The organism is Guptibacillus sedimenti (assembly GCF_028610665.1).
Taxonomy (GTDB): domain Bacteria; phylum Bacillota; class Bacilli; order Bacillales; family Guptibacillaceae; genus Guptibacillus; species Guptibacillus sedimenti.
In genome coordinates, this window is record NZ_JAQQWV010000001.1 from 1,132,705 (window position 1) to 1,363,390 (window position 230,686).

Consider the following 230,686-nt stretch of genomic DNA (forward strand, 5'->3'; position numbering starts at 1 on the left):
ATGGCTGTTCACCAACAGCTAAGTGAATCGTATCAGAGTGGTGTGATCGATGAGGAAGAACAAAAAGAAGCAAAAAAGCTTCCTCGTAAAGCTGATCGGAAAAGTTATTATTAATAAGGAAAAAAGTTCATGCCGTGAGCATGAACTTTTTTCATGGTACCATTCAGTGACCGTTTTTTTTCTTGAAACGGTGGAACGAAAGGTACAATATACCTGTTAATAGAAAAGATAAAAATCCTGGTGAATAATCAGTAGGAAGCAAAAGATAGAATAAAACACCCAATAAAATGGCGAGGAATCCTGAGCGGTTTAATGTTCTTTCTGATAAAGTCTCGAGCATGGCAGATGTGAAGCTTCCTTTTTTTATCACCATAAAATCAGTCACAATTACGGCAGATAAAGGAATAACAAAAGCACCAAGCAAAGAAATAAACGATTCCGCTTCATCCACAAAGGCTGGAAATGCACTTAACGCTACAGCAGCGAAACCTAGTAAAAGGGCACTCTTCACTCGTCCGAGAGATGGAAACGTGTTTAGAAGGCTATATCCTCCTGTGTACGCATTGCTGATGTTGATCATGATCATTGAACAGAGTGCGGATGCAAAGATCAGGATTAACAGAAGAGTAGATTGCGTCTGTTGACTTGTGATTAAAAAAGGATTCCATGTTCCTGCTACTGTAGCGGTATAGGCACCGAGAAGTGCGGTTAATGTAAACCCAAAGGTATTTCCAGAGAATATGCCCCAGAATGCCTGCTGAGGAGATTTAGCGTATCTTGCCATGTCGGAAGAGCTGCTAACTCCAGATACATACTGAACAAATGCAAGGCTAGCGAAGAAAAAGAATGATCTGTTTGGTTCTCCATTAAATGAAATAACGGATGAGTAGTTGCTGCCGTTTACAGAAGTAGTGAAATAAACAAAGAACATCGCAACGCCTCCAGCAAATAAAAGAGGAAGAAAATACTTGGTCACTTTTTTAACCGCATCGAAACCGACTAACGCAAGTAACGCCATTATAGTAGCAAGTAACAGTGACGTAGGCAGAAACAGAAGCTTTATTGAAAAAGCGCGTTTCATTAACTCAACGACCATATAAGTACCGCCAATGGTTTGGACGGAAAACCAGTATAATGACGTAATGGTTCTAACTGGTGAAGCAAAGTATTGGGCTCCCTTTACACCAACAAATGCTCGCACTGCGTATTGAGACGGGATTCCGCGTCTTGCTCCTGGAAAGGATAGGAATGAGACGAATAGAAAGGCGACAGTTGCTCCGAATACGGTCGCAAGCACAGCCCAAATAAAGCTAAGACCTCCTTCGAGAACGGCAAGAGCAGGCACAAGAAAATTCCCAGCATTCACGGATACAGCCATTTGAATCATGGTATATTCGTACCAGCGAGTCGTACGCGACGTTTCGGGAACGGATTCAAGTCCATATCGTTCAATTTGAATAGAATTAGATGATTTCGGTAAACTGCTCATAGACTCTCCTTTTACAACAAATATAATTTTATTTTAGTTGTGATTTTAAGCGGAAGCAATTCTAATGATGCGTTTAGGAATAATATTCATCACTTTCAGTCAGCATAAGGAGGAGGTGATGAATAATGAGGAAACTTACCATCATAACTTTTACTGTTTACTTATGTCTGTTTACAATTCGAGCAGAAGCTTCTACACTCCAGAACAGTTTTTCATTTAAATGTATGGTTGTTTCTAATGGAATTGAACATGAATGGGAGTTCTCTAGTCCGAATGAATTTGAAGTTGAGAACGGAAATGTTGTTGAAAAGGGAGAGCGTGCAAAAAAGGAAGTCGAAGCTTTGTTTCAACATCTAGAAGTAACCGAAATTGCAAGAGTAGAAGAACTTGTGAAAAAAATGGACAGCTTTGGTTATCAAAACGCGGAAAGATTTGAATTAAAGTGGATGGATGCGAGCGGAAGGTTATACACCTGGGTATGGGATGAAAACGATCAGTAGACTTTGAATAGCGGTTTCGATAAGATGAGGAAAGACGTGAAAGGAGCCGCATTCAAGTGAAAAATAGTTTTGCTGTCATAGCTGGTGGAGCCATTGGAGCCTCTGTTAGAGGGGGGATTGGTACAGTGATGAATGGCAGTCCGATCGCTACTTTTATTGTCAATATCGTCGGCTCCATTCTTCTAGGTTTTTTCTATCAATTTGTAAGTACGAACCCTCGCCTTTCAGATTCAGTGAAAAAATTTATTGCGACTGGTTTGTTAGGATCATTTACAACCTTTTCCACATACTCTCTCGATTTGTTCGTTTACATAAGAGATGGACACTTTTGGGGATTAGCTTTGTATGGTGGCGGTAGTATTCTAGCTGGAATCTTAAGCGTCATCATAGGGGTTTCCTTAGCGAAAAAAGTGGGGTGGGACTAAGGATGGATTGGTTAATGATTGCTATTGGTGGCGGAGTTGGGGCATGGCTTCGTTATGTCACAGCACTAGGCGTAAACCGCTTTAATCAATTTCATTTCCCACTAGCAACTCTTTTAGTAAATCTATTAGGAAGTTTCTTAATGGGGATGGCGTTTGGAGCGGGAGATTGGGGGCCGGGGATCTCAACAGGTTTTCTCGGAGCGTTTACGACCTTTTCGACATTTATGTACGAAGCATTTGAGCTAGCTGCAACTAAGTTTTGGCTATCGGTTGTTTACATTGTTGTTAGCTTAATTAGCGGGTTGTTAATGGTCACTGTGGGGTATATGATAATAGTGTGAAGATTACGAAAATATACTTATGTTATTACGTTTAGAGAATCGTCTTTTGAATGATTTTGGTAACTTTAAGAATGGTTGGGTGATTTTATACGGGCCAAAGAGAGACGAAGGAGGAGTATGCATGCATATTGGCATTCCTGTAGAAGTGAAAAACAATGAGAACCGAGTAGCAATGACACCTGCTGGAGTATTAAGTTTAACGAGCTTCGGCCATGAAGTATATATCGAAAAAGGGGCGGGAGTGGGTTCTGGTTTTGGAGATGAGCAGTATCTCGAAGCTGGCGCTCATCTTGTTGAAACGGCCGCAGAAGCGTGGTCGAAGGAAATGGTTATGAAAGTAAAAGAGCCGCTTCCTCAGGAATATGGCTATTTTCGTGAGGGGCTAATTTTATTTACATATTTACACCTAGCTGCGGAGTCTGAGCTAACACGGGCGCTTGTGGAAAAAAAAGTGATTGGCATTGCGTATGAAACGGTTCAGCTGCCAAATGGCTCGTTACCTCTTTTAACTCCTATGAGTGAAGTGGCCGGCCGTATGGCTGCGCAGATTGGTGCTCAATTTCTTGAGAAACCCAAAGGTGGACTTGGAATTCTATTAGGTGGCGTTCCAGGCGTAAAGAGAGGAAAAGTTACTGTCATTGGCGGCGGAGTTGTAGGAACGAATGCAGCTAAAATTGCAATGGGACTTGGAGCAGACGTAACGATTATGGATTTAAGTCCAGAAAGAATGCGACAGCTTGATGATATTTTTGGAACTGAAATAAATACGATGATGTCCAATCCACTAAATATAATAGAAGCGGTGAAAGAATCAGATCTTGTTATCGGTGCTGTTCTTATTCCAGGAGCAAAAGCGCCAAAACTGGTAACGGAAGAGATGATTAAAGAAATGAAGCCGGGTTCCGTCATCGTTGATGTTGCGATTGATCAGGGAGGTATATTCGAAACAACGGATCGTATCACTACTCATGATAATCCAACCTATACGAAACACGGTGTTGTGCATTACGCTGTAGCCAATATGCCTGGCGCTGTGCCACGTACATCCACGATTGCCTTAACGAATGTGACTGTTCCTTATGCGGTTCAGCTTGCGAATAAAGGATACAAGAAAGCCTGTCTTGAAAATGAACCTTTGTTAAAGGGGATTAACACGATGCATGGTTTTGTAACGTATGAAGCAGTAGCTGAAGCGCAACAGCTTGATTATAAAAGTGCTCGTTCACTCCTTGAAAAGTAAAAGAGGTATAAAGCAGCTAGTAGCTGCTTTATTTTTTTACGCCTTGAATGACGGCTCGTTATTATAAGAAGTGTGAATGTAGAAAAGGATTTTCTTCATTCAATACGGAACATGTGTATGGGGAGGTGAAAACATGGCGTTTTGGAGAAAAAAGAATGAAAACAGTAAAGTAGATCATCCTACGATGATAGAAGCAAGCCTTCATGAAATACGGCAGGCAGTTGGTAAATTCGCAGAAAAGAAACGTGATGGTATTTCGTTAAAAGTTCTTGTAAAGGATAACAATGAACTCGATGCTTCTTTTCTTATATCTCACCTTGGAGGTATTCCGTCTAAACCATTTTATATGTCGAAAGAGACGTTTGAACTTTTTGAAGAACAACACCGTCATATTCCATTTTGGATTGATACAGTTCAGAGAGCTGTAGACTCATACATTCATTCTGAGAAAGAAGCTCCGGTCATAGAAGGAGATCCGTTTCGGAAAATCAGCTTCTTTAAACTGGAAAAGAAAGCACTCTTAACAGAACGACCCCCACTGGATTTCTATTATACTGAGCAAGAGGGAATGGTTTCTCATCGAAAACCAGAAAAATAACGGGAACTTTTTTAGCGATGATTCGTATAAACTATGAGGGTGGGAGGCGAGGAAATGAGTTTTTTATCAAAATTATTCGGAAAGAAGGAAGAAAACACGATTAAAGAAAGAACCGTTTTTTCAATTCAAGTTGGTGATATCGTCACTTATGATCTGGAGGACTATGAAGTTGTCGGATCACTGACGTATCAGAATAATGGCTATAAGTGGTACGCCTATCAGCTGAAATCGGGAGCATCCTCGGTATGGCTAAGTGCCGAAATGGATGACGAACTTGAGCTAGGCATTTATCGTAACGTGAAGGAAAAGCTGGCAACACCCATACCAGAAAAGCTAACCATAGACGATGTTACGTATTATAGAGAAGAACATGGTCGAGCAAAAGTGTCAGGGACTGGGCGTGGTAGTAATCTAAATGGGCAGGAAGTAGAATACCATGATTTTTCAAATGAAGATGAAACAAACTTTCTATCAATAGAAATTTGGGGTTCTGAAGTAGAAGTAAGCAAAGGATATGCTATTGAAGAGTATGAAATTAAAATTCTTGCTGGAAGTAAATGAGAGGATGATAGCAAATGTTTAATATGTTCAAACGAGTTAAAACGATCATGTCTTCTGAACTAAATGCTGCACTTGATAAGGCAGAAGATCCGGTAAAGATGCTAGAACAGTTTATGAGGGATATGGAAGCAGATATTCGAGATGCTGAAACAGCAGTAGCGAAACAAATATCGAATGAAAAAATGTTAAAAAAGAAATGGGACGATGCTAAAGCCATGGTTTCAAAACGCCAGGATCAGGCGATGAAAGCGCTAGAATCTGATAATGATGATTTAGCCAGAAGAGCGCTTCAAGATAAAAAAGATCATGAAGCAAAAGCGGAAACACTGAAGACATCTTATGAAAGAGCAAAGACTGATGCAGATTCTCTTCGTTCAAAGTTAGATGAGATGAAAGAAGAGTATCGTCAAATGCAGCTGAAGAAAGATAGTCTAAAGGCTCGTGCAGAGTCAGCCAAAACGAAGACGAAGATAAATCGTGCTATGTCTGATATTGGCGGGGATGAATCTAGACGTGGTTTTGACCGTATGGAGGAAAAAGTTCTTCAATACGAAGCTGAAGCGGAGACAAGTGAAGATATGCGCTCCAAAAGTCGCTCTCTTGATGATGAACTTGATGCACTTGACAAAAACGATGGTATCGATGATGAATTGGCAGAGCTTAAGAAAAAAATGGGGAAAGAATAAGCTTTCCCCTTTAATGGGGTGGAAGAATGAAATGGCTCACTGGATTACTGACAGCATTCATTCTGCTCTTATCGGCATGTGGGATTACGAAGGATATTCAAGAAATCGTCGAAGATCGCTATCAGCTTGAAGATGTCGTGGAGAGCAGTGTGGATTCAAGCGATGTCTCGAAGGTTTATAATGCTGAAGAAGATATTCCTTCTGTTGCCTCCTACTTACAGGAACAAATAAAGCCGAATGAAGTCAGTGAATTGAAAGAAGGCAAGCAAATACTCGTTTATGATGACTATATCGTTACGTTGCAAGAAAGTGATGACGCACAGAATACCCTTGTCGAAGTCGCTACGGTTGGATTTGTACGAGATAACTACCAACCTAGTTTCTTTGATGGACTACTAGCTTATTATATTTTAGATGAAATTCTGGATGTAGATGACTGGGGGAAAAAACAAAAAAACCGCTGTTTGAATGCAACCGGGAATTGTTATGGAGGATATGGCACCACAGGTGGTACATATAAAGGACCGACAACGATTCCGTCTTTTCGGGGATCGAGTCGCGGCGGCGGTCCGGGAACAGGGAAATAATCGAAGGAGGATCATCATAATGGGACCATTTTTATTAACATTTATTTATTTTATTGCAGCGATTGTTGTTGTAGTTGTTGGATTAATTATTTTTGAATTGATTACGACAAAATACAAGGATTGGGAACAGGTTGAAAACGGAAATACGGCAGTTGCGCTATCCATAGGTGGTAAGATTATTGGAATTTGTCTTATCTTAGCATTTGCCATTTATCATAGTGCGGATGTTCTCGATACAGTCATTTGGGGGGCTTACGGGGTTGTTCTTCAATTGGTGGCTTATTATATCTTTGATTTTCTTACTAGGCGTTTCTCAGTGGAACAAAAGCTTAGTGAGGGTGTTGTATCAGTAGGCATCCTTTCCATGTGCGTTTCCATTGGTCTAGCATTAGTAGTAGGAGCATCAATTACGTAAAAAAGAAATGAACAGCTGAAGGTGAAAGTCATGAGTAGGACGTTTAGTAAAAGCAGTCAGTTGTACTGGGCTTCAGGAATTGTATCGATCTGCGGAATTATTTTTGAAGTGCTGTTCGGCGCGCTAGGATCATACATACTTGGTGATGGTGTAAAGCAATATACGTTAACCATTTCGCTCTTTCTGACTGGAATGGGGATTGGCGCATCCCTGAGTGAAAAAGTTGTGAAAAACTTGATTACAAGATTTATTGCGATAGAACTTCTTATTGGTTTAATAGGTGGGTTTTCTAGTTTTACGGTGTTTGGAATTATGGCAATTGCAGGGGAAGAAGCAACTACTATTGTTCTCTATACGACCATTCTTATTGTAGGCGGATTAACGGGCCTTGAACTACCAATTTTGATTCGAAAAGCGAATGAAATTGGTGTAGAAATGAATAAAAGTACAGCAAGAGTGCTCTTTTCTGACTATGCAGGAGGGCTTGTAGGGGGACTATTATTTGCCTTTTACCTTCGACCAGAATTTGGCCTTGTAAAATCAGCTTTCCTTGTCGCTCTCGTGAACATTCTCGTCGCATTTTGGATGATTTATTCATTTCGAAAAGAGATGGTTTATCAAGCTGTTTATATTGGAATAGCAATGCTTTTGTTCTTACTAATGGTTGTCGGTACAATTTTCGGTGAGGAAATGGCTTTCTCTTTTGAGCAGCGTTTATACAAAGATCCAATCATTTACTCGGAAGAAACTTCTTATCAAAAAATCACCTTAACGAGGGAACAGGGAGATCTTAGACTTTTTTTGAATGGACAGCTTCAGTTTAGTTCAAGTGATGAACATCGATACCACGAAACGCTCGTTCACATCCCGATGGCGACAGTTCAACATGCTGAAAATGTATTATTACTGGGAGGCGGAGATGGACTAGCTGTTCGAGAGCTTTTAAAATATGATCGCTTGAAATCGATAACAGTAGTAGACTTAGATCCCGAAATGGTGAAGCTCGCTAGAGAACATCACTTATTAACGGAATTAAACGAGCATGCGCTTGAAGATAAACGTGTTCAAATAAAAAATGAAGATGCTTTTCAATATATTAAACAAGAAGAAAAAGCATTTGATGTAATCATTGCTGATCTTCCTGATCCAAATAATGAATCGTTAAACAAATTGTATACGTGGGAATTCTATTCGTTGTTACGTAATCATTTGGAAATCAATGGAGCGTTAATGGTACAAGCAACAAGTCCATTGTTTGCAAGAGAAGCTTATTGGACAATTGATCGCACGATCGCAGAGACTGGTTTAATCACTTCAAATTACCACGTCGATATTCCAAGTTTTGGTAACTGGGGTTTTGTGATGGGGACGAGAGAGCCGGTATATCCAGAGAAGCTAAAGCTTACTGTAAAAACCAAATTTCTATCAAGTGAGATGATTCCTTCCCTTAGCGTGTTTGGTAAAGATGAAGATCAACAGATGATGAGAGAAGGGGAAAAGGTTCGATTTGAACCGAATACACTTATTCAACCTCATCTAATCGAAAAATACGAACGAGCATGGTTGTATTACTAGTTTAGATCATTACTCAAAGGGAACTTACTGATTAGAGTCAATCCTTCTATATTTTTTATGGAGGGTGAAAATTCCAACCGTTAAAGGAGCGATACCAAATGAAAGTTACATTTCATGGTCATTCAGTTGTTGAGATTGTCACGGAAAAAGCAACAATTTTAATTGATCCTTTTATTTCAAGTAATGGACAATGTAAGTTAGACGCTAACGAAGTGAAGTGCGACGTTATTTTATTGACACACGGACATAATGATCACGTCGGAGATACAGTTGATATTGCGAAACGAAATGATGCTTTAGTCGTAGCTCCATTTGAATTGGCTACATACCTTGAATTTAAAGGGGTTAATGCTCATCCTATGGCAATTGGTGGCGCTCACGAATTTGAATTTGGTAAGGTGAAGCTAACGCAAGCATTCCATGGTTCGAGCTATACAGAAGAAGAAAATCAGCAAATTATTTACACGGGCATGCCATCAGGTATTCTGTTTAGTGCAGAAGGAAAGACGGTTTATCACGCTGGTGATACAGGACTCTTTTCTGATATGAAGCTATTGTCTGATAAGTCAATTGATCTTGCGTTCTTACCGATTGGTGATAATTTTACAATGGGACCAGAGGACGCAGCGGTTGCTGCGAAATGGATTAACGCAGACGTAACTGTGCCAATTCACTACAATACGTTTCCGCTTATTGAACAAGATGGTGAGGCGTTTGCAGATAGCCTTAAAGGAACGAAAGGTAAAGTTTTACAATCAGGCGAAACAATCGAATTATAATCCAACACAAAACCGATGCAATGCATCGGTTTTGTGTTGGATAAGCGTATTAAATTAGCCAATTCAAACATATCCTTTTAGAAAGGCTATAAGGGGGAATTGGTGTGAAACAACGATTGTTTTTATCGGTATTGTGTATTCTGTTTTTAATGTATGATGCTGTACCACGTTTTCAAATTGATTTAACGCTTGAAGGTGCTTTCTTTAGTCTCTGGCTTCTCTTTGCTGTCATGGCGCTTGGTGGAAATCTTGCTGGCTTGTTCTTTGGGAGAAGAGAAACTCAGTTTATATCAGAAGAGGATTTACCAGTTGATTTAAGAAAAAAACAATACAGTCGTTGAAGTTATAGGGATGAGTTATGTATAATGAAGTCAATTCAAACACCACTATAACAGAAGTAGTATATCTACTGATACAGATGTGAACGTAGAAAGTATGGTGAAAGAAATTGACAACGAAACATGAACAGATTCTCGAATATATTGAGACGCTAGAAGTGGGAAGTAAAATATCTGTCCGTCAAATTGCAAGAGAGCTGAAAGTGAGTGAAGGGACAGCCTATCGAGCGATCAAGGATGCTGAAAATAAAGGTACGGTAAGCACAATTGAACGTGTGGGCACAATCCGAATTACAAAAAAAGAAAAAGAAAACATCGAAAAACTCACTTATGCTGAAGTGGTGAACGTAGTGGATGGACAAGTGCTTGGAGGGAGAAACGGCCTACATAAAACCCTTCACAAGTTCGTTATCGGAGCGATGAAATTGGAAGCAATGATGCGCTATGTTGATCCTGGGAGTTTACTCATCGTAGGTAATCGAGACAATGTTCACAAAATAGCGCTTGAAGCAGGCGCCGCCGTTTTGATTACGGGTGGATTTGACGCGCAGGACGATGTGAAAAAAATGGCAGATGCCTATGATTTACCGATTATTTCAACATCGTACGATTCCTTTACAGTAGCAACCATGATTAATCGAGCGATATATGACCGGTTGATAAAAAAGGAAATTGCTTTAGTCAGTGATATCTTAACGCCACTTACGAAAACAAGTTTTCTAGTGACGACGGAAAACGTAGGTCGCTGGCACGAGTTAAATGAGAAAACGCTCCATAGTCGTTATCCTGTTGTGGACCCCAATATGAAAGTGCAGGGAATTGTGACTTCTAAAGATATTCTTGGAGAGCGTAACGAAACACCAATCTCAAAAGTAATGACGAAACATCCTTTAACAGTAAATGAACAAACATCGGTTGCCTCTGCTGCCCATACAATGATTTGGGAAGGAATCGAAATGCTGCCGGTCCTCGATCAATACCACCGTTTGATAGGAATTATTAGTAGACAAGATGTGTTAAAAGCGCTTCAAATGATTCAGCAACAGCCTCAAATCGGTGAAACGTTTGATGACCTGATTACGAGTCAAATTAAAGATGTGTCAACACCATCAGAAAGTCGCTACAGCTGTGAAATAACACCACAAATGACAAGCCTACTTGGAACTTTATCCTATGGGGTTGTGACTACCCTTGTAACCGAAGCTGGTAGCCGGGTATTAAAGAAATACAAAAAAGGTGATTTGGTTGTTGAAAATATTACGCTTTACTTTATAAAACCCGTTCAAATCGATCATACAATTGAAATTGTTCCTAAAGTACTCGAAGTCTCACGTAAATTTGGGAAGGTCGATGTTGAAATTTATCATGAAGGGTCAGTTGTAGGCAAGGCGCTCATGATGGCGCAGCTCATCGATCGATAAAAAAAAACCGCCAATTACTGTGGCGGTTTCATTTTCATTATTCGTATCGTGCTTAATTTTGCTTCATCATATTTGCCTCTTCAATGGCAAAAGGAAGGTAGTGACGGTATTTTTTGTAGCCGACTACAACGTTTGCAAGGCCGAGTAAAATGAAGACAGCAGCGACGATAAACGTTACAGTTGATAAAGAAACAGTGAGTGAATTAATCGCAAAAAAGATAAGGAAAAGTCCTAATGCAATACTTGCTTTTGAATGAAGCCACTGTGTCGTTGCTACACCGCTGTGACGTACAGCTTTCACTTTGTAGAACAAATAGAAAACAATTGAAAAAACAATAAAAATAACAAAGATAGGCATGACTGCTTTCCTCCATATTCAAGGTTCTTTTCTATTGTATAGAAGATGATAGGGAAAATCTATGTCAGAACAATAACAATTAGGAACGCAGTCGAAAGGAGAAGCTTCATGAAAGAAAAAATATTAGATGCTATCGAACAGTATGAAACGATTATTATTCATCGCCACGTGCGTCCAGATCCTGATGCATTAGGATCTCAAGGCGGTCTTGCTGAGCTTATTCGAACTTCTTTTCCTAAGAAGAAGGTCTATACTGTCGGTGAAGAAGAACCTTCACTTACATTTCTAAATCGAATGGACAAGATATCAAATGAGACTTATGAAGATGCCCTTGTCATTGTTTGTGATACGGCTAACCAGCCCCGTGTAAGTGATGATCGCTATCGAAATGGTAAGCTCCTCATTAAAATTGATCATCATCCAAACGAAGATCCTTACGGTGACCTTCTATGGGTAGATACCTCTTCAAGTTCTGTGAGTGAAATGATTGTTGATTTATATCTAACAGCAAAGGAACGAGGATACGAGCTATCTGAAAAAGGAGCTTTTCTTCTGTATGCAGGAATTGTAGGGGATACAGGGCGTTTTATGTTTTCTAATACGACTCAACGTACCTTTATGTATGCTGGAGAGCTTTTAAAGTTTGGTGTTGACACGGGCTTTCTTTATAAAGAACTATACAGGACAGAGCAGCATATCGCCCGTTTGAATGGCTATGTTCTGCAACATTTTGAAACATCAGATACGGGTGCAGGATGGATGAAAATCACAAAAGAAACCGTTGCTTCATACGGAGTAACCGCTAGCGAAGCATCTCAGCTAGTGAATACTTTCTCTAATGTAGCGGGATTAAAAGCGTGGGTATTCTTTATTGAGGAGGCAGACCAAATTCGCGTTCGCCTTCGTTCGAAAGGTCCTGTTGTTAATCAAATTGCAGCACAGTTTAACGGAGGTGGACATCCAATGGCTGCGGGTGCCACAGTTTATACGTGGGAAGAAGCGGACGAGGTTCTTGCTGAACTTGAAAAGGTGTGCAACGAGTAAGTCACAAAAAAGACCGGTATCTCCTTTTAAAAGGGATTTCCGGTCTTCCTTGTTTACACCTGATCGTGTGATTTAGGAATAAACCATGAACCAAAGCTTGTCACGTCTTCGTGCACGTCGATGTTAAGTGATTGCAGCTCTTTTTTAATAAGGGCAGTCATTTCATGGGACTCTGCGTAAGCGGATCGTCCATTCATTAAATCAGCGATTTTTGCTCTCGCGATTTGTTTGCGATCAATAACCATCGCGCCACCTCCACAATTTCTATACTCTTATCATATACTACGCTTGTGAAAATTGCGACTTGTCTGACAAAAGGTCACAAAATAGATCTATTTTCGCTATTGGACGAGCTTGATTGCAAGCTCTACTTCAACTGTTGTCCAAAGAATAAATTGTTTTACTTCAAAGCCATATTTTACGTCATCAATGATTAGCGTTTTATTTTCGAGGGACGAGATGATAAAGCTTCTTGTTCTCGATATCGCTCCAAGATCTTTGTTGAGAAGATCGTTCAATTCACTTTGAATTTCTTTTTTGAGCTCATGACGGGTTAAGGAGTTAAGTGGTAATTCCTTATCTTTTTCAAAAGTCACGTCAATTTTTTTTACAAGCAGTGTTTTCTCAATATCGGTGCTATTGTAATTTTCTTTATCGTCGAGCAAGGTTTGATTCTGCATTTTTAGATCAGAGATTTCAATTTTTTGCTCTTTGATTGTCGTAATCTGCTTTTCGTACATGATACCAAAAAGCATAAGAAAGAAGAGCCAACCAAAAATCACCCCTACACAAAGGCCGGCTAGAAATCGCTGCCAGCCCTTTCTAGAATAAAGAGGAGGGACTCTCATAACGTGGAGCGTTCCTGTGTTAGCCAGTTAATAATTTCCATTCCAGCTTGGGCGCCACCGAGCGCACAGAATATCCATAAAAACTGACGCATGATTTCGTCTGGTGAACCGCTGAGAAAACTTCTTTCCATATTATTGATTGTGTCGAACGTACCTCCAATCGCTGCTGCGATCGCCCAGATTTTTAATCGTTGTGCCACAATAAACATCCAATGTAGCGGAGGTTCACCAGAGAGGAAAGCTCCAATACCTCCGATGAGAGAACCTCCAACAATCACTCCAAAGGCTACAAAAAAAGCAATAATCAAGGTAACGAGCGTTACTCTCTCCATTTTTGATTCCTTCTTTCTAATCAGTTTCATTTAGGATGTTCTTATAAATGAACGAAAAAATAACTTGGCGTATTTAAAGCGAGGCAAATGATTGCATTTAGTACAGCCTATGCAACCATGAGAGAATGTTATGCTTGATAATGTTTGTTTGAGAAGCTTGAAGTATCTATAATAGAGGATAACAGCAAATTGAGAGTGGGATAATCTATGGAATTCGTGCATCTTCGTGTCTACAGTGAATATAGTCTTCTAGACAGCCCGAGTCGTATTGAAGCGCTGATAGAATCAGCAAAACAAAAAGGGTATCAGTCGCTTGCCCTAACGGATAAAGGAACTATGTTTGGAACAATCCCTTTCTACAAAGCATGTAAAGCAAAGGGCATTAAACCGATCATTGGTCTGGATGTCCGCGTGGGAAACGGTACTACTCTTCATACGCGCGATCAATTCGACCATCTTGTTTTACTGGCTGTTAATAAAGTAGGGTACGATAATTTATTAAAGATCAGCACACACATGCAGTGTAGAACGGGGAATATCGCTTACATAGAAAAAGAAGATTTAGTTGAAAACGCAAGCGGGCTTATCGCTCTTTCAGGGTCTATTTCTAGCAAAATCGGACAGGAACTTTTACATGGTGAAGAAACGACCGCATTTGAAATGGCGATAGAGTATCAGCGTATCTTCGAGGAAGGGTTTTATCTTGAGATGCAGGATCATTCGTTACGAGAAGAAAGGCAACTCAACTTATTGCTCTCCACGTTTGCAAACAAGGTCAATCTTCCCATAACGGTGACAAATGCTGCACATTATATTAACCGGGAAGATGGAGAAGCACATGATTGTTTGAGGTGTATAGACGCAGGACAGCGGTTTGAAGACAAAAATCTCGTTGCGCTACCTAACCATGAGTACTATTTAGCGTCTCCGGAAGAAATGAAGCAGCGATTTAGAGGGTACGAGACAGCTCTTATAAATACAACTGATATTGCGGAAAGGTGCAATGTAGAATTAAATTTTAATCAAACACATTTGCCACTTTATCCGGTTCCTAATGGAGTAACGGCTTTTGACTATTTACAGAAAATTTGTTTCGACAATCTTTCTAAGCGCTATTCATATCAGGATGAACGGGTCACTGAACGATTGGATTACGAACTTTCTATTATTAACAAAATGGGGTTCAATGATTATTTTCTAATTGTTTGGGACTTCATGAAATATGCGCATGAGCATCAAATGATTACTGGTCCAGGTCGTGGCTCTGCGGCAGGTTCTCTTGTTGCTTACTTATTGCATATAACAGATGTGGACCCTATTGAACACAACCTTTTATTTGAGCGATTCTTGAATCCAGAACGTGTCACCATGCCTGATATTGATATTGATTTTCCTGACGTTAGACGAGATGAAGTGATTGATTATGTACATGAGAAATATGGTCATGATCGTGTCGCTCAAATTGTTACGTTTGGTACGCTTGCAGCAAAGGCAGCCATTCGAGACGTGGGACGAGTATTAGAGGTAGATAACAAGCTTCTTGATGCCATGTCTAAAGCGATCCCCTCACGCCCCGGCTTGACGTTAAATCAGGCGAAAGAAGAGTCGAAGGTTCTTAAAGAACTCATTTCTTCATCCAAAGAAGGGAAACGCGTATTTGAGATAGCTAGTACAATTGAGGGGCTTCCACGACATACGTCGACCCATGCTGCGGGAGTGGTAATTTCAGCAGAGCCTCTCACGCATCATGTTCCTTTGCTTGGTGGTCATCACATTAACTTAACCCAATTTCCGATGAATGATTTGGAAGAGATTGGTTTATTGAAGATGGATTTCCTGGGGCTTCGGAATTTAACCTTGATTGAAGGTATATTAAATGACATTGAAGAGGAAACGGGTCAAAGGCCTTCTCTTTCAACGATACCAATGGATGATGAAGCTACTTTCTCTCTACTACAAAAAGCCGATACGACTGGCGTATTTCAACTTGAATCTGATGGAATGCGTCAAGTACTTAGAAAGCTAAAGCCAACTGAGTTTGAAGATATTGTCGCTGTTAATGCACTTTATCGTCCGGGACCGATGGAGAATATTCCTCTTTTTATTTCTGGTAAGCACAAGGAAAGAACAATTGAATATCTCCATCATGACCTTGAACCTATTCTTAAACCAACCTATGGGGTTATTGTCTATCAAGAACAAATTATGCAAATTGCTTCTAAGTTAGCTGGGTTCTCTCTGGGAGAAGCTGATCTATTGAGAAGAGCTGTATCTAAAAAGAAGCGTGAAGTTCTTGAGTCAGAAAGAGAGCACTTTGTAAGGGGATGTCTTGAGAAGGGGTATCCGAAAGATACAGCTCTTAAAGTATATGAGTATATTGTTCGATTTGCGGATTATGGTTTCAACAGAAGTCATGCGGTTGCATATAGTGTCATTGCTTACCAGCTCGCTTATTTAAAAGCAAACTATTCGCGCTATTTCTTTTCAAGTCTTCTGAATTCTGCCGTCGGAAACCAGGATCGACTTGCGACGTATTTAGCTGAAGCGAAACAAAAAGGCATGATGGTTCAACCTCCATCGATTAATAGTAGTCAAGAGACGTTCACGGTGGAGAAAAACACCATTCGATTCGGACTTCTTCCGGTAAAAAATGTTGGGAGAAATGCGATTGAAGAGATCGTGCAAAAAAGAACGCATCCTTACAAAAGTCTTTTTGATCTATGTGCGAGGATTTCGCTGAAAGTGGTGAACAAGCGCGCTCTTGAATCACTTATATTTGCTGGGGCAATGGATGAGTTTGGGGTAAGTCGTTCTTCTATGCTTGCATCATTAGAGGGGGCGATGAATTACGGATCTGAACAAATTGGTCAGGAAGGCTTTTTCCAAGATGGCGAAACGGAACCAGCTTACGAAAGCGTTCCACCTTTTGATGAAGCGGAAATGCTCGCTTTTGAAAAAGAAGCGATTGGTTTTTACTTAACGGCTCATCCGCTTGATCCTTATTTGGACAAATTAAAAGGTTATGTAAGGAACGTTACGAAAGATGCGATAGAGGCTGAGGATCGTGCACCGCTTAGGTTGGCTGTAGAGGTATTGAAGGTCCGAAGTATTCGAACGAAAAAAGGTCAAATGATGGCCTTTCTAACACTTGGTGATGAAACAGGAGAAATTGAAGGAGTGGCTTTTCCTGACGTTTGGGATAAAATGGAGAGCCTATTGACTAAAGGAGAATTTCTATATGTTGATGGGGTGGGACAAAAGAGAAATGATCAGACGAATATCATTATATCAAGGGTCATGAAGTTAGCGGATATTAAGCCGAAAAAAGCAAAACAAACCCTGTTTCTTAAAATTGAACCGCATCACGAAAGCGTCTTAAGTGAAGTGAAGAAAGTGCTTCACCAACACTCAGGCGACACAGAGGTTGTTATTTATTATAGTAAAACTGATAAAACAGTTAAATTAGGTGAAGGATGGCTAGTGAACCCTGATCCAGACTGTGTTCACACGTTGAAAAAATTACTTGGTGAACGCAACGTCGTGAAAAAGCCGTAATGAAAATCTTTACAGCAAATGGTGATTTGTTATAATGGTGAAAATAGAGTGGTCTGACCACTGCCCAAATGTCCTAGGGGAATTGTTAACATAGTCTAATGCTTCTGAAAAAAGGAGAGTGGAATGATTGTCCATTACAAGAGAAGAAGCCCTACATATTCACAGAGTGAGGCAAGGAAAGTTAGAATCAAAATCAAAAGTACCTGTTCGTAATGCCACTGATTTAAGTCTGGCTTATTCACCTGGTGTAGCAGAGCCGTGTAAAGAAATTTATGATGACAAGAATAAAGTATATGAATATACGATGAAAGGCAACATGGTGGCGGTTGTATCAGACGGTACTGCCGTACTCGGTCTTGGAAATATTGGCCCTGAAGCTGCTCTTCCTGTAATGGAAGGAAAGGCGGTTCTATTCAAGAGTTTTGCCGGGGTTGATGCATTCCCAATTTGTTTAAACACAACAGATGTCGATCAAATCGTGCAAACTGTTAAGTTAATGGAACCTACTTTTGGTGGGATTAATCTCGAAGATATTGCTGCTCCAAACTGCTTTGTGATCGAAGAAAGACTAAAAAAAGAAACAAATATCCCCATCTTTCATGATGATCAACATGGTACAGCGATTGTGACCGTAGCGGGATTAGTTAATGCTCTGAAACTATCAGGTAAGAAGATGAGTGAAATTAAAGTTGTCATTAATGGTGCAGGAGCAGCAGGCATTGCCATTATTAAACTTTTAAATCGTTTCGGTGTAAAAGACATTATTATGTGTGATTCAAAAGGGGCTATTTACGAAGGTCGTTCTTACGGAATGAATGATGTAAAAGCGGAAGTAGCCAAATATACAAATCGTGATAAAGCTGAAGGATCCCTGAAAGAAGTGATTGTGAATACGGATGTTTTTATTGGGGTATCCGTTGAAGGCGCATTGACAAAAGAAATGGTGAAATCAATGAATGAGGATCCTACCATTTTTGCTATGGCGAACCCAAATCCTGAAATCATGCCTGACGATGCGAGAGAAGCGGGAGCTAAAGTGATCGGTACAGGTCGTTCGGATTTCCCGAATCAAATTAATAACGTACTTGCATTTCCTGGTATCTTTAGAGGTGCTCTTGATGTTCGCGCCACTCACATTAACGAAGATATGAAAGTAGCTGCCGTACAAGCCATTGCAGAGTTAGTTGCTGAGGAAGATCTAAATGCAGACTACGTGATTCCTGCTCCATTTGATCCGCGTGTAGCACCTGCTGTTGCTGCAAGCGTAGCGAAAGCTGCTATGGAAACCGGAGTAGCTCGTATAAATGTTGATCCGGAAGCTGTAAAAGAAAAAACGCGTTCTCTTGCAATCATTGAAGCAGATAATGAATAAGTGGGGAAGAGCTTGACTTTCTCACTTTTTTCTTGCATTTTACTTATGAGCGCGGATTGTATTTTGAGAATACCTGGTGAAAAGCCGGGTTATTCTAACGTTCTCCTGTTCTTAGAGCTAAGAAAGGGTGTTGACTTCCAATGACAACCCAGGGGAAAGTCTATCAGAATATTCTTCAGAAGATAAAGGCGATTATCTATAATGATGGTTTACAAACCGGCGATAAGCTCCCTTCGGAAAGGGAGCTTTCTGATCGCTTAAATGCCGGAAGATCTTCTATAAGGGAAGCGTTAAGATCAATGGAAATGCTAGGTCTTATTGAAACGCGACGCGGTGAAGGGACTTTTATAGCCAATGCTAGAGATCATCGCCTTGTAGAAGTGATTGCATCTTTCATTTTAAAAGATACCAAGTCGAAAGAAGATTTGCTTGAAACGAGGAAATTAATCGAAAAAGATATACTAAGAGTGGCTTGTGAACGGATTTCAGATGAATATATTGATCGATTAAGAACTATGATGGAACATAAGGACAACTCTTCAGATCGAGACATTTTTTCGACTGAGTTTGATACTGCTTTCTTCCGTGTCATTGTTTCATCCACACATAATCACTTGCTTATGCGCTTATGGGCAGAGCTTGCGGATTATCACCAGACAATTTGGCATCAATTGACATTTCGTCCAACTGATTATTATGAGGGTATGATTCATGCGCTCGTTTCTCGAAATCAAGAAGCGGCAATTAATCTTTTGGATAAGTATGAAATGAAAAAAACGGAAGAATAGCCATTAGGATAAGCGAAAGGAATGGTCAACATTGTTAAAGGATTTGTTCAACAAGAAAAAAAAGTATGCGACAGTTCCTTCAGATAAAATAAAACAAGATGTCCCTGAAGGCATCATGACAAAGTGCCCAGGGTGCAAAAGTATTATTTATACGAAAGAACTTGAAAAATCCCATAAGGTTTGCGTGAAATGTGGCTATCATCACCAAATGTCTGCCCCTGAACGCTTAAAAAATACGCTTGACCAAGGTTCATTTAGAGAACTGGACGCAGAGATGATTTCTGAGAACCCTCTCTCTTTCCCTGGTTATGTTGAGCGCTTGGAAAAGGATCAAAAGAAATCTTCATTAAACGAAGCGGTGGTAACAGGTGAAGGAACGATTGACGGTTACCGAACAGCTATTGCTGTGATGGATGCACGTTTTCGAATGGGTAGCATGGGGTCTGTTGTAGGAGAAAAAATCACAAGAGCGATTGAACATGCACATAAAGAAAAAATTCCTTTTATCATTTTTACAGCCTCCGGTGGAGCTAGAATGCAGGAGGGTGTACTTAGTTTAATGCAAATGGCGAAATCCAGCGTAGCCCTTAAACGCTTTAGCAACGATGGTGGATTGTTCATATCTATTATGACGCATCCTACAACTGGCGGAGTTTCTGCGAGCTTTGCTTCTGTAGGTGACTTTAATTTCGCTGAACCTAAGGCTTTAATTGGTTTTGCTGGGCGAAGAATTATTGAGCAAACGATTCGTGAAGATCTTCCAGAGGATTTTCAAACAGCTGAGTTTTTGTTACATCATGGTCAATTGGACCGTGTTATTCATAGAGCGGATATGAAGAAAACACTTAGCCAAGTTTTAATGATTCATGGAAATAGGGGTGAGAAATAATGGGGCAAAGGCTTGATTTTGAACGACCGCTTCAAGAGTTAGAAGATAAAATCAAAGAACTTCATGCTTTTATGGATGAGAAGAAGGTGGACCTTACTGATGAAGTTTCACGACTTGAAAAACGACTTTCTAAAATGGAAAGTGAAATTTACGAGAATTTAACCGCATGGAACCGTGTTCAATTAGCAAGACACCCTGAGCGACCAACGACATCAGATTACATCGATCGTATTTTTGATCATTTTCTTGAATTGCATGGTGACCGTCTGTTTGGAGACGATGAAGCCATTGTAGGGGGGATCGCTACGTTTGAAGGCAATCCTGTTACAGTAATTGGTCATCAGCGTGGTAAGGACACAAAAGAGAATCTTAGAAGGAACTTTGGTATGCCACATCCGGAGGGGTATCGGAAAGCGCTTCGATTGATGAAGCAAGCTGAAAAATTTCAGCGTCCGGTTATTTTCTTACTAGACACGAAAGGCGCATTTCCTGGTAAAGCCGCAGAAGAACGAGGCCAGAGTGAAGCGATTGCTAGGAACCTGATCGAGATGGCTGGATTAACAGTTCCAATTATTTGCATTGTTATCGGGGAAGGCGCGAGTGGGGGAGCACTTGCCATTGGTGTAGGTAACCATGTTCACATGCTTGAAAATTCATGGTATTCCGTTATTTCCCCTGAAGGTGCTGCGGCTCTTTTGTGGAAAGATTCAAGTCTGGCACAACAAGCGGCAGATACAATGAAAATTACAGCACCAGATTTGAAAGAGTTAAATGTCATTGATGAGATTATCCCTGAAGTAAAAGGTGGAGCGCATCGCAATGTGGAAGAACAGTCAAAAGCTATTCAGAGCGCCCTAACTAAATCTCTTGAAGAATTGACACAACTTACCAAAGAAGAGTTGGTGGATCATCGTTATGAAAAATACAGAAATATTGGACAATATACGTTTGTAACCGATACCATTGGCTTAAAATAAGGGAAGTGCTTTCTCACAAAAGAGAAAGCACTTTTTTGCGATGTACCTTTGCTATTGTATTAAGGGGCTGTATTTGATATTTTAATAACACAAAGAACTAATGAGGTGAACAGTTATGAAACGTATTGGTGTACTTACCAGCGGAGGAGACTCACCAGGAATGAACGCAGCTATTCGTGCTGTCGTTCGAAAAGCAATTTACCATGATATTGAAGTTTACGGGATCTACCACGGGTATACCGGGTTAATGAATGGAAATATAGAGAAAATGGAAATCGGCTCTGTAGCAGATATCATTCATCGTGGAGGAACGATGCTTTATTCTGCACGTTGTCCAGAGTTCAAAACACTTGAAGGTCAGCTTAAAGGTGTTGAAAACTTAAAGAAGTTTGGTATTGAAGGTCTAGTCGTTATTGGTGGAGACGGTTCTTACCGAGGTGCTCAGAAATTGACTGGACATGGTTTCCCAACGATTGGAATTCCTGGAACAATCGATAATGATATTCCTGGAACGGATTTCACAATCGGCTTTGACACTGCATTGAATACTGTTATTCAAGCAATTGACAAAATCCGTGACACGGCGACATCTCATGAGCGTACATATGTGATTGAAGTAATGGGACGCGACGCTGGGGATATCGCTTTATGGTCAGGACTAGCCGATGGAGCTGAATCAATTCTTATCCCTGAGGAGAAGTTCGAGATGTCGGACATTCTAAGTCGTCTCAAGCGTGGACATGATCGAGGGAAGCGCCACAGCATTATCGTTGTTGCGGAAGGTGTTGGAAGCGGCGTTGAAATTGGAAAGCAAATTCAAGAAGAAATGAACATGGAAACGCGTGTAACAGTTCTTGGCCATGTTCAGCGTGGTGGTTCACCAACAGCAGCTGACCGCGTTCTAGCAAGTCGTCTTGGAGCACGTGCAGTCGAACTTCTTCTTGAAGGAGCAGAAGGTAGAACTGTTGGCATTCAAAACAACCAAATTGTTGATCTGGATATTAACGAAGCTCTTGCACTTCCACACGAAGTGAACCAGAAAATGTGTCAGCTTGCAAAAGAACTATCCATTTAGCAATATGCGGGGCACCCCTTCATAGGTAAGGGGTGTATCGTAATGCCTGAAAAAATACATAACATTTCTGTTATGAAGAAAACTAATTGAAGCATAGCTTTTAGGAGGAGACAGACCCATGCGCAAAACTAAGATTGTCTGTACGATAGGACCAGCAAGTGAAAATGAACAGACATTAGAGAAATTGATTAATGCAGGAATGAATGTTGCTCGTTTGAATTTCTCACACGGTGATTTTGAGGAACACGGTAACCGTATTAAGTCAATTCGTTCAGTGGCTGAGAAGCTAGGTAAAAACGTAGCGATTCTTTTAGATACGAAAGGCCCAGAAATCCGTACGAATAATATGGAAAATGGCGGTATTGATCTTGAAGCAGGTCAACAGCTTATCGTATCTATGGAAGAAGTTCTAGGCACAACAGAAAAGATTTCTGTTACGTATCCTGAACTTGTTAACGATGTTCACGTAGGGTCTAAAATTCTACTTGACGATGGATTAATTGAACTTGAAGTAAAGCAAATCGAAAAGAATGAACTTTATACTGAGGTTCTAAATAATGGAACGTTGAAAAATAAAAAAGGTGTTAACGTACCGAACGTAAGTGTTAACCTTCCTGGTATTACGGATAAGGATGCTGCAGATATCGAATTCGGTATTGAGCAAGGTGTAGACTTTATTGCTGCGTCATTCGTTCGTCGTGTATCCGATGTTCTTGACATTCGTAAACTTCTTGAGAAGCATAAAGCAACTGATATTCAAATCATCCCTAAAATTGAGAACCGTGAAGGTGTCGATAATATCGATTCTATTCTTGAGATCTCTGACGGCTTAATGGTTGCTCGTGGTGATCTTGGTGTTGAAATTCCAGCTGAAGAAGTGCCTCTAGTACAAAAACAGCTTATTAAGAAATGTAATGCACTTGGTAAACCAGTAATTACAGCAACACAAATGCTTGATTCTATGCAACGTAATCCACGCCCAACACGTGCGGAAGCAAGTGATGTTGCCAATGCAATCCTAGATGGCACAGATGCGATCATGCTTTCAGGTGAAACAGCAGCTGGATCATACCCAATCGAAGCTGTACAAACGATGCATAACATTGCATCATACACTGAAAAATCACTAAACTACCGTGATCTTCTTTCTGTAAGAAGTAAAGAAACGGAAACAAATACTACAAATGCGATCAGTGAATCTGTTGCACACACAGCTTATAACTTAAATGTGCCTGCTATCATTACAGCTACAGAAAGCGGTCATACAGCTCGTATGATTTCTAAATATCGTCCGAAGGCACCAATTGTTGCTGTAACGAATACTGCTAGCGTATGCCGCAAGCTTGCTCTTGTATGGGGCGTTCACGCACAAGAAGGACATAAAGTCTCGACTACGGATGAAATGCTTGAAGTGGCTGTAGACGCTTCAATCCAATCTGGTATTGTTAATCACGGAGATACTGTTGTTATTACAGCGGGTGTACCGGTTGGAGAATCTGGTACAACAAACTTGATGAAAGTTCACGTGATCGGTGATATTCTTGCAAAAGCACAGGGTATTGGCAAAACATCTACTTCAGGACGCATTGCGATTGCAAAAACAGCTGAAGAAGCGATTCAAAAAGCAGATGCTAACACAATCCTTGTGACGATTGCTTCTGATAAAGATATGGTTCCTGCATTAGAAAAAGCAGCTGGACTTATTACAGAAGAAGGCGGTCTTACGTGCCATGCTGCTGTTGTCGGCTTAAGTCTTGGGCTGCCGGTAGTCGTTGGTCTTGAGAATGCTACTGAGCTATTTGAAGAGGGTCAACAAGTAACATTAGATGCAACAACAGGAATTATTTACAACGGGAAAGCAAGTATCCTATAAGTATGTTGTAAGCTTTAAAGGCTGTCGAGTAAATCGACAGCCTTTTTCCATACTCCAAAACCTCTAGTGGGTATTCTTTATAATGAACGAATGAGGCAATTGAGTTCGAAAAAAATTGAAAAACACGTATAATAGGGATAACGGGACACTTTCCCGATTATAATTGAGGGAGCTATGTCATGTTTCGTATTTTGTTGCTTTTTATTATCATCGTACCGGCTCTAGAAATCGCTTTGTTACTTCTGTCAGGAAGAACACTGGGGCTTATTCCAACAGTATTATTGATTATAGGTACCGGAATCCTCGGGGCCTGGCTTGCGCGTAAAGAAGGAGCAGAGACGATCCAGAAGGTGAACAGACAAATGCAGACTGGTCAAATGCCCGGTGAAGCTATTCTAGATGGTTTGTGTATACTTGTAGGTGGTGTCGTTCTACTCACACCGGGATTTATTACAGATGCAGTCGGCTTTTTGCTTCTTATACCGGCAACTAGAAAACCATTTAAGAGATGGATTAAGAAATTCCTTGAACGTCGAATGAATAATGGACAGTTTATGTTTATTAGAAGGTAAGGAATTGTGCCATATGCTTATGTAATCATTATAGAAAATAAGTCTTTAGGGAGCTTGAATCTACATTCAAGCTCCTGTTTTAGTGGGAGTAGTGAGCAGTTAGTTGATATTAAAACCATTCATGTACTAATTTAATTGAGCAGTCAATGATTGACCTATCAATTAGTTAGTGTTTTCTAGTTGACATTCATAAATACAACTAGTATATTAGTTGATGAGTCAATGATTGACCCATCAAACGATTGAAGGAGGAGGATGCGTTGAAAGCTTCTTGTTCAGATGAAGGTGAAATATTATACCAGTTAAATAATATATACAAACAAATGAGTCCGAAATTCGAAAGGTGTACCGGCATCAGTCAGTCTCGCTTAGAGATCCTGCATAAATTGTTTGAGGTTGAGGAGATTAGCCAAACAGCTTTGCAGAAAGAAGTGAATATTGATAGTGCTGCTGTCACAAGACATTTAAAGCAGCTTGAGGCAAAAGAAATGGTTACTCGACGCAAGAATCCAGATGATAACCGCTTTACCTTTGTAAGGTTAACAGAAGAAGGTAGAGAGAAAATTGCTTCTTTTCGAATAGAGAAAGAAGAGTTCATTCGGAAAGTGTTAAAAGACTTTAGTGAGAAGGAACAAACCGAATTATCGGATATGCTAAGCCGTATTCAAAATAACATTGAAGAAATTCAATACTAACAAGAAATGACATAAGGAGATTTTACGATGAATGCAACCAAAATAAATGACTTTAATGAAATTATTACAGGTCGACGCTCAATTCGCCATTACGATCCGTCAGTCAAAATTACGAAAGAAGAAATGTCGGAAATATTAACTGAAGCTACGTTGGCACCATCTTCAGTCAATCTTCAACCATGGCGTTTTGTCGTTATCGATAGCGAAAAGGGAAAAACAACTTTAGCACCACTTGCTAAATTTAATCAATCACAAGTTGAAACATCTGCAGCTGTTATTGCGGTATTTGTAGATATGAACAGCCTCGACTATGCTGATGAAATTTATGATACTGCTGTACAAAAAGGGTATATGCCTGCAGAAGTAAGAGATCAACAGCTTCCAGCGATAAAAGGCTTGTTAGAAGGTATGTCAACTGAGCAATTTAGAGAAATGAATATCATTGATGGTGGATTAGTGTCCATGCAATTGATGTTAGCGGCTCGAGCACACGGATATGATACAAATCCAATTGGTGGATATGAGAAAGATCAGATTGCTGAAGCTTACGGTATGGATAAAGAGCGTTACTATCCAGTGATGCTGATTTCAATTGGTAAAGCAGCAAACGAAGGATACAAATCTGTTCGCTTACCTGTTGAATCAATTACAGAGTGGAAATAAAATAAACATTGAAAAGAGGATATAACGAATGATTATTATTCATGCAGGATTACAAATTAACCCGGCTAAGGAAGAAGCGTTTCTTAACGAAGTAGCTACTCTTATTGAAGAAGCTAGAAAAGAAGAAGGAAATCTTTCTTATACTTTGACGAAAGAGATTGAAAAAGAGAGCACTTATAAAATGATTGAAGCTTATGAAGACATGGCTGCAGTTGAAAAGCACAATCAAAGTGCTCATTTTCAAGCATTTGTTGGAAAAGCACCAGAATATTTGGTGGCCCCATTAGACGTTAAAGTGTATGACGCTACTGAAGTACAAAAATAATGGTTGAGCTGAAAGGTTCATGGATTTAACAAATTAGCCCATAGGAGCAACGTATCATTTGTACGTTGCTCCTATGGTTTTTTAAAATGTTTTTTCCTTCACTAACCTTTGTTGATCTATGATCTTGTTTTCGCTATTTACCGGATGTCCCTTTTATATAACCCCAAATATCCTTAAATACATTCGCTTGGTAAAGTGTTTTAAGAACAACGAGAAGAACTGGCCCGATAATCAGACCAATGAATCCAAATAGTTGAAAGCCTACGAATAACGCAATTAATGTTGCGAGAGGATCAAGTCCTATATTAGAAGATAGGACTTTGGGCTCCATAACCTGGCGTTGGATGACAACGACTCCGTAGAGAATAGAAAGCCCAATTGTTAGAGGATAATTGCCAGTTAAAAAAGAATAAATCATCCACGGTACAAAAATTGCTCCAGTACCAAGGTAAGGTAAGAGATCTACTAGGCCAATAATAATCGCAATTGTGATCGCATAATCAACTCTCAAAATAAATAGACCGATAAGGACGATAACAGCCGTCATGGAGATCAGCGTAAGCTGGGCCTTAAGAAAGCCAAACAAAGCCCGTCTTAAATCAACATAGACCGTACCAATACTTTTTTGGATATCACTACGCACTTTCTTTTTAAGCCAATTAATGAATTTATACCAGTCTTTACTGATAAAAAAAGTGGCCAACATCGAGAAGACAAGCACAGTTAAAATGGTTGGTAAACTAACGATAATCGAACGTATTCCTTCAACAAGAGATTGAAGAATATCGGTCACAGCGGTAGTAACAGTTGTCCCAATTGATTGAATATTGTCAAGAACAGTTGTTTGCTGATCTTTATTTAAATCTTTAAACAGGTCTTCTAATTGATTATAAAGTGGCATAACGTGTGACACGAAGAGTTCTTCTACGAAACTAACGATTTCTTGAAAGTTTCCTGGTAATACGCTAGCGATATAAACGATGCCCTGGACAAGCTCATTTACGAGCAGGGCAATAAAAGCTGCAAGCACCCCAATTAGAAATAAAATGGAGAGAGCTACAGCAAAGGGTCTTGGAATTTTTCCTCTTCTTTCTAGTAAGTCGACCATTGGATTGATTAAAAAAGCAAGAAGTAAAGCAATTACAAAAGGGTAAGCGAGATGCCAAATATAATAAAAGGCAATTAAGAAAAGAATAATAAGAAAGATTACAAGGAAAAATCGTAAAACTCTATGTATGTATTTCCAATTCATTTCAACCCTCCTAGGATCCCTTTCCTATATTTTACACTGCTTGCTTTAAAACAAGCAATTGTAGTAAACCAGTTTCGTGCTTATTTTCTAAAAGTTTGTTATGCTAAAAGAGTTCTGCTAATGTGAAAGAGGGAGCGTTATGTCAATTATTTCTCAGCCTACTATTTTTCTACTCATTTTACTTGCAATCGCGCTTATTGCGAAAAATATCTCGCTTATTATTGCCGTAGCGGTCTTGCTGGTTGTGAAAACGGTGGGACTTGGTGATAAAGTCTTTCCGATCTTTCAATCAAAAGGAATCTCCTGGGGAGTAACAATCATTACGATTGCCGTGCTGGTACCAATTGCAAATGGAGAAATAGGTTTTAAGCAACTTGGTGAAGCAGTTAAATCTTCTTATGCATGGATTGCAATGGGAGCTGGTATATTTGTTGCGATTATCGCATCAAAAGGGATTATTTTACTGCAAAATGATCCGCATATTACCACAGCGCTTGTATTTGGTACAATTCTTGCCGTAGCTGTTTTTCAAGGAATTGCCGTTGGTCCATTGATTGGAGCGGGCATTGCTTATATGGCGATGAAGGTTGTTGAATTTTTCACCTGAACGTCTGCTCAGAAGGGCATAACGTTTGCGTGATTCGCTTCTTTATTATCATTTTTCAAACATTTGAGAAAAAAAGGAATCGACGAAATCATGCATATTCATTCACAAATATCAGAGAATTGTTTATAATGAGAACTGACGCACCATCTTGTACATAGGTTCTTATTTTTTTGGAGCGTTTTAAAAGCGTTATCAAAGCAGAATTTTTAGAAAATACTAGAGCCAATAATATGGAAAAGGAGAGGGAGACGTATGACGACTACTCGCGGATTAGAAGGCGTAGTTGCAACAACATCATCGATTAGTTCTATTGTAAATGATGTCTTAACATACAGAGGATATAATATCGATGACCTCGCTGAAAATGCTAGTTTTGAAGAAGTAATCTATCTATTATGGAACGATAAACTTCCTAATAAGACTGAACTTGAGGAATTCACAGCAGAATTTGCTAGTAACGCTTCGATTCCTGAAGAGATTGTGAATCAAATGAAATCGTATCCAATTGATAAGGTGCATCCGATGGCGGCTCTTCGTACAGCTGTTTCTACACTTGCACTATATGATGAGGAAGCGGACGATATGAGCGAAGAGGCGAATTACCGCAAAGCGATCCGTCTTCAAGCAAAGATTCCAACTGTTGTAACCGCTTTTTCACGTATACGTGAAGGGAAAGCTCCAGTAGAGCCTAAGAAAGATCTTAGCTTTGCTGCAAACTTCTTATATACGTTAACAGGGGAACTTCCAGAAGAAGTTGCTGTTACAGCGATCAATAAAGCGCTAGTGCTCCATGCCGATCATGAGCTAAATGCTTCAACATTTACTGCACGCGTATGTGTTGCAACACTTTCAGATATGTATTCAGGCGTAACGGCTGCAATTGGTGCACTGAAAGGACCACTTCATGGTGGAGCAAACGAACGTGTTATGGCTATGTTAAGTGAAATCGATCGCGTTGATAACGTGGAACCATATTTGCAAAATGCGTTTGAAAACAAAGAAAAGATTATGGGCTTTGGACATCGCGTATACAAAACGGGTGATCCACGTGCAAAGCACTTGCGTGAAATGTCTCGCAAGCTAACAGAACTTACTGGAGAAACAAAGTGGTACGAGATGTCGACGAAGATGGAAGAAATCGTGACAAGTGAAAAGGGTCTCCCGCCTAATGTCGATTTTTATTCGGCTTCTGTTTATCATAGTCTTGGGATTGATCATGATTTGTTCACACCGCTATTTGCGGTCAGTCGTGTATCCGGTTGGATTGCTCATATTCTTGAGCAGTATAGTAATAACCGTTTAATCCGACCGCGTGCTGAATACGTAGGGGCCACAAATCAAACGTATGTAAAAGTAGAAAATAGATAATAAAAAAGGGAAGGTTTCTTCCCTTTTATTAAATGTTTATCATTCACTAGGAGGAATATAAAATGGCTAATGGAGAGAAGATTACCGTAAATAATGGTGTACTAAACGTTCCAGATCATGCAATTATTCCATACATTGAAGGCGACGGAACGGGACCTGATATTTGGGCGGCGGCTTCGAAAGTATTAGAAGGCGCAGTTGATAAAGCTTATGGTGGTAAGAAAAAAATCGTATGGAAAGAAGTGTATGCAGGTCAGAAAGCATTTGATAAAACAGGTGAATGGCTTCCGGCAGATACGCTTGATGCGATTCGTGAATACATAATTGCAATCAAAGGACCACTCACTACACCAGTTGGGGGAGGCATTCGTTCGCTGAATGTTGCTCTACGACAAGAGCTAGATTTATTTACTTGTCTTCGTCCAGTTCGTTATTTTAAAGGCGTTCCTTCACCTGTAAAACGTCCTGAGGATACGGATATGGTTATTTTTCGCGAAAATACAGAAGATATTTATGCAGGAATTGAATTTCAAAAGGGTACTGATGAAGTCAAGAAAATCATTTCGTTCCTTCAAGATGAAATGGGTGCAAAAAATATCCGCTTCCCTGAGACATCTGGTATTGGTATTAAGCCTGTTTCAGAAGAAGGTACTAAGCGCTTGGTTCGTGCAGCTATTCAGTACGCACTTGATGAGGGGCGCAGAAATGTAACGCTCGTTCATAAAGGGAATATTATGAAATTTACTGAAGGAGCATTCAAAAACTGGGGTTACGAAGTAGCGGAGCAAGAGTTTGGAGATAAAGTTTTCACTTGGTCAGAATACGATCGCATCGTTGAAGAAAAAGGGAAAGATGCTGCGAACGAAGCGCAGTCCAAGGCAGAAAGCGAAGGCAAGCTAATTGTTAAAGATGCCATTGCAGATATCTTCTTGCAACAAATTCTAACTCGTCCAGCTGAATTTGACGTAGTTGCTACAATGAACTTGAACGGTGACTATGTTTCTGATGCTCTAGCAGCTCAGGTTGGTGGAATTGGAATCGCTCCTGGAGCAAACATTAACTACGAAACTGGACACGCTATTTTTGAAGCAACACATGGAACGGCTCCAAAATACGCTGGTCTTGATAAAGTAAACCCTTCCTCCGTTATTCTTTCAGGAGTCCTAATGCTCGAGCATATTGGATGGAATGAAGCGGCGAAGCTTGTACTTGATTCTATGGAAAAAACAATTGCGAATAAAGTTGTTACTTATGACTTCGCACGTCTTATGGAAGGTGCAACGGAAGTGAAAACATCTGAATTTGGTGATGAACTCATCAATAATATGGACTAAAATAAAATCACTATTTTTCCTTGTATGAAAGGAGTGGCATTTAAATGACAGTGAAACGTAAAAAAGTTTCCGTAATTGGTGCAGGTTTTACTGGGGCAACAACTGCTTTTCTTTTAGCTCAAAAAGAACTTGCTGACGTTGTACTCGTTGATATCCCAAATCAGGAGGGCCCAACAAAAGGGAAAGCACTTGATATGTTTGAAGCAAGCCCTGTTCAGGGTTTTGATTCTAAAATCACCGGTACATCAAATTATGAAGATACAGCAGGTTCAGATATTGTTGTGATTACGGCTGGTATTGCAAGAAAACCAGGAATGAGCCGGGACGATCTTGTGAATACAAATGCGAAAATCATGAAAAGTGTGACTCAGGATATTGTAAAATATTCTCCTGAAACGACCATTGTTGTGTTAACAAATCCTGTTGATGCCATGACTTATACGGTGTTTAAGGAGTCTGGGCTTCCTAAAAATCGCGTCATTGGCCAGTCGGGAATTCTAGATTCTGCCCGATTCCGTTCATTTATTGCTGAAGAGTTGAACCTTTCCGTTAAAGATATTACAGGGTTCGTCCTCGGTGGGCATGGTGATGATATGGTTCCACTTGTTCGCTATTCGTTTGCTGGTGGTATTCCACTTCAGAGCCTTATTTCTGAAGAACGCCTTGCTGAAATTGTAGAACGAACGCGCAAAGGTGGCGGCGAAATTGTAAGTCTTCTAGGAAATGGTAGTGCATACTATGCTCCTGCTGCATCACTTGTTGAGATGGTAGAGGCGATCCTTAAAGATCAGCGTCGTGTTCTTCCAACAATCGCCTATCTCGAAGGCGAGTATGGTTATGACGGGCTTTACCTCGGTGTACCGACAATTCTTGGCGGTGGCGGTATTGAAGAAATCATTGAACTTGATTTAACAAATGAAGAGAAGAAAGAGCTAGATAAATCAGCTGATTCCGTTCGTAAAGTAATGACGGTATTAGGGTAACAACGTAGATCCGGTGTGAGAACCGGATCTCTTTTTAAAACAAAAAAAGAAAACGCTTTCAAAAGGGGGAGTAGCGATGTTACTAGGAAAAAAACGTAAACTTGGACGAATGATCGATGAAATGTCAGTAGGTGAAAAGCTTGAGGTGACAGAAAAAATAGAGGATCGGGACCTTCTTTTATATCTCGGGCTGTCAAATGACAATAATCCTCTTTTCATTCAGCATGATTATGCTTCGATGACACCTTTCAAAAAACCGATTGTCCCGCAAATTATGCTTCTTGCTATCGTAACAGGTGCTATATCTAAGTATTTGCCTGGGCCTGGAAGTAGTATTAAAAAGCAGGAAGTCATTTTCGAGAATCCCGTCCATCATTATGAGACACTTCATTTTCAGTTTGAAGTTATGAATGTCTTTACAAAAGAACATGAAGTTGAAATTAACGTTAAGGGCATGAATGAATCAGGAGAAGCTATCTTAGACGGTTTGTTTACTGTCTGCCCCCCATATCCTGCAAAACCATTAACAAAGTCAACATCTTTCGAGAATTTTTAGAGCCTGAATAAGGCTCTTTTTTTATGCATTTTACATTTGTTTTTGATAAAAGCGCTTCATACTGCTAAAAAAGTCAAGTTTTTCTTTTGCCTTTATGAAAATAATAGTATGATGAGGGTATTCAGGCTAAAATAAAAGAAAAGCCTGGCATCGGCATTGATGAATGGGGAAATTCGTTAGGGGGATTTTACGATGGCTCAAAAGATACTAGTTGTAGACGACGAAATGTCGATTTTAACATTGCTTCAATTTAATCTGGAACAAGCTGGTTATGATGTTGTGACGGCTGAAGATGGTGCAGAAGCATTGAAAGTAGTTGAGGCTGAGAAGCCAAATTGCATAATTCTTGATCTTATGCTTCCTGAAATGGATGGGTTAGAGGTGTGTAAAGAATTGAGACAACGCCACATTCATACGCCTGTTTTAATGCTGACTGCCAAAGATGATGAATTTGATAAAGTACTTGGTCTCGAACTGGGTGCTGATGATTATATGACAAAGCCGTTTAGTCCTAGAGAAGTCGTTGCGCGTGTTAAGGCAATTCTTAGGCGGGTAAAACAGCTTGAAGAATCGAAAGTAGCTAACCAGATGGAAGAATCAGAGAAAATCCAGGTAGGTGAACTAGAGGTTTATCCAAATAATTACGAATCATTTTTCCAGGGGGAAATAATGGAGGTTACTCCTAAAGAATTTGAATTATTAGTGTATCTCGTACGTCATAAAGGTCGAGTTCTAACGAGAGAGCAGCTTTTGAGTGCGGTTTGGAATTATGATTTTGTTGGGGATACCCGGATTGTAGATGTACACGTTAGTCATTTGAGAGAGAAAATTGAACAAAATACGCGTAAACCAGAATACATTAAAACAATTAGAGGGCTTGGGTATAAGTTAGAGGAGCCTTCTGTTAAATGAAGCGGTTCCGCTCACGTTTTCTGAATGCTCAATTCGTTATTCTTTTTCTTGTCTTTTCAATCTTAGTTGTTTTCATAGGTAATTTATTTGAAGGAATTCTATTCGATAATGCTAGTGAAGAGGCCTTGTCAAATATGTGGCTAATCTTAATTCTTTCATTTACAGGGGCTTTTTTCATTATTGTTTACCTTAGTCTCCGCATCTCAAATCAGTTAACAAAACCTTTAGAGGGTGCATTGAATGTTGCCAATGAGCTTGCTTCTGGGAATTTTAAAGCACGAACTTATGAATATAAGCTAGATGAGACGGGGCAACTTAGTCACGCCTTAAACATTCTCGCTCGTAATTTACAAAACATGACAAATTCTTATGAAATTCAGCAAAACCGGTTGATGACATTAATTGAAAATATGGATAGTGGCTTAATTCTGATTGATTCAAAAGGTCATATTAACCTTGTTAATCGCTTTTATAAAGAAACGTTTCATATCAAAACTGAAGAATACTTAGATTTGCTCTATTATGAAGCACTTCCGTATAGGGAAATCACTCGATTAGTGGAAGAGACGCTACTTGTTGAGCAAACTGTTCGGAAGCAAGTTGAGTTGCAAGTTGGAATCGAAATGCGTCACTTTGACGTCTCAGGTGCCCCGATCCTTAACCATGATGAAAAGCTAAAAGGTGTTGTTCTTGTTTTCCACGATATTACAGAGTTAAAAAAGCTCGAACAAATGCGAAAAGATTTTGTAGCAAACGTATCTCATGAGTTAAAGACGCCTGTCACTTCATTGAAAGGCTTTGCAGAGACATTACTTGATGGAGCTATGGAAAATAAAGCCTTCCGCACTCGTTTTCTTACAATAATTTTAAATGAAAGTGATCGTCTTCAGAGCCTCATTCAGGATCTTCTCGACCTCTCAAAGATGGAACAAAAGCATTTTGCGCTGAATTGGCAGGATGTAGATTTAAGAGAAGTGATTGATGATTGTCTCTTAATGACAAAAAGTAAAGCAGATAAGAAAAGCATTGAAGTTGAAATTAGCTATAATGGGGATCTTCAAATTAAAGGAGATGCAAACCGTTTAAAACAGGTGTTTCTTAATTTAATTGCCAATAGTATTACGTACACTCCAGAAGAAGGAAGCGTTACGATTTTCGTTAACGAGAAAAAAGATGATGTTCAGTTTACGATCTCGGATAATGGTATTGGAATACGACAAGAAGAGCTTCCTCGAATCTTTGAACGCTTTTACAGAGTAGATCGTGCAAGAAGTAGAAATTCTGGTGGGACTGGTCTTGGACTTGCTATAGTGAAACACCTCGTCGAAGCTCATCAGGGTCACATCGCAGTTAACAGTCAACCTGGTGAAGGGACAACTTTTGTCATCACGTTAAATAAAAAGAGACAATATTAATCTTTACGATTTCTTTACAGTCTGTTTATATGTTCTTTAAATGATTTCTGTAAAGTAACAATTGACCCCTTCATCATGACGAGAGCACATTTTAGAGACGAGATTTTCTCGTCTCTCTTTTTTTGTCTTTCATTAGCAAAACAGAATTAATCAGTTGGACGCTTGTTTTTCATTCTTTTTACCATCGTGGTAAAATATATGGAGCAGGCGTCTTTTGGGATGTACAGTGATCGATAAATTGCGTAATGAATGAAATGGAGGACTTCTATTGAAGAATAAGTTAGTTTTAATTGATGGAAATAGCATTGCCTATCGTGCGTTTTTTGCATTGCCGTTGTTAAATAATGATAAAGGTGTCTATACAAATGCCGTACTAGGATTTACAACGATGTTGCTGAAAATTATAGAAAATGAATCGCCAACACATATGCTCGTTGCGTTTGATGCCGGTAAAACAACGTTCCGCCATAAAACGTATACAGAGTATAAAGGTGGGCGACAGAAAACCCCTTCAGAATTAAGCGAACAGTTCCCTGTTATACGTGAAGTGCTGGACGCATTTCAAATTAAGCGATATGAAATTAAGAATTATGAAGCAGATGATATCATCGGAACCGTATCGGATCTTGCGAGTAAAGAAGATTGGGAAGTGAAAATTTATTCCGGAGACAAAGATCTTCTCCAACTTGTTTCAGATAACGTTCATGTAGCCTTAACGAAAAAAGGAATAACTGACATTGATACATATGACCCAGCCTTTCTTCGTGAAAAATATGGCCTTAGCCCAGATCAAATCATTGATATGAAGGCGCTTATGGGTGATAACTCGGACAATATTCCTGGTGTGCCTGGTGTTGGAGAGAAAACGGCTCTTAAATTATTAAAACAATTTGGCACGGTGGATGCCGTTTTTGAATCACTTGACGATGTTTCTGGTAAAAAGCTAAAAGAAAAATTGGAAGAAAATCAAGAGCAGGCCATGATGAGCAAAGAGCTTGTAACGATTTTTAAAGAAACGCCACTTGAACTAGGGATAACTGATCTAGGCTACAGCGGTTATGATCATGAAGCAGTCGCTACACTGTTTAGTGAACTTGGATTTAAGTCTCTACTTAATCGAATCGGGGGGACAGAAGTAGAAGACGAGAAAATCGATGATTTAGATTTTGAGACGATCAATGAGATAGAAGCCAAGCATCTCGCTAGTCCTTCTGCCATGATTGTGGAAGTGATGGATGAAAATTACCATAATGCCGACATACAAGGGATTTCCCTTGTAAATGAAAACGGGAATTATTTTATCCCATCAGATTTAGCTCTGCAGTCTCAATTGTTTCGAAATTTTCTAGAAGATCGTACTCAGAAGAAATGGGTTTTTGATGCGAAAAGAGCCGTTGTGGCTTTAGGTTGGAAGGGCATTTCATTAGAAGGGATTACGTTTGACTTAGTGATCGCTTCCTATCTCTTAAATCCATCGGAATCGACGCATGATCTATCGGCTATTTCAAGACGAGAAGGCTTTTCTATTGTCTCTTCTGATGAGTCCGTTTATGGAAAAGGAGCGAAACGCAAGCTTCCAGAAGTTGAAGAGTTTGCGGATCACCTTGTTCGAAAAGCCTATGCGGTATATCAATTAAAAGACAAGCTTGAAGAACAGTTAAAAAACAATGAGCAGTATGAGCTGTTCCATGACCTAGAAATGCCCCTGACGCTTGTGCTAGGTGAAATGGAAACAAAAGGTGTTTCCGTTGATACCAATTTCCTAGAAAAGATGGGCGAAGAGTTAAATGAAAAATTGAGTAAGATTGAAGCAAAGGTTTTTGAACTTGCGGGCACTGAATTTAATATTAACTCGCCTAAACAGCTTGGTGAAGTTTTATTTGAGAAGTTGGAGCTTCCGGTTATTAAGAAAACAAAAACTGGTTATTCAACGTCTGCAGATGTGCTCGAAAAGCTTGAAAGTAAACACGAGGTAATTCCGGAGATCCTCCTTTATCGTCAGCTCGGTAAATTAAATTCGACGTATATTGAAGGTTTGTTAAAAGTTATTTATTCAGATACAGGTAAAATACACACAAGGTTTAATCAAGCTTTAACACAGACTGGAAGACTCAGTTCGACTGATCCTAATTTACAAAATATACCAATTCGTCTTGAGGAAGGTCGCAAAATCAGAAAAGCGTTTATTCCATCTCGAAAAGATTGGGTCATGTTTGCGGCGGATTATTCTCAAATTGAGCTACGCGTTCTCGCACATATCGCGCAAGATAAGAATTTGATTGAGGCTTTCCAGCAAGATGAAGACATTCATACAAAAACAGCGATGAACGTTTTTAATGTAGACAAAGAAGATGTTACGTCGAATATGCGCAGACATGCGAAAGCTGTTAACTTTGGAATTGTTTATGGCATTAGTGATTATGGCTTGTCACAAAGTATCGACGTTTCGAGAAAAGAAGCGGGAGAATTTATTGACCGCTATTTAGAAAGCTTTCCAGGCGTAAAAAACTATATGGAAGACGTTGTCACAAAAGCCAAAGAAGATGGATATGTCTCAACGTTGTTACAGAGAAGAAGGTATCTACCTGAAATTAATTCACGGAATTTCAATCAGCGTGGCTTCGCTGAACGAACAGCAATGAACACACCAATACAGGGAACGGCTGCGGATATTATTAAGCTCGCCATGGTTCAAATGGAGACACGCTTAAAAGAAGAAAAGTTAGAAACACGTATGTTGCTTCAAGTACATGATGAATTGATTTTTGAGGCACCACAAGATGAGATTGAAACGTTAAAACGTATCGTACCTGAAGTAATGGAATCTGCAATCAAACTTGACGTTCCACTGAAAGTTGATTATGAGTATGGCTCCACCTGGTATGATGCGAAGTAGGCATCAAAGGAGAGGGAAATATGCCTGAATTACCAGAAGTAGAAACGGTTAAACGAACACTAGAAGATTTGGTTGTAGGGAAGAAGGTCACAAATGTTGTTGTAAAGTGGCCTAAAATTATTAAGAAACCAGATGATGTTGAAGCCTTCAAAATGAAAGTGATTGGTCAGACTTTTACAGGTGTTGAAAGAAGAGGGAAGTTTTTAAAACTGATTCTTGAAGACGATGTAATCGTCTCTCACCTTCGTATGGAAGGGAAATATAAGTTATCTGCTATCGATGAACAATTTGATCATCATACGCATGTGTTTTTTACGTTCGAAGATGGAACGGAGCTTCGTTATCATGACGTGCGGAAGTTTGGTACGATGCATCTTTTTCCTATTGGATTAGAGGAAAATGAGTTACCACTTGTGCAGCTGGGCCATGAACCTTTTTCAGACCAATTTACCTCTGAAGTATTACAAAAAGGATTTCAAAAAACGTCTCGAAAAGTAAAAACAGTGTTGTTAGATCAAACCCTCGTTGTTGGACTTGGGAATATTTATGTCGATGAAGCGCTGTTTAAAGCTAGAATACACCCTGAGCGAATCGCGTCGACGCTTACAAATAGAGAAATTGAAACACTTAGAGAACAGATCGTTCATACGTTATCTGATGCTGTGAATAAAGGCGGTAGTACAATCCGTTCTTATGTAAACAGTCAGGGGAAAGTAGGCACTTATCAGGATAATCTCTTTGTCTATGGACGCGTCGGTGAGGGATGTAAAAACTGTCAAACTGAGCTCGAGAAAATAGTTGTTGGAGGAAGAGGAACAACGTTTTGTCCGCTATGTCAGGTGAATGAGTAAGTCGTAGCGTTGGATGGGCTCCTTTCATATACTATTTAAGATTTTAGTATGGAAGGAGCTCGCCTATGTACTGGGTTTCTCTTTTTTTCTTAGCATTTGCCGTAAGCGTAGATGGATTTGGAGTTGGCTTAACGTATGGCCTCAGAAGGATGAAAATTCCTTTTAAGTCGATTCTTATCATTTCGATTTGTTCGGCGATCTCCATGTTAATCGCAATGGGTTTTGGCTCACTTTTACAGTTATGGATTTCAGATATAGTAGCTCAGCGAATTGGTGGCGGCATTCTTATTGCGCTAGGTGGATGGGTATTGTATCAAATGATTCGTAACAACAAAGAGGTTGAAAAAACGGTTTCTGAGCGAATTCTTCTTCATTATGAAATACGCTCGCTCGGGGTGGTTATCAGCATTTTGAGAAAACCGACAACGGCAGACTTTGATGATTCTGGTACAATTACAGGTATTGAAGCAATTATGCTCGGTGCCGCATTGTCTCTTGATGCATTTGGAGCAGGCATAGGTGCGTCAATGGTTGGTTTTCCTCCTATTGAAACGTCACTTTTGATTGCTTGTATGAGTTCGCTGTTTTTGCTCTTAGGATTAAAGTTCGGAAACCTTACTTCAAACATTAAATGGATGGATAAACTATCACTCTTACCGGGATGCCTACTCATTATCTTAGGATTCCTTAGAATGTAGTGAAAGGAGGGTGACGATGGATATTGGACTTACCGGTGGAATCGCTAGTGGAAAAAGTACTGTAGCAGAGATGATTCGCCGCTATGACCTACCAATCATTGATGCAGACGTAATGGCAAGAAAAGTAGTTGAACCTGGTGAGCCAGCACTTCAAGACATCTTTCGATTATTTGGAGATGACATGAAAGCAGAAGATGGCGGGCTTGATCGGAAGAAGTTAGGAGCTGTCATTTTTAAAGATGAGGAAAAACGTAAAGTATTAAATCGTATTCTTCATCCTGCAATTCGGAAAGGAATGCTTGATCAAGCAGCAGCTCTAAAAGAACAGGGAAGCGTGCATATTGTTTTCGATATTCCGCTTTTATTTGAAAGTCAGCTAACTCATATGGTTGATCAAACCCTTCTCGTGTATGTCGATGCAAAAACCCAGCTATCGAGATTAGTTGAAAGGGATGGGAGTACGGAAGAAGAGGCTTTCGATCGTATCCAATCGCAAATGCCTATTGAAGAAAAGAAAGAACTGGCTGATGATGTGATTGATAACACGGGAACACGTGAAGAAACGGAAGAACAACTTAACAACATTCTAAAAAAATGGGGAATAATATAAACAAAAACACGTCTGAAAACGACGTGTTTTTTGTTTTTTAATCGTCATGCGCTTAGAGAAAGACGTTCTACAAAAATAGTGTAAATTAATCTTTTCATTTGCATATTATATGTTATACTAATTTTGTGATAGGGGAAATAAGTATAACACATATGTGGCGGGAGGAACGCTGAATGAAATCAAGAGTAGCAATTAATGGCTTTGGAAGAATTGGGCGAATGGTATTTAGAAAGGCAATAATGGAAGATAGTTTGGAAGTTGTAGCAATTAACGCTAGCTATCCGCCTGAAACGCTCAGCCATTTAATTAAATATGATAGCATTCACGGTACATTTGATGGAGAGGTTACACCAATTGAGAATGGGATAAAGATTAACAATAAAAAAGTGGTTGTTTTAAATAATCGTGATCCAAAAACTCTTCCATGGAAAGAGATGGGAATCGACATTGTAATTGAAGCTACTGGCAAGTTTCGTACGAGAGAAGAAGCCGGTTATCATATTGATGCAGGAGCTACGAAAGTAATCATTACAGCACCTGGTAAGAATGAAGATCTTACAATTGTGATGGGCATTAATGAAAGCGAATACAATGATCAGAAACATCATGTTTTATCAAATGCATCTTGTACAACCAATTGTCTGGCTCCGGTTGTTCAAGTGCTTGATAAGTCCTTTGGAATTGTTTCGGGTATGATGACAACAGTTCATGCATATACGAATGATCAGAAAAACATCGATAATCCGCATAAAGATTTAAGAAGAGCACGTGCCTGTGGCCAATCAATTATTCCAACGTCGACAGGTGCAGCTAAAGCGATTTCAAAAGTATTGCCTCATTTAGAAGGGAAACTTAACGGAATGTCGCTTCGCGTACCGACACCAAATGTGTCATTAGTCGACCTTGTGGTTGATCTTAAGAAAGAAGTGACCATTGATGAAGTTAATGATGCTTTAAAAGCTGCTTCTGAAGGGCCCCTAAGAGGTATTCTTGCTTACTCTGATGAACCATTAGTATCAATTGACTACAATGGTAATGCTCATTCTTCTATAGTAGATGGACTATCGACAATGGTCGTTGAAAATAAAAAAGTAAAGGTACTTGCCTGGTATGACAATGAGTGGGGATATTCTTGTCGAGTCGTGGATATGGCAAAGTACGTAGGTGAACGAATTCCTGAGAAATTGAAAGTGAGCGTATAGATTGAAAAGGAAAGAAGTAGGAGCAATCCTGCTTCTTTTTTTTGAGGTTAACTAAAGCGCGAAAATAACTTCAAGATACAGGATATTTCTCGTCCATTTTGGATATATTTTTATTATTGCCGCTCTACTCGCTTTGTAAAAGTGAGTGGAGAGAAGAAAGGTTTGCATTTAATTTATTCTTGCAAATCTATTTTAAAAGCCTTATACTATTTTTCGTGAACTTCTTTTATAGCAATTTGGCATTGAAAACTACTTAAAGGGTTAGGACCTCATCGGACTAACTTTCCCCCGTGGTGGATTTTCAATACCGCATGCTTTAGGCATGAGTAAAAATAAAGGGGGAATTTTGCTATGGATACAATGGGACGTCACGTCATTGCTGAACTATGGGGCTGTGACACTGAAAAATTAAACAACATGAAATTTATCGAAGAAACGTTTGTTGAAGCTGCTCTTAAGTCTGGTGCAGAGGTTCGAGAAGTAGCATTTCATAAATTTGCACCTCAGGGTGTAAGTGGTGTTGTGATTATTTCTGAATCACATTTAACAATTCACAGTTTCCCGGAGCATGGTTATGCAAGTATTGATGTGTATACTTGTGGTGATCTTGATCCAAACGTAGCTGCAAACTACATTGCGGATGCACTTGGAGCGGATACGCGTGAGAACATCGAACTTCCACGAGGCATGGGACCTGTAAAACCTAAAGTTAGAGAAGAACAGTCAGCGTTTACTTCATAATAATAATACTTCGATTAAAAGGGCACCCTGGGGGCCCTTTTTTAGTTTAGCTAAGAAATTTATTAGCTTGTGATGATTGGCGATTCAGCGCGACCTCATTGATTTATCAGTCATTTATTGCTATTCTTAAAAAAAATAGAGGAGGACTAGGGGTGGGAATAAAAGAGTTTTTTAGCAATCGTTCTGAAACAGGGGAAAGGCATCAAAATCCTACATTGAAAACGCATTATTTTAAAGCGACAAAGGAACAGGCTTTTACAGAAGCGAAAGCGATTCTTCAAAAACACTACAAAGGTGAAATCGTGACCAATTCACCCGAACGTGGAGAGTTTGTATTTCAAGTGAAAGCTCCTAAAAAAGCGTTAATTGTAGTAACGGTCGTGACCGTGCGCGGTTATAAAACAGCGGTAGATTTTTCCGTTTCGACAGAAACACCACTACCTGTAGATTTTGGTTTTAGTAAAAAGGTAATTGAAACGATTTATTCAGATTTGAAGAAAAAGCTAACGTTGATTGGAACAGGCATTTCAGAGCAAATATAGTAGGATGTGTGTCGTCGCACATTTTATGCTAAAATAAGAGATAGAAATCTTGTTCGTTTAGTGGAGATGATCTAATGCGCTGTCCCAACTGCAATCATAATGGTACAAGAGTGCTTGACTCCAGACCGGTTCATGAAGGCCGATCGATACGCAGGCGCCGCGAATGTGAATCGTGTACCTATCGATTTACAACGTTTGAAACAGTTGAAGAAATACCGCTTATTGTCGTGAAAAAAGATGGAGCTAGGGAAGAGTTTAGCCGGGAAAAAATTCTCAGAGGTTTAATTAAAGCCTGCGAGAAAAGACCCGTGCCGCTCGAAAAACTTGAAACCATCGTAAATGAAATAGAACGGGACCTTCGTAATCAGGGAGCTTCCGAGATCAGTAGTGATACTGTCGGTGAGCTTGTGATGGATCAACTGGCAAAAGTTGACGAAGTGGCTTACGTTCGATTTGCTTCCGTTTATCGTCAGTTTAAAGATATCAATGTTTTTATTCGTGAGCTTAAAGAATTAATTAACAGAGCAGAGTAAGGAAAAGGAGCTTAGTGTAAGCTCTTTTTTTGTACGTTAATAAGACAAATGCCATGATGAGTCAAGACCTTGCTATGTCTCAGGCTATCAGTTAGTTAGAAAAATCTATGAAGGAATATAAAGGTGAAGCATATGCATTGGAAAGAACTTCTTCCTGTTGATACGCTTCAAATTGAGGCGTTCGGGTTATTGCATGAGTATGATAGGAATGTCCTTACCCTGTTGTACCAGCCTCTAATTGGTGCAGGGGCCTACAGTCTCTATATGACGATGTGGAGCGCCCATGAGCAACAGGACAGTCTTGTTACAAAAATGACTCATCATCATTTATTACTGATGATGAGATGGGATACAAAAAAACTACTTGAAGAGCGACGAAAGCTAGAGGGGATCGGCTTATTAAAAACTTTCCTCAAAAACGGAGAAGATCCGAGACACTTTACTTACGAGCTTCAGCCACCGCTAACACCTGATCGTTTTTTTAATGACGGTGTTTTAAATATTTATTTGTTCAATCGATTAGGGCGTAATCGATACCAGGATTTAAAGAAGTATTTCTCTGATGAAAAGCCAGATTTGTCAGAATATAAAGATATGACTGCTTCGTTTAACGAAGTATACGATTCCCTGCATCCTTCTGAGATGACGGCAAGTTATGAGGAAGAAGATGATGTTCGAGAGATCGCAAGTCGAAATGATAATAAGGGTCTTGTTTTCACTTCATCTGAATTTGACTTTGATGTGATGAAACAGCACATTTCTGATATGATTGTAACAGAGAAAATGTTTACTGATTCGGTTAAGAAAACAATTGAGCGACTTGCTTTTGTCTATAAGATTGAGCCTTATGAAATGGGGCGAATCGTGGAACAGGCGGCCATTCATCATGATGAGCTATCAGATGATCTTCTCCGAAAAGAAGTAAGCAGCTGGTTTGCTCTTGAAAATCGAGGAAAGGTACCTGCTCTTCAATATAGGAGACAGCCTGCTGCATTGCAAGAATTCCATACAAAAGAGCCTGTAACGGAAGAGGAGAAGGCCGCTCAGCGTTATGAGCAAATGACACCTTATGATATTCTCCAACGTGCGGCAGAAGGTGGTAAGCCATCAGAAGCAGATATGAAGCTTGTCGAGCGTATTATGGATGAACAGAAGCTAACTCCTGGTGTAATGAACGTTCTTCTTGATTTTATTATTGAAACACAAGATAAAAAACTCTCGAAAAACTACGTAGAAAAATTTGCGAGTCACTGGGCAAGAGCCAGGGTAAAGACAGTGAGAGAAGCCATGGATCTTGCCATAAAAGAACTACAGCAGCCCAAGAAAAAGGCGAATCCAGCATCTCGAGGAAAGGGAAGTTCTACAGCTCGAAAAGACAAAGTTCCTGAATGGATATCGGATCAAAAAGAACCCGATATGTCTCATGAAGAGCGCTCAGAAAAACAAGATCAGCTCAAAAAAATGCTAAGCAAATACAAAAAATAAAGCGGGGTGAAATGTATGGAGTCCATCCAAGAATCGTTTAATAAAATGCCGGGTAACAAGAAGTTCCAACAGCAATATCAAGAAATGAAAAAAGCGATCATGGCAGATGAAGATATTCAAGCATTTATTGAGGAACAAGATGAAGTCGATGAAAAAATGATTGATCGAAGTCTTGCAAGATTGTATGAATTTACGACTCAGTCTAAACGGTGTGAGGGGTGCCCGGGGCTCTCCAACTGTATTAATATGATGCAAGGGTACGAGCCGGAGTTATTTCTTAATCGTTCAGTCATCGATATTCGTTATAATCGCTGTCCAACAAGGATTGAAGAAGATAAGAATAAGAAGCGTAATGAAATGATTCAGAGCTACTATATTCCAAAAGAAATTCTTGAAGCGACATTTGCGGATTTGGATGATGAAGATCCTGTGCGAATTGAAGCGATTGGTACAGCTATTCAATACGTCGAGGACTTTGTTCCGGGTGAAACGAAGAAAGGGCTCTATATTCATGGTGGTTTTGGTGTTGGCAAAACATTTATTCTAGGGGCAATTGCAAATCAGTTAGCGAAGGAAAAAGGCGTTCGTTCGCAGTTTATTTATACGCCTGATTTCTTTCGACAAATGAAGAGTGCCATACAAGATCAATCGATTGATGAAAAGCTAAATTACTTAAAAGAGACTCCTTTATTAATCCTTGATGATATTGGGGCTGAAAATATTTCGAGTTGGGTACGGGATGACATACTTGGTGCTCTGCTCCAATATCGCATGACAGAAGGATTACCAACCCTTTATTCTTCTAATCTAGATTATTCCTTGTTAGAGGAGCATCTCGCTTACTCTCATAAAAGTGGAATTGAAGAAACAAAAGCGAAGCGAATCATGGAAAGAATAAAGCATTTTACCACCCCAGTCTTTTTACAGGGGAAAAATAGACGAGTCTAAAGTCTTCCTTAGGGAAGGCTTTTTTATTGTTCTATACATCATTTCCAATCTGGAGCCATATAGATTTTAGTAAGAAGGTGGACAGGGGGGGGGATATATTGGTTTCAATAACATTTGATCAAAAAGAAGATTTTCAATTTGTTTATGAATATTTGATAAAGGATAGGAACGTTCAACAAAAAGTCTCCGTTAATGAAGAGGAATTAACGCTCTCTGTACAAGTGGAACCATATAATGCAAAGTTGTGTTATCACATCTCCAAATGCATCGTCCGCTGTGTTAGCACCATCTATGAGAAGCGATGGATGAAACAAATATTAACAACAAAATATTACTATCAAGATAAAGATGAAATTGGCGAAATTACAGCAATTGCAAAAAGTATTGGAGAGGGAGACAAAGAAGAACTCCCTCGCTCTGATCGCTACACAAAGCGGGTTGATTTATTGCATCGATCAACGTTTTCTTGTATTGAACAGGGCGGAACGATCTTATTTGACTCTTATTTACGGTTTCGAACCGGTCCTTATCGAGCTCTGTTAACTGAGCTAATTGGCGAAGCGATTGACGAGTATAAACTTGAGCAAGAATATCAGAATTTTATTGAAGCATTAAGGCTTCTTCTTAAATCAAGAGAGGCTCTCCAAGAAAAAGTTGTGCTTGTTTTTGATGGTAGCTACCGATTATATGATCTAAGTGGTCATAAGCTTAATGGGATTCATGAAACACTTGATAACATTCCAAATGGACTTTCTTTGGAAGAAATAGATTCTGAAATACTTTTGCCGCTTCTGATTCTTGCTCCTAAAGAAATTTATTTATATACAGAAGACACGGAAGAAGGGTTGGCTCAAACCATTCGTAATGTTTTTGAAGAACGACTATGTTTTTTTCCGTTGTCACGGGTTAAAAACTTTTTTTCTGGCAATCATTAAAATAAGCTTGATTTTCATAAGTACACTACTTATAATACCTACATACACGCATATACGTTATTGTTACGATAAGGACATGAGATGTTCTGTCTGCTTTAAGAGAGGGAAGGATTGGTGTGAACTTCCTAGCGAGACAAGCATTCTTACCACCTTTGAACTCTACCCTGGAAATAGGGTAGCGTTTCTGCTACGTTACAGCAATCTGAGCCGTATAGGATTTTCTCTATATGGGAAGCAGGGTGGAACCACGAGATAAAACACTCGTCCCTTTTTGGGATGAGTGTTTTTTTATATGCAAAAAGGAGTGAAGAAGCATGGCTGAAATGGTAAAGATTACGTTCCCAGATGGTTCTGTGAAAGAATTTAATAAAGGAACAACAACTGAAGAGATTGCAAGCTCAATTAGTCCGGGCTTAAAGAAAAAAGCTCTTGCAGGAAAGGTGAATGGCGTTCTTTTCGATTTGCGTCGTGAAATTGAAGAAGATGCATCGATTGAAATCGTAACACAAGAAAGTGAAGACGGACTTGAAGTTCTTCGCCATAGTACGGCTCATTTAATGGCTCAAGCGATTAAGCGTCTCTATGGTGATGTGAAACTTGGCGTTGGCCCAGTCATTGATAGTGGATTCTATTACGATATTGATTGCCCTGTATCAATTACACCTGAAGATCTTCCGAAAATCGAAAAAGAAATGAAAAAAATTATTAATGAAAATCTTGAAGTGAAGCGTATTGTTGTCAGTCGTGCTGAAGCAGAGAAAATGTTTAAGGAAATTGGCGATGATCTTAAGTTAGAATTGCTTGAAGCGATACCTGACGATGAACAGGTGACAATTTATGAACAAGGCGAATTCTTTGATCTTTGTCGTGGGCCACATGTTCCTTCAACTAGTAAGATCAAAGCCTTTAAACTACTATCGATTGCAGGTGCGTACTGGCGTGGAGATAGCGAAAATCAAATGCTACAACGCATTTATGGTACAGCATTTCCCAAGCAGTCCCAGGTTGAAGAGTACCTTCGTCTTTTAGAAGAAGCGAAAGAGCGCGATCACCGTAAACTTGGTAAAGAGCTAAAGCTATTTACGATTTCTCAAGAAGTTGGACAAGGGCTCCCAATCTGGTTGCCAAGAGGAGCGACGATTCGCCGTACGATTGAACGATACATTGTTGACCTCGAGGAACGTCTTGGTTATAACCATGTTTATACACCTCACCTTGCGAACGTGGAGCTTTATAAAACAAGTGGTCATTGGGATCACTACCAAGACGATATGTATCCACCAATGAAAATGGATGAAACAGAAGAATTGGTTCTTCGTCCAATGAACTGTCCCCACCATATGATGATTTACAAAAATGATCTGAAAAGCTACCGCAGTCTTCCGTATCGTGTGGCTGAGCTAGGAACAATGCACCGCTATGAAATGTCTGGTGCCCTAGCAGGACTTCAGCGCGTACGTTCAATGACGTTAAATGATGCTCATATTTTCTGTCGTCCAGATCAGATTAAGCAAGAATTTATTGAAGTTGTCGAGCTGATTCAGGAAGTTTATAAAGACTTCAATATTAGTGATTATTCATTCCGTCTTTCTTATCGTGACCCAGCTGATAAGAAAAAGTATATCGACAATGACGAAATGTGGGAAAAAGCACAAAAAATGCTGAAAGAAGCAATGGATGATCTTAACGTTGAATATGTAGAAGCAGAAGGCGAAGCGGCATTTTATGGTCCGAAATTAGATGTTCAAGTGAAAACTGCATTAGGTAAAGAGGAGACTCTTTCGACTGTCCAACTTGATTTCCTTCTTCCAGAACGATTTGATCTTTCTTACATCGGTGAAGATGGTAACCATCATCGTCCAGTCGTCATTCACCGAGGTGTCGTTTCTACAATGGAACGCTTTGTAGCCTTCTTGATTGAAGAATATAAAGGGGCATTTCCAACATGGCTTGCTCCAATTCAGGCAGAAATTATTCCTGTATCGGAAGTACACCTGGAATATGCGAAGAGTGTTCAGAAAAAACTTCAACGCGCTGGAATTCGAGTTGAAGTAGACGAACGCAACGAAAAGATTGGGTACAAAATTCGTGAAGCACAAATGCAGAAAATCCCTTATATGCTCGTAGTAGGGGATAAAGAAGTTGAAGGTGAAGCGGTTAATGTTCGTCGCTACAGCCAGCAGGATTCTGAGACTGTTTCTCTAAACGAATTTACTGCTCGAATAGAAGAAGAAATTAAAGACAAAAAGTAACGAAAAGCCGGCGTAAATGCCGGCTTTATTTTATAAGATGAAACAAATATACAAAAAACACTTGTCACAAAGAGAAAGATTCGTTATGATAATCAAGTGCACTTCGAACGAATCTTATCACCTTGACATAAATTTGGTCAGCATGGTATACTGTCTTAGGTAATTAAATATCGGAAACAAAGCAAGCAGAAGCGCCCGCTTCTCACCTGATTGACGCCATAATTGGTAGTTTGCAGGTACACTGTTCTTATAATTGTGTAATGTGTGGGTGTCGTATGCGCCGACGCTTTTTTTATGCTTTGAACCGGATATAAACCATTTAATGACATCATGTGAGATGATCATCATCGAACAATAACCATGGAGGTGGCTGATTATTAGTAGAGATATGAACGTCAATGAGGGCATTCGTGCTCGGGAAGTACGTCTAGTTGGTGCAGACGGAAACCAAATTGGTGTGAAATCCAAAAATGAGGCATTAGATATGGCTCGTAATGCAAATCTTGATCTTGTGATGGTTGCTCCAAACGCGAAACCTCCTGTTTGTCGCATTATGGACTACGGAAAGTTCCGCTATGAGCAGCAGAAGAAAGAGAAAGAAGCGCGTAAGAAACAAAAGATTATTACCGTTAAAGAAGTTCGCTTGAGCCCGAATATTGAAGAACACGACTTCAATACGAAACTTCGTAATGCACGTAAGTTTCTTGAAAAAGGTGACAAAGTGAAAGCATCGATCCGTTTCCGCGGACGTATGATTACACACTCTGATATCGGTAAAAAGGTGCTTGAGCACCTAGCAGAAGATTGCAAAGATATTGCAACTGTTGAGTCCAAACCAAAAATGGAAGGACGCAGCATGTTCCTAATCTTGGCACCTATCGCAGAAAAGTAATTCTTGAAGGAGGAACTCACTCATGCCAAAAATGAAATCTCACCGTGGAGCTTCAAAACGGTTTAAGAAAACTGGATCAGGTAAACTTAAGCGCAGCCGTGCTTACACTAGCCATATGTTCGGTAACAAGTCTCAAAAGCAGAAGCGTAAGCTTCGTAAAGCTTCTCTTGTTTCCGCAGGTGACTTCAAGCGCATTAAGACTTTAATCTACAACAAGAAGTAATCGGTTTTCATATTATTTAGACACAGAAATTAGGAGGGGTTTAGTATGCCAAGAGTAAAAGGTGGCTACGTAACACGTCGCAGACGTAAAAGAACGTTAAAACTCGCAAAAGGATATTACGGATCGAAGTCTTTGCTTTTCAAAGTTGCTAATCAGCAAGTTATGAAATCAAACATGTACGCTTACCGTGACCGTCGTCAGAAAAAACGCGACTTCCGTAAGCTTTGGATCACTCGTATCAACGCGGCAGCTCGTTTGAACGGACTTTCTTACAGCCGTTTGATGTTTGGTCTTAAAACAGCTGGTATCGACATCAACCGTAAAATGCTTGCTGAGCTAGCAGTTAACGACGAAAAAGCGTTCGCTGAACTAGCATCAAAAGCAAAAGAAAACTTGAAATAAGTTCTCAAAAACCATTCTCACACGTTGAGGATGGTTTTTTTGTAGAAAGCTTTAAGTTAGGAGGAAATGTGAAGTGAACGGTCTTATTATATTTTTTATTTATTTGGTTCTTATTAATAGTGGAAGTTTCATTATAATGGGAGTAGACAAACGAAGAGCAAAAAAGAGAGGTCGAAGGATTTCAGAAAAGACGTTGTGGCTTTTTATTGTAATTGGAGGGAGTATCGGAGGGTATTTTGGTATGAAACGGTTTAGACATAAAACGAAGCATTCTCAATTTGTTTACGGCATTCCTGCTGTTATGATTGTACATATCCTTTTGATAAGCGGTTCTATATACTTGAATAAGTAAAATGATAAAACGCAGCATATGCTGCGTTTTTTTGCGTTTAAGATTCATTTTGTTTAAGGTACCGTTTATCTTTTAAGAAGAGGCGCCAGAAATAAATAAAGCCTGGTGTTAAGATAAAGAAAGCGACAATATACGTGACAATTAGTGCGCGAAAGGTAGCAGGATCTGTAAATCCTGTTTCAATCGTAACATTTGGATAAACGATATAAGGCAGATGCGCTGATCCATAAGCATAGCTTGCGAGTAAATACTGAATGACAATACTAATCATAGCAAGTCTTGGGATGCCGACTCCTGTTTTTCTTGGAATAAAGAGAGCGAGATACCCGATCGCAAAAGTGATCATTGAACCAATCAACCATGGCACATAGTCCATAAGCCTTTCATAAAGCCATGGCGCTTCTGTTCGAATGGTGAGAACGAGCAAACCTGCCATCGCAAGTGAGATTGGGCCAACGAGTATGGCATCTCTTCTATACGTTTGATAAGCTTCTTGATCTGCTGATACATTTGAATAATCAGAGAGTAAAAGTGATGAAAGAAAAAGTGTGCTTGAGATAGCAAAAGCCATAAACGCGTAGACACTTGGACTTGTAAACAATTCACTCAATAACAAGCGTTCTACTCCGTTTGTTGTTTTGATAAACCCACCGTGTGTAATCGGTAACACGCAAATCAAAAGGGCTGGAATTAGAAAACCGGTAATTCCTGAAATAAGTGTTAAGATCCGCTTGTAATTCTCCGATGCTGAATGGGAAAATACGAGAAAGGCACTGCGTAGCGCAAGTAATAAAATTATTAAACTGCCAGGAATAAGTAGCACTGTCCCTAAAGTAAATGTCGCTCCAGGAAAGAAACTAAAGAGCGCTACAACGATAGCTACAATGAAAACATTCGTTACTTCCCAGGAAGGAGAAAGGTAGCGGTTTGCTATATTCGTTGCTTTCGTGTTATTTCGATTTAAATAAATCATCGACCAAAATCCAGCACCGAAATCGATTGTCGCCATAACCGCATAAATGAAAACAAGTCCCCAAATTAATGTGATGGCGTAAAATGCTTCTGACATGTTGTTCACCTCTTATTTTTAATAGACGTACGATTCCTTGGATTATTGATCAAGTTCTTCACTAATTGGATTACGGTTGAAATAATAACGCAGCACGAGCACTGTTGAAATCATGAGAATGATATAAACAATGAGAAATAGAACAAATAGCAGTCCGATGTTTCCAGAAGTTGTCACCGCTTCTTCTGTTTTCATCACGTGATAAATAACCCATGGCTGTCTTCCGGTACAAGCGAAGATCCATCCGAATTCAATTGCAGTGATGGCAAGAGGACCAGCGGCAATAAACGCCCACATTAGCCAGCGTGGGAATTCTTTTCGTTTGAGAATTTTGTACCAAGTAAACCCCACGATGGATAGGAGCATCAATAAAGAGCCGATTCCAACCATTGCATTAAATAGAGTATGGACAAACAAGGGAGGCCACTCATCTTCTGGCCATTCTTCAAGTCCTAACACTTCTGTATCAAAAGCATCGTCAGCTAGAAAGCTGAGCGCCCAAGGAACTTCGATCGCCCACTTCACTTCTCGTTCCTCTTTATCTGTGTAGCCACCTATGGCAAGTGGGGCGTATGTTTGTGTTTCAAACAATCCCTCTGCAGCTGCCAGCTTTTCAGGCTGGTATTGATACAATTGCTGAGCGGATTCATGCCCATTTAACGCCGTTAAAATTGAAAAAATCCCTCCGATAACGAGCCCCATCATTAAAGCTTTGTGATGAAATTTATATTCACGCGTATTCCCTCGTTGACGAATCATTTTATATGCAGCAATAGAAGCAATGACAAAAGCACCTGTCATAAGAGCAGATACTGTGACATGTCCTGCTGTAACGATGAAGGAAGGATTAAAAAATGCTTCCCACGGATCCACGTTAACAAATTTCCCATCTACTATTTCAAATCCAGCTGGTGTGCCTTCAAAAGCATGGACATTTGTAATTAAAATCGCTGAAGCACTTGCGCCAAAGGCAACGAGTGTAACACTAACGATCCGCATAAGCGGAGAAAGTCGATCTGCTGCATAAACATAAATCGACATAAAGAGTGCTTCGAGGAAAAAGGCATAAATTTCAATTTGAAATGGTAGGGCAATGACTCGTCCTACAACCTCCATAAAACCTGGCCATAACAGAGAAAGCTGCACGCCTGCAATCGTTCCTGTTGGAATTGCGACTCCGAGTAATACGGCAAACCCTTTTGTCCACCTGTTCGCCATGAGTGCATAATCTTTATCTTTTGTTTTTTGATACATCAGTTCAGCTACAAGCACCATTAAGGGTAGCCCTACTCCGAGAGTAGCGTAAATAATATGTACGCCCATTGTCATGCCAAACAATGAACGAGCAATCACGAGTTCATCCATCTAATATCCCCTCCAGTTACCGTTCTCATCAAATCTCCCCTTATTGTCCACGTATTTCCAGAAAATATTCTCTTTGAGGCTTCACTATTTGACATAACAGCTCGTCTCTTGTCATAAAGGTAAAAGGAAGGGGGGAACATCATGAATGAGCTCGTCCTGCCGCTTGTTGAGGTTGTGTCGAACAGCGGAATTTACGCCCCGTTCTATTTCATTATTTTTCATTTTATTCGGCAGTTTGTTTTTGTACCAGTTAGTGTGGTCTGTGTGGCAGGCGGTGTATTGTTTGGAGCTATATATGGAACTATCTATTCGGTGATTGGCATTACCGTTGTAAGTTCGGTTTTTTATCTGGTCGTGAAACGAACACCGGGTTTGTTCAAGAAAATCATTCGAATGAAAGAAAGATGGACTCGAAAGCATATGCCTATGTCAGTAGGGCAGATTGCAATTCTAAGATTGGTACCCTTTGTTCATTTTCATTTTATTTCGCTTTGCTTAATTGAGGTGTCAAAAGATTTTCCCGATTATCTTCGTTCATCTCTTATATCAAACTTGCCTCTTGCACTGTTTTATTCCTTCTTTGGAACAGCGATCAGTGGTTTTGACCCAGTACTTATTCTATTAATGCTGTTAGGCCTTGTTATTCTTTTCTTTCTACTTAAAAGAAAGGAATGGGTTATGAAATGGGAGGATTTTTTTCAACCTGCAAGGTAAATTGATTTCAAAATAGGATGATAGATAAAAGCCCCCTCCAAGCTTGGAGGGGGCTTTTGACATTATGAGTCTTCACGGTGACGAAGAAATTCTTTCACAGGGCTTTTCCATTCAATTCTAGCGCTTGGATACCGGATGTCCATTTCTTTCTCTAGAAAATAGAAATCTTCTTTCTCGAGTAAATAAAGTTCTGAAGCGTTTTTTACGCCTATCGAAAGCGTGATAATATCAAAGGACTTATCGGTTGTTCCAAGGTATTTTTCACCTTCAAAGAGAGCTCCTTTGTAAGTGACAAGAAAATTCTTTCGAACATTGGACGAGTCATCGAAAAAATAGTATTCTTTATGATCGTGGGCTTTTTCGAGCTTGCGTTTTGGATCCATAAAAAAGCGAATGACAGAATAAGCAATCAAAACCATGGCTACGAGAATGACAAGACGAAATAGGATAAGTATCATTAGTCAGCACCTCATTTTCACTATGCTTCTATTCTCTATACGTATATGATAAAGAAAGGTTTCATAAAATGAAAAGATTTTGAAGGGACGATTGCAATGAATTTTGAGTTATTATTTACATTACAAAAACAATTAGATGATCGAATTGTACAAGAACACGGGCTAGATGACGTTGATTTGTTTGAAAATAAGCTTCTTGCTCTTAAAGTTGAATTAGGAGAACTTGCGAATGAAACGCGCTGCTTTAAATATTGGAGTAAAAAAGCACCTTCACCGAAAGAAACGATATTAGAGGAGTATGTTGATGGGATTCATTTTATTTTATCATTAGGACTAGAGTTAGGCATCACTGCGTTTGAAGGTCTGCCAAAAAAAGCGGCGTCATCAGAAGTTCAGGCCTTTCATGATGTCTATCGCGCGATTGATCGACTTGTTAGTAAGAAAGAAGAACCTTATTACAATTTAATGGAGAGTTACCTAACTTTGGGACAAACAATTGGACTTGAGTATAAAGAAATAAGTGAGGCGTATTTGAAAAAAAATAAAGTGAATCATAATCGCCAGGACCAGGGATATTAGGTTTAAGACTCCTCTGAATTGTTAAATATTTCGGAAACCGTTATAATGAACAGTGAATACATATTAAGGGGGCAATACATATGGCAAAGCTAGACGAAACGTTACAGATGCTTAAAGAACTTACAGATGCGAATGGTGTACCTGGTAACGAGCGTGAGCCTCGCGACGTAATGAAGAAGCATATTGAATCTCTTTCTGATGAAATCATGTATGACAACCTCGGCAGTTTAATTGCTGTTAAAAAAGGTAATGCAGAAGGTCCTAAAATCATGGTTGCAGGACATCTCGATGAAATTGGCTTTATGGTTACCCGCATCGACGATAAAGGATTCCTTTATTTCCAAACTGTTGGCGGCTGGTGGGAACAGGTGATGCTTGCTCAACGTGTGAACGTGATGACTCGTAATGGCAATATTATGGGCGTGATTGGTTCAAAACCACCACATATTCTTCCTGCTGAGCAGCGTAAGAAATCAGTTGATAAGAAAGATATGTTTATTGATATCGGTGCATCTAGTAGAGAGGAAGCAATGGAATGGGGCGTAAAGCCAGGAGATTCCGTTGTTCCGGTTTGTGAATTTACAGTCATGAATAATGAAAAAATGCTTATGGCAAAAGCATGGGACAATCGTATTGGCTGTGCAATTGCGATTGAAGTACTTCGAAAACTAAAAGGTGAAGCACATCCAAATACGGTATATGGTGTTGGTACAGTCCAAGAGGAAGTAGGCCTTCGTGGAGCAACAACCGCAACAAACATGATTAAGCCAGATATCGGTTTTGCAGTTGATGTTGGTATTGCTGGCGATACTCCTGGCGTGAGCGATAAGGATGCTCAATCGAAAATGGGGAAAGGTCCTCAAATTATTATGTACGATGCTTCAATGGTTGGTCATAAGGGACTTCGTGATTTTGTTACAGATACTGCAGATGAGAACAACATCCCTTATCAGTTTGACTCCATTGCAGGTGGAGGTACGGACTCAGGAAAAATTCACTTAACAGCAAACGGTGTACCTGCTCTTTCGATCACGATTGCAACACGCTACATTCATACACACGCAGCGATTCTCCATCGTGATGATTTTGAAAATGCGGTTAATTTAATTGTTGAAGTGATTAAAAAGCTTGATGCTGATAAAGTAAAAGAAATTATTTTTAATTAAACACAAAATCCGGTGGCCTTGGCCACCGGATTTTGCTCGTTAATTTACACCCTGAGCCATGTAAGAGAGCATCTGCTCTCGTTCATTTTCAGGTGCTTCTTTCCATAGGATTTCAAAAAGAACACCTAGTCCAGGGAGCATTTTCTCTTCGCCACTTTGGATGGCATCGAGGATCGTCGCTTCAATCTGTTCCTCGTTGTTGCCATTAATATTGGCGAGAATTGCTTTTCGTAAGTTAAGGTCCATGCTTTCCACCTCACCTTTCTCATTCGCTTGTTCGATCAAGCATCATTAGTATGAGCGAATGCAATAAATTTCATGAGTACTATTGGAATCTTCCCATTTAACCCTTTATAATAGAAACATTGAAAACTGAAGGAGAGCATAATGATTATTGAATCCGCAAAAAATCAAAAAGTAAAAGATTGGAAAAAACTCCAAACGCGTAAGGGGAGAGAGAAAGCTCAAAGCTATCTCATTGAAGGACCGCATATCGTTGAAGAGGCGGCGAAGTTTGAAGCGCCAATTATTGAAGTGATTGTAACGGAAGGCAATGATGTATCTATCTATCCGTTTAAAGAACGTCCTGTTGTGTATACTGTAACTGAGAAAGTGATGCAAGAATTAACGGATACCGAAACACCGCAGGGAATCATGGCAGTATGTGAAATGGTGGAACCTCATTTCCCAAGTGCAGGGAGATTCTTGCTCCTTGATGCAATACAAGATCCAGGTAATTTAGGAACAATGATCCGTACAGCGGATAGTGCTGGCTACGACGGCATTCTTCTTGGGCATGGAACAGTAGATGCTTATAATAGTAAAGTACTCCGTTCTACTCAGGGGTCTATCTATCACCTCCCTGTAAAAAAAGCAGATCTTGTAGAAGAAGTGCAAAAGTTCAAAGAGCTTAACATGCCGATCTACGCCACAGAAGTGAGTGGAGGAACTCCTTATGATGATTTAAAAGGACGTTCTCAGTTTGCAGTTATTCTAGGGAATGAAGCAAATGGGGTATCGGAAGAGCTTCAAAAACTTGCTGATGAGAAGATATATATCCCGATTTATGGAAAAGCGGAGTCGCTGAATGTCGCTGTCGCCGCAGGGATTTTGATGTACGGGCTGCTTCCTTCATAATTGCACTTGCAGATGTAGCGTTTTTTTTCTATAATTAAAAGCAACTTATATATAATAAAAACAATGATAGAGAGTAGTAAGCTACCACTGCCTATTTAGGGAGGAAATGCCGTGACTGGAAGCATTTCTATAGGAACGTTGCTGAATTCACTCTGGAGTTGCCGCTTTGTTCGTACGAAAGCGGATCGGTTTACAAGCCGTTATTCTTTGCTTAAGGCCAATAGTGTAAATCTATCGGTGAATTAGGGTGGTACCGCGAAATCAAATCTTCGCCCCTTGCTGGGGAGCGAGGATTTTTTTATTGCCTAAAGGAAGCAACATAAATATGAAGTGGAGGTTGAAATGATGCAAGAACGTTTACAAGCGTTAAAAGAAGAAGCACTGTTAGAAATAAAGAAAGCTTCTTCCATGAAGGAAGTACAGGATATCAAAGTGAAGTTTCTTGGGAAAAAAGGACCGATTACGGAGATTTCCAAAGGGATGGGACAATTGTCAAAAGAAGAGCGTCCTAAAATGGGGCAGCTCGTTAATGAAATACGAACTGCGATTTCAGATCAACTTGAGGAGGAAATTGCTCGTCTCGAAAAAGCAGCCGTAGAAGAAAGATTAAAGAAAGAAACGATCGATGTTTCACTTCCAGGTCGTCCTGTGAAGAGAGGAAACCATCATCCATTAACAAGGGTCATTGAAGAAATCGAGGATTTGTTTCTTGGTATGGGCTTCTCGATTGCAGAGGGACCGGAAGTTGAAACAGACTATTATAATTTTGAAGCGCTAAACCTTCCGAAAGATCATCCGGCTCGTGATATGCAGGATTCCTTCTATATTACTGAAGAAACGCTTTTACGTACGCATACATCACCGATGCAAGCAAGAACAATGGAGAAGTTAAATGGCGAAGGGCCAGTAAAAATTATTGTGCCAGGAAAAGTTTATCGACGTGATACGGATGACGCAACACACTCTCATCAATTTATGCAAATCGAGGGACTAATGGTTGGTGAGAATGTCCGCATGAGTGACTTAAAAGGGGTGCTTCAATCTTTCGCTAAGAAAATGTTCGGAGAAGAGCGAGAAATTCGTCTTCGTCCTAGTTTCTTCCCTTTTACTGAGCCGTCCGTAGAAATGGATATTTCCTGCTTTAATTGTGGTGGGGATGGCTGTTCTGTCTGTAAGGGAACTGGTTGGATTGAAATTCTTGGTGGCGGTATGGTGCACCCTAACGTGCTTCGTATGTCAGGATTTGATCCAGAGAAAGTGACTGGTTTTGCATTTGGAATGGGGCCAGAGCGAATTGCGATGCTAAAGTATGGCATTGATGATATCCGTCATTTCTATACAAATGACAGTAGATTTATTAAACAATTTAACTCACTATAGAACGATTGTTAGGAGGAGAATAAATGCTTGTATCAATGAATTGGCTACAGCAATATGTAGATTTAGATAGTTACTCAGCTGATGAACTGGCAGACCTGATCACAAAAGGTGGTATTGAGGTTGAGACAGTTGAACAGCTTAATAAAGGAATTAGCGGAGTGGTGATTGGTCACGTTCTTGAATGTCAGCAACATCCTGATGCTGACAAACTTAATATTTGTAAAGTTGAGATCGGTGAGGAAGAACCAGTCCAAATTATTTGCGGAGCACCAAATATTGCACAGGGTCAATATGTTGCCGTTGCGAAAGTTGGGGCTGTACTTCCAGGCAATTTCAAAATTAAGAAAGCAAAACTACGTGGAGAAGCTTCTCATGGGATGATTTGCTCGCTACAAGAACTTGGAATCGAAAGTAAATTGGTTTCGAAGGAATATGCTGATGGAATCTTTGTATTTAGTGAAGATGTGACACCTGGGGAAGATGCCCTTGAATATTTAAACCTTCATGATGAAGTTCTTGAGCTGGGTCTTACACCGAACAGAGCGGATGCGATGAACATGATTGGTGTCGCATATGAAGTAGGTGCGGTATTGAATCGTTCGATTGAACTTCCGTCACCAGAGCTTGTTCGCTCAGATGAAGACGTAGAAGGCTATGTGTCAGTTCGTGTAGAAAATGAAGGGGATAATCCTTATTACGGGGCTACCGTTATTAAAGACGTAACGATAAAACCTTCGCCACAGTGGCTTGTGAATCGTCTTGTTTCTGCTGGTATTCGTCCGATTAATAATGTTGTTGATATTACAAACTATGTTCTACTTGAATATGGTCAGCCGCTGCACGCGTTTGATTATGATCGCTTTGGATCAAAGGAAGTCGTTATCCGCCGAGCAACTGAAGGTGAAAAAATTGTCACTCTTGATGATGTGGAACGGTCGCTTTCAAGTGAACACCTTGTCATAACCAATGGGTCAACCCCTGTTGCGGTTGCTGGTGTAATGGGTGGAGCTGACTCTGAAGTGCAAGAGGATACGACAACGATCCTACTTGAAGCCGCTTATTTTAATAGTAAGCTTGTCAGAAAGTCATCGAAAGACCTCGGACTCAGAAGTGATTCAAGTGCTCGTTTCGAAAAAGGAATTGACCGTAATCGCGTTGTTGGCGCAAGCGAACGTGCTGCTCAGCTTATTCAAGAAATTGCTGGAGGCACAGTTCTTAAAGGCATTGCTGAGCAAGGTGCTCGTACAATTGAAGCTCTTGACGTTAGCATTGAAGTAAATCGAATTAATCAAGTTCTAGGAACAGAAATTACTGAAACAGAAGTTGCTGCAATCTTTGAGCGTTTGCAATTCTCTTATCAAAATTTTGGTGGCACGTTTACGGTTCAAGTACCACCACGTCGCCCGGATATTACAATTTCAGAGGATTTAATCGAAGAAGTAGGACGTCTTTACGGATATGATAATGTTCCTGCAACGTTACCTCTTACAGAAAGTACACCTGGTCAGTTGTCAGAATATCAAGGGAAACGCCGCCATGTTCGCCGCACGCTTGAAGGTGCAGGTCTATACCAAACGGTAACGTATTCACTTACTTCACCATCAAAGCGCCATTTCTTCTCTGATGAGTCAGTAGAAGCTGTTCGTCTGGCGATGCCAATGAGTGAAGAAAGAAGTGAACTTAGAACGAGTTTAATCCCTCACCTATTAGAGGTTGCTCAATATAACCGAAACCGTCAGTTAGAAAATATTGCTTTCTATGAAACAGCTTCTGTATTCTTACCAGGTGATGAACTTCCGGTTGAACAAGAACATCTTGCTGGTGTTGTGTCAGGACTATGGCAAGAGCATCTGTGGCAAAAAGAAAAGAAAGCGGCAGATTTCTTTGTTGTAAAGGGAATTCTTGAAGAACTTGCTGTACAATTTGGTGTAGAGGATCGTCTCACCTTCGTACGTGCAGAAGAGCCTAAGCTTCATCCGGGTCGCACAGCAGCTGTCTATCTCGATGAAGAGCTTATCGGATGTATTGGCCAGCTTCATCCTGAAGTAGAGAAAGAACTTGATTTAAGTGAAACATACGTCTTTGAAATCAATCTTGAGAAATTACTTGAAGCTGATGTTGCTCATCTTAAATACAAGAAGCTTCCTCGTTTCCCATCTGTTACAAGAGATGTTGCGCTCGTTGTGAACGAGTCACTTGAAGCAGGTGAAGTGAAGCGCGTTATTAAAGAAGCGGGTGGAACGAAGCTTGTTGAGATTCAATTATTTGATGTCTATCAAGGGGAACATCTTGATGAAGGGAAAAAATCACTAGCTTTCTCTCTCAGATATTACAATCCGGAACAAACGTTAACGGAAGAAGAAGTAAAGAAAGCGCATGACCGTGTTCTTAAAGCAGTAGAAGAACAGTTTGGAGCTGCACTTCGTCAATAGTAAAAAAAGCCTTCCTAATAGGGAGGCTTTTCTAATGCATGTTTTACATAAACATTCCAACAAATATAGCAGTAATAAAGGAGGCAAGAGTTCCGCCAATGATCGCTTTTAATCCAAGCTTTGATACTTGTGAACGCTTTGAAGGTTCAAGTGAGCCAAGCCCAATGATTAATTGACCAATGGATGAGAAGTTGGCAAAGTTACATAGCGCTACAGAAAGAATGGCGACTGTTTTATCAGAGAGCTGATCTTGAATTGCCGTTAAATTTTGAAAGGCAACAAATTCATTAATCGACATTTTTGTGCCGATAATGGAGGCAGCGCGAAAGGCTTCATCAGCTGGAATACCGACAAGTAGTGAGAATGGATAGAAAATATAACCTAATATGGTGCTAAGGTCTGTTCCTACTACACCTAACATGCCGTTAACTACAGCTAGGATACTTATAAAAGCGATTAAAAGGCCACCGATGTTAAGGGCAAGCATGACTCCACTTACCGTCCCTTCCGCAATCGCTTCAAAAACGTTTGCGTGGTCAGATCTTTTCATTTTAACTTTATCGTTTGTTTGTGATACTTCAGTCTCAGGTTCCATCACCTTAGAGATAACAAGCGAGACGAAAGGAACACTAAAGACGGAGATTAATAAATATTTTAGCTCAATTCCCATAAGCGAATAGCCGACGAGAATAGCTCCACTTGCAGAAGCTGTACCACCTACCATTATGGCAAAGATCTCTGATCTCGTAAGCATCTTTAAATAAGGTTTTACAAGTAAAGGTGCTTCTGCTAGGCCTAGAAACGAATTTCCGACAGCGTTGAACGTTTCAACTTTTGTTGTGCCCATTAATCTACCAATTGTTACACCAATAACTTGAACGATTAAAGGAATGATGCGCATATAATAAAGTGCTGATACAAGAGCTGAAATGAAGATAATTACGGCGAGGACATTGATCGCAAAAACAAACGTTAAATCTGTTTGTTCATATAATCCTCCAAACACAAATTGAATCCCTTCGTTACTATAATTGATCACGTTTTGTACAGCAGCGGAAGCCTTTTCTAGCATAACCTTCCCCGCATTCACTTTTAATACGAATAGAACAAAAAGACCTTCAATGAGAATACCGACCCCGATCGTTCTCCACTTTACTGATTTTTTCTTGTTACTCATTAACCATGCAATTGCAAGGACGCCGATAATAGAGAGTAGTCCTGTTAAAATACTCATGATGTCTGATTCCCCCTGAAAAAGAATTGTTACTTCACAAATAAAAATTGGGTAAATAAAAAACCCGTCCTTTATAGAAAAGTCCGAGTTTACAGGAAGAAGTCCGGCACGAAAAAACAAAACATACTTGTCTCATCGACGATGCCATACTTTCCCTATAGTCCAGCAATTCTCGGTCGCCGGGTAGAAACTCTTTGGACCCTATTTCCAAAATTATATAGAGATAAATGTGAAGTTGTATTCATCAATCTATCAGAAGATTTCATAGGTAGCAAGACCTATTAGTAAAGTAACAATGTTTTGAAAATTCCCGTTCTATATGTAAGCGTTCGACAAAATATTACATGTTGCTTCCTTATTCGCGCTCTGTTAGAGTACAAAGTGATTTAAAAATGGAAACTCATATATGTCGGGAATTGGCCTGCACGTTTCTACCCTGTTACCTGAAATAATAGGACTATGAGTGAATGAAATTCATAAAAATGGCGTTTGGTAGAGACGGTAGTAAAGGACATGAGAGTTAGGTACAGGAGGATATAAATGGAGAAAACAAAGGTGTACTTTAATCATGACGGTGGCGTGGATGACTTAGCATCACTCTTTTTATTGCTGAACATGGATGAGGTTGAACTTGTAGGCGTTTCAGTTATTCCAGCTGATTGCTATTTAGAACCGGCTGTTTCAGCGAGTAGAAAAATCATTGACCGTTTCGGAAAGGGTATTGATTTAAATGTTTCAGCTTCAAACTCTAGAGGGATTAACCCATTTCCTAAGGAGTGGCGTATGCATGCTTTCTACGTTGACGCACTACCGATTCTTAATGAATCAAATCAAGTGAATACGCCATTGTCAGAAAGACCTGCTCATCTGCATCTGATTGATGTACTTGAGAGCAGTTCAGAACCGATAACGCTTCTTTTTACTGGTCCTTTAACTGATCTTGCTAGAGCGTTAGAAGTAGCACCGGCCATTGAACAAAAAATTAAAAAGTTAGTGTGGATGGGTGGCACATTTTTAGAAGCAGGAAATGTGGAAGAACCTGAGCACGATGGGACGGCAGAGTGGAATGCGTTCTGGGATCCAGAAGCCGTTGCGACTGTCTTTGATACGTCAATTACGATTGAAATGGTGGCGCTTGAAAGTACAAATCAGGTTCCATTAACAAATGATATTAGAAACATGTGGGCAGCACAGCGAAAAGAAATCGGGGTCGATTTTATCGGGCAATGTTATGCGATGTGTCCACCTCTTGTTCATGTTGAAACCAATTCGACATACTACTTATGGGACGTGCTTACAACTGTTTCTGTCACACCTCAGTCTTTCATTCACTCGAGAAAAGTAAACTGTCGTGTTGAAAAGCACGGCGTAAGCCAAGGGAGAACGGTACTTGATAAAACAGGTCGTGAAGTAATCGTTGTCGACGATGTAGATCGTGATCTTTTCTTTCAATATTTTACTTCTGTTATGCTTCTAGCTGAGGATGGGTTAGAAGCACCACAACTCTATTTGTAATATGAAAAAGCTGGCTCACTTTGAGCCAGCTTTTGATTTGCAAATGATCGCTAGCGGCGTGCTTGATCCGCGATTTTCTTCGCTTTTAGACTATTTGCAAAATGCATCTTAGCTATTTTTTCAAGTACGTGATCGCCATGTTTCTGAATCAATTTGGCTGCTGCAACATCTACTGCAGGTCCCGCTCCTTTAGGAAGCTTTACATTGTTTTCTTTTCCAAGACGATCGATTTCCATGACAAATGAATATCTAGCAATAATTGAAGCAGCTGCAACAGCTAAATGGATTTCCTCTGCTTTTGTGGCGAAATAGACGTTTTCTTTTATGACCATTGATTGACCTTTTAAGTAATTAAAATAAATCTCTGGTTTTGCAAACTGATCGATTAAGATCGCATCGTAGCCGTCTACTTTCCGTGTCACATTCTGAATGGCCTGATTATGTAGAAGAGCCTTCATCTTACCCTGGTTCATTCCCTTTCTTTGCATGTTGTTGTACTTTTCGTTCGGAAGAATAAGAAGGCTGTATGGGATCGTTTTTATTAGATTTCGTGCGATCTCGATAATTTCTGGATCTTTCATCCCCTTAGAATCTCTTACACCAAGTTCTCTTAAAAGTGGAATTTGGTTTTGATCAACATAAGCTGCAACGACGGTCATTGGACCAAAGAAATCTCCTGTACCAACTTCATCACTTCCGATTGCTGATAGCGTTGAGATAGTGGAAGGAGGGGCATATTGGTGGTCACCAACTGTTTTCTTTTTTGATCCTGTAGGCTTTTTGGGGTTCACTGTTCCGCTCCCTTGCCATTGTTTGGCTTCTTGCTCTGCAGCCGCCCCCTGAAACATGACCTTTCCAGATTTATAGCCTGTAATAGTACAGGCTGACGTTTTCGCTACGAACACGCTCCCTGGCGGTTGTTTGTCGCTTAAGTGACTGTTGTATTTCTTTTTAATTTCATTCATAATGGTAGGTGATACAGTTAATACAACCTGTGACATAACAAAACTCCTTTGTGAACTATGCTTGCATCCCATTATATCAGAATCTGTTAACCAAGAAGAATGGTTCGGGAGCGCTGTATTTCAAAAACACTTATTTTCGTGCTATGATACAAGTTAGGATTCTTTCTCGTGATAGGAGGCTTATGGGGTGACAGACAGTCGTGGTAAAGTTCGTACAACTGTGGAAATCTATGGTGAACAATATACAATCGTCGGTGATAAAAGTCATCAACATATCCTTGAAGTCTCGAAATTAGTCGATGAGAAGATGAATGAGATTAAAGGAATAAATACTTATTTAGATACAAAGCGACTTGCTGTATTAACAGCGGTGAATATTGTGAATGATTACGTCATGATTAAGAAAGAACTTGAAGATTTAAAGAAAAAACTGAGAGAAGAGGAATAACGATAGATGGTTGATCTCATTCTTTTTATAGTATTGGTAGGAGGTTTTCTTATCGGTCTTCGTAGAGGGCTGATCCTACAAGTTGTTCATTTAGTTGGATTCATCGTTTCGTTTATAGTGGCCTATCTGTATTTTAAAGATCTTGCGCCTCATCTGAAGCTGTGGATACCATATCCATCCTTTGGAAACGAAGCTTCTTCAACTGCGATGGTGTTTGAAGCGATTAATTTAGAAGCTACCTATTATAGTGGTATTGCGTTTGCGCTTTTGTTCTTTGGTACCAAAATCCTCATGCAAATTATCGGATCGATGCTCGACTTTCTTGCTGATCTTCCTATCTTAAGAACAGTGAACGGATGGCTCGGAGGAGTACTGGGGTTTGTGGAGGTATATATTGTCGTGTTTTTGTTTCTATTTATTGCAGCACTTGTACCAAATGAAACGGTCCAAACAGCGATTTCAAATTCGTTTCTTGCAGAAAGCATCGTTAAACATACCCCTGTATTAACAGAACAAATAAAAGATTTATGGAGTACCCATGTCGCATAACCCTTCAACTAGAAGGGTTATTTGTTTGTGAATACAAAGGCTCCAGCGCTTGTCGGACCTAAACGGACGCTTCCGCTTTTCAATGTCTAGCTGCAGCGCCCAGCTCCTCGAGTCGCTTCACCTTTCGCTCTGAACACAAAGGGCGTGTTCAAATCGAAAGGCTCCAGCGCTTGTCGGACCTAAACGGACGCTTCCGCTTTTCATGTTTAGCTGCAGCGCCTATCCCCTCGAGGTCATAAGCCAATCCTAATTGTGGCAAAGAGCGCCACATTTAGGCTCGTCTTATGCTTGTCGGGGATAAGCAAGGCGCTTCCGCTTTTCAAGTAAAAATAATTGGATTTGTTTGGGTTTATGGATACGATAGTAGTAATGATCTTTTTATGAAGGGTGAGGATGGGATGAATAAGAAGAATGTGATTCGTTTTTTAGAAGATATTGCGGTTTATATGGAGCTTAAAGGTGAAAATCCTTTTAAAATATCAGCTTTTCGTAAGGCGGCGCGTGCACTGGAAACGGATGATCGAAGCATGGAACAAATTGAAGATCCGGCTGAGCTTAATGGAATTGGAAAAGGGACGGCAGCGGTCATAAACGAGATTCTTGAAAATGGCGAGTCAGAAACGCTTGAGACTTTGAAAAAAGAAGTGCCGTCTGGTCTTGTACCTTTATTGAAATTACCAGGTCTTGGTGGGAAAAAACTCGCTAAGCTCTACAAAGAACTTGGTGTTATTGATATGGCTACATTAAAAAACGCATGTGAAGCGCAACAAATTCAAGAACTTCCTGGGTTTGGAAAGAAAAGTGAAGAGAAGATCTTAGAGGCGATCGAAGAAGCAGGAAAACGACCTGAGCGACTTTCAATTGCTTACATGCTTCCACTTGCAGAAAAGATTGAACGACAACTAAGTGAATTGGAGCAAATCGAAAAGTTTGCCCGGGCAGGCAGTTTGCGTCGTGTGAGGGAAACCATTAAAGACCTCGACTTTATTATTGCTACAACCGCTTCTGCTGATGTATCAGAAAAGCTCCTTGAACTAGAAGGGATTTCAAAAATCATCGTCAAAGGAGATACAAAAATCACGCTTGAGCTTGATGATGAATATGGCGTCTCAGTAGATTTCAGACTTGTAAAGCCAGAAGAATTCGCTTCAACCCTACACCATTTTACTGGTTCACAAGCTCATAATGTGAAGATGAGACAAATTGCTAAGAAGAAAGGCGAGAAAATTAGTGAATATGGAGTAGAGTCTGTTAAAACAGGTGAAGTTATCACGTTCAAAAATGAGAAAGAATTTTATGCTCATTTTGGACTCGCTTATATTCCCCCAGAAATTCGTGAAGATCGTGGTGAGATTGAAGAAGCCGAAAAAAACAAGATTAATCTCGTGCAACTATCAGATATTAAAGGTGACCTACATATGCACTCTACCTGGAGCGATGGGGCGTATACGATAGAAGATATGGCTGAACGTGCTAGGGATAAGGGGTATTCTTATATCGCAATTACGGATCATTCGCAGTATTTAAAAGTTGCAAATGGATTAACACCAGAGAGGTTACGTGAACAAAGAGAAGAAATTAACCGACTGAACAAAAAATGGACAGACTTCAAAATATTTGCTGGAGTTGAAATGGATATTTTGCCAGATGGTACACTAGATTATGACGATCAGCTGCTTGCTGAAATGGATTTCGTCATCGCTTCAATTCATTCGTCCTTTTCTCAAGACGAAGATACTATTATGAAGCGGCTTGAAACAGCGCTCAGAAGCCACCATGTAGATCTTATCGCACACCCATCTGGGAGATTACTTGGAAGAAGAAACGGGTATGCCCTGGATCATGATAAGCTAATTAAACTTGCAAAAGAGACGGGAACTGCACTTGAGTTAAATGCGAATCCAAACCGTTTAGATCTTGCGGCTGAATGGCTTCAAAAAGCACAAGACAATCATGTTAAAATAATGATAAATACAGATGCCCATCACATGGACATGCTTGAACATATGGAAATTGGTGTAGCAGCTGGAAGAAGAGGGTGGCTGCGTAAAGAGAGCGTGTTAAATACGTATACGCCAAAAGATCTGGAAGCTTTCTTTCATCGGCATCACTAATTATATTCCGTTTTCTTAGGAGGAACGACCATTGCAGAAAAGAGTATTACGGCTACTTGAATACGATAAAGTAAAAGAACGATTAGGGAAACATGTTTCATCCTCATTAGGTAAGCAGAAAGTTGAACAATTGACGCCTTTATTTTCACTTGAAGACGTGAATCATCAGTTGGAAGGGACAGAAGAAGGAAGAAAAGTGATTCGCCTTCGCGGACAGGCTCCACTAGGAGGAATACGTGACATTAGACAAAGTGTGAAGCGCGCTGAGATTGGTGGCACGTTAAATCCTTCTGAATTACTCGATATTTCCAGCACTATTTATGGAGGACGTCGTTTTAAAACCTTTCTTGAAAATATGATTGATGATGGTGTTGAGCTACCTCTTCTAGGAGATTTAGTTCACCAAATTATGCCAGAGACGGATCTTGAAAAAGAAATAAACGCCTGTATCGATCAGGATGGAGAAGTGCTCGATTCAGCGAGCGATGCACTACGACGCTTAAGAACGCAGCTGCGAAGTTTTGAGTCACGCGTCCGAGAGAAGTTAGAAAGTCTCATTCGCTCGTCAAGCACAAGGAAAATGCTTTCTGATGCGCTCGTTACGATTCGAAATGAACGCTATGTGATTCCAGTGAAGCAGGAGTACAGAGGTTCATTTGGTGGAATGGTTCACGATCAATCATCTTCAGGTGCAACATTATTTATTGAACCTCAATCGGTTGTTTCAATCAATAATCAGTTGAAAGAAGTAAAAGTGAAAGAAAAGCTTGAAATCGAGCGGATCTTAACTGAGCTAACAGGAAGGGTATCAGAAGCTTCTAATACCCTTCGACACAATGTCGAGGTGCTAGCCGATATTGACTTTATATTTGCACGTGCTCTATATGCAAATGAATTAAAAGCAACAAACCCTTCGATGAATGATGAAGGAGAACTTGAAATTAGGCAGGGCCGTCATCCGCTTCTACCTCAAGATCAAGTTGTGCCTTCTTCCCTTTACCTTGGGAAAGATTACTCTTCACTCGTCATCACAGGGCCAAACACGGGAGGGAAAACCGTAACGCTTAAGACTGCTGGTCTCCTTACACTTATGGCTCAATCCGGATTACATATTCCGGCTGATGAAGGCTCCACAATGGCAGTCTTCCAGAATATCTTTGCAGACATTGGTGATGAACAGTCTATTGAACAGAGCTTGAGCACATTCTCTTCACACATGACGAACATCGTTCAGATTTTAAAAAATATTGATCACAATAGTCTCGTTCTTTTTGATGAGCTTGGTGCGGGGACCGATCCACAGGAAGGTGCTGCACTAGCGATCTCCATCCTTGACTATGTGTATAACCGTGGATCGAGAGTGATTGCAACGACCCACTACAGCGAATTAAAAGCGTATGCTTACAATCGTGAAGGTGTTATGAATGCGAGTGTAGAATTTGATGTAGAGACGTTACGTCCTACCTATCGACTATTAATTGGCGTACCTGGTCGAAGCAATGCATTTGAAATTTCAAGACGTCTTGGCCTAATGGATGATATTATTGATGATGCTAAATCGCAAATTTCTAGCGAAAGCAATAAGGTAGATCGAATGATTTCCTCCCTTGAAGATAGCCAGAAACAGGCGGAATTGGATCGACAGGGAGCGTCTGATCTAAGAAAAGAAGCAGAATCACTAAAAAAAGATTTGGAATCACAGCTTGAGAAATTCGAAAAGCAGCGTGAACGACTCTTTGAAGAAGCGGAGCAGAAAGCCGCCGAAGAAGTAGAAAAAGCACAGGAACAGGCGAAGAGAATAATTCACGATCTTCGTACTTTCCAAAAAGGCGCGGTAAAAGAGCATCAGCTAATAGATGCCCAGAAACAGCTCGAGGATGCAAAGCCTGAATTGAGAACTTCAAAGCCGAAACCGAAAAAAGCGCAGGCAAAAACTTATGAACCTGGTGATGAAGTAAAAGTAATTAGTTTTAATCAAAAAGGACATATCGTCGAAAAAGTAGGAAAGAACGAATACCAGGTTCAACTAGGAATTATGAAAATGACGGTAAAAGCAAATGATCTTGAAGCAATTAAATCCAAGCCCGCAGTAGAACGAAAACCGTTCGTTACGGTGCGAGGAAATAATAGCCAGGTTAAAACGGAGCTCGATTTAAGAGGCAAAAGATATGAAGATGCACAAATGGAAGTAGAGCGCTACATTGATGATGCCTTACTTGCTGGATATCATCAGGTTTCAATCATTCACGGAAAAGGCACTGGGGCACTAAGAAAAGGTGTTCATGAATGGTTGAAACGCCATTCGAGAGTGAAAAACCTTCGTATGGGTGGTATGAATGAAGGTGGCGGTGGTGTGACCGTCGTTGAACTGAAGTAGAGAAAGGATTTTACACGATGGAACAACTTTGGGATAGTGTAGCATTTCAAACCGCAGCAAATTATAGTGTTGTCATTGTTTGCATGATCGTGTTTTTATCAGTCTTTGAATTTGTGACATCTTATCGTAACTGGGAAGAAATCCAAAGAGGAAATCTCGCCGTATCTATGGCTACTGGCGGGAAAATCTTTGGAATCGCCAACATTTTTCGCTTTTCGATTGAGCATAACGATTCTCTCGTCACGATGATGGGATGGGGCGTTTTTGGTTTTGTTTTATTGTTAATTGGGTATTTTACTTTTGAATTTTTGACACCTAAATTTCGAATCGATAAAGAAATTGCAGCGGATAATCGGGCAGTAGGATTTATATCTATGGTTATTTCGATTGGACTGTCCTTTGTCATTGGTGCAGGGATTTCGTAAGAGGAGCACATTATGGAAACATTATGGAAAGTTCTAATGGTTGTATCAGGAATCTTTTTTATTGCGGGAATTATATATTTGATTTATTTTGTTTGATTGAGAAGAAGAACAGGCCGGTCCTGTTCTTCTTTTCTTTAGATATAGATTAATTCAGAGGCTTGGGACAGATAATCCTTTTTGATTAAAGCTATGAAACGCTTTGTATGAAACCAAACTATTTTACTAAACTTGTCTCCCTTTTACGACGAGAAATGCCAATGTATTCAAAAAAATCAAAAAAAGATAGGATAATTGAAGCGTTTTCATTATAATTATCATATAGAGAGAGATTTTTGGTTGGAAGGAGACGTGAAAGGGAGGTTGATGAAAAAATGATGAACATGCCCGAAAAAGAGTGGTTTAATTTTTATCAAGAAGGAGTACCGACCTCAATTGAATATGAGGAAAAGCCTCTTCATGCTTATCTTGTTGATGCAGCTTCAAAGCATCCTAACAAAAAAGCCGTTCATTTCCTTGGAAAAGAGCTAACTTACCAAGAACTTCATACGCGCTCAAGACGTCTCGCAAATTCATTGCGTGAAAATGGTCTCAAAAAGGGTGGTAGAGTTTCGATTATGCTGCCAAACTGTCCTCAGGCAGTTATTAGTTACTATGCTGTTCTGATGGCTGGAGGGGTCGTTGTCCAAACGAATCCCCTTTATATGGAAAGAGAGCTTGAACATCAGTTAAAAGATTCTCAAGCAGATATGATGATATGCCTTGACCTCGTCTTGCCTAAGGTTTTGAAGGTAAAAGATAAAACGGTATTGCAACATATTATTGTAACAAAAATTCAAGATTACTTACCATTTCCTAAGAATATGCTTTATCCTTTAGTACAAAAACAGAAAAAACAAGGATTGCTTGTGGAAATGCCTTCAACAAATCAAATTCATACGTTTCAAGAATGGGTAGCATCTGGTAAGGACGAAGAGATAGAGATAGATGTTAATGTAAAAGAAGACCTTGCTCTTCTTCAATATACGGGCGGTACAACGGGTCTTGCCAAAGGGGTAATGCTCACTCACTTCAATCTTGTGGTTAATACAATGCAATGTAAGCACTGGATTCATGATGCGAAGTATGGTGAAGAACGTGTTCTAGGAATCCTCCCATTTTTCCACGTGTATGGAATGACTTGCGTAATGAATTTATCAATTATGTATGCGGCAAAAATGATCATTCTCCCTAAATTTGAGCCAAAGGATACGTTGAAAACAATCCAAAAACAAAAACCGACTCTTTTCCCCGGTGCACCTACTATCTATATATCTTTACTGAATGATCCTGATATTGATCGATATGATTTATCATCAATCAAGGCTTGTATAAGTGGATCAGCTCCACTTCCAATTGAAGTTCAACAAAAGTTTCAAGAAAAAATAAGCGGTCGCCTTGTTGAGGGCTATGGGTTAACAGAATCCTCACCTGTTACTCATTCCAACCCTTTGGATGGGACAGTCGTAGGGAGTATTGGGCTTCCGTGGCCTGATACGGATGCGAAGATTGTCAATGCAGCTGATGAAGAGGCTGAGATAAAAGAAATAGGAGAACTTATTGTAAAAGGTCCTCAAGTGATGAAGGGCTATTGGAATCGACCAGATGAAACATCAGCTGTGTTAAAAGATGGTTGGCTATACACTGGAGATATGGCTTATCGAGATGAAAAAGGTTACTTCTATGTCGTGGATCGAAAAAAAGACATGATCATTGCTGGCGGTTATAATATATATCCTAGAGAAGTTGAAGAAATTTTATATGAGCACCCTGCTGTTCAAGAAGCTGTGATTATTGGTGTACCGGATGCTTATCGCGGTGAAACGGTAAAAGCGTTTGTCGTGTTAAAGAACACTGCAAATGTAACAGAGGATGAGTTAAATCAGCATTGCCGTCGCTATTTAGCGGCTTATAAAGTGCCAAGATTGTATGAATTTAGGGAGGAGCTTCCTAAAACAACAGTTGGGAAAATTTTGCGACGAGTGCTTGTCGATGAAGAGAGAGCAAAAGAAAATCAATCGCTTTAGCGGTTGGTTTTTTTCTATATCTTTAGAATGATAGAAAAAAGTTACGGTTATTCTGGAAAAATTCGCACATTTCTGCTTTTTTGTGGTATGATTGACTTGCGAAAAAGCTCCTGGTTCCAACCGAGCGCTCGTTCAGAAATCTAATGTTGACAATGTTGTAGTCATATCGCTACAATAAGATTATGAATGAACACTCATTCATTTTTGGGTGAGTGCCGGATAAAGAATAAAGGAGAACTTCATATGGTAGAAAAGGGGAAAAAGAGGGGTCCGAAATACGATAAGATCATTGACGCAGCCGTTGTTGTCATTGCCCAGAATGGATATCATCAGGCTCAGGTATCTAAAATAGCGCGTGAAGCTGGAGTGGCGGACGGTACGATTTATCTTTATTTTAAAAATAAAGAAGATCTGCTCATTTCGTTATTTCAGAAAAAAATGGGAAGCTTTATCGATAAGACAGAAGAACAAATTGCAAAAAAAGAGAATGCAATGGATAAATTGTTTACGTTGATCGATATGCATTTCAAACACCTTGGTTCTGACTATGAACTTGCAATTGTAACTCAGTTAGAATTAAGACAGACGAACAAAGCACTTCGCGCTCAAATCGGCGAAGTATTAAAAAAATACTTAACGCTTGTGGATCACATCTTGCATGAGGGGATTAAGTCAGGATTATTTATAGAGGAATTAGATATTCGCCTCGCTAGACAAATGATCTTTGGAACACTTGATGAAACTGTCACAAACTGGGTGATGAAAGATCACAAGTTCGAATTGGAACCACTTGCTAAGCCGCTTCATCACCTTTTAATTAACGGCTTAAGCAAATAAATAGATATCCCGGCTTTGACCGGGATAGTAAAGTTCTGAGAGGAGTGGAGATGTGGAGTTCATTAACATTTCGAATGAAAACAAAGTAGCACATATTACGTTGAATCGTCCTCCAGCTAACGCTGTGGCTTCCGACGTTTTGCGAGAATTGTCAGAGGCATTCACTCAAATTGAAGACGATCCTGAGACAAAGGTAATCTTGATCTCTGGTGAAGGAAGATTCTTCTCAGCAGGTGCTGATATTAAAGAATTTACAACGGTTAGCACTGAAGAAGGCTTTGCGGATCTGGGGAGCTATGGGCAACAATTATTCGACAAAATGGAAGCGTTCTCAAAACCGATTGTTGCTGCTATTCATGGTGCTGCGCTTGGAGGCGGGCTAGAACTAGCAATGGCATGTCATATTCGCTTCGTAACAGAAGATGCTAAGCTAGGTCTGCCTGAGCTGCAGCTAGGCTTAGTCCCAGGTTTTGCAGGTACACAACGACTGCCGGCGTTAGTTGGAAAAGCAAAAGCAACTGAAATGCTACTAACGAGTGAACCCATCTCAGGACGCGAGGCATTAGAACTTGGCTTAGCGAATCAAGTATATAGCGAGGAAGACCTTTTACCAAAAGCGAAGGAATTCGCTGAAAAAATTGCTAAGAAAAGCGCTGTAGCAGTAAGCTATGCTCTTAAACTACTTACTTATTCAAAAACAGAGAAATTTGATGAAGGTGTTCAAAAAGAACGAGAGTATTTTGGAAAGGCATTTGCTTCAGAAGATGGACAAGAAGGAATTCGAGCGTTCATTGAGAAGCGTCAGCCAAACTTTCAAGATAAATAAGGTGAATTATTTCAGGGAGGGATAAAGATATGAACATTTATGTCATTATGAAAAGAACATTTGATACAGAGGAAAAAATCGTTATTGAAAATGGGAAAATTAGTGAAGAAGGCGTTGAATTTATCATCAATCCATATGATGAGTATGCGATAGAAGAAGCGATTCAACTACGCGACGATCATGGTGGAGAAGTAACAGTGGTTAGCATTGGGGATGAAGAAGTTGAAAAAGAGCTACGTACAGCTCTAGCAATGGGCGCAGATAAAGCCGTCCTCATTAACAATGAAGATCTTGATGAAAGTGATCAGTATACGACGACCGCCCTTCTTGCAGCTTATTTTGAGGATAAAGAATACGATATTATTCTTGGCGGAAATGTATCAAATGATAACAGCACGGGTCAAATCGGGCCACGCCTTGCTGAAAAACTTGGGATCGCTTACGTAACCACGATTACGAAGCTTGATATCGATGGAACAACGGCTACAATGGAACGTGATGTAGAAGGGGACATGGAAGTTGTTGAAGCGCAACTCCCATTGCTTGTTACAGCTCAGCAGGGGCTAAACGAACCGCGTTATCCCTCGCTACCAGGGATCATGAAAGCAAAGAAAAAGCCTCTAGAAGAAATTGATTATGATGATCTTGATGTCGATGAGGATGAAATTGAAGCTAAAACAGAAACAATTGAAGTCTATTTGCCACCTAAAAAAGAAGCTGGCAAAGTACTTGAAGGTGAAATTGGAGATCAAGTGGAAGAATTAGTGAAATTGCTTCGCCAGGAAGCGAAAGTTATATAGGAGGGGATCAACCATGGCCAAAAAAGTTCTCGTATTTGCAGAAGCGCGTGACAATGAATTACGAAATGTTTCATTTGAAGCAATTGGTGCAGGGAAAGAAATTGCAGCCGGTGGTGAAGTAATTGCAGCCATTGCTGGAGAAAATGTGAGCTCTTTAACAGATCAACTTTTTCATTACGGAGCGGATCGCGTCATTAAAGTGGAAGATGAAAAACTAAAAAATTATACAAGTGATGGTTATGGGCAAGCATTTTTACAGATCGTTGAGAGCATTGATCCTGATGCTATTTTAATGCCACATACATCAATGGGGAAAGATTTGGCACCACGACTTGCAAGTAAGCTTGATGCTGGTCTTATCTCAGATGCTACTGGTATTGAACTTGATGGAGAAGCAGTCGTCTTTACACGACCAATTTATTCGGGTAAAGCATTCGAAAAGAAAAAAGTAAAAGAAGGCATTGTTCTTGCTACAATTCGTCCGAATAATATTGCTGCTCTTGAGATCGATGAATCACGTTCCGGAGAAGTTTTTGAAGAAAACGTAGAGATCAAAGACCTCCGTACGATTGTGAAGGAAGTCGTACGTAAGTCGACTTCTGGTGTCGACCTCTCTGAAGCCAAAGTAATTGTAGCTGGCGGTCGAGGCGTTAAAAGTGAAGAAGGATTTGAACCGCTACAGGAACTTGCAGATCTTCTCGGTGCTGCTGTTGGGGCATCTCGCGGCGCTTGTGATGCTGATTATTGTGATTACTCGCTTCAAATTGGGCAAACAGGTAAAGTGGTAACGCCAGATCTTTACATTGCTTGTGGAATTTCTGGGGCGATCCAACACTTAGCAGGTATGTCCAACTCAAAAGTAATTGTTGCGATTAATAAAGATCCTGAAGCAAGCATTTTCAGTGTAGCGGACTATGGAATTGTTGGAGATTTGTTTGAAGTGGTGCCACTTCTGACACAGGAATTCAAAAAAGTTTTACAAACAAGCTAAGATAAAAGCGAGCTAATACAGCTCGCTTTTTTGATGAAGTTAATTAAGAATCATGTTTTTAGTGGGAGCGTTTTATTCTCTAAAAGATAGGGAAGAATGAATGTAAGTCAAAAGAATGGAATCAGAAAGACGATTAATGATATACTCAATTTGTGCCAGTTGATGAAATATCAAGATGGCAGAGCACACTGAGGCAACCGGCCTTAACCTGGTATTCTCAAGTGATAAATGTTTAAGGAGGAAGATACAGTATGGCTATCGTACACGCAACGGATCAAAGTTTTGCACAAGAAACAAGTGAAGGTCTCGTTCTTGCAGACTTCTGGGCACCATGGTGTGGCCCTTGTAAAATGATCGCTCCTGTACTAGAAGAGCTTGACGCTGAAATGAGCGACGTGAAAGTAGTAAAACTTGACGTTGATGAAAATCAGGAAACAGCAAGCAAATTTGGTGTAATGAGCATCCCAACGCTTCTCGTTTTCAAAAATGGTGAGGTTGTTGACCAGGTTGTCGGCTTCCAACCAAAAGAAGCATTAGCACAAACACTTTCTAAGCATCAATAAGGAAGAATGTTTAAAGCATTCGAATCTGTAAATCAGATTCGAATGCTTTTTTTGTGGGATCTCCAAAAGAAATGCTATTGACACTGATAATCGTTCTCGATATAATCATCTTGGATAAACGACCTGTTGAAAAGGAGTTCTACATAATGAAAAAATCAACGATGCTATTTACTTCTATTACGCTTGCAGCTACGGTTCTCGCTGCATGTGGTAATGATTCTGAAAATGCTGCAAATACAGGTAGCAATTCTCAGGAACAAACAAATTCCGCTTCACAATCATCTGAAACTCAATCAAATGATATGACGATTGAAAACGCTGTTACTACAAAACAAGTGGAAGCGTATCAAAAGATGTTGGATGAGCTGAACAAAATGAAAGAAAACGAAGAAGTGGACTGGGACCTTATTGAATCTACTTACTCAAGCGAATTGAAAAGCGCTGTGAATGAAATCGATAATGAATTTGATACCTTTATCACGACAGGTATACAAGCGGGTAAATCAGGTGAGCTTGATCAAAACGTTGCGCGACAAATGATTGATAAAGGCACACAGTCATACTTTTATCAGAAACAAAAATCTCTTCAACAAGCGGTAATTGATGCGAAGGACGCGAAAAAAGATGAAAAAGCGATGCTTCATTTTGAAGAAGTAAAATTACTTACTGAGAAAGTATTCGTTCCTACTGCAGAAAAACGCGACTCCTATTATGAACTTGAAGGAGATTCTAGTCTTGTAGAAAACATCAATAATGGTCTTTCAGCACAGGAAGACGCTCTTTCTGAAGGAGATATGGAAAACTTCGCTGTAACAAAGCAGGTAACTGATAAATCAATATATAAGAGCTACTACTTGGCAGCGAATTCATATGCTGAGAAAATTGAAGAAGCCGTAGGCTCTGATGAAACAGAAGAGCTTCAAATTATGCAAACAGAAGCACTTGGATTTTATCAAGCTATTAAAGGATCTCTCTCAGGCGGAGATGAAGAAGCTGCACAGAAGCTAAGCGAGCTATTCGATATTAGCAATGATCCAGAGGCTATTAAAGCGGATGAAGTATCTAACTTGTTCGAAAAAGCATTTGCTGGAAAAATTAAAGGCTATCATGAAAAAGTAGCTGAATTAGATGAAAACAATCTTTCTGAAGGAAAAGAGGCTGCAATGGAAGCCAACGTTTTCTTAAAAGCTATCGAAATGCCGTTAATGGAAGCACTAGGTGAAGATGAGACAAATGCTGTGTACGAAGATGCACAAAGTTGGTTTGATGCTGTCTCGAATAACGACGCTGAAGAGGCAAATAAACTAAGTGAACAAATTTTGACCACACTAGAAAGTGTAGTAGAATAGTTTTAGATTGAAATGGCCGCTAATTGCGGCCATTTCTCTTGTCATTAAGTTTTTTAGAGATTGAAGTGTATAGCGGGAGTGCATAGTATGAAGGTATTAATTACTGGAGGGGCAGGTTTTATAGGCAGTAGTCTTGCAAAAACGCTTTTAAAAGCTGGTCACCACGTGTCGCTTATTGATCATTTTTCATCATATTATCATGTAGAGCGAAAGGTAGAACATTTAGAGGAAATTAAGAAAAATGGACCTATAAGTGTACATAGGTTTGATTTGTTAGATGCTGATCAAACATCGGCCCATTTCAAAGCCCACAATTATGATAAAGTAATCCATCTTGCTGCCCTTCCTGGTGTTCAATTTTCATTAAAACATCCATTAGATTATATCGATCAGGATATCAAAGTAGTCGTGAATGTTTTAAGTGCAGCGGGTGAAGCTGGTATACCTCATATTTTGTTCGGATCGTCTTCTTCTGTATACGGAAGTCGAGAAGGGGGTCCAGTGAAGGAAGAGCAAGCTAGTGGGAAAGTGAAATCACCTTATGCAGCGGCGAAGGCAGGAGCAGAATCGTTTTGTCACGCATATCAATCGCTCTATGGCTTTAAATTAACGATACTGCGATTCTTTACCGTATATGGACCGTGGGGGCGACCAGACATGGCGATTCCCCTCTTTATTGAGAAGTTGATAAAAGGCGAGGAGATCACCGTGTATGATCGTGAGCAATCAAGAGATTTCACTTATATTGATGATATTATTCAGGGCATAACGTTAGCCTTTAAGCAGGGCGGTTTATCTGAAGTTTATAATTTAGGTTCGGGATCACCTGTGCATCTCACAGAGTTGATCCAATTGCTTACTCAGTATTTTCCAAGTGCGAAGGTGAGAGAAGATACGTTTCGGCGAGGAGATGTTCGGCATACGTGGGGAGATATTAGTAAGGCACGAAATGAACTGGGCTATTCTCCTGAAGTAACCTTTCAAGAAGGGATAAGAAGGACAATTGAATGGGCAAAAAGCTATCACGAATTATAAAATGGGTATTTGGCTTGTTACTACTCTCTCTCTTTGCATTTCTTCTGTTAAATGAATTTAATGTTACTACGCTAACCACCCTTACTAAAGAGTTAATCAGCAACCCAGGCTTGTTGTTTGTAATGGTTATCGGGTATACGTCCTCTTTTTTATTACGAGGTTTTTGTTGGAGGTTACTTGTTGACAGGACCATTTCCATGAGAGTTTATTTGGCAGGAATCTTTTACAGCTTGTTTTTTAACCACCTTTTACCGTTTAAGGGAGGAGAGGCTGTACGAATGGGGGTTCTTGCGCATAAACAAAAAGGACAATGGACAGCGTCTATTCAATCTGTTGTCATCCTACGTGCAATTGATCTTTTCTGGCTTGGTGTTTTTGCCATGATTGGTGCAGAACTTTTTGGGATTACGATTAGTACAACGTTTTTATTAGGAATGCTAACTCTCTGTTTAGTGAGTGTATTAACTCTTATCCTGTATGTAAGAAAGAAAACTAATGCGGGTTTTTTGTACAAACAGTTCGCTATGATGAAGAAACTAGTAAACTCGCCTTACATGGTTCTTATCTTCCTCATTTCATGTCTCAGTTGGATAGCTGAAGGGATCGTCGTTTATTCCGTTGCTGGCTTTAACCATCATTTTGCCTATTTGGACGCTATGTGGGTAACCGCTTTATCAGTTGGATCAGGGGTGTTCCAGCTTGCTCCTGGTGGTTTTGCCACTTATGAAAGTGTGATGAGCTTGTCACTTCATCAGGTTGGTATTGGATGGGAAGAGGCTTTTTCAATTGCGCTTGTTACTCATGCTTTTAAATATGCTTATTCTTTTGTCTCTGGTTTAGTTGCTTTTTATCTTTATCCTCTTCGGTTTCAGGAGTTGAGGTCGTTTATGAAAAAGAAAGGAGAAACATCATGAAACAAGCTTCAGGATTTGAAAAGATAGCAGCTAGATGCTGGAATCTTCTAAATGAAGGTAAACCATTTACCCCTATTTTTGTAACGGGGACGATGTTGTTATTATTTATTACGCAGTGGACTTCGGGTGCGTTTTGGGGAGCATTTTTTCTAGGGTTCGTTGCTGTATTACCAATTCTCGTACTTTATTATGTTTATGATTATCCTTTATTTTTACGAAATTATTTGTGGATTCCTCTCGTAGGATATTTATTGATTTTTGATCAATTCTCCTTAACAGCGGCTATGCTAGGGATCGGCCTTTATTTTTTCTTTACTGTCTTTTTTTGGGGCACGTTCTACTATCATCTTCGTATTGGAACAAGTTGGCTGAACTTCACTCGCTTCTGGAAGTTGGTACTTAAGAATAGTGATTCCACGAGCGGTAACGCACAAGAACAGCTCCCTAAATTTTTGTTAATTATATCGATCTGGACCGCGGTTATTGAAACTTCTCTCACGAATAGAAGTACGTTTGATTGGACAACACTTGCATTCTTTTATGCAGGAATATGGTTGTTTAGCTTTATTCTTCATCATTACCTGTTTGACTGGAAACCAGCGGTGAAATCGGATTACACAAAACCAGTGAAATCTATTCCTACAAACGATCGTGTCATTATGATCGTGATTGATGGGATGCGGAAAGAACGATTTCAGGAAGCGAACACGCCATTCCTTGATTCTTTAAAGAAAAATGGGACAGAATACAGTCAAATGGAAACTGTTTATCCAGCTCGTACTGTTGTTTGCTTTTCTTCTATGATGACAGGTACATATCCACTTGAGCACGGTATCAAGTCCAATATGGTTTGGAATCTAGGTGTAAAAGTAGAAACGATTTTTGATTCACTACGAAAGGTTGGAAAGACAGGAAGGCTTCTCGGAATTGCTCACCTTGTTGATGCGATGGGTGATGATGTCGATACTGTCACGGCTGTTATGAACAATGATGTGGCAGATACGAAAATTATGGAGGGTGCCCGTCAGATTATGCTAGATAAAAACCCTGACTTCTTTACGGTACAGCTAATTGGTACTGATCAAACAGGACATGCAAGAGGTGTACTGTATGATGATTACATTCAAAAAATTGAAGAAGCTGATAAATTAGTAGAAGATTATGTTCACTTCCTGCATGAAAATGGATTTATGGAAAACACAACTTTGATTGTATGCGCGGATCATGGACAGGCGGATGGAATCGGGGGACACGGCCATCTTGATGAAGGGGAACGGTTCGTGCCATTTTTCTTAAATGGCCCATCGATTGCTAAAGGAAAAATTGTCGAAGAAAAACATAGCCTTACGTCCGTTGCACCGACAGTGGCGCATTTACTTGGAGCCCCTATTCCATCGCATAGTAGGGGAGCAATTTTAGAGGAAGCTTTTCAAGATAGGAAGGAAGAAGTAATAAAATGAAGCAACACGTCATTGTATTTTTACCTGCACACAACGAAGAGGATTCGATTGGTGAAGTAATCAAACAAATCCCAAGAGATATTCATCCTACCGTTCGCGTAAGTGTATTAGTTATAGACGATGGGTCTACGGACCGAACTGTAGAAGTTTCAAAATCAGCGGGTGCAGACTACATTTATTCTTTTAAAACAAATCAAGGACTTGGTGCCGCGGTTCGAAAAGGAATTTCTCACTCAGTCGAACTTGGCGCAGATATTGGCGTTATGCTTGATGCTGATAATGAATACCCGGCATGGCAATTACCAGACCTACTCGAACCTGTTTTTAATTGCGAAGCAGACTATGTGATGGGATCTCGGTTTAAAGGAACGATTGATGGCATGCGATTACATCGGCGGCTAGGCAATTATTGTTTTACGTTTCTTCAATCACTCCTTTTGCAAAAGTGGATCTATGATGGGCAATCAGGAATGAGGGTGTTTTCAAGACAGGCGATGGAGCACAGTGAAATTATTCATGATTACAACTATGCTCAGGTACTAACATTAAATCTTGTTAGAAAAGGATTTAGAGTTAAGGAAGTGCCAATCACTTATCAAGTACGCTCGACAGGTGAATCCTATATTAAATTCAAAGCGTATTTAACTTCCGTTTTACCAGCAATTTTTAAGGAAATGACTCGCCCCGTTCAGAAGGTAGCAATCAACTATCATGCCCATGATCTCAATCTTAGCAAGATGGAAACAATCATGGCAGAAAAGTCACACTAATTACCGATCTGTTATTGACTTCAATGATGATAATCATTATCATTATCAATGAGGAGGATTTCTAATGAAAAAACGCATTCTATCATCAGTCTTTTTACTAACACTTATTTGTACTCTTGCTGTACCAGATCTTGCTCAGGCTTATTCCTATGGAGATCCTACTGAAGAAAAAGTAGCTGAAGCCTATAGTGAGATGTCTGCTAAATTAAATGAATCTCCTCCTAATTTTAATCAAGCCAACGAAATATTTTCTTCTGTCAAAGAAGAAATACAATTACATATGGGTGATGATGCGGTTCAGGCTGTTCAAACTGAATTAGACAATGAGAATGAAGAAGCTGTGATGACAAATATGCAGCAAATCCTTGTGCTTAATATCTCTAGAAGACTTGAAAATGTAGAGAAAGATTTTGAAGAGTATGATACGACAAGAAAATTGGTTGGTAAAGCAGATGCTACATATAAAACGCTCTCTCCAGTAGTGAAAGACACAAATCCTGAACTTGACGAAACAATAAAAAATGAGTTTGAAGTTATACTTGATTCTCTCGGTAATCCTGGTTTGTTTGGGGTTGGTGAGAAAGAATCGAATGAAGAACAGTTTGCTGAAAGCAAGAAAGTTATTCTTGATGGATTACAAGATCATTTTAAAATGAAATCGGTTGAGATCGGTCACTTTGGTGAAAGTGCGACTGAAGAAGAAACGTCGAGTGGGAAAACAGATTGGACTGATTTAGGTCAACTCTCGAATTGGATCCCGCTCATCATTCTTGTAGCAATAATTGTTGGAGTTGTCATTTTTACAACAAGAAAGCGTCGTCGCTAAGCATTTGTTTGTAGAAAGGGGAAAGTTTAATGGAAATTCAGGCATTACTGATCATGTTCAGAGAAGTACTTGAAGCGCTTCTCATTATTGGAATCATAACCACTTATATGAAACGAATGGGACAGTGCCAGTATAACAAGTTTGTCTGGTTAGGAGCCGGTCTTGCTGTTGTAGCAAGTATTGGAGTTGCCATGCTGTTTCAGGTTGTTTTCACAGGATTCGCAGCGATGGGAAGCGAGATCTACCTGAAAATTTCCATTATGCTTATCTCAGCTGTTTTATTAACTCAAATGGTATTCTGGATGGCTTCGCATAGCCGTAACCTCAAAGGTAAAACTGAGGGGAAGATGACGGAATACATTACGACAGGTAATGTTATTGGGATGGTAATTCACTCCTTCTTAGTTGTTCTACGAGAAGGTGTTGAAACTGTTTTCTTCTTTGCAGCGATTACTGGAGGGGACATCGGTAAAGGATTTGAAGGATGGGGAGCGATTACTGGAGTCTTAATTGCTTCCGCCGTTTCATACTTTTTCTTTAAAGGTACGATGCGTATTCCACTTAAATCCTTCTTTAAAATCACTGGTATTTTTATTGTACTCATTGCAGGTGGGTTATTTGTACAGGGAATATCAATGATGCAGGATATTAAATTAATTGGCAGTGTTATGCCTCATGTATATGACTTAACATGGTTTTTACCTGAGCATCCAATTGACTATGCCCATTATGTGCGAGATCAAGGGGTAGCTCCGTTACTCTCTGGTGATATCGGTATCTTCTTTAAAGCATTGTTTGGTTATTCCTCAATGCCTTCCATTGAAGAAATTATAGCGTATGTCGGTTACTTTACCGTGATTTACTTGCTCGTCAATCACCAGAAAGAGCCTGTAAAAGCAGAAGTAAAAGAACCTAATAATAAAGCTGTTTTTAAAGCAACGAACGAGATGAATGAATCTGCAGTAAAATAAGCTCACTAAGTACAAGGCGGAATAAATCGTCTTGTGCTTTTTTTCATCATTAGTACCGCAAACGATAGCTTTGCGCCTCTGTTTGAAACTGAAAAGGATGATACAAAATGAATCGAGCTTTTAGAAATCGAAAGGAACGGTATGCCATTCATACCCTGGTATGGGTTTTGTCACTCATTAGCCTTATGTTACTCGTATGGTGGAGATTTATTTATGCAATCGAGTCCCCACGTTCCTGGGATCAAGTTGACTTTACTTTAGCCCTCGATCGTTTTGATTTATTTGCAATGCAGCCACATTTTCCAGGGTATCCTTATTTTATTCTTGGAGGCATTTGGCTAAACAAATGGATTTCTAATCCAGCTGAGGCACTTGCAACTTGGAATTCTCTTCTTATGCTACTTGCCACATATCCAATGTATAGAATAAGTCGATCGTTTCTCTCAAAGACGTTTAGCATTGTAGCAGTCAGTCTTATTCAATCTATGGTGTTTATAAATGTACTAACCGTTCAACCGATGAGTGAAGCTTCAGCGGTTGCAATTCTCTGGTGGTATATGTGGAGTTTACAACAAGGCTTTACTAAACATTCAACTGTTTGGATCGTAATATCTTCATTTTTCTTTAGTTTATTACTAGGGGTGCGATTATCGTATTTACCGTTCGGAATTGGCTACGTGTGGCTATTGATTCATCGGAAAAACAAATATACAAAAAAAGAATATCTCTCTTTTTTAATGATGCAAGTACTAGTAGCTGCAGTTTTTCAGTTCATATGGGTTGGAGGTCTTGCTGTTTCTGAAGGAGGGGTCGCTGCTTTTCTTCAGCTCGCATTAGGATTCTCTGAAGGTCACTTTGAAGAATGGGGAGGAACAGCTGTTTCCGCATCGAGTTCTTTTTTTGAGCGTCTATCTCATCTTTTTCTAAATAATATTGTATGGACAGGGATTGGTGGGCAAAACCTTTTTGTATTGTTATTACTCTTAACACTCTTCGTATACTTATCAATGGTTCGAGTGAAGAAACCAATAAAGATTAGGGAAGTCTCATGGTTTGGATGGGCGTTTGCCAGTATGATCTTTAGTTATTTTCTTTGGGCTTTATTTGCACAGAATATAGATAAGCCTCGACATATTCTCCCGCTTCCTGGAATGGTATTGCTTGGATTTCTATGGTGTGGATTAAAAAAACAATATGATGGGTCGAAAAAAATGTTGCTATTGTTAGCCGTCATAATTAGCGTGCAGTCAGTGGTTTCTTATATAACCATGAAGGAAGCAAACGATCCAGCGGCTGTTTATCAATTAATTGATTACCTAGAAGACGAGAGTGAACCGCTTATTGTGTATACTTGGGAAGAAACAAGGGTAATGTCTTTTAATCGTGTTTCATTTGAACATGAACAAATTTACACCTATTCAACCTTTCTCGCAGATCTTCGTTATTATGAAAATCATCGCGTGTATTTAACAGAGCAAGTAGTTGAAGGGTTTGCAAAACAAGGGATACCGATTCAAGATCAAGTGAAACGAATCCAAACATTTCATTCTTCAACGCTATATGATCCTGTCTATCATGACATTGTGTTATATGAGTTTCTAAAGTAATCGGTTAAAGAGTGACTATGTTACAATAAAAGGGGAACATAGATACGCCTTGAAAGGGAGCAAAGAGGTGAGTCAGTATGGAACAACATCTGAAAAATAAGCTAGCGATTCTTCCTGACCAACCCGGGTGTTACTTGATGAAAGATCGCCAGGGAACGATTATTTATGTCGGGAAAGCGAAAGTGTTAAAAAATAGAGTCCGTTCGTATTTTAGCGGATCACACGATGGGAAAACACAGCGTCTAGTAGGGGAAATACGCGATTTTGAATATATCGTTACATCTACAAATCTTGAAGCTCTTATTTTAGAGCTTAATTTAATCAAAAAACATGATCCAAAATATAACGTCATGCTTAAAGATGACAAAAGCTATCCTTATATTAAAATAACGGCTGAAGAGCAGCCGCGCTTAATCACTACACGCAAAATCAAAAAAGATAAAGGGAAATATTTTGGTCCATATCCAAACGCATATGCTGCTAGTGCAACAAAGAAATTATTGGACCGTCTCTATCCATTGCGAAAGTGTCGAAAGATGCCTGATCGGGTCTGCCTTTACTATCATATCGGACAATGTCTTGCGCCTTGCGTTAACGATATTTCAAAGGAACAAAACAAAGAAATGATTGAGGGCATTACCCGCTTTTTAAACGGAGGTCATCAAGAAGTAAAAGAAGATATCGAACGAAAAATGATGACTGCTTCAGAAAACATGGACTTCGAACGAGCGAAAGAGTTTCGAGATTTAATGTTTCATATCGATAAAGTAATGGAAGTTCAGAAAATCCAATCCAATGATGGCATCGATCGAGATATATTCGGCTATAGCTTTGACAAAGGATGGATGTGTGTCCAAGTTTTCTTTGTACGACAGGGGAAATTAATTGAAAGAGATGTTTCGCTTTTTCCTTTCTATAATGACGCTGAAGAAGATTTCTTAACCTATATCGGTCAATTCTACCTTCAGCAAAATCATCCTAAACCGAAAGAGGTTTTACTTCCTCAGCAGGTAAATGCTCAGATGGTTGAAGAACTTCTTCAAGTTCCTGTTCATCAACCTAAGCGCGGAAAGAAAAAAGAACTTGTAGAGCTTACAATGAAAAATGCAACGATTGCACTTAATGAGAAATTCTCATTAATAGAACGAGATGAAAAGAGAACGATTGATGCTGTTGAAAATTTGGGCCATCAGCTCGGTATAGACGCACCTCTTCGAATTGAAGCTTTTGATAACTCAAATATCCAGGGAACCAACCCAGTCTCAGCGATGGTGGTGTTTATTGATGGAAAACCAAAGAAAAATGAATATCGAAAGTATAAAATAAGAACGGTTGATGGTCCAAATGATGTAGGATCAATGAAAGAAGTTGTCAGAAGAAGATATTCGAGAGTGTTAAAGGAAAGTGGACCACTCCCTGATTTAATTATCATTGATGGAGGCATTGCTCAAATACAAGCAGCAAAAGACGTTCTTGAGAATGAGCTTAGTCTTGAAATTCCGGTTTGCTCTCTTACTAAAGATGAGAAACATAAAACATCTCACCTTCTCATTGGTGATCCTCCGCAGGGTGTATTCTTACCAAGAAATAGTCAGGAATTCTATCTTTTACAGCGAATTCAGGATGAAGTGCATCGGTTTGCTATTACGTTTCATCGGCAGCTTCGAGGTAAATCAATGCTTAAATCAAGCCTTGATGACATCCCGGGTATAGGTGAGAAAAGAAAAAAGAAGTTGTTGAATCATTTTGGATCCATTAAAAGAATGAAAGAAGCCACTGCAGAAGATCTTCATAATGCCGGATTACCGATGAATGTAGCGGAGGAAGTTGTGGCTCGATTTGAAAATCAATCAAATTAATTTTAAAGAACATCTTGCGGCATTCACGTAAGTTCGTTATAATGAGTGAAATTTAATAGTTCCACACTTCGAAAGTTGAAGTGATGGTAGAGGCGCAAAAACCATTAGTAAGCTTACGGGAGAGTGTTAAGACTCGTTGATCGAAGTTGAAAGGGGAATTTGCCGAAGTGGAAAGGCGCTTATCCGTCTGAAACTGGATCTGTATTGAATAAATGCAGAGCTGTCATCCAATACCTACCCGGGAATTGGATGGAGAACTATCTCACAAAGGGACGTTTTCTTGGATTTGTTATGAAAACAACAGTGAGGTTTTTCTCATTGTTGTTTTTTTATACTTTAATAGCGAAAAGAATCATTAAAGTATATAAAAAACAGAGGCATCGCTTTTTATTAGCGAAGCAATTTATCCATTTCGACTCTTAAATTCGTGAGTATGAGTAAGATGCGAGTAAAACGCATAGGGATAACCAAGCTGTATGAAAGAAAGGATGGAGAGAGTGGGACTACGTGTATTGAAATTCGGAGGTACGTCTGTTGGAGATGTAGACAAAATTAAAAATGTTTCCAAAAGACTAATGGAAGCTGTAAACAATGGAGACGAGGTTGTAGCAGTTGTTTCTGCGATGGGGAAAACAACTGATGAACTTGTAGGATTATCAAAAGGAATTACTTCTAAACCATCTCCAAGAGAGCTTGATATGCTCCTAACGACTGGTGAACAAGTGACAACAGCACTTCTTTCAATGGCCTTAAATGAAGAAGGTTACGATGCTATTTCACTAACAGGCTGGCAGGCTGGAATTAAAACCGAAACGTTTCATGGTAATGCAAGAATTCTTGATATAGATGCTTCCCGGATGAATCAACATCTTGCTGAAGGGAAAATCGTGATTGTTGCAGGATTCCAAGGATTAACGGATACATCTGACATTGCAACGCTTGGCCGCGGTGGTTCTGATACAACAGCTGTCGCAATTGCAGCCGCTCTTAAAGCAGATCGTTGTGAAATCTATACGGATGTAGATGGCGTATATACGACCGATCCTCGCTACGTAAAAGGTGCAAGAAAGCTTTCTACCATTTCATACGATGAAATGCTTGAGCTAGCCAATCTTGGAGCTGGTGTTCTGCATCCGAGAGCGGTAGAATTCGCAAAAAACTACAATATTCTGCTCGAGGTACGCTCGAGTTTTACAAATGAACCTGGAACGCTAATTGAGGAGGTCGTATCAATGGAACAAAATTTGGTGGTTAGAGGTCTTGCTTTTGAAAGTAATGTTACAAAAATAACAATTTCAGGTTTACCGAATGAGCTTACAACGCTCCCATCTCTATTTTCATCCCTTGCTTCAAATGGCATTAACGTAGATGTAATCATTCAAAGCACAGGAGAGAAAAATACAACGAGCATCTCGTTTTCAATTGAAACTGCTTCTCTCGAGTTAACGCTAGATGTCCTTCGTCGTATCAAAGTGAAACTTCCTTATGAACATATTTATCATGAATCAGATCTAGCTAAAGTATCAATAGTTGGATCTGGTATGATTTCAAATCCAGGCGTTGCTGCACAGATGTTTGAAGTACTTGCTGAACATGGAATTGAAATGAAAATGGTTAGCACATCAGAAATCAAAGTATCAACGATCGTGCCGGAAGAAAAAATGATTTATGCAATTGAGTCACTACATGACAAATTCCAGCTAGACGAGAGAACACCTGTTAATCAAATGTAATCGAAAAGGAGACCACGCCGTGGTCTCCTTTTTATCAATTAAATTTGATCTTTCGGGTCCCATTTTACTGTGAATTGAATGTCATTCTTTTTATCAATTTCATAGGCCTCAGCAATGCAATGGAGCATGTTTTGATATTGTTCAGCAAGAAAGCCTGCCTCTAGTTGATAACAGGCAATACGACTTGTTTTTTTTCGTTCTGTGATGAGTTCTGAATGAAGATCGAAAGTTATTTCATTCTTTTTTTCTTGTACAATTGATAATCGCCCCCAACCAGCACGCTGAAAAAACTCTTCAATCTCTTCTCGTGTGGAGAGAGGGAACTGTCTGGCCATTTCTTTTCCAGTCCAGTATAAAACAGCAGGCTGCTCACTTCCAAGAAGTTCAGGAATAAGAATTTCTCGGTAGAATTCATACCCAAAAGCAGTTGTTTCTAGTTCATGGCTGTAATCAATCGAGTTCGTACGCTTCTTAAACATAAATTCCTCCCAGCTTTTCTACTAAATTATTATAACGTTTAATAGTAAAATCCTCCATAGCATAAACGATAGAATTTACAACAAAGGAAGCGTATTCAATAGATAGAAATGAAAGTCTAGCAAAGCAATTTTGAAAACTCAAAATGTACGCGTTTTCTTGACGGTCCTAAATGATGGGAGTACAATGGGTATGTCACAATATAATCGACAGAAAGCGATGATTTCTGTGCATGCAAAGACTTCTTTAATAGAAAAAATGCACTGGCAGATGGTAGCTTAACAACTTAAAAGGGGGACACACAAAACATGGCCGCAAGTCGAGACTTTGTAAGCCGAAAATTGCATTCGCTTCTAGGAGTAATTCCACTCGGACTCTTCGTTATTCAGCATTTAACAGTTAACTATTTTGCAACAAGAGGGCCCGAAGCATTTAATGACGCAGCTCACTTTATGGAGAGTCTTCCATACAGGTATGTGCTCGAAATTTTTGTCATTTTCTTACCGCTCTTATTTCATGCGATTTACGGTGTTTATATCGCATTTCAATCCAAAAATAACGTTAGTCGCTACGGCTATCTACGTAACTGGATGTTTTACTTGCAGCGGATCTCAGGCGTGGTCGTATTAATCTTTGTAACATGGCACGTCTGGCAAACGAGATTACAGGCCGCAATGGGAGCTGAAGTGAACTACCAAATGATGGTTGATATCTTATCAAATCCAGCCATGATGATCTTTTACATTATCGGTGTACTTGGTACAGTATTCCACTTCGCCAATGGCTTATGGTCATTCTTCGTAAGCTGGGGCTTTACAGTAACACCAAAATCACAGCGTGTGATGACTTATGTCACAATGATTATTTTCGTTGCACTTTCAGTAGTAGGCATGCGCGCGTTGTTTGCATTTGTGTAAGATAGTGAACTGTCTTCACCACGTCTGATACATAATTTTTCAGACAGAGCCAGCATTTAAGGGGGAACCGTTCTTATGAGTAAAGGAAAATTAGTGATAGTTGGAGGCGGCCTAGCAGGATTAATGGCAACCATCAAAGCTGCTGAAGCAGGAATGAACGTGGATCTACTTTCCATCGTTCCAGTTAAACGATCTCACTCCGTATGTGCACAGGGGGGGATAAATGGTGCTGTTAATACAAAAGGGGAAGGTGACTCTCCCTGGGAACATTTTGACGACACTGTCTATGGAGGAGACTTTCTTGCAAATCAGCCTCCTGTAAAAGCAATGTGTGATGCGGCACCAGGTATTATTCATTTAATGGATCGAATGGGTGTTATGTTCAACCGTACACCTGAAGGTCTTCTTGATTTCCGCCGCTTTGGTGGTACACAGCATCACCGTACTGCGTTTGCGGGTGCTACGACTGGTCAGCAGCTTCTTTATGCGCTAGATGAACAAGTGCGTCGTCATGAAGTAGCAGGACTTGTTACGAAGTATGAAGGATGGGAGTTCTTATCAGCTATTCTCGATGATGATGGTGTTTGTCGCGGTGTGGTTGGTGAAAATTTAACGACTTCTGAAATCCGAAGCTTTGAAGCTGATGCGGTTATTATGGCGACAGGTGGACCTGGTATTATTTTCGGTAAGAGTACAAACTCAGTAATTAATACTGGATCTGCAGCTGGAGCGCTCTATCAGCAAGGAGCAATTTATTCAAATGGTGAATTTATTCAAATTCACCCAACTGCAATTCCAGGTGATGATAAACTTCGCCTTATGAGTGAGTCAGCACGTGGTGAAGGTGGCCGTGTATGGACTTATAAAGATGGGAAGCCATGGTATTTCCTTGAAGAAAAGTACCCGGCTTATGGTAACCTTGTTCCGCGAGATATTGCGACAAGAGAAATCTTCGATGTTTGTGTTAGTCAAAAGCTTGGAATTAATGGGGAAAACATGGTTTACCTTGATCTTTCTCACAAAGATTCGAAAGAGCTAGATGTTAAACTTGGCGGTATTATTGAAATCTATGAAAAATTCATGGGAGACGATCCACGCAAAGTACCTATGAAAATATTCCCAGCTGTTCACTATTCAATGGGTGGACTATGGGTTGATTTTAATCAGCAGACAAATATTCCAGGATTGTTTGCAGCTGGGGAATGTGACTATTCTCAACATGGTGGTAATCGTCTTGGAGCAAATTCTCTTCTATCATCTATTTATGGTGGAATGGTTGCAGGTCCGAATGCAGTTGACTACATTAATGGACTAGAATCAACGGTGGAAGATCTTTCTTCTTCTTTATTTGAGAAACACCAACAAGAAGAGCAAGCGAAACAAGATGCGATTATGAAGATGGATGGAACAGAAAATGCTTATCAAATTCATAAAGAGCTTGGCGAATGGATGACTGCCAACGTTACAGTAGTGCGTAATAATGATAAGTTGAAAGAAACGGATGAAAAGATCCAAGAATTGATGGAGCGTTACGAGAATATCAATATTAATGATACGTCCAAATGGAGTAATCAAGGGGCTTCGTTCACTCGACAGCTTTCAAACATGCTGCAGTTAGCACGAGTGATTACAATCGGTGCTTTAAATCGTAATGAAAGTCGTGGAGCACATTACAAGCCTGATTTCCCTGAACGTAATGATGAAGAGTGGTTGAAAACAACCATGGCGAAATACGATGCAGTTAACAACAAACCAGAGTTCTACTACGAAGAAGTAGATACATCATTAATTACACCTCGTAAACGTGATTATTCTAAGAAGAAAGCGGGGAATAAATGATGAGTGAAAAGAAAACCGTTACTCTTAAAATAAAAAGGCAGGATGGCCCTGATTCTGCGGCGTATGAAGAAACGTTTACAATTCCATATCGTCAAAACATGAACGTGATTTCTGCTTTAATGGAAATTCGTCGTAATCCTGTTAATGCAAATGGTGAGAAAACAACTCCAGTTATTTGGGAAATGGGTTGTCTTGAAGAAGTTTGTGGAGCTTGTTCAATGGTGATTAACGGTAAACCACGCCAATCTTGTACAGCTCTTTTAGATCAGCTTGAACAGCCGATTCGTTTGGCTCCGATGACAACATTCCCTGTCGTGCGTGATTTGGCAGTCGATCGAAGTAGAATGTTTGATGCGCTTAAGAAAGTAAAAGCCTGGATTCCAATCGATGGAACTTATGATCTTGGTCCAGGTCCAAGAATGCCAGAAAATAAACGTCAGTGGGCTTATGAGCTATCAAAATGTATGACTTGTGGTGTTTGCCTTGAAGCATGTCCAAACGTAAACAGCCGTTCTGAATTTATTGGCCCAGCGGCTGTATCTCAAGTACGCTTATTTAACGCCCACCCAACAGGTGCAATGAACAAAGAGGAACGTCTTGAAGGTTTAATGGGAGATGGAGGCCTTGCCAATTGCGGTAACTCGCAAAACTGTGTGCAGTCCTGTCCGAAGGGCATTCCATTAACAACTTCTATTGCTGCAATGAATCGAGCGACTTCACTCCAAACATTTAAAAACTTCTTTGGAAGTGATCACTAAAAAAGATCCCCTTTTGGGGATCTTTTTTCATGAAGATAGTTGTGGATGTATGCATTTCCTTTTACTTACGATATTTCTCAGGAAATGATGAACAAGAGCGAAGGTTGTCATATTGGTTTTATTAAAGATATCAGGTTGAAAATGTGAATAAATGTAACACGAATCATAGAAATTCATATATTGTATGGACTATATGATTTCAGTTGAAGTAGCTTTGTTGCCCTATCGAGGAGGGTGGAATGTTGAAAGGGAACCACTACCGACCAAAGCCACTATTAACCAAAAGAGAAAGAGAAGTTTTCGAACTACTTGTTCAAGACAAAACAACAAGAGAAATTGCAGAAGAACTGTTTATTAGCGAAAAAACAGTTCGAAACCACATTTCGAACACGATGCAAAAGCTTGGAGTAAAGGGGCGTTCTCAGGCTGTTGTTGAATTGCTTCGACTGGGAGAGTTAGAAATTTAGTTGAACCGGCTTAATAAAGCCGGTTTTTCCTATTGAGTATAGAGATTTGTTAGATTGTTATTAAACTATTCTAAGATAACGGTAAAGAAAATTTCGTGGGTCGTTTTCAATAACTAAAGGTCGCTTATCGAATTAGTGGCACTTATATATATAGAGTCTCCAATAATAACGACACAAAAGAAATATAATCCGTAAAGGTGAAAAATATTCCCAAAACGTTTATGATGGAGGGAAGACGATTGATTGGAACGTTTTCTCATTGACGTAATACCTGTAATTTACTATCATTAGGACGTTCATAATCACAAATGAAACCGGTTTAATGAGGGGAACTTGAACATGAATGGTGGATTTGAAATTAAGAAAATTCTGAATAACAACGTCGTTATTGCTATTTCTGACCAAAATATTGAGGTAGTATTAACTGGGAAAGGTATCGGATTTAATCAGAAACAGGGCGAAAGGCTCGATGAATCAAAAGTAGACAAGTATTTTATTCTTATCGATAAGCATGAGCAAGAACAATACAAATTATTGGTACCTAATGTTTCGGAATCTTTTATTGCCATTATGAATGAATCGATATCTTTGATTGAAGATAAGTTAGATTCTCAACTTGATGAACATATTCATGTGTCATTAACAGATCATCTTTCTTTTGCAATTAAACGTCTTCGTCAAGGCCTAGATGTAAAATATCCTTTCTTGGTAGAAACGCAAACGATGTATCCAAAAGAATATACAGTTGCTGAAGAAGTGATTCAGCACATTAACCATAAGCTAGATGTCGCTCTTCCAGATGGAGAAATCGGCTTTGTTGCACTGCATATCCATAGTGCCATTACAAATCGTAGTGTTGGAAAGCTTAATAAATATTCAGCTTTAATCAATCAATTGGTACATGTGATCGAAGACTCATTACATCTTGTCATTGATCGAACTGGAATTGATTATTTACGACTTGTTCGTCATTTGAGACATGCGATTGAACGAAGTGAATTGAATCAGCCAGTTGAAGCTCACGAACGTTTAGAAAAAGTGTTGAAAGAAGAATATCCTGTGTGCTATAATCTGTCATGGAAGTTGATTAAGATAATGCAAAGGGAACTTCGTACGAATTTTCCTGATGCAGAAGCAGTTTACTTAACAATGCACTTGCAAAGGCTTTCTCCTAAATAACTAAATACTTAACGGTAACGTGTTACTGATACGATCAGGCATGAGTGAAGCCGGAATGACAAAACTTGATTGGGGTATAGTATATCCTGATTGAATTGTCGTACCGTCACTCATGCCTTTTTTATATTTAAATTCTTTGGGGGAAAAATAAAAGGAGGAAAACAAATGTTTAAACAAGCTTTCGGGGTTTTACAACGCGTTGGTAAAGCACTAATGCTTCCAGTGGCGATATTACCTGCTGCTGGTCTTCTACTTGGATTTGGTAATGCTTTTCAAAATCCAACATTGCTTGAAAAATTACCATTCATGTCCGCAGAATGGTTTCAACTTCTCGCTACAGTAATGGAAGAGTCTGGTGGGATTGTATTCGCTAACCTTGCTCTACTATTTGCGGTTGGTGTAGCGATTGGGTTATCAGATGGAGACGGAGTTGCCGGTATTGCCGCAATTGTTGGTTTCCTTGTTATGAATATTACGATGGGCGTCCTTGAAGGCGTTTCGGCTGATCAAGTAGCTGAAAGCGCATCATATGCCAATGTGTTAGGAATACCCACTCTTCAAACGGGGGTATTTGGAGGAATAATTGTCGGTATTCTTGCCTCCTATATGTATAAACGGTATTATAATATTCAACTTCCTCAATATCTTGGCTTCTTCGCTGGGAAACGTTTTGTTCCAATCGCTACGGCGGTTTCAGCTTTGATTCTTGGCGTCATCATGATTTTTGTTTGGCCGCCAATTCAATCAGGCCTAAATGCATTTTCTCACAACATGCTTGATGCGAATCCTGCTCTTGCAGCATTTGTATTCGGTGTCATTGAACGTTCATTGATTCCATTCGGTCTTCACCACATTTTCTACTCACCTTTCTGGTTTGAGTTTGGACAGTACACAAATGCTGCTGGTGAGATAATTCGTGGAGATCAAAAGATTTTCTTTGAACAATTAAAAGATGGTGCTGAGCTTACAGCAGGAACGTTCATGACCGGTAAATTCCCGTTTATGATGTTTGGACTTCCTGCAGCAGCACTTGCAATGTACCATGAAGCTAGACCTGAAAAGAAAGCGGTTGTAGCGGGTATTATGGGGTCAGCTGCGCTGACATCTTTCTTAACAGGAATTACTGAGCCACTTGAGTTCTCATTCTTATTCGTTGCACCAGTTCTTTTCGGGATTCACGCTATTTTTGCAGGACTTTCCTTTATGACTATGGCATTACTTGATGTTAAAATTGGTATGACTTTCTCCGGTGGTGTTATTGACTTCCTTCTATTCGGAGTTCTACAAGGTAGAACAGCGTGGTGGTTAGTTATTCCAGTAGGATTAGTGTTTGCTTTAATCTACTACTTCGGCTTCCGTTTTGCGATTCGTAAGTTTAACTTAATGACGCCAGGACGTGAAGAAGATGAAGAAGATGAAATTGCAGACGACGGCCAAGAAAATACTGCACTAGCCTACAATGTGCTTCAAGCTCTTGGTGGCGAAAGCAATATCACGAACCTAGATGCTTGTATTACGCGACTACGTGTTTCTGTGGCAGATAAAGGTGAAGTTGACAAAAAACGTCTAAAACGCCTTGGTGCTTCAGGTGTTATGGAAGTAGGAAATAACATTCAGGCAATCTTTGGAACACAATCTGATGGGCTGAAAGGCCAGATTAGAGACATCATTAGTGGGAAAACACCAAAACCACTTCAGGATCAGAAGAAAGAAGAAAAGTCTGAAAAACCTTCTGGTGTTAAAGGAAAAGATCATCTCATCTCTCCTTTAGAAGGAAAAATCATGCCAATTACGGAAGTGCCTGATCAGGTCTTCTCTGGTAAGATGATGGGTGACGGTTTTGCGATTGAACCAACAGATGGCTTGATTGTTGCACCGGTTGATGGCAAAATAATGAATGTGTTCCCAACGAAGCATGCAATTGGTATTGAGTCTGTTAATGGTCGTGAAATTCTAATTCACGTTGGAATTGATACGGTTAATCTCAAAGGTGAAGGTTTCGAAGTATTTATTAGCGAAGGTGATGAAATTAAACAGGGCCAAAAGCTAATGAAAGTTGATCTCGCTTATATTAAAGAAAATGCAACCTCAACAATCACACCTATTGTGTTCACAAACCTTGAAGAGGGAGAAACGATTGACCTTTCAAAAGAAGGTACTGTTTCTCGGGAAGACAAAGATATTATCACAATATCAAAATAAAAAATATAACAATTGAAAGAGGGAATTTAAAATGGCAGAGAAAAATTTCACAGTAACAAGCGAATCTGGAATTCATGCACGTCCAGCAACAGCACTAGTAAACAAAGCAGGTCAATATAGCTCTGACGTAACGCTTGATTATAACGGAAAGTCTGTAAACCTTAAATCAATTATGGGCGTAATGAGCCTTGGCATTCAACAAAACTCTGAAATCACTATCAAAGCAGAAGGATCAGATGCTGACGAGGCGATTGCAGGACTTACAGAAGTTATGGAAAACGAAGGTCTAGGCAAGTAATGTCAAATCAGTTGACTGGAATTGGCGCTTCTGCGGGAATAGCTATTGCGAAAGCATTCGTACTTGAAAACCCTGCATTAGAAATTGAAAAAACTTCAATTACTGATGCTGAAGCTGAAATCGAACGTTTTGAAGCAGCTGTTCATCGCGCTAAAGAAGAACTTGAAGTTATTAAGAATCACGCCAATGAACAGCTCGGAGAAGATAAAGCAGCCATATTCGCTGCTCATCTTCTCGTTTTATCTGATCCTGAGTTGTTGAATGCGGTTAAAGATAAAGTGAATAACGAGAACGTAAATGCTGAAAGTGCTATGAGCGACGTTTCGAATATGTTTATTAGCATGTTTGAGAACATGGATAACGAGTACATGAAAGAACGTGCTGCTGATATTCGTGACGTATCTAAACGTGTGCTTGCTCATTTACTAGGCGTTACGTTTACTTCTCCTGGAGCGATTACAGATGAAGTGGTTGTGCTTGCTGAAGACTTAACACCTTCTGACACTGCTCAACTAAATAAGCAGTTTGTTAAAGGATTTGCTACTGATATTGGCGGCAGAACATCTCACTCCGCAATCATGGCTCGATCAATGGAAATTCCAGCTGTCGTTGGAACGAAAACGATTACTTCTGAAGATGTGGAAGGGAAGATAGTTATCATTGATGGAATCGATGGTAACGTGATTGTAGATCCTTCTGATGAAGAAATCGCACATTATACGAAGAAAAAAGAACACTTTGAAGCCAAAAAGCAAGAGTGGGCTAAGCTTGTTAATGAGCCTACAACTACGAAAGATGAGAAACATGTTGAGCTTGCTGCGAACATTGGAACACCTGAAGACGTTAAAGGAGTTCTTGAAAATGGCGGCGAAGGTGTTGGTCTTTACCGTACTGAATTCCTTTATATGGGGCGTAATGAATTGCCTTCAGAAGAAGAGCAGTTCAATGCTTATAAAGAAGTTCTTGAGAAAATGGACGGCAAACCCGTTGTCATTCGTACGCTTGATATTGGTGGAGATAAAGAGTTACCTTACTTAAATCTTCCAAAAGAAATGAATCCTTTCCTTGGGTTCCGTGCGATTCGTCTTTGCTTGGAAGAGACTGAGATTTTCCGTACGCAGCTTCGCGCACTTCTTCGTGCTAGTGTATTTGGAAATCTGAAAGTGATGTTCCCTATGATCGCCACTGTTGGTGAATTCCGTGAGGCGAAAGAAATGCTTCTTACTGTTAAAGAGGAGCTAATTGCTGAAGGGATCCAAGTTTCAGAGGAAATCGAAATTGGAATGATGGTTGAAATTCCAGCAACTGCTGCTATGGCAGACGTTTTTGCTAAAGAAGTTGACTTCTTTAGTGTTGGAACGAATGATCTTATTCAATATACGATGGCTGCTGACCGAATGAATCAAAAAGTCTCTTACCTGTACCAACCATATAACCCTGCGATTCTTAGACTTGTTAAGATGGTTATTGACGCAGCTCATAAAGAAGGTAAATGGGCTGGTATGTGTGGTGAAATGGCTGGAGATCAAATTGCGATTCCGATTCTTCTTGGTCTTGGCTTAGATGAATTCAGCATGAGTGCAACGTCAATTTTGCCTGCTAGAAGTCAAATGACGAAGCTTTCAAAAGAAGAAATTTCTTCGCACATCGATCACATTCTTTCACTTGCAACAAATGAAGAAGTGGTTACCTATGTACAAGAAAATTTCGCAACGGAAGAGCTATAGGAAACTATAGCTCTTTTTTTCGTTTTAATGTGTGTTCTACAGCGACTAAAAAATAGTTGGTGAATGTCTCATAGCGTGTGAGATCGAGTTAGCACAAATTGAATGGATAAACGAAGCTGAAAGCACAACACTCTTCTTGCAATTCACTGCGCCTACAATCAAAATAGACTATAGGATAAAATAAGGGGGAGACTGAATGTCTGAAGAATTAACGAGAGAACCAGCTTCGATTGTTGATATAGAGAAATCACTTCGGATGGTGGCGGGTATCATTAAGCAAAATGGACGTGAACTTTTAAGTGAATTCTCCATTACACCTCCTCAATTTCTAGCACTCCAATGGCTTTCTGAATATGGAGATTTAACCATTGGTGAGCTATCAAATAAGATGTACCTTGCTTGTAGTACTACGACGGATCTAGTCGATCGAATGGAGAAGACAGATCTAGTAAAACGAGTCAAAGACCCACACGATCGTCGCGTTGTTCGAATTCATATACTTGATAAGGGAAATGACATTATTAAAAAAGTTATTCATAAAAGGCAGGTCTATTTGGAGAAGATTACGAGAACATTTTCAGGTGATCAAGTCAAAGCATTGGAAGAAAGTTTGCATTTGCTTTATGACGAAATGAAAAAAAACGAATAGGACCGGTAAGTAGAGAGGCGAAATGTTTTGAAAAAACCAATTGGGGTTATCGATTCTGGAGTTGGCGGTTTAACGGTAGCTCGAGAGATAATGCGTCAATTACCAAAGGAAGAGATTGTTTATTTAGGCGATACGGCAAGGTGTCCATACGGACCTAGGTCTGCGCCTGAAGTAAAGCAGTTTACGTGGGAAATGACAAATTATCTTCTTGAGAAATATCAAATTAAAATGTTAATTATTGCATGCAATACTGCTACAGCAGTCGTTCTAAAAGAAATTCAGGATGAGCTCAGCATACCAGTAAGGGGCGTAATTCATCCTGGAGCAAGAAGTGCGATCAAAGAAACAACGAATAAGTATATAGGGGTTATCGGCACAGCTGGCACGATTAAAAGTAGGGCGTATGAATATTCATTAAAAACAATTGATGACAACGTTAAGGTGGAAAGCCTCGCATGCCCGCCTTTCGTTCCACTTGTTGAAACGGGTAATCTATCCAGTGAAGAAACCTACCAGACTGTTAGTAATACCCTTTCTCCCCTACTTCATAAAGGGATTGACACTTTGATTCTCGGGTGTACTCATTATCCATTGTTAGAACCGGTTATTCAATCAGTGATGGGAGAAGAGACGACTATTATTTGTTCAGGTGATGAAACTGCCTATGAAGTAAGTGGCATCTTAGAATATAGCTCGCTACTATATACTGGTGATAACCGACCTTCCCATACATTTCTAACAACTGGATCGATAGATAATTTCACAAGGATTGCGAGCCACTGGCTAGAATATCCTGTGAAAAATGTAAAACGTATTGAGCTCTAATCCACTTTGGATTAGAGTTTTTTTTATAGAAATTAGAATGACGCTCTAAAACATCACTGATCACTAAGCTTCATAACGAACATCCGAATCATTCATTCTTTTACCTTTCAGAATGGATACATAACTTATTATCAACAGTGAGGTATAAATTGAAATATAACTCGTATAAATGGTAGTACAAACCATCCGGGGAGGGATAGCTATGCGTTTACGCGGGATTGGATTCGCGCTATTGTTGCTTTCATGTATACTAACGATATCTGGCTGTGGATTTGGTTTTGAAAAGTCACTTAAGGAAATTGATCCCCCAAAGGTCGATTATGTTAATGAAGGGGAGCAGATGGAGGATAATGAAACTGGCGCAACTAAGGAGGGAGAGGTAGAAGAAGCAACTGGTGAAGAACCTTCTGAAGAAGTGACTGAAATGACGACTCGTCAGCTTTATCTACTTGATGCAAATGGGATGGTAGTGCCTCAAAGTTTTCAGCTCCCTGCAGTGGAAAGCGCTGCAAAACAAGCGCTTGAATATCTCGTGGTGGACGGTCCAGTAACCGAAATGCTACCTAACGGGTTTAAAGCAGTGTTACCTGCAGGTACGGTTGTTCAAGGAATTGACCAGGTGGATAAAACGTTAGTAGTCGATTTTTCAAATGAGTTTAAAGACTATGCTGCTGAAAATGAGAAGCAAATTCTTGAAGCAGTTACATGGACTCTTACCCAATTTGATGGTGTAGAGAACGTGAAGATTCAAATCAACGGTCATGATCAAACCGAAATGCCCGTTAATGGCACGCCGATTGGCGAAAATGTTAGCAGAGCAAATGGTATAAATCATGAGATGGGCAATGTTGTGGATGTTTCCAATAGTGAAGACATTACAGTCTACTTCATGGCTCAAAATGAAGACTACTCCTATTATGTACCAGTAACGAAGCGGATGGAAGGCGTTTCTGATGATGTAAGGGGAGTATTGAAAAGTTTAATGGAAGGACCACCTGTGCAATCTGGCTTATTTAGTCAGTTTTCTAAAGATATTAAGTTATTGGGTGCTAATGAAGAGGATGGTTTGTTAACACTTGATTTCAATGAGGCGATTTTAACAGGAACTGAAGAAATGGTGCTCCAGCAAGATATGTTAAATAGTCTTGTTTTATCGTTAACTGAACAACCAGACATTAAAGAAGTGGCAATAACCGTAGATGGCCATTCTGAAGTGATTGATGAAGCTGGAAACGCTCTATCTGAGCCGGTTTCAAGACCAGAGGACGTTAACAAAGTGGGTTTTTAAAATAGAATATGATAGGATGTAGAGGCAGGGATACTGCCTCTTTTCATGTTTATTAAGAGAGGTAGATGACTACATGATCGTTGATGAGAAAAGGGAAGATTTGCTAATAGGAGGACGAGTATGAGAGTTGACGGACGTCAAAAAAATGAGTTAAGAGAAGTACATATTGAAAGAGATTATATAAAACATCCAGAGGGTTCAGTTTTAATTACAGTAGGCGAGACAAAAGTAATCTGCTCTGCCTCAATTGAAGATCGAGTTCCTCCATTTATGCGTGGACAGGGCAAAGGGTGGATTGCTGCTGAATATGCCATGTTACCGCGTGCGACTGAGCAGAGAAATATAAGAGAATCAAGTAAAGGAAAAGTGGCTGGTCGTACGATGGAAATTCAGCGGTTAATCGGAAGGGCGCTGCGAACCGTGGTTAATCTTGAAGCGCTTGGCGAGCGCACGATATGGATTGATTGTGATGTGATTCAAGCCGATGGTGGAACACGTACAGCCTCCATTACAGGAGCATTTGTGGCTCTTGCAATCGCCGTAGAAAAAGCAATGGATCGGAAGCAAATTAAGAAAATGCCGTTAACCAACTTCCTTGCAGCTACATCTGTTGGCATTGACCGTAATGGTTCAGCTTTATTAGATTTATGCTACAAAGAAGATGCTTCTGCTCAAGTAGACATGAATATTGTTATGACAGGAAGCGGAGAATTTGTTGAACTTCAGGGTACAGGTGAAGAAGCAACGTTTAATATGAACCAACTTAATGAGATGCTTGCACTTGGAAAAACTGGTGTGGAAGAATTAATTAACACACAAGCTGAAGTAATCGGAGACTTTGCGACTAAGATAAAGGAGGCATCATCAGCAGATGCGTAAACTGCTTATTGCGACGCAAAATGAAGGCAAAGTAAAAGAATTTAAGCGGAGGTTTGAATCTGATGAGCTGAGTGTTCTTTCTTTACTTGACATTGAAAACTCTCCGGATGTAGCTGAAACAGGCAGTACATTCGCTGAAAATGCAGTGTTAAAAGCGGAAGCAATCATGAAGCTAACAAACCAGCCCGTTATTGCTGATGACTCAGGGCTTGTTATCGATGCGCTTGATGGAGACCCAGGTGTGTATTCTGCTCGTTATTCAGGACCTGAAAAAGATGATGAGGCAAACATTGATAAAGTATTAATGGAAATGAAAGATGTTCCTAAAGAACAGCGAAACGCTTCCTTTCATTGTGTCCTCGCAGTAGCGATACCGGGTCAAAACACAGAGATTTTCTCGGGGACGTGCAGTGGCATGATTATGTTTGAACGTTCTGGAAGCTATGGTTTTGGCTATGACCCGATTTTCTACGTTCCTTCCTATGATAAAACGATGGCTGAACTTTCTCCTGAAGAGAAAAATGCGATTTCTCATAGGGGACAAGCACTCGATCGTTTAGAAGAGGTATTTAAGGATTTATTTTAACGAAAAGAGGTGGCGTATGAAAGTACTAGTTGTAAGTGATAATCATAGCTCTAATGAAGAATTACACCATCTGGTAGAACGACATAAGCACGAAGTGGAATGTATGATCCACTGTGGAGACTCTGAATTTGATTATGATGCAGAGGAGATGCTTCCGTTTCAGGTAAGAGTCAGAGGGAATTGTGACTTTGATGACCGCTATCCAGATGAGTTAGTGCAAACGGTAGGAAATAAAACTATTTTCGCTACGCACGGCCACTTGTATAATGTAAAGATGACTTTAATGAAATTGCATTACAAAGCAAAAGAAGCCCAGGCAGATTTAGTTTGCTTTGGTCATTCGCATGAAGTGTTAACATTATTCGAAGAAGGTACGCTTTTCGTTAATCCAGGCAGCGTGAAACTTCCGAGAAAACCCGCTATTCAAACTTACGCTATTGTGGAGTGGACGAGTGATGCAATTGAAGTCACATACCATGATGAAAATGGAAAAGTGATTGAGGAAATTTCTTCAACGTTTACTCTTTCATAATCGAAAAAAACACAGCGTATGCTGTGTTTTTTTCTATTGTTTCCTATTGACTTTACTAATGTAATCCGATATATTAATACATGTCGCTAGAAACTGAATCGTTTTATACTAACAATGTCCCAGTAGCTCAGCAGGATAGAGCAACAGCCTTCTAAGCTGTGGGTCGCAGGTTCGAATCCTGCCTGGGACACCATTATATGTTTTCTTTAAAGGCATTTATCCTTTGTGATAGAATGGCTTTTTTTGTATATCTGATGTTGCTAATGAGCTTTTACAGCAATCATAAATAAACAGATAAAAGGATTTCAGATTCCGGTAGCGTGCTTCAGCTTGAGTTTACAGGTGGATACTGATAAACTGATATCTAATCGTAGCTGCGCCTTTCCTGCTGTAAACTCTTTTAATAGAGAATATAAGAGAGTGGAGCGATTACGTCATGGATAAAGAAAAGGATGAAAGGAAAATAGTTTATTTTCCAAACGTGGCAGGTAAGCTTGTCGAAAAAGGAATGGCAGCACTAAAAGCTAAAGAAATAACAAAAGCGCATGAACATTTTAGTCAGCTACTTGAAATTGAGCCGGAACATCCACAGGGGCACTTTGGAATGGTTTTAAGCCTAGTGGAGATGGGCAATTTGAGTGAAGCGTCTGAACGCTGTGAAACAATGATGCAGCAGGGGATCGGGGACTATTACGACATTTTTCAAGTATACATATCAATTTTAGTTCAGCTTGGAAAGTATCAGAAAGTAGTTACGATGATCGAAGCAGTATTACAAGAAAATCAACTTCCGTCTAACATTGCGGAGTCGCTCTACCAGCTGCTACATTTTAGCAGACAAATGACGAGCTATGACCTTGATTCTGAGGCTGATTATGATGCTGGTCACGAGGAAGATGTTGACAAGCTCATTGATTATTTGGAGAGCGATAAGACGGAAAAACAGTGGTTAGCCATTCAAAAATTAAGCACTGTGGATGAACAAAAGTCTCTCCCCGTATATCTTACATATTTAAATGCAACAAACAAGGATCCTCTCCTTAAAAGTCTTGTTTTACAAGTATTGAGAGAAAAGGAATTGGATCAAGAAGTTGTCGTACATAAGTTTGGAAGAGAGATCAAGGTGAATCCAGCTACATTACAGGATATCTTTTTACAAGATTTCTCCTTAAGTGTGAAATCCAAGCTCTCTGATGTGGTGGAGCAGGGAAATCCAGCACTATTTGAAATGTGCATGCAAATTTGGTGGCACTATTTATTTGCCATCACTCCGTTTGAAGCAGAGCCTTCAAATAGTTCAGTGTGGGCAGCTGCTGTCCATAAGGTTGCATCTGAAATGAACGGTGAAGACGTAACAAATGAAGATCTACGTATGTTTTACGAAGTAAAGCCTTCCGAGTTCGAAGTAGCTGCGAATCGAATCATGAATATTGAGAATCAACCCTTTTATCGGCCATTCGAATAGTAATACATGGAAACGAAATGGTTTTGCTTGCGCTAACGCGTCATTATCGTTAAGCTGTACTATGGCTAAACGGTTTTCATTCACGCCGTATGTGTTGAAAACTCGCTGTTCTATGTTATAATACAATAGTTGCAAACCCATATTTACTAGTAAAAGAGACCGTTTAAAAGACAGTAGACGCTTTTATACTCCAAAAGGCGTCATCTACTTTAAACGCTCGATTAGTGGAAATATATTTATTGTTGGAGGTAATGTGTAAATGACTGCAAATTGGGAAAAGCTTGAAGGTAACCAGGGCGTCCTTACTGTTGAGGTAGACGCTGCTGAGGTAAATAATGCGCTTGATGAAGCATTCAAAAAAGTTGTAAAACAGGTTAACGTTCCTGGATTCCGTAAAGGAAAAATGCCACGTTCTCTTTTTGAAAAACGTTTTGGTGTAGAATCTCTTTATCAAGATGCTCTTGATATTATTCTTCCTAAAGCTTATTCAGAAGCAATTGACGAATCTGGTATCGAACCAGTTGACCGTCCTGAAGTTGACGTTGAGCAAATGGAAAAAGGTCAAAACTTGATCTTTAAAGCAACTGTAACCGTTAAGCCAGAAGTGAAACTTGGCGAATACAAAGGTCTTGAAGTTGAAGAACAAGATACAAACGTTACAGATGAAGAAGTAGAAGCAGAGCTTAAATCTCTTCAAGAAAAACAAGCTGAACTTGTAGTAGTTGAAGATGGCGAGCTAAAAGAAGGCGATACTGCTGTAATCGACTTCGAAGGTTTCCTTGGTGAAGAACCATTTGAAGGTGGAAAAGGCGATAACTATTCATTAGAAGTAGGCTCTAACACTTTCATCCCTGGTTTTGAAGAGCAATTGATTGGTGAGAAAGCTGGCGCTGAGAAGGAAGTTAAAGTAACTTTCCCTGAAGAGTACCATGCTGAAAATCTTGCTGGACAAGAAGCTACTTTTAAAGTGAAGATTCATGACATTAAGCGCAAGGAACTTCCGGAGCTTGATGATGAGTTCGCTAAAGACGTAAATGAAGAAGTCGAAACGCTTGATGAGCTTAAGAAAACAACGAAAGAAAATCTTGAAAAACAAAAAGCAGAAGATGCTGACGTTCAAAAGAAAGACTCGTTGATTGAAAAAGCTGCTGAAAACAGTGAAATTGATCTCCCATCTGCAATGGTAGATGCAGAAGTAGATCGTATGCTTCAAGAATTTGAGCAGCGTCTACAGCAACAAGGTATGAACCTTGAAATGTACTACCAGTTCTCTGGACAAGATGAGAAAGCACTTCGCGAACAAATGCAAGAAGACGCTGAAAAGCGCGTACGTACAAACTTAACGCTTGAAGCGATTGCAGATGCTGAAAACGTGGAAGTTTCTGAAGAAGAAGTAAACGAAGAACTTTCTAAGATGGCTGCAATGTACAACATGGAAGAAGAACAAATTCGTTCCATGTTAACAATGCAAGGTGGCACTGATGCACTTAAAGGTGACCTACGCATTCGTAAAGCAATTGATGTTCTTGTAGATAACAGTAAAAAAGCATAATTCAAGCTAATAGACTGGCTTATTTTGAACAAGGCGCTTAATTGCGCCTTGTTTTTACAAAAAGAAGTAGTAATGAAATGACACGAAGTTGCTAAACATAGTAGTAAGACAATCACTCGATACATAAAAAGCTATAAAGAGTCGTTTTACTTCGTATCCTTTTGTGTTATATGATACAATTTCAGTACATAAATAGGATGAGAAACCAGTGGTGGATAACCGTTATGATTGCTTTTTGTAGTCGGAGTTCAAGTGAACAGACGGAGATCCTTTTCCAGATAGACCTACTCGGGTTTCATCGAGATCAAAGGTTAGGGGTGAATTCATGTTTAAATTTAACGATGAAAAAGGACAACTTAAGTGTTCTTTCTGTGGTAAAACACAGGATCAAGTCCGAAAGTTAGTTGCAGGACCAGGTGTCTATATCTGTGATGAGTGTATTGAACTTTGCACTGAAATCGTTGAAGAAGAGCTTGGAACTGAAGAAGAGGTGGATTTCAAAGAAGTACCGAAACCACATGAAATCTGCCAGATTCTTGATGACTATGTCATTGGACAGGAGAAGGCTAAAAAGTCATTATCAGTAGCTGTTTACAATCACTATAAGCGAATCAATGCATCTTCGAAACCTGATGATGTAGAGTTGGCGAAAAGTAACATTGCTCTTATCGGACCAACCGGTAGTGGTAAAACACTACTTGCACAAACGCTTGCTAGAATTCTAAACGTACCATTTGCTATTGCAGACGCTACGTCGTTAACAGAAGCTGGTTATGTTGGTGAGGATGTTGAGAACATTCTTCTTAAGCTAATCCAAGCTGCGGATTACGATGTGGAGAAAGCCGAAAAAGGAATTATCTATATCGATGAAATTGATAAGGTAGCTCGTAAGTCGGAAAATCCGTCGATCACACGTGATGTATCTGGTGAAGGTGTTCAACAGGCGCTTCTTAAAATTCTTGAAGGTACAACAGCTAGCGTACCTCCACAGGGTGGCCGAAAACATCCACATCAAGAATTTATCCAAATTGATACAACAAATATTCTCTTTATTTGTGGTGGGGCATTTGACGGAATTGAGCAAATTATCAAGCGTCGTCTTGGTAAGAAGATTATCGGATTTAGTGGTGAAGCGAAACAAGAGGATCTTAAACCGGGTGAATATCTAGGTAAAGTTCTTCCAGAAGATTTACTTCGCTTTGGACTTATTCCTGAATTCATCGGTCGTCTTCCTGTTATTGGAAGCCTTGAGCCGCTTGATGAAGAAGCGCTTGTTGAAATTCTTACTAAACCTAAGAATGCGCTTGTTAAACAATATCAAAAGCTTCTTGAGCTTGATGACGTTGAGCTTGAATTTGAAGATGATGCACTTGTTGAAATTGCGAAACAGGCAATTGAACGTAAAACAGGTGCGCGTGGACTTCGTTCCATTATTGAGGGCATCATGCTTGATGTTATGTATGATCTTCCTTCACGTGATGAAATTAAAAAGTGCGTATTATCTGCTTCTACAGTAAGCGAAAAAACGACACCTAAATTAATCCTTGAAGATGGTTCAGTCATCGATGAAGACAAGAAATCACCAAAAGAAAGTGCTTAATCTAAAAACCAACCACTAAAGTGTGGTTGGTTTTTTTGTTTGTATAGCTCCTCTCTAATTAACGCTATATCCTTCTCGGTTTTACACTTAGTGGATCGGATGCTAACTTTCGGCGAGTCATTTTGTTCATTTCCGGTTTATGGAACCAATGGTGAGGAGATACTAGTGCTATTGATCAATCATCAGGAGGTAGGAGTATGAATTGGACAGGGATAGCACTAGCGATACAATTGTTTTTTGGGATTGTCATAGGATTGTATTTTTGGAATTTACTTCGGAATCAACGAACTCAAAAGGTTTCTATAGATAAAGAATCACGAAAAGAAATGGAGCATTTACGGCGATTGAGAAGCATTTCTTTAAGCGAACCGTTATCAGAGCGTATTCGCCCTACAGGCTTTTCAGAAATCGTTGGTCAGGAAGAAGGAATTCGTACCTTAAGGGCGGCGATCTGTGGGCCGAATCCACAGCACGTTATCATTTATGGCCCCCCTGGAGTAGGAAAGACGGCAGCAGCACGACTTGTATTGGAAGAAGCGAAACGTAATCGGGGAACGCCTTTTAAACAGTCCGCTGTCTTTGTAGAGTTGGATGCAACGACGGCGAGGTTTGATGAGAGAGGGATAGCGGATCCATTAATCGGTTCTGTTCATGATCCTATATACCAAGGTGCTGGAGCAATGGGACAAGCGGGTATCCCTCAGCCAAAGCAAGGAGCAGTTACGAATGCTCATGGAGGTATTCTTTTTATTGACGAAATAGGAGAGCTTCATTCTATCCAAATGAATAAGTTATTGAAGGTGCTTGAGGATCGTAAAGTGTATCTTGAGAGTGCTTATTATAATGAAGAAAACACAACAATTCCGAATCACATACACGATATCTTTCAAAACGGACTACCGGCAGATTTTAGGATGATTGGAGCTACAACAAGAACACCTGACGACATTCCTCCAGCTATTCGTTCAAGATGTATGGAAGTATATTTTCGTGAGTTAAGTCAGGATGAAATCGCACGAATTGCAACCAGAGCAGCCAAAAAGCTAAATTTAACTCTTGATGAAGACGGAATTGAACGAGTAAGTCGATATGCAAGGAATGGGCGCGAAGCAGTTAATTTAATGCAAATAGCAGCTGGACTAGCCATTACAGAAAACCGTGATAGGATAACGGCTACCGACATGGAATGGGTCGTCCATGCGAGTCGGCTTTCGCCTCGACCTGAAAGAAAAGTACCGCTTTATCCGGCAGTAGGTGTCGTAAACGGGCTAGCGGTTTATGGACCTAATACTGGTGCGTTACTTGAGATTGAGGTCACGGCAGTTAAAGGAAAATTAGATAAAGAAGGTTCCGTTACCATAACAGGAATTGTAGAAGAAGAAAGCATCGGAAATCAATCAAAGTCCATACGAAGAAAAAGTTTAGCCAAATCTTCCGTAGAAAATGTGATGACTGTATTAAAGTCCATGGGCATTCCTGTAGACGCTTATCAGTTACATATTAATTTTCCTGGTGGAGTGCCTGTAGATGGTCCATCAGCTGGTGTAGCCATTGCAACAGGGATCTACTCAGCAATTAAAGGAACTCCAGTTAGTAATAAAATTGCGATGACGGGTGAAATTAGTATTCATGGATTTGTTAAGCCAGTAGGCGGTGTTTTTGCAAAAGTGACGGCTGCGCGTGATGCCGGAGCTGAACTAGCGCTTATTCCGAAAGAAAACGATGAAGAAATGTTGCAAATAATTAAAGGTATTAAAGTTGTAGCCGTTACACATCTCTCGGAAGTGTTTGATGCAGCGTTTGAAACTGGAAAACCCCAAGAATTCCCTTCCATTGTTATTGGAAAATCCCAGCCAGGAAGTTAACGGGCGGGGTTTTTCTTTTTGCAATAGTGATTCAACCAGTATCCTTTGTAACGGTTAAACATCGAATTGACTAAGCGGTTTTCAATTTAAGGAAGCAATTGCTACTATTTTTACAAAGTTAGTTTCCTGGTGGATGTAAGTTTTTTTAGAGTTTGAGCAGGGATGATTAGACAAGTAGAAGAAACTTAGGATACAATGAAGTACAACTTATCAATAGTATAAGCTCGGATCAAAAGTGATTTTCCTAACGTTTTTATAGTTTGTTGTCTGGAGGTGCCATGATTGAAAAATGAACATAAAACATTACCATTGCTACCTTTAAGAGGATTGCTTGTTTATCCCTCAATGGTTCTTCATCTCGATGTAGGCCGGGATAAGTCGGTTCAAGCACTTGAAAAGGTCATGATGGATGATCAAAAGATTTTTCTCTCTACACAAAAAGAAGTGGAGATAGAAACACCTGAAGTAAATGATATTTATGAAATTGGAACACTTGCTACTGTAAAGCAAATGTTGAAATTACCAAATGGTACAATTCGCGTACTCGTTGAAGGACTTCAGCGAGGCAAAATTATTGAGTTTAAAGATACAGAAGAATTTTACGAAGTTGAGATCGAACAAATCGATGAAAGTGCTGATATGAATGTGGAAGATGAAGCGTTAATGCGCACAGTGCTTGATTTGTTTGAACAATACATTAAAGTTTCAAAAAAGGTGACGGCGGAAACATTTGCTTCAGTGAGTGATATTGAACAGCCTGGGCGATTAGCTGATATTATTGCTTCTCACCTCTCTTTAAAGATTCGTCAAAAACAAGAAATTCTCGAAACGTATAGTTCACATGAACGATTGAATAAGTTGATTGAAATTCTTCAAAATGAAAAAGATGTTATTGATCTTGAAAAGAAAATTGGCCAACGAGTAAAGCGCTCGATGGAGAAAACGCAAAAAGAGTACTACCTTCGTGAACAAATGAAGGCTATTCAAAAAGAACTTGGTGAAAAAGAAGGCAAAACTGGTGAAATCGCTACTTTAAAGGAAAAAATTGAGAAAGCCAATATGCCTGTAAACGTTCAGGAAATGGCGTATAAAGAGCTAGATCGTTATGAAAAAATTCCCCAGAGCTCGGCTGAAAGTTCTGTCATTCGGAATTACATCGATTGGTTAATACAAGTGCCCTGGTCCAATGAGACAACAGATAACCTTGACATTAATCATGCCGAAAAAATTCTCGATGAGGACCATTATGGCCTCGAGAAAGTGAAAGAAAGAGTGCTCGAATACCTTGCCGTTCAACAGCTTACAAAGTCTTTAAAAGGACCGATTCTTTGTCTTGTTGGACCACCAGGAGTTGGGAAAACGTCACTTGCAAGATCGGTTGCACGGTCAATTGGCCGTGAGTTTGTTCGAATTTCTCTCGGTGGTGTACGTGATGAAGCAGAAATTCGTGGACATCGTAGAACTTACGTTGGTGCGATGCCTGGTCGTATTATCCGTGGAATGAAAAAAGCGGGTACTGTCAATCCGGTCTTCCTGTTGGATGAAATCGACAAAATGTCGAATGATTTCCGTGGTGATCCATCTTCAGCATTATTGGAAGTATTGGATCCGCAGCAAAATAATACGTTTAGTGACCACTATATCGAAGAACCGTATGACCTTTCAAAAGTGATGTTTGTGACAACTGCAAATAACCTTTCAACAATTCCTGAGCCACTTCTTGATCGAATGGAAGTGATTCAAATTGCAGGATATACGGAAATTGAGAAAGTGAACATTGCTAAAAACTACCTTGTTCCTAGGCAGCTTGAAGAACATGGGTTGAAAAAAGGGAATCTCCAAATTAGAGAAGAGAGTCTTTATAAGCTTGTTCGTCATTATACACGAGAAGCTGGGGTGCGTAACCTCGAACGTCAAATTGCAACGGTTTGCCGGAAAGCAACAAAAATAATTGTATCAGGGAAGAAAAAGCGAGTTATTGTTACTGAAACAATGCTGGAAGAGTTGCTAGGTCATCCGAAATTCCGTTATGGTGAGGCTGAGAAAGAAGATCAAGTTGGTACAGCGACAGGGCTCGCTTATACAACAGCAGGAGGAGATACGCTAGCAATTGAAGTATCTCTCTCGCCGGGAAAAGGCAAATTGATCTTAACAGGCAAGCTAGGGGATGTAATGAAGGAATCAGCACAGGCTGCGTTCAGCTACATTCGCTCGAAATCTGAAGAGCTCTCGATTGATCCAACATTCCATGAAACGAACGATATCCACATCCATGTTCCAGAAGGTGCTACACCTAAAGATGGTCCTTCTGCAGGAATTACAATCGCTACAGCTCTTGTATCTGCGTTAACGGGTAAGGCAGTTCGAAGAGACGTAGGGATGACAGGAGAAATCACGCTTCGAGGACGAGTTCTTCCGATTGGTGGACTAAAGGAAAAGTCCCTTAGTGCTCACCGTGCTGGATTAACAACAATTATCATGCCGAAAGAAAATGAGAAAGATCTGGATGATATTCCAGAAAGCATTCGCAAAGATTTAACATTCCTTCCAGTGTCACATCTGGACGAAGTGTTAAAAACCGCACTTGTGGGGGAGAACAAATGAAAGTAACAAAATCAGATTTTATTATCAGTGCTGTTAAACCAGAGCAGTACCCAGTAGAAGGCTTGCCAGAGATTGGCTTAGCGGGACGATCAAACGTTGGGAAATCTTCGCTCATTAATACACTGATTAATCGTAAGAACCTTGCTAGAACTTCTCAAAGACCTGGTAAAACCCAGACGCTTAATTTTTATCTTATTAATGAACGTTTGTATTTTGTTGATGTTCCAGGTTACGGATTTGCTAAGGTATCTAAGAAAGAAAGAGATGCCTGGGGCAAAATGATCGAAACCTATTTAACTGATCGCGATCAGTTAAAAGCAGTCATCCAAATCGTAGATTTACGCCATGCCCCATCAAATGACGACGTGGTAATGTACGATTGGTTAAAGCACTATGAAATTCCGGTGATTGTCGTAGCGACAAAATCGGATAAAATCCCTAAAGGGAAATGGCAAAAACATTTAAAAGTTGTAAGTCAGACATTAAAAATTGAACCAACAGATCGACTCGTTACATTTTCTTCTCATACTGGACAGGGAAAAGAGGATGTCTGGAATGCAATAAAATCCTATTTATAGATTTCAAACCCGGTCAAAGGACCGGGTTTTTCTATCGGTTTTATTTTCAGATTATTAAGAAAAGAATGTTTTTAAATGGATTTGAAAGGGAATGGGAATAAAGTAGAGGAAAAAGAAGAATGTACTGGCTCTTTGTGTGCTATCAGAGCTTAGGCTGGAATAGGGGGTGTAAAGACTATGAGTCAGAATTGAAAGAAATGTCTAAATATTGGTATTATAGGAATAACGCAGTTTACATAATACTAACTGCATAAAAGAAAAGTCGTATAAGGGGGACATGTGATGATGAAAAGAAAATGGAGTTTTCTCACTGCTCTTATGGTAATGTTTTTACTTGTTTTAACAGCGTGCGGAGGAAATGAAGAAAGTAGTGGAACCTCTAGTTCTGAAGGAGACGACGGATTGGAATTAACGGAGGATGGCAAATTTAGTTATGTTGTATCAGGGGAGTTTCCTCCATTTAGTACAGTAGATGCAAATGGTGATCTTGATGGATTTGACGTTGCGGTAGGTAAAGCTATTGCGGAAAAACTTGATCTTGAACCCGCCGTTGAAAAATTTAAATTTAGCGGGATGGTATCTGCTATTCAATCTGGTCGTTATGACGCAGCGGTTGCTAGTCATACGATTACTGATGAACGTAAGGAAGCCGTGAATTTTAGTGAGCCCTACTATTATTCAGGACCTGTTCTTTATGTTCAACCTGGTAGTGAAATTCAGAGTGTAGAAGACCTTGAAGGTAAAGACGTAGCTGTCTCAAAAGGTTCAACTTATGAGAAATCAGCTCAAGAGTACACTGATAAAATTTCTAATTATGATAGTGACCAAACTGCGTTACGCGCCCTAAGTGAAGGAAAGCATGATGCGGTTATAACAGATGATATTACAGGCAAACAGGCAATGGAAGAAGATTTTAAGATTGAGAAAGTAGAGCAGTTAGGAACAAGTGAACAAGCTGTTGCGATTAAGAAAGAAAACTCAAATCTTCTTGAGGCAGTTAACAAAGCTCTAGAAGAGTTAAAAGAAGACGGAACGTTAACAAAACTTAGCGAGGAATACATCGGAGTCGATATCACCCAGAATCCTGAAAGTGAGTAAGATTGAGGAATGTGTGCGGTGCGCGCATTCCTTTTTTACCTGTAATGTTACTGAATTCTAAGGAGCTGATCGCACTTGCCAACTTTTGCTCATTTTTTTGAAACGCTATTAGAGAGCTATCCGGTATTCTTTGAAGGACTCTGGCTTACGATTCGAGTTACATTCGTATCTGTTTTAATAGCTGTTTTTATTGGCCTGTTTTTTGCTTTATTTAAAATTTCACAATCCAAGACTTTGAATTGGATTGCAAATGTGTACATTGCTATTATTCGAGGTACACCGCTAATAGTTCAAATTTTTATCTTCTATTTTGGTTTAACCGAGTTCAATATCCCGAAATTTTGGGCTGCCTCAATTGGACTTGCCCTACATAACGGGGCTTATATCGCAGAAATTTTTCGTGGTTCCATTCAATCAATCGACAAAGGTCAGATGGAGGCAGGTCGCTCTCTTGGGATGAGTCATACACTTGCGATGCGACGTATTATTCTCCCACAGGCTTTTAGAAGAGCGTTACCACCCCTTGGTAACCAATTTATCATTGGATTGAAAGATTCCTCGCTAGCAGCATTTATAGCCCTTCCGGAATTGTTTAGCGTTGCAACTACACAGGGGGCAAGAACGTTTGATGAGATGACGTATTTACTTATAGTAGCTGTATACTATCTCGTACTTGTTTTAATCTTCACGCTTCTTGTTAATCTCCTTGAAAAACGATTATCTGCTAGTGATTAAGAACGAGAGAGGTGCTGTCGATGGTAGAAAAAGCGGAAATGATTAGAGTAGAGAAATTGAACAAATCATTTGGAGATCTTCACGTCCTAAAAGATATTGATCTTGAAGTAAATGAAAGCGACGTTGTTGTGCTTATAGGCGCCAGTGGCTCTGGTAAGAGTACGCTGCTTCGGTGCATGAATTTTCTTGAGATCAAAAATAGCGGAAACGTTATTATTGAAGGTGAAACGATTGACCCTCAAAAAAACGATTTAAATAAAGTCAGACAGCGCGTCGGCATGGTTTTTCAACATTTCAACCTTTTTCCTCATAAATCGGTTTTAGAAAATGTCATTGAAGCTCCGTTAATGGTAAAAAAATTAAAGCGGGCCGAAGCGGAGAAAGAGGGAAAGGAACTTCTTGCAAAAGTAGGTCTTGGAGATAAAGCAAATGTCTACCCTAATAAACTTTCCGGCGGTCAGAAGCAGCGAGTTGCTATTGCGCGAGCGCTTGCCATGAAGCCTGATATTATGCTGTTTGATGAGCCGACATCAGCGCTTGATCCTGAATTAGTGGGAGAAGTTCTATCTACGATGAAAGAACTAGCAAAAGAGGGTATGACAATGGTTGTCGTCACGCATGAGATGGGTTTTGCTCGAGAGGTAGGAGATTGGGTCGTCTACATGCACGATGGAAAAATTGTAGAGAAAGGCCACCCAAGTGAGTTGTTTAGTGAACCAAAGGAACAGAGAACGCAGGACTTTTTAAGTTCTATTTTATAACATGAATTTTGAAATAAAAAAGTAAGGGGTGCTGGCCCCTTACTTTTTTTTCGTTACAAGATAAATTCCAATAAGAATTAGTGCGAGGGGCCAAAACTTTCCAACAAAGGAAAAAGTGGAGTTAAGCCAGAGTTCCAAGCCAGAATAAAGAAGTTCAATAATGGAAAGGGCGAGTAAAAGTAACCCAGGAACGAGACCGGTTTTTTTTGTTTTATAGTATGTAACGAGATAAGCTGCACTTAGGATCAGTGTATACATTCCCCAGCTATCAGGCCAAACAGCGATTTTAGTGACAAAATAGAAATGTACGCCAAGCCCAAGGAGCAAAATCCCCGGAAAAAGCATATTCCCTTCTTTTGCAATAGAACCTTGAATGATCATGGCGAGACCTATCACAATTAAAATAACTTGCCAATTCATGAGATGATCTGAAAAGGGAAGGTTTAGCGTTTGAAATAAATAATAAAGTCCAATTCCAATAAATAAAACACCCGGAAAAATACTTTGACGTTTCAATGAAAATCCTCCTAGTTGAAAGAGATACGCAAGTTTTGCTATACATTTGATTTTCTGGTACATTAATAGTTGTATGATTACTAATAATATGCAGAGATAATTCTTTATTCATCATATCATAATTGCTTTCATAGTCTGTTCACATTTCATAACTCTGTGCAATTTGTCACATGTTATAATAGTGATAGATGATAGCAAAAGATTAGGTTTGGTTAACAATTTTTTGGGGGTGGAACGATGCACATCCTGGTCGTAGGGTTGAACCACAAAACAGCCCCTGTGGAAATACGAGAGAAACTTTCCTTTCAGGAGAATGATTTGCCTGAAGCATTAGATAAGTTGCGTCACTCTAAAAGTATTCTAGAAGCTGTGATCTTATCAACTTGTAACCGTACAGAGTTATATGTTGTTGCTGATCAGCTTCATACAGGGAGATATTATTCAAAAGCTTTTCTATCTGAATGGTTCGGAATTGAGAAAGAAGAATTTTCACCATATCTAGTAATTCGCGAAAACGATGCGGCGACAGAACACCTTTATCGTGTAGCATCTGGACTTGACTCTCTTGTTATCGGGGAAACGCAAATACTTGGACAAGTTCGCGATGCTTTCTTGCTTGCTCAGCACTCAGAGACAACAGGAACAATTTTTAATCAGCTCTTCAAGCAGGCGATTACTCTTGCTAAACGGTCCCATTCGGAAACTGAAATTGGAGAAAACGCCGTTTCGGTCAGCTATGCTGCAGTCGAGTTAGCGAAGAAGATTTTTGGTGGGCTTCAAAATAAACACGTTGTCATACTTGGCGCAGGCAAAATGGGTGAGCTTACTGCTAAGAACTTGCAAAGTAACGGTGTAGATCAAGTAACGGTCGTGAATCGTACGCTTGAGAAAGCAACAGAGCTTGCTTCTCGTTTTAAAGGACAGGCTCGTTCTATGGATGAAGTAGAAACTGCGCTTGCTGATGCAGATATTCTAATTAGTTCAACTGGGTCTACAAACTATGTTTTAACCGAGCAAAATGTAAGACCGCTTCTCAAAAAGCGCAGAGGTCGTCCATTGTTTATGGTTGATATTGCTGTTCCTAGAGATCTAGACCCATCCCTTAATAATATGGACTCGGTTTTCTTGTACGACATTGACGATCTAGAAGGAATTGTTGAAACCAATATTGCAGAACGTAAGAAAGAAGCAGAGAAAATAGAGCTAATGATTGAAGAAGATCTTGTTCAATTTAGAGAGTGGCTTAATACACTCGGCGTTGTACCAATGATTACAGCTTTACGTACGAAGGCACTTGCGATTCAAGCAGAAACAATGAATAGTATTGAACGTAAATTGCCTAACTTAACGGATCGAGAACGAAAAGTATTAAGTAAACATACGAAAAGTATAGTGAACCAGCTGCTACGTGATCCCATTGTTCGTGTGAAGGAGATGGCTGCAGAGCCAAATGCAGAGGAGTCGCTTGAGATCTTCACCAAAATCTTTGCGATTGAAGAAGAAATTGAGAGAGAACTTCATAAGCAGCGAGTGAAAGAAAACGAAGAAAAAAGACAGCATGAATCCGTTGACTACTCCCCTTTATTACAGGCATCGCAGTTGCGCTCCTAGGAGAGGAGACATGAGTTGTGACCAACGCCAGCTGGCTTTATGATATAACTATTTTACTTTATGCCCTTAGTGTACTGGGTTATTTTATTGATTTCTTGCAAAACAGCCGGAAAGTGAATCAGTTTGCTTTCTGGTTGCTTTCTATTGTCTGGGTGCTGCAAAGTGCGTTTCTTGTAACGCAGATTATTGAAATTGGCGGTTTCCCGATTTTAACACCTTTTGAGGGGTTATTTTTTTATGCATGGGTGATTGTTTCGCTATCGCTCTTGATTAACTGGTTTTTTCGAGTCGACTTTTTTGTGTTTTTTGCAAATGTACTCGGTTTCAGCATTATGGCTATCAATTTATTTGCTACTAGAGAGCAGGCTTCAAGTCTGCTCACGGAACAACTGATGTCTGAGCTGTCGATTATTCACATTACAATGGCTTTTTTATCATATGGGGCATTTTCGCTTTCGTTTATTTTTTCAATTATGTATTTGATTCTTTACCAGATGTTGAAAAGGAAAAAATGGAATAAACGATTAAGAAGATTTGGCGATCTATCCCAGCTTGAGAAACTGTCCTATTTATGTAGCGTTCTCGGTGTTCCACTGCTATTACTAAGTCTTATATTAGGAATTGTTTGGGCTATTTTAAAGGTAGACCAATTTAGCCTGTTCGATGCTAAAGTAATTATTTCATTTTTTGTACTAGGCGCTTATAGTACCTACTTATATCAAAAAGTGGCTAGAGAGATGGAAGGACGTTCCCTTGCGTTATGGAACGTTGCTGCGTTTCTTATTGTATTAATTAATGTCTTCCTTTCTGGAACATTGTCAGAATTTCATTTCTGGTATGTATAAGGGAGAACAGGTTGGAGGAGTAACCATGCGTAAAATTATCGTAGGCTCAAGAAGAAGTAAATTAGCGATTACTCAAACGAAGTGGGTGATCAGTAAGTTAAAGGAGTTAAACCCCGGCGTAGATTTTGAAATAAAAGAGATCGTCACTCGTGGTGACAAAATCTTGGACGTCACCCTTTCCAAAGTTGGAGGAAAAGGGTTGTTTGTGAAGGAAATTGAAGACGCGATGTTAAACGGTGATATCGATATGGCTGTTCATAGTATGAAAGATATGCCTTCTATTCTTCCGGAGGGTCTAATGATTGGCTGTATTCCAGAACGGGAAGATCATCGAGACGTGATTATCTCTGAATCAAAAAAAACATTTAGAGAACTACCTGAGGGTGCTGTTATTGGTACAAGTAGTCTAAGGCGCGGGGCACAGTTAAAAGCGATAAGACCTGATGTTGAAATTAAGTGGATTCGCGGAAATATTGACACACGTATCCGTAAATTAACAGATGAAGATTACGATGCGATTGTGCTAGCAGCTGCAGGTCTACATCGCATGGGTTGGTCAAAAGAAATTGTCACAGAGTACCTTGATCCTGACTTGTGCGTACCGGCTGTAGGGCAGGGAGCACTCTCCATCGAGTGTCGAGAGAGCGATGATGAGTTAAAAGCGATTCTTGAGAAATTTAGCGATAAAGAAACAACGAGAACAGTATTAGCAGAACGCGCTTTCCTTCATACACTTGAAGGAGGTTGTCAGGTTCCGATTGCAGGTCATGCGACGCTTAATGGTGACAAAATTACGGTTACGGGCCTTGTTGGAGAACCGGATGGATCTATTATTATTAAAGAGATGGAAATGGGTAGTGATCCTATACAAGTAGGAAATACGCTTGCGAATCGAATGAAGGAACAGGGTGCTAAGGACATCCTTGATCGTGTGAAAGAGGAATTAGATCAATGAGTTCTCCGCTCTCAGGAAAGCGTGTAATGGTCACGAGAGCTAGGGAGCAGGCAGGAACATTTACGAAATTAATTGAAGAAAGAGAGGGGATTTCGATTGAAATCCCTCTTATTTCGTTCCAACCCCGAAATCAATTGTTAAATTCGATTGAATTAAGCGAATATAGTTGGCTCTTATTTACGAGTGCCAATGGCGTACGTTTTTTCTTGAAGCAGGCGAATATTCCAAAAGGTATAAAAGTTGGCGCGGTTGGAAGCAAAACAGCAAAAGCCCTTAAGCGGTACGGAATTCAAATTGATCTTATGCCAAAAAATTTTGTGGCGGAAGGACTAGTTGTCGCCCTAGCAAAGCAAGCTGAGCCCCATGAGAAAATACTGCTACCAAGAGGAAATCTTGGTCGAGCGGTATTACCGGGGCAATTAAGTGAATTAGGGTACGACGTTACTGACCTACCTATTTATGACACTGTCATTCCATTTGAATCCAAGGCAGCGTTAATAGACGTAGTAGAAAATCAGGCGTGTGATGTGATTACGTTCACTTCTTCGTCAACAGTCCATCATTTTGCTCAACTTCTCGGTGCGGACAATTTGAAAGATCTGCTTAAAGGGATCACAATAGTAGTAATTGGCCCGATTACTGAGAAGACGCTGCGATCATACGGGATCGTACCGCAAGTCGTACCTGACCAATATACCATTGAAGGAATGCTTGAAAGCCTTGAGCGTTTTTTTAATAAATAGGAGGAAATGATAATGGAAAAAGCAAACTTTCATCGTCACCGTCGATTAAGACGTTCTGAATCAATGAGATCCCTCGTAAGAGAAACGTATTTACATAAAGAGGATTTTATCTATCCGATTTTTGCAGTTGAAGAAGAAAATGTGAAAAGAGAAATTCCTTCTATGCCAGGTGTTTATCACTATTCACTAGACCGTTTAAATGAAGAGGTACGTGAAGTCGTTGATCTTGGTATTAAATCCATTATGATGTTTGGTGTTCCAAACCATAAAGATGCCGTTGGTTCAGAGGCATACTGTGATACTGGAATTGTTCAAAAAGCAATTGCGCAAATTAAAGATGAGTTTCCTGAGTTAACTGTTATTGCAGATACATGCTTGTGTCAATATACAGATCACGGGCACTGTGGTGTTATCGAGAATGGTTACGTACAAAATGATGAATCACTTGAACTACTTACAAAAACAGCGATTTCTCAAGCTAAAGCAGGAGCTGATATGATTGCCCCATCGAACATGATGGATGGTTTCGTAGCGGCCATTCGTCATGGCCTTGATGAAGCAGGTTTTGTTGATGTTCCTATTATGAGCTATGCTGTGAAATTCTCATCTGCCTTTTATGGTCCATTTCGTGATGCTGCTCATAGTACACCACAGTTTGGTGATCGCAAAACGTATCAAATGGATCCAGCTAATCGACTCGAAGCCATTCGAGAAGCAGAAAGCGACATTGAAGAAGGTGCTGATTTCTTAATGGTAAAACCGGCCCTTTCTTATCTTGATATCATTCGCGAACTAAAAGACCGCTACCCACTTCCAATGGTTGCCTATAACGTCAGCGGGGAATATTCCATGATAAAGGCAGCTAGTCAAAATGGATGGCTGAATGAACAAGAGGTTGTTCTTGAGAAACTAACAAGCATGAAACGTGCGGGAGCAGATTTAATCATTACTTATTTTGCAAAAGACGCTGCTCGCTGGCTAGATCAATAGAACCGAAAGAGAGGGACTACAAAAATGGGTAATTATGATCGTTCCAAAGAAGCTTTTAAAGAAGCATCTAAAGTGATGCCTGGCGGCGTAAACAGTCCGGTAAGGGCATTTAAATCCGTTGGCATGGATCCGATTTTTATGGAAAAAGGAAAAGGCTCTAAAATTTATGACATTGATCAAAACGAATACATCGACTATGTACTTTCCTATGGTCCGCTCATTCTTGGCCATGCTGATGAGCAGGTTGTTGATCGGCTTAAAAAGGTAACGGAGCTTGGTACGAGTTTTGGAGCGCCTAGTCAGTATGAAACAAAACTTGCTGAGCTTGTGATTGAACGAGTGCCATCAATTGAGATCGTTCGTATGGTAAACTCGGGAACGGAAGCTACGATGAGTGCGTTGCGTTTAGCTAGAGGCTACACAGGTCGTAATAAAATACTTAAGTTTGAAGGATGCTATCATGGTCACGGTGACTCCTTGCTAATTAAAGCGGGGTCTGGCGTCGCGACGCTAGGTCTTCCGGATAGTCCGGGCGTCCCGGAAGGAATTGCTAAAAACACTATTACAGTACCTTATAATGATCTCGAAAGCCTTCGTTATGCTTTCCAGGAGTTCGGAGATGATATCGCTGGCGTTATCATCGAGCCTGTAGCGGGCAACATGGGTGTTGTGCCACCTCAGCAGGGTTACCTTGAAGAAATTCGTAAAATCACTGAGGATAATGGAACGCTTCTTATTTTTGATGAAGTTATGACTGGCTTCCGCGTAGGTTACAATTGTGCGCAAGGGTACTATAATGTTACTCCTGATTTAACTTGTCTTGGGAAAGTAATTGGTGGAGGCTTACCGGTTGGTGCCTATGGTGGTAAAAAGGAAATCATGGATCAAATTGCTCCAAGCGGTCCGATCTATCAAGCGGGAACACTTAGTGGAAATCCACTTGCGATGACAGCAGGATATGAAACACTTTCCCAACTCACACCAGAAAGCTACCAGGATTTCGAACGTAAAGCAGAGCGACTTGGAGAAGGGCTTTCAAAAGCTGCAGCAAAATACAATATCCCTCATACCGTGAATCGTGCGGGGTCGATGGTTGGTTTCTTCTTTACGAACGAGGATGTTATTAATTTTGAAACAGCATCTTCTTCTAACCTTGAACACTTTACAAACTATTTTAAAGAAATGCTTGCACAAGGAATTTCACTACCCCCGTCTCAATTTGAAGGAATGTTTCTTTCAACAGCTCATACTGAGCACGACATCGATGAAACAATTGCTGCTGCAGAAGCGGCTTTCTCAAAGCTTGTTTAATCCAAAGCTACTGGCATTTGCCAGTAGCTTTTTTGATTGAGGAGACAGAGGGAGCTTTCTCAATCTTACTCAAATTAGACATAATCCTGTGAATTCCTCATACATGTGTAATGTATGGATAATGTTTGAAAGGAGGAGAAAGCATGCCTGAAGGCTCATATTTGCATTTCTCCGTAGAGGAGCAGGTCTGGTTAAAGAAAGGACAGGAAGTTGAAGAGGTTCTATCGATATCACTCGATCCTGAAATTTCGATTGAAGAGTATGAAGATTATGTAGCTGTGAAAGGCTGTTTATATTTAACGGGAGAATATTTGCAGCGTGATCAAACAGGTCATGAAGATATCAGTGAGGGTTCTCCCTACCGCTCAATTCATGAAGTTCATGTAAGAGAAGATGGTACGGCGTCGATGGGACACCGATTTCCGGTAGATATTACGATTCCTGCAAGTCGTATTAGAAGTCTAGAAGATATATTTGTTACGGTCGATACGTTTGACTACACGGTAGTGGAGGAGAATTGCCTTCAGTTGAAAGCTGACATATCCATTAGTGGGATCCAGGGTGATCCAAATCGTGTAGAAATAGAGGTTGATGAGGTGGAAGAAGACGAAAGTGAATGTAGTCAAGAAGAGGAAAGCGTGTGGGAGAATGATATTAAATACGTTGAGCACGAGGAAGAATCACTTGAACAAACCTCTCATTTACGCACCCCTCAAGTAGATATGCGAGCACAATCCGATTCGGATGAAGTTGATTATTCAAATACGAGTGCAGAAATTGAAGGAAATGAGGAATACCTGGAACCAACGTATGACTTTTTAACGCGGATGGCTCGCCAATTGGAAGGATCAACTGAATATAACAATCAGCCTATAGTAGAAGAAACACGCTCTGGTCAAAACAACGATTATGATGAGGAAAAGATACTTGAACAAAAGAAACAAACACCTCGAGAAGAAAATGCCCTTTATTTAACAAGTATGTTAACAAAAGAAGAAGAGCAGTTTTCGAAAATGAAAATGTGCATCATCCAACCTGGTGATTCATTGTCTGAAATTGCAGAACGCTATCGTGTTCTTCCAAGTCACCTTGCTCGCGTAAACCGTCTTGAAGAAGAAGAGGTAAAGGAAGGGCAAATCTTATATATACCAGTGAATCGGTAAATTCTCTTGCCTGACCGCTAATGAATCAATTGTTTTTGGTGGTGTGAAAAGGAGTAATAAAGATGGATTTATTAGTGTTCATAGCTGAAAAATATGGATTTAAAGAAGTGAGTTGGGTTCGAAAGCCAGAAGTCATCATGACACACTTAGGTAAGCGGAAATTATCATATTGGCGGGAGCGGGATTTGCTTGAGTATCATCTCAACTTCCGCGACCGTCTTTTTTCTAAATGTGGCATTCTATGTAATCGTATGATTCGAACGATTGATCAAGAGGCGTTTATTCCGATACCCCAAGGATATTTGTCGGTTCATGATTCGGTTGAAGAGGAGTTTGCATTCGAACTGTTCCCTGAAATGGAAGGATATCTTCTTTCCTCTTTGATAGGTGTGAGTGTAGATGTGAACAATTATGATGGGTTTGCAACATTTCCTTACCGAGAGACTTTAGAAGCGTTAAGTACAATCAAGGCCCTATATCCAGAGCCGTATTTACTCCTTGTTCGTTTAATTCCAGAAGTGAAAAAACGCCTTAGTCATAATAAAAGCATTTCACAGTTATCGATTCCAATTTCAAATCATTCTATAAAAGAAGTAATGGGCCAATTCTACTTTGAAAGTAGTGATGAAGGGCCAGTTCCAGTGTATGAGGTACTCCCTAAAGCGATACATGTGTGGTATGAAAAGAAAAGTCAGGACGAATTTAAACAATGCTTTAAAGCTTTATTGGATGGAGTGGACAGGGAAACGAGTAACCTTCTTATTCAAACGATTATCGCTCCTTGGGACTGGTGGTCGTGTATTCAATCACTTCAGTATGAAAATGTCAACGTGAATCAGGTGATGGAGGAGTTTGTTGAAAAGTGGGAAACGATGAGAAAGATAACCTGTTCGGTACAGCTCTCCATTTCGGAGGGGAGGGTTTCGGTTAGTGAGTGATCCAGCAGTTCTATTTCAATATGATTTATATCCTGAACGTGTCGTAAGAATGGGAAAAGTAACAAAGATTGAAACGGATCGAGGAACGTTTGCCTTAAAGGAGACAAAGCTAAGTAAAGAACAGATGGATCGTATCTTGTTCATTGAGGATCGATTTGAACAGCTTCATTTTGAAAGTTATGTGCCACTCGTTCGAACAAAATACGGCGACTCCTTTGTTTTTACGGGTACGGGTGTAGCTTATTTAACTCCATGGGTGGGCGGTGTTGAAGGGCAATCTGCTCAAAAAGAGGAGAACTTAATACTAAGTCTTGCAGAACTTCATGGATATACAGCAAGAGATCAAGCATTCTCTGAAGAAGTCATCAAACAATCGTATCAAAAGATGACCTTAATGAGAGAAAGCAGACAGTTTGAAATGGAGAAGTACGTTAACTCAATTGAAAAACGAATCTATCTCTCACCTTTTGAATTAACTTTTGTTACTCATTTTCATCAGTTAATGAAGTACTGTGATCTGGCCAAAACAAGATTGGATAATTGGTATGAACAGGTTGTTGAAGCGAAACGATATCGTAGTGTTTTTTGTCATGGAAAATGTTCACCTTCCCACTATGTCATGAATGGTGGAAAGGGGTACTTTATTAATTTTGAAAGGTCTGTTGTCGATACGCCTGTACGGGATTTGGCCTATTTTATTCGTTCCTCTGTTCACCCATTTCAATTTAATCCTGTTACTACAACAGGGCATATCACTCGATATGAGACGCAATTTTCATTATTGGAAGAAGAGAAAGAGCTTCTTGCAAGCTATTTGTATTTTCCAGAGACTGTCTTTAATAGTGTGCTCCTCTTTAATGAAAACAGGCAAAGCTGGCCACATATTAAGCATGTCCGCTTATTTACGAAAAAAATAGAAGTGATGAATGGAATCCATAATGTGCTGCAGTCATTCTAGATCCATTCAAAATAAAAACACACTTCTAATGCAACAAGAATAATGAGGATAAGCACATCGACTGAAGTTGGAAAAAGAATCGTTCGAATCGTTTGAAATACAATAAACGGCGGTACAAATTGAGCGCAAATATCCCTGAATTTATAAACAGCCGGCGGGAGCTGGTAGCGATTCATTCCCCCAAAACGTTTTTTCATAGTGTTTTCCCCTTTGTTGTCATCTGTCGTTACAAATAGTCTATGTGCGAAAGCGGATGGGGTGATTAAGAAGAGAGAGAACTGGCTAAGCTAAGAAAAAGGGCGCTAAGTATCTTGACGATCTTGAATCTACACGGTAAACTTATTTATACAAATAGTCGACAGGCAAAGACAGGGAGTAGTAGAATGTGAACCCTTCAGAGAGAGAAATCATCCGCTGAAAGATTTCTCAGGATTGAAGCATTTGAAGTCGCCCTTGAGCTGTTTCTCTGAAATAGTAGTAGGAGAATCCGGTAATCCCGTTATTCGAATGAAGCGTACAGCTAACGTTTATTTAGCTGTAAATAAAGGTGGTACCGCGAAGAAACTTCTTTCGTCCTTTTCCTAAGGATGGAGGAGGTTTTTTTGTTGTTTAAAAACACCACTTTTTTGAAAATGGGATGGTAAATCCGATGCAAACGGCCTAAGACTTATTGAATGGAAAGGAAGAGTGGCAAAGGTGAATAAAGAGCTAACGATGCCGACGAAATACGATCCGAAGGCAACCGAACAAAAATGGTACCCGTACTGGGTAGATGGTAAATTTTTTGAAGCAACAGGTGATAAAACGAAAGAGCCTTATACAATTGTAATTCCTCCGCCAAACGTTACGGGAAAACTTCATTTAGGGCACGCATGGGATACAACACTTCAAGATATTCTTTCAAGAGTGAAGCGAATGCAGGGTTACGATGTTCTCTGGCTTCCAGGAATGGACCATGCTGGAATTGCGACACAGGCAAAAGTTGAAGGGAAGCTCCGGGAGGAAGGTACTTCTCGCTATGACCTTGGCCGAGAGAAGTTTCTTGAGAAGTCGTGGGAATGGAAAGAAGAATACGCAGACTTTATCCGCAGTCAGTGGGCGAAGCTTGGTCTTTCTTTAGACTATTCAAGAGAGCGTTTTACACTTGATAATGGGCTTTCTGATGCGGTTCGAGAAGTTTTTGTAAAGCTTCATGAAAAAGATTTGATTTATCGTGGGGAATATATCATCAACTGGGACCCTCAAACAAAAACAGCCCTTTCGGACATTGAAGTTATTCATCAGGAAGTGACAGGACACTTTTATCATATGCGCTACCCTCTTGCTGATGGTTCTGGGCATATCGAAATTGCAACAACGCGTCCTGAAACCATGCTTGGTGATTCGGGAATTGCGGTTCATCCTAAAGATGAGCGTTACAAGCATCTTGTTGGAAAGAAAGCGATCTTACCAATAGTAGGTCGTGAGATTGAAATTGTAGCAGATGACTACGTTGATAGGGAATTTGGCTCTGGAGCTGTTAAAATCACGCCAGCCCATGACCCTAATGACTTTGAAATTGGTAATCGTCATAACCTTGAGCGTATCCTTGTTATGAATGAAGATGGCTCAATGAATGAGAATGCTGGCGATTATCAAGGAATGGATCGTTTCGAATGTCGTAAAAAGCTAGTAAAAGATTTGCAGGAAAAAGGGATTCTTTTCAACATTGAAGAGCACGTTCATTCCGTAGGGCACTCTGAACGAAGTGGTGCTGTAGTAGAACCGTATCTTTCCACTCAGTGGTTCGTTAAAATGGGCCCACTTGCTGAGCAGGCAATTGCGCTTCAAAAATCAAACGACAAAGTTAACTTTGTTCCGGAACGATTCGAAAAAACGTACTTAAATTGGATTGAGAATATTCGGGACTGGTGTATTTCGAGGCAGCTTTGGTGGGGACACCGCATTCCTGCGTGGCACCATAAAGAAACTGGGGAGATTCACGTTGGACTAGAAGCACCGACAGATATCGAAAACTGGCAGCAAGATGAAGATGTACTCGATACGTGGTTTAGCTCAGCGCTTTGGCCGTTTTCTACTATGGGGTGGCCAGATGAAGAAGCAGCAGACTTTAATCGTTATTACCCAACGAACGTTTTAGTAACAGGGTATGACATCATTTATTTCTGGGTAGCGCGTATGATCTTCCAGGGAATTGAATTTACGGAACAGCGTCCATTTAACGATGTATTGATTCACGGACTTGTACGTGACTCTGAAGGGCGTAAAATGAGTAAATCACTCGGAAACGGTGTTGATCCGATGGATGTTATCGAGAAGTACGGTGCTGATTCGCTGCGCTTTTTCTTATCCACTGGTTCATCACCAGGACAGGATCTGCGTTTCTACTGGGAAAAAGTAGAGTCAACTTGGAACTTTGCAAATAAGATTTGGAACGCTTCTCGTTTTGCCTTAATGAATATGGATGGCATGACGTATGAAGAGCTGGACTTATCCGGTGAAAAATCAACAGCTGATAAATGGATTCTTACTCGCTTAAACGATACGATCGAACAAGTGACGCGCCTGATTAATAACTATGAATTTGGTGAAGTTGGCCGCTACCTTTATAACTTTATCTGGGATGACTTCTGTGACTGGTATATTGAAATGGCGAAGCTTCCCCTATATGGAGAAGATGAAGCAGCTAAGAAAACGACACGATCTGTTCTAGCTTATGTGCTTGACCAAACGATGCGACTTCTTCACCCATTTATGCCGTATCTTACGGAAGAGATCTGGCAACACCTTCCGCATGAAGGAGAGTCAATTACTGTTGCAAGCTGGCCAGTGAAGAATGAAGAGCTTCATTTCCCAGAAGCAGCTGCCGACATGGCGCTATTAACTGAGATTATTCGTTCAGTTCGAAACATTCGAGCTGAAATGAATGTAGCACCAAGCAAGCCAATTGAGCTTCGCATTAAACCGAAGTCAGGGGAAGCTCAAAAGCAACTTGAACAAAACAGTCAATACATTGAGCGGTTCTGTAATCCAGAGACGCTAACCATTTCTTCGGATCTTCAGGCTCCTGAAAAATCAATGACGGCTGTCGTATCTGGAGCAGAGCTATTTCTTCCGCTTGAAGGCTTAATTAACATTGATGAAGAAATAGAGCGTCTAAGAGGCGAAATGAAGAAGCTCGATTCTGAAGTAGATCGTGTTCAGAAAAAGCTTTCAAATGAACGTTTTATTAGCAAGGCTCCCGAGAAAGTTGTTGAAGAAGAACGAGCGAAAGAAAAAGACTATCTCGAAAGAAGAAGCAACGTGGAAGCTCGTATTAACGAACTTAAAAAATAAGCAAATGACGGATCTCTTTTTGAGGTTCGTCTTCTTTTAAGGAGGAGAGGAAATGTTTCAATCGTATGATGAAGCGGTAAGTTGGATTCATAGTTTGTTAAATCATGGAATAAAACCTGGTTTAGAGCGGATGGAATGGATGCTTGAACAGCTTGACCATCCAGAAAGACGGTTAAAAACGGTGCATGTTGGCGGGACTAACGGAAAAGGTTCGACAGTTACTTACTTACGTACAGTGCTAGAGGAGGCTGGATATGAAGTAGGGACGTTTACTTCTCCTTATATCGAATCATTTAGTGAACGAATAGCGGTTAACGGACAACCTATTAAAGAAGAAGATTTAGTTATGCTATGCAATCGCGTTCAGCCGCTTGTTGAAATGGCTGCAGCTTCCCCCCTTGGTTCACCTACCGAGTTTGAAGTTATTACGGTAATCGCGCTTTTGTACTTTGGAACTAAAGCCTACCCAGATCTGGTTTTAATGGAAGTTGGGCTAGGTGGGCGACTCGATTCAACCAACATTATCCATCCGCTTATTAGTGTCATTACGAATGTAGGGTATGACCATACCCATATCCTTGGTAGTGACCTGAAACAAATTGCGTATGAAAAAGCGGGAATCATTAAGTCAGGTGTACCTCTTGTTACGACTGCAGATAAAGAAGAAGTTCTCACACTCTTCCATGAAACAACTAAAGCGAAAAAGACGAAAATTTATCGTTTGAATGAAGAGTTTTCCATTGTTGACAAGAGAAGTGATGATGAAGGTGAACACTTCTCATTTCAATCTCCTTATCGTAAACTAGCAGACCTCCACATTCAGATGAAAGGTGAGCATCAGGTGAAAAATGCAGCTGCAGCACTAATGGGACTCGAATACTTGCGCGTCTTTTATGGTCTACATATCGAACATGACATGGTTCAGCGCGGGCTTAAAAGAGCAGCGTGGCCAGGACGATTTGAGAAGATTCGTTCCAACCCCACTATCATTGTAGACGGTGCACATAATCCAGAAGGGGTGGAAAGTCTTGCAAAAACGTTAGAGCAGCACTATCCGAATAAGGATATTCACGTCATTTTCAGCGCATTAGGAGATAAAGATATTGAGTCAATGTTAAAGCCGCTCTATCCGCTTATTCAAAAGATGACCTTTACCACCTTTGATTTTCCAAGAGCTATTTCAGCTGAGAGTTTATTTCAACGTGCAAGTTTTTCGCCCAAGACGTATGAAGAAAACTGGAAAAAAGCAATTCAAACAACAACTGAGCAAGTAAGTGAAAATGAGCTAGTTCTCATTACGGGCTCTCTCTATTTTGTATCAGAAGTACGCCGTTTTCTAAAAAATTAGAATTCAATGCAAAAAAATAGGACTTTTTCGCTACTATTTGCTAAAATGAAACGTAACCACTTTAGAATGGAAAAATATTCTTCTTTATCACAGAAGATGGAGGGGGAAACAATTGACTGCAATAATGAAACGCAAAGTTTGGATTGTATGGCTCTTGTGTTGGCCACTACTCATTTTTGCAACGTTCTATTTCTTTCCCCCTGATTTTACTGGAAATAAGGCCGATGTTCTTGCGCTATTTGTGCTTCTTGCCGTCGTTGCAATGATGCCAATAAACGTAAAAGGAACAGACCTTTTTTTTATCCAGGGGATTTCACTAGCTGTATTTCTCAGATATGGCTTATTCGTGGAAACGATTTTAACTCAGTTAGCGATTCTTGTCTTTCTTTTGAATTTGCGAGTTACAAAGAAAGATAGTCATCGCTATCCAGTTAATATGCTCATGTTTATGATCGTTTCCCTGGTATCAGGTGGACTTTTTTATTTACTTGGAGGATCCACTGGCGAATTCTCTGGAAATGCGATTACACAGCTTGTTCCCTCGATCGGCTATATTCTTTCGTTAATTATTGTTAATCAAATTCTCCTTCATTTTTTACGTATTTATATTTATAAAGAGGTTAATACAAAGTTTTTTGACAAAGATATGCTCTGGGAAGCCATTTCTACAGGAGTAACACTGCCGGTTGGATTTCTTCTCTATATGTTACATACCTATCTAGGAACAATTGCCATTTTCTTTGTTGGAGTCCCATTTGTGTTGGCTTCTCTTATGCTCAGGCTGTATTACTCAAGTCGAAAAGTGAATGATCTACTTCAACAAACGAGTGAAATCGGTCAGCAAATTACTCAGTCTCTTGATATAGACGAAATTCTTGACTTATTTTTATATGAAGTTAAGGATATGTTTGTGGTTGATTATGCTTACATTATGGATGCAGAACAGGTAGAGAATTTAAGGATTATTAAAAGCTTTGAGAAGGAAATAGGCATTCAAGCTAGCGCAAAAGATCATTCTTTTGAAGAAGGGATTAGCAGAAGAGTCTGGCGTAGTGGACGTAGCCGATTATACACGAAGCGTGCGCAGTGGAAAAATCTTACCCAGGGAATTCTCCCTCAAACAGCGAATGCTGTTATTTCGGTACCGATGAAACGCAATAAAAAGGTCGTAGGCATTATCACACTAGCAACAGATCGTGTTCGGTCATATGAAAAACACCATATACTCGTGATGCAAATTCTAGCTAATTATTTAGCTGTAGCTGTTGATAATGCAAGGCATTATGAAGAGACCAAAAGGCGAAGTGAGAGATGTCCTTTAACGAACTTGTACAATTTCCGATTTTTTAACGAGGTATTAAACGAGAAATGCAACCGTTTTGATGAAAACCCTGCTCCTTTTTCAATTATATTGCTCGACCTGGATCATTTCAAAAAAGTAAATGATACATTTGGGCACCATAGTGGAAATGACGTGCTTTGTGGAGTAGCTAATCGACTTGAGGAAGAAATCGGAAATAAGGGTACCGTTGCTCGATTTGGCGGTGAAGAGTTCGTAGTTTTGCTAGAAAATCATTTTCATAATGAGAGTTTACAAGTTGCGGAAGACTTACGATGTGCCATAGCGGATCAACCATTTGAGATCTTTAGTGATTTGGATAACGGCGATCGTCAGGTTATTTACGTAACGGCAAGTATCGGTGTTGCAACAGCGCCTGATCAGGGAGAAGATGCACAAACCTTAATACGAAATGCCGATAGAGCCATGTATACTGGTGCAAAACAACAGGGGAGAAATCGTGTTGCAAGCTATGTTGGATAAGAAAATCCCCATTCTTCAATATGCGGAAAATAAGGATAAAGACTTTGGTTCGGGTTATACAATAGATTCTTGCGCAGCAGTGGTTTTAATAACACGTTCTTCTGTTTTAAAATTGAAAAAGGTTGTTCATCTCATGTTAAAAGGTTGGGTCTTAATCTACCATTACTTATAAACAATAATATGAAGAAGGATGAAAGATATGGGGGTTTTGTTACATAGTTATTTATTTCTAATTGGCCTTGCGCTAGGTTCCTTTTTTAATGTTGTTGGTCTTCGTGTGCCGATCAAACGATCGATTGTCATCCCTCGCTCATCATGTCCAACATGTGAACGTGAGCTTTCACCATATGAGCTTGTACCTGTTTTTTCTTATTTATTTCAGCGAGGAAAATGTAAGGGATGTTCTTCAAGTATTTCACCTATTTACGCATGTGTTGAAATCGTTACAGCACTACTTTTTACAACCGCACCTATTTTGGTAGGATGGTCAAAAGAATTGATGATCACCTATGGATTGATTTCGCTTCTCGTTATTATTTTTGTTTCAGATCTCACCTATATGTTGATTCCTAATCGCATTCTTTTGTTTTTTGCAGCTTACTTTGGTTTGGGTCGAATTGTTGTTCCGATGGATCCGTGGTATAGCCCTTTGATAGGAGCGGTAGGAGGCTTTTTATTGCTACTATTGATCGCTGTGATTAGTCGCGGTGGAATGGGTGGCGGTGACATTAAATTGTTTGCAGTGCTAGGCGTTGTTTTTGGTTATCAAGAATTAATTCTCGTCTTTTTCTTTTCTACTTTAATTGGAACGATTATTGGGATTACGGGGTTATTGATTGGAAAAGTAAAAAGGAAGCAGCATATTCCGTTTGGTCCTTCTGTGGCGTTGGCAGCACTAATAACGTATTTTTATGGTAAACAACTCTTACAATGGTATTTTGATTTTCTTATATGAAAAAATGAATAGCGGGCTCTTTAGCTTGTTCGATCTCGAACTAAAATAAGTTTGGTTCATTTTACCCCCCTCGCTCATGGAGGGGGTATTTATGTTGTTGTCCTGCTCAACTCTAGTATTTTAAGTTCTAGTATTTCGTGAGATTTCATAGACTGTAGTACAAGCCGGTACCTGAGGAGGATGAGAATGGATAAGGAGAGACGGACGATTTCAATTCGACTAGATGATGAAGTCCATAAGACTCCAGAAACACATAAAGAAAGCGCAGCGGCTGAGGAAAAGGAATTTGAATGGATTTTACCGGAGCGTCGCGATTCTAAAAAGATCGTAGAGTTAAAGAAGCGGCATAGTCAAAAAAAAGCCTCCTCTTTTTTTGATCAGTCAATGAAGAACCCAAGGTTACCAGTAGGACGTAAGAAGAAAAAACATTTCGTACCAAGTAAGAATGTCATTACCTTGCATAAAAAGGTGGTGGCTTCAGTGATCTTTGCGATCGCTCTTGGCGTTTTATTTGGATTCGGTTTACTTATGGTGTTCGGTGGAGAAAGTGTAGCGACGCCCTCTAATAAGCCAAGTCAAGCGGCACCAGTGACAGCTAGTCAGACGGATTTATCTTTTGATCTTCATGTTGTGCAATCAGGTGCGTATGAAACAGAAGAGTCCGCTAGGGAATTTCAAGAAAAGCTAAGTGATCAAGGTCTACCAGCGACGATTTTTAAAGGTGAAAAATACTTTTTGCTGATTGGCGTCTCAGCTTCTGCTGAAGGTCAGGATGCCCTTGCCGCTTATTTTGAAAACAATGGTCAGGAGGTTTATAAGAAATTATGGACGATTGATGGAACTAGCGTAGTGGCGAGTGCGGAAATGGAGAGTCATTTGCAAGAGGGTAGGGAATTAATTGAACAGCTAACAAAGCTTGATTTAGTTGCTTTATCAGATGGAGAAGTATCAAATAGTGAAGTAAATGATGTATTGCAAGCGATTCAAACCTGGAATGGAAAAGGTGATAAATTAGAGGGATGGAAAGAGGGCGAGGGGAAAGCTTTAGCGGAAAACTTAAGTGCTGCCTCGAAAGAGATTGAAACCTATTCATCAGAAAAAACAGTATCCTCGTTATGGATTGCTCAGCAACACTTATTGGATGCGCTAGAAACATATCAAGAAGTTGTGGAAAGCTTGAAATAGTCTGATATTTGCGGAGTAACTAAATTAACGGTACGATATGAATGTTGGGAGCAACCCTCCTGAATATGGTTTTCGGAACGAAATAAAATAAGATTAAACAAATTTTAACTGTATGCACATACAGAATCGAAGTAAAACGAAAAATGTAGAGGAACGTTAGAAAATTAAATTGTGGAAAGAAAAGGGATTTGATAAGCTGTTATCAAGCCCTTTTCCCACTTGTGAATCATTTCCAAAAAAAGGGTGGTAAAATGAAGCGCCTCGTCTTAGCCTCAGGGTCTCCACGAAGAAAAGAACTTCTAGAGCAAGTGAACCTCCAATTTGAGATTATTGTTAGCCGCTTTGAAGAACATCACTCTCAATCTGTCCCCCCTTCTGAGCTTGTGAAGCAGCTTGCTTTTGGAAAGGCAAATGATGTATTTACGAATCAATCGGACGCTGTTGTCATTGGTGCAGATACGGTTGTAACGCTTGGTGCCGATATTCTTGGAAAGCCAGAAAGTCGCGAGCATGCGAGGCAGATGCTGAAAGCTTTGTCTGGCCGGACCCATATCGTTTATTCAGGTGTGGTCATTCTTTCGAATGAGCAGCATTCACAGTTCTACGAAGCCACTGAAGTGGAATTTTGGGATTTAACAGATGGAGATATTGAGAATTATCTCGATACAGGAGAGCCGTTTGATAAAGCGGGAGGTTATGGTATTCAGGGTTTCGGTGCCGCCTTTGTGAAACGTATTCACGGGGATTATTATAGTGTGGTAGGGCTTCCGATTTCCAAAACGCTTCGAGAGTTACAGGCGTTTGGAATTGTTCCGGAGATTCAGCGTTAGTCAGACAAGAAGATGAATCCAGGGAGGAAGCGTGTTGCTTAAAACACCGTTAATGATTCGCGATTATCCTGAAGAAGAGCGCCCGAGAGAGCGCCTAGTGAAAGAGGGTCCTGAGACGTTATCCAATCAAGAGTTATTGGCGATTATCCTCAGAACTGGAACGAAACAGGAGTCTGTACTTCAGTTATCTTATCGCATTATTCAGTATTTTGAGGGTCTGCGTCTATTAAAAGATGCCAGTATCGAAGAGTTAACCTCTTTAAATGGCGTGGGCACTGCCAAAGCTGTTCAACTGATTGCGGCGATGGAGCTTGGGAGAAGAGTAAGTCGTCTTCAATTAGAAGAGCGCTATACGATTCGTTCACCGGAAGATGGTGCGAATTATGTGATGGAAGACATGCGTTTTTTATCACAAGAGCATTTTGTTTGTTTATACTTAAACACGAAGAATCAGGTGTTGCATCGTCAAACCGTCTTTGTTGGAAGTTTAAATGCATCAATCGTGCATCCGAGAGAAGTTTTCCGAGAGGCTTTCAGACGTTCAGCAGCCTCATTAATTTGCTTTCATAATCATCCAAGTGGTGATCCTACACCAAGCAGGGAAGATATTGAAGTTACAAAACGTCTTGCTGAGTGTGGTAAAATGCTTGGTATTGATATGCTCGATCATATTATTATTGGAGATCAGAAGTTTATTAGTTTAAAAGAAAAAGGGTATGTATAGGCTGTGGAATAGTTTTCCCACTACCGTTTTTAATACTGATGAAGTATAATCATAGTTATGAGTTTTGCTTGAATTGAAGGGAGATTTAACATAAATGTTTGGTGGATTTTCAAGAGATATGGGAATAGATTTAGGTACAGCTAATACGCTGGCATATGTAAAAGGAAAAGGCGTCGTTGTACGTGAGCCTTCCGTTGTTGCACTTCGGACAGATACTGGTTCAATCGAGGCAGTAGGTAATGATGCAAAGAATATGATCGGTCGTACTCCAGGTAATATTGTTGCACTTCGTCCAATGAAAGACGGTGTTATTGCTGATTTTGAAACGACGGCTACGATGCTTAAGTACTTTATTCAACAGGCTCAAAAAAACCGTTCCATTTTTGCACGTAAACCTAACGTGATGGTTTGTGTGCCTTCAGGAATCACAGCTGTCGAAAAGAGAGCGGTAGAAGATGCAACGCGCCAGGCAGGCGCGCGTGAACCGTACACCATTGAGGAGCCTTTTGCAGCAGCGATTGGTGCTGATTTACCAGTTTGGGAGCCAACAGGTAGTATGGTAGTTGATATTGGTGGGGGTACAACAGAAGTTGCCATCATTTCTCTTGGAGGAATTGTTACTAGTGAATCCATCCGCATTGCTGGCGATGAAATGGACGAGTCGATTATTCAGTATGTGAAGAAAACATATAACTTAATGATTGGTGAACGTACGGCTGAACAGCTTAAACTTGAAATCGGCTCTGCAGGAACAACAGAAGGCATTGACGCGATGGATATTCGCGGCCGTGACCTTGTGACAGGTCTTCCAAAAACGATCAGTGTATCGGCAGATGAAGTGTCTGGTGCTCTTCGAGATACGGTTAATAGTATTATGGAAGCTGTTAAAGTAACGCTTGAGAAAACGCCACCTGAACTTGCGGCTGACATTATGGATCGGGGCATTGTTCTTACAGGCGGCGGAGCTTTACTGCGAAACTTGGATCAGGTCATTAGCGATGAAACGAAAATGCCAGTTATTGTTGCTGAAAATCCACTTGAGTGCGTTGCGATTGGTACCGGGCGTGCGCTAGAAAATATCCATTTGTTCAAATCTAGAGCTGGTATAACTTCCCGCTCTAAACAGAAGTAGTTGGAAGGTGTAACGCATGCCACAATTTTTCTCAAATAAACGTCTCATTGTATTGCTTGTGAGCATTATTATTTTAGTTGCCTTAATCGGTACATCAATGAAAGAACGCGATGCACTCACAATGCCTGAGCAGTTTTTTAAAGATTCCATTGGTTGGCTTCAATCAATCTTCTATAAACCCGCTAATTCAGTAGCGGGTTTATTTGAGAGTATTGGAGAAATGAAAGACATGTATGAAGAAAACGAGCTATTGAAGTCGAGGCTCAACGAATTTGTTGCGGTGTCAGAAGAACTGAAAACCGTCAAGAAAGAAAATGAAGATTTAAAAAGTGAGTTAAATATTGATTCCTCAACTGGACTTTCGAACTATCAAACCTTCCATGCGAATATGATTGCGCGTTCACCAGACCGTTGGAATGATTTGCTAACGATTGATAAGGGAGAACAGGATGGGGTAGAAGCGGATATGGCCGTTGCTACGCCTGATGGCCTAATTGGTAAAGTGAAAAATGTTCAGCCTTTCTCATCAACGGTTCAACTAGTGAGTGATGTTGACCGTACGAATCGAATTGCTGCAATGACGCAGGAAGATAAGAATGTTTTCGGAACAATTGAAGGATATGATACGGAAAAAGAAGTATTGCTTTTCTCGAAAATTCCGGTAGATACGAAAGTAGAAAAAGGCCAAACCGTTATTACAGCAGGAAATGGTGGAATATTCCCACGCGGTATTGTTATCGGTGAAATTGTTGATATTGAAACGGATAACGTTGGTACGACCCAGACTGCTTATGTGAAACCAGCGTCTGACTTATATGATATTAACAATGTCATGATCATCGACCGTGGAGCACAAAACGTAAATCCTGATGAGGGGGAAGGTGAAGAAGAATGAGGCGTTTTTTTCTAGTTGGAACGCTATTTGTTCTTTTTCTTTTGGAAGGAACCGTTTTTCAGGTGTTCGCACCTGAACAATACGGTTTTGATTTTCAGCTCATCCCGCGTTTTGTAACGGTGATTGTGGTTATGATTGGGATGGTTTTGTCACCTGCTTATGGCGTCCTATACGGTGTTGTTTTTGGACTTTTACATGATCTGATTTATACAGATCTTGTTGGGGTATATATGTTTGGAATGTCGGTTGCAGCCTACATAATCGGTTACTTATCGAAGGTTTTTCATCTAAATTGGTTTACGACACTTATACTTGGGTTATTAGGTGTAACATTGATGGAATTCTATGTGTATGAACTATTTTCTTTAATAAATGTAACCGACGTATCCTTTCCTTCCTTTTTCTACAGTCGCTATCTTCCTTCCTTACTTTTAAATGGAATCTTTTTGCTTATTGTTTACTACCCTGTAAAACGGTTGCTTGAAGATTTATCTGAAAGCCGTAGACAAGAAAATCAGGCCAAAAGAAGGAGTTTCCTTTAGCAACGTTGAATTATTCTATGTTGAGGTGAATGAAATTGTCTATGGTACAAAAGCAAACACAGCATTTTGTTACGATTAAAGGAACGAAAGACGGCTTGAATCTGATTTTAGATGATTCCTGCGCTTTTCGTGATGTTATAAATGAACTTGATGAAAAACTCTCCGCTCGTCATATTCAGCAGACGGAAGGACATACGATTACAGTAACGCTCAAGCTTGGGAATCGTTATTTAACAGAAAAGCAAGAAAGAGAACTTCGTGCGATGATTCAATCTAAGCAAAATCTAGAAATTGATCGCATTGATTCGAATGTCATGTCGCGTGACGAAGCCGAAGAAGAGCGTAAGAGGTCCACGATTACGTCCGTAGCGAGAACGGTACGATCAGGGCAGGTTCTTGAAGTAGAAGGCGATCTTCTCCTAATTGGTGATGTGAACCCTGGTGGTACTGTTAAAGCTTTTGGCAACATATTTGTAATGGGTGCACTTCGAGGCATTGCTCATGCGGGGGCTTATGGGGATATGGAGGCGGTTATTACAGCCGCTGTTATGAAACCTTCGCAGCTTAAAATCGCAGATTTAATCAGTAGGCCGCCTGATCAAGTAGGGGCAAGCATTCATGAAGCTGAATGTGCTTTTGTCAAAGACGGTCAATCTGAAATTAGCGTTGATCGCGTTCAAATACTGACCAAAGTACGACCGAATTTGACTAGGTTGTAGACAGAAAGGGGAATGTTGTGTGGGAGACGCTATCGTCATTACTTCCGGAAAAGGTGGTGTGGGTAAGACCACAACGACAGCAAACATTGGAACAGCTCTTGCACTATCGGGGAAAAAAGTATGTCTGGTTGATACGGATATCGGTCTTCGAAATCTTGATGTAGTGATGGGGCTTGAAAATCGTATTATTTATGATCTTGTTGATGTAGCTGAGGAAAGATGTAGACTTCATCAAGCCTTAATTAAAGACAAGCGCTTTGAGGCACTTTACATGCTTCCGGCAGCACAAACGAAAGATAAATCTGCTGTGCAGCCGGCACAAATGAAGAAAATTATCGATGAATTAAAACAAGATTACGATTATGTGTTAATTGATTGTCCGGCAGGCATTGAACAGGGCTTTAAAAATGCCATCGCTGGTGCAGATAAATCAGTTGTTGTTACAACACCTGAAACGTCGGCTGTAAGAGATGCTGATCGCATTATAGGCCTTCTCGAAAAAGAAGAGAACATTGAAGCACCAAAACTTGTAGTAAACCGCATTCGAAACCACATGATGGAAAGTGGCGAAATGCTTGATGTAGACGAAATTGTTTCGATACTTGCGATTGATCTCCTGGGCATTGTAGGGGATGACGATACGGTTATTACAGCTTCGAATAAAGGAGAGCCGATTGCGCTTGATCCTAGTTCAAAAGCTTCAATCGCCTATCGTAATATCGCTCGTCGCATTTTAGGTGAATCCGTTCCGCTTCTTTCTCTTCAAGAAGAGAAAGGCATGTTTAGTAAAGTGAAAAAGTTTTTTGGAATGCGTTCTTAAATCTCGGCTACGGCCGGGATTTTTTTGTTGGAGAATTCTTTGTCTATAATACTCATTGATTGCGCTGTCTGAGCGTACACCTCAAACTCATTCTAACTTGAAAGTATTCAAATGACATATCCCCTCAGGACAAGTCATAAACTGAATACTACATATAGGAAGGATGGGTGAGGAATGCGGAAAGATCTGGATGATGTGAGAAAACGACTCCATTCGAGAAAGAAGGAGCGTCAGCCAATGCGTGGAGCACCTCGATCAAGACAAAGTCATGATCATATGCCTACTCTTACAAATCAAAATGTTGAAATGAAAATTCACCCGCTTTTTAACAAGCAAAGTTTTTTAATGAGAGCGATGATTTCGGCCTGCTTATTTCTAGGTGCAGGGATTTTATTTAAAGCAGAGAGCGATCGACTCGTTCCAGCCCAGGATTACGTTACTGATATGATGGCGGAAGAATTTCAGTTTGCCTCAGTGAAGAACTGGTATGAAGGGAATTTTGGAAATCCAGTTGCTTTATTTCCAACATCTCCAGAAACTAATTCGGATGCTGAAGCTCCTGTATATGCGCTACCTGCGAGCGGGAAAGTACTTGAGAATTTTGAGACCACTGGAAAAGGGATTATGGTCGAAACTGTACTAAGTTCTGGAGTCGAAGCGATCGATGCAGGGGTGGTCACTTATGCAGGAGATAAAGAAGGGATAGGGCAGACTGTTGTTCTTCAACATACTGATGGAAGCGAGTCATGGTATGGTATGCTGGATTCAATTGATGTTTCTCTTTACGATTTTGTTCAAACGAAGGACCAACTTGGAAGCGTCTCAAACTCTGAAGATGGCAAGACAGGAACGTTTTATTTTGCCATAAAGAAAAACGAAGGGTTTATTGATCCGCTTCAAGTTGTACCAATCGAATAATGTTAAGAATGATAACAATCCATCCTCTTTTCTGGATGACAATTGGTCTTTCTATTCTAACAGGGCGTTTTCGAGAAATGCTGCTGCTGTTCCTCGTTGTCCTTATTCATGAGTTAGGGCATGCTGGAGCAGCTCGTTTTTTTGGGTGGCGAGTTAATGAAATCGTTCTTTTACCGTTCGGTGGTGTTGCTGTAGTGGATGAGCATGGAAACCGCCCGTTAAAAGAAGAGCTTATGGTTATTCTTGCTGGTCCATTCCAACATGTTTGGATGATAGGAGTTGGGGCGATTTTCTATTATTTAGGTTTATGGGATGATATGTTCAGTCTTTTCCTACTTCATAATTTAATGGTTCTCGTCTTTAATTTATTGCCGATATGGCCACTTGATGGCGGAAAACTTCTTTTTTTATTTTATTCCCTACGTTATCCTTTTAAAGCTTCTCATAGAGTAATGCTTCATTCGTCCATTGTTTGTTTATGTTTACTCATGATGGCAACGATCGTCTTCTTTCCATTTCACTTAAATTTGTGGATGGTGATCATTTTTCTTTCCGTATCATTGTTCAAAGAGTGGAAACATCATCATTATATTTATTTGCGGTTTTTACTTGAACGTTATTCAACAACGTTTAAAGGGAAAAAAAAGGTTGTTTCAGTAGCTTCTGAAATGAAATTAACAGATCTTCTCGCAACATTTTATCGTGGATATCACTATCAAATCGTCATAACAGATCTAAACGTAGAGGCGGATGAGCAAGTTTTACTTCATGCCTATTTTAAGAAAAATCAAATTGGCTGTGCAGTTGGTACGCTATTTAGGTAAACTAGAGAAAAGTGCAAAAAAAGGAGAGCGGCTATGGAATTCATTGTTCTTAAAAAAAACGAGTGGCAGGCGGCCGCTATTGTAAAAGATCAAGAAATAACAGATATTTGGACGGAGGCAATCAACCCAAAAAAACCAGATGAGGGAGACCTTATTCTAGGGAAAGTATCGTCTATTTTAGACGATAAGAATGCGGCATTTATTTCACTTGGTAGCGGAAAACCAGGCCTTTTAAATGGTGATGAACTCGTTTGTTCACAACAAAAAAAGACAGCCGGGGAATGGATGCCGGCTGTTTCTGATTGTATTGAAGAAGGTCAGCCCATTCTTGTTCAGGTGAAGCACCCTGGGATCGATCGAAAAGGTCCGATTGTATCAGAATTGGTGGCGTTAACTGGTGATTCTCTCGTCTATATGCCGTACGCCTGTTATTCAGCTGTATCAAAACAGCTGCCAACAAAGAGAGAAGAGCTTCTTCAAATTGCTCATCAACATTGCCTTGAACAAGAAGGGCTTATCTTTCGGACAAGCGCAGGAAAATTGAGTGAAGCAGAGCTTTTAGATGAGCTTTACAACCATCGTGAAGAGTGGAAGCAGCTTGTTGCTTACGCCGCTTCGGTTCGAGCACCGTGTCTTATAAAAAAAGCCGGGGGACTTGCTGAACGAATTAGCAAACTTTATCCTCTTCATCGAGTAACGAAACTAGCGACAAATGACGACGAAACGGTTAAGACCTTCCTGCCTCTATTGTCAAAAGAGGCGAAAGTAATGTCTCAAGACGAAAAAAAGAGCGCTCTTCATCTCCTTGAAAGAACGATTGAGGGAATGGAGAAAACAGTTAAAATAGGGAAAGCAGCTCTACATATAGAAGAAACAAATGCGGTAACAGCGATTGATGTGGATAGTGGTGGTGTCAGAAAAATGACAAAAAATCAGACCCACTTTGAAGTGAACTTGATGGCGATCGATGAAATTGCAAAACAGCTGCGACTTCGAAATATTGGTGGCATGATTATTGTTGATTTCTTAAGGGTTGATGAGAAAGAACGACAAACGTTATTCGCTCAAATGAAGAAAAAGGAAAAAACAGATAAACGTTTGAAGGTCGCTGGCTTCACAAAGCTTGGTCTGTTTGAAATGCAGCGAAAGAAGGCGGGACTCCCTCTCAGTAAACTGATTTAAGTTTGGAATGCAATAAGTCGCGTTTCTTGCATTGACACCGCAATTTTCGCTGTGGTATGATTTAGTGGTTAGTTCGTTTGGAAGCACCCAAAGAGCTACAACCGCTCAAAAACAGGTTTTTAAGCTATTTACTAGCACCTGCAATGGCGAGTCTTAGTATTAGAGGAGGTGCACGTAATGTACGCAATTATTGAAACTGGTGGTAAACAAATCAAGGTTACTGAAGGTCAAGAAATCTACATCGAGCTTCTAAACACTGAAGCTGGTGAAACGGTTACTTTTGACCGTGTGCTAATGGTTGGTGGAGACGATATTAAAGTTGGTTCTCCTATGCTTGATGGCGCTACTGTAACTGGTAAAGTTGACAAGCACGGTAAAGGTAAGAAAATCACGGTTTATAAATATAAGCCAAAGAAAAACTACCGTCGTAAGCAAGGACACCGTCAACCTTACACTAAAGTAGTTATCGACAAAATTAACGCTTAAGGATATCAACGATGATACGTTTCAATTTGAAGCGCGATTCTGACAATCGCATTATTTCTTTTTCCCTATCTGGACACGCTGAGTCTGGCCCGTACGGCTATGATTTAGTATGCGCAGGTGTTTCTGCTGTGTCGATTGGAACTGTGAACGCGATTGAATCCCTTTGCGATGTACATCTCATAGTTGACATGGAGGATGAAGGTGGTTATCTCAGCTGTACCGTTCCAGCTCGTCTGGACCAGCGTACGGATGAGAATATTCAACTTCTCCTTCAAGGAATGGAAGTATCCATTTCCGCTATTGCCGAGGAATACGGCAAGCATATCCAAATTACTCACACATAGGAGGTGGGACAATATGTTGAAAATGAATCTACAGTTTTTCGCATCGAAAAAGGGTGTAGGTAGTACAAAAAACGGCCGTGATTCAATCTCCAAGCGTCTTGGCGCGAAGAGCGCAGACGGCGAGTTCGTATCCGGCGGTTCGATTCTTTTCCGTCAACGCGGAACTAAGATCTACCCTGGTACAAACGTTGGCCGTGGTGGAGACGACACTCTATATGCGAAAATCGACGGCGTCGTGAAGTTCGAGCGTCTTGGACGTGACCGTAAACAAGTAAGTGTATATCCAGTTGCTAAAGAAGCATAAGCAGCTTAAGAAAAACTCTAACCGTTCGGTTAGAGTTTTTTGATATAATGGACGAAATGATCTAGAAAAAGTGACGATGCACATGAATACGCATAAGATTGTTTTCTTTTTAGGGTAACATGAATGATTCATCTATTGTTATAATGAAGAAAATGGTTAAAGCATTGGGAGTGCAACTATGTCTAAAAAGTGGAATACCTTTGATGTTCTGCGCCATTCTCGTCATGATTGGTTAAATCGTTTGCAGTTAATCAAAGGCAACCTTGCACTGGATCATGTGGACAGGGCAAAGGAAATTATTGAAGAAATTATTATCCAGTCGAGACAGGAAGCAAAATTGTCGAATTTAAATGCTCCGAAACTTGCAGAATATATATTAACGTTTAACTGGTGTAACCATTTATTTCAGTTGGATTTTGAAGTGATCGGAGACGAGTATGATATTTGCGCTTACGAAGCAGATCTCATTGCGTTAATTGCTCAATGTACAGCAGTGCTTGATTCACATGTGAATGTTCCTGCGGATCACCACTTGTTATTAACGCTTCAGTTGTACCACGAAGAAATTCATCTTGTTTTTGACTTTCAGGGTGAAGTTTCCGATCAAAACAAGCTCAAGCTGGCGTTCGAGAATCCTGATGTAAAAAGCGCTAAATTGATTGAATTAGAGCAAACGGAACAGGAGCTAGTTAGCACGTTTTTGATTAAATGAGGTGAAAGTATGTTTGTAGATCAGGTCAAAGTATTTGTTAAAGCAGGCGATGGCGGAAATGGTATGGTTGCCTTCCGTCGAGAGAAGTATGTACCGGATGGCGGTCCTGCAGGTGGCGATGGAGGAAAAGGCGCTAGCGTCATATTTGAAGTAGAAGAAGGTCTTCGTACACTTATGGACTTTCGTTACAATCGTCACTTTAAAGCGAAAACCGGTGAACACGGTCGTTCGAAGAATCAGCATGGACGTAATGCAGAGGATATGGTTGTTAAAGTTCCACCTGGTACAATCGTTGCAAATGCAGATACCGGAGAAGTAATTGCAGATTTAACGGAACACGGTCAGCGTGCAACGGTTGCAAGAGGCGGACGAGGCGGACGTGGGAATTCACGTTTTGCATCACCTTCTAACCCGGCGCCAGAGCTTTCAGAGAATGGTGAACCTGGGGAAGAAAAAGATGTTACTTTAGAGCTCAAGGTTCTAGCTGATGTTGGACTTGTTGGGTTTCCTAGTGTAGGAAAGTCAACGCTTTTATCCGTAGTATCAGCAGCGAAGCCGAAAATTGCAGCGTACCACTTTACAACAATCGCTCCGAATTTAGGCGTTGTTGATACGAAAGATGGTCGCAGTTTTGTTATGGCTGATTTACCTGGGCTTATCGAAGGTGCTCATGAAGGAGTAGGGCTTGGCCATCAGTTCCTTCGTCATATTGAACGTACACGAGTCATCGTTCATGTCATTGATATGTCTGGTATGGAAGGGCGAGACCCTTATGAAGACTACTTAAAGATCAATGATGAATTAAAGCAGTATAAAATGCGTCTAATGGAGCGTCCGCAAATCATTGTCGCTAATAAAATGGATCTTCCAGATTCTGAAGAAAACCTTGAAGTTTTCAAGGAAAAGTTAGAGGAAGATTTCCCGATTTATCCGATTTCTGCTGTAACGCGTCAGGGTGTACAGGAAGTATTGTTTGAAATTGCAGACAAGCTTGAAACAACACCTGAATTCCCTCTTGATGAAGAGAAGGAAGAAGAAACTCGCGTTATGTATCGTCACGAGAAGGGTGCACCAGAATTCTTTGTGACACGTGATAGCGATGGAACGTTCGTAGTGAATGGACCTAGAATTGAAAAGCTATTCAAAATGACAGACTTTAATCGAGAAGACAATGTCCGCAGGTTCGCTCAACAGATGCGTAGCATGGGTATTGATGAAGCGCTTCGAGAGCGTGGAGCTGAAGACGGAGACGCAGTTCGGATTCTGGAGTTCGAATTTGAGTTCGTAGACTGATGAACGAAGAAGACTGTCCTGATCGATGGACGGTCTTTTTTTACATAGCCGCAATGCTTCGACGAATATGGGCCGTAGCTGGCCGAAATAGAGGTGAGGGGAAGAATGAGCAAAGAAGACAAGAACTTTTATCTTGTTCGAGAAGATGTTTTATCTGATTCGATGTTAAAAACGCTACAGGCGAAACTTCTTCTTGAAAGTGGAACGGTTGAATCTGTCAGAGAAGCCATTGATGAAGTAGGGGTAAGCCGTAGTGCCTTTTATAAATATCGCGATACGATCTTACCGTTTCATACGATGATCATTGAACAGATTGTAACACTTTCTGTTCACCTTGAGGATCGTTCAGGGGCACTTTCAAGAGTGCTAAGTACAGTCGCACAGCTCGGTTGTAATTTATTAACGATTAACCAAACGATCCCTCTACAGGGCTATGCTACGGTTATCTTAACAATGGAAATTGGAGAATCTAATCTACGCTTAAACGATTTACTTGTGAAAATAAAAGAAATTGAAGCGGTTAACAATGCTGAAATTATTGGATCTGGAGCATAGGGGGAGAAAATGGATACCAAAAAAAAGATAGGTTTTCTTGGGCCTGAAGGAACGTTTACAGAAATTGCAGCAAAAACGTTATTTGAAGAGGAGGATCGTACACCTTTTCCAACCATACGCGCTTGCCTTGAAGCGGTGGAAAACGGAGACGTCGATTATGGTGTTGTTCCTCTAGAGAATACGATAGAAGGTTCTGTTAATATGACGCTTGACCTGCTCTCACAACAAGTATCACTACCAATCGTGGGAGAGCTCGTTTTGCCGATCAGACAGCACTTGCTTATTCACCCTGATCAACAGGATTGGAAAAAAGTAAAGCGTGTCCTTTCGCATCCGCATGCCATTGCCCAATGTCATGTCTTTCTTCAACAGGAGTTACCTGAAGCAGAGCTCAGTAATGCGCCTTCAACAAGTGCTGCTGCTGAACATGTGCAAAACTCTGGGAAGATTGAAGAGGCTGCAATCGGGAATGAACTTGCTGCAGAAAAATACGGTTTAACGATTGCTCAAGGTGATATTCATGATACGGAAGATAATGACACGCGGTTTCTAGTGTTACACAAAACTGCTGAAGCTTTACCGAAAACCCCTTTATTCCGTGAAGATCGTGTCACATACAAAATTATTCTCCCATCTGATTATCCTGGAGCACTTCATCAAGTGCTTGCTGCATTTGCGTGGCGTAACCTAAATTTAACGAAAATTGAGTCGCGCCCGATGAAAACAGGACTTGGAAATTACTTTTTTATTATCGATGTGGAACGTCCTAACCGTGATGTGCTTTTAAAAGGGGTCGTGGAGGAAATACAAGCGCTTGGCATTGGGATTTCTGTACTAGGCGAGTATCCATGTTTCGTCGTAACTCCTAAATAATTAGTGTCATTGAAATACGATCCACAAAAAAGAACGGCGCAAGTTGCTGCCGTTCTTTTTTGTGTTTTTTAACTCATTATCACTCGTTTAATCTTGTTCTAATAAAAATCCTTGTTCTTTTAATGCCTGAATGACAGCTTCAAGCTGTGTTTTAGAATTCGCTTCAATGGTATGGAGGTGCACTCCTGAAGTAAGTTCAGATAAAAGCGAGGCATTTGTCATAGAAAGCTTTGATAAAAATTGATCTGCTTCAAGGCGATTCCCTACGAAAAGGGAGGCTGTTAAATGCCCGTATAATGGGTGTTCGACGGTAACATCTTTAACAGTCCCTCCGTGATCTACAATCGTATAAAGCTCATTTTTTGTATCTTTGGGTGAATGCTTGCAGGCGATAACCTGTTCATACTTTCTATTTTCTCTTTCGGTATTAAACATGATATATCCTTGTGAAGTTGCAATAATCGGTTCATTTCTTGCTTTTAATAACGAAATATCCTGAACGATTACTTGACGGCTAACATTCGTACGACTCGATAAATCACTTCCTGTTAGTGGTTTCTCGCTCTCTTTTAGCCACTGAAGAAGTAGTGATCTTCGATTCTCTCCTAATATTTTTTCTCCATCTTGTCCCATAACTAAAACCCCTTTCCAAGAACACGATCTTAACCTTATTATATCTTTGTTACGGAACAGCGTGTAAGGATTTCTTTAAATCCATCTACGGCTTTTTCTATTTCTTGCATGGTTGTGTCTCGTCCAAGACTGATGCGGACGAGTTCTCTTGCCTCATCACTCGTTCTTCCCATCGCCCGCAAAGTTTTCGAAGGTTGATGTTGGCCGATCGAGCAAGCTGAGCCCGTTGAAACAGCGATACCTTTACGGTTTAACTCTAACATAACATATTGCCCTTCAAGCCCCTTAATCCGGATACCGATAATATGCGATAGTCCCTGTTCACCTTCAATAACAATATTCGGATGTGACAATTCGTTCACGAGGTAAGCGCGTAAGTTTGTGAATTTTTTTTGTTCGGCATTCAATCGGTTAATCGCATCCTCAGCAGCGGCCGCAAAGGAGAAAATACCTGGAACATTCACAGTACCAGGACGGAATCCATTTTCGTGAACAGTCCCTGGTAAGATTTGCTTCCATGAGATCGAGGGCGAAATATAGCAAGCTCCAACGCCTTTTGGACCATGTAATTTATGAGAAGAAACGGATACGGCGGAAAGATACAATTCATTTACATCAATATCCACTTTTCCGAAAGCTTGAACGGCATCCGTGTGAAATAAAATCCGACGTTTCGCTAGCTCTTTGCCGATCTTCTTAATAGGTTGGAGAGTGCCGATCTCACTATTTCCAAAAGTAATCGAAACTAAAATGGTGTCTGGGCGAATGGCTTTAATTAGACTTGCAAGAGATATTTGTCCGCTTTCATTATAAGGAAGGTATGTCACATGGTAACCTTCACGTTCGAGTTGTGAAAATGTATTTAATACAGAAGAATGCTCAGCGCTTGATGTAATGATATGTCCTTGTGAAAATGTTTTTACCATACTTTGGAGTGCTAAGACATTTGCTTCTGTTCCACCTGAGGTGAAATAGATTCCGTTCGGGTCGCCATTTAATAGCGAGGCGATGGAGCGACGAGCATTTTCTAATAAATGAGTAGCATCTGTACCGGCATTATGAGCACTCTCAGTGTTTGCAAAGAATTGTTTGGCGGATTGCGTATAGGCATGTAAAGCTATATCAGAGATTGGGGTTGACGCTGCATAATCAAGATAAATCATTTTTTCTCCTCACTAATATTCAGTCTTGTTATTTATTTAAATATATGTAAATATAGGTGTCAAGACAGATGTTAAGTATTTGTGTTTTTTATACATTGTTTAGTGGGAGAAGTGGTTTCATGAATCAAGTTAGTACTGAAGTATTAGTGATTGGGAGCGGTGTTGCTGGATTAATGGTAGCTGAGCTTCTTTCATTGAAGAAGAATGTGATGATTATCACAAAGTCAAAGCTCGGCGAAAGCAATTCTAAGCTTGCACAAGGTGGAATTGCTGCAGCTACCACAGAAGAGGATAGCTGGACAAATCATTTTTTTGATACGATCCGAGCTGGCGTTTTTCATAATAACGAAGAACTTACTGAGCTCCTCGTTAAAAAAGGTCCAATGCAACTAAGGCACCTCATCAACTTGGGTGTGCGATTTGATAAAAGCATGAATGGTGAGTATCAAAGATGTAAGGAAGGAGCGCATAGCGTATCGCGAATTTTTCATGCCGGTGGTGACGCCACAGGCGAAGAAATCATCCATACACTAATTAATCGAGTGAAAAAACGATGTACCATTCTTGAAGATCATCTGGCGATTGACCTACTTATCGACGAAGGAGAATGTACCGGAGCTAAAGTGATCAATCAAGCTGGAGATACTTTGATTGTTAATGCGGCTTATACGCTGCTTGCAACAGGGGGAGCGGGGCAGCTCTATCCAGTAACGTCAAATCATCCAGCCATTACAGGAGATGGACTTGCAATGGCTTATCGGGCTGGAGCGATATTAACAGATCTTGAATTCATGCAATTTCACCCAACGATGTATGCAGGGGATGCTGACCACTCTTTCCTAATATCTGAGGCTGTTCGTGGTGAAGGTGGCGTATTGGTTACAGCTAATGGAGAGCGTCTCATGGAAGGGAAACACGAACAATTTGATCTTGCACCAAGAGATATTGTAGCAAGAGCGATTCACGAAGAAGAGTTGCCAGTTTACCTAGATATCTCTATGATTTCAAAGTTTGAAGAGAGATTTCCGACGATTGCGATGCAATGTAAGAATCATAATGTGAATTTGGCAAAAGGAATGATTCCAGTGAAACCTGGTGCTCATTTTCTTATGGGTGGCGTGATAACTGATCACGTTGGTAGAACTTCTCTTGATGGATTATTTGCTCTTGGAGAAGTTGCTCATACAGGTGTTCACGGAGCTAATCGCCTTGCCAGCAACTCTCTTTTAGAGGGTATTGTGTTTGCACGTGAAGCAGCTGAGTGGATTTTGCATCATCACCGAGACGTAAGAAAAAGAGAGTTAATAGAGCAACATACGAGATTATCTCAGCCCTCAATATTACTCCATGAACTAAAAGAAACCATGGATGAATTTGTTGGAATGAAAAGAACAAGGGTAGGGCTTAGTTATGCGCTTAAGTTACTTCAACTTCACCCCTTTGCAACGGACGAAGTTGGTAAGTTGGATTTTCAGTCAATTGAACGAGCTAATATGGGGCTAGTCAGCTGGCTAATGGCAACTTCGGCCGTTTTACGTAAAGAAAGCCGTGGTGCTCATTACCGAGCAGACTATCCGAAGCAGCTGCAAGAATGGAAACAAAAAAGAATTTTTAGGGGGATGTATCAGGATGATTGGGTTAAAAGTGAGGAAAGATCTCGAAAAATTTTTCATTGAAGATATAGGAACTTCGGATTTGTCGAGTGAGCTGCTATTTCCTTCAGACGAGCAATCAGAAGCGCTATTTATAGCAAAAGAAAGTGGCGTTTTTTGTGGCCGAGAAGTGATTGAAATTGGTTTTCGAATACTTGATGAAAGAAGTCGCGTTGAGGTTTACGTGACAGATGGTGATGTTGTTCAAAGTGGGGACGTCGTTGCTTCTGTAAAAGGGAAAGTACGAGCAGTACTAACAGGCGAGCGCGTTATATTAAATCTGATACAGCGAATGAGCGGTGTAGCTACGATGACGGCTCGAGCAGTTGAACTTCTTAACGATCCTTCTACACGTGTTTGTGAAACGAGAAAAACGACACCTGGTCTTCGGATGTATGAAAAGTATGCAGTGAGGTGCGGAGGTGGGGTTAATCATCGAATCACCCTTGATGGTGGCGTAATGCTAAAAGATAATCACATTGCACAGTTTGGAAGTATTGAAAAAGCAGTATCACATGTAAAAAAACGCCTTGGTCATATGACTAAAATTGAAGTGGAGACATCAATGGAAGAGGAAGTACGAGAAGCCGTAAAAGCTCAGGCTGATGTGATTATGTTTGATAACTGTTCGCCAAAAGAAGTGGCCGCATATGCGAAATTAGTTCCCTACCCGATAATTTCAGAAGCGTCAGGAGGCATTACGCTTGAGAATCTTGCAACGTATCGGCAAACAGGAGTTACGATGATTTCGCTAGGTTGTTTAACCCATTCTGTTAAAAGTCTTGATATTAGTTTACGTTTGAAAGGGGAAGTGAAATGAGCATTTTAGATGCATTAAAAAAGCCTGGTCTTCCAGAACGATATAAAAACCTTACCGAAGAGGAGATGGTTAAGAGGGTTGTAGCGATTAAAGCTGAGATGGGGGAAAGGTTATACCTTCCTGCCCATCATTATCAAAAGGATGAAGTTGTTCAGTTTGCAGATGATACAGGAGATTCTCTCCAACTCGCGCAGCTTGCTGCACGTAATAAAAAAGCGGAAACGATCATTTTTTGTGGGGTTCATTTTATGGCTGAAACAGCTGATATTTTAACAGAAACCCAACAGACTGTTATTCTTCCTGACATGCGGGCAGGTTGTTCTATGGCAGACATGGCGAATATTCTTCAAACTGAGCGCGCATGGTCGAAGCTTCAAATGTTATTTAGTGATACGATTCTTCCTTTAACATACGTGAATTCTACGGCTGCTATAAAAGCGTTTGTTGGAAAATATGGTGGAGCAACGGTGACATCGTCAAATGCAATGGCGATGGTTGATTGGGGATTTACTCAGAAAGAGCGCATCCTGTTCTTGCCTGATCAGCACCTGGGACGAAATACCGCTTATGAACTTGGTGTCCCTTTAGAGGCGATGGCCGTGTGGGATCCGATTACAGATACGCTAGAGTACGAAGGAGATTATAATGAAATTAAAGTGATATTATGGAAAGGTCATTGCTCGGTCCATGAAAAATTCACTGAGGAAAATATTGATAAAGTGAGACGAGAGTTTCCTGACATGAATGTCATCGTTCATCCAGAGTGCAGTTTTGAAGTTGTGGAACAATCGGATTTCTCTGGGTCTACAAAAATGATTATTGAGACGATTGAACAGGCACAACCTGGTTCAAAATGGGCGATTGGGACAGAGATGAACCTTGTTAATCGCATTATTCAACAACATCCCGATAAAACAATCGTTTCATTAAATCCAAACATGTGTCCTTGTCTAACCATGAATCGAATTGATTTGCCTCATCTTCTATGGGCGCTTGAAGAAGCTTTAGTTGGGCAGAAAACAAATCAGATTAAAGTGGAATCAGATACAGCATTCTATGCGATCCAAGCGTTAAATCGAATGCTTGCTCGCGCATAAAAAACAAGGGATCAAACGTTATGTTTGATTCCTTTTTTGTTTTTAAATTGACATTACTCATAGGCGCCCTCTCCTTTGCATATTAATGTGATGATCTTATCCTTTCAAAAAGGTAGCAATCTGCCCAGTCATGCATACACTGTACTGAATTTCATTGTACTGATTACAGGAGGGAGTTTTTTAGGTTGAAAATACATGTCGTTCAAAAAGGCGATACTTTATGGAAAATCGCTAAAAAATATGGCGTCGATTTTGAACAATTAAAAGCTGTCAATACGCAGCTTAAGAATCCTAATATGATTATGCCAGGTATGAAAGTGAAAGTGCCATCGGGTGGTGTTCCTGTAAAGAAGAAAGAAATGCCGATCAAAGAAATGAAAAAAGAAATGCCTAAGAAAAAAGAAGCGCCGATGAAGCCTATAGAAAAGCCGTCTATGACAATGCCAATCAACAATGAGTTAAACATGGGTTTAAATATGAACATGAATATGAATATGATGCCTCAGGAAGAAAAGCCTAAGAAAGTAAAGCCAAAAGAAACAAAGCCTGAAAAGAAAGTGGAAGCGAAAAAAACAGCTGAGGAAAAACCGGTTGAGAAAGCAAAAAAAGTAGCTGAAAAGAAACCAGTTGAAAAAGCCAAAAAAGCAGAAAATTTATTTTATCCAATGAATGATGAAGAAGTATTAGGTGAATTTGAGTCTTCGTCAATGGAAATGCCACCACCTCCAATGAATCAAGGGTATCCTAGTAACGTAGCTGGAACTACAAGTTATGCGAACAAAGAATTTAATGGTGGTTATCCTGGCTATCCGACTTCTGTGGGTGGAGCACAAATGGGCTCTAACAATCAGAACGTAGCAGGTGCTTATGAAGGGTATGGAAATAAAGCAAATTCTGGTGGATATCCTGGAGAAGTAGCTGGAGCTTATGGCTATTCAAATCAAAACGTTGCTGGAGCGTATGAAGGTTTTGGAAATAAGGGGAACGGCTATCCAGGTGCGGTAGCAGGAGCTGAGATGAACGGATATGGTCAAAAAGGAGACGAGAGCGTAGCAGGGGCTTACCAGCAAAACGGTTATCCAAATCAAAATGTAGCTGGTGCTAACATGAACAACTATGGTATGGGTGAAGAAAGCTCTGATGTTGCAGGAGCAAGCTACGGAAACAAAGCAAATCAAAGCATGCCGGGATACCCTGGTTCAGTCGCTGGCGCGCATATGTATGGTAGCGGTTATCCAAATCAAGACGTAGCAGGAGCGTATGAAGGTTATGGCCATAAAGGAAATAATGGCGGCTACCCAGGAAATGTAGCGGGCATGCAAACACCAGGATATCCAAATCAGGACGTAGCAGGAGCGTATGAAGGTTATGGCCATAAAGGAAACAATGGCGGTTACCCAGGAAATGTAGCGGGCATGCAAACACCAGGATATCCAAATCAAGACGTAGCAGGAGCGTATGAAGGCTATGGCTATAAAGGAAACAATGGCGGCTACCCAGGGAATGTAGCGGGCATGCAAACACCAGGATATCCAAATCAAGACGTAGCAGGAGCGTATGAAGGTTATGGCCATAAAGGAAACAATGGCGGCTACCCAGGAAATGTAGCGGGCATGCAAACACCAGGATATCCAAATCAGGACGTAGCAGGAGCGTATGAAGGCTATGGGCATAAAGGAAACAATGGCGGCTATCCTGGATCAGTAGCTGGGGCAGCAATGAATGGTTATGGTATGGCGCCATATGCTCATAAAGGAAATGAAGAATATCCTGAAGCTGTGATGGGTGCTTATGGTTACCCGAATCAAAATTTAGGTGGCATGATGATGCCGCCTGGCTATCCTAACCAGCCAATGGTCTCACCTTATCAGCAACATGACTGTGGATGTGGAGGAAATCAACAAGTATCGCCTTATCAACAAATGCCGTCATATGCGAACCCTGGATTTGTTCAAGGAGCTAATAAAGCGCCGATGATGGATTATATGGGAATGGAAAGTAGCTATGCCGAATCACGTTAGTAAAATGAATGGGGCTATCCTACAGGGGATACGCCCTTTTTTTCTACAAATGAAGCAGATAAATTCACTCGTTTGGAGGGGGATTTCTTACAATGGCGAGCCTGTTTTTTTAAAAGCAGCAGTAAAGAAAGAAACGATAAAAAAACAAATCGAAATTTCATCTGCTGGTGCTACTTCTTTTGTTTCTTATATTCCTTTCGCAGATGGCGAGTGGATGAAAGAAAGTGGTGGACTAACGTTTGCCTGCATGAAAGCCATAGAAGGGCGAGCGCTTGACTATAGTATTAAAGAAGATCGATTTCTTGCGATGGAAAAAACCAATCATTTTCAAGATGAAGTTCAGGGGATTGTTAGTAAGCACATACCATATGTCTCTCTTACTCGAAAATGGACGAACCGCTTCATACGGTTTAAACAAAATTTAGATTCTGAGGTACTCTCTTGTGAACAGGAAAAGCTTATTAATTATTTTTTAACGATTGGTGAAATTGTTCTCTCTGAGATGATGGAAGTCGAACAACTTGAACGGTCTAGTTATCGACGTCATTGCATTGTCCACGGCGATCCTGCACATCATAACTTTATCTTTAATTTTGATCAGTTGCTTTTAATTGATGGTGATCTCATAAGTTACGCTCCTCGTGAGTATGATTATTTGCAGTTGATAAATCGAATGCTTCCTCACTGTAACTGGTCGCTAGAGGAATGGGAGAATTCACATATCTCTTCACTTCGTCATTGCCTCGAAGATTCTTCTCTTAGAAGACTTCTTGCTTATCCTGCCGATTTTTACCGGGAATGGTTAATGAATCCCAGTGGAAGAAATGAACTATTGGTAAAAACAGAGCAGCAGAAAGAGAAAAGGACGGCATTCATTCGGCAAGTGCTTTAATAGGTACCATTGTTACCTAGAACTAACAGATTAAAAACATCAGCCTCCTCACATTCTAAAGGTGAAAGGAGGTTTTAAATTTGAGGAAAACAATTCTAACGCTTTCTACGATGATGTTTGCAGGTGGATTAATCGGGTGTACAGCCGATAATGAGGCGATGGATACACGTTATAATGATTCCACACGTCCAATTGGTTATTACACAAGTGAAGATAATAACGGTGATTATCGCGAAGGTGCCGTTACAGACATGATTGACCGAGATTATGAACACGGTGTAAAAGCGCCAGATGAAAAGCAAATTGATAAACGTAATGGAATGAACGGGCCAGGATACATGCGTACCGATGATAATTATTCAGGTTATGACAATGAACTGTCTACTCGCCTTGCGAAGAGAATCAACAAGCTTAAAAATGTAGATGATTCTCGTGTCATTGTATACGGTGATCAGATCATGATTGGCGTTGATACAAACGACAAAAATGATGCAGATGTAAAGGATACCGTTCGTAGTGAAGTAGCAAAAGTAACGAAGCAGAAAAATGTTTCGATCTCAACAGACGAAGATGTTTTTGGTCGCATGGGCGACGTGAATAACCGTCTTGCAGATGGAAATGGCTTTGAAGAGGTTCAGGCTGATGTGAATGGGATTTTAGATGACATCGGCAATGCTGCAAAGCGTCCTTTTGAGAACAACAAGTAATTAAAATAGCGAGTGGGCAGAAGCCTGCTCGCCTACATATGCAGAACACTTTTCGGTCGAGTAACTCCTATGTTACGGTTAAACAAATCACTCTATTTGAAGGGAGTAGTTCGTACCGATGGCTGGACATTCCAAATGGAAAAATATTCAGCGTAGAAAAAACGCACAGGATGCGAAACGTGGGAAAGTATTTATGAAGCTAGCGAAGGAAATTTTTGTTGCTGCTAAGCAAGGGGGAAGCGATCCGGAAACAAATCCTTCTTTAAGACTTGCGATTGATAAGGCGAAATCATCAAATATGCCGAACGATAACATTGATCGTGCGATAAAGAAAGCCACTGGTGATTTGAATGGCGTACAGTACGAAAATGTTATATATGAAGGCTATGGCTCAGGTGGCGCAGCGCTCATGGTTCAATTGCTCACAGATAATAAAAATCGTGCTGCGGCCGATGTACGACATGCTTTTAGTAAAAATAATGGAAACATGGGCGAAAATGGTTGTGTATCCTTTTTATTTAATCGCAAAGGTTTACTGATCATTGACCGCTCTGAAAGCGAAATTGATGGAGAGGAATTATTGCTTCAGGTGATTGAAGCTGGTGCAGAAGAAATGGAAACAACGGAGGAAGCATATGAGATTTATACGGATCCACAAGAGTTTCAGGTGGTTAAGCATCAGCTAGAAGCAGACGGCTTAACATTCTCATCTGCTGAAGTCACAATGATTCCAGAAACGTATGCCCCTCTAGAGGACGAAGATGGTATTAACATGGTGAAGCTAATTGAACAGCTTGAAGATAATGATGATGTGCAAGAAGTATATCATAATGCGGAAATAAATGATGAGGTGTATGAGCAACTTTAAGCTACAGAGTTTCTGTAGCTTTTTTTGAATAGAGAGAGAAAAGTTGGAAACGCTAACGGCATGAACTTATTGAATATGGAAGAAAGGTGTTGGAGATATATGAAAAACCTTTGTCCACTCATTCTGTTAGGTTTCCTTCTAGTTTTTGGTGGAACATCTGCCGAAGCTTTTGAGCCTAATAACGGTTTAGCAACGGTAACGACAGAGTCTCTACAAGAAGAAGGGCCGTTAGTCATTGAAGTAGAACTACGAACGAATTATGCTGATGGTGTGACAACAAAACAATCCGTATATGAAACGATTTGGGCAATGGAGGATTTTTGGAGTCAATATGCAGACTGGCAACTTGTGGATCAGGAAGAAGGAAAAATGGTTTTTGAACGGAATTTTGAAGACATTTCACCTGCAAGTAAACAAAATGGTCATTTTGGTTTAACGGAGGATGGTGTTCTTACCATTTTTGATGGTGACCCTGCCGATGAGAAAGTGATTCAAACGTTCTTCCAAATTGATGTAGGTAAGCTTGAAAGTCAAAGGCGAGAACAACTTATGGATGGTATACCTGTAGAGTCATGGTATCAGTTTGAAGATGTGATTCAATCTTTTTCGAAAATCAAAAGCGAACCTGTCCAATAGGACGGGTTTTTTGTTCTTAATAAACAGTTTATTACCTTTCGTGTCTAGCTGCGACTCGCAGAAACTGCGATATTTCACTCTTTCACAAAAACACAAAAAACGTGTTCTCGTTCAAGAGCTCCAATATCTCCGTTTCTAAACGCTCGTCTCCGCTTTTCGTGTCTAGCTACACGGGCCAAATCCTCCGGCTGTTTCGCCCTTTCGATTGAGACAAAAAGCGTCTCATTCGAAAGGGCTCCAACATCCTGCGGATTTAAACGGGCCCGCTCCGCTTTTCGTGTCTAGCTGCGACTCGCAGAAACTGCGATATTTCACTCTTTCACAAAAACACAAAAAACGTGTTCTCGTTCAAGAGCTCCAATATCTCCGTTTCTAAACGCTCGTCTCCGCTTTTCGTGTCTAGCTACGCGGGCCAAATCCTCCGGCTGTTTCGCCCTTTCGATTGAGACAAAAAGCGTCTCAGTCTCATGGGCTCCAACATCCTGCGGATTTTAACAGGCACGCTCCGCCTTTCGTGTTTTTATGGTAGAATGGAGAGATAGAAATACACGTTCGTATGTACAGGGGAGAGAGTAGCTTTGATTGAATATATTAAAGGCACGGTTGAATATATTGATACAGAATACATTGTGGTGGAGTCCAATTCGATTGGCTATAAAATCTACTGTGGCAATCCGTTTGAGTTTCAGAAATATCGAAATCAATCGATTCAAATTTTTACGCACCATTATGTGAGAGAAGATCTTATTGCTCTTTATGGTTTCCCAACCCGAGAAGAGCGTCTTTTGTTTGAGAAACTGTTAAATGTATCAGGGATTGGTCCTAAAGGAGCGGTTGCTATTTTAGCGACTGGCGAACCGGACAAAGTAGTTAGTGCCATCGAGATGGAAGATGAAAAATTCTTGACGAAGTTTCCTGGAGTAGGAAAGAAAACAGCTCGTCAAATTATCCTTGATTTAAAAGGAAAGCTGAAAGGTTTTGGAGCTCCAATCGAAGGGTTATTTGCAGTTGAAGATGTGCAAGGAGAAGGAGCTCATGAACTTGATGAAGCGCTTGAAGCATTGAAAGCACTTGGCTATGCAGACCGAGAAATTAAGAAGGTTAAACCAAAACTGTTAGAAGAAACGCTAACAACCGATCAGTATATTAAGAAAGCTCTTCAGCTTATGCTGAAGCAATAAGGAGGGAGTAACGTGGAAGATCGCATTCTATCTGGAGAACAAGTCGGTGACGACTCATCCGTAGAATATAGCCTCCGTCCTCAGCGATTAGCTCAGTATATTGGACAAGAAAAAGTCAAGCGAAATCTTGAAGTCTTTATTGAAGCGGCAAAAATGCGTGAAGAGCCTCTGGATCATGTTTTGTTATATGGTCCTCCAGGCCTCGGTAAAACGACCCTTTCCGCTATCATTGCTAATGAGATGGAAGTAAATTTGCGTACAACTTCAGGTCCTGCCATCGAACGACCAGGTGATTTAGCAGCTATTTTAACGGCCCTTGAACCTGGAGATGTTTTATTTATTGATGAAATTCATCGTCTTCCAAGAAGCGTAGAAGAAGTGCTTTATCCCGCAATGGAAGATTATTGCCTGGATATTGTGATTGGAAAGGGTGAAACGGCCAGGTCCGTTCGACTGGATCTACCACCATTTACACTTGTCGGTGCGACGACAAGAGCAGGGTTATTAACGGCCCCTTTACGGGACAGGTTTGGTGTCTTAAGCAGGCTTGAATATTATCTAGAAGATGAATTACAAACGATTATCATGAGAACAGCTGATATTTTTAATGTAGAAATGGATCAGAATGCCGCTGTTGAACTAGCGCGTCGCTCTCGCGGAACACCGCGAATAGCTAATCGTTTGTTAAAGCGAGTAAGAGATTTCGCTCAAGTAAAAGGCGATGGAGTCATCTCGTCATCGCTTGCTGCACAAGCGCTAGAGATGATGCAGGTGGATCCGCTCGGACTCGATCATATTGACCACAAGCTTCTGTTAGCGATTATTGAAAAGTTTCGTGGTGGACCTGTTGGCGTTGATACGATTGCAGCCACCATTGGAGAAGAAAGTCATACGATTGAAGATGTGTATGAGCCTTACCTTCTTCAAATTGGATTTCTACAGCGCACGCCGCGTGGACGAATGGTGACGCATCATGTATACGAACACTTTGGTATGGAGGTTCCGAAGTAAAGATGGGCATTTCAAAGCTATTTATCGTTTTAGGTATCGCTTTTTTAGCTATTGGGGTCTTGTGGTCCTTTGTCGGTAAGTTACCTGGTGATGTGGTAATTAAAAGAGGAAACACAACATTCTTTTTTCCTATCGTTACTTCTATCATCGTTAGTATTGTCCTGTCACTACTCTTTTTTATTATAGGTAAGTTCAGATAAGGGGGAGCTTTCCAACCGTCAGTTACAAGCTGGGGGAAGGAGACCTGCCCCTTAAGGGTGCGCGGATCGGTAGTGCTGTGGTAAAATCAATAAAGTTGAACACTTTTTAGAAATAGTGGTGAAAAAAATGAACGTAAATGATTTTGATTTTGAGCTTCCAGAAAGATTAATCGCGCAAACCCCGTTAAAAGAGCGGACAAAATCGCGATTGATGGTTTTAGACCCATTAGAGCAAAAGCTTCAGCATAGAGAGTTCTCCAATTTGGAGGAATACATCAATCCTGGCGATTGTCTTGTCTTGAATGATACGCGGGTGATGCCGGCAAGACTATACGGTTCAAAAGAGGAAACTGGTGCCAAGATTGAAGTTCTCCTGCTTAAGCAAATGGAAGAGGATAAATGGGAAACGCTTGTTAAACCTGCCAAGCGAGTGAAGCCAGGCACGGTAATTTCATTTGGCGATGGCCGTTTGACAGCCGTATGCAAAGAGTCTTTAGAACACGGTGGCCGTGTACTGGAGTTTCAATACGAAGGGGTTTTTTATGAAATCCTCGATCAGCTTGGTGAAATGCCACTACCTCCATATATTACAGAAACGCTTGATGATCAAGATCGTTATCAAACCGTTTTTGCCAAGCATAGAGGGTCTGCTGCAGCGCCAACTGCAGGACTGCATTTTACAGAAGAAATGCTTCAACGTCTTGAAGACAAAGGCGTTTATATAGCCTTTATCACGCTACATGTTGGGCTAGGTACATTCCGACCAGTTTCTGTCGATAATATTCTTGAACATGAAATGCATGGGGAATTTTATCAGCTGACGAAAGGGACGGCGGACCTTTTGAATCGAGTTCGTGAAGATGGAGGTCGAATTGTTTCAGTTGGCACAACCTCGACAAGAACGCTTGAGACGGTGGCTTCAGCCCATGACGGCCGTTTTGAAGAATCATCAGGTTGGACTGATATCTTTATTTACCCTGGTTATACGTTTAAAGCAATCGATGGACTGATTACTAACTTTCACCTGCCTCAGTCAACATTGATCATGCTCGTAAGCGCCCTTGCGGGAAGAGATTTTGTGCTTTCTGCTTATCGTACTGCTGTTGAAGAGGAATACCGATTCTTCAGTTTTGGTGATGCAATGTTGATTTTGGAAGGGAGTACGAAAGAATGACGGAACCAATCCGCTATGAATTAATTAAAACATGTAAACAAAGTGGCGCGCGCCTTGGGAAGCTTCACACCCCCCATGGAACGTTTGAAACCCCAATGTTTATGCCAGTTGGAACACTTGCAACTGTTAAAACAATGAGTCCTGAAGAATTGAAAGAAATGGGTGCAGGGGTTATTTTGAGTAACACCTATCATCTTTGGCTTCGACCAGGACACGATATTGTAAAAGAAGCGGGTGGTCTTCATAAATTTATGAACTGGGATCAGCCAATCCTAACTGATTCTGGTGGCTTTCAAGTATTTAGCTTAAGTGACCTCAGACAAATCGAGGAAAAAGGTGTTCACTTCCGAAATCATATGAGTGGTGAGAAGCTTTTTCTTTCTCCTGAAGGCGCAATGGAAATTCAAAATGCACTAGGTTCTGATATTATGATGGCATTTGATGAATGCCCTCCATATCCAGCAGAATTTGATTATATGAAGAGTTCTGTAGAGCGGACTAGTCGGTGGGCAGAACGTTGTTTAACGGCTCATGAACGGAAAGATATCCAGGGGTTGTTCGGTATTGTACAGGGTGGCGAGTACGAAGATTTAAGGAAACAAAGTGCTGAGGATCTTGTTTCACTCGATTTTCCAGGTTATGCAATCGGAGGTCTTTCTGTTGGAGAACCAAAAGATGTGATGAATCGCGTGTTAGATTTTACAACACCTCATCTTCCAACTCACAAACCGCGTTATTTAATGGGAGTGGGTTCACCTGACTCTCTGATTGATGGTGCAATTAGAGGAGTGGACATGTTCGATTGTGTTCTTCCAACGCGGATTGCTCGTAACGGGACGCTTATGACAAGTAACGGTCGTCTTGTTGTTCGAAACGCGAAATATGCACGAGATTTCCGTCCCCTTGATGAAAATTGTGATTGTCACGTTTGCCGGAATTATTCAAGAGCTTACATTCGTCATCTTGTAAAATCAAATGAAACTTATGGCTTTCGCTTAACGACTTACCATAACCTTTATTTTCTGTTAAACTTGATGAAGCAAGTTAGACAGGCGATTATGGATGACCGTCTTCTAGACTTTAAGGCTGAGTTTTTTGAACAGTATGGGTTTAATAAACCAAATGCGAAAAACTTTTAATCCATAGATTGTGTAACTGCTGGAAAGGGGTGAAATGAGTATGAGTTCTACGTTAATGAATTTAGTCCCACTTCTATTAATGTTCGCGATTTTCTATTTCCTTTTGATTCGCCCGCAACAGAAGCGTCAAAAGAAAACGAAAGAAATGCAAGCAAGCCTAGAAAAAGGGAATAAAGTTGTAACCATCGGTGGAATGCATGGTATTATTGATGCAATGGACGAAGGTACAATTACAATCCGCACAACTGACGGTACAAAAATGGTGTTTGACCGAGCGGCAATCCGTGAATCAATCACTGAAAATAGCAAGTAATTGAGAAGAGCGTCCTCTATGGAGGGCGCTCTTTTTTCTAGGCTTCTCGATGCTTGCCACCTTTAACATTCACCCCAATAATTCCTCCAAGAATGCAAATGAGGCCGTAACCAGCATGATAAAGTAGCTGCTCGAGGTTCATGTTTACGCGATATCCCAAGTATTGAATGAGGAAAAGAAGCATGATATACATACAAGCTGTTCCTCCGCCAAGTAGCCAACCGCGTTCCCCCCCTTTGCCTCCAGAAATAAAACCTCCAATAAAAAAGGCAATCACAGTCGCTACAATAATGAGTGGACTAATTCCTTTTTCAGATACCGAAGAGAAGCGAAGAATTAATGAAAAAAGGACGCTAGTCGCAAGCACAATAACAATAATCGCAAGTAAGCCAGACCCCATACTTGAGAATGCGTGTTTGGATCTCATTTTCCTCCCCCTTAAACGAGATAGTTTGTACATTCTATTCGACTACGGAGGAATTAGAAGTCTATTCATGAATTCGGACAGCCCGTCATACGATGTTAGAAACGGGACAGGGAAGGGGCAGTATGGATTGGACATAATCATTGCGCTCACCATATTTGTTCTTGCTTATATAGGCATCATTACAGAAAAAATCAATCGTGCTATCGTCGCATGTGGCGGCGGACTGCTTATGTTGCTGGCGGGGATTACAACCACTGATTCAGCTTTTATGAACCACGTTGATTGGAATACGATCGCCCTCTTGTTTTCTATGATGATACTGGTTTCCATTACAAGTCAAAATGGACTATTTGAATATATCGCGATTAAGCTTGCCCAACAGGTGCAGGGGAAGCCTTTGCCGCTCCTCGCTGTTATAGGTACTTTAACTGCAGTTGGATCTGCCCTTTTAGATAACGTTACAACCGTTCTTCTACTTGTCCCAATAACGCTGACGTTAACGAAAATTTTAAACGTTACAAGCATGCCCTTTTTAGTAACGGTAATCCTATCATCCAATATTGGAGGAACGGCAACATTGATCGGTGATCCGCCTAACATTATGATTGGTCAGGCAGTTGACCATCTTGAATTTAATGATTTTATTTATAACTTAGCCCCGATTGTTGTGGTCATTTATGCTGTTATCATAACAGGTCTTTTGTTTTTTTATCGGAAAGGATTAATCGTAGATGATTCGTATCGACAGTCATTGTTGAAAATCGATGCGTCTCAGTATTTGAAAAAAGGACCTTTGCTCTATAAGTCTTCAGCCGTATTACTTATGACAATTACTGGTTTTCTTTTGCACCCTGTCTTACATACTGAATTAACGAATATTGCGATGGCGGGGGCAGTTCTTTTACTTTTGATTACTCAAAAAGAGCATAAGGTGGAAGAAGTTTTTGAATCGATTGAATGGGTGACGTTATTTTTCTTTATGGGTCTTTTTATCCTTATTGGTGGATTAGAGGAAGTAGGCATTATTGATGAAGTTGCCAGGACGATTCTTTTATATACTGAAGGTGATTTGCCTAAGACCTCCCTTATTATTTTGTGGGGAGCAGGTATTCTCTCTGCCTTTTTAGATAACATTCCATTTGTTGCAGCCATGATCCCGGTGATTTCAGAATTCTCTGGGTACGGAATGACGAACCTTGATCCGTTGTGGTGGTCGCTTGCCTTAGGTTCATGTCTTGGTGGGAATGGAACGTTAATTGGAGCTTCTGCTAATGTTGTGGTGGCTGGTCTTGCGTTAAAAGACAACCAAGAAGTAAGGTTCATTGCTTTTCTCAAAATTGGATTACCCGTCGTTTTCATCTCGCTTGTTATTAGTACAGTCTACATTTATTTCAGATATTTACTTCCCTATTACTAGGGAAGTTTTTTAGTTTTGCTATACAACATTTCCAATACATTCCCTCATGTAGAAACAAAACGTGGTTAAACTAAACAAAAGAAGCTTGAAAGGAGGGATCAGGGATGGAATATATAACCATTATACTTAGAACGCTTGTTTTATATTTTGTGATTATTTTCGTTTTTAGAGTGATGGGAAAGCGGGAAATTGGTCAGCTAAGTATTCTTGATTTTGTCGTTTCTATTATGATTGCAGAGCTTGCCGTCATGTCAATTGAAGATCCACAGACACCGATGCTTAATACGATTGTTCCAATGGTTGTGCTTGTATTAATACAAATACTTATGGCTTTTGTTTCACTTAAAAGTGAGAAAGTACGGGAAATCGTGGACGGAAAGCCTTCTGTGTTAATTGATCGGGGTAAAATCGATGAAACGGAAATGAGAAAACAGCGATATAACTTTGATGATTTGCTGGTTCAATTGCGAGAGAATAACATTGCATCTGTTTCAGATGTTGAGTTCGCGATCCTTGAACCCTCAGGCAAGCTGTCGGTCATCAAAAAAGAGGAGGATAATAAACAAGAAGAGCCTGCAACTTTAATGCCTCTTCCCCTTATCCTTGATGGAAAAGTTCAGGAGGAACATCTTGAGCGAATTGGAAAAACAGCGCTATGGCTTAGACAAGAGCTTAGAAAAGTTGGGCATAAAGATATAAAGCGGATTTCATTTTGTTCCCTCCATAAAAATGGAAGTTTTTTTATTGATTTGAAGAATGAGAAAAAGTAACCGTCACGGTTACTTTTTCTCTGTATGGATGCAGTTTAAAATAGGCTTAATTATATTAGTGAATGAATTTCCCAATGAATGGCATTCTTCTTAAATCATGTCGATTAATAAGTCCAAGCAGTAGTAAAATGACAAAATAAATGATTGATGTGACCGAAATAGCTAAGACCGTACCGAGTAGATCGGTGGAAGACGAAGAGAAGGTTTGATAAAGAAAATGTCCGGCAAAACCAGTTGCTATAATGGATGTTACGCCTTTTAGTAAATCACTTACAACAAGAGAAAAACCAATTGCCTTCACAAGAGTGGCAAAGTGGAGAAGAGTTACGAGAAGAATGCCTATTACAATTGCAAGAGCCGCGCCCATAATGCCTAACTCAGGTCGAGAAGCAAGAAAGAAGATCGCAAGTAGTTTAACGCCCGCTCCAATAAAACTATTGATCATAGCAGCCTTAGCTAAATCTAATGCTTGTAGGGCGGCTGCAAGCGGACCCTGAAAATAATAGAAGAAAAAGAAAGGAGCCATAACTTGTACATAGATGGCGACGTGAGGGGCGTTGTACATGATATCCATTAATGGAACGGCAAAGATATATGTGATGACTACCGAAAGTCCACCAGCCACCATGGATAGTCGGATTGCTTGACTTAACCGGTGTTGAATTTGTTTATACTGCTTTTGAGCATGTGCTTCACTAATTGCGGGTACAAGTGATACCTGCAAAGAGTAGGTGATGAAGGTAGGTAGAAACAACAGTGGTATAGCAAGACCAGTTAAGTGACCGTATTGTTTTGTGGCAAGCGTTGTGGCAACTCCAGCGATGGCAAGGCTTCGTGCCACCATAATCGGTTCAAAAAAATAAGAGAGAGATCCTATCAATTGACTACCAGTTGTCGGTAGCGAAATCTTCATTAAACTGTTGAAAGTCCCTCTCCCGCCTTTTAAATAGTTGAAAAATCCACTTCTTATTTTAATCCGCTTTTTCATTTTAAACATGGAAAACATAAAGAGAAGCGAGGCGAGTTCTCCAAGCACTACGGAAATCATTGCACCTGCTGCCGCGAATTCGACACCATAAGGTAGAAACGCGCCTGTAAGAACTGCAACGAGACAAATGCGTACAATTTGTTCAATTACTTGTGAATAAGCAGACGGTCTCATGTTCTGTAATCCCTGGAAATACCCTCTAAGCACTGAAGAAAGAGCCACAATTGAAACAACAGGGGCGATAGCCACAAGCGGATAAAATGTGCGCTCATCTGTGAAAACCTCTTTTGACAAAAATGGAGCTGCAAAGATCATCATCGTCGTAAAAATAACGCTAAGCACAGTCGTAATCGAAAGCGATACAATTAAAATTTGTTTGATTTTCTGGCGGTTACCTTCTGCATCAGCTTCAGCTACCATTTTTGAGATCGCAACAGGAAGTCCCATGCGTGTTAGCGTTATTGTTAGTATTAAAGTAGGAACGGCCATCATATAAAGACCGACACCTTCTTCACCCATCACACGAACCATCACAATACGGTTAATAAAACCTAAGACTTTCGTAATTAACCCGGCTAAGATGAGAAACAGTGTCCCTCTAAGAAAGGTTTGCTTTGACATATACTCCCTACTTTCTATCCAGAATACACCTGAGAAATTGTAGAAAAGTCTAGATATTTTTTATCACTATGTATATGCTTATTAGGGGACAAAGCATGACAGGCATATAGGAGTGTTTTAATGAAAGAAGAAATTAAACAGTTTGTTGTAGAGAACCTTAGTTTTCTACCTCAGGAAGTGATTGTCGTAGTGATCTCTGCACTTCCAATATTAGAATTGAGGGGCGGACTCCCTCTTGCTCATACTTTTGACTTTTCTTTTCTTAAGGCTTTTTCATTAAGCCTTCTAGGAAATGCGTTACCGATTATTCCTTTGCTTCTTCTGTTTCAGCCGTTAAGTAACTGGTTGATGAGATTTAGCTTGTATAAACGGTTTTATGATTGGCTTTATCATCGAACGATTAGCAAAAGTAAGAACGTTGATAAATATGGTGCGATTGGACTTATTTTGTTCACCGCTGTCCCTCTTCCGACGACAGGAGCTTACAGTGCGTGTGTCGCCGCAGCTCTATTTACAATCCGTTTTAAATATGCTTTTCTTTCCATCCTTACAGGGGTCATTATTGCAGGACTTGGTGTAGGAGCAGCAATCTATTCAATTTTTTAAATAGAGCTGTCATTTTTCACGTCGTCGATTAAGATCTCTGGCATGTAAACGATTCTAAGAAAGGAGACCGAGAGATGAATGAGTGGAAGAAGGAAGTATCTCCAGCTCTTGAAAGCAAGCGGGATGAATTTTTATTGTTAGGTTATAATGGCGCAATTATGGACGAAATCTGGGAGTGTCTCCTTGCTCGTTTTGAAAGAAACAATGAGTTGGAAGAGATGAAATTACACCAGTTGGTAAACGAGATTATGCGTTTATCAGTTAATGAGTATATGAACTGGTTAACAATCCATGCTTATAAAGGTACGAAAACGTTTGAAAGCAAAGCCTAAAAAGACTGAAATTGACAGAAAAATTCATCATTCGATATAATAGCTAGTACTGTGTAAGATGTGATTTACATAAGCAAGAATGTTGGGGGTTTAGAGAGGAGTTTTTTTATGGTGAAAAAAGGCAGGATCGTAGCGTTTTTTCTGATCGTCCTTTTGCTTGGCGGATTGATTGGAACAACCGTCATGGGTGTAACAAAAGACATTAAACTAGGTCTTGACCTGCAAGGTGGGTTTGAAGTCCTTTATGAAGTAGAACCTGCTCAAGAAGGCCAGGAACTTAGTCAGGATTTATTAAACAGTACAGTAAGTGCCCTGTACAAGCGTATTAACGTACTAGGGGTTTCAGAACCTCGTATTACGATCGAAGGCGAAGATCGAATTCGCGTGCAGCTTGCTGGGGTGAAAGATCAGAATCAGGCTCGTGAACTTCTGTCTACACAGGCGGAGCTAACATTCCGCACAACGGACGATGAGGAGAAGATGAGCGGTGCTGATCTGAAAGAAGGAGCGGCAAAGGTTGTTTTTGATAATAACCAACCCGTCGTTCAAGTAACCCTAAAGGATCCTGAGAAATTCGCAAATATTACGCGAGACCTTAGTCAATTGCCCCAGCCGGATAATCGACTAGTGATCTGGCTTGATTATGAGGAAGGCGATTCTTATAAAGAAGAAGTGACAAAGCCGGCTGATGAACAAAAATTCATTTCCGATCCAGCTGTCAACCAGGTCCTTTCTCAAAATACTGTAGTCATTTCAGGGCCACCTTTCCAACTTGAAGAAGCTGAAAACCTAAAAGAGCTTTTAAACGCAGGTTCTTTACCGGTTCAACTAGAAGAGATTTATTCAACTTCAGTTGGTGCACAGTTCGGCGAACAGTCTCTTGATAAAACGGTTATTGCAGGATTTATTGGAGTTGGGTTAATTTTCCTATTTATGCTATTTTATTACCGTTTACCAGGGGTAATTGCGGTGATTACATTAACTACGTATATCTATTTGATTCTTGTTGTCTTTAATTGGATGAACGCAGTATTAACTCTCCCTGGTATTGCTGCCCTTATTCTCGGGGTAGGTATGGCGGTTGATGCGAATATAATTACGTATGAACGAATTAAAGAAGAGATTCGTTCAGGTAAATCGGTCATGTCCGCCTTCAAAGCTGGGGGAAGACGTTCCTTTACAACGATTTTTGATGCGAATATTACAACTTTAATTGCTGCCAGTGTTTTATTTGCTTATGGAACAAGCTCAGTAAAAGGATTTGCAGTAATGTTAATCACGAGTATCGTCGTTAGCTTTTTGACTGCCGTTTGGGGTTCGCGAATTCTTCTCGGCCTATGGGTCAAGAGCAGGGCACTGAATAAAAAGCCCGGACTTTTTGGCGTAAAGGAGAGTGAAATCGATGAGCTCTAAAGTAAGAGATACCAAGTTTGATTTTGTCAAACATCGGAATAAATTTTTTGCGATTTCACTTGCTTTGATCGTTCTTGGTGGGTTAGCAATTGCGATCTTTGGATTGAATCTTGGCATTGATTTTTCAAGTGGTTCTCGAGTAGATCTTCAATCAGATAGTAAGCTAACAACTGAAGAAGTAAGCAAAAAATTCGAGGAGCTTGGGTTTGACCCTGAGTCCGTCACGCTTGCAGGTGGTGGTGAAATGGCAGTAGCCGCCTTCAAAGATGAGCTTGGAAAAGACGAAATTGCAGAAATTAAAAATCATTTCACAGAACTTTACTCTGTTGAACCAAGTATTAGTACCGTTTCTCCAGATGTAGCAGTAGATTTAGCAAAAAATGCATTTATCGCCCTTGCGATCGCATCTGTAGGGATTATTATCTATGTGGCCCTGCGTTTTGAATGGCTTCAAGGTGTAGCGGCGATTGTTGCGCTATTCCATGATGCATTCTTCATCATTGCGGTCTTTAGCATTCTGCAGATAGAAGTTAATATTACATTTATTGCGGCAGTGCTAACGATTGTTGGTTATTCCATTAACGACACGATTGTGACATTCGATCGCATTCGTGAAAATATGAAGTTCGAGAAGAAAGTGAAGACGTTTGAAGATGTAGCACGTGTCGTGAATAAAAGTCTTGTTCAAACGCTTGCTCGTTCGATCAATACCGTCCTTACGGTTGTCTTTGCGGCAGCGGCCTTAACAATCTTTGGAGGGGAAGCAATTAGACCATTTGCAATTGCGCTATTGATTGGTCTCGTTGCAGGTACTTATTCCTCTCTCTTTATTGCTTCTCAACTATGGGCAGTATGGAAAGGGAAGCAATTAAAAAAGAAAAAGTTTACTCCTGCTGAAACTGAAGTTTGAGAGGTGGGACACCTTTAGAAGAAAAGCCATGGCTAAGCCATGGCTTTTGCGTGTCAAAAGCGGGGTGTGAGATTTTCAAATACGGGAAAAGCTATATTGATAATGAATTGGAATTGTAAGAGGTGGAGAAATGAATAAGGAAGAACGGTTTCGTAAAGCAGAAATTGCAGCGATTGTTGGAATTCTAGGAAATATTATTCTAGCTGTGTTAAAAGGGGTTATTGGCTCAATCTCCAACAGTCGAGCCCTTATTGCCGATGCGGCACACTCGGCTTCAGACGTGGCTGGATCATTTGCTGTTTTTGTAGGATTGCGCGCAGCGAAACTGCCGCCAGATAAAGATCATCCTTATGGTCATGGGAAGGCGGAATCGATCGCAGCAATTATCGTAGCGGTTTTATTATTATTGGTCGGAGTAGAAATTGGCATTAGTTCTGGAAAAGCTATTTTCAATCCGATTGAAGCTCCAGGAACGCTTGCACTATATGGTGCTTTGATTTCAATCATAGTAAAAGAAGTGATGTTTCAATATAAGTACCGATTGGGTAAAAAGATAAAAAGTGATGCACTTATCGTAAATGCATACGAACATCGTTCTGATGTCTATTCTTCAATTGCTGTTTTAATCGGGATTGCGGGAGCAATTTTAGGAAGCAGGCTTAACTTACCATGGTTAATTTATGCGGATCCTATTGCAGGGATATTTGTATCCGTGCTGATTGCAAAAATGGCTGTTAAACTTGGTTTTGAATCGATTCATACGACGCTTGATCATGTGTTGCATGAGGAAGATACAATTGAGTATAAAGAACTGATTATTAGAATGCCAGGCGTTGTGAACCTTGATGAGTTTTATGCTAGAGAGCATGGGCACTATGTTATTATTGATATGAAGTTAGGCGTGGACCCAGAAATTTCCGTTAAAGAAGGTCACGATATCGGTAAAGCGGTGAAAGAACGCCTTCTTGAAGAGGATGAGGTTCATGACGTATTAGTTCATATCAATCCTTTTGAACCGAAGGAAAAAAAGAGTGAGTAATGGAATAGGTATTGGAGTAGAGGAGGTAGATTAAGTTGAAAGGACAATGGGGATTAGTCGTAGCACTTTTATTTGCCCTGATTATTGCTGTTTTTTCAGTTGTGAATGTTGATCCAGTTCAAGTGAATTACGTATTTGGTACATCGGATTGGCCGCTCGTTCTGGTTATTTTAGGATCGGTACTAATGGGAGCCATACTTGTTCTTGGTTTTGGGATGGTCAAATATTATAAACTGAAGAGAGAGCTTAAAAAGTTACAAAAAGAAAATGAGAAATTAAAATCTGAGCCGATCGCTACTGAAACCAAATCAGTGCATACGCCACTTGACGGAGAAGCGATGGATGAAGGTACAGGTACGGATGGAGAGTAACGAAATAGCCCTGAGTGAGATCGGGGCTTTTTTTAGTGAAGAGAAATCATTAAGCAAGATTCCTCTCCTTGAACTATAGTCAAACCTATGTAAACTATATATAATGAACAGGTTAAGAGGTGATTCGATGTTAAGATCTAAAACGCGCTGGAAACTTGCTGAAACAGATGAAACAAACATTGATCGGCTCCAGAGTGAACTAGGAATTTCTCGACTTGCTGCTTCGCTTTTAGTGAATCGAGGTATTAGTGGAGAAGAGGAAGCTAGAAGGTTTTTATATAAAGAGAATTTAGCCTATCATGACCCGTTCCTCATGAGTGGAATGAAGGAAGCGGTTGAAAGAATTCAACAAGCCATCGTGTCGAATGAGCGAATTCTAATATTTGGGGATTATGATGCGGATGGAGTTAGTAGTACAACCATCCTGGTTTATACGTTACGAGAGCTTGGTGCAACCTTCGATTATTATATTCCAAATCGCTTTACAGAAGGATATGGACCAAATGAAGCGGCCTTTAGGCAGGCGAAGGAAGATGGTTATCATCTCATTGTAACGGTTGATACTGGTATTTCTGGTGTCCATGAGGCAGAAGTTGCAAAGGAAATCGGTGTTGATCTCATTATTACAGATCATCACGAGCCACCTCCTGTACTTCCTGATGCTTATGCGACGATTAATCCCAAGAAACCGGGATGCACTTACCCCTTTAAAGGACTTGCAGGTGTGGGCGTTGCGTTTAAATTATCACAGGCCTTACTTGGTCGGATTCCAGGACATTTACTTGAGATTGCAGCAATGGGTACTATAGCAGATTTAGTTCCGCTTCAAGATGAGAATCGTCTTCTAGCAAGTGAAGGAATACGAGCACTTCAAAATTCTAATAAACCCGGCATTAAAGCGCTCTTAGATGTATGTGGCTTGAAAGATCAGGAATTAAACGAAGAGCATCTTGGTTTTGGAATAGGACCAAGATTAAATGCTGCAGGACGTTTAGATAGTGCAGATCCTGCTGTTGAACTGCTTACAACAGATGATCCGTTACTAGCAGAGCAACTTGCTTCTGATATTGATGCTCTGAATAAAAACCGTCAAGAGCTTGTAAACACAATGACGAAAGAAGCGATTGAAGAAGTTGAAACAAATTATATAAGTGATGAAAGCAATCGCGTCTTGATTATTGCGAAAGAAGGATGGAATGCAGGGGTAATTGGAATTGTCGCTTCTCGACTTGTTGAGAAATATTACCGTCCAACGATTGTGATGAGTATTGACCGAGAGAAAGGTGTGGCAAAAGGCTCCGCACGTAGTATTGAGGCATTCGATATGTTTGCGAATTTATCTGAATGTAGAGATATTCTTCCACATTTCGGGGGTCACCCAATGGCAGCCGGGATGACGATTGATTTGGATTACTTGGAGCAACTGCGCACTAGATTGAATAACCTGGCTATAGAGAAGTTAACGGAAGAAGATCTAACTCCGCTTACAAAAGTGGATCTTCATTGTCGCGTAGAAGATGTAACGCTCGAAACGATTGAAGAGATGAATCTTCTTGCTCCCTTTGGTGTGAGCAATCCAAAGCCAGTTGTTATGCTCAAGGACGTTCATTTATCTCAAATCAGAAGAATAGGTAGTCAGGACAATCATCTTAAGGTAGGTCTTGAGGAAAATGGTACAACGCTTGATGGCGTAGGATTCCATTTTGGCTATGCTTTTGAAGAAATTGCATCAAGGGCAGCGGTGAGTGTCATTGGTCAGCTCTCTGTCAACGAATGGAATGGGCTTCGAAAGCCACAAATTTTCGTGAAAGATATCGCAGTTAATGAGTGGCAGCTTTTTGATTACAGAGGCATACGTGATTTAAAGAAACGTCTGGAAACTTTGCCGCTAGATAAGTTAGTGATGGTAGCTTTTCAGAGCAATACGATCTCAAAACTAGGCCTAGAAAAATGGAAAGAATACGTCATTACTGATCCATCAGATAGAAACGTTTCGTTTGATCAAAAGTATGTCATGTTGCTTGATCTACCTGATTTAGAAGAAGACCTTGTGAACCTTTTTCGCTCAGGCGGTATACCAGATCGAACTTATGTGGTATTTGAGCATGAGGAAGATCATTTTTTCTCAACTTTACCATCACGTGAGGATTTCAAATGGTATTATGCTTTTTTAATGAAAAAAGGAAGCTTCCATTTACGAGACGCAGAAAAGCTCGCTAAACATAAAGGGTGGTCAAAAGAAACGGTGCCTTTTATGTCAGAGGTGTTTTTTGAGCTAGATTTTGTTACAATGGATAATGGACTGATTTCTCTAAATCCACAATCTGTCAAAACTGAATTAACTTCTTCTAAAACGTATAGGAGTAAGCTTGAAAAAGCAAAGCTCGAAAACGATTTTTGCTATTCCTCCTATCATGCTTTGAAAAGTTGGTTCGATCAATCAGTTAATTGTTTCAATAGCACTGAGGAGGCCATAAAGTAAATGAATTACAAAGATTATATTGCAGTAGTTGAAGATTATCCAAAAGAGGGGATTCGTTTTAAAGACATTACACCCCTCATGCAAAATGGAGAAGCTTACAGTGCTGTCGTAAATGACATAGCGGACTTCGCTAAAGATAAAGATATCGATGTTATTGTTGGACCAGAAGCACGAGGGTTTATCGTGGGATGTCCTGTAGCTTATATTCTCGGCATTGGTTTTGTACCAGTACGAAAAGAAGGAAAACTTCCGCGTGAAGTAGCAAAAGTTGACTACGGTCTCGAATACGGTAAAGACGTCCTAACGATTCATAAGGACGCTATTAAACCAGGACAAAGAGTATTGATTACGGACGATTTACTTGCTACCGGCGGCACGATCAACGCGACAATTGAACTGGTAGAAATGCTTGGAGGAGTCGTTGTAGGACTTGCTTTCATGATTGAGCTTTCATACCTCGAAGGTCGTAAAAATCTTGATCGTCATGATATCTTTACATTAATGACATACTAAAGAATGGAGTGTCCGAATTGCCGGACGCTCTTTCTCTTTATGAACCATTATCAAGGTAATCTGGTCGTTACTCATTAGGAAAAACGACATTTTTCTCTTAATCTCTTTACATGCTGCCTTTTTTTAACGATAATAGAAGCAATATACCAACAGTAATCAAGGTGATTTGATGACGATAGAAGAAGTGATGGAAAGAGCGGAGCAGTATTTGTCTGAAGACGATCTCTCCTATCTTAATAGAGCATATGAATACGCGCGAAACGCACATGAAGGCCAGTACCGTAAATCGGGTGAACCCTATATTATTCATCCTATTGAGGTTGCTGGCATTCTTGTGAATCTTGAAGTGGACCCCGTCACAGTTGCAGGGGGCTTTCTTCATGATGTCGTCGAAGACACCGACGTAACGCTTGAGCAAATATCTGATGAATTCAGTCCTGAACTCGCTATGCTTGTAGATGGCGTAACAAAACTGAAGAAAATTAAATATAAATCAAAGCGCGAGCAGCAAGCAGAGAATCATCGAAAAATGATGATTGCTATGGCTCAGGATATTAGGTGTATTCTCATTAAACTGGCAGACCGTCTTCATAATATGCGAACGTTGAAGCACATGCCAAAAGAAAAACAAATGCAAAAGGCAAATGAGACCTTAGAAATTTTTGCGCCTCTTGCGCATCGTCTTGGTATTTCCACGATTAAGTGGGAACTCGAGGATACAGCGCTTCGTTATTTAAATCCACAGCAATATTATCGCATTGTGAATTTAATGCAGAAGAAACGAGCCGAACGTGAAGGATTTGTACATGAAGTAGTGGATGAAATTCAAGAACGTGTCAAAGAAGTATCGATCGATGCTGAAATTTCTGGGCGCCCGAAGCACATTTATAGCATTTATCGAAAGATGGCAAAGCAGCATAAGCAATTCAATGAAATTTATGATTTACTGGCTGTCCGCATTGTTGTAAATAGCATTAAGGATTGTTATGCCGTTCTTGGCATTATTCATACTTGCTGGAAGCCAATGCCTGGTCGATTCAAAGATTATATTGCAATGCCAAAAGCGAATATGTATCAGTCGCTTCATACGACGGTGATTGGTCCAAAAGGTGATCCGCTTGAGGTGCAGATTCGAACGTCTGATATGCACAAAGTTGCTGAATACGGGATTGCCGCGCATTGGGCTTATAAAGAAGGCGATCAAAATCAAGTGAATAGTTCTTTTGAGAAAAAGCTTTCTTGGTTCAGGCAAATTCTTGAATGGCAAAATGACGTTTCAAACGCTGAAGAGTTTATGGAGTCTCTTAAAATTGACTTGTTTAGCGATATGGTTTTTGTTTTTACCCCTAAAGGCGATGTGTTTGAATTGCCGACAGGATCAGTTCCACTAGACTTCGCATATCGGATTCATACGGAAATTGGGAATCATTGCATTGGCGCAAAAGTAAATGGCAAAATGGTCCCGCTTGATCATCGATTAAAGACCGGGGATATTGTGGAAGTCCTAACATCGAAACACTCATATGGTCCTAGTAAAGACTGGCTGAAAATTAGTCAAAGTTCTCACGCTAAGAACAAAATTAAGCAGTGGTTTAAGAAAGAAAAGCGTGAAGAAAATGTAGTGAAAGGCCGGGAGCTAGTTGAAAAGGAAATAAAAAATCATGGCTTTGAATTAAAAGCCGTCCTGACTTCAGATAACATTGCGAATGTCTCGAAGAAATTTAATTTTACAAGTGAAGAAGATATGTATGCCGCAGTCGGGTATGGTGGTATTACGGCCGCTCAAATTGCAACAAGATTAACCGATAAAGCGCGTAAGGAACGAACGAAAGAGCAGGAAGAAGAGCTTGCAAAATCCATTATTGAGGGGAAAACGCACTCACCTTCTAAACCGCTAAAACGAGCGGAGTCAGGAGTGCGCGTAAAAGGAATTGATAACCTGTTAATTCGTCTTTCGCGATGCTGTAACCCTGTTCCGGGTGATGATATTGTCGGTTACATTACGAAAGGAAGAGGTGTTTCCATTCACAGAAAAGACTGTCCGAATGTGAATGAAGATAACGCTCAAGAGCGTCTTCTTGAAGTTGAATGGGAAAGCGACTCTCCTAAAAGTTATAACGTTGATATTGAAATCAGTGGTTTTGATCGACGTGGTCTTTTAAATGAAGTCCTGCAGGCCGTCGCTGAAACCAAAACGGATATGACATCCGTTTCGGGTCGATCGGATAACAATAAAATGGCTACGATTAGCATGACTGTTTCTATTAGGAATACCGCTCACCTTCAGAAAGTCGTTGAGCGTGTGAAGCGAATTCCAGATATCTATGCTGTGCGTAGGATTATGCAGTAAAGTAGAAAGGAAGTTCTTCATGAAAGCCGTTATACAACGTTCCAAGTATGCATCAGTCACCGTGAACGGAGAGACGACAGGTAAGATTGATTCGGGTCTTGTCGTCCTTCTGGGGGTCACTCACGAAGACACAAAGGAGGATGCGGCATATCTTGCTTCAAAGATTGCCAATCTACGCATATTTGAAGATGACAGTGATCGTATGAATTTATCTGTTAAAGATAAAGGCGGTGCCATTCTTTCGATTTCACAGTTCACTTTGTATGGAGATTGCCGTAAAGGAAGGCGTCCGAACTTTATGAAAGCAGCAAAGCCTTCTGAAGCAGCCGTTCTATATGAGAAGTTCAATGAGCTACTTAGAAAAGAAGATCTCGACGTACAGACTGGAATATTCGGTGAAATGATGGATGTTCAGCTTACGAATGATGGGCCTGTTACCCTAGTGATTGAAAGTAAAGAATAGGTAAAAGCCGCGATCCTTTTGGACGCGGCTTTTATTTTGTTACTTCTTCATGTTTAAATGTTTTTAGGAAGATTATTGTAAAAATGCAAGAATTCCATTAGAAATTTCATTCGTAATGTTATTTTGATAAGTCGACTTGTTCACTAATTGCTCTTCCCATGGGTTGGAAAGAAATCCAAGTTCTAGTAGAACGGAAGGCTGTTGATTATTTCGAAGGACATAGTAATTGCCAAAACGTATGCCGCGATCTCGTAGAGAAGTATCGTCGCCAATCTCAGCATGAATGGATGAGGCAAGTGGCATATCCGCTTCCTCATAGTAATAAGTCGTTGTGCCATTTGCCGTTGGATCGACAGTGCTGTCGAAATGAATGCTGACAAAAGCATCTGCCTGGTGTTGCTCAGAAATTATAGTTCGTTGTGCAAGTGAGATAAATGTATCATCTTCTCTTGTTAGAATCACTTCTACACCTGCGTTTTTTAATTTCTCAGCAATTGTGTTCGTTGTTTTGAGAGTAATGATTTTCTCAAGCGTAGTAATTCCTAAAGCTCCGCTATCAAAACCGCCGTGTCCAGCATCTAGTACGACTGTTTTTCCTGACTTTAACTTGGGAGAAGTGGAAAGCCTTGAGGCAGTTGAAACGACCCAATCTGCTACGTAAGCTGAACGGCCATCATCAAGGAGTATACGATACCATTCACCTTCTTTTCCATCTATTTGATAGCGCTCCTGGACCGACGCTTGCTTGATGACGTCATTGCTTAAGGCAGGTCCGCTTCTAAGGTTTGTTGCGTGGTATAAAATCGTCACAAAGCCTGCCTCTTCCTTCTTATTCGTGTTTTGTAAATATGTAGTATCCACCCATCCTAATTGTCCGTTTTCATATCGAATATAACTCCAATTGTTTTGTGTTTTGATTTCTTCAACGACAGAACCTGAAGGAAGCTGAGATAAAATGCGGTTTTCTGTCCCAGGCATTTCTCGAACATTTAATAGTCGTGTGATGACTTCTTTTTTTATACTGGAATTGTTTGCATTATCTTGTGTTGTTGAATTTACTAACCATGAAGCCACCCAACCTGTTTGACCGTTGTAATCGATTGAAATCCAATCACCATCGATCTTTAACACGTTCCATTCGCTTTCTTGGGAAATACTCCCGATAATTTTGTGCTCTTTTCCTGAACCAGCTCGTACTTGTAAATCAGCTACGGTGGATCGAATGGTTTGTTCGGTCTGTGAATCAGTCATTAACGTTGCGAACCTGCTGGCTACCCAACCTTTTTTCCCGGTAGGAAGTTCTACATATAGCCAATTATCTTGACTATCAATGATTGTTGCTTTGTGACCTTGGTGCACTTGAGTAATGATTGTGGACGAAATAGATGGTTCTGAGCGCACATTAACGGTTTGTTCAAAAATTGCACGAGTAGCCGCTAAAGCTGTATGAGGAATAAAAAGGGCTATTAGTAATAAGCTCAGAATAAAAATCAATCTTTTCAATGGAAATCTCCTTTCAATAAATCTTAGCTTAGATAATTTCTTTATCGGATGAAAAGATTCCTTCGTTTAGTTGTAAAACCTTTACTTTTTGGTGAAACTAAGAAAATACTACACGAAGAGGGTGAGCTTTCATGCGATCGACAAATAAAGAAATGATGAGCTACAACATGTCGCAACCGGAATTTGGGGTCGACTTTCATGATTTTCTACAAAAAGAGCAGTGTTTGTCAAATATGGAACTCGCGGAAGAATTTGGGCTGTCTCTAAAAAGTGTAAAGATCATGAAACAAAAAATGAAACGTTAACACAAGGAATCCCCTTGACAAAAAAAAGGCTGACTCGTATGATAGAAAACAATTCAGTAAATCGATACGAAGCTCCGTTGAGGAAGAAAAGTAAAAAAATACCGGGTTGAGCAGAGAGGAAATGCCGTTAGGCTGAGAGCATTTCTCGATACCGCTTTTTTGAAAGACACTTCCAAGGATCGCCTCCGAACAGTTAACTCAGTAGGGGGCGACGTAGACAGGCGTTAACTGTTTCAAGCGGAAGGATACGTCCTTCCATTAGGGTGGCACCGCGGGTAACTCTCGTCCCTGAATTTCGATTCAGGGATGGGAGTTTTTTTGTATCCAAAAAAGGTACCACTCGTTCAGTTTCGCAGTGGAAAGCTTCTTACTGGTGATTAAAGGAGGATAAAGAATGAGTTTTCAAATTCCTAGGGGTACTCAGGATATTGTTCCTGGTACATCAGAGTTATGGCAATACATTGAAAATAAGGCGAGAGATATTTGCCGTAGATACAATTATCATGAACTTCGCACACCAATCTTTGAACATACCGAGTTATTTCAACGCGGAGTAGGTGATACAACAGATATCGTCCAAAAAGAAATGTACACATTTGAAGATCGAGGAAATCGTAGTTTAACACTTCGTCCTGAGGGCACTGCTTCAGCCGTTCGTGCTTATGTTAATAATAAAATGTACGGTTTACCTGAGCAGCCGGTTAAACTGTATTACATTGGTCCGATGTTTCGATATGAACGCCCACAATCAGGTAGAATGAGACAATTTGTTCAGTTTGGTATTGAGGCGCTTGGTAGTAACGATCCTTCCATTGATGCTGAAGTTATTGCCCTTGCGATGGGACTTTATCAGGAATTAGGGTTAAAAAAGCTTAAGCTTTACTTAAATAGTCTTGGTGATAAAGAAAGTCGTGAAGCTCATCGTAAATCACTAGTGGATCACTTTGAACCGAGAATCGGAGAGTTTTGTAGCGATTGTCAAAGTCGTCTTGAAAAAAATCCTCTTCGTATTCTTGATTGTAAAAAGGACCGTGACCATGAATTGATGGCAACTGCGCCTTCAATCATTGATTACTTAAACGAAGACTCAGCAACTTATTTTGCAAATGTAAAAGAAGCGCTCGATCAAATGGGAATTGATTATGTTCTCGATGATCGCCTTGTTCGCGGGTTAGATTATTACAACCACACTGCATTTGAGATCATGAGTGATGCGGAAGGATTTGGTGCCATAACCACGCTTAGCGGTGGTGGTCGCTACAATGGCCTAGTTGAGGAGATGGGTGGTCCATCAACTCCAGGAATTGGCTTTGCCATGAGCATTGAGCGCTTATTAATGGCGTTAGAAGCAGAAGGCGTAGAATTACCGATTGAAAAGACAATTGATTGTTATGTTGTCACAATGGGGGAGGAAGCGCAAAAAGTTTCGAACGGCCTTGTTCAAAAACTTAGAAAAGCCGGACTTTCAACGGAACGTGATTATCTTGATAAGAAGATGAAAGGTCAGTTTAAAGCGGCTAACCGTCTACATTCAAAATATGTCGCTATTCTAGGCGATGAAGAAATTAAAAAAAATGAAATTAATATAAAAAATATGAACACTGGTGAACAAGAGGCGATTAGCCTTTCAGAAGTTGATACCTATCTTTGTAGGAAATTAAAGGAGGAAGTTTAAGAATGATCGGAAGAAGTCACTCATGTGGAAAGATTCGTGAAAACGAAATCGGAGAAATAGTAGAATTAAAAGGATGGGTTCAAAAACGTCGCGATCTTGGTGGGTTAATTTTTATTGATTTTAGAGACCGTTCTGGTATTGTTCAGGTTGTTTTCAATCCGGATTTATCAAAAGAAGCGCTAGAACTTGCTGAGAATGTCAGAAATGAATATGTGCTAGGCATTACAGGGAAAGTAGTAGCGCGTGCAGAAGGAACGGTTAATCCCAATTTACCAACTGGTTCGATTGAAGTACATGCTGAATCACTTGAAATTCTTAATGCGGCTAAAAACCCTCCCATTAGCATCGCGAATGATGTAGAGGTTGGAGAAGACATTCGCTTAAAATATCGCTATTTAGACCTACGACGTCCGGTTATGCAAGAAACATTCAAACTTCGTCATCGTACAACGAAAGTGATACGTGATTTTCTAGATCAGAATGAATTTCTTGAGATTGAAACTCCGATGCTAACAAAGAGTACGCCTGAAGGTGCTCGTGACTATTTAGTGCCTAGCCGTGTGCACGATGGAGAGTTTTATGCACTTCCACAATCTCCCCAGCTGTTTAAACAGCTGTTAATGGTTTCTGGATTTGAACGTTATTACCAGGTTGTTCGCTGTTTCCGTGATGAAGATCTTAGAGCGGACCGTCAACCGGAATTTACACAGGTTGATATTGAAACTTCATTCCTTCCCAAAGAGGATTTAATTGCTATGATGGAAGAAATGATGAGCGCTGTATTGAAAGAGACGAAAGGCATCGAAATAAAGACACCTTTCCAGCGTATGACTCATGCTGAAGCAATGAATCGCTATGGATCAGATAAGCCAGACACACGCTTTGAAATGGAGTTTGTTGATGTATCTGAACTCGTGAAGGACTCTGATTTTAAAGTGTTCTCTGGAGCAGTTGCTTCTGGCGGAGCAGTAAAAGGCATCAATGCGAAAGGCGCTGCTAGTGCATATTCCCGCAAAGATATTGACGCATTAACGGAGTATGTGAAAACATATAAAGCAAAAGGACTTGCATGGTTGAAGGTAGAGGAAGATGGTTTGAAAGGACCTATTTCTAAATTCTTTGATGAATCACAAGCTACTCAACTAAAAGAAGCATTTGACGCTGAAGCAGGAGACCTCCTACTCTTCGTAGCTGACAGTAAATCTGTTGTTGCTGATAGTCTTGGTTCTCTTCGTACAAAGCTTGGTAAAGATCTTGGCCTTATTGATTATTCGAAGTTTAACTTCCTTTGGATTATGGACTTCCCGCTTATGAGTTATGATGAGGAAGCAGATCGTTATTTTGCGGAGCATCATCCATTTACAATGCCATTGAAAGAAGACCTTCATCTCCTTGAAGAAGCCCCTGGCAAAGTACGTGCAGATGCATATGACCTTGTACTCAATGGTTATGAGCTTGGCGGTGGTTCTCAGCGTATTTTCCAACGTGATATTCAGGAAAAAATGTTTAAAGCACTAGGCTTTACAAAAGAAGAGGCAGAAGCAGAGTTCGGTTTCCTTCTTGAAGCATTCGAATACGGAACACCTCCGCATGGCGGAATTGCTTTTGGACTTGATCGTCTCGTTATGTTGCTTGCTGGAAGAACGAATCTTCGCGATACAATTGCTTTCCCTAAAACAGCTAGCGCGAGCTGCTTGTTAACGGAAGCGCCGTCTCCTGTTAGTGAAGATCAGTTGAAAGAACTACATCTAGAACTAGCTAAGAAGCCAGTTGCCGCTGAGAAAGAATAAAAATAATAAAAAGGACCTAATCCTCGAAGATTGAAATCGATTAGAAGGTCTGCTATAATTCAATTACAAGTTAACGAAGAGTCCTGAAGTGTTCGTTTACTTCCATAATAATTTGAGCCAACACTTTTACAACGGGAGCCTGATTCTTTCCGTTCAAAGTACATGCCTCGGTAGCTGAGGACGTACGGAGAGTGGAATAGGGCACCCACCTGCCAATGCAGGTTCAACAATTATGGAAAGGACGGCACAGTTGGGGCTCTTCTATTTTTATGACAATTAATAAAGCATACGCTCAAGTCTTGAGCGGATGCTTTTTCTTTAGGTGAATTTTAGATTCAAGTGCAGCCCCCTGTCTCAGGGTCTTCCGCTTTTCGGAGATCCAGCTGCCCGGGCCAAATCCTTCGGCTGTTTCGCCCTATCGATTGAGACAAAAAGCGTCTCATTCGATAGGGCTCCAACATCCTGCGGATTTAAACGGGCCCGCTCCGCTTTTCGTGAGATCCAGCTGCAGCGCCCAGACACTCGGTCACTTCACCTTTTCATCCGAACACCAAGACCGTGTTCAAATGAAAAGGCTCCAGTGCCTGCCGTGTCTAAACGGGCGCTTTCGCTTTTCGGAGATCCAGCTGCGACTCGCAGAAACTGCGATAATTCACTCTTTCACCAGAACACAAAGGGCGTGTTCTAGTTCAAGAGTTCCAATATCTCCGTTTCTAAGCGCTCGTCTCCGCCTTTCATGTCTAGCTACAGCGCCCAGCCTCTCGATCGCTTCACCCCACAGAATGAACACAAAGAGCGTGTTCTTTTTGTGGGGCTCCAGCGCTGGTCGAGGCTAAGCGGGCGCTTCCGCTTTTCGTGTCTAGCTGCAGTGGGCAGACACTAGGTCACTTCACCCTATAACTCGAACACAGAGACCGTGTTCAATTTATAGGGCTCCAGTGCCTGCCGTGTCTAAACGGGGGCTTCCGCTTTTCGGAGATCCAGCTGCAATGGCCAGACCCTCGGTCACTTCGCCTTATCATTCGAACACAAAAACCGTGTTCAAATGATAAGGCTCCAGTGCCTGCCGGGTCTAAACGTCCATTTCCGCTTTTCGCTTTTACCTCGCGACTTTTTCTAGATTCCCATTCTTATCCATTTTGAAGGTTGGGACGTTTTGGTCTTCGTTGTCGTTTAGGACGACCATTCTTCTGGCTCGGTCCATGATTTGGATGAGGGATTGGTAATCTTCTTTCATTACTTGTTGTTCGTTTTCAAGCGTTTTGATTCTTTGGTTGAGCAGGGTGTTTTCTTCTCTTAGTAGCTGATTCTCCGATTCTAGCTTATCAAGGTTTGTTCTAAGTTTGTTTGTTGAGGATGCGGATTGTTCGAGATTGGATAAGAATGTGATGACATCTCTCATCGTTAGTTCCTTCTTAGTTTGGATTGGTTCAGTCGTGTTGACTGGTGTTTTAAGTACAGGTTTGGCGACAGGTTGTTCTTGCTGTAATGGTGTATGCATCTCGTTCTTCGTATATTCCGGTTGTCTACGCTCAGCACGCTTCATTTCTTTTCGCTGCTTTTTCGCAAGCTTTAAAGCCTGTTCGTATCGATCTCTGACAATGGCGTTCCAACGGAATCCAACGGCTGCTGATGTTCGGCTAAGTCGATCGCCGACTTCGTCAAAGGCTTTTAATTGTGTACTACCTTCCCTAACATGCCGCAGCACTGTTTCGGCAAGCATTAAATCATCTTCATGAGACCAGGCATCTTGTCTTACTTTCATTTCCTTCAGCTCCTTTATGTGGTGAAAAACTTTGCGTTTTGAAAGTAATCATAGCTTTGCCAGTCTGGAAGAATTTATACAGAAGTCTTGTAAATTTAAGATAGATTGCAAGAATAGATAAAAAAACAGCAGGGGCTAGGGCCCCTGCTGTTACGGTTTCTTACTATCTGATTTGATCCGCTCACTGAAATAATCCAGTCTTTTTTGAATGGTTCTTTCGTGGCCACGCTCAGTAGGTTTATAGAACGTTTTTCTTATCATATGATCAGGTAGGTATTGTTGAGGAACGTAACCTCCTGGATAATTATGTGGGTATTTGTAGTCAACGCCGTGTCCAAGTTCTGAAGCCCCTTTGTAGTGGGAATCACGTAAATGGACAGGGACAGTGCCGTTTTTCTCCTTTTTTACTGCGGCAAGCGCCGCATCTATACCAGAAATAACGCCATTGCTTTTAGGGGCGGTAGCAAGGTATAAAGCTGCTTCAGCTAGCGGAATTCTAGCTTCCGGCATTCCGATGAATTCGACCGCATAAGTTGCGGCGTGTGCAATAAGAAGTGCGTTAGGATCAGCAAGTCCAATATCTTCAGCAGCGTGAACATAAAGACGTCTTGCAATGAAGCGAGGGTCTTCGCCTGCATAAATCATTTTAGCTAACCAATATAGCGTAGCATCCGGATCTGATCCTCGTATACTTTTAATAAAAGCTGAAACGGTATCATAGTGATTGTCGCTATCTTTATCATACTGAAGTACACGTTGTTGAATGGATTCTTCTGCGATTGCGAGTGTAATCATGAGCTGCCCATCCTGATTTGGCGTTGTCGTAAGAACGGCTAGTTCCAGTGCATTTAGCGCCGTTCTGGCGTCTCCGTTTGAAACATCAATGAGATGATCGATAGCATCGTTTTCGATTTCAATATTATATTTTCCAAAACCGCGATCTTTGTCCTCGATCGCCTGGTAAAGAATGTTCTTAATCGTTATTTCATTGAGGTGTTCAAAACGAAATAATCTTGAGCGCGAAAGGAGTGCCGCGTTAATTTCAAACATCGGACTTTCTGTCGTAGCTCCGATTAAAACGATTGTTCCATCTTCAACAAAAGGGAGAAGTGCATCTTGTTGCGATTTATTAAAGCGGTGGATTTCATCAATAAAAAGTACTGTTTTTTGACCGTCAAGCTTCAAGCGATCTTTTGCTTCGGAGGTCAATCTTCTTATGTCAGCGACTCCGGACGTTACGGCATTTAGCTGTTCAAAATGAGCTGATGTCGTATTGGCAATAATGCGAGCTAGGGTTGTCTTCCCAGTTCCGGGAGGACCAAAAAAGATCATAGGTGTTAGTTGATCTGCTTGAATCGCTCTTCTTAATAGCTTTCCATCTCCAATAATATGATCCTGTCCAATAAATTCCTCGATCGATCTTGGTCTCATCCTACTTGCAAGTGGTCCTGACGTAGTGTTGCTATTATCTTTTGGATAATCAAATAGATCCATAGAAAACCCGTCCTTTCATAGTTATTTGAAACATACTATACGGGTTTTGGAAATGCAAGAAAAAGCGGTTCGTGCTATAATAGCGAAGGTTTACTAACAGAAACAATAGCTAGATAGATGAGATTAGATTGAGATAAGAGGGATGAAATGAAACAAGCGAATAGGGGCATATCCTGGTTCTGGATGAGCTGGGGAATCTTCGTTTCAGGTCTTTTAGTTATGGCTTTTGGAATTGCTCTCATGATTCGTGCAGAAGCTGGAAGTGCGCCGTGGGATGTATTCCATATCGGACTTTATCAGCAGTTCGGATTAACGATTGGTACGTGGTCCATTATCATAGGTTTCGTGATCATTGGGGCGACGTCTTTATTAGAACGGTCGTTGCCAAAACTTGGTGCTTTTCTGAATATGCTTCTAGTTGGCGTTTTTATTGACATTTATTTATGGCTTCCTTTTCTTAAAACCCCTGATCATTTACCGGGAAAATTGGTTATGCTGATTAGTGGAATTCTTATTATGGGGTATGGAATTGGTCTCTATATTGCGGCAGATAGAGGAGCAGGTCCAAGAGATAGCTTAATGCTTGTCTTAACCGAGCGCACGGGTTGGAAAGTACAACGAATTCGCCTTTCAATGGAAATGGTGGTTCTTTTTCTTGGGTGGCTATTACAAGGGCCGGTTAATATTGGAACGCTTTTGTTTTGTATAACGATTGGTCCGATCGTTGGTTATTCTTTGCCACAGTGTAAAACGTTTGTCGCTCGATTGATAGAAAGAGGTGGAAGAAATGAAGATATCAACAAAAGGAAGATACGGATTAACGATTATGATGGAGTTAGCAAAAAAGCACGGTGATGGACCTATATCTTTGAAATCCATTGCTAGAAGCAAAGACTTATCAGAGCATTATCTCGAACAGCTTGTTGCCCCATTACGTAATGCTGGTCTCGTTAAAAGTGTTCGCGGAGCATATGGTGGCTATATCCTTGCACAAGAAGCGAGTTCAATTACAGCAGGGGACATTATTCGCGTGCTAGAAGGACCGATTAGTCCGGTTGAAGTAATGGATGATGAGGAACCTGCCAAACGAGATCTTTGGTTAAAAATACGAGATGCTGTAAAAGATGTTCTAGATTCAACTACGCTTGAAGACCTTGCAACTTATGAAGGAGAAGGCGAACAAGATAGCTATATGTTCTATATTTAGTTGCCAGTCCACGGCTGGTCGTAAGAGGTGAATAGGAATGAATGCAATTTATATGGACCATGCTGCAACTTCGCCCGTCCATCCTGATGTGATGAAGGCAATAATGACGTCACTTCAAAATGACTTTGGTAATCCTTCCAGTATCCATCAGTTTGGTCGGAAATCGCGTCACGCACTTGATGAATCAAGAAGCAATCTTGCGAGGAGTATTCATGCTAACCCGAATGAAGTGATTTTCACTAGTGGGGGGACAGAAGCAGATAACCTTGCAATTGTCGGAGCTGCAAAAGGAAACCAGGCAAAAGGAAATCATATTATTACAACCTCCATTGAGCATCATGCTGCATTAAATGCGTGCAAAGGACTTGAGAACGAAGGCTTTAGTGTGACCTACTTACCAGTAAATGAGAATGGTAGGATTTCGATAACGGATCTGAAAGACGCTATACGTCCAGAAACGATCTTGATTACGGTTATGTATGGAAACAACGAAGTAGGAACCATACAACCTATTGCAGAAATCGGCAGAATAGCAAACGATTCTGATATCTTATTTCATACGGATGCTGTTCAGGCTTATGGTTTAATCGACCTGAATGTGAAGGAAATGGGCATTGATCTCCTTTCTGTTTCAGCTCATAAGATTAACGGACCTAAAGGTGTAGGTTTTCTGTATGTAAAGGCTGGCACAAAGTTAGTTCCTTATTCTTATGGTGGAGAGCAAGAGCGTAAGCGCCGTGCTGGTACGGAAAATGTGGCTGGCATCGTTGGAATGGAGAAGGCAGCTGAGCTAATGCATGTAGACAGAGATGCGAAAGTCGAGCTTTATCAAAATATGAAGCAAGTGATGATAGATATATTTGATGAAAAATCTATTTCTTATTTAGTGAACGGAGATAGTCAAAACATGCTTCCACACGTTATGAATGTTAGCTTTTTAGATGCAAAAGTTGAGCCCATGCTAATGAATCTTGATCTTGCAGGAATTGCGGTTTCAAGCGGATCGGCTTGTACGGCAGGGTCCCATGAACCTTCTCACGTGTTAACAGCTATGTTTGGAGATAATGAGCGAACAGAAACGGCGATACGATTTAGTTTTGGATATGGAAATTCGATCGATGATGCTAAGAGAGCAGCCGGTGAAGTCGTTAAGATTGTCAATCGGTTGAAGAAGTTATAAAATAGGCAGGACACAATTTGTGTTATAGAAGAGGAGGTGCAACCATGACAGCAAAAAAGAATGAAGATATACGAGTCGTGGTTGGAATGTCCGGAGGTGTTGATTCATCTGTAGCTGCTTTAATGTTGAAAGAACAAGGCTATGATGTAATTGGCATTTTTATGAAAAACTGGGACGACACCGACGAAAACGGGGTATGCACAGCAACAGAAGATTACAATGATGTGATTCGTGTATGCAACCAGATCGGCATTCCGTACTACGCAGTCAACTTCGAGAAGCAATACTGGGATAAAGTCTTTACTTATTTCCTTGATGAATATAAAGGTGGACGCACACCAAATCCTGACGTGATGTGCAATAAAGAAATCAAGTTTAAAGCATTTCTTGAACACGCACTTACGCTTGGTGCAGATTATCTCGCAACAGGGCACTATGCTCAAGTCGTTGAACGTGATGGGGAAGTGAAAATGCTCCGTGGCGTTGACGACAATAAGGATCAAACGTACTTTTTAAATCAGCTAACACAAGAACAGCTCTCGAAAGTAATGTTCCCGCTTGGTGGCATTGAAAAGAAAAAAGTGAGAGAAATTGCGGAAGAAGCAGGTCTTGCGACAGCTAAGAAAAAAGATAGTACAGGCATTTGTTTTATTGGTGAACGAAATTTCAAAGAATTTCTTGGGCAATATTTACCGGCTCAACCTGGCAAGATGATGACGCTTGATGGAGAAGAAAAAGGCCAGCATGACGGATTGATGTATTATACGATTGGCCAACGCCATGGCCTTGGAATTGGCGGCGACGGTGAGCCGTGGTTTGTTGTTGGAAAGAATCTTGAAGACAATGTTCTTTACGTTGACCAAGGGTTCCATAATGAGCTACTCTATTCTGATTCCCTTATTGCTGTAAATTCAAGCTGGGTATCCAATTTGCCAATGGATGATGAGATAACGTGCACGGCTAAATTCCGCTATCGTCAAAAAGATTCAGGGGTAACGGTTAAGAAACTTGATGATGATCGTTTAAAAGTGACGTTCGATGAGCCGGTTCGTGCAATCACACCTGGACAAGCTGTTGTTTTCTACAATGGTGATGAGTGTCTCGGTGGCGCAACAATAGATCAAGTATTTAAGAATGCAAGTGAACTCACATACGTTTAATGACACGCCTCATTTCAAAAAGAAATGGGGCTGTTTTTTGAGGTGAAGAATCAACTGCTAACTTATGCTAAACTAGAGAATAAGCTAAAGAAATAAGGAGTTTTTAAGATGAGCCAAAAAAATGAACAAGCGATTGAAGCGATGAATAATGGAGAATTAGAAAAAGCTGTAACGCTACTATATGAAGCGATTGAAGAGAACCCTAAAGATCCGGTTGCTTATACGAATATTGGAAACCTCCTTGCACAAGCAGGAGAAATTAAGCAGGCTGTTGCATATTTTGAAAAAGCGATTGATCTGGATGAAACGCAAGGGACAGCGTATTATGGCGCAGGAAATGCATTCTTTGAACTAGAACAGTACAAAGACGCTGCAGATATGTATCAAAAAGCGATTCAGCAGGGACTTGATCAAAGCGATGTTCACTTTATGATGGGCCAATGCTTTATGATGCAGGATGCGCTACGTTTAGCGTTACCTTTCTTTCAGAGAGCTGTTGAACTTAATGAGGAAGATTCAGAAGCTCGTTTCCAGTATGCACTTTGTCTTGCGCAAGACGGGGCAGTCGATGTGGCTCTTCCTCAGTTTGAGAGAGTTGTTGAAGAAGACCCTGATCATGCAGATGCATGGTTTAACTTGGGTGTGAGCTATGCTTATCAAGAAAATTTGGAGAAAGCAATTAGCTGTTTTGATCGTGCGCTCGCTATTCAACCAGATCATCTCTTAGCAGGTAATGGGAAGAAACAAATGGAACAAGCGATGAACAATAACAATTAAATTTTAAGTTATTGGAGAGAAGATCTTATGGATCAGCCACAAAAAGGCTATATCAAAGGAAGACCGATACAAATGATTTTCTTCAATGAAGATAGTTTGTATGGGGTGGCAAGACTACGAATATCAGAAACGAATGAACCCTACGATGAGAAAGAAGTCGTTGTAAATGGAATGATTCCAAGACTTTTGGAAGATGAAACGTACGTTTTCTATGGACGGTTTACAGACCATCCGCGCTACGGAAAACAGTATGCTGTTGAATCATTTGAGCGACAGATGCCTGAATCCAAACCGGGGCTTGTTCAATACTTATCAAGTGATTTATTCCATGGAATTGGTGAAAAGACGGCGGAATCGATTGTTGATGCGCTAGGAGAGCGCGCCATAGCTAAGATTATGCGTGATCCTTCAATATTAAGTAAGGTACCAAAGCTATCTGAAGAAAAAGCAAAAGGATTATATGATTCTCTCATGGAGCATCAGGGGCTTGACCAAATTATGATTCGGTTAACTGAATTAGGGTTTGGACCGAGACTATCGATGAAAATTTTTAAAGCATATAAGCAAGAAACACTCGAAATTGTTGAGAAAAATCCTTATCAGCTTATCCAAGATGTGGAGGGCATTGGTTTTCGTCGAGCGGACGATTTAGGGAAATCGATTGGTATTGAGGGAAAGCATCCTGATCGCATTAGAGCGGCATGTCTTCATACGTTAAATGAACAAACGTTACAGGAAGGACATGTGTATCTAGAGTACGATGCTTTGATTCGATCTGTAAATGAACTGCTAGGTGATCGACTTGATGAAGCAGATATTTCAAGGGAACTGATTTCGCTCTACGAGAGTGATAAGTTAATTCTTGATCGAGAGAGAATCTATTTACATTCACTTTACTATGCTGAAAAAGGTCTTGTCACTGGATTGAATAATGTGATGTCACAAACAGAGTATGCTGATTCTTTTCCTGAATCTGAATTTTATCGCGCACTTGGAGATCTCGAAGAACGACTCGGCATTCAATATGCGCCATCACAGCGTGAAGCGGTGCAAAAAGCGATATCGTCTCCGTTCATGATTTTGACTGGAGGACCTGGTACGGGCAAAACAACCGTTATAAAAGGGATTGTTGAGCTTTATGCTGAATTAAATGGCCTTTCTTTAGATCCAAAAGATTACACAAAAGAAAATCCCTTTCCCGTTCTGCTCGTCGCACCAACAGGAAGAGCAGCCAAACGAATGAGTGAAGCAACCGGATTACCGGCTTTCACGATACATAGATTGCTTGGCTGGAAAGGTGAGGCGGGATTTGAACATGATGAGAATAATCCAATTGAAGGTAGATTATTAATTGTTGACGAAGTATCTATGGTTGACGTGTGGCTAGCCAATCAATTATTTAAATCCTTACCATCTCAAATTCAAGTAATTGTTGTTGGTGATGAAGATCAACTTCCTTCAGTAGGACCAGGACAGGTCCTTAAGGATATGATTGATTCACATGCTGTTCCCGTTAGTAAACTGACGGACATTTATCGGCAGGCTGAAGGCTCTTCGATTATTGATCTTGCCCACTCCATTAAAGAAGGAGAGCTTCCAGAAGAGTTCCATAAACCGACGCCTGATCGAAGGTTCTTTCCTTGTTCTCAACCGCAGATTATTGAGGTTGTTTCGCAAGTTTGTGGCAATGCATTAAAGAAGGGATACTCTCCTCGGGATATTCAAGTTCTTGCTCCGATGTATCGAGGATCTGCTGGAGTGGATCGACTAAACCAGGAGCTTCAAAAGCTATTTAATCCTCCAACAGATCAGCGAAGAGAGCTTTTGCATGGAGATCTCGTGTATAGAGTCGGAGATAAAGTTCTACAACTGGTAAACAATCCTGAAGACAATGTCTTCAATGGCGATATGGGCGAAGTGGTTTCTGTATTCTTTGCGAAAGAAAATATTGAAAAGCAGGATCAACTTGTTGTTTCTTTTGATGGACAGGAAGTGGTTTATGACAGGGCTGACTTTAATCAATTAACACATGCCTACTGCTGCTCAATCCATAAATCCCAGGGTAGTGAGTTTCCAATTGTGGTGCTTCCTATTGTAAGAGGGTATTATCGGATGCTGCGGAAGAACCTTCTTTATACAGCCGTTACAAGAAGCAAGGATTATTTGATTTTGTGCGGCGAAGAAGATGCGATTAAGCTTGCTATAAAAACAGAAGATGATCAGATTAGAAATACGCAGTTAACAGAGAAATTGCAAGAAATGATTGGTGAACAAACAACGATTGAAGAATCAATCTAAAAGTCAGAGAATTTTCTGGCTTTTTTTATTGGAAAAACATTTGGACAGACATGCACTTCTAGAGCCGTTGTATAGAATGTGGAGCGTATGGGCAGGATGGAATGTGTATCTTCTTAGATAGCTCGATTAGGAGGCGTATGGAGATGAATTGTCCAAATTGCAAAAGTAAAAATATAGGGAAGATCGGTGCCAATCAATTCTATTGTTGGAACTGTTTTGTGGAAATGTCTGTGATCAAAGGTGTACTCTCCCTTCATCAAGTAGAAGAAGATGGTTCACTTACATCCCTTGATGATTTATTTGAAGATTATGATATGCGAGTTGAACTGTAGATGGCGTGATAGCAGGAGGGATCAAATGTGAAGCGTGAATGGAACCTTAATTGGCTCATTTATTTAACAACCCTTCTGCTCGTATTTCTATGTGTGTATTTGTTATTGAAATTAGCTCCGATTTGGGAGCCGATTGTAAATGTGTTAACTGTATTGATCGTTCCCTTTTTAATTGCTTCTCTCATCACGTATTTACTTCACCCGATTGTAGAGAAAATTCATAAAGAAGGACTGCCAAGAGGTGTCGCTGTCCTCTTAATCTATCTCCTGTTTTTTGGAGGCACTGGGTATGCAATTGTTAAAGGTATTCCGCATATTGTGAAGCAGTCACAGGAATTAATGGAGAACGTACCGATGTTTATTGATATGTATCGAGATGCGGTGCACCATACCTATGACTTTACAGCTAATTTACCTCCTGCTCTTCAAGAAAAGGTGGATCAATCGTTTCAAGATGCTGAAGATGCTGTTAACCGTACATTAACACTTGCAATTGAATTAGCAAAAAAGCTATTAAGTTCTATTTTTATTATCATGATTATTCCCTTTATTGTGTTCTATTTGCTTAAAGATTTTGAAGATTTAAAGAAAATAGCCTGGAGAGTTACGCCCCCAAAATGGAGAAAATCGGGTAGAAACGTGTTGATTCGAATTGATGAATCCCTTGGAAATTACATTCGAGGTCAATTTTTTGTCATTAGTGTTCTGGGTGTTCTTGCTGCACTAGGCTTTTGGCTAATTAAGCTTCCATATGCGATCTTGCTTGGCATTATTGTCGGCGTAACAGATATTATTCCGTATTTTGGACCTTTTTTAGGGGCGGCGCCAGCATTATTAATTGCGTCAACTGTTTCAGTTAAAATGACGTTGGTTACGATCATCGTCATTATTGTTCTTCAGTTTATTGAAAGCAATATCCTTTCTCCCTATATTGTAGGGAAAAGTTTGCATATTCACCCGGTCGTTATTATTTTCGGCCTACTAGCAGGAGGAGAAATTGCCGGTGTGATTGGATTGATACTGGCAGTTCCTGTACTGGCCGTTTTAAAAGCGCTCATTCTCTATCGCAACGAAGATGAACGAAGCAATTGACAAACGATTCAAGCTCTGACTATAATTATTTCAGAGATTAAGAAACAAACACATTGACGGATCCAGTATGTTGACCCCTATTCATGAATACAAAATGTATTCCTTAGAGAGAAGCTCCTTGGCTGAAAGAGCTTTATGAATAAGATCAGCAGAACGCTAATCCTGAGTGCGGATTAATCCCCGCCGTCTCGACCTCGTTACGGTCGCTTGAGGTGATAGACGATTATGTCTATAACCAGGGTGGTACCGCGTGAGTATGAAAACAAAACTCTCGTCCCTGATTTATTCAGGGATGGGAGTTTTTTTGTATGTAAAAAAACCACCTGGAATAGCGAAAGAGTTCAATCAGAATTGAAGGAGGATGTTTCGTATGAAAAACTTATCGTCAGCTGACGTAAGACAGATGTTTATCGATTTCTTTAAAGAAAAAAGTCACTCGGTGGAACCTAGTGCATCGCTAGTACCTCATGAAGATCCAACTTTGTTGTGGATCAATAGCGGAGTCGCTACATTAAAGAAATATTTTGACGGGCGCGTTACCCCTGATAATCCACGAATTGTGAATGCACAGAAGTCAATTCGTACGAATGACATTGAAAATGTAGGTAAGACAGCTCGTCACCATACATTTTTTGAAATGCTTGGAAACTTTTCAATCGGAGATTATTTTAAAGAAGAAGCGATTGAATGGGGCTGGGAATTTTTAACGAGCAAAGATTGGATTGGCTTTGAAGCTGATAAATTATCGGTAACAATCCACCCGGAAGATGAGGAAGCTTATACAATTTGGAGTGAAAAAATTGGCCTTCCAGAAGAGCGTATCATTCGACTAGAGGGCAACTTCTGGGATATCGGTGAAGGACCTAGTGGACCAAATACAGAAATTTTCTATGACCGTGGCGAAGAATACGGTTTTGAAGATCCTACAGAAGAACTCTATCCTGGTGGCGAAAACGAGCGTTATCTTGAAATCTGGAACCTTGTGTTTTCTCAATTCAACCATAATCCAGATGGAACTTATACCCCTTTACCTAAAAAGAATATTGATACGGGAATGGGACTCGAACGCATGGTATCTGTTATTCAAGATGCAAAAACAAACTATGATACAGATCTATTTATGCCGACAATTCGTGAAACTGAGCGAATGGCGAACGTGAAGTATGGAGCTTCTCGAGAGGGAGATACTGCTTTCAAAGTAGTCGCTGACCATATTCGAACTGTTACATTTGCAATTGGTGATGGTGCCCTACCTTCTAATGAGGGACGTGGGTACGTACTAAGAAGACTGCTTAGACGAGCTGTTCGTTTTGCTAAACAAATTGGTATTAACCGTCCGTTTATGTATGAACTTGTTCCTGTAGTGGGGGACATTATGGTTGAGTTCTACCCAGAAGTAAATGCAAAGAAAGAATTTATTCAGAAAGTGATCAAGAACGAAGAAGATCGCTTTTACGAAACCTTAAATGAAGGACTTTCGATTCTTTCGGATATTATGAAGAAAGAAAAAGCAGCTGGTAATCACGTTATTTCAGGTAGCGATGTTTTCCGTCTATATGACACATACGGTTTCCCTGTCGAACTAACAGAGGAGTATGCGGAAGAAGAAGGTATGGAAATTGATCGTACAGGTTTCGAGCATGAGATGGGAATGCAGCGTAAACGTGCTAGAGATGCTCGTCAGGATGTAGGTTCTATGCAAGTTCAAGGTGGTGCCCTCGGTGATATTTCAGTGGAAAGCGATTTTGTCGGATATGAAGAGCGATCTGTTGATACAGAAGTTGTCGCTATTATAAAAGACAAAGAGTTGACGGAAGTAGCGTCAGAAGGGGACGAAATTCAAGTTATTATCCAAAGCACGCCTTTCTATGCTGAAAGCGGCGGGCAAGTTGCAGATCCTGGTGTGATTCGGGGTGAAGATGTTCAGCTTCGCGTAACGGATGTACAAAAAGCGCCAAACGGCCAGCACGTCCATACGGCGGTTGTCGAATCTGGGACAATAAAAACAGGAGCAAAAATTACAGCTGAAATTAATCGTTCAAACCGTTCGGCAATTGTAAAGAATCATACGGCAACCCACTTGCTACATCAAGCTTTAAAGGATGTACTTGGTGAGCATGTCAATCAGGCTGGTTCACTCGTAGGTTCAGAGCGCCTTCGCTTTGACTTCTCTCATTTCGGACAGATTACATCTGAAGAACTTGAAGAAATTGAAAAACAAGTAAACGATCAAATCTGGGCGAACATTCCAGTGAATACGATGGTAAAGCCTATTGACGAAGCTAAAGCAATGGGAGCTATGGCATTGTTTGGTGAAAAATATGGAGATACTGTACGCGTTGTACGTGTTGGTGATTATAGTCTTGAATTATGTGGCGGTACGCACGTTCAAAATACAGCAGAAATTGGATTGTTTAAAATTGTTTCTGAATCAGGTATTGGTGCAGGAACACGCCGTATTGAAGCTGTAACAAGTGAAGGAGCTTACCAGGTTTTGAATCAACAAGTGTCGATTTTGAAAAACACGGCTAACTTGTTAAAATCAAATGTGAAGGACGTTCCCTCAAGAACAGAAGCGCTACTTGGTCAGATCCGTGATTTACAACGCCTAAATGATTCTTTGACGTCAAAACTTGCAAATGTTGAAGCGAAGCAAATGGCAGGAGATGTTCAAGAAGTAGACGGTGTGAAAGTAGTTGCTAAACGCATCGATACAGATATGAATAACCTTCGTAGTATTGTTGATGATTTGAAATCACAGATTGGAAGCGTCATTGTCGTATTGGGAAGTGGGGCTGATGGGAAAGTTCAACTTGCGGCTGGTATTACAGATGACCTTGTAAAAGAAGGTTATCATGCTGGGAAATTGATTAAAGAGCTTGCTACACGCTGTGGCGGTGGCGGTGGTGGTCGTCCGGATATGGCACAGGCGGGCGGCAAAAACCCTGAGAAGTTAGATGACGCGCTTGCTTATGCAACAGATTGGGTTAAATCCATTTCCTAATTTGGTTTTAGTAGTGTACAATAAGAATTAGTTGACTAGTTACGATTCTAGATGGGGATCGGAGAAAGAGGTGTAAGGAATGAGTTCGATGGACAAAACAATGAAATTTAATTTTCCAGACGACGCAGACAATCACGATGTCCAGGAAGTGTTGCTCACCGTCTATAGCGCTCTTCAAGAAAAGGGCTACAATCCGATTAACCAGATTGTGGGATACCTCCTTTCTGGAGATCCGGCTTACATTCCGAGACACAATGATGCGAGAAGCTTAATTCGTAAGCTAGAACGAGATGAATTAATCGAAGAGCTTGTAAAATCGTATCTTACTCATCATCAGAGATAAGGAGACAGCATGAAAACACTTGGTTTGGATGTCGGTACGAAAACAATCGGTGTCGCGCTAAGCGATGCGATGGGTTGGACGGCACAGGGATTAGAAACGGTGAAACGTAACCCGGATATGCAGGATGTGATTCCTGATCGTTTAATGGAAATCATTAATGGGAATGATGTCAGCAAGATTGTTGTTGGACTTCCTAAGAACATGAATGGTTCAATTGGTCCGAGTGGTGAAGCCTGTCAGGCATTTGCAGAGCTCATTCGGATAAGTACCAATTTGCCAGTTGAAATGTGGGATGAAAGGCTGACAACTGTCGCTGCTGAGCGCATGCTGATAAGTGCTGATGTGAGTCGTAAGAAAAGGAAGAAAGTGATCGACAAAATGGCTGCTGTTATGATTCTGCAAGGATACTTAGACAGCAAGCAAAATTAATGAGGTGAAAAGCATGGAGGAAAAAGAACGCATTATCATTCCAGATGAAAACGGAGACGAACATTTATTTGAAGTTCTCTTTACTTTCGACGTAGCTGAGAACGGACAATCTTATATGACTGTGGTTCCAGCTGATCAGGCAGATAGCGAAGAAGAAGTAGAGGTTTACGCTTTCCGTTATGAAGAAGAAGATAACGAAGAACGAGACTATAAGCTCTTCCCTATCGAATCAGATAAGGAATGGGAAATGGTTGAAGAAATGCTCAACACTTTCTCAGAAGAGGACGAGAACGAATAACGTTCAATTAAAGCTACCGATGTATTCATCGGTAGCTTTTTTTATGTTTAGTTGATCATTATAACAACGTTTCGATACTGAATTTTGGAAATGACTACAAACCTCTATCGTTAACTTGTATAATACATGTTGGAGTAAATATGGCGAACGTTAGCAATAACGCTGACAATATGTCGACTTGTAGTATAATAGGTGAAGAACGAAAGGGGGCCACGGCGTTGTCTGATTTTAAAGACTTGTATAAAGAGAAGCTTATGAAGCGCCAAAGTGAAAATCATACGGTAAGAAAAATTGTTTTTATCATTCTATTGCTTTTAACCATAACGGTGGCTGCCGTTATAACAGGTGGTTACTTCTACATAAAAAACATTCTTGAGCCAGTGGATCCGAACAGTAGCACAAAAACAGCTGTTACGATTCCAATTGGATCTTCAACTTCTTCGATCGGTGAAACCTTAGAACAAGAGGGAATTATCAAAGATGGGACGGCTTTTCGTTATTATGTAAAATATAAAAATGAAAGCGGCTTTCAGGCTGGAGATTATGAGCTTTCACCATCGATGACGATGGATGAAATTATTGCGATTATGAAAAGCGGAAAAGTAATGAAGGAGGCTGTTGCTACGATTCCTGTACCAGAAGGGATATGGATAGAAGACATAGCCGCCCGTATCGCAAAAGAATTGGATTTAAAGAAAGAAGATGTGATGAAGCAGTTAGATGATGATAAGTACATGGAGGCTCTAATTAATGAATATTGGTTTTTAACAGATGATATTCTAAATGATGATATACGTCATCCGCTCGAAGGTTATCTATTCCCTGCTACTTATGATTTTGTAGAAGAACCGTCAGTGGAAGCTGTTGTAAAAGAGATGTTAGATAAAACAGACAGTGTGCTAAATAAATACCGATCTGAAATAGAAGATCGGGACGACTCAATCCATGAACTAATGACGCTCGCATCGATCATTGAAGAAGAAGCCTCCGCCAATGCTGATCGAACAAAGATTTCAAAAGTGTTTTATAACCGTCTGGATAAGGATATGATCTTACAAACGGATCCTACCGTTGTTTATGCCAGAGGAGAACAATCCGGTGAAATTACACAGGATGATCTTGATTTAAAATCGCCATACAATACGTATAAACAAAAAGGTTTGCCCGTAGGACCAATCGCGAACCCTGGTGAATCGTCAATAGTAGCTGCGATTGAACCTGCTGATACAGATGCCCTCTATTTCTATGCTCGCCCAAGTGGAGAGACGTTGTTCTCAGAAACAAATAAAGAACACAATAAAAAAGTAGCTAAGTATAAAGAGGAATGGGACGAGTATTATAAGAAGAAAGAAAAAGAAGAAGAGGCGAAAGAAGAATAAGAAATTTATGGGGAATGGCGAGTAAGACTACCATTCCCCTTTCGATTATGATAAAATTATTCGGGTTACATGAAGGAGGACCGATCATGATATCCGATCATGTTGAACAATATCTTGAATCTTTACGGCCGAATCGAGAAGGCATAATTAAAGAAATTGAGGAATATGCAGAGGAAAACCATGTTCCTATTATGGAACAAACGAGTCTCAATGTTATGCTTCAACTTCTTTCTTTCTTGAAACCGAAACGAATATTAGAAATTGGTGCAGCTATTGGGTATTCAGCCATTCGTATGGCTGAGCGTTTGCCAGATACTGCTATACTTACTGTAGAACGTGACGAAACTCGTTATAACGAAGCGATCGCAAACATTGATAAAGCTGGCTATTCAGATCAAATTACAGTCCTATTTGGCGATGCATTTGATCTAGCTACCGATCTCAAACAATACGGCCCTTATCAAGCTCTATTCATTGATGCGGCGAAAGGTCAGTATAAGCGCTTTTTTGATGAATTTTATAGTGAATTAGAAGAAGGCGGCATTGTCTTTTCTGATAATATTTTATTCAGAGGATTGGTTGCAGAAGATGAGATAGAGGAAAAGCGCTTTAAATCAATGGTAAAAAAGCTCCGTCTTTATAATGAATTTTTAATTTCCCATCCCGAGTTAGATACAACGATTTATCCTATTGGAGATGGTCTAGCTGTTAGTCAGCGTAAAAACTCATGAAGAAGGAAAGCCGACGTACAAATGTACGGGCGGTTTTTCTATAATAGAAGGGGAAGAATTATGGTTAATAGACCCGTAGTAATTGGTGTTGCTGGAGGATCAGGCTCTGGTAAAACCACTGTAACACGAGAGATTTTTAAACAGTTTGCCGATCAGTCCGTCTTAGTTATTGAACAGGATTCTTACTACAAAGATCAGAGTGAAAAGTCAATGCCTGAACGACTTGGTACAAACTATGATCACCCACTTGCATTTGACAACGATCTGTTAATTGAACATGTTAAAGAGTTAATGTTATATAAACCGATTCAAAAACCAGTCTATGACTATACAGTTCACACAAGATCTGATAAAATTATTCCTGTCGAACCGAAAGATGTCATTATTTTGGAAGGTATCCTAATTCTTGAAGATGAACGTCTTCGTGATCTAATGGATATTAAGTTGTTTGTTGATACTGATGCGGACCTTCGCATCTTAAGAAGAATGGTTCGCGATATACGTGACAGAGGGAGAACACTTGATTCAGTAGTTGAGCAGTATACCTCAGTGGTTCGTCCGATGCACCTTCAATTTATTGAACCGACAAAGCGTTATGCAGATATTATTGTACCTGAAGGTGGTCAAAACCGAGTTGCGATTGACCTTATGGTTACGAAAATCCATACGATACTTGAAGAAAAAGCAATGCTATAACGATTAAATGAGGTATATTTACCTCTTTTTTTCATACAGTTTATTACGATTGATGCCCTTAATTGATGAAGGAGTGAATGAAATGGCAGAGGATAAAAAGTATTATATGACGCAAGATGGTAAAGAAAAGCTTGAGAAGGAGCTTGACCTTCTAAAAACTGAGAAAAGAAAAGAAGTTGTGGAACGTATTAAAATAGCACGTAGTTTTGGAGATCTTTCTGAGAACTCTGAGTATGACGCTGCAAAAGATGAGCAAGCGTTTGTAGAAGCACGTATTCAAACAGTTGAAAATATGATTCGTAACGCTGAAATTATTGAAGAAGACAATAGCTCATCTAATGTTGTATCAATAGGTAAGCGTGTTAAATTCGTTGAAATTCCAGACGGTGATGAAGAAGAATACTTTATCGTAGGTAGTGCAGAAGCCGATCCATTTGAAGGAAAGATTTCAAATGATTCCCCAATGGCCAAAAGTCTTCTAGGTCGTCAAATTGGAGAAAAAGTAAACGTACAAACTCCAGGCGGAGAAATCCGTGTAGAAATTTTAGAAGTAATCTAATCAAAAGACTAAAAGAAGGCAGCCATAAAGGTTGTCTTTTTCTTATGCATGAAATACTTCTCATCAAGCTCCTATACACTTGCAAATGACCGAAGGAGGTTTGAAATAGAGAACATCCGTCGAAACTCTTACAGAGGTGAGAGAGATGATAAGGAGAAGGATGATCGGGATTGGTCTCCTCCTTGTATGTGGGATGTTTTTGTTAATCGGACGTTTGATCCAACTTCAATTAGTTGAAACAGAGTCTTACTCAAAACATCATATCAATTTAATCGAAGCAAGCATCAATCAACGTACACAGTCCTATGTGCTAGATGAAGGTAGAGGAACGATACTTGATCGAAATGGGATTCCGATGAGTGAATCAATTCCTTCTCTCGTTTTATTTCCATTTCTTAAAGAGAGGGAATGGCCACTTGAGGAGGTAGCCCAAATTATAAATGTCACTCCTGAGAGTCTTGAACGCTCATTTGAGGGACAGTTACAACCATTTACTTTTGACAAAACGTTAACGATTGATCAAATGAAAGAGATAAATGAACAAAGTATTCCTGGTGTCTATGCCGTCCATAAGCCTGTGAATAAAAATCCATTGGCAACTCATGTTATTGGGACTGTTAGACCTAATCCGGAATTAATTCAATCAAAATATCCAGAGAAATGGGCTGAAGGATCGATTGATGAAGAAACAAAATTAGGAATATCGGGGCTTCAGCTTGCATTTGACCCCTTTTTGTTATCTGAAGGTGATACAACGCTCCTTTATCATGCTGATCGTCAGGGGAACCCTCTTCTTGGACTTGATGTGAAGTATTTCTCTAGTACGGATTCATTTTATCCTCTCCAAGTGAAGACCACTTTAGATACAAAAATTCAGAAGAATTTAGAAGAGGCGATCGATGACTCAGGTATTACGAATGGTGGTGCGGTTCTCATTGATATCGACTCTAATAACTTAATCGGCATGGTTAGTCGTCCATTATTCGGTTCAGAAGACCCCTTAGGGAAAGGGGCTATGAATCAAATGGTGAAAGGGTACTTCCCTGGGTCTGTATTTAAAACAATTATTCTTGCAGCAGCATATGAAAATGATGTTAAAGATACGCGTCTTTTTGACTGTGATCAAAATTTGTACCGTGATGGCATTGGAAATCGTAAGTTAGGTATGCTTAGCCTTAAAGATAGTTTTGCCCAAAGCTGTAATGCGACCTTCACACAACTTGCTGAAGAGCTTATTAAAACTGATCCAGATGTCATTGAGAAAACCGCAGAGAAACTTGGAGTAGGAACAACGGTTGGATGGGAAGATAAGCTTTATCATTATGAAAATTTCAAGCAGTTTCCTGACGAGTCTAGCCCGATCTTTTTTAAAGATGAAAAAGATAAGAGGATACGTAAAGCAATTGACCAAACAGCCATTGGTCAATTAAATGTGAAATTAAGTCCCCTAGCAATTGGTAATATGATGGCGACAATTGGGAGGGGTGGGGAAGCGAAAGGTGTGAAAGTCGTTAGTGATATTCTATATCGAAATGGAACGACTTTTCTTAGCTTCAAAGAAATAAGCCATGATGAAAACCTTTCGAAAAATGTAATCAAGTCTCTTCAAAAATCATTGCGAGAAGTAGTAGTAAGTGGCACGGGGAATGCTTATTTAAACGATTTACCGATACAAGTAGCAGGAAAGTCAGGTACCGCAGAGCTTGGCGAAGACGTCTCCTATGATCATCAATGGTTTGCTGGTTATTTTCCTTATGATTCTCCACAATATGCTTTAGTGGTTGTGGATTTTGAACGAAAAGAAAAGCAATATCGAGCTTATGAAGCATTTGCAACCATCGTTAAGGATTTATACCAAAATGAGAGATAAAAACGATACAAAAGTCAAGCCTTCTACGAATCATTTAGAGATGGTAAAATAAGAACAACAGCTAAATAGAGGAGTGGATGGGTTTGAGATCACGATATGGGGACCGTCATTCAAAGAGAAAACAAAATATCGTATTAAACAGTTTAATTGGAATTGTTCTCGCAGTGATACTTGTACTTGTTGCCAATATAGTCTTTACTGGTGATGACTCTCAGCAAACCGCAAGTGAAGAACAGAAAACTGCACAAACAAATTCGGATGAAAAATCGAATAGTAGCAGTGACGATGCCGTTACTTCTGATGAGGCTGAAGATTCACAGGCTAGTGATTCAGAGTCGGATAGCGCCACTGATAAAGATAGTACGAAAGAAGAAAGTGCTAACGAAGAGAAAGATCAAGATAAAGAAGACAAAGAAGGTCAAGATCAAGAAGATCAAGAAAAAGAAGAAGAAGCTGACCAGAAGCCGGGTGAACCAAACCTTGAAGGACCTTGGGAGCCTGTAGGAACATCGCAAACAGGTCCACATAGATCGAGTTATGAGCTTGGTTCTACTGATTGGAATGAAAAGTTAAAAGCTGTTGAATCTGTTATGGGGATTTCTGCAGATGAAATGACGATCTGGAAAATAGGAGGCAACGGCGGACCTCAACAGTCATATGCGCGTGTAAGTAAAGCAGGATCAGGAAACCAGGTTTACTCCATTGAACTTGAGTGGATTGATGGAAAAGGTTGGAAACCAATTAGTGTTACACCAGAATAGCTACAAAAAGCAGGAGCGAATGCTCCTGCTTTTTTATTTTGCTTTAAAATGAACGACAGCAGAATAGTAAGGTCTGCCTGTTTTCTCATGGGTGATGGCGTGATGCTGAACAGAATGAACCTGAAGCAACAGTGCCCTGTTGTTATCGATCTGAACTTGTATTTTTTTCTCGATCTCTTCTAGTGAAAATCCTTCGAAAAATTCTACTTTATCGTCTATCCGTTCGAGCGAAAAACTCATTTGTGCTCCTCCTTAAAATGCGACCATCTATCAGTCTACACATTTTTGTTAAATCATACAAATTGATATTCAAAAAAGAATATGATAAGTTAGAACCATAATGCATATTATTCATACCTTAATAGTATGAATTAAATTTCGGAAAGCGATGTGACAGTAATGGGAAGAGAGTTTATTGATTTATTTGAGCGTTGGGCAGACTCTTACGATACAACAGTGTCTGGACAGGATGAAGAGTATCGGGACGTTTTTAAAGGCTATGATGGAATCTTATCTTCAGTCGCTCAAGCTTCCTCAGGACACGTTTTAGAATTTGGTGTTGGAACAGGGAATTTAACTTCTATTTTACTTAATAAAGGACTGGAAGTAACTGGGGTAGAACCGTCAAAAGCGATGAGAGAAAAGGCAAGTGAACGGTTACCAGATGTCACGTTTTATGATGGCGACTTTATGGTTTTCCCAACTCCGACCAAACCTGTACAAACAATCGTGAGTACCTATGCATTTCACCACCTTACTGATGAAGAAAAAAAGACTGCCATTCACAAATATAGCCAACTACTGGGGCAAAATGATAAAATTGTATTTGCGGATACAGCATTCAAAGATGAGAATGCTAGAATAAAGATGCATGAGAAAGTGAAAGCAAAGGGATATTACAATTTGCTACAGGACTTGCAAACGGAATATTATACAACCATTCCAGTATTAGAAGAACTTTTCCAACAACATGGATTTCGAGTTGTGTTTACTCAGCTAAATGATTTTGTTTGGCTGATGGAGGCCGTTAAAAATTGAACAGGTAAAGGAGTACATCATGAAGATCGGTATTATTGGAGCAATGGAAGAAGAAGTAAGAATTTTACGTGACCGTCTTGATCACAGAGAAGAACAGGTGATTGCAGGATCTGAGTTCACTACAGGAAGCATTGATGGCCAGGAGGTCGTTCTCTTAAAGTCAGGCATTGGTAAGGTGAATGCGGCTATCGGTACGACATTAATGAATCAACTATTTAAACCAGATTATATTCTAAATACAGGTTCTGCAGGTGGATTTAATCCTGAACTAAAAGTAGGCGACATCGTGATTTCTTCCGAAGTTCGCTACCATGATGTGGATGCTACCATTTTCGGTTACGAATATGGTCAGGTCCCTCAAATGCCGGCGCTTTATGAACCAAACAGCATGCTTGTTGAAGCCGCTGAAAGAAGCGCAGAGAAAGTAACGGAGCACCAGGTAGTGAAAGGAATGATCGCAACAGGCGATTCATTTATGAATGACGCAGATCGAGTGGAATACGTTAGATCAAAACTATCCAATCTCGACGCTGCAGAGATGGAAGCTGGAGCGATTGCACAAGTTTGTTATCAATTTGGTACACCTTTTGTCATTATCCGCTCGCTTTCTGATATTGCTGGGAAAGAATCAAATGTTTCTTTCGATCAATTTCTAGAAACAGCTTCTATTAATTCAGCAAACTTAATTTTAAATCTAGTGGAGGAGTTGAAGAAGAATGGCTAAAAAAATGAATGTAGAAAGTTTCAATCTTGATCATACAAAAGTAGCAGCGCCATATGTTCGCCTTGTAGGTGTAACAAAAGGGCCAAACGGTGACGAAATTTACAAATACGATATTCGCTTTAAGCAACCAAATAAAGAACATATGGAAATGGCAGGGCTTCATTCCATTGAACACTTAATGGCTGAAAATATTCGTAACCATATGGATAATGTTGTTGATATTGGGCCAATGGGTTGTCAAACAGGATTTTATCTAGCGGTTCTGAATCACTCTAATTATGATGAGATCTTAGAAGTTCTCGAGAAAACATTACAGGATGTGCTTAATGCTGATGAAGTACCAGCATGCAATGAGGTGCAGTGTGGATGGGCTGCTAACCACAGCTTAGAAGGAGCTAAAGAAATCGCAGACGAAATGCTGACACACCGTGACGAATGGCATATTGTGTTTGCTGAATAGAAAGGGTTTCACACTATGGAAATCTTTCATAACATTCATGAGCTCGTCGGCCGCACTCCGGTCATCGAGCTTCATCATTTTGATATACCGGAGGGCGTTCGCCTTTTCGCTAAGCTTGAGTTCTATAATCCTGGGGGCAGTATTAAAGATCGACTCGGACAGGAGTTACTTCAGGAAGCCATTGAGCAAAATCGAATAGCTCCGGGTGGAACATTTATAGAACCTACTGCAGGAAATACAGGCATTGGCCTCGCTCTTGCAGCTGTCAATCGTGGATACACTGTCATGTTTGTGGTCCCTGAGAAGTTTAGCATGGAGAAACAAGATTTAATGCGAGCACTAGGTGCCAAAATCGTGAATACCCCTACTGAACAAGGAATGAAGGGTGCAATTGCCCGAGCTGAGGAACTTATTAAGGAAATTCCCAATTCATATATGCCTCGTCAGTTCGGAAACCCAGCTAACCCTCTCACTTATTATAAAACGCTTGGCCCAGAACTGTGGAGGCAGCTTGACGGTGAGCTTAACGTGTTCGTAGCTGGTGCAGGAACGGGTGGAACGTTCATGGGGACAGCTCGCTATTTAAAGGAGCAGAATCCGAATGTGAAAACGGTTATTGTTGAACCTGAAGGATCCATTTTAAACGGTGGAGAGTCGGGGCCTCATAAAACAGAGGGAATCGGTATGGAATTTTTACCAGATTACATGGATGACGCTTACTTTGACAGTATTCACACAGTGACAGATGACGTTGCCTTCAAACGTGTAAGAGAGCTTGCTGAAAAAGAAGGTCTTTTAGTAGGTAGTTCTTCAGGAGCGGCCCTTGAAGCTGCTCTTATTGAAGCACAGCAAGCCCTTCCAGGAACGAATATTGCTACGATCTTTCCAGATAGTAGTGAACGATACTTAAGTAAGAAGATTTATGAGGGAGGCATTTAAGCAATGAAGCCAAAAACAAAACTCATTCATGGTGGGATTACTGGTGATCCGCAAACGGGTGCGGTATCAGTACCAATCTACCAGGTTAGTACGTATAAACAAGAAGCAGTTGGCAAGTTTAACGGCTATGAATATTCCAGGACAGGAAACCCAACTCGTCACGCTCTTGAGGAGTTAATTAAAGATCTTGAAAATGGTTACGCAGGTTTCGCATTTGGGTCTGGAATGGCAGCCATTTCCTCTGTAATGATGATGTTCGATTCTGGAGATCACGTGGTCATGACAGATGATGTATACGGAGGAACGTATCGTGTAATGACAAAGGTGTTAAATCGTCTCGGCATTGAATCTACATTTGTTAATACAACTGATTTAGACGTAGTAAAAGAAGCGATACAAGATAATACGAAAGCCATTTTTGTTGAAACCCCAACGAATCCGTTATTGAAGGTTACAGATATCAAAGCTATTTCGAAACTTGCTAAAGAACATAATCTTTTAACAGTCGTTGATAATACCTTTAATACACCATATTGGCAAAACCCAATTGATCATGGGGCCGACATCGTTGTGCATTCAGCTACCAAATATTTAGGTGGACATAGTGACGTTGTGGCAGGACTTGTTGTCGTTAATTCTAAAGAGCTTGCAGAAGAAGTTCATTTTGTGCAAAATTCTGCCGGGGCTATTCTTGGACCACAAGATTCGTGGTTGCTTATTAGAGGATTGAAAACGCTGGGTGTACGAATGGAAGAACATGAAAAAAACACAGCTAAAATCGTCCAATTTCTTAGCAAGCATCCTTCCGTGGAAAAAATCTACTATCCAGGGTTAAGTACACATCCTGGTAATGATATTGCTGTAAATCAATCACGTGGATTCGGTGGCATGATTTCCTTTGATATTGGAAGTGCAGAGAAGGCAGATGAGCTATTAAGTAAAGTGAAATATTTCACTTTAGCTGAAAGTTTAGGAGCAGTAGAAAGCTTAATTTCCGTTCCTGCACGAATGACGCACGCTTCTATTCCAAAAGATCGACGAGCAGAGCTCGGCATTACCGAAGGGCTTGTTCGTATTTCTGTTGGACTTGAAGATGCAGAGGATCTGATTGAAGACCTTTCAAATGCATTAGGATAAAGTAGAAAGCCCTTATCCGATACACCGGGTAAGGGCTTTTAGACGACTGGAAAGAGTTACATCTCTATTACCTTGGTTATTTATGATAGAATAAAAGCCGAGAGAGGTGAGCACTATGAAGCAACTTCAAGACAAAATGACAGACTATAAGCGATTTGCGTTTGTATTGCTTAGTCTTAGTGTTTTCTTATATATTGGTTCTTTTCTCCCGGTTCAAGGAAAGACGGATGGCGCTGCTCTTATACTGACTGGTGGAGGATTTTTACTAGTTGGGATTGCGATTTTCTTTTATTCTCGCGCTATCGCTATACAGAAAAAAATAAATGAGCAAAACATGAATTCTTAACTAATAGATGAAATATAACAATGAAAAGCCGATTCCTTAAATAATAGGATTCGGCTTTTATTATTCTTTGATGCGTAATTGAGCTTAATACGTCATAATTTCTTTCAACCGCCCCTGCCATTTCTCATCATCAAGAATAATTTGGAATGATATACGTCTGTTTTTCTCGTATGCTTCATTCGTGTCTTCTTCGACAACCGGTTTGTATTCTGAGTAACCTGTTGCGGCTAAATATTTTGCGTACTCAGGTGAATTAAGCTTTGGGTTCGCCTTCATTAGTTCTTTAACGACAGCTACAGAACGATCAGCTGAAAGTTTCCAGTTATCGTAAGGGACTTTGTCAGTGTGTCCTTCAATTAAAATGATGTAGAGATATTGACTAATGTCTTCCTCATCAATTAAATTTGCAAAAACATCTGCTAAATCGTTTAATACTCGTTTTCCTTCCTCACTAATTTCGGCACTTCCCGTGTCAAATAAAATATCCCCCTCAACTGAAATCGTATTGTTTGGCCCACGCACAATCTTGTCTTTTCCCACATTTTCTTCTAGCTGTTCTTCAATTAAATCACTAATATGCTTTTTTACATCCGCTACTTTTGCTAGTTCTTGTTTCATTACGGTTTGATCATAAGCGTCATAAATCATTTGAACAAAGGCAATAATTGCAATAAAAAGCATGACGAGAACGATCATTGCCATCATATCTGCAAAACTAGGCCAATAGTGCTCCTCATCACCCTGGATTTGAAAGCGTCTTTTTCGATTTTTCATCGATTGTCACCAATTATTCTAGATTGAACATGCTGCTGAGCCATTGATTGACGACGCATTTGCTCTTCATAGAGGCGTAGCTGTAGCTGGTGGGATTCTGCTAGCTGGTGTTGAATATCTTTAAGCTCACGAGCCAGCCCCTGGTAAAGAGAATCAATGCTGTTTGATAGGGCTCTCATTTCATGCTGAAGAGGCTGATCACGCTGATCGCGTTCCATTCGATGGATAATCGGTTCGAGTGCTTCCCGTTTAATTTTATCAAGAGAGCTATACCACGCTTTTTCAAGTTGGGATACTGATTCAGCAAATTCTTGAGATGCTCTCCCATATTGATTCTGTTTATCCTGGTAGCGGTAATACCATTCGTCCTGCATTTGATGAACACGCCGCTCAAGCTCCTCTTGTGAGCCCTGGAAACGTTGCATTTGTTCATCCAGTCCTCTCAAATAATGCTGCCCTGTCTCCTCTGATTTTTTCTGGGTATCTTTAATTAATTGATCAGAACGTTGAACGAGCTGCTCGAATTTACGCTGTCCTGCTTCATGATGCTTTGATAAAGACTGAAGCTGACTCTCGAGATTCTTTAATCGATTGCCAAGTTCGATAATACCGTTCGTAGCTTTTTCTTGAACGCCGTCTAACTGTGTAAAAGACTCTTGAAGCTTAACACCGAATGTTTCTAATGTCGTGGTACTATTTGAAAACTGTTCCGTATATTCACGCTGCGCTGATAATGTCGCTTGAACGTCTTGCATCGCCTGTTCAAGCCCAGATGTAAAGTTAACCATGTTCGTTGAGAAATCTCCAAGCGTTTCATGAAAGCTTTCTTGAATTCGTCCCGCTAGGCGGTCCAAAATTCGCTCCATTTCATCATGAGGTTTTTCCTGAGTTAAGCTTGCATTCAAATTATGATCAAGAAAGGACTCGCAATCTGATATGATTTTCTCTAAATAGTAGGCTGTCGTCCGTCCATTCGTTAATACACCATTTTGGATTAGCGTTAAAAAAAGAGCATTTCCAATGCCGGCTATACTCGTAATAAAAGCAACGCTCATACCTTGAAATGGACTAGAAATCGCTTCAATAACAGAAGCTAGGTTTAAATTGGCATCTTCTGGCTTTTGTGATAGAAACATAAGAGTTTCTTGCATGGAAGAAATGGCAAGCGTTAGCCCAATAAATGTTCCTAATATCCCGATGATAATCGAGGTCGGTGGGAGCTGCTGCATAAATCGCATCATGCCTCCAGCAGGAACACGAGCAAAACCAAACAGAGGAACCGATTCTTTAAAGAAATGTTTTTCAATAAGGGCTTGCGTATTCACTTGAGAAACGCCTGCTAGATGGTAGGATTTATACTCCTTAATCACGTTTTGAATCCATGGTGCTGTATAAGCCGTTGCATCATTTTGAACTTCTGCATTTTCAATATCTCTCAGCCATTTCTTCATTTGAATACTAATTTGAATTGTAGCTGTTACTCCAAACACAGCAAGGAACCCAATGATAAAGAGGACGATTGTTGTCACGTTCAGCATGTGTTCACCTCCGCTTTATACATATGTATGTCCTCTTTAACAGAACTTTCATGCTTTCTGCAGAGGTGATGACGTCAAAGTAAATTTCGACGATGATTGTCGAAAATTTTCTTTTTAATAAAATATTTAGGTAATTTAGTAAAAAAGGTTTACAAAAATGGAAGTGATGGATATACTTACCTTTGTAAACAATTATGAAAAAAGGAGGTCGAACAGAATGATGAAGATGATGAAAGTGAAAGCTACTGTAACTCAATGTGAAGATCTGTTCGACCAGCGCCTCTTTTAAGGGGAATCCTTTTTTACTAACGGATTGAAAAGCCGCAGGTCGACGCCTGCGGTATTTCTATGCTTTTTTAGCCGCAGGCTTATGCCCTGCGGCTTTTTGTGTCCAAATTTTGAGAGGAGGAATCAAATTGGTTATTAAAGGAAACGTGATGTTTAATGTGCAAGAGAAAAGGAGAAAATGGGTCCCCTGAAATAACTGAACCGAAAGGAGGTCGTTAACATGTTGCCATTCCATCTAATGATCATAACAAAAATGAAAAGCGTTTTTGACCGAAGTCTCTCATCTGAGCTTCATCAGCGCTCCATTCATGAACGCATGTCAGAAGCTGAATCTAAACGAGATCGAGCTTCAATGTGGTTGTCCTAATTCAATACAAAATAAGGAGAAATGATCATGTTAACGATAAATTTAGTATTTGTAACAATTGGTATTCGCGTTCATGCGCGAACGTTGGAGGAAGAAAAAAATGATTTGCGAGTAAAAAGCGAAATGAATCAGGTCCACGAAAAACAGTTCAGGATATTCTAACATTATGTTATGAAAGGAAGAGTAAAATGAGAATCGCCTTAAAAAAATGCGCTATTCAAAAATGGATCACTGTAGAGAAAGGGTTAACCTGAAACGAATAAAGAAGAAGGGAGTGGAGTGGAATGACTTTAAACTTAGTATTTGTCACAATTACTGTCACGATTAATCGTTATCGGCAAACGCTTGATCAAGAGTTAAACCATAAAAGAAGACGGGAATTAATTGATGCTAATCAATACAAGCAAAGCTTCTATATCCATCATTAATAAATAAAGGCAGGTGTAATCCTGCCTTTTATTTTGAATATCCTTTTCAGAACTGAATCAAATCTATTCTTTCGATTTACAATAGAAGAATACATATGGGAAACAGTTTTTAAAAGAATAGGAAGGGGTATTGATTACTAGCGCTTAATGTATAAAAATATAAGATGTGGTCTTAAAAAGGAGTGATTGAAAATGAGAGAAATGCAAAAAGAAATCATTCAAGAACTTGGTGTGCAGCCAACAATTGATGTAAAAGAAGAAGTGACGAAGCGAGTAGGGTTTTTAAAAGAATATTTAAAGAAAAGCGGAACAACAGGGTTCGTCCTGGGGATTTCAGGTGGACAGGATTCATCACTTGCAGGAAAATTTGCTCAGATGGCTGTTGAAGAACTACGGGAAGAAGGAATCGATGCCTCCTTTATTGCCGTCAGATTGCCCTACGGTGAACAGAAAGATGAAGATGATGCGCAGGCTGCTTTAAAATTTATTAACCCGGATCAAACGGTTACCATCAACGTAAAGCCTGCTGTTGATGCATCTGTTTCAAGTTATCTAGAAGCAACGGGCAATAACTTAACTGACTTTACAAAAGGCAATAATAAAGCAAGAGAACGTATGATTGCGCAATACAATATTGCCGGAGACGAGGAAAAGCTTGTCATTGGAACCGACCATGCTGCAGAAGCTGTGACAGGCTTTTATACAAAACATGGAGATGGGGCCTGCGACATTACTCCACTTTTCGGTTTAAATAAGCGACAGGGTAGATCTATCCTGGAAGAGATCGGGATGCCAGATCATCTTGTAGAAAAAGTGCCAACAGCTGATCTTGAAGATGATCGACCTTCTCTTCCAGATGAAGAAGCACTTGGAGTAAGCTATGATCATATTGATGATTATCTTGAAGGAAGAGAAGTACCTGAAGAAGCAGCAAGAACCATCGAAAATCATTTTAGCAAAACAAAACATAAGCGCAATATGGCAGCTACCATTTTTGATAATTGGTGGAAATAAGATTAGAAAGGGAGGGACCTGAATAAGGTCTCTTTTTTTTGCGTATGAATAGATGAAACGTTCGATTTACATCACAAAGGAGTTTCGCATATGAAAGACGATTCTGGTGTACTTCATTCAATCGTAAGCAGGCTACAGGAACAGGCTAGCATGAATGTACCAATTCAACTAACAGACTATTTTCCTGGTGAACGATTAATAGGGGGAAAGTATTCGTTAGAAACGAATATGATCACGATTTATATGGAAGAGGTAAGGAAACAATGTATTCTTCTATTCGGTTCTGATGACCATTTGAATGACTATTTTACCGTGATAGTGGCGCACGAACTTGGTCACGCAGCTGACAAAAGTCTGGTCCTGTTAGCGAAACAGAGGTCAAGTACACGATGTGTAAACAAGAAGAGGCAGTTGTCGATCATCATAGAAGACAATGCCTGGAAATTTGCAATGAAACTGATTCCAGAGTTGTCTCATATTCTTGTTCCTGTGAGGAATCAATCAATGGACCTTTACAGGGAGAGAGAAATCATTCAGTAGAATAGACTTTTTTGAAAGGATATACAAAATCGTTCCACCTTGTTAATATAGGTAAAAACTATGATTATAGCCATCTCATTTAAAGGTGTGACGATCGTGAAGGTAATCAAAACGTATTATCCGAAAGTGAGAGCGATTGAACTGTTCATGTGTCTCGTCTACGTCATAGTCGTTTGCTTTGGTACCTTTTTATTGTGGGTTAAAGGTGATTTATCATTTGAACGCTGGCGAACATTCATGCTGATCGGCTTAATTTATGTGTTGTTTTGTATCTTTCTTAGCTTTTGTATTCGAACACAGCGAATTGAATTAACTGAGTATCGTATTGAACATAAACTACTTGGATTAAGTTGTCGAAGTGTTGCTTTTTCTTCTATGAAAAAAGTAATGTTTGGCAAAGTTAATGGCTCGCCCGTCGTTGCCATTATTAATGGAAACATGGAAAAACCAATTTTTGTGCCTTATCTTCCATTCGAAAAAGATTGGGAAGAGATTAGTTCATTTATTAAAGAGAGGAATCAAAAAGTTATTATTTCTATGTAAAGAAGCGCCCTCAAGGCGCTTCTTTATTCTTTAAATAGGTTTACTTATGACATAGCGGGTTCAAGCGCAACAGCAGGGCCAAAAAATTCGAAATGCATATTCTTTTCTTCTACACCGAGGTTTGTTAACGCAACTTTAATAGCTTTCATAAATGGAAGAGGTCCGCAGAAATAATACTGAGTCTCTACTTCAAGTGACAAGATTTCTTTTAACCAGTCGCTTGTGATAAAACCTTCTTTATCATAGCTCTTTTTATGAGCATCGTTTTCTGTCGGCGCTTCGTAACAGACGAAATAATCTAGAGAAGGGTGTTCAAGAGAGAGAACTTCACGGTGAAAAGCATGAACATTTCCGTTAAGTGCTGCATGAATAAATGTTGTTTTTCTATGTTGAAGCGCGCTGCTCTTTAGCATGCTAAGCATAGGAGTAATCCCTACACCACCACTCAATAGGACAATTGGAGCTGTTGACTTTTCTAAATAAAAATCTCCTGCTGGAGCAGTAACGGTAAGCTGATCGTTTACTCCGATATGATCATGCAAATAGTTGGAAACAATGCCATCAGGCTTTGCGGTGTTGGCTTCTTTTTTGACAGAAATTCTATAATAAGGTTTTCCGGGTACGTCTGAGAGACTGTATTGACGAATATGAGTATATGGATCATCTGGAATCGATACTTTTACACTAATATATTGCCCAGATTTGAAAGATGCAATTGGTTTTCCGTCAAGTGGCTTTAAGTAAAACGATGTGATAACGTCACTTTCCGGTTCCTTACGATCGACAACAAAAATGCGCTCCTGTTCCCAACCACCAGGCTGTTTTGCAGCATCTTGGTACATTTCTTCTTCTACTTCAATAAACACATTAGCAATCACCCCGTACGCTTCTTCCCATGCTTGAAGAATTTCTTCTGTAGCATCATCTTTTAAAACATCTTTAATGGCTTTCAATAAATATTCTCCTACGATTGGATAATGCTCTGGTTGAACCCCTAGGCTTCTATGCTTATGGGCAACCTGTTTTACAACGGGTAGAATCGCTTCTAATTGATCAATGTTTTTTGCTGCAGCATAAACTGCGTTCGCGAGAGCTTGCTGCTGCTTGCCTTGTTTTTGATTAGCATGATTAAAAATATTTAACAGTTCAGGATGGTTCGTGAAGAGCATGTTATAAAAGCGTTTCGTAATGTCAGTTCCGTGAATTTCTAGAACAGGTACAGTCGATTTAATCGTTGCTATTGTTTTGGGTGATAACATAAAAAACCCTCCAGTTTCATTAAAGATGTATTTTAAATATATCTTTATGTTACCGGTTATACCTCCCAAAAGCAATATCAAAAATGAATCTTTAAAAGATTGTTCACATCTTATCTAGAGCATTACATAACATTAAGTTTTCAATGATATGATAAAATAGACCTATGAACATAGGAGTGAAAAGAGGTTGAATGACCATGCGATTAACAAATTATACCGATTACTCTTTAAGAATGCTTATTTATCTTGGGAGTATGAAAAAAAATAACTTAGCAAGCATACAAGAAATTGCAGATGCTTATCAAATCTCAAAGAATCATCTAATGAAAGTCGCACATGAGCTTGGAAGAAAAGGATATATCGAGACAATAAGAGGGAGGAATGGAGGGTTAAGATTGGCCCAACTCCCTAAGGACATCAACGTTGGAGAAGTTGTTAGAAGTACCGAAGAGGATTTTAATTTAGTGGAGTGCTTTGATAAAGAAAACAATTCATGTGTAATCAGTCCTGCATGTCGTCTAAAACACGTTCTCCATTCGGCCCTGACAGCATATTTTGAAGTTTTAGATCAATATCAATTGGCAGATCTTATTGTAAATGATGAGATGCTTAGACAATTATTTGAGACGAATCGATAAGGTAGCAATCATTGTTTAGATGAATACACTGTCATATGAGGAGTGTGGCAGTGTATGGAATGGTTTGAACTAACGGGTGTTGGAGGAATTGTTGCGATTCTTGCAGTTATACGGATGAAATATGGTCGGTATTCAGCTCATCATCGCTATTTAAGGGAAGAGTTTATGTCTGAGAAATGGATAAAAGAAAAGAAGAGAAATCATGATGAGTAATGAGACGTTTCCTATCTGAGGGACGTCTTATTTTTTTGATTTAAAATTCCAGAAGGACAGACACGTGGGGGTAGGCAATTACATAAGCTTAAGATATAGTAACAGCCCATCAATGGGAGGTGAGTATGTGTCCTTACTGGCAGCACTTGCTTACGTTTGTAAGGAAGTTCTTTTCTTTGTCTCATTTGTAAAAAACAATGCCTTCCCCCAGCCACTTTCTAGAAAAGATGAAAGAAAGTATTTAGAATTAATGGCTGAAGGAGATGAAGATGCAAGAAATCGGCTCATTGAACACAACCTCCGTCTCGTGGCCCATATTGTGAAAAAGTTTGAAAATACTGGCGAAGATCCTGAAGATCTTATCTCGATCGGTACAATTGGTTTAATCAAAGCAATTGAAAGTTATTCAACAGATAAAGGCACAAAGCTAGCAACCTATGCAGCAAGGTGTATTGAAAACGAAATTCTCATGCACTTACGGGCTTTAAAAAAGACAAAAAAAGATGTGTCTCTGCATGATCCCATCGGTCAGGATAAGGAAGGGAATGAGATTTCACTTATTGACGTTTTAAAAGCAGAAACGGAAGATATTGTAGAGTTAATTCAACTTAATATGGAGAAAAAGAAGATCTATGAATACATTCATATTCTAGATGATCGAGAAAAGGAAGTCATTGTCGGACGCTTTGGTTTAAACCTTGAAAAAGAATTGACACAGCGGGAAATTGCGAGGCAGCTTGGTATTTCTCGAAGTTATGTTTCTAGAATTGAAAAACGAGCGCTAATGAAATTGTTTCATGAGTTTTATCGAAATCGAAAAGAAAGTGGTGCGTAACCCTGCTAAAAAGCGGGGTTTTTTTTAATTTAATCAGCCTAACTTCCAATTGGAAAAATAGAAAAATGTCAATTGATGCAATGTAGTGGTTAGGAACGTTTGTTTGGCATATGATAAGAACAAACGATCGTATGGGGGAGTGTCTCATGTATAAGAATATAAAAAACCACTTAAAACATCAGAAGAAAATAGAAATGATTTATGTATCTGGGCAAAACAAGATTACTAAGAGAATTGTTAGGATACTCTATGTAAACGAACAAGACATTATTGGGTATTGTTACTTAAGGGGGGATGTTCGAACATTTAAGGTTGAACAAATTCTAGCGGTAAACTCTTTTAAAGACTTCCAAAGTAAAAAGCAGTGAGGAGTAAAAAAAGAACTCCGAAGGTTTCCCTCCGAAGCATTTTAAGGTTGGTCTATTGTAGTTTAACACACAAAAGCGAAAAAGCAATAACGGATCGCTGAATTGTTGTGATTTACTTTTCAGCGGCTCCATTTGTATTGTACGTAGAAAGAATTTTTCGAGTCCAAATGCGATAACCTTCTCCATTGAGATGAAGACCATCGAACGTAAAATCTTTATTCAACTGCCCAAATTCGACTAGTTCTGGATAAATATCGATATATTGATAATCATACAGATTTGAGAGGTCTTCTAAACGCTTATTTAAATCACGAATTGTGGCGTTATTAAGAGGATGACCAGTTAATGCCGTGTTAACGGGGAACAAACTTTGAACGTACACCTTTGTATTAGGAGATCGTGTCTTCAGAATATCAAGAATCTGCTTGTAGTTTGTCTCAATTTTATTAATAGGCTGACCTGCAATCATATCGTTAATCCCAATTAATAAATACACCCGATCAGGTTTCGCTTTTACCACCTCATCGATTCGGTTAAGTACTCCCGTGGTTGTATCACCAGCAATGCCTCGATTTAATACCTCGTGGTCACTGAGAGCTTCTCCCCATTCATAATAATCAGTCAAGCTATCACCAAGGAAAATTGTCTCACTGTCTTTGTGAGTATAAGAGTCATATATGCTCTTTTTCGTTTGATAATATTTTGTATAGTACGTAATATTTTTCTTCTTGGACTCTGAATCGTTCTCGGGCATTTCGTTTGCGTTGGTTCTAAGAAAATCCGTTTGATTTTCAGCCAGCGCTAGTAAAATAGCTAGAGAACCGGCAACTAATACCAGAATCCATACTTTTTTCCTCACAAGTATCACACTCCTATAGATTACGATAGGTATTATACCCTATCTTCAACGAAGTGAAAGCTGAAATTGTGATTAGATACAAAAATGAGTAAAAAAACCCCCGAAATTGGAGGTTTAAAGAGAAAGATTTGTCTCTTTTTGTAAAAAGTCGATCTTTTTGTAATAGGCATCTTTAACAAGAAGGTTAGGACCTAGACATTTCACGGCTGGACAGTGGCAGCTTATGCTTTTAGCAACTTTACTATCTTGCCATTTTTGATAAGCGTCATTTAAATTTGTGTCTTTAATATTCCCGAGTGGAGGAGTGTCACCAAAATCAGTGACGATGATGTCCCCGTCAAATATGTTTAAGTTTAACCTTGAGCGACCATCTGGATCATTTCTAACTGTTACGTTTGGCTCAGCATATAATCTTTCTAGAAGTTTGAGATCTTCTGGATTTGAACTACACGGGTAGAATGGCAGTGTTCCAAATAGAAGCCAGACGTCAGGATCTCGGTTGTCTAATAGACGGTGTATTCCTTCTCGAATTTCATCCAATGAAGCAATGTCTAAATTAGAAGCAAAATCTGACGGGTACATTGGATGAATCTCATGTCTCTGACAACCCATCTCTGCAATTTGTTTATGAATGCTAACGATATTCGGAATTGTTCTGCGATTAATCATCGTCTCGGCTGAAACGATTACTCCTTTAGAAGTTAAATCTTTTGCGTTTTCAACCATGCGATGAAAATAGGACTCTCGTTGGGCGATTGAAGGTTTGCGATCCATTACTGCAAAACCAATGTCAGTAAAATCTTCAATACTTCCATAGTTATGAGAAATATGTAAAACATCCAAATAAGGTAGAATAAGATCGTATCGCTTTCGATCAAGCGTTAGGTTGGAGTTTATTTGTGTGCGTGCCCCTCGGTCATGGGCATATTTAAGTAGTGGCGCTACATATTGTTTCACTGATTTCATAGATAGCATCGGCTCGCCACCTGTAATGCTTAGTGCACGAAGTTTTTCCACTTCGTCTAGTCTACCAGTCAAAAGGTCCAGTGGAAGCGGATCAGGATCTTTTGGTTGAAGAGTATAACCAACTGCACAGTGCTCACAACGCATATTGCATAGTGTCGTTGTCGTTAGTTCAATATTAGAAAGTATCATACTTCCGTATTCTTCAACATCCATATAAGCTTCCCATGGGTCATATTTGGGTGTTATTGTTTTCATTGATGTTGTCATTGATATCGACCCCTTTTAGTAATTGCAAGGCTTCATACCCCTCCTAATTGTAGAGCATTAAGAAACGGATGAACAGCGGTAGTGATGAATTTAGAAAACTCCGCCAATGTCCATACATCCTATTCGAATCTTTCATAGACTATACTATCTACCAGAAGAATGTCTAAGGGAGAAAAGGAGGGGGCGTATGAGTTACGGCTATCCTGGCTGTGGATATCCCTATCCGCCATACCCATATCCATATCCAGGCTATGGAGGAGGGTACTTTGCTTTAATTGTTGTACTGCTTGTTTTATTGCTTGTGATTGGCGGCGGGTACTATTATTACGCAAATTATCGTTAATGAACGTTTTGTAAATGTGAAAAAGCAAGCACGATAGGGATTAACCCTTGTTCGTGCTTGCTTTTTTTTGTTGCGCTTTATCAAGATCATCTCTCGTTGTTTTATCCCATAGAGGGACTCCTTTTTGATAGGCAGCTCTTGAAATCATATGCCCAGAAACCGGTGCTGTCATAAGAATAAAGATAATCCCGAGAATGAGCTTACCGCTCACCATTTGTTCTTCGAAGATGAAGTAAAGGAAAGCTGCGATAAGAATTCCAGCTACTCCTAGTGTAGCACTTTTTGAAGCGGCGTGTAGACGAGTGTATACGTCAGGAAGTCGAAAAATTCCTAGCGCTCCAGAAAAAAGGAAAAACGTACCGATAACCATAAAAATGCTAATCACGACTTCTTTCAATGATAACACCCTTTTCTAAAAATTTAGCGATAGCTACTGTCCCTATAAAAGCAAGGATTCCAATGAGAAGAATAATATCATTGAAATATTCAGTTTCTAGTTTAATTGCTAGAATACCAGCTATTGCCATTAAATTAATGCCGATTGTATCTAGTGCAACTGCCCGGTCAGGATTTGAAGGTCCTTTTATGGCCCGATAAAGTAAAAACAAAGTGGAGATCGCAATGATGACGATACAGATCGTTGATACGGTAGATAAAAGAGAAGTCATCTTGTCACCTCCATAATCGCTTTCTCAAATGTTCCTTTAATTTCCTTAATGACTTCATCAGCATCAGGAGCATCCATCGCATGAATGTAAATGTGCATATTGTCAGGTGCAACTGATACCGTTAGTGTACCGGGAGTTAACGTGATTAGATTGGCAAGCATTGTTATTTCCCAGTTTGTGCGAACGTCAATAGGAACTTCAATAATACCAGGTTCCATTTTAAGCTTAGGACTGTATACGAGCTTAACGACTTGTACATTGGCCATTAACAATTCTTTAATAAACAAGAACAACAATTTAATAATTGCCCAGAGACGATAGAAATAAAATCGATCTGGAATAAAACGCTCCATTAAGAGGAGCAGCCCAATCCCAAATAAATAACCGATAAAAAATGTACTAAAAGAGTAGCTTTCAAAAAGAAACATCCAGAGAACGGCAATTATGAGATTAATGATAATTTGAATTGGCATGCCATCTACTCCTTCATGACGGATTCAATATAGTTTGCTGGATCAATCATTTGATCTGCAATAGTTTGGACAGTAGGGTAAATAAACTCTGCACCTAGTCCAAGGAATACGGTGAACACTAATAGAAAGGCAGCTGGCAAGATCTTACCTTTAATAGAATTTCCACTTTTTACATATTCCGATTTAGGCTCGCCCCAGAAACCATTAATAAAGATGCGAATAACAGATAAGAGAATTAAGAGACTTGTCACTAAGCCAATTACGCCAAGCACATAATGACCTTCTTCAAACGCTCCTCTTAGAATCAAAAGCTTACCGATAAATCCACTAAAAGGCGGTAACCCTGCAAGTGCGAGTGCACCAATGAAAAAGAGCCATCCAAGTAGTGGTTGGTTTTTAATAATGCCACCCATCTTTCTTAAATCTGAAGTGCCAGCATAAGCAACCATAGCACCTACAAGGAAGAAGAGCGCCGCTTTAATAATCATATCATGTAGGAGGTAATAAACAGTTCCTGCAAGTGCAGTAGCTGAGAAGACGCCAATGCCTAGAATCATATAGCCAACTGCCGGGATGATATTGTAGGCGATAATAAGTTGTACATTATTCGTAGACAAAGCTCCTATCACGCCAAATACAAGTGTAAAACCAGCCATAATAAGTAAAACTTGGTGCGTTACAGAAAGGTTATAGACAAAAATCAATGAGAAAACTCTAAGAATCGAGTAGACTCCAACTTTCGTAAGGAGTGCACCAAATAATGCTGAAATAACGGTCGGTGGAACAGTATAAGACTTAGGTAGCCAGAAATATAGCGGAAATAGTGCTCCCTTTGTTGCAAATACAATAAGGAGGAGTATAGCAATGGTTGTTAAGACACCATCTTGTTGAACTTCTCCTACACGTTCTGCCAGTTGAGCCATATTTACTGTTCCAACTACTGCATAAAGAAAAGATACGGTTGTAACAAAGAGCATTGAAGAGAACAAGTTGATAATAATGTATTTAAATGACTCTCTGAATTGTTCTTTCGTGCCTCCAAGAACAATTAACCCGTATGAAGCAATTAAGAGAACTTCAAAAAATACGAATAAGTTAAACAAGTCTCCTGTTAAAAAGGCTCCACTTACCCCTGCAATTAGAAGCTGAAAGAGCGGATAAAAGTAGTACCGCTCACGCTGTTCATCTAGTGATTTAAACGCATAGAAAGCACATGCAACCGAGATGATATTCGCTGTAACAACGAGTAGCATAGCAAGTGGATCAGCGACGAGAACAATGCCATAAGGCACTGTCCAATCACCTGCTTTTAGCACAATCGTTCCATTTTGAATAACGTTAAAAGCAATAATTGAAACAACTGCAAGATTTACTAGAACCATGATGCGGGTGATCAATCTTACAAGCGGTAACCGCTTATTCAAGAATACAAGAATGATTCCTGTTAAGAGCGGCAATAAAATTGGAAGTATAGCTAGGTTACTCATGGTCATTACCCCTCAATTTCTCCATATTATCGGTACCATTCGTTTGGTACGTCCGATACGCTAGCACAAGAAGAAATGAAGTCACACCAAAGCTAATAACAATGGAAGTTAAAATCAGGGCCTGGGGGAGCGGATCAGCGTAGCTCGTTACTCCCTCAGATAGAATTGGTGGTTTCCCACGATTCAACTTTCCCATCGTAATAATAAATAAGTGAGCCCCATGAGACAACAGTGCCGTACCGATAATGATTTTAAGAATTTGTTTCTGCAAAATCATATAAACCCCTGCAGTGAAAAGAATTCCTGCAAGCACAGACATGATGATTTCCATTAATCATTTCCCTCCTTCTTACCTGGACGAAGTTTGATCATTGTATAAATACCAAGAGCGGCTAGTCCAAGCACAAGGATTTCAAGCATCGTATCCAGTCCACGGAAGTCAACAAGAATCACGTTAACCACGTTATCTCCTCCGCCTAATTTATAAGAGTTCTTTAGGAAATAGTCGGAGATCGGTTCAAAAAGCTTTGTGCTATGAGAAGCGATACCTACCATTGTGACAAGAACACCGACTGAAATCGAAATAACCCAGTTAACGGCATTTGTGCTTTTGGACTCTTTCTTTTTATCAAAGTTAGGTAGGTGATAAAAACAAAGTAAAAACAGAGCAACAGTAACCGTCTCAACAATAAGCTGTGTTAGTGCGAGATCCGGTGCCCGGAAAAAGACGAAGAGAAGAGATAGTCCATATCCAACAATTCCAAGAACTAAAATGGCTGCAATGCGGTTTTTCATGAAAATCGTAGCGATGGCAGCACCCGCCATTACAATCGCAATCATTACTTCAGGTATAGCGATTGGTGCCAGGTCATCAAAGTTAATTTGAAAACCGCCAGTTACGCTCATTGTAATCCCAACTAAGGCAATGAAAAAGACGAAAATATAAATCATGTAATGACGAAGAGAACCAGTCATATAAACATTTGTTAATTTTCTTGAGCCGTTGATCAGTCCGTTTATGAGACCATCGTAAGCTTTTGCAGCAGATAATTTACCTGGTAACGCCTTGTAAACATGCTGCCATTTTTCTCGCGTAAGGTACAATGCAGAACCTAGAATGAGAACGGCTAGGCTCATATAAAGGGCCGGTCCGAACCCATGCCAAAATTTAATATGTGTCTCCCCGACGGAGCCATTAATGGCATCGACCATTGGCGATAGAAGTGCATGGCCAAATGCATCCGGGATAAACGCAATAATAATGACAAGCAAAACAAGTACTATAGGTGAAATAAGCATGCCAATTGGTGCTTCGTGCGGCTGTTTCGGTAATGTTTCCCTCTGTTTCCCGGTAAACGTACGGAAGAATAGCATGATGGAATAGACGAATGTAAAGATACTTCCACCAACAGCAAAATATGGGAAGAAAGGTGATACAGCCTCAACAATTGTAGAAGCATTTTCAAAATGAAGTGATGAATCGAAAAACATTTCTTTACTTAGGAAGCCGTTTAAAAATGGTAGCGGAAATCCGGCCATAGAGAACGTACCAAAGAAGGCTAATGTGGCCGTAATTGGCATGAATGTAAATAGTCCGCCGAGCTTTCTAATATCCCGCGTTCCTGTTTCATGATCAATAATACCCGCAACCATAAAGAGACTCCCTTTAAATGTCGCATGGTTTAAAATGTGGAATACAGCAGCAAGAATAGCTAGTTCTGTACCAAAGCCTAACATCGCCATGATCATTCCAAGTTGACTGATCGTAGAATAGGCAAGTATCGCTTTCAAATCGGTTTGCGTAACTGCCATATAGGATCCCCAGCATAGTGTGAGTAAACCAAAACCACTGACAATTAAAAAGAAAAGGTCTGTTCCAGCGAAGATAAGACTTAATCTAGCGACTAGATAGATACCTGCTTTAACCATCGTAGCTGAATGAAGAAAGGCACTAACTGGCGTTGGTGCTTCCATAGCATCAGGCAACCACGTATGAAATGGGAATTGAGCCGATTTTGTAAAGGCTCCAAGAAGTACAAGAATAAGAATAAATGGAAAGAGAGTTGAGTTAACAATCATTTCCCCATTCTCAATAATCCCTCGAATGCTTGCAGTTCCTGTAATGTCGGCCATTAATATAAAACCACCAAGCATCGCAAGACCACCGAATACAGTAATCATCATGGACTTGAGGGCACCAGAAGTCGATTTTTCTCTTTGATACCAGTAGCCGATAAGTAAAAATGACGAAATGCTTGTTAGTTCCCAGAATGTGTAAAGAACAAATAAATTATCCGATAACACAACCCCAAGCATAGCTCCCATAAACAATAGGAGATAAACATAAAAATGGCCAAGTTTTTCGGCTTTACTTAAATAATAGATGGAATATAGAACGACAAGAGATCCAATTCCAGTGATCAAAAGCGCGAAAAACAGGCCAAGACCATCGATATAGAATGTAACGTTCACTCCAAGTGATGGAATCCACTCAAACGTTTTTAGTGTATGTACACCCTGCATAACTCCCTGTATAAACGTAAGAAAATACCCGAATAGAAGAATCGGAACTAAAAGAACAAACCATCCTAAATGGACTTGTTTCACGCCCCGATAAAGCAACGGGATGAAAAACGCTGCCAGAAAAGGTAGCAAGACAGCTGCATGAAGCATTCTACAAAAACCTCCCCACTAATGCTCAATATGATAAAAGTTCAAATGAACTCATATTGCAATAACTCAATTGTAATCAAAAACCGACACATTTATCAACTTTTCATGTTTGAAAATGCAACTTTCCCGTATAAGTTTTCCAAACAACGCCGATTCTATTTGCGAAAGGAGGATACACATGATAAAATCCATTTCTATTCTTTTTCCCATCGTGATTTTATTAACTGCCTGTCAAAGTGTATATAAAAGTGAGGATCAATCACCGTACGCACCACGAGAGTATTTTAGAGCAATTGAAGTTGAACCACTTGGAGCAGCGTTAATGAAAGAACATAGTCCGAACAGTTCGATAGAAACGATTCAAAGAATGTTGAAAGACGAGTCAGCTATAAATGATGTTATTATTCTTTCTCGTGGTAATCAAACGGTTGTAGCATTAAAACCTTTTGCATATAAGCGAAGAGATGTTGATTCTTTATTATCTAAGTATCATGATTTACTAAAGGCAGAAGGGGTAGCAGCTGTCTTTTTAACAGAACCTAATCATTATAGAAGCGCTAAGAAGATGAAACAAGAAAACGATGTTAGCAATGAAGAGTGGGAAGCCACGTGGGGAAGTTATTTTGAAGGAAAATAAACAAAAGGCCAACCCTGGTATGAGATCAAGGTTGGCGAATGTTATACCCCAAGCATAGAAACTTGTTTATCGAGTCTGCGTCTTTGTATTTCACGTTGAATAAGGTGAATAAATTCACTACTAAGTTTAAGTTCCTTTGCCTTATAAAAGGATTCAATCAACAAGTCATCCGATAACTTTTCCATGATTACGCACCTCCAAAATAAGGTTCTATTCTCCGATTATTCCGCATAGTTTGTATGTGGATCTTTTATTTGCAGTTAGCTTACCATGGAAAGATTCATAGAACAACCGTTCCGTTATCCACAGTTAAAAGTGGATAATTTGTGGGTATAGTGTTTATATCTTACTTATTTTCAATGGCTTAATGGTTTGTATATGTTAATAATGTTATCCACATTTTTTGGAAATGACGCTATTTGTCGAAAAATTTTGATATCATTTGTTTTTTTCCGTTAGATTCGTTTGTAAGTTAATAGTTGTGCGTGATGAAAATATTGATACAATAGGGATGTCACTAATACTAGGAGTGTTGCAATTTGCTAAATAAATTTTTGCCAAATGAACATGTGCAAGACATCTTTCAAATAAGCCCGGAGCTACTAAAAGAACGTGGTGTGAAAGGTATTATCACTGATCTTGATAACACTCTTGTTGAGTGGGATCGAGCAGATGCTACGCCTGAATTATTAAAATGGTTTCAACAAATGAGTGACGAAGGTATTCTCGTTACCATCGTTTCAAATAATAATAAGACAAGAGTGGAGAAATTCGCTTCCCCTGCGGAGGTGCCCTTTATATATGAAGCTAGGAAGCCAATGACAAAGGCATTCCGTAAAGCTTTAAATGACATGAAGCTGAAAGCCGAAGATACTGTTGTCATCGGAGATCAGATCTTTACAGATGTAGTTGGAGGAAATCGAATGGGACTTCATACCATTCTAGTTGTTCCTGTAGCTAAAACTGATGGGTTCTTTACGAAATTTAATAGAAGAATGGAAAGTGTGTTCCTTGCTTATATGAAGCGTAAAGGGAAGATAAATTGGGAGGAATAGGTTTGGAAAATGAACAAATCGTTTGTGCTGGATGTGGCATACACATTCAAACAGAAGATAAAAACGCATTAGGCTATGCGCCGCCTTCTGCGCTTAAACGTGATGTGATTATCTGTCAGCGCTGTTTTCGTTTGAAGCATTATAATGAAATTCAAGACGTTTCGTTAACCGATGATGATTTCTTAAAGATTCTAAATGAAATTAGTCAGACGGATGCTCTTATTGTCAAAATTGTTGATATTTTTGATTTTAACGGGAGCTGGTTACCAGGTATTCAAAGATTCGCGGGTGGAAATCCCGTATTACTAGTTGGAAACAAGGTGGACCTTCTGCCTAAATCTGTGAACAGAGCAAAGTTAGTGAAATGGATGCAAACAAGTTCAAAAGAAAATGGACTAAAGCCAGCAGATGTGATGTTAATGAGTGCAGATAAAGGCGATGGTGTAATGGACGTTGCTGCTGAAATTGATCGTTTAAGGGATGGAAGAGACGTTTATATTATTGGCTGTACGAATGTAGGAAAATCAACATTTGTAAACCGACTGATCCACGAGTTTGGTGGCGATGAAGAACAAATGATCACAACAAGTCAGTTCCCAGGGACTACGCTTGATTTGATTGATATTCCACTTGATGATGGCAATACCTTATATGACACTCCAGGAATTATTAATCATCATCAGATGGCTCATTTCGTAAATGCTGAAGAATTAAAGTTAATTAGCCCTAAAAAAGAGATAAAACCAAAGGTATTCCAATTAAATGAAGGGCAGACCCTTTTCTTTGGAGGACTTTCACGTCTTGACTTTGTGGAAGGTGGAAGGCAGTCCTTTATTTGTCATGTGTCGAACGATCTCTATATTCACCGTACGAAGATTGAGAAAGCTGATGAGCTCTACCGAGACCACCTTGGAGAACTTCTGTATCCACCTGGTGATCAAACGAAAAAAGAGCTTCCTTCTTTAATTGGACATGAGCTTCGAATAAAAGAAGAAAAAATGGATATTGTTTTTTCAGGACTTGGATGGGTTACCGTATCTGGAAAAGGTACAACTGTTAAAGCCTATGCTCCTGAAGGCGTCGGCGTCTCAATCAGAAAATCACTAATTTAGGAGGCAGTTAATGGGGAAACTATATGGACTTATTGGTCATCCTGTTGGACACTCGATGTCACCACTTATGCATAATGGTGAATTTAAAGCGCTTGGTTTGTCACATCACTATCAAGCATTTGATCTTTCACCTGAACAGTTAGAGGATGGCGTAGAGGCTATGAAGATGCTTGATATTCAGGGATTCAACGTGACCATTCCTCATAAAGTCGCCATTATCCCATTACTAGATGAGGTGGAGCAAGAAGCCCTGGATATCGGTGCTGTTAATACAGTTTACAAGCGTGATGGTAAATATATTGGCACAAACACAGATGGAAAAGGTTACTTACTCTCTTTACTTACTCTAATGAAAGTAAAGGATCTTAAGAACAAAAGAGTCCTTGTGATTGGAGCAGGTGGGGCCGCACGAGCCGTAGCTGTTAGTATTTCTAGGGCTGGTGTGCTTTCCTTAACGATCGCAAACCGTACCCTTGAGAAGGCGGAAAATCTAACAAGTGTATGTCATGCCTATACAACAGCAAATGCCACAACACTGCAAGAAGCAGAAATGATGCTATCTCACTTTGATATTATTATTAACACAACATCAATAGGGATGAGCCCACATCTTGATCGGATGCCTTTATCATTAGAGGATTTGAATAAGGGAACAGTGGTAAGTGATCTTATTTATAATCCACTTGAAACAAAATGGATGCGACTTTCAAAACAAAAAGGTGCTGTCACAGATAATGGAATTTCTATGTTTGTTGAACAGGGGGCTCTAGCTTTTGAAAAATGGACAGGGGAAACGCCCGATCGAGAAAGAATGAGAAATGCGGTTTTAAAAGAGTTAGGAGGATATTCATGTTAACAGGTAAACAAAAACGTTTTTTACGCGCAAAAGCAAATCGTCTCAACCCTATTTTTCAAGTAGGAAAAGGTGGCGTTAATGAAAATATGACGAAGCAAATTGAGGAAGCTTTAGAGGCTAGAGAGCTTATTAAAGTAAGTATTCTTCAAAATTGTGAAGAAGATCGTAATAGTGTAGGAGAGCAATTGGCCACTGAAACTGGAGCGGAACTTGTTCAAATTATCGGAAATATGATTGTACTGTATAAAGAATCAGAAGAGAATAAAGAAATTATTCTTCCATAATGACTGAAGAAAAAAAGTTGAGAGTCGGCTTACTTGGAGGGACATTTGACCCTCCTCATCTTGGACATTTAACGATTGCACAGGGAGTACTCGAGACATGTAAACTTGATGAAATCTGGTTTATGCCGAGCCATCGTCCCCCACATAAAAACGGTAGTGCTATTACTGATAATCATCAAAGGATGAAGATGACTCAGTTAGCGATTGATGGAAATCCTCATTTTAAGCTTTCTTTAATTGAGTTTGAACGTAATGATCGCTCTTATACGATTGATACCATTGAAATATTGAAAGAAAATTATCCAGATATCGATTTTTATTTTATTATTGGTGGAGACATGATTGAGGATTTACCGAACTGGCATCGAATAGATGAATTGTCTCGTATGATTAAGTTCATTGGGGTTAATCGTCCGGGTTATCATCCGGATAAAGAACAGTACCATGTTTCGCTCATAGATGTTCCACAAATTGATGTCTCATCAAGTGAATTAAGAAGAAATTTACATGACAAAAAGAGTGGAAGGTATTTACTTCCCGAATCCGTCCGAACTTTTATTGCAGAGGAGGGATTATATGAATCGAACTGAAGCGTTAAAGCTTGTTAAGCCTCATTTAACAGAACATCGCTATGTTCATACGATTGGGGTAACGGATACTGCGGTTGATATAGCTGAAAAATATGGAGCAGATCCACAAAGGACCGAGCTAGCAGCTATTTTTCATGATTATGCCAAGTTTCGACCTAAAGAAGAAATGCGTCAAATTATTATTGATCAATCGTTTAATGAAGATTTGCTCGAGTACTCATCCGAACTCTGGCACGCTCCAGTCGGAGCTTATTTAGTGCGCTATGAGATTGGCATCAATGACGAAGAGATTCTAAACGCAATCAAATACCATACTTCTGGACGTCCTAATATGACGTTAATGGAGAAGTGTGTGTTTATTGCTGATTACATTGAACCGGGCAGATCATTTCCTGGTGTAGATGAGGTTAGAGAAGTTGTCCAAAAAGATCTTGATCAAGCTATTGCGTTGTCTCTCAGGAATACTGTGCAGTTTTTAATGAAAAAGAATCAGCCTATTTATCCGGCGACATTCTTAACATATAACAGCATTGTAAAGTCGTTTAACACCTGAGAAGAA

236 protein-coding genes, 1 tRNA gene, 1 other RNA gene, 1 pseudogene, 3 riboswitches and 6 other annotated features (1 of these 248 cut by a window edge) are annotated in these 230,686 nt (G+C 40.1%); of the genes and pseudogenes, 204 read left to right on the forward strand and 35 right to left on the reverse strand.

What is annotated here, in order from left to right:
- A protein-coding gene (locus PQ578_RS05465) for a hypothetical protein (RefSeq protein WP_179886258.1) crosses the window boundary here: on the forward strand, positions 1–114 show its 3' portion. 45 nt of this gene lie to the left of the window's left edge; 114 of the gene's 159 nt are visible here — the last part of the coding sequence; its start codon lies off the left edge, out of view; it ends in the stop codon at positions 112–114.
- A 49-nt stretch (positions 115–163) separates the two neighbouring features.
- Here the strand turns inward: PQ578_RS05465 and PQ578_RS05470 are convergent, their stop codons facing one another.
- Positions 164–1,489, reverse strand: coding sequence for a purine-cytosine permease family protein (locus PQ578_RS05470; RefSeq protein ID WP_273832556.1), 1,326 nt, complete (start codon positions 1,487–1,489; stop codon positions 164–166).
- A 125-nt stretch (positions 1,490–1,614) separates the two neighbouring features.
- On the opposite strand from PQ578_RS05470, the gene PQ578_RS05475 reads away from it, so the two are divergent.
- The 13 genes from PQ578_RS05475 to PQ578_RS05535 all read left to right on the forward strand — a co-directional run bounded on the left by PQ578_RS05475 (position 1,615) and on the right by PQ578_RS05535 (position 10,955).
- The gene (locus tag PQ578_RS05475) at positions 1,615–1,989 is read left to right on the forward strand and encodes a hypothetical protein (RefSeq protein ID WP_273832557.1); all 375 of its coding nucleotides are present in this window, start codon (positions 1,615–1,617) and stop codon (positions 1,987–1,989) included.
- Between the two features lie 56 nt (positions 1,990–2,045).
- On the forward strand, positions 2,046–2,414 hold the full coding sequence (locus PQ578_RS05480) for a fluoride efflux transporter FluC (RefSeq protein WP_224883323.1): 369 nt from the start codon (positions 2,046–2,048) through the stop codon (positions 2,412–2,414).
- Between the two features lie 2 nt (positions 2,415–2,416).
- On the forward strand, positions 2,417–2,755 hold the full coding sequence (locus PQ578_RS05485) for a fluoride efflux transporter FluC (RefSeq protein ID WP_273832558.1): 339 nt from the start codon (positions 2,417–2,419) through the stop codon (positions 2,753–2,755).
- Between the two features lie 121 nt (positions 2,756–2,876).
- Positions 2,877–3,995 (forward strand): alanine dehydrogenase, encoded by a 1,119-nt coding sequence (ald, locus tag PQ578_RS05490; protein ID WP_273832559.1) that lies wholly within the window; start codon positions 2,877–2,879, stop codon positions 3,993–3,995.
- 133 nt (positions 3,996–4,128) lie between these two features.
- Entirely contained in the window at positions 4,129–4,593 is a 465-nt protein-coding gene (locus PQ578_RS05495) for a DUF3939 domain-containing protein (RefSeq protein ID WP_273832560.1), read from the forward strand.
- A gap of 54 nt (positions 4,594–4,647) precedes the next feature.
- Entirely contained in the window at positions 4,648–5,154 is a 507-nt protein-coding gene (locus tag PQ578_RS05500) for a DUF4178 domain-containing protein (protein ID WP_273832561.1), read from the forward strand.
- A gap of 14 nt (positions 5,155–5,168) precedes the next feature.
- Positions 5,169–5,840, forward strand: a complete 672-nt coding sequence (locus PQ578_RS05505) for a PspA/IM30 family protein (protein WP_273832562.1) — start codon at positions 5,169–5,171, stop codon at positions 5,838–5,840.
- 26 nt (positions 5,841–5,866) lie between these two features.
- Positions 5,867–6,427, forward strand: a complete 561-nt coding sequence (locus PQ578_RS05510; protein WP_273832563.1) for a DUF4247 domain-containing protein — start codon at positions 5,867–5,869, stop codon at positions 6,425–6,427.
- 19 nt (positions 6,428–6,446) lie between these two features.
- Positions 6,447–6,842 carry a DUF350 domain-containing protein gene (locus tag PQ578_RS05515; RefSeq protein WP_273832564.1) on the forward strand — a complete coding sequence of 132 codons (396 nt, stop codon included), beginning with the start codon at positions 6,447–6,449 and terminating at the stop codon, positions 6,840–6,842.
- A gap of 30 nt (positions 6,843–6,872) precedes the next feature.
- Complete coding sequence (locus tag PQ578_RS05520; protein WP_273832565.1) at positions 6,873–8,417, forward strand: polyamine aminopropyltransferase; 1,545 nt, start codon at positions 6,873–6,875, stop codon at positions 8,415–8,417.
- 98 nt (positions 8,418–8,515) lie between these two features.
- The gene (locus tag PQ578_RS05525) at positions 8,516–9,196 is read left to right on the forward strand and encodes a metal-dependent hydrolase (RefSeq protein WP_273832566.1); all 681 of its coding nucleotides are present in this window, start codon (positions 8,516–8,518) and stop codon (positions 9,194–9,196) included.
- Positions 9,197–9,300: 104 nt separating this feature from the next.
- The gene (locus PQ578_RS05530; RefSeq protein WP_098444522.1) at positions 9,301–9,537 is read left to right on the forward strand and encodes a hypothetical protein; all 237 of its coding nucleotides are present in this window, start codon (positions 9,301–9,303) and stop codon (positions 9,535–9,537) included.
- Between the two features lie 107 nt (positions 9,538–9,644).
- A complete protein-coding gene (locus tag PQ578_RS05535) occupies positions 9,645–10,955 on the forward strand; it encodes a DRTGG domain-containing protein (protein WP_098444521.1) in 1,311 nt (436 codons plus the stop codon).
- A gap of 52 nt (positions 10,956–11,007) precedes the next feature.
- Here PQ578_RS05535 and PQ578_RS05540 read toward each other — a convergent pair whose 3' ends face one another.
- Positions 11,008–11,313: a YtpI family protein gene (locus tag PQ578_RS05540; protein ID WP_098444520.1), complete on the reverse strand. Its 306-nt coding sequence runs from the start codon at positions 11,311–11,313 to the stop codon at positions 11,008–11,010.
- Positions 11,314–11,421: 108 nt separating this feature from the next.
- Here PQ578_RS05540 and PQ578_RS05545 point away from each other — a divergent pair, with 108 nt between their 5' ends.
- Positions 11,422–12,357: a DHH family phosphoesterase gene (locus PQ578_RS05545; protein WP_273832567.1), complete on the forward strand. Its 936-nt coding sequence runs from the start codon at positions 11,422–11,424 to the stop codon at positions 12,355–12,357.
- A 53-nt stretch (positions 12,358–12,410) separates the two neighbouring features.
- On the opposite strand, the gene PQ578_RS05550 is transcribed toward PQ578_RS05545, so the two are convergent.
- From PQ578_RS05550 to PQ578_RS05560, 3 genes are all read right to left on the reverse strand, one after another.
- Positions 12,411–12,602, reverse strand: a complete 192-nt coding sequence (locus tag PQ578_RS05550) for a YtzJ family protein (RefSeq protein WP_098444518.1) — start codon at positions 12,600–12,602, stop codon at positions 12,411–12,413.
- A 96-nt stretch (positions 12,603–12,698) separates the two neighbouring features.
- Positions 12,699–13,205: a sporulation membrane protein YtrI gene (gene ytrI, locus PQ578_RS05555; RefSeq protein ID WP_098444517.1), complete on the reverse strand. Its 507-nt coding sequence runs from the start codon at positions 13,203–13,205 to the stop codon at positions 12,699–12,701.
- Positions 13,202–13,537, reverse strand: a complete 336-nt coding sequence (locus PQ578_RS05560; RefSeq protein WP_098445801.1) for a YtrH family sporulation protein — start codon at positions 13,535–13,537, stop codon at positions 13,202–13,204. The genes ytrI and PQ578_RS05560 overlap by 4 nt, the downstream gene beginning before the upstream one ends.
- A 207-nt stretch (positions 13,538–13,744) precedes the next feature.
- Here PQ578_RS05560 and PQ578_RS05565 point away from each other — a divergent pair, with 207 nt between their 5' ends.
- The 11 genes from PQ578_RS05565 (at position 13,745) to PQ578_RS05615 (ending at position 26,321) form a co-directional block, all read left to right on the forward strand.
- Entirely contained in the window at positions 13,745–17,092 is a 3,348-nt protein-coding gene (locus PQ578_RS05565) for a DNA polymerase III subunit alpha (protein WP_273832568.1), read from the forward strand.
- A gap of 133 nt (positions 17,093–17,225) precedes the next feature.
- Complete coding sequence (gene ystJ, locus PQ578_RS05570) at positions 17,226–18,464, forward strand: NADP-dependent malic enzyme (protein WP_420541533.1); 1,239 nt, start codon at positions 17,226–17,228, stop codon at positions 18,462–18,464.
- A 140-nt stretch (positions 18,465–18,604) separates the two neighbouring features.
- Entirely contained in the window at positions 18,605–19,252 is a 648-nt protein-coding gene (locus tag PQ578_RS05575) for a FadR/GntR family transcriptional regulator (protein ID WP_273832570.1), read from the forward strand.
- 31 nt (positions 19,253–19,283) lie between these two features.
- A complete protein-coding gene (accD, locus tag PQ578_RS05580; protein ID WP_165997077.1) occupies positions 19,284–20,141 on the forward strand; it encodes an acetyl-CoA carboxylase, carboxyltransferase subunit beta in 858 nt (285 codons plus the stop codon).
- The gene (accA, locus tag PQ578_RS05585) at positions 20,141–21,118 is read left to right on the forward strand and encodes an acetyl-CoA carboxylase carboxyl transferase subunit alpha (RefSeq protein WP_273832571.1); all 978 of its coding nucleotides are present in this window, start codon (positions 20,141–20,143) and stop codon (positions 21,116–21,118) included. Before accD ends, accA begins: the two co-directional genes overlap by 1 nt.
- Positions 21,119–21,233: 115 nt before the next feature.
- On the forward strand, positions 21,234–22,193 hold the full coding sequence (pfkA, locus tag PQ578_RS05590; RefSeq protein ID WP_098444511.1) for a 6-phosphofructokinase: 960 nt from the start codon (positions 21,234–21,236) through the stop codon (positions 22,191–22,193).
- 118 nt (positions 22,194–22,311) lie between these two features.
- Positions 22,312–24,066: a pyruvate kinase gene (gene pyk, locus PQ578_RS05595; RefSeq protein ID WP_098444510.1), complete on the forward strand. Its 1,755-nt coding sequence runs from the start codon at positions 22,312–22,314 to the stop codon at positions 24,064–24,066.
- A 179-nt stretch (positions 24,067–24,245) separates the two neighbouring features.
- Positions 24,246–24,638 (forward strand): FxsA family protein, encoded by a 393-nt coding sequence (locus PQ578_RS05600; protein ID WP_098444509.1) that lies wholly within the window; start codon positions 24,246–24,248, stop codon positions 24,636–24,638.
- A 260-nt stretch (positions 24,639–24,898) separates the two neighbouring features.
- Entirely contained in the window at positions 24,899–25,333 is a 435-nt protein-coding gene (locus PQ578_RS05605) for a MarR family winged helix-turn-helix transcriptional regulator (protein WP_273832572.1), read from the forward strand.
- Between the two features lie 27 nt (positions 25,334–25,360).
- Positions 25,361–25,996 (forward strand): nitroreductase family protein, encoded by a 636-nt coding sequence (locus tag PQ578_RS05610; RefSeq protein ID WP_273832573.1) that lies wholly within the window; start codon positions 25,361–25,363, stop codon positions 25,994–25,996.
- 28 nt (positions 25,997–26,024) lie between these two features.
- Positions 26,025–26,321 (forward strand): putative quinol monooxygenase, encoded by a 297-nt coding sequence (locus tag PQ578_RS05615; protein ID WP_159783689.1) that lies wholly within the window; start codon positions 26,025–26,027, stop codon positions 26,319–26,321.
- Between the two features lie 133 nt (positions 26,322–26,454).
- Here the strand turns inward: PQ578_RS05615 and ytvI are convergent, their stop codons facing one another.
- Positions 26,455–27,573: a sporulation integral membrane protein YtvI gene (gene ytvI / locus PQ578_RS05620; protein WP_273832574.1), complete on the reverse strand. Its 1,119-nt coding sequence runs from the start codon at positions 27,571–27,573 to the stop codon at positions 26,455–26,457.
- Between the two features lie 139 nt (positions 27,574–27,712).
- Here ytvI and PQ578_RS05625 point away from each other — a divergent pair, with 139 nt between their 5' ends.
- The 23 genes from PQ578_RS05625 (at position 27,713) to PQ578_RS05735 (ending at position 50,310) form a co-directional block, all read left to right on the forward strand.
- Positions 27,713–28,180, forward strand: coding sequence for a DUF441 domain-containing protein (locus PQ578_RS05625; RefSeq protein ID WP_420541509.1), 468 nt, complete (start codon positions 27,713–27,715; stop codon positions 28,178–28,180).
- Between the two features lie 252 nt (positions 28,181–28,432).
- Positions 28,433–29,548 (forward strand): citrate synthase, encoded by a 1,116-nt coding sequence (citZ, locus tag PQ578_RS05630; RefSeq protein ID WP_098444505.1) that lies wholly within the window; start codon positions 28,433–28,435, stop codon positions 29,546–29,548.
- A 62-nt stretch (positions 29,549–29,610) separates the two neighbouring features.
- Positions 29,611–30,882, forward strand: a complete 1,272-nt coding sequence (gene icd, locus PQ578_RS05635) for an NADP-dependent isocitrate dehydrogenase (RefSeq protein ID WP_273832575.1) — start codon at positions 29,611–29,613, stop codon at positions 30,880–30,882.
- A gap of 44 nt (positions 30,883–30,926) precedes the next feature.
- Positions 30,927–31,865 (forward strand): malate dehydrogenase, encoded by a 939-nt coding sequence (mdh, locus tag PQ578_RS05640; protein WP_098444503.1) that lies wholly within the window; start codon positions 30,927–30,929, stop codon positions 31,863–31,865.
- Positions 31,866–31,941: 76 nt separating this feature from the next.
- Positions 31,942–32,421: a MaoC family dehydratase gene (locus PQ578_RS05645; protein ID WP_224883364.1), complete on the forward strand. Its 480-nt coding sequence runs from the start codon at positions 31,942–31,944 to the stop codon at positions 32,419–32,421.
- Between the two features lie 192 nt (positions 32,422–32,613).
- Complete coding sequence (locus PQ578_RS05650) at positions 32,614–33,333, forward strand: response regulator transcription factor (RefSeq protein WP_160918593.1); 720 nt, start codon at positions 32,614–32,616, stop codon at positions 33,331–33,333.
- A complete protein-coding gene (gene pnpS, locus PQ578_RS05655) occupies positions 33,330–34,748 on the forward strand; it encodes a two-component system histidine kinase PnpS (RefSeq protein WP_273832576.1) in 1,419 nt (472 codons plus the stop codon). Before PQ578_RS05650 ends, pnpS begins: the two co-directional genes overlap by 4 nt.
- A 268-nt stretch (positions 34,749–35,016) precedes the next feature.
- Positions 35,017–37,644, forward strand: a complete 2,628-nt coding sequence (polA, locus tag PQ578_RS05660) for a DNA polymerase I (RefSeq protein ID WP_273832577.1) — start codon at positions 35,017–35,019, stop codon at positions 37,642–37,644.
- A 20-nt stretch (positions 37,645–37,664) separates the two neighbouring features.
- The gene (gene mutM / locus PQ578_RS05665) at positions 37,665–38,495 is read left to right on the forward strand and encodes a DNA-formamidopyrimidine glycosylase (RefSeq protein WP_273832578.1); all 831 of its coding nucleotides are present in this window, start codon (positions 37,665–37,667) and stop codon (positions 38,493–38,495) included.
- Positions 38,496–38,560: 65 nt separating this feature from the next.
- Positions 38,561–39,193: a sporulation membrane protein YtaF gene (ytaF, locus tag PQ578_RS05670; RefSeq protein WP_098444497.1), complete on the forward strand. Its 633-nt coding sequence runs from the start codon at positions 38,561–38,563 to the stop codon at positions 39,191–39,193.
- Between the two features lie 10 nt (positions 39,194–39,203).
- Positions 39,204–39,803 (forward strand): dephospho-CoA kinase, encoded by a 600-nt coding sequence (gene coaE, locus PQ578_RS05675; protein ID WP_273832579.1) that lies wholly within the window; start codon positions 39,204–39,206, stop codon positions 39,801–39,803.
- 173 nt (positions 39,804–39,976) lie between these two features.
- A complete protein-coding gene (locus PQ578_RS05680) occupies positions 39,977–41,005 on the forward strand; it encodes a glyceraldehyde-3-phosphate dehydrogenase (protein WP_273832580.1) in 1,029 nt (342 codons plus the stop codon).
- A gap of 351 nt (positions 41,006–41,356) precedes the next feature.
- Positions 41,357–41,746 (forward strand): adenosylmethionine decarboxylase, encoded by a 390-nt coding sequence (gene speD, locus PQ578_RS05685; RefSeq protein ID WP_098444494.1) that lies wholly within the window; start codon positions 41,357–41,359, stop codon positions 41,744–41,746.
- A 152-nt stretch (positions 41,747–41,898) separates the two neighbouring features.
- Positions 41,899–42,288, forward strand: a complete 390-nt coding sequence (locus tag PQ578_RS05690; RefSeq protein WP_273832581.1) for a cytosolic protein — start codon at positions 41,899–41,901, stop codon at positions 42,286–42,288.
- Positions 42,289–42,362: 74 nt separating this feature from the next.
- Positions 42,363–42,821, forward strand: a complete 459-nt coding sequence (nrdR, locus tag PQ578_RS05695) for a transcriptional regulator NrdR (RefSeq protein WP_098444492.1) — start codon at positions 42,363–42,365, stop codon at positions 42,819–42,821.
- Between the two features lie 132 nt (positions 42,822–42,953).
- Entirely contained in the window at positions 42,954–44,306 is a 1,353-nt protein-coding gene (locus PQ578_RS05700) for a replication initiation and membrane attachment family protein (RefSeq protein ID WP_273832582.1), read from the forward strand.
- A 15-nt stretch (positions 44,307–44,321) separates the two neighbouring features.
- The gene (gene dnaI, locus PQ578_RS05705; protein ID WP_159783658.1) at positions 44,322–45,254 is read left to right on the forward strand and encodes a primosomal protein DnaI; all 933 of its coding nucleotides are present in this window, start codon (positions 44,322–44,324) and stop codon (positions 45,252–45,254) included.
- Positions 45,255–45,352: 98 nt separating this feature from the next.
- Complete coding sequence (locus PQ578_RS05710; protein WP_273832583.1) at positions 45,353–46,189, forward strand: putative sporulation protein YtxC; 837 nt, start codon at positions 45,353–45,355, stop codon at positions 46,187–46,189.
- A 56-nt stretch (positions 46,190–46,245) separates the two neighbouring features.
- Positions 46,246–46,461: a binding site (T-box leader), on the forward strand.
- A 42-nt stretch (positions 46,462–46,503) separates the two neighbouring features.
- A complete protein-coding gene (gene thrS / locus PQ578_RS05715) occupies positions 46,504–48,441 on the forward strand; it encodes a threonine--tRNA ligase (RefSeq protein WP_273832584.1) in 1,938 nt (645 codons plus the stop codon).
- Positions 48,442–48,618: 177 nt separating this feature from the next.
- Positions 48,619–48,740: a sequence feature (ribosomal protein L20 leader region), on the forward strand.
- Between the two features lie 89 nt (positions 48,741–48,829).
- On the forward strand, positions 48,830–49,333 hold the full coding sequence (gene infC / locus PQ578_RS05720) for a translation initiation factor IF-3 (RefSeq protein ID WP_159783652.1): 504 nt from the start codon (positions 48,830–48,832) through the stop codon (positions 49,331–49,333).
- A 22-nt stretch (positions 49,334–49,355) separates the two neighbouring features.
- Positions 49,356–49,556 (forward strand): 50S ribosomal protein L35, encoded by a 201-nt coding sequence (gene rpmI, locus PQ578_RS05725; RefSeq protein ID WP_048312400.1) that lies wholly within the window; start codon positions 49,356–49,358, stop codon positions 49,554–49,556.
- Positions 49,557–49,601: 45 nt separating this feature from the next.
- The gene (gene rplT, locus PQ578_RS05730) at positions 49,602–49,958 is read left to right on the forward strand and encodes a 50S ribosomal protein L20 (RefSeq protein WP_098444486.1); all 357 of its coding nucleotides are present in this window, start codon (positions 49,602–49,604) and stop codon (positions 49,956–49,958) included.
- A gap of 73 nt (positions 49,959–50,031) precedes the next feature.
- Positions 50,032–50,310: a DUF1294 domain-containing protein gene (locus PQ578_RS05735; RefSeq protein WP_420541510.1), complete on the forward strand. Its 279-nt coding sequence runs from the start codon at positions 50,032–50,034 to the stop codon at positions 50,308–50,310.
- A 37-nt stretch (positions 50,311–50,347) separates the two neighbouring features.
- Here PQ578_RS05735 and PQ578_RS05740 read toward each other — a convergent pair whose 3' ends face one another.
- The gene (locus PQ578_RS05740; protein WP_373560763.1) at positions 50,348–51,388 is read right to left on the reverse strand and encodes a cytochrome d ubiquinol oxidase subunit II; all 1,041 of its coding nucleotides are present in this window, start codon (positions 51,386–51,388) and stop codon (positions 50,348–50,350) included.
- Between the two features lie 33 nt (positions 51,389–51,421).
- The gene (locus PQ578_RS05745) at positions 51,422–52,744 is read right to left on the reverse strand and encodes a cytochrome ubiquinol oxidase subunit I (protein ID WP_159783648.1); all 1,323 of its coding nucleotides are present in this window, start codon (positions 52,742–52,744) and stop codon (positions 51,422–51,424) included.
- Positions 52,745–52,885: 141 nt separating this feature from the next.
- Here PQ578_RS05745 and PQ578_RS05750 point away from each other — a divergent pair, with 141 nt between their 5' ends.
- On the forward strand, positions 52,886–53,458 hold the full coding sequence (locus tag PQ578_RS05750; protein WP_160918604.1) for a TVP38/TMEM64 family protein: 573 nt from the start codon (positions 52,886–52,888) through the stop codon (positions 53,456–53,458).
- 62 nt (positions 53,459–53,520) lie between these two features.
- Here the strand turns inward: PQ578_RS05750 and PQ578_RS05755 are convergent, their stop codons facing one another.
- A complete protein-coding gene (locus PQ578_RS05755; RefSeq protein ID WP_273832585.1) occupies positions 53,521–53,916 on the reverse strand; it encodes a sigma-w pathway protein ysdB in 396 nt (131 codons plus the stop codon).
- 96 nt (positions 53,917–54,012) lie between these two features.
- Here PQ578_RS05755 and PQ578_RS05760 point away from each other — a divergent pair, with 96 nt between their 5' ends.
- Both PQ578_RS05760 and PQ578_RS05765 read left to right on the forward strand, forming a co-directional pair.
- Positions 54,013–54,495: a dUTP diphosphatase gene (locus PQ578_RS05760; protein ID WP_273832586.1), complete on the forward strand. Its 483-nt coding sequence runs from the start codon at positions 54,013–54,015 to the stop codon at positions 54,493–54,495.
- Positions 54,496–54,575: 80 nt separating this feature from the next.
- Positions 54,576–55,661 carry a M42 family metallopeptidase gene (locus PQ578_RS05765; protein WP_273832587.1) on the forward strand — a complete coding sequence of 362 codons (1,086 nt, stop codon included), beginning with the start codon at positions 54,576–54,578 and terminating at the stop codon, positions 55,659–55,661.
- 39 nt (positions 55,662–55,700) lie between these two features.
- Here PQ578_RS05765 and sspI read toward each other — a convergent pair whose 3' ends face one another.
- Positions 55,701–55,907, reverse strand: coding sequence for a small acid-soluble spore protein SspI (gene sspI, locus PQ578_RS05770; RefSeq protein WP_098444479.1), 207 nt, complete (start codon positions 55,905–55,907; stop codon positions 55,701–55,703).
- A gap of 138 nt (positions 55,908–56,045) precedes the next feature.
- On the opposite strand from sspI, the gene PQ578_RS05775 reads away from it, so the two are divergent.
- From PQ578_RS05775 to pheT, 3 genes are all read left to right on the forward strand, one after another.
- Positions 56,046–56,798, forward strand: a complete 753-nt coding sequence (locus tag PQ578_RS05775) for a TrmH family RNA methyltransferase (RefSeq protein ID WP_273833283.1) — start codon at positions 56,046–56,048, stop codon at positions 56,796–56,798.
- Between the two features lie 54 nt (positions 56,799–56,852).
- Positions 56,853–57,078: a binding site (T-box leader), on the forward strand.
- A 65-nt stretch (positions 57,079–57,143) separates the two neighbouring features.
- Entirely contained in the window at positions 57,144–58,178 is a 1,035-nt protein-coding gene (gene pheS / locus PQ578_RS05780) for a phenylalanine--tRNA ligase subunit alpha (RefSeq protein WP_273832588.1), read from the forward strand.
- A 23-nt stretch (positions 58,179–58,201) separates the two neighbouring features.
- Positions 58,202–60,610: a phenylalanine--tRNA ligase subunit beta gene (gene pheT, locus PQ578_RS05785; RefSeq protein WP_273832589.1), complete on the forward strand. Its 2,409-nt coding sequence runs from the start codon at positions 58,202–58,204 to the stop codon at positions 60,608–60,610.
- Positions 60,611–60,653: 43 nt separating this feature from the next.
- Here pheT and PQ578_RS05790 read toward each other — a convergent pair whose 3' ends face one another.
- Positions 60,654–61,844 (reverse strand): NupC/NupG family nucleoside CNT transporter, encoded by a 1,191-nt coding sequence (locus tag PQ578_RS05790; protein ID WP_273832590.1) that lies wholly within the window; start codon positions 61,842–61,844, stop codon positions 60,654–60,656.
- 138 nt (positions 61,845–61,982) lie between these two features.
- Positions 61,983–62,085, reverse strand: a riboswitch (purine riboswitch).
- Between the two features lie 139 nt (positions 62,086–62,224).
- Positions 62,225–62,324: riboswitch (purine riboswitch) on the forward strand.
- Between the two features lie 60 nt (positions 62,325–62,384).
- On the opposite strand from PQ578_RS05790, the gene PQ578_RS05795 reads away from it, so the two are divergent.
- On the forward strand, positions 62,385–63,359 hold the full coding sequence (locus PQ578_RS05795; RefSeq protein ID WP_273832591.1) for a nucleoside hydrolase: 975 nt from the start codon (positions 62,385–62,387) through the stop codon (positions 63,357–63,359).
- A 50-nt stretch (positions 63,360–63,409) separates the two neighbouring features.
- On the opposite strand, the gene rnhC is transcribed toward PQ578_RS05795, so the two are convergent.
- Entirely contained in the window at positions 63,410–64,360 is a 951-nt protein-coding gene (gene rnhC / locus PQ578_RS05800; protein ID WP_273832592.1) for a ribonuclease HIII, read from the reverse strand.
- Positions 64,361–64,511: 151 nt separating this feature from the next.
- Here rnhC and zapA point away from each other — a divergent pair, with 151 nt between their 5' ends.
- From zapA to PQ578_RS05905, 21 genes are all read left to right on the forward strand, one after another.
- Complete coding sequence (gene zapA, locus PQ578_RS05805) at positions 64,512–64,772, forward strand: cell division protein ZapA (RefSeq protein ID WP_098444473.1); 261 nt, start codon at positions 64,512–64,514, stop codon at positions 64,770–64,772.
- Between the two features lie 6 nt (positions 64,773–64,778).
- Positions 64,779–65,321 carry a CvpA family protein gene (locus PQ578_RS05810; protein WP_098444472.1) on the forward strand — a complete coding sequence of 181 codons (543 nt, stop codon included), beginning with the start codon at positions 64,779–64,781 and terminating at the stop codon, positions 65,319–65,321.
- A gap of 398 nt (positions 65,322–65,719) precedes the next feature.
- Complete coding sequence (gene polX / locus PQ578_RS05815; RefSeq protein WP_420541511.1) at positions 65,720–67,435, forward strand: DNA polymerase/3'-5' exonuclease PolX; 1,716 nt, start codon at positions 65,720–65,722, stop codon at positions 67,433–67,435.
- A 31-nt stretch (positions 67,436–67,466) separates the two neighbouring features.
- Positions 67,467–69,812: an endonuclease MutS2 gene (locus PQ578_RS05820; RefSeq protein WP_273832593.1), complete on the forward strand. Its 2,346-nt coding sequence runs from the start codon at positions 67,467–67,469 to the stop codon at positions 69,810–69,812.
- Between the two features lie 17 nt (positions 69,813–69,829).
- Positions 69,830–70,237 carry a DUF350 domain-containing protein gene (locus PQ578_RS05825; protein WP_098444469.1) on the forward strand — a complete coding sequence of 136 codons (408 nt, stop codon included), beginning with the start codon at positions 69,830–69,832 and terminating at the stop codon, positions 70,235–70,237.
- Positions 70,238–70,611: 374 nt separating this feature from the next.
- Complete coding sequence (locus PQ578_RS05830) at positions 70,612–72,300, forward strand: long-chain-fatty-acid--CoA ligase (RefSeq protein ID WP_420541534.1); 1,689 nt, start codon at positions 70,612–70,614, stop codon at positions 72,298–72,300.
- 243 nt (positions 72,301–72,543) lie between these two features.
- Complete coding sequence (fadR, locus tag PQ578_RS05835; RefSeq protein ID WP_098444467.1) at positions 72,544–73,137, forward strand: fatty acid metabolism transcriptional regulator FadR; 594 nt, start codon at positions 72,544–72,546, stop codon at positions 73,135–73,137.
- Positions 73,138–73,189: 52 nt separating this feature from the next.
- Complete coding sequence (locus tag PQ578_RS05840) at positions 73,190–73,963, forward strand: enoyl-CoA hydratase (protein WP_273832595.1); 774 nt, start codon at positions 73,190–73,192, stop codon at positions 73,961–73,963.
- 29 nt (positions 73,964–73,992) lie between these two features.
- Positions 73,993–74,763: an electron transfer flavoprotein subunit beta/FixA family protein gene (locus PQ578_RS05845; protein ID WP_098444465.1), complete on the forward strand. Its 771-nt coding sequence runs from the start codon at positions 73,993–73,995 to the stop codon at positions 74,761–74,763.
- Positions 74,764–74,776: 13 nt separating this feature from the next.
- A complete protein-coding gene (locus tag PQ578_RS05850; RefSeq protein ID WP_273832596.1) occupies positions 74,777–75,754 on the forward strand; it encodes an electron transfer flavoprotein subunit alpha/FixB family protein in 978 nt (325 codons plus the stop codon).
- Between the two features lie 251 nt (positions 75,755–76,005).
- On the forward strand, positions 76,006–76,317 hold the full coding sequence (gene trxA, locus PQ578_RS05855) for a thioredoxin (RefSeq protein WP_098444463.1): 312 nt from the start codon (positions 76,006–76,008) through the stop codon (positions 76,315–76,317).
- A gap of 146 nt (positions 76,318–76,463) precedes the next feature.
- Positions 76,464–77,666, forward strand: coding sequence for a hypothetical protein (locus tag PQ578_RS05860; RefSeq protein ID WP_273832597.1), 1,203 nt, complete (start codon positions 76,464–76,466; stop codon positions 77,664–77,666).
- 87 nt (positions 77,667–77,753) lie between these two features.
- Positions 77,754–78,701: an NAD-dependent epimerase/dehydratase family protein gene (locus tag PQ578_RS05865; RefSeq protein WP_273832598.1), complete on the forward strand. Its 948-nt coding sequence runs from the start codon at positions 77,754–77,756 to the stop codon at positions 78,699–78,701.
- Entirely contained in the window at positions 78,674–79,615 is a 942-nt protein-coding gene (locus PQ578_RS05870) for a lysylphosphatidylglycerol synthase transmembrane domain-containing protein (protein WP_273832599.1), read from the forward strand. Before PQ578_RS05865 ends, PQ578_RS05870 begins: the two co-directional genes overlap by 28 nt.
- Positions 79,612–81,075: an alkaline phosphatase family protein gene (locus PQ578_RS05875; RefSeq protein ID WP_273832600.1), complete on the forward strand. Its 1,464-nt coding sequence runs from the start codon at positions 79,612–79,614 to the stop codon at positions 81,073–81,075. Before PQ578_RS05870 ends, PQ578_RS05875 begins: the two co-directional genes overlap by 4 nt.
- Positions 81,072–81,845, forward strand: a complete 774-nt coding sequence (locus PQ578_RS05880) for a glycosyltransferase family 2 protein (RefSeq protein WP_273832601.1) — start codon at positions 81,072–81,074, stop codon at positions 81,843–81,845. The genes PQ578_RS05875 and PQ578_RS05880 overlap by 4 nt, the downstream gene beginning before the upstream one ends.
- 64 nt (positions 81,846–81,909) lie before the next feature.
- The gene (locus tag PQ578_RS05885; RefSeq protein WP_273832602.1) at positions 81,910–82,671 is read left to right on the forward strand and encodes a hypothetical protein; all 762 of its coding nucleotides are present in this window, start codon (positions 81,910–81,912) and stop codon (positions 82,669–82,671) included.
- Between the two features lie 29 nt (positions 82,672–82,700).
- The gene (locus PQ578_RS05890) at positions 82,701–83,642 is read left to right on the forward strand and encodes an FTR1 family iron permease (RefSeq protein ID WP_273832603.1); all 942 of its coding nucleotides are present in this window, start codon (positions 82,701–82,703) and stop codon (positions 83,640–83,642) included.
- 107 nt (positions 83,643–83,749) lie between these two features.
- Complete coding sequence (locus tag PQ578_RS05895; protein WP_273832604.1) at positions 83,750–85,249, forward strand: hypothetical protein; 1,500 nt, start codon at positions 83,750–83,752, stop codon at positions 85,247–85,249.
- Between the two features lie 77 nt (positions 85,250–85,326).
- The gene (uvrC, locus tag PQ578_RS05900) at positions 85,327–87,108 is read left to right on the forward strand and encodes an excinuclease ABC subunit UvrC (protein WP_273832605.1); all 1,782 of its coding nucleotides are present in this window, start codon (positions 85,327–85,329) and stop codon (positions 87,106–87,108) included.
- 79 nt (positions 87,109–87,187) lie between these two features.
- A riboswitch (Lysine riboswitch) is annotated at positions 87,188–87,376 on the forward strand.
- A gap of 229 nt (positions 87,377–87,605) precedes the next feature.
- Positions 87,606–88,841 (forward strand): aspartate kinase, encoded by a 1,236-nt coding sequence (locus PQ578_RS05905; protein WP_098444453.1) that lies wholly within the window; start codon positions 87,606–87,608, stop codon positions 88,839–88,841.
- A 38-nt stretch (positions 88,842–88,879) separates the two neighbouring features.
- Here PQ578_RS05905 and PQ578_RS05910 read toward each other — a convergent pair whose 3' ends face one another.
- Positions 88,880–89,320, reverse strand: a complete 441-nt coding sequence (locus tag PQ578_RS05910) for a YslB family protein (protein WP_098444452.1) — start codon at positions 89,318–89,320, stop codon at positions 88,880–88,882.
- A 306-nt stretch (positions 89,321–89,626) separates the two neighbouring features.
- Between PQ578_RS05910 and PQ578_RS05915 the strand changes: the two genes are divergently transcribed.
- The 24 genes from PQ578_RS05915 (at position 89,627) to PQ578_RS06030 (ending at position 115,722) form a co-directional block, all read left to right on the forward strand.
- Positions 89,627–90,235, forward strand: coding sequence for a succinate dehydrogenase cytochrome b558 subunit (locus PQ578_RS05915; protein WP_098444451.1), 609 nt, complete (start codon positions 89,627–89,629; stop codon positions 90,233–90,235).
- A gap of 75 nt (positions 90,236–90,310) precedes the next feature.
- Positions 90,311–92,074, forward strand: coding sequence for a succinate dehydrogenase flavoprotein subunit (sdhA, locus tag PQ578_RS05920; protein ID WP_098444450.1), 1,764 nt, complete (start codon positions 90,311–90,313; stop codon positions 92,072–92,074).
- On the forward strand, positions 92,074–92,832 hold the full coding sequence (gene sdhB, locus PQ578_RS05925) for a succinate dehydrogenase iron-sulfur subunit (protein WP_273832606.1): 759 nt from the start codon (positions 92,074–92,076) through the stop codon (positions 92,830–92,832). Before sdhA ends, sdhB begins: the two co-directional genes overlap by 1 nt.
- Positions 92,833–93,071: 239 nt before the next feature.
- Positions 93,072–93,299, forward strand: a complete 228-nt coding sequence (locus PQ578_RS05930; protein WP_369810531.1) for a helix-turn-helix domain-containing protein — start codon at positions 93,072–93,074, stop codon at positions 93,297–93,299.
- 339 nt (positions 93,300–93,638) lie between these two features.
- Complete coding sequence (glcT, locus tag PQ578_RS05935; protein WP_273832607.1) at positions 93,639–94,478, forward strand: glucose PTS transporter transcription antiterminator GlcT; 840 nt, start codon at positions 93,639–93,641, stop codon at positions 94,476–94,478.
- Between the two features lie 165 nt (positions 94,479–94,643).
- Positions 94,644–96,680, forward strand: a complete 2,037-nt coding sequence (ptsG, locus tag PQ578_RS05940) for a glucose-specific PTS transporter subunit IIBC (RefSeq protein ID WP_273832608.1) — start codon at positions 94,644–94,646, stop codon at positions 96,678–96,680.
- Between the two features lie 31 nt (positions 96,681–96,711).
- On the forward strand, positions 96,712–96,978 hold the full coding sequence (locus tag PQ578_RS05945) for a phosphocarrier protein HPr (protein WP_098444446.1): 267 nt from the start codon (positions 96,712–96,714) through the stop codon (positions 96,976–96,978).
- A complete protein-coding gene (gene ptsP, locus PQ578_RS05950; protein WP_273832609.1) occupies positions 96,978–98,705 on the forward strand; it encodes a phosphoenolpyruvate--protein phosphotransferase in 1,728 nt (575 codons plus the stop codon). The genes PQ578_RS05945 and ptsP overlap by 1 nt, the downstream gene beginning before the upstream one ends.
- Positions 98,706–98,901: 196 nt before the next feature.
- Entirely contained in the window at positions 98,902–99,354 is a 453-nt protein-coding gene (locus PQ578_RS05955; RefSeq protein WP_273832610.1) for a MarR family winged helix-turn-helix transcriptional regulator, read from the forward strand.
- 27 nt (positions 99,355–99,381) lie between these two features.
- Positions 99,382–100,179: a glutamate racemase gene (gene racE / locus PQ578_RS05960; RefSeq protein WP_273832611.1), complete on the forward strand. Its 798-nt coding sequence runs from the start codon at positions 99,382–99,384 to the stop codon at positions 100,177–100,179.
- Between the two features lie 202 nt (positions 100,180–100,381).
- Complete coding sequence (locus PQ578_RS05965) at positions 100,382–101,467, forward strand: GerMN domain-containing protein (RefSeq protein ID WP_273832612.1); 1,086 nt, start codon at positions 100,382–100,384, stop codon at positions 101,465–101,467.
- A 120-nt stretch (positions 101,468–101,587) separates the two neighbouring features.
- Positions 101,588–102,346 (forward strand): ribonuclease PH, encoded by a 759-nt coding sequence (gene rph, locus PQ578_RS05970; RefSeq protein ID WP_224883430.1) that lies wholly within the window; start codon positions 101,588–101,590, stop codon positions 102,344–102,346.
- Positions 102,339–102,932, forward strand: a complete 594-nt coding sequence (locus PQ578_RS05975; protein ID WP_273832613.1) for an XTP/dITP diphosphatase — start codon at positions 102,339–102,341, stop codon at positions 102,930–102,932. The genes rph and PQ578_RS05975 overlap by 8 nt, the downstream gene beginning before the upstream one ends.
- Positions 102,933–102,948: 16 nt before the next feature.
- Complete coding sequence (locus PQ578_RS05980) at positions 102,949–103,464, forward strand: metallophosphoesterase (protein WP_273832614.1); 516 nt, start codon at positions 102,949–102,951, stop codon at positions 103,462–103,464.
- Positions 103,465–103,580: 116 nt separating this feature from the next.
- Positions 103,581–103,657, forward strand: a tRNA-Arg gene (locus PQ578_RS05985).
- Positions 103,658–103,900: 243 nt separating this feature from the next.
- The gene (locus PQ578_RS05990) at positions 103,901–104,929 is read left to right on the forward strand and encodes a tetratricopeptide repeat protein (RefSeq protein WP_273832615.1); all 1,029 of its coding nucleotides are present in this window, start codon (positions 103,901–103,903) and stop codon (positions 104,927–104,929) included.
- 259 nt (positions 104,930–105,188) lie between these two features.
- Positions 105,189–106,481, forward strand: a complete 1,293-nt coding sequence (gene tig, locus PQ578_RS05995; RefSeq protein ID WP_098444437.1) for a trigger factor — start codon at positions 105,189–105,191, stop codon at positions 106,479–106,481.
- 325 nt (positions 106,482–106,806) lie between these two features.
- Complete coding sequence (gene clpX, locus PQ578_RS06000; protein ID WP_098444436.1) at positions 106,807–108,081, forward strand: ATP-dependent protease ATP-binding subunit ClpX; 1,275 nt, start codon at positions 106,807–106,809, stop codon at positions 108,079–108,081.
- A gap of 197 nt (positions 108,082–108,278) precedes the next feature.
- Positions 108,279–109,946, forward strand: coding sequence for an ATP-dependent protease LonB (gene lonB, locus PQ578_RS06005; protein ID WP_098444435.1), 1,668 nt, complete (start codon positions 108,279–108,281; stop codon positions 109,944–109,946).
- 282 nt (positions 109,947–110,228) lie between these two features.
- Positions 110,229–112,550: an endopeptidase La gene (gene lon, locus PQ578_RS06010; protein WP_273832616.1), complete on the forward strand. Its 2,322-nt coding sequence runs from the start codon at positions 110,229–110,231 to the stop codon at positions 112,548–112,550.
- A complete protein-coding gene (gene yihA, locus PQ578_RS06015) occupies positions 112,547–113,128 on the forward strand; it encodes a ribosome biogenesis GTP-binding protein YihA/YsxC (protein WP_159783561.1) in 582 nt (193 codons plus the stop codon). Before lon ends, yihA begins: the two co-directional genes overlap by 4 nt.
- A gap of 282 nt (positions 113,129–113,410) precedes the next feature.
- Positions 113,411–114,226, forward strand: coding sequence for a transporter substrate-binding domain-containing protein (locus PQ578_RS06020; RefSeq protein WP_337958004.1), 816 nt, complete (start codon positions 113,411–113,413; stop codon positions 114,224–114,226).
- A gap of 75 nt (positions 114,227–114,301) precedes the next feature.
- A complete protein-coding gene (locus PQ578_RS06025) occupies positions 114,302–114,961 on the forward strand; it encodes an amino acid ABC transporter permease (protein ID WP_273832617.1) in 660 nt (219 codons plus the stop codon).
- 20 nt (positions 114,962–114,981) lie between these two features.
- Positions 114,982–115,722, forward strand: coding sequence for an amino acid ABC transporter ATP-binding protein (locus PQ578_RS06030; RefSeq protein WP_273832618.1), 741 nt, complete (start codon positions 114,982–114,984; stop codon positions 115,720–115,722).
- A 39-nt stretch (positions 115,723–115,761) separates the two neighbouring features.
- On the opposite strand, the gene PQ578_RS06035 is transcribed toward PQ578_RS06030, so the two are convergent.
- On the reverse strand, positions 115,762–116,238 hold the full coding sequence (locus PQ578_RS06035) for a LiaI-LiaF-like domain-containing protein (RefSeq protein WP_273832619.1): 477 nt from the start codon (positions 116,236–116,238) through the stop codon (positions 115,762–115,764).
- A gap of 237 nt (positions 116,239–116,475) precedes the next feature.
- Between PQ578_RS06035 and hemA the strand changes: the two genes are divergently transcribed.
- The 9 genes from hemA to PQ578_RS06080 all read left to right on the forward strand — a co-directional run bounded on the left by hemA (position 116,476) and on the right by PQ578_RS06080 (position 125,752).
- Complete coding sequence (gene hemA, locus PQ578_RS06040) at positions 116,476–117,849, forward strand: glutamyl-tRNA reductase (protein ID WP_098444429.1); 1,374 nt, start codon at positions 116,476–116,478, stop codon at positions 117,847–117,849.
- Between the two features lie 17 nt (positions 117,850–117,866).
- Positions 117,867–118,694: a cytochrome C assembly family protein gene (locus PQ578_RS06045; protein ID WP_098444428.1), complete on the forward strand. Its 828-nt coding sequence runs from the start codon at positions 117,867–117,869 to the stop codon at positions 118,692–118,694.
- A gap of 25 nt (positions 118,695–118,719) precedes the next feature.
- On the forward strand, positions 118,720–119,649 hold the full coding sequence (gene hemC, locus PQ578_RS06050) for a hydroxymethylbilane synthase (protein ID WP_273832620.1): 930 nt from the start codon (positions 118,720–118,722) through the stop codon (positions 119,647–119,649).
- A complete protein-coding gene (locus PQ578_RS06055) occupies positions 119,646–120,392 on the forward strand; it encodes a uroporphyrinogen-III synthase (protein WP_273832621.1) in 747 nt (248 codons plus the stop codon). Before hemC ends, PQ578_RS06055 begins: the two co-directional genes overlap by 4 nt.
- Before the next feature lie 12 nt (positions 120,393–120,404).
- Complete coding sequence (gene hemB, locus PQ578_RS06060; protein ID WP_273832622.1) at positions 120,405–121,382, forward strand: porphobilinogen synthase; 978 nt, start codon at positions 120,405–120,407, stop codon at positions 121,380–121,382.
- Positions 121,383–121,406: 24 nt separating this feature from the next.
- Positions 121,407–122,693 (forward strand): glutamate-1-semialdehyde 2,1-aminomutase, encoded by a 1,287-nt coding sequence (gene hemL / locus PQ578_RS06065; RefSeq protein WP_273832623.1) that lies wholly within the window; start codon positions 121,407–121,409, stop codon positions 122,691–122,693.
- Between the two features lie 143 nt (positions 122,694–122,836).
- A complete protein-coding gene (gene spoVID, locus PQ578_RS06070; protein ID WP_273832624.1) occupies positions 122,837–123,856 on the forward strand; it encodes a stage VI sporulation protein D in 1,020 nt (339 codons plus the stop codon).
- 62 nt (positions 123,857–123,918) lie between these two features.
- Positions 123,919–124,794: a hypothetical protein gene (locus PQ578_RS06075; RefSeq protein ID WP_273832625.1), complete on the forward strand. Its 876-nt coding sequence runs from the start codon at positions 123,919–123,921 to the stop codon at positions 124,792–124,794.
- Positions 124,787–125,752, forward strand: a complete 966-nt coding sequence (locus PQ578_RS06080; RefSeq protein ID WP_273832626.1) for a phosphotransferase — start codon at positions 124,787–124,789, stop codon at positions 125,750–125,752. The genes PQ578_RS06075 and PQ578_RS06080 overlap by 8 nt, the downstream gene beginning before the upstream one ends.
- Here PQ578_RS06080 and PQ578_RS06085 read toward each other — a convergent pair.
- Positions 125,749–125,949 carry a hypothetical protein gene (locus tag PQ578_RS06085; RefSeq protein WP_098444420.1) on the reverse strand — a complete coding sequence of 67 codons (201 nt, stop codon included), beginning with the start codon at positions 125,947–125,949 and terminating at the stop codon, positions 125,749–125,751. The genes PQ578_RS06080 and PQ578_RS06085 overlap by 4 nt on opposite strands.
- Before the next feature lie 159 nt (positions 125,950–126,108).
- Positions 126,109–126,333: a binding site (T-box leader), on the forward strand.
- Positions 126,334–126,466: 133 nt separating this feature from the next.
- Here PQ578_RS06085 and PQ578_RS06090 point away from each other — a divergent pair.
- The 23 genes from PQ578_RS06090 (at position 126,467) to pheA (ending at position 147,551) form a co-directional block, all read left to right on the forward strand.
- The gene (locus PQ578_RS06090) at positions 126,467–129,088 is read left to right on the forward strand and encodes a valine--tRNA ligase (RefSeq protein WP_273833292.1); all 2,622 of its coding nucleotides are present in this window, start codon (positions 126,467–126,469) and stop codon (positions 129,086–129,088) included.
- A gap of 52 nt (positions 129,089–129,140) precedes the next feature.
- A complete protein-coding gene (locus PQ578_RS06095; protein WP_273832628.1) occupies positions 129,141–130,436 on the forward strand; it encodes a bifunctional folylpolyglutamate synthase/dihydrofolate synthase in 1,296 nt (431 codons plus the stop codon).
- 112 nt (positions 130,437–130,548) lie between these two features.
- Positions 130,549–132,258 carry a sensor domain-containing diguanylate cyclase gene (locus PQ578_RS06100; protein ID WP_273832630.1) on the forward strand — a complete coding sequence of 570 codons (1,710 nt, stop codon included), beginning with the start codon at positions 130,549–130,551 and terminating at the stop codon, positions 132,256–132,258.
- On the forward strand, positions 132,236–132,430 hold the full coding sequence (locus tag PQ578_RS06105; RefSeq protein WP_273832631.1) for a hypothetical protein: 195 nt from the start codon (positions 132,236–132,238) through the stop codon (positions 132,428–132,430). Before PQ578_RS06100 ends, PQ578_RS06105 begins: the two co-directional genes overlap by 23 nt.
- Positions 132,431–132,457: 27 nt before the next feature.
- Entirely contained in the window at positions 132,458–133,213 is a 756-nt protein-coding gene (locus PQ578_RS06110; RefSeq protein WP_273832633.1) for a prepilin peptidase, read from the forward strand.
- Between the two features lie 186 nt (positions 133,214–133,399).
- Positions 133,400–134,398 (forward strand): SPOR domain-containing protein, encoded by a 999-nt coding sequence (locus tag PQ578_RS06115; protein WP_273832634.1) that lies wholly within the window; start codon positions 133,400–133,402, stop codon positions 134,396–134,398.
- 251 nt (positions 134,399–134,649) lie between these two features.
- Complete coding sequence (locus tag PQ578_RS06120) at positions 134,650–135,228, forward strand: Maf family protein (protein WP_273832635.1); 579 nt, start codon at positions 134,650–134,652, stop codon at positions 135,226–135,228.
- Between the two features lie 52 nt (positions 135,229–135,280).
- Positions 135,281–135,952 carry a RadC family protein gene (gene radC, locus PQ578_RS06125; protein ID WP_098445795.1) on the forward strand — a complete coding sequence of 224 codons (672 nt, stop codon included), beginning with the start codon at positions 135,281–135,283 and terminating at the stop codon, positions 135,950–135,952.
- 94 nt (positions 135,953–136,046) lie between these two features.
- Positions 136,047–137,084, forward strand: a complete 1,038-nt coding sequence (locus tag PQ578_RS06130; protein ID WP_165996945.1) for a rod shape-determining protein — start codon at positions 136,047–136,049, stop codon at positions 137,082–137,084.
- Positions 137,085–137,100: 16 nt separating this feature from the next.
- Positions 137,101–137,979: a rod shape-determining protein MreC gene (gene mreC / locus PQ578_RS06135; protein ID WP_098444411.1), complete on the forward strand. Its 879-nt coding sequence runs from the start codon at positions 137,101–137,103 to the stop codon at positions 137,977–137,979.
- On the forward strand, positions 137,976–138,521 hold the full coding sequence (gene mreD / locus PQ578_RS06140) for a rod shape-determining protein MreD (RefSeq protein WP_098444410.1): 546 nt from the start codon (positions 137,976–137,978) through the stop codon (positions 138,519–138,521). Before mreC ends, mreD begins: the two co-directional genes overlap by 4 nt.
- 41 nt (positions 138,522–138,562) lie before the next feature.
- Positions 138,563–139,240, forward strand: a complete 678-nt coding sequence (gene minC / locus PQ578_RS06145; protein WP_273833295.1) for a septum site-determining protein MinC — start codon at positions 138,563–138,565, stop codon at positions 139,238–139,240.
- Between the two features lie 19 nt (positions 139,241–139,259).
- Positions 139,260–140,060, forward strand: coding sequence for a septum site-determining protein MinD (gene minD / locus PQ578_RS06150; protein WP_224883474.1), 801 nt, complete (start codon positions 139,260–139,262; stop codon positions 140,058–140,060).
- Between the two features lie 174 nt (positions 140,061–140,234).
- Positions 140,235–140,978 carry a M23 family metallopeptidase gene (locus tag PQ578_RS06155; protein WP_273832636.1) on the forward strand — a complete coding sequence of 248 codons (744 nt, stop codon included), beginning with the start codon at positions 140,235–140,237 and terminating at the stop codon, positions 140,976–140,978.
- Positions 140,979–140,986: 8 nt separating this feature from the next.
- Positions 140,987–141,802: a M50 family metallopeptidase gene (locus tag PQ578_RS06160; RefSeq protein WP_273832637.1), complete on the forward strand. Its 816-nt coding sequence runs from the start codon at positions 140,987–140,989 to the stop codon at positions 141,800–141,802.
- Positions 141,803–141,835: 33 nt separating this feature from the next.
- A complete protein-coding gene (locus PQ578_RS06165) occupies positions 141,836–142,984 on the forward strand; it encodes a ribonuclease E/G (protein WP_273832638.1) in 1,149 nt (382 codons plus the stop codon).
- A gap of 89 nt (positions 142,985–143,073) precedes the next feature.
- Positions 143,074–143,148: a sequence feature (ribosomal protein L21 leader region), on the forward strand.
- Between the two features lie 13 nt (positions 143,149–143,161).
- Positions 143,162–143,470, forward strand: coding sequence for a 50S ribosomal protein L21 (gene rplU / locus PQ578_RS06170; protein WP_048312605.1), 309 nt, complete (start codon positions 143,162–143,164; stop codon positions 143,468–143,470).
- A gap of 11 nt (positions 143,471–143,481) precedes the next feature.
- On the forward strand, positions 143,482–143,814 hold the full coding sequence (locus PQ578_RS06175; RefSeq protein WP_098444404.1) for a ribosomal-processing cysteine protease Prp: 333 nt from the start codon (positions 143,482–143,484) through the stop codon (positions 143,812–143,814).
- 13 nt (positions 143,815–143,827) lie between these two features.
- Positions 143,828–144,118, forward strand: coding sequence for a 50S ribosomal protein L27 (gene rpmA / locus PQ578_RS06180; protein ID WP_098444403.1), 291 nt, complete (start codon positions 143,828–143,830; stop codon positions 144,116–144,118).
- A gap of 178 nt (positions 144,119–144,296) precedes the next feature.
- Positions 144,297–144,830 (forward strand): Spo0B C-terminal domain-containing protein, encoded by a 534-nt coding sequence (locus PQ578_RS06185; RefSeq protein ID WP_273832639.1) that lies wholly within the window; start codon positions 144,297–144,299, stop codon positions 144,828–144,830.
- A 9-nt stretch (positions 144,831–144,839) separates the two neighbouring features.
- Positions 144,840–146,123 carry a GTPase ObgE gene (obgE, locus tag PQ578_RS06190; RefSeq protein ID WP_273832640.1) on the forward strand — a complete coding sequence of 428 codons (1,284 nt, stop codon included), beginning with the start codon at positions 144,840–144,842 and terminating at the stop codon, positions 146,121–146,123.
- A 105-nt stretch (positions 146,124–146,228) separates the two neighbouring features.
- Entirely contained in the window at positions 146,229–146,678 is a 450-nt protein-coding gene (locus tag PQ578_RS06195) for an ACT domain-containing protein (RefSeq protein ID WP_098444400.1), read from the forward strand.
- 9 nt (positions 146,679–146,687) lie between these two features.
- Complete coding sequence (gene pheA, locus PQ578_RS06200; RefSeq protein ID WP_273832641.1) at positions 146,688–147,551, forward strand: prephenate dehydratase; 864 nt, start codon at positions 146,688–146,690, stop codon at positions 147,549–147,551.
- An 87-nt stretch (positions 147,552–147,638) separates the two neighbouring features.
- Here the strand turns inward: pheA and PQ578_RS06205 are convergent, their stop codons facing one another.
- Both PQ578_RS06205 and PQ578_RS06210 read right to left on the reverse strand, forming a co-directional pair.
- Positions 147,639–148,184: a transcription repressor NadR gene (locus tag PQ578_RS06205; protein ID WP_160918663.1), complete on the reverse strand. Its 546-nt coding sequence runs from the start codon at positions 148,182–148,184 to the stop codon at positions 147,639–147,641.
- A gap of 38 nt (positions 148,185–148,222) precedes the next feature.
- Positions 148,223–149,347 carry an IscS subfamily cysteine desulfurase gene (locus tag PQ578_RS06210; RefSeq protein ID WP_273832642.1) on the reverse strand — a complete coding sequence of 375 codons (1,125 nt, stop codon included), beginning with the start codon at positions 149,345–149,347 and terminating at the stop codon, positions 148,223–148,225.
- A 119-nt stretch (positions 149,348–149,466) separates the two neighbouring features.
- Between PQ578_RS06210 and nadB the strand changes: the two genes are divergently transcribed.
- The 14 genes from nadB to yajC all read left to right on the forward strand — a co-directional run bounded on the left by nadB (position 149,467) and on the right by yajC (position 163,058).
- Positions 149,467–151,023 (forward strand): L-aspartate oxidase, encoded by a 1,557-nt coding sequence (gene nadB / locus PQ578_RS06215; RefSeq protein ID WP_273832643.1) that lies wholly within the window; start codon positions 149,467–149,469, stop codon positions 151,021–151,023.
- Positions 150,977–151,819: a carboxylating nicotinate-nucleotide diphosphorylase gene (nadC, locus tag PQ578_RS06220; RefSeq protein ID WP_273832644.1), complete on the forward strand. Its 843-nt coding sequence runs from the start codon at positions 150,977–150,979 to the stop codon at positions 151,817–151,819. The genes nadB and nadC overlap by 47 nt, the downstream gene beginning before the upstream one ends.
- Complete coding sequence (gene nadA / locus PQ578_RS06225) at positions 151,816–152,916, forward strand: quinolinate synthase NadA (protein ID WP_273832645.1); 1,101 nt, start codon at positions 151,816–151,818, stop codon at positions 152,914–152,916. The genes nadC and nadA overlap by 4 nt, the downstream gene beginning before the upstream one ends.
- 185 nt (positions 152,917–153,101) lie before the next feature.
- Complete coding sequence (gene safA, locus PQ578_RS06230) at positions 153,102–154,937, forward strand: SafA/ExsA family spore coat assembly protein (RefSeq protein WP_273832646.1); 1,836 nt, start codon at positions 153,102–153,104, stop codon at positions 154,935–154,937.
- Complete coding sequence (locus PQ578_RS06235; RefSeq protein ID WP_273832647.1) at positions 154,921–155,829, forward strand: protein kinase family protein; 909 nt, start codon at positions 154,921–154,923, stop codon at positions 155,827–155,829. The genes safA and PQ578_RS06235 overlap by 17 nt, the downstream gene beginning before the upstream one ends.
- A gap of 80 nt (positions 155,830–155,909) precedes the next feature.
- Positions 155,910–156,536: a YhcN/YlaJ family sporulation lipoprotein gene (locus PQ578_RS06240; RefSeq protein ID WP_273832648.1), complete on the forward strand. Its 627-nt coding sequence runs from the start codon at positions 155,910–155,912 to the stop codon at positions 156,534–156,536.
- A 118-nt stretch (positions 156,537–156,654) separates the two neighbouring features.
- A complete protein-coding gene (locus PQ578_RS06245) occupies positions 156,655–157,404 on the forward strand; it encodes a YebC/PmpR family DNA-binding transcriptional regulator (protein WP_098444390.1) in 750 nt (249 codons plus the stop codon).
- 99 nt (positions 157,405–157,503) lie between these two features.
- Positions 157,504–158,040, forward strand: coding sequence for a BofC C-terminal domain-containing protein (locus PQ578_RS06250; protein ID WP_273832649.1), 537 nt, complete (start codon positions 157,504–157,506; stop codon positions 158,038–158,040).
- 578 nt (positions 158,041–158,618) lie between these two features.
- The gene (gene ruvA / locus PQ578_RS06255) at positions 158,619–159,221 is read left to right on the forward strand and encodes a Holliday junction branch migration protein RuvA (protein WP_273832650.1); all 603 of its coding nucleotides are present in this window, start codon (positions 158,619–158,621) and stop codon (positions 159,219–159,221) included.
- 12 nt (positions 159,222–159,233) lie between these two features.
- On the forward strand, positions 159,234–160,232 hold the full coding sequence (gene ruvB / locus PQ578_RS06260; protein ID WP_098444387.1) for a Holliday junction branch migration DNA helicase RuvB: 999 nt from the start codon (positions 159,234–159,236) through the stop codon (positions 160,230–160,232).
- Between the two features lie 2 nt (positions 160,233–160,234).
- Positions 160,235–160,432, forward strand: coding sequence for a DUF2905 domain-containing protein (locus tag PQ578_RS06265; protein ID WP_273832651.1), 198 nt, complete (start codon positions 160,235–160,237; stop codon positions 160,430–160,432).
- A gap of 127 nt (positions 160,433–160,559) precedes the next feature.
- A complete protein-coding gene (queA, locus tag PQ578_RS06270; protein ID WP_273832652.1) occupies positions 160,560–161,606 on the forward strand; it encodes a tRNA preQ1(34) S-adenosylmethionine ribosyltransferase-isomerase QueA in 1,047 nt (348 codons plus the stop codon).
- Positions 161,603–162,745 carry a tRNA guanosine(34) transglycosylase Tgt gene (gene tgt, locus PQ578_RS06275; RefSeq protein ID WP_098444384.1) on the forward strand — a complete coding sequence of 381 codons (1,143 nt, stop codon included), beginning with the start codon at positions 161,603–161,605 and terminating at the stop codon, positions 162,743–162,745. The genes queA and tgt overlap by 4 nt, the downstream gene beginning before the upstream one ends.
- A gap of 40 nt (positions 162,746–162,785) precedes the next feature.
- Positions 162,786–163,058 (forward strand): preprotein translocase subunit YajC, encoded by a 273-nt coding sequence (gene yajC, locus PQ578_RS06280; RefSeq protein ID WP_098444383.1) that lies wholly within the window; start codon positions 162,786–162,788, stop codon positions 163,056–163,058.
- A 37-nt stretch (positions 163,059–163,095) separates the two neighbouring features.
- On the opposite strand, the gene PQ578_RS06285 is transcribed toward yajC, so the two are convergent.
- Complete coding sequence (locus PQ578_RS06285) at positions 163,096–163,485, reverse strand: TIGR04086 family membrane protein (protein WP_179886254.1); 390 nt, start codon at positions 163,483–163,485, stop codon at positions 163,096–163,098.
- A 127-nt stretch (positions 163,486–163,612) separates the two neighbouring features.
- On the opposite strand from PQ578_RS06285, the gene PQ578_RS06290 reads away from it, so the two are divergent.
- The gene (locus PQ578_RS06290) at positions 163,613–164,902 is read left to right on the forward strand and encodes an ArsB/NhaD family transporter (protein ID WP_273832653.1); all 1,290 of its coding nucleotides are present in this window, start codon (positions 163,613–163,615) and stop codon (positions 164,900–164,902) included.
- 104 nt (positions 164,903–165,006) lie between these two features.
- Entirely contained in the window at positions 165,007–165,672 is a 666-nt protein-coding gene (locus tag PQ578_RS06295; protein ID WP_273832654.1) for a YetF domain-containing protein, read from the forward strand.
- A gap of 55 nt (positions 165,673–165,727) precedes the next feature.
- On the opposite strand, the gene spoVB is transcribed toward PQ578_RS06295, so the two are convergent.
- Positions 165,728–167,281, reverse strand: a complete 1,554-nt coding sequence (spoVB, locus tag PQ578_RS06300) for a stage V sporulation protein B (protein ID WP_273832655.1) — start codon at positions 167,279–167,281, stop codon at positions 165,728–165,730.
- A gap of 120 nt (positions 167,282–167,401) precedes the next feature.
- On the opposite strand from spoVB, the gene PQ578_RS06305 reads away from it, so the two are divergent.
- From PQ578_RS06305 to dtd, 9 genes and pseudogenes are all read left to right on the forward strand, one after another.
- Positions 167,402–167,887, forward strand: a complete 486-nt coding sequence (locus tag PQ578_RS06305) for a COG2426 family protein (RefSeq protein WP_273832656.1) — start codon at positions 167,402–167,404, stop codon at positions 167,885–167,887.
- A gap of 74 nt (positions 167,888–167,961) precedes the next feature.
- Positions 167,962–168,219 (forward strand): post-transcriptional regulator, encoded by a 258-nt coding sequence (locus PQ578_RS06310; protein ID WP_273832657.1) that lies wholly within the window; start codon positions 167,962–167,964, stop codon positions 168,217–168,219.
- A gap of 108 nt (positions 168,220–168,327) precedes the next feature.
- A pseudogene (gene secDF / locus PQ578_RS22390) lies at positions 168,328–170,542 on the forward strand (protein translocase subunit SecDF).
- Between the two features lie 130 nt (positions 170,543–170,672).
- Entirely contained in the window at positions 170,673–171,581 is a 909-nt protein-coding gene (locus PQ578_RS06325; protein ID WP_224883809.1) for a cation diffusion facilitator family transporter, read from the forward strand.
- Positions 171,582–171,616: 35 nt separating this feature from the next.
- On the forward strand, positions 171,617–171,952 hold the full coding sequence (locus tag PQ578_RS06330; RefSeq protein WP_098444375.1) for a LapA family protein: 336 nt from the start codon (positions 171,617–171,619) through the stop codon (positions 171,950–171,952).
- A 127-nt stretch (positions 171,953–172,079) separates the two neighbouring features.
- On the forward strand, positions 172,080–174,434 hold the full coding sequence (gene recJ / locus PQ578_RS06335; RefSeq protein WP_273832659.1) for a single-stranded-DNA-specific exonuclease RecJ: 2,355 nt from the start codon (positions 172,080–172,082) through the stop codon (positions 174,432–174,434).
- Positions 174,435–174,947, forward strand: a complete 513-nt coding sequence (locus tag PQ578_RS06340) for an adenine phosphoribosyltransferase (protein WP_098444373.1) — start codon at positions 174,435–174,437, stop codon at positions 174,945–174,947.
- Positions 174,948–175,134: 187 nt separating this feature from the next.
- A complete protein-coding gene (locus PQ578_RS06345; RefSeq protein ID WP_420541535.1) occupies positions 175,135–177,297 on the forward strand; it encodes a RelA/SpoT family protein in 2,163 nt (720 codons plus the stop codon).
- A 19-nt stretch (positions 177,298–177,316) separates the two neighbouring features.
- Positions 177,317–177,760 carry a D-aminoacyl-tRNA deacylase gene (gene dtd, locus PQ578_RS06350; protein WP_273832662.1) on the forward strand — a complete coding sequence of 148 codons (444 nt, stop codon included), beginning with the start codon at positions 177,317–177,319 and terminating at the stop codon, positions 177,758–177,760.
- A 72-nt stretch (positions 177,761–177,832) separates the two neighbouring features.
- Here dtd and PQ578_RS06355 read toward each other — a convergent pair whose 3' ends face one another.
- Positions 177,833–179,263, reverse strand: a complete 1,431-nt coding sequence (locus PQ578_RS06355; RefSeq protein WP_273832663.1) for an N-acetylmuramoyl-L-alanine amidase family protein — start codon at positions 179,261–179,263, stop codon at positions 177,833–177,835.
- 131 nt (positions 179,264–179,394) lie between these two features.
- Here PQ578_RS06355 and PQ578_RS06360 point away from each other — a divergent pair, with 131 nt between their 5' ends.
- From PQ578_RS06360 to ssrS, 4 genes are all read left to right on the forward strand, one after another.
- On the forward strand, positions 179,395–179,568 hold the full coding sequence (locus PQ578_RS06360) for an RNA polymerase subunit sigma-70 (protein WP_098444369.1): 174 nt from the start codon (positions 179,395–179,397) through the stop codon (positions 179,566–179,568).
- A 68-nt stretch (positions 179,569–179,636) separates the two neighbouring features.
- Positions 179,637–179,861 (forward strand) — a binding site (T-box leader).
- A 101-nt stretch (positions 179,862–179,962) separates the two neighbouring features.
- Positions 179,963–181,243, forward strand: a complete 1,281-nt coding sequence (gene hisS / locus PQ578_RS06365) for a histidine--tRNA ligase (RefSeq protein ID WP_273832664.1) — start codon at positions 179,963–179,965, stop codon at positions 181,241–181,243.
- 2 nt (positions 181,244–181,245) lie between these two features.
- Positions 181,246–183,033 carry an aspartate--tRNA ligase gene (aspS, locus tag PQ578_RS06370; RefSeq protein WP_273832665.1) on the forward strand — a complete coding sequence of 596 codons (1,788 nt, stop codon included), beginning with the start codon at positions 181,246–181,248 and terminating at the stop codon, positions 183,031–183,033.
- A gap of 77 nt (positions 183,034–183,110) precedes the next feature.
- Positions 183,111–183,294: non-coding RNA, 6S RNA (gene ssrS, locus PQ578_RS06375), on the forward strand.
- A gap of 838 nt (positions 183,295–184,132) precedes the next feature.
- Here the strand turns inward: ssrS and PQ578_RS06380 are convergent.
- Together PQ578_RS06380 and PQ578_RS06385 are read right to left on the reverse strand one after the other, a co-directional pair.
- Positions 184,133–184,798, reverse strand: a complete 666-nt coding sequence (locus PQ578_RS06380; RefSeq protein ID WP_273832666.1) for an RsfA family transcriptional regulator — start codon at positions 184,796–184,798, stop codon at positions 184,133–184,135.
- 150 nt (positions 184,799–184,948) lie between these two features.
- The gene (locus PQ578_RS06385) at positions 184,949–186,292 is read right to left on the reverse strand and encodes an AAA family ATPase (protein ID WP_098444365.1); all 1,344 of its coding nucleotides are present in this window, start codon (positions 186,290–186,292) and stop codon (positions 184,949–184,951) included.
- A 147-nt stretch (positions 186,293–186,439) separates the two neighbouring features.
- Here PQ578_RS06385 and PQ578_RS06390 point away from each other — a divergent pair, with 147 nt between their 5' ends.
- The 18 genes from PQ578_RS06390 (at position 186,440) to PQ578_RS06475 (ending at position 204,408) form a co-directional block, all read left to right on the forward strand.
- Positions 186,440–187,147, forward strand: coding sequence for a YczE/YyaS/YitT family protein (locus tag PQ578_RS06390; protein WP_273832667.1), 708 nt, complete (start codon positions 186,440–186,442; stop codon positions 187,145–187,147).
- On the forward strand, positions 187,080–187,499 hold the full coding sequence (cymR, locus tag PQ578_RS06395; protein ID WP_160918687.1) for a cysteine metabolism transcriptional regulator CymR: 420 nt from the start codon (positions 187,080–187,082) through the stop codon (positions 187,497–187,499). Before PQ578_RS06390 ends, cymR begins: the two co-directional genes overlap by 68 nt.
- A gap of 37 nt (positions 187,500–187,536) precedes the next feature.
- Positions 187,537–188,679 (forward strand): cysteine desulfurase family protein, encoded by a 1,143-nt coding sequence (locus tag PQ578_RS06400; protein WP_273832668.1) that lies wholly within the window; start codon positions 187,537–187,539, stop codon positions 188,677–188,679.
- Between the two features lie 44 nt (positions 188,680–188,723).
- Positions 188,724–189,839 carry a tRNA 2-thiouridine(34) synthase MnmA gene (gene mnmA, locus PQ578_RS06405; protein ID WP_224883832.1) on the forward strand — a complete coding sequence of 372 codons (1,116 nt, stop codon included), beginning with the start codon at positions 188,724–188,726 and terminating at the stop codon, positions 189,837–189,839.
- Between the two features lie 108 nt (positions 189,840–189,947).
- On the forward strand, positions 189,948–190,616 hold the full coding sequence (locus PQ578_RS06410) for a tetratricopeptide repeat protein (protein ID WP_159783397.1): 669 nt from the start codon (positions 189,948–189,950) through the stop codon (positions 190,614–190,616).
- A 27-nt stretch (positions 190,617–190,643) separates the two neighbouring features.
- A complete protein-coding gene (gene recD2, locus PQ578_RS06415) occupies positions 190,644–192,914 on the forward strand; it encodes an SF1B family DNA helicase RecD2 (RefSeq protein WP_273832669.1) in 2,271 nt (756 codons plus the stop codon).
- 143 nt (positions 192,915–193,057) lie between these two features.
- Entirely contained in the window at positions 193,058–193,246 is a 189-nt protein-coding gene (locus PQ578_RS06420; protein ID WP_098444358.1) for a hypothetical protein, read from the forward strand.
- 27 nt (positions 193,247–193,273) lie between these two features.
- Positions 193,274–194,338: an AI-2E family transporter gene (locus PQ578_RS06425; RefSeq protein WP_273832670.1), complete on the forward strand. Its 1,065-nt coding sequence runs from the start codon at positions 193,274–193,276 to the stop codon at positions 194,336–194,338.
- 370 nt (positions 194,339–194,708) lie between these two features.
- Entirely contained in the window at positions 194,709–197,342 is a 2,634-nt protein-coding gene (alaS, locus tag PQ578_RS06430; RefSeq protein WP_273832671.1) for an alanine--tRNA ligase, read from the forward strand.
- Between the two features lie 79 nt (positions 197,343–197,421).
- The gene (locus PQ578_RS06435) at positions 197,422–197,685 is read left to right on the forward strand and encodes an IreB family regulatory phosphoprotein (protein ID WP_098444356.1); all 264 of its coding nucleotides are present in this window, start codon (positions 197,422–197,424) and stop codon (positions 197,683–197,685) included.
- A 9-nt stretch (positions 197,686–197,694) separates the two neighbouring features.
- Positions 197,695–198,114 (forward strand): Holliday junction resolvase RuvX, encoded by a 420-nt coding sequence (ruvX, locus tag PQ578_RS06440; protein ID WP_159783391.1) that lies wholly within the window; start codon positions 197,695–197,697, stop codon positions 198,112–198,114.
- A complete protein-coding gene (locus tag PQ578_RS06445) occupies positions 198,110–198,412 on the forward strand; it encodes a DUF1292 domain-containing protein (protein ID WP_273833297.1) in 303 nt (100 codons plus the stop codon). The genes ruvX and PQ578_RS06445 overlap by 5 nt, the downstream gene beginning before the upstream one ends.
- A 218-nt stretch (positions 198,413–198,630) precedes the next feature.
- Complete coding sequence (gene mltG / locus PQ578_RS06450) at positions 198,631–199,791, forward strand: endolytic transglycosylase MltG (RefSeq protein WP_273832673.1); 1,161 nt, start codon at positions 198,631–198,633, stop codon at positions 199,789–199,791.
- 86 nt (positions 199,792–199,877) lie between these two features.
- A complete protein-coding gene (locus PQ578_RS06455; protein WP_273832674.1) occupies positions 199,878–200,522 on the forward strand; it encodes an O-methyltransferase in 645 nt (214 codons plus the stop codon).
- A 57-nt stretch (positions 200,523–200,579) separates the two neighbouring features.
- Complete coding sequence (udk, locus tag PQ578_RS06460) at positions 200,580–201,218, forward strand: uridine kinase (protein WP_179886333.1); 639 nt, start codon at positions 200,580–200,582, stop codon at positions 201,216–201,218.
- An 82-nt stretch (positions 201,219–201,300) separates the two neighbouring features.
- Positions 201,301–201,777, forward strand: coding sequence for a transcription elongation factor GreA (greA, locus tag PQ578_RS06465; RefSeq protein WP_098444351.1), 477 nt, complete (start codon positions 201,301–201,303; stop codon positions 201,775–201,777).
- A gap of 145 nt (positions 201,778–201,922) precedes the next feature.
- Positions 201,923–203,647 (forward strand): peptidoglycan D,D-transpeptidase FtsI family protein, encoded by a 1,725-nt coding sequence (locus PQ578_RS06470; RefSeq protein ID WP_273832675.1) that lies wholly within the window; start codon positions 201,923–201,925, stop codon positions 203,645–203,647.
- Positions 203,648–203,730: 83 nt separating this feature from the next.
- Positions 203,731–204,408: a YrrS family protein gene (locus tag PQ578_RS06475; RefSeq protein WP_273832676.1), complete on the forward strand. Its 678-nt coding sequence runs from the start codon at positions 203,731–203,733 to the stop codon at positions 204,406–204,408.
- Positions 204,409–204,441: 33 nt separating this feature from the next.
- Here PQ578_RS06475 and PQ578_RS06480 read toward each other — a convergent pair whose 3' ends face one another.
- Positions 204,442–204,648: a YrzA family protein gene (locus PQ578_RS06480; RefSeq protein ID WP_098444348.1), complete on the reverse strand. Its 207-nt coding sequence runs from the start codon at positions 204,646–204,648 to the stop codon at positions 204,442–204,444.
- Positions 204,649–204,807: 159 nt separating this feature from the next.
- Between PQ578_RS06480 and PQ578_RS06485 the strand changes: the two genes are divergently transcribed.
- The 6 genes from PQ578_RS06485 (at position 204,808) to PQ578_RS06510 (ending at position 209,052) form a co-directional block, all read left to right on the forward strand.
- Positions 204,808–205,446, forward strand: coding sequence for a class I SAM-dependent DNA methyltransferase (locus tag PQ578_RS06485; RefSeq protein WP_098444347.1), 639 nt, complete (start codon positions 204,808–204,810; stop codon positions 205,444–205,446).
- A 19-nt stretch (positions 205,447–205,465) separates the two neighbouring features.
- A complete protein-coding gene (mtnN, locus tag PQ578_RS06490) occupies positions 205,466–206,170 on the forward strand; it encodes a 5'-methylthioadenosine/S-adenosylhomocysteine nucleosidase (RefSeq protein WP_273832677.1) in 705 nt (234 codons plus the stop codon).
- A complete protein-coding gene (locus PQ578_RS06495; RefSeq protein ID WP_098444345.1) occupies positions 206,163–206,630 on the forward strand; it encodes an S-ribosylhomocysteine lyase in 468 nt (155 codons plus the stop codon). Before mtnN ends, PQ578_RS06495 begins: the two co-directional genes overlap by 8 nt.
- 15 nt (positions 206,631–206,645) lie before the next feature.
- A complete protein-coding gene (locus PQ578_RS06500) occupies positions 206,646–207,569 on the forward strand; it encodes a PLP-dependent cysteine synthase family protein (RefSeq protein WP_273832679.1) in 924 nt (307 codons plus the stop codon).
- Between the two features lie 3 nt (positions 207,570–207,572).
- On the forward strand, positions 207,573–208,706 hold the full coding sequence (locus PQ578_RS06505) for a bifunctional cystathionine gamma-lyase/homocysteine desulfhydrase (protein ID WP_273832680.1): 1,134 nt from the start codon (positions 207,573–207,575) through the stop codon (positions 208,704–208,706).
- A gap of 115 nt (positions 208,707–208,821) precedes the next feature.
- Entirely contained in the window at positions 208,822–209,052 is a 231-nt protein-coding gene (locus PQ578_RS06510) for a YrhC family protein (protein ID WP_098444342.1), read from the forward strand.
- An 84-nt stretch (positions 209,053–209,136) separates the two neighbouring features.
- Here PQ578_RS06510 and PQ578_RS06515 read toward each other — a convergent pair whose 3' ends face one another.
- Both PQ578_RS06515 and PQ578_RS06520 read right to left on the reverse strand, forming a co-directional pair.
- Positions 209,137–209,826: an OmpA/MotB family protein gene (locus PQ578_RS06515; RefSeq protein WP_098444341.1), complete on the reverse strand. Its 690-nt coding sequence runs from the start codon at positions 209,824–209,826 to the stop codon at positions 209,137–209,139.
- Complete coding sequence (locus PQ578_RS06520) at positions 209,823–211,364, reverse strand: hypothetical protein (protein ID WP_273832681.1); 1,542 nt, start codon at positions 211,362–211,364, stop codon at positions 209,823–209,825. Before PQ578_RS06520 ends, PQ578_RS06515 begins: the two co-directional genes overlap by 4 nt.
- A 508-nt stretch (positions 211,365–211,872) precedes the next feature.
- Here PQ578_RS06520 and PQ578_RS06525 point away from each other — a divergent pair.
- From PQ578_RS06525 to PQ578_RS06550, 6 genes are all read left to right on the forward strand, one after another.
- Positions 211,873–212,019, forward strand: coding sequence for a hypothetical protein (locus tag PQ578_RS06525; protein WP_160918700.1), 147 nt, complete (start codon positions 211,873–211,875; stop codon positions 212,017–212,019).
- Positions 212,020–212,046: 27 nt separating this feature from the next.
- A complete protein-coding gene (locus tag PQ578_RS06530) occupies positions 212,047–212,181 on the forward strand; it encodes a hypothetical protein (protein WP_273832682.1) in 135 nt (44 codons plus the stop codon).
- 122 nt (positions 212,182–212,303) lie between these two features.
- Positions 212,304–212,447: a hypothetical protein gene (locus PQ578_RS06535; RefSeq protein WP_224883855.1), complete on the forward strand. Its 144-nt coding sequence runs from the start codon at positions 212,304–212,306 to the stop codon at positions 212,445–212,447.
- 201 nt (positions 212,448–212,648) lie between these two features.
- Positions 212,649–213,461 (forward strand): NAD(+) synthase, encoded by an 813-nt coding sequence (gene nadE / locus PQ578_RS06540; protein ID WP_273833300.1) that lies wholly within the window; start codon positions 212,649–212,651, stop codon positions 213,459–213,461.
- Positions 213,462–213,551: 90 nt separating this feature from the next.
- A complete protein-coding gene (locus PQ578_RS06545) occupies positions 213,552–214,001 on the forward strand; it encodes a hypothetical protein (RefSeq protein WP_273832683.1) in 450 nt (149 codons plus the stop codon).
- A gap of 96 nt (positions 214,002–214,097) precedes the next feature.
- Positions 214,098–214,544, forward strand: a complete 447-nt coding sequence (locus PQ578_RS06550; protein ID WP_273832684.1) for a hypothetical protein — start codon at positions 214,098–214,100, stop codon at positions 214,542–214,544.
- A 44-nt stretch (positions 214,545–214,588) separates the two neighbouring features.
- Here PQ578_RS06550 and hmpA read toward each other — a convergent pair whose 3' ends face one another.
- Positions 214,589–215,803 carry an NO-inducible flavohemoprotein gene (hmpA, locus tag PQ578_RS06555; protein ID WP_273832685.1) on the reverse strand — a complete coding sequence of 405 codons (1,215 nt, stop codon included), beginning with the start codon at positions 215,801–215,803 and terminating at the stop codon, positions 214,589–214,591.
- A gap of 197 nt (positions 215,804–216,000) precedes the next feature.
- Between hmpA and PQ578_RS06560 the strand changes: the two genes are divergently transcribed.
- From PQ578_RS06560 to PQ578_RS22555, 4 genes are all read left to right on the forward strand, one after another.
- Entirely contained in the window at positions 216,001–216,441 is a 441-nt protein-coding gene (locus PQ578_RS06560) for an Rrf2 family transcriptional regulator (protein ID WP_273832686.1), read from the forward strand.
- Between the two features lie 54 nt (positions 216,442–216,495).
- Positions 216,496–216,654, forward strand: a complete 159-nt coding sequence (locus PQ578_RS06565; protein WP_179886251.1) for a hypothetical protein — start codon at positions 216,496–216,498, stop codon at positions 216,652–216,654.
- A gap of 127 nt (positions 216,655–216,781) precedes the next feature.
- Positions 216,782–217,489 (forward strand): RNA polymerase sporulation sigma factor SigK, encoded by a 708-nt coding sequence (sigK, locus tag PQ578_RS06570; RefSeq protein WP_159783352.1) that lies wholly within the window; start codon positions 216,782–216,784, stop codon positions 217,487–217,489.
- A gap of 146 nt (positions 217,490–217,635) precedes the next feature.
- Positions 217,636–217,857, forward strand: a complete 222-nt coding sequence (locus PQ578_RS22555) for a WYL domain-containing protein (protein WP_489753145.1) — start codon at positions 217,636–217,638, stop codon at positions 217,855–217,857.
- A gap of 112 nt (positions 217,858–217,969) precedes the next feature.
- On the opposite strand, the gene PQ578_RS06575 is transcribed toward PQ578_RS22555, so the two are convergent.
- Both PQ578_RS06575 and yfkAB read right to left on the reverse strand, forming a co-directional pair.
- Positions 217,970–218,716 (reverse strand): GDSL-type esterase/lipase family protein, encoded by a 747-nt coding sequence (locus tag PQ578_RS06575; protein WP_273832687.1) that lies wholly within the window; start codon positions 218,714–218,716, stop codon positions 217,970–217,972.
- 114 nt (positions 218,717–218,830) lie between these two features.
- A complete protein-coding gene (gene yfkAB, locus PQ578_RS06580; protein WP_273832688.1) occupies positions 218,831–219,949 on the reverse strand; it encodes a radical SAM/CxCxxxxC motif protein YfkAB in 1,119 nt (372 codons plus the stop codon).
- A 187-nt stretch (positions 219,950–220,136) separates the two neighbouring features.
- On the opposite strand from yfkAB, the gene PQ578_RS06585 reads away from it, so the two are divergent.
- Positions 220,137–220,292 (forward strand): hypothetical protein, encoded by a 156-nt coding sequence (locus PQ578_RS06585; RefSeq protein ID WP_168212300.1) that lies wholly within the window; start codon positions 220,137–220,139, stop codon positions 220,290–220,292.
- Between the two features lie 40 nt (positions 220,293–220,332).
- Here PQ578_RS06585 and mnhG read toward each other — a convergent pair whose 3' ends face one another.
- From mnhG to PQ578_RS06615, 6 genes are read right to left on the reverse strand one after another with little or no spacing between them, the layout of a single operon-like run.
- Positions 220,333–220,698 carry a monovalent cation/H(+) antiporter subunit G gene (gene mnhG / locus PQ578_RS06590; protein WP_337958005.1) on the reverse strand — a complete coding sequence of 122 codons (366 nt, stop codon included), beginning with the start codon at positions 220,696–220,698 and terminating at the stop codon, positions 220,333–220,335.
- Positions 220,670–220,960: a Na(+)/H(+) antiporter subunit F1 gene (locus PQ578_RS06595; protein WP_098444331.1), complete on the reverse strand. Its 291-nt coding sequence runs from the start codon at positions 220,958–220,960 to the stop codon at positions 220,670–220,672. Before PQ578_RS06595 ends, mnhG begins: the two co-directional genes overlap by 29 nt.
- Positions 220,957–221,433 carry a Na+/H+ antiporter subunit E gene (locus PQ578_RS06600; RefSeq protein WP_098444330.1) on the reverse strand — a complete coding sequence of 159 codons (477 nt, stop codon included), beginning with the start codon at positions 221,431–221,433 and terminating at the stop codon, positions 220,957–220,959. Before PQ578_RS06600 ends, PQ578_RS06595 begins: the two co-directional genes overlap by 4 nt.
- A 5-nt stretch (positions 221,434–221,438) precedes the next feature.
- Positions 221,439–222,920 (reverse strand): Na+/H+ antiporter subunit D, encoded by a 1,482-nt coding sequence (locus PQ578_RS06605; RefSeq protein ID WP_273832691.1) that lies wholly within the window; start codon positions 222,918–222,920, stop codon positions 221,439–221,441.
- The gene (locus PQ578_RS06610; protein ID WP_098444328.1) at positions 222,913–223,251 is read right to left on the reverse strand and encodes a Na(+)/H(+) antiporter subunit C; all 339 of its coding nucleotides are present in this window, start codon (positions 223,249–223,251) and stop codon (positions 222,913–222,915) included. The genes PQ578_RS06605 and PQ578_RS06610 overlap by 8 nt, the downstream gene beginning before the upstream one ends.
- Positions 223,251–225,593: a Na+/H+ antiporter subunit A gene (locus tag PQ578_RS06615; protein WP_273832692.1), complete on the reverse strand. Its 2,343-nt coding sequence runs from the start codon at positions 225,591–225,593 to the stop codon at positions 223,251–223,253. The genes PQ578_RS06610 and PQ578_RS06615 overlap by 1 nt, the downstream gene beginning before the upstream one ends.
- Before the next feature lie 178 nt (positions 225,594–225,771).
- On the opposite strand from PQ578_RS06615, the gene PQ578_RS06620 reads away from it, so the two are divergent.
- A complete protein-coding gene (locus tag PQ578_RS06620; protein ID WP_273832693.1) occupies positions 225,772–226,230 on the forward strand; it encodes a hypothetical protein in 459 nt (152 codons plus the stop codon).
- Between the two features lie 41 nt (positions 226,231–226,271).
- On the opposite strand, the gene PQ578_RS06625 is transcribed toward PQ578_RS06620, so the two are convergent.
- Positions 226,272–226,415, reverse strand: coding sequence for a sporulation histidine kinase inhibitor Sda (locus PQ578_RS06625; RefSeq protein ID WP_098444325.1), 144 nt, complete (start codon positions 226,413–226,415; stop codon positions 226,272–226,274).
- Positions 226,416–226,769: 354 nt separating this feature from the next.
- On the opposite strand from PQ578_RS06625, the gene PQ578_RS06630 reads away from it, so the two are divergent.
- The 6 genes from PQ578_RS06630 to yqeK are packed head-to-tail and all read left to right on the forward strand — an operon-like array spanning position 226,770 to position 230,680.
- Positions 226,770–227,285: a YqeG family HAD IIIA-type phosphatase gene (locus PQ578_RS06630; protein WP_224883875.1), complete on the forward strand. Its 516-nt coding sequence runs from the start codon at positions 226,770–226,772 to the stop codon at positions 227,283–227,285.
- Positions 227,286–227,287: 2 nt separating this feature from the next.
- Positions 227,288–228,397, forward strand: a complete 1,110-nt coding sequence (gene yqeH / locus PQ578_RS06635) for a ribosome biogenesis GTPase YqeH (RefSeq protein WP_273832694.1) — start codon at positions 227,288–227,290, stop codon at positions 228,395–228,397.
- A 10-nt stretch (positions 228,398–228,407) separates the two neighbouring features.
- Positions 228,408–229,253, forward strand: coding sequence for a shikimate dehydrogenase (aroE, locus tag PQ578_RS06640; protein WP_273832695.1), 846 nt, complete (start codon positions 228,408–228,410; stop codon positions 229,251–229,253).
- Positions 229,247–229,537: a ribosome assembly RNA-binding protein YhbY gene (gene yhbY, locus PQ578_RS06645; RefSeq protein WP_273832696.1), complete on the forward strand. Its 291-nt coding sequence runs from the start codon at positions 229,247–229,249 to the stop codon at positions 229,535–229,537. The genes aroE and yhbY overlap by 7 nt, the downstream gene beginning before the upstream one ends.
- A gap of 17 nt (positions 229,538–229,554) precedes the next feature.
- Positions 229,555–230,127 carry a nicotinate-nucleotide adenylyltransferase gene (locus PQ578_RS06650; protein ID WP_273832697.1) on the forward strand — a complete coding sequence of 191 codons (573 nt, stop codon included), beginning with the start codon at positions 229,555–229,557 and terminating at the stop codon, positions 230,125–230,127.
- On the forward strand, positions 230,114–230,680 hold the full coding sequence (gene yqeK / locus PQ578_RS06655) for a bis(5'-nucleosyl)-tetraphosphatase (symmetrical) YqeK (protein ID WP_273832698.1): 567 nt from the start codon (positions 230,114–230,116) through the stop codon (positions 230,678–230,680). The genes PQ578_RS06650 and yqeK overlap by 14 nt, the downstream gene beginning before the upstream one ends.
- The last annotated feature ends 6 nt before the right edge of the window (positions 230,681–230,686 follow it).

Bases quoted from the DNA above. Each gene is read 5' to 3' on its own strand.
- PQ578_RS06585 (WP_168212300.1), top strand. From the start codon at position 220,137: ATGAGTTACGGCTATCCTGGCTGTGGATATCCCTATCCGCCATACCCA.
- aspS (WP_273832665.1), top strand. From the start codon at position 181,246: ATGATCGGAAGAAGTCACTCATGTGGAAAGATTCGTGAAAACGAAATC.
- PQ578_RS06615 (WP_273832692.1), bottom strand. From the start codon at position 225,593: ATGCTTCATGCAGCTGTCTTGCTACCTTTTCTGGCAGCGTTTTTCATC.
- PQ578_RS06595 (WP_098444331.1), bottom strand. From the start codon at position 220,960: ATGACTTCTCTTTTATCTACCGTATCAACGATCTGTATCGTCATCATT.
- PQ578_RS06505 (WP_273832680.1), top strand. From the start codon at position 207,573: ATGAAGCCAAAAACAAAACTCATTCATGGTGGGATTACTGGTGATCCG.
- PQ578_RS06620 (WP_273832693.1), top strand. From the start codon at position 225,772: ATGATAAAATCCATTTCTATTCTTTTTCCCATCGTGATTTTATTAACT.
- hemA (WP_098444429.1), top strand. From the start codon at position 116,476: ATGCACATCCTGGTCGTAGGGTTGAACCACAAAACAGCCCCTGTGGAA.
- PQ578_RS06195 (WP_098444400.1), top strand. From the start codon at position 146,229: ATGAGCAAAGAAGACAAGAACTTTTATCTTGTTCGAGAAGATGTTTTA.
- PQ578_RS06520 (WP_273832681.1), bottom strand. From the start codon at position 211,364: ATGCTGAACGTGACAACAATCGTCCTCTTTATCATTGGGTTCCTTGCT.
- PQ578_RS06250 (WP_273832649.1), top strand. From the start codon at position 157,504: ATGAAAAACCTTTGTCCACTCATTCTGTTAGGTTTCCTTCTAGTTTTT.
- PQ578_RS05525 (WP_273832566.1), top strand. From the start codon at position 8,516: ATGAAAGTTACATTTCATGGTCATTCAGTTGTTGAGATTGTCACGGAA.
- PQ578_RS06400 (WP_273832668.1), top strand. From the start codon at position 187,537: ATGAATGCAATTTATATGGACCATGCTGCAACTTCGCCCGTCCATCCT.
- glcT (WP_273832607.1), top strand. From the start codon at position 93,639: ATGAATGGTGGATTTGAAATTAAGAAAATTCTGAATAACAACGTCGTT.
- PQ578_RS05910 (WP_098444452.1), bottom strand. From the start codon at position 89,320: ATGTTTAAGAAGCGTACGAACTCGATTGATTACAGCCATGAACTAGAA.
- PQ578_RS06175 (WP_098444404.1), top strand. From the start codon at position 143,482: ATGATACGTTTCAATTTGAAGCGCGATTCTGACAATCGCATTATTTCT.
- PQ578_RS06510 (WP_098444342.1), top strand. From the start codon at position 208,822: ATGAAGCAACTTCAAGACAAAATGACAGACTATAAGCGATTTGCGTTT.
- polX (WP_420541511.1), top strand. From the start codon at position 65,720: ATGAATAAGAAGAATGTGATTCGTTTTTTAGAAGATATTGCGGTTTAT.
- PQ578_RS06435 (WP_098444356.1), top strand. From the start codon at position 197,422: ATGAGTTCGATGGACAAAACAATGAAATTTAATTTTCCAGACGACGCA.
- PQ578_RS05615 (WP_159783689.1), top strand. From the start codon at position 26,025: ATGATTATTATTCATGCAGGATTACAAATTAACCCGGCTAAGGAAGAA.
- PQ578_RS06560 (WP_273832686.1), top strand. From the start codon at position 216,001: ATGCGATTAACAAATTATACCGATTACTCTTTAAGAATGCTTATTTAT.
- PQ578_RS06295 (WP_273832654.1), top strand. From the start codon at position 165,007: ATGGAATATATAACCATTATACTTAGAACGCTTGTTTTATATTTTGTG.
- recJ (WP_273832659.1), top strand. From the start codon at position 172,080: ATGTTAAGATCTAAAACGCGCTGGAAACTTGCTGAAACAGATGAAACA.
- PQ578_RS05870 (WP_273832599.1), top strand. From the start codon at position 78,674: ATGGGCAAAAAGCTATCACGAATTATAAAATGGGTATTTGGCTTGTTA.
- hemL (WP_273832623.1), top strand. From the start codon at position 121,407: ATGGGTAATTATGATCGTTCCAAAGAAGCTTTTAAAGAAGCATCTAAA.
- mdh (WP_098444503.1), top strand. From the start codon at position 30,927: ATGACAGTGAAACGTAAAAAAGTTTCCGTAATTGGTGCAGGTTTTACT.
- PQ578_RS05810 (WP_098444472.1), top strand. From the start codon at position 64,779: ATGGTTGATCTCATTCTTTTTATAGTATTGGTAGGAGGTTTTCTTATC.
- PQ578_RS06130 (WP_165996945.1), top strand. From the start codon at position 136,047: ATGTTTGGTGGATTTTCAAGAGATATGGGAATAGATTTAGGTACAGCT.
- PQ578_RS05875 (WP_273832600.1), top strand. From the start codon at position 79,612: ATGAAACAAGCTTCAGGATTTGAAAAGATAGCAGCTAGATGCTGGAAT.
- hisS (WP_273832664.1), top strand. From the start codon at position 179,963: ATGAGTTTTCAAATTCCTAGGGGTACTCAGGATATTGTTCCTGGTACA.
- yihA (WP_159783561.1), top strand. From the start codon at position 112,547: ATGAAAGTAACAAAATCAGATTTTATTATCAGTGCTGTTAAACCAGAG.
- rpmA (WP_098444403.1), top strand. From the start codon at position 143,828: ATGTTGAAAATGAATCTACAGTTTTTCGCATCGAAAAAGGGTGTAGGT.
- rph (WP_224883430.1), top strand. From the start codon at position 101,588: ATGAGAGTTGACGGACGTCAAAAAAATGAGTTAAGAGAAGTACATATT.
- ruvX (WP_159783391.1), top strand. From the start codon at position 197,695: ATGAAAACACTTGGTTTGGATGTCGGTACGAAAACAATCGGTGTCGCG.
- PQ578_RS06340 (WP_098444373.1), top strand. From the start codon at position 174,435: ATGAATTACAAAGATTATATTGCAGTAGTTGAAGATTATCCAAAAGAG.
- PQ578_RS06390 (WP_273832667.1), top strand. From the start codon at position 186,440: ATGAAACAAGCGAATAGGGGCATATCCTGGTTCTGGATGAGCTGGGGA.
- PQ578_RS06410 (WP_159783397.1), top strand. From the start codon at position 189,948: ATGAGCCAAAAAAATGAACAAGCGATTGAAGCGATGAATAATGGAGAA.
- PQ578_RS05830 (WP_420541534.1), top strand. From the start codon at position 70,612: ATGAACATGCCCGAAAAAGAGTGGTTTAATTTTTATCAAGAAGGAGTA.
- PQ578_RS06210 (WP_273832642.1), bottom strand. From the start codon at position 149,347: ATGATTTATCTTGATTATGCAGCGTCAACCCCAATCTCTGATATAGCT.
- nadE (WP_273833300.1), top strand. From the start codon at position 212,649: ATGCAAAAAGAAATCATTCAAGAACTTGGTGTGCAGCCAACAATTGAT.
- PQ578_RS06625 (WP_098444325.1), bottom strand. From the start codon at position 226,415: ATGGAAAAGTTATCGGATGACTTGTTGATTGAATCCTTTTATAAGGCA.
- PQ578_RS06455 (WP_273832674.1), top strand. From the start codon at position 199,878: ATGATATCCGATCATGTTGAACAATATCTTGAATCTTTACGGCCGAAT.
- PQ578_RS05565 (WP_273832568.1), top strand. From the start codon at position 13,745: ATGGAATTCGTGCATCTTCGTGTCTACAGTGAATATAGTCTTCTAGAC.
- rpmI (WP_048312400.1), top strand. From the start codon at position 49,356: ATGCCAAAAATGAAATCTCACCGTGGAGCTTCAAAACGGTTTAAGAAA.
- speD (WP_098444494.1), top strand. From the start codon at position 41,357: ATGGATACAATGGGACGTCACGTCATTGCTGAACTATGGGGCTGTGAC.
- pheT (WP_273832589.1), top strand. From the start codon at position 58,202: ATGCTTGTATCAATGAATTGGCTACAGCAATATGTAGATTTAGATAGT.
- tgt (WP_098444384.1), top strand. From the start codon at position 161,603: ATGACGGAACCAATCCGCTATGAATTAATTAAAACATGTAAACAAAGT.
- sdhB (WP_273832606.1), top strand. From the start codon at position 92,074: ATGAGTGAAAAGAAAACCGTTACTCTTAAAATAAAAAGGCAGGATGGC.
- PQ578_RS06160 (WP_273832637.1), top strand. From the start codon at position 140,987: ATGATAACAATCCATCCTCTTTTCTGGATGACAATTGGTCTTTCTATT.
- PQ578_RS05745 (WP_159783648.1), bottom strand. From the start codon at position 52,744: ATGGATGAACTCGTGATTGCTCGTTCATTGTTTGGCATGACAATGGGC.
- PQ578_RS05790 (WP_273832590.1), bottom strand. From the start codon at position 61,844: ATGAGTATTTTAACAGGACTACTCTCTATTATCGGCGTCCTTGCAATT.
- PQ578_RS06470 (WP_273832675.1), top strand. From the start codon at position 201,923: ATGATAAGGAGAAGGATGATCGGGATTGGTCTCCTCCTTGTATGTGGG.
- PQ578_RS06020 (WP_337958004.1), top strand. From the start codon at position 113,411: ATGATGAAAAGAAAATGGAGTTTTCTCACTGCTCTTATGGTAATGTTT.
- mnmA (WP_224883832.1), top strand. From the start codon at position 188,724: ATGACAGCAAAAAAGAATGAAGATATACGAGTCGTGGTTGGAATGTCC.
- PQ578_RS06360 (WP_098444369.1), top strand. From the start codon at position 179,395: ATGCGATCGACAAATAAAGAAATGATGAGCTACAACATGTCGCAACCG.
- PQ578_RS05520 (WP_273832565.1), top strand. From the start codon at position 6,873: ATGAGTAGGACGTTTAGTAAAAGCAGTCAGTTGTACTGGGCTTCAGGA.
- PQ578_RS06205 (WP_160918663.1), bottom strand. From the start codon at position 148,184: ATGGGACAAGATGGAGAAAAAATATTAGGAGAGAATCGAAGATCACTA.
- PQ578_RS06525 (WP_160918700.1), top strand. From the start codon at position 211,873: ATGTTGCCATTCCATCTAATGATCATAACAAAAATGAAAAGCGTTTTT.
- PQ578_RS06110 (WP_273832633.1), top strand. From the start codon at position 132,458: ATGGGGGTTTTGTTACATAGTTATTTATTTCTAATTGGCCTTGCGCTA.
- PQ578_RS05485 (WP_273832558.1), top strand. From the start codon at position 2,417: ATGGATTGGTTAATGATTGCTATTGGTGGCGGAGTTGGGGCATGGCTT.
- dtd (WP_273832662.1), top strand. From the start codon at position 177,317: ATGAAAGCCGTTATACAACGTTCCAAGTATGCATCAGTCACCGTGAAC.
- PQ578_RS05680 (WP_273832580.1), top strand. From the start codon at position 39,977: ATGAAATCAAGAGTAGCAATTAATGGCTTTGGAAGAATTGGGCGAATG.
- pheS (WP_273832588.1), top strand. From the start codon at position 57,144: ATGCAAGAACGTTTACAAGCGTTAAAAGAAGAAGCACTGTTAGAAATA.
- ptsG (WP_273832608.1), top strand. From the start codon at position 94,644: ATGTTTAAACAAGCTTTCGGGGTTTTACAACGCGTTGGTAAAGCACTA.
- PQ578_RS06600 (WP_098444330.1), bottom strand. From the start codon at position 221,433: ATGCCAATTCAAATTATCATTAATCTCATAATTGCCGTTCTCTGGATG.
- PQ578_RS05880 (WP_273832601.1), top strand. From the start codon at position 81,072: ATGAAGCAACACGTCATTGTATTTTTACCTGCACACAACGAAGAGGAT.
- PQ578_RS05945 (WP_098444446.1), top strand. From the start codon at position 96,712: ATGGCAGAGAAAAATTTCACAGTAACAAGCGAATCTGGAATTCATGCA.
- thrS (WP_273832584.1), top strand. From the start codon at position 46,504: ATGGCTGAAATGGTAAAGATTACGTTCCCAGATGGTTCTGTGAAAGAA.
- PQ578_RS05515 (WP_273832564.1), top strand. From the start codon at position 6,447: ATGGGACCATTTTTATTAACATTTATTTATTTTATTGCAGCGATTGTT.
- PQ578_RS05575 (WP_273832570.1), top strand. From the start codon at position 18,605: ATGACAACCCAGGGGAAAGTCTATCAGAATATTCTTCAGAAGATAAAG.
- radC (WP_098445795.1), top strand. From the start codon at position 135,281: ATGATTCGCGATTATCCTGAAGAAGAGCGCCCGAGAGAGCGCCTAGTG.
- PQ578_RS06485 (WP_098444347.1), top strand. From the start codon at position 204,808: ATGGGAAGAGAGTTTATTGATTTATTTGAGCGTTGGGCAGACTCTTAC.
- PQ578_RS06420 (WP_098444358.1), top strand. From the start codon at position 193,058: ATGAATTGTCCAAATTGCAAAAGTAAAAATATAGGGAAGATCGGTGCC.
- citZ (WP_098444505.1), top strand. From the start codon at position 28,433: ATGACGACTACTCGCGGATTAGAAGGCGTAGTTGCAACAACATCATCG.
- PQ578_RS05990 (WP_273832615.1), top strand. From the start codon at position 103,901: ATGGATAAAGAAAAGGATGAAAGGAAAATAGTTTATTTTCCAAACGTG.
- yfkAB (WP_273832688.1), bottom strand. From the start codon at position 219,949: ATGACAACATCAATGAAAACAATAACACCCAAATATGACCCATGGGAA.
- PQ578_RS06155 (WP_273832636.1), top strand. From the start codon at position 140,235: ATGCGGAAAGATCTGGATGATGTGAGAAAACGACTCCATTCGAGAAAG.
- PQ578_RS06500 (WP_273832679.1), top strand. From the start codon at position 206,646: ATGGAAATCTTTCATAACATTCATGAGCTCGTCGGCCGCACTCCGGTC.
- pfkA (WP_098444511.1), top strand. From the start codon at position 21,234: ATGAAACGTATTGGTGTACTTACCAGCGGAGGAGACTCACCAGGAATG.
- PQ578_RS05760 (WP_273832586.1), top strand. From the start codon at position 54,013: ATGAATTTTGAGTTATTATTTACATTACAAAAACAATTAGATGATCGA.
- ald (WP_273832559.1), top strand. From the start codon at position 2,877: ATGCATATTGGCATTCCTGTAGAAGTGAAAAACAATGAGAACCGAGTA.
- hmpA (WP_273832685.1), bottom strand. From the start codon at position 215,803: ATGTTATCACCCAAAACAATAGCAACGATTAAATCGACTGTACCTGTT.
- PQ578_RS06090 (WP_273833292.1), top strand. From the start codon at position 126,467: ATGCCGACGAAATACGATCCGAAGGCAACCGAACAAAAATGGTACCCG.
- ptsP (WP_273832609.1), top strand. From the start codon at position 96,978: ATGTCAAATCAGTTGACTGGAATTGGCGCTTCTGCGGGAATAGCTATT.
- hemC (WP_273832620.1), top strand. From the start codon at position 118,720: ATGCGTAAAATTATCGTAGGCTCAAGAAGAAGTAAATTAGCGATTACT.
- PQ578_RS06085 (WP_098444420.1), bottom strand. From the start codon at position 125,949: ATGAAAAAACGTTTTGGGGGAATGAATCGCTACCAGCTCCCGCCGGCT.
- PQ578_RS06380 (WP_273832666.1), bottom strand. From the start codon at position 184,798: ATGAAAGTAAGACAAGATGCCTGGTCTCATGAAGATGATTTAATGCTT.
- PQ578_RS05845 (WP_098444465.1), top strand. From the start codon at position 73,993: ATGAACATTTATGTCATTATGAAAAGAACATTTGATACAGAGGAAAAA.
- trxA (WP_098444463.1), top strand. From the start codon at position 76,006: ATGGCTATCGTACACGCAACGGATCAAAGTTTTGCACAAGAAACAAGT.
- dnaI (WP_159783658.1), top strand. From the start codon at position 44,322: ATGGAGTCCATCCAAGAATCGTTTAATAAAATGCCGGGTAACAAGAAG.
- yqeK (WP_273832698.1), top strand. From the start codon at position 230,114: ATGAATCGAACTGAAGCGTTAAAGCTTGTTAAGCCTCATTTAACAGAA.
- PQ578_RS05765 (WP_273832587.1), top strand. From the start codon at position 54,576: ATGGCAAAGCTAGACGAAACGTTACAGATGCTTAAAGAACTTACAGAT.
- accA (WP_273832571.1), top strand. From the start codon at position 20,141: ATGGGGCAAAGGCTTGATTTTGAACGACCGCTTCAAGAGTTAGAAGAT.
- PQ578_RS06285 (WP_179886254.1), bottom strand. From the start codon at position 163,485: ATGAGATCCAAACACGCATTCTCAAGTATGGGGTCTGGCTTACTTGCG.
- PQ578_RS06565 (WP_179886251.1), top strand. From the start codon at position 216,496: ATGGAATGGTTTGAACTAACGGGTGTTGGAGGAATTGTTGCGATTCTT.
- PQ578_RS06530 (WP_273832682.1), top strand. From the start codon at position 212,047: ATGTTAACGATAAATTTAGTATTTGTAACAATTGGTATTCGCGTTCAT.
- fadR (WP_098444467.1), top strand. From the start codon at position 72,544: ATGGTAGAAAAGGGGAAAAAGAGGGGTCCGAAATACGATAAGATCATT.
- PQ578_RS05495 (WP_273832560.1), top strand. From the start codon at position 4,129: ATGGCGTTTTGGAGAAAAAAGAATGAAAACAGTAAAGTAGATCATCCT.
- PQ578_RS05645 (WP_224883364.1), top strand. From the start codon at position 31,942: ATGTTACTAGGAAAAAAACGTAAACTTGGACGAATGATCGATGAAATG.
- infC (WP_159783652.1), top strand. From the start codon at position 48,830: ATGAACGTCAATGAGGGCATTCGTGCTCGGGAAGTACGTCTAGTTGGT.
- PQ578_RS05540 (WP_098444520.1), bottom strand. From the start codon at position 11,313: ATGCCTATCTTTGTTATTTTTATTGTTTTTTCAATTGTTTTCTATTTG.
- PQ578_RS06385 (WP_098444365.1), bottom strand. From the start codon at position 186,292: ATGGATCTATTTGATTATCCAAAAGATAATAGCAACACTACGTCAGGA.
- aroE (WP_273832695.1), top strand. From the start codon at position 228,408: ATGGGGAAACTATATGGACTTATTGGTCATCCTGTTGGACACTCGATG.
- minC (WP_273833295.1), top strand. From the start codon at position 138,563: ATGGTACAAAAGCAAACACAGCATTTTGTTACGATTAAAGGAACGAAA.
- PQ578_RS06325 (WP_224883809.1), top strand. From the start codon at position 170,673: ATGAATAAGGAAGAACGGTTTCGTAAAGCAGAAATTGCAGCGATTGTT.
- PQ578_RS06235 (WP_273832647.1), top strand. From the start codon at position 154,921: ATGCCGAATCACGTTAGTAAAATGAATGGGGCTATCCTACAGGGGATA.
- mutM (WP_273832578.1), top strand. From the start codon at position 37,665: ATGCCTGAATTACCAGAAGTAGAAACGGTTAAACGAACACTAGAAGAT.
- PQ578_RS05560 (WP_098445801.1), bottom strand. From the start codon at position 13,537: ATGGAGAGAGTAACGCTCGTTACCTTGATTATTGCTTTTTTTGTAGCC.
- PQ578_RS06055 (WP_273832621.1), top strand. From the start codon at position 119,646: ATGAGTTCTCCGCTCTCAGGAAAGCGTGTAATGGTCACGAGAGCTAGG.
- PQ578_RS05865 (WP_273832598.1), top strand. From the start codon at position 77,754: ATGAAGGTATTAATTACTGGAGGGGCAGGTTTTATAGGCAGTAGTCTT.
- mreD (WP_098444410.1), top strand. From the start codon at position 137,976: ATGAGGCGTTTTTTTCTAGTTGGAACGCTATTTGTTCTTTTTCTTTTG.
- PQ578_RS05500 (WP_273832561.1), top strand. From the start codon at position 4,648: ATGAGTTTTTTATCAAAATTATTCGGAAAGAAGGAAGAAAACACGATT.
- PQ578_RS05700 (WP_273832582.1), top strand. From the start codon at position 42,954: ATGCATTGGAAAGAACTTCTTCCTGTTGATACGCTTCAAATTGAGGCG.
- PQ578_RS05825 (WP_098444469.1), top strand. From the start codon at position 69,830: ATGGAACAACTTTGGGATAGTGTAGCATTTCAAACCGCAGCAAATTAT.
- PQ578_RS05505 (WP_273832562.1), top strand. From the start codon at position 5,169: ATGTTTAATATGTTCAAACGAGTTAAAACGATCATGTCTTCTGAACTA.
- PQ578_RS05650 (WP_160918593.1), top strand. From the start codon at position 32,614: ATGGCTCAAAAGATACTAGTTGTAGACGACGAAATGTCGATTTTAACA.
- nadC (WP_273832644.1), top strand. From the start codon at position 150,977: ATGATTGGGTTAAAAGTGAGGAAAGATCTCGAAAAATTTTTCATTGAA.
- PQ578_RS05885 (WP_273832602.1), top strand. From the start codon at position 81,910: ATGAAAAAACGCATTCTATCATCAGTCTTTTTACTAACACTTATTTGT.
- PQ578_RS05965 (WP_273832612.1), top strand. From the start codon at position 100,382: ATGCGTTTACGCGGGATTGGATTCGCGCTATTGTTGCTTTCATGTATA.
- PQ578_RS05850 (WP_273832596.1), top strand. From the start codon at position 74,777: ATGGCCAAAAAAGTTCTCGTATTTGCAGAAGCGCGTGACAATGAATTA.
- ytaF (WP_098444497.1), top strand. From the start codon at position 38,561: ATGTACTGGGTTTCTCTTTTTTTCTTAGCATTTGCCGTAAGCGTAGAT.
- pnpS (WP_273832576.1), top strand. From the start codon at position 33,330: ATGAAGCGGTTCCGCTCACGTTTTCTGAATGCTCAATTCGTTATTCTT.
- PQ578_RS06535 (WP_224883855.1), top strand. From the start codon at position 212,304: ATGACTTTAAACTTAGTATTTGTCACAATTACTGTCACGATTAATCGT.
- PQ578_RS06480 (WP_098444348.1), bottom strand. From the start codon at position 204,648: ATGAGTTTTTCGCTCGAACGGATAGACGATAAAGTAGAATTTTTCGAA.
- PQ578_RS05980 (WP_273832614.1), top strand. From the start codon at position 102,949: ATGAAAGTACTAGTTGTAAGTGATAATCATAGCTCTAATGAAGAATTA.
- nrdR (WP_098444492.1), top strand. From the start codon at position 42,363: ATGCGCTGTCCCAACTGCAATCATAATGGTACAAGAGTGCTTGACTCC.
- PQ578_RS06495 (WP_098444345.1), top strand. From the start codon at position 206,163: ATGGCTAAAAAAATGAATGTAGAAAGTTTCAATCTTGATCATACAAAA.
- PQ578_RS22555 (WP_489753145.1), top strand. From the start codon at position 217,636: ATGTATAAGAATATAAAAAACCACTTAAAACATCAGAAGAAAATAGAA.
- PQ578_RS06245 (WP_098444390.1), top strand. From the start codon at position 156,655: ATGGCTGGACATTCCAAATGGAAAAATATTCAGCGTAGAAAAAACGCA.
- queA (WP_273832652.1), top strand. From the start codon at position 160,560: ATGAACGTAAATGATTTTGATTTTGAGCTTCCAGAAAGATTAATCGCG.
- recD2 (WP_273832669.1), top strand. From the start codon at position 190,644: ATGGATCAGCCACAAAAAGGCTATATCAAAGGAAGACCGATACAAATG.
- tig (WP_098444437.1), top strand. From the start codon at position 105,189: ATGACTGCAAATTGGGAAAAGCTTGAAGGTAACCAGGGCGTCCTTACT.
- pyk (WP_098444510.1), top strand. From the start codon at position 22,312: ATGCGCAAAACTAAGATTGTCTGTACGATAGGACCAGCAAGTGAAAAT.
- PQ578_RS06605 (WP_273832691.1), bottom strand. From the start codon at position 222,920: ATGAGTAACCTAGCTATACTTCCAATTTTATTGCCGCTCTTAACAGGA.
- yhbY (WP_273832696.1), top strand. From the start codon at position 229,247: ATGTTAACAGGTAAACAAAAACGTTTTTTACGCGCAAAAGCAAATCGT.
- PQ578_RS06515 (WP_098444341.1), bottom strand. From the start codon at position 209,826: ATGAAAAATCGAAAAAGACGCTTTCAAATCCAGGGTGATGAGGAGCAC.
- PQ578_RS05795 (WP_273832591.1), top strand. From the start codon at position 62,385: ATGGAGAAAACAAAGGTGTACTTTAATCATGACGGTGGCGTGGATGAC.
- PQ578_RS06265 (WP_273832651.1), top strand. From the start codon at position 160,235: ATGGGCATTTCAAAGCTATTTATCGTTTTAGGTATCGCTTTTTTAGCT.
- rplT (WP_098444486.1), top strand. From the start codon at position 49,602: ATGCCAAGAGTAAAAGGTGGCTACGTAACACGTCGCAGACGTAAAAGA.
- PQ578_RS06030 (WP_273832618.1), top strand. From the start codon at position 114,982: ATGGTAGAAAAAGCGGAAATGATTAGAGTAGAGAAATTGAACAAATCA.
- PQ578_RS06120 (WP_273832635.1), top strand. From the start codon at position 134,650: ATGAAGCGCCTCGTCTTAGCCTCAGGGTCTCCACGAAGAAAAGAACTT.
- PQ578_RS05755 (WP_273832585.1), bottom strand. From the start codon at position 53,916: ATGATACTTATCCTATTTCGTCTTGTCATTCTCGTAGCCATGGTTTTG.
- PQ578_RS05955 (WP_273832610.1), top strand. From the start codon at position 98,902: ATGTCTGAAGAATTAACGAGAGAACCAGCTTCGATTGTTGATATAGAG.
- PQ578_RS05890 (WP_273832603.1), top strand. From the start codon at position 82,701: ATGGAAATTCAGGCATTACTGATCATGTTCAGAGAAGTACTTGAAGCG.
- mtnN (WP_273832677.1), top strand. From the start codon at position 205,466: ATGAAGATCGGTATTATTGGAGCAATGGAAGAAGAAGTAAGAATTTTA.
- PQ578_RS05930 (WP_369810531.1), top strand. From the start codon at position 93,072: ATGTTGAAAGGGAACCACTACCGACCAAAGCCACTATTAACCAAAAGA.
- PQ578_RS06610 (WP_098444328.1), bottom strand. From the start codon at position 223,251: ATGGAAATCATCATGTCTGTGCTTGCAGGAATTCTTTTCACTGCAGGG.
- PQ578_RS05610 (WP_273832573.1), top strand. From the start codon at position 25,361: ATGAATGCAACCAAAATAAATGACTTTAATGAAATTATTACAGGTCGA.
- PQ578_RS05550 (WP_098444518.1), bottom strand. From the start codon at position 12,602: ATGGTTATTGATCGCAAACAAATCGCGAGAGCAAAAATCGCTGATTTA.
- uvrC (WP_273832605.1), top strand. From the start codon at position 85,327: ATGGAACAACATCTGAAAAATAAGCTAGCGATTCTTCCTGACCAACCC.
- PQ578_RS06165 (WP_273832638.1), top strand. From the start codon at position 141,836: ATGGAATTCATTGTTCTTAAAAAAAACGAGTGGCAGGCGGCCGCTATT.
- PQ578_RS05600 (WP_098444509.1), top strand. From the start codon at position 24,246: ATGTTTCGTATTTTGTTGCTTTTTATTATCATCGTACCGGCTCTAGAA.
- cymR (WP_160918687.1), top strand. From the start codon at position 187,080: ATGAAGATATCAACAAAAGGAAGATACGGATTAACGATTATGATGGAG.
- PQ578_RS05475 (WP_273832557.1), top strand. From the start codon at position 1,615: ATGAGGAAACTTACCATCATAACTTTTACTGTTTACTTATGTCTGTTT.
- ytrI (WP_098444517.1), bottom strand. From the start codon at position 13,205: ATGAGAGTCCCTCCTCTTTATTCTAGAAAGGGCTGGCAGCGATTTCTA.
- lonB (WP_098444435.1), top strand. From the start codon at position 108,279: ATGAATTGGACAGGGATAGCACTAGCGATACAATTGTTTTTTGGGATT.
- PQ578_RS06185 (WP_273832639.1), top strand. From the start codon at position 144,297: ATGTCTAAAAAGTGGAATACCTTTGATGTTCTGCGCCATTCTCGTCAT.
- PQ578_RS05545 (WP_273832567.1), top strand. From the start codon at position 11,422: ATGAAAGAAAAAATATTAGATGCTATCGAACAGTATGAAACGATTATT.
- nadA (WP_273832645.1), top strand. From the start codon at position 151,816: ATGAGCATTTTAGATGCATTAAAAAAGCCTGGTCTTCCAGAACGATAT.
- PQ578_RS05975 (WP_273832613.1), top strand. From the start codon at position 102,339: ATGCGTAAACTGCTTATTGCGACGCAAAATGAAGGCAAAGTAAAAGAA.
- PQ578_RS06545 (WP_273832683.1), top strand. From the start codon at position 213,552: ATGAAAGACGATTCTGGTGTACTTCATTCAATCGTAAGCAGGCTACAG.
- yajC (WP_098444383.1), top strand. From the start codon at position 162,786: ATGAGTTCTACGTTAATGAATTTAGTCCCACTTCTATTAATGTTCGCG.
- PQ578_RS05915 (WP_098444451.1), top strand. From the start codon at position 89,627: ATGGCCGCAAGTCGAGACTTTGTAAGCCGAAAATTGCATTCGCTTCTA.
- PQ578_RS06310 (WP_273832657.1), top strand. From the start codon at position 167,962: ATGAATGAGTGGAAGAAGGAAGTATCTCCAGCTCTTGAAAGCAAGCGG.
- PQ578_RS05895 (WP_273832604.1), top strand. From the start codon at position 83,750: ATGAATCGAGCTTTTAGAAATCGAAAGGAACGGTATGCCATTCATACC.
- rnhC (WP_273832592.1), bottom strand. From the start codon at position 64,360: ATGTCACAGGTTGTATTAACTGTATCACCTACCATTATGAATGAAATT.
- hemB (WP_273832622.1), top strand. From the start codon at position 120,405: ATGGAAAAAGCAAACTTTCATCGTCACCGTCGATTAAGACGTTCTGAA.
- sspI (WP_098444479.1), bottom strand. From the start codon at position 55,907: ATGGACCTTAACTTACGAAAAGCAATTCTCGCCAATATTAATGGCAAC.
- spoVID (WP_273832624.1), top strand. From the start codon at position 122,837: ATGCCTGAAGGCTCATATTTGCATTTCTCCGTAGAGGAGCAGGTCTGG.
- PQ578_RS06075 (WP_273832625.1), top strand. From the start codon at position 123,919: ATGGATTTATTAGTGTTCATAGCTGAAAAATATGGATTTAAAGAAGTG.
- spoVB (WP_273832655.1), bottom strand. From the start codon at position 167,281: ATGTCAAAGCAAACCTTTCTTAGAGGGACACTGTTTCTCATCTTAGCC.
- PQ578_RS06095 (WP_273832628.1), top strand. From the start codon at position 129,141: ATGTTTCAATCGTATGATGAAGCGGTAAGTTGGATTCATAGTTTGTTA.
- nadB (WP_273832643.1), top strand. From the start codon at position 149,467: ATGAATCAAGTTAGTACTGAAGTATTAGTGATTGGGAGCGGTGTTGCT.
- clpX (WP_098444436.1), top strand. From the start codon at position 106,807: ATGTTTAAATTTAACGATGAAAAAGGACAACTTAAGTGTTCTTTCTGT.
- greA (WP_098444351.1), top strand. From the start codon at position 201,301: ATGGCAGAGGATAAAAAGTATTATATGACGCAAGATGGTAAAGAAAAG.
- PQ578_RS05510 (WP_273832563.1), top strand. From the start codon at position 5,867: ATGAAATGGCTCACTGGATTACTGACAGCATTCATTCTGCTCTTATCG.
- ytvI (WP_273832574.1), bottom strand. From the start codon at position 27,573: ATGAATTGGAAATACATACATAGAGTTTTACGATTTTTCCTTGTAATC.
- sdhA (WP_098444450.1), top strand. From the start codon at position 90,311: ATGAGTAAAGGAAAATTAGTGATAGTTGGAGGCGGCCTAGCAGGATTA.
- PQ578_RS05750 (WP_160918604.1), top strand. From the start codon at position 52,886: ATGAATGAGCTCGTCCTGCCGCTTGTTGAGGTTGTGTCGAACAGCGGA.
- PQ578_RS06115 (WP_273832634.1), top strand. From the start codon at position 133,400: ATGGATAAGGAGAGACGGACGATTTCAATTCGACTAGATGATGAAGTC.
- PQ578_RS06305 (WP_273832656.1), top strand. From the start codon at position 167,402: ATGAAAGAAGAAATTAAACAGTTTGTTGTAGAGAACCTTAGTTTTCTA.
- obgE (WP_273832640.1), top strand. From the start codon at position 144,840: ATGTTTGTAGATCAGGTCAAAGTATTTGTTAAAGCAGGCGATGGCGGA.
- icd (WP_273832575.1), top strand. From the start codon at position 29,611: ATGGCTAATGGAGAGAAGATTACCGTAAATAATGGTGTACTAAACGTT.
- PQ578_RS05470 (WP_273832556.1), bottom strand. From the start codon at position 1,489: ATGAGCAGTTTACCGAAATCATCTAATTCTATTCAAATTGAACGATAT.
- rplU (WP_048312605.1), top strand. From the start codon at position 143,162: ATGTACGCAATTATTGAAACTGGTGGTAAACAAATCAAGGTTACTGAA.
- PQ578_RS06345 (WP_420541535.1), top strand. From the start codon at position 175,135: ATGGAAAGAGCGGAGCAGTATTTGTCTGAAGACGATCTCTCCTATCTT.
- mreC (WP_098444411.1), top strand. From the start codon at position 137,101: ATGCCACAATTTTTCTCAAATAAACGTCTCATTGTATTGCTTGTGAGC.
- PQ578_RS05860 (WP_273832597.1), top strand. From the start codon at position 76,464: ATGAAAAAATCAACGATGCTATTTACTTCTATTACGCTTGCAGCTACG.
- alaS (WP_273832671.1), top strand. From the start codon at position 194,709: ATGAAAAACTTATCGTCAGCTGACGTAAGACAGATGTTTATCGATTTC.
- pheA (WP_273832641.1), top strand. From the start codon at position 146,688: ATGGATACCAAAAAAAAGATAGGTTTTCTTGGGCCTGAAGGAACGTTT.
- PQ578_RS05625 (WP_420541509.1), top strand. From the start codon at position 27,713: ATGTCAATTATTTCTCAGCCTACTATTTTTCTACTCATTTTACTTGCA.